Genomic DNA, 230,686 nt, shown 5'->3' with positions numbered 1-230,686 from the left:
AATGAAATGGATTCTCGGAAACTTTCAAAAGCTGACTTCAATGAAGAGCCGATTAGCTCAAGAGACGCACCAATTAGGCGCCGAGTCATTGAATGTACACACGGAGAGTTAATACGTCATGTCATTGTCCACGAAGTCCATCATATCGGCCAGTTATCTATATGGGCACGTGAAATCGGAAAGGAGCCAGTTTCCACAAATCTGAGAGGGAGAGGGCTATTTGATAAATAGACTAACTTTGCCAATTTCGTAATTTATTTATAAACGAATAGTTTAATTGAGTATATTTAACACCGTCTATATTTCTCTAGCGGTGTTATTTGAATGTATCAACAAAATTTATATAGTGTACTAAATGAATTTGAGAAAGTTTTTAGAGGGTTCTTTTCGTTATGCTCCTCGACTTATAATGGATGTAGAGAAGATGACTAGCCAACTATAGTTATTTTCGCTTTATTATGGGAAAGGGGATGACGGGATGAAAACGAAAGGTTTACAGAAGGTGAAGAAAGTTATATTAAGTGGTGGTATATTACTTACGGGATTGTTAACTTTCGGTTTTTCAGAAAAAGCTTCCGCTCATGGATATGTTGAATCACCAGCGAGCCGTTCTTATTTATGTAAGCAAGGGGTAAATGTAAATTGCGGGCCAATTCAATACGAGCCACAAAGTGTAGAAGGAATAGGTGGATTCCCTCTATTAGGACCTTCTGATGGACAAATTGCAGGAGCTGGCCATTTTCCTACTTTAGACGTCCAAACAGTAGATAGGTGGAAGAAAGTTACGTTAAACGGCGGAACGAATACATTTAAGTGGAAACTAACCGCTCCTCATAGTACGAAAGAATGGAAATACTACATTACAAAAAAGGATTGGAATCCAAATATGCCTTTAACAAGGTCTAGTTTAGATTTAGTGCCGTTTTATGTAAAAAATGATGGAGGAGCTAGACCTGGAACTTCAGTAACACATGAAGCAAATGTACCTACTGATAGAAATGGATATCACCTTATTTTAGCTGTGTGGGAAATTGCAGATACTGGGAATGCATTTTATCAAGTTATAGATGTTAACCTTGTAAATAACGGTTTGGCATCGAATTTCACGCTAAATCATGTAGTTCAAGCACCTAGCTTATTTTAAATAAAATATACATTTTGATCATCTAATTCATTTTAGATGATCTTTTTTACGAAAAACGATGAAAAATATAGAAGAAAGTGCAATTATTTATAAAAAATTGGGCTTTAAATATTGTCATATTCGCTTCTTTAAGATATCCTTTTCATGAAGAGGTGGAAAACATGGAAAAAGTACTAGTTTTCGGGCATAAAAACCCAGATACAGATGCAATTTGTTCTGCAATTGCTTATGCAGAATTGAAAAAAGAATTAGGAATGAATGCTGAGCCTGTACGTTTAGGCGAAATCAGCGGTGAAACTCAATTTGCGTTAGACTATTTTAAAGTAGAAGGACCGCGTTTTGTTGAGACAGTTGCAAGCGAAGTGGACAACGTTATTTTAGTTGATCATAACGAACGTCAACAAAGTGCTAACGATATCGAATCTGTTCGTGTGTTAGAAGTTATTGACCATCACCGTATTGCTAACTTTGAAACAAGCGATCCTATTTACTACCGTTGTGAGCCAGTTGGTTGTACAGCTACAATCTTAAACAAAATGTACAAAGAAAACGGCGTTACAATTCGTAAAGAAGTTGCAGGTTTAATGTTATCTGCAATCATTTCAGATTCTTTACTATTCAAATCTCCAACTTGTACAGAGCAAGACGTAGCAGCAGCTCGTGAATTAGCGGAAATCGCTGGTGTAGATGCTGATAGCTACGGCTTAGAAATGTTAAAAGCTGGTGCTGACTTAAGCGGAAAAACAATGGAGCAATTAATCTCTCTTGACGCTAAAGAATTCCAAATGGGTAATGCGAAAGTTGAAATCGCACAAGTAAACGCTGTTGATACAAACGACGTTCTTGTACACCAAGCGGAACTTGAAAAAGTTATCTCTGCAGTAGTAGAAGAAAAAGGTTTAGACCTATTCTTATTCGTTGTAACTGATATCTTAACTAACGATTCTGTCGGTCTTGCGATTGGTAAAGCAGCAAACGTTGTTGAGAAAGCATACAACGTATCTTTAGAAAACAACACTGCTACTTTAAAAGGTGTTGTATCTCGTAAAAAACAAATCGTACCAGTATTAACAGAAGCATTCCAAGCTTAATTTTATTGCGTACAGATAAACAGCAAGGACAAGTAGTCAGATTGGCTACTTGTCCTTTTTTATCTATAAAAAACAGAAATTAAAATAAGGATAGCATGAGCTATCCTTATAACTGTTTGTTCGTAGATTTTTTCTTGTTTATATAAAATGTAATAATAGCTGTAATGAGAAAAATAGGTATGGCATACGCTTGCCCAACAAACAACTTCCAGCCAGCGTGATTATAACCTTGAGATGCTGGAGCAATCATAACAAATATGCAAACAATAATATAGAGTACTAGTGCAGGGAGTATATTTTTCATTTGTTCACCTCCTTCTAAAAATACTTTATTCGTATATCGTAATTTTTATTTTGTATTTTGAAAAGTAAAAGTACTATTCTTTTCGTAGTATTATAATATTTACAAGGAGTGTACTATGTTTAAATAGGGGGAATGGGAATTCAAATCTCAAAAAATAAATTATAACTGAAAAATGCCGTTCATATGGTAAAAGATGTAATTTTTATTTTTAAAATCATTATATAGCATATTGATCGAAAAATGTATAAAATAATTTATTTTATTTATGCGGGAGAAGAGGTAAGAAATTTATATGAAACAGTTATGCATAATTCCATGCGGAAAAAAGAAAATTTGGGATAAGTATCCGGATTACGGACCGATGGAGGCAAAATATGTATATATTAGCCCGTTCGGAAAAGCATGTCAGGCGTACGCAACTATGTTTTTTGAGAATTGGGTTATATTATCGGCGAAGCATGGATTTTTAAGACCAAATGATATTGTACTAGAAAACTATGATCTTGCCTTTGATTCAAAGAGCGATGAAATTATTAGTATGGAACAATTAAAACAACAGATGATTGAAAAAGATTTGCTTCAGTTTGATGAAGTAGTTTTACTTGCAGGGAAGAAGCATAAGAAAGTAGTGACACAATTGTATCTAGAAGAAATTATTACGTACCCGTTAGATGGGTGCAAAGGGATTGGGTATATGTTGCAGAGGTTGAACGGGGCTGTGGGGGATGGGAAGGAACTATAGGGAATAGCTGCTGAACGTGATTGATCAATCACATTTTAAGAATCCTTTCGAGTTCATCATTGCGAATTGCTCTAGGGATCAAATATTTAAATCTAATGTCTATAAAGCAAGAAAAGCATTAAGAATATATAATGCAGTACCTATCCAATTATTATTCGTATAGCAGTTGGGTGGGTACTTTTTATGTATTCCATAATTGGGATAAATGTAAGTACATCGGATAATTAACTCAATTGTGACTATGTAGCTATATCATTTATACCTGAATAAGTATGTGGAGTTAGAAAATAGAGTCCAGTTTAATAGTTAACGGACTAAGTTGTTGAAGTTTCAACTTTAATCTGTAAAAACAAATAAATAAATATGTTATTATATAGATTGGAAATAATTCACTTTATTTTATGTATTGAAGAAAGGATGTATTCTAAAATGTTATTATTGTTACTTTTTCTATTATTAATTGTACTTGTTCTAGGTTTATGTATAGGATTAATAAAACCACGAAAGGGATTGTTTTGGAAGAATGCAGAACAGCAAACAAGAAAGGAAGTTATTAAATTTTATAGTATCGCTATATTTATTTTCATTCTATTCGCGGTCTATTCCATATTTTTTACAATTTCGACTTTCAAAGGGTTCATGCAAATGCTTTGTATAGGTCTATTATTCCTTACTCTACTAGGGGGCTTATTTGGTTTGTTGTTTCCAAAATGGGCGGTTTTTTGGAAAGATGAAAGTGAACGAACACGTCAAAAGGTGAGTGCCTATTATGGGGGAGCTTTTGTGATTCTAACGGTCCTTGGTTTTTTCATTGGGAAAATGCCAGGAGACACTGTATCTGCATATCAAAAAGAATTAAGAAAAGAAAGTGAAACAGCTTTAGCAAAGCAAGAAGAGAAAAGTATTGAAGAAAAAAAGAAACAACAAGAAGAGTTGCAACAAGAGAAAAAAGAAAAGTTAAAAAGAGAAGAAGAGAATAAAAAAAGTGCTTTAGAACAGGAAAAGAAAAAGAAAGAAGCTGCAGAAAAAAAGAAAAATGAGGAAAAACAAAAAGTTTTAGAAGAAAAGAAAAAGAGAGAGGAGGAGTTAGCTACAGAAGAAAAATTGAGAAAAGAAGAGGAGAAAAAGGAAAAAGAAAAGAAAGAGCAGAAAGAAAAAGAAAGAAAAGTCACGCCAGTGAAAACGAAAAATGGTTATGATTTTGAAAAAGAAAAGAAAGAGATATTAGATACGATACAAAAACAAAAAGAATCCATTAAACTAGAAAAAATGGCGAAGCACGATCATTGGTTTTCTGGACCGAGTTTTGAAACAAGTGACGACGATACGTTCTTATATTTCGGGAAAATCAAGGACGGGAAACCGCATGGAATTGGAGCATTATATAAAGAAGGAAATGAAAGCTACGACTTATATTATGCAGGGCATTTCAATAAAGGTTTTTTTGATGATTTTGGATTGCGTTTCAAAAGAACAGAAGAAAGTTATGCGCTGAAACAATTCATTCCAAATGGCATCAATCTTCCTTCCTATTTAGCATATGAAGGTTACTTTAAAGATGGAGAATATGAAGGGAAAGGAAATGAGCATGACCCGATTTTATTCATTGATGTGATTTCTACTTCCCTAGGAGAAGAATTACCAGAACGATCTTACCGTTATTTAGAAAAAAATGATGAAATGTTATCAGCATGGAGAGAGAAAGAACATACAGGAGTTGTCTTTACTGAGGAGAAAACCGTCCCTATGGACACGTTTGTTTCCCGCACAGGAATTTTTAAAGGCGATAAATTAAATGGCAAAGGAAAAAATTATAGAGACGAAACAACCCTTACATATGAAGGTGATTTTAATAATGACGAGTATCATGGCAAGGGAACAAGCTATTTAAACGGAAAGAAAGAATATGAGGGTTCGTATTCAAAGGGAAAATATGACGGTAAAGGCACACTTTATGACAAAGATGGGAAAGTTGTACATTCAGGGAAGTTTGCAGATGGTGTATGGAAAGGGAGTAACTAAAAAAGAAAAATGATAAAACCATTCACCTGAAGTGTGTATGAATATCAATACAATATAAGAATGAAAAGCTGATACAACAGTGTTTTTGGCTGAGTTGTGTCAGCTTTTTCTTTATAGTTTGCCCTTAGAGTATGTAAGAAGGTCTAATACTTATAACACTAGTTTTAAAACGTAGAAACTAGACTAGCGAACAAACCTTTTTCTTCTATTAAACATAGAATATGATGAATTCTATTTAGGAGGATGCATATTCATGGGGAATCATTGTAATTGTAGGCGTTCATTTTGGGACGATTTAATGTTTGGAAGATGTGGTTGTAAATGTAGGGATTGTCACGAATGTCGTTGCAAAGAGAAACCAAAATGCGATTGTGACAAGTGTTGTTGCAAGGAGAAACCGAAGTGTGATTGTGAAAAATGTAATTGTAAAGAGAAACCGAAATGCCATTGTAAACATGAAGGGTATTAATAATAAAAAAGAGTACGTTACGTACTCTTTTTTATTAGGTTATATTCCATCTCGAACAGATTTTTTTACAATTTCCCATGTATCTTGTTTTTTAATCTGTATAGCTACATTAGTTCCGGTAGACTCCGTATAAAAGATATATCCATTTTTTCCATCCACATATGTCAATGGTTCACTTATGCAATCTCGCGAACAAGATGTATTAATTAGCTCGATTAATGATAGTTCACTTGGATCGGTTTTACTTGTATCTATAATAGTATCAATGTCTGTTTTACGATAACCTTGTAAGTTTACATGGAAATTCTGTTCAATTTCTCCTGTAATACTAGTATTCATTACTTCAACTGAAAATTTCTTTTCTTGAAGAAATCCGTTTTCATAAATTAATTTTGTATATCCAAGCCATCCCATTAAAACTAGCATGATAAACATACTAAATATTTTAAGGGTTCGAAGCCGTTTACTAACAATTGTTTCTGAGTATTTCATTCAGTTTAATCCTCCAATGTTTTTAATTAAAAGTATGCCTAAATACATACTTTTAGAAGAAGGATAGAAGTTAACGAGTTCAGGATTCAAAAAAAGAAAGCATCTGAAGTTAGATGCTTTCTTTTTTTGCGTATTTTACATTATCTGTTCGTAACTTGTTTCATAAGTGGTCTAATTTCTTTAACAGGTGGTTTTTTATCATAGGCATCAACGTAAGAGAAATAGTAATTTAAGTTTCTGAGAAGACCTTTTCCTATTTTAGCGCTCAAGAACGGAAATACTTGCCCAGTATAATCATCGAGAGATTTACAGTAATATTTTTCATCTAGATAAATACTGTATTTACATGTTAGTTCTACTAGTGAGTTCCCTTCATCATCAATTACTTCTTTAGAATCAATAATGTCTATTAATGCGAATTTTTCATTTAGATAAACTTTCTTCTTTTTCTCGTGTTTATTTGTGAGTATAAATACGAGACCAATGGCGTTAATCAAAAGATTTCCTCCTATAAAAAACGGATATTAATAAAATATATCGATATACGTTAAATGTAAAGAGGAGAGGTGAAATTTCATTGATAGAATGTTTTATAAGCTGATTTGTTTTTTCAAATCGGCTTATTGTTATTGAAACACTTGTGGGAATTGTTTTACGATTGCGTTTGTTATCATATCAGCCATTTCTAATGCTTCTTTTTCAATTTTATCATATAGTTTTACGCTTGCTTCAAAATCTTTATTTAGAAAGGCAAGTGCTTCTGCTTTAGTTAATGCTAAATGTTCATAAAACATTTTTCTAAATTCTTCTTTTTCTATATATGGGTTGATGCTAGTAAGAAATGCCACAATTTCATCACCGTTAGCGTACCATTTTTTCTCTATAGCAGCAGCTGCATTTTGATCACCAGCTTTAGCGGCTTTAACAAGATCCGCAGCAATGACTAAGTGGTCTTTAATTAGTGCACTATATTTTTTTACAGCATCCTCACCATAGAATGGTTCAAGTGATAGTCCCATATGTGTTGCATTTTGAAGAAGACGACCAACTGTCACGTTAACGTCTGGTAAATTAAAGACAATACTTATTATAGCTAATCTCGTCCAAGCGACATGTTGCTCCCATAAAGAACGCATATAACCTTTTAGAAAGTTTTCGTTTTTACTAATTCGGTAATTACGTACAGATGTATCAAAGTGTACATAAGGGTTATGATAGGGAGAGTAATACGATTGCCAATAAGAATACATAAACGGTAACACTCCTTTGAACATGTATAACTCAAAGTATGATGGGAATTTATATTTAGTTACGTGTCCTAAATTAATTTCAGAAATTGATATGGAAAAAGATGAAGAATTTTATTGTGGTATATATAAATAAAATGAATATAAAAATAAACAAGGCTCTGCAAGGGAAGTTGCAGAGCCTCAAAAGGGTATTGCCGAGATGTCGGACTCGACTAAATAATGTTATCATAAAATTCTATTAAAAAAACCTGGTAAATGTGTCCAAATGAAAGTTGGTCTTTAATAAAGTCAAAGGGATCCGCTTCCCGCAGCAGATCCCATTAACTAGATAATGTTGATGAGCAAAAACTCATCTAGAGTACTTTTATAGTAACAAGTGAAAATCGTTTTGTGTATTGAGAAAAAAAGAATTGAATAATTAAATGTTAAGAATTTATATTTAACCTTTTTTAATTATCATGATTTGTGGTGAATGGAGTATGGTTATAAAATGTAGAAAAGATTTACAATTATATTTAAAAGTGTACTAAAATATATAATAATCAAAAAAGACCTGCTTATATAAGCAGGTTAACTTAAGGGGTTTATCCAACAGAATATTTCATATGATATCAATTGTATTGTAGTAAGTCTATAAGGGTTATATTGAGAAAATTATTATGAATGATATATTTGGCACACGTATTAACGTTTAAAAAGTTGAGAAAGAAAATGAAAAAGTTTCCTATAAGAAAATAATGGCTGGTATTTATAATATGATTCATATTTCCACGCATCATGATTCGAGAATTGGAGTGGATTCGGTACTGTTTTCTGCTTAATGGAACTAATATTCTGCTGCTTCATATAGTAACCTCCTGAATTCATATGTATAAGATTAGTAGTATTCAAGGGGATTGAATAAAATGTGTATTTATTTTGAAATTCATTTTAGTTGCTAATTAGCCTCTAAAATGAAAAGAAGCATAAAATAATGAAAAAGCAAGCTGATAGTCATGTAATGATTACTTTCAAGTCACATAAGTGATGATATAATAGTAGTAGATGAAAGATAAAGAAAAGCAGGTGACTCTTTTTTGTTTACAAAAGCACAAGAACTTTTAGCGTCTTACTTCGGTTATTCGTCATTCCGAAGAGGACAAGATGAAACAATTAAAAATGTATTAGATGGGAAAGATACAGTTTGTATTATGCCTACGGGCGGTGGTAAGTCAATTTGTTATCAAATTCCCGCATTAGTATTCGAAGGAACGACATTAGTTATTTCACCTTTGATTTCACTTATGAAAGACCAAGTAGATACATTAGTACAAAACGGTATTTCAGCTACTTATATTAATAGTTCTATTTCTATTGCAGAAGCGAATCAACGAATTCAATTAGCGAAACAAGGCCATTATAAGTTACTTTATGTAGCGCCTGAGCGTCTTGATTCAATGGAGTTTGTTGACCAACTTATCGATATGAAAATCCCGATGATTGCAATTGATGAAGCGCACTGTATTTCGCAGTGGGGACATGATTTCCGTCCAAGTTATTTACATATCCATCGCATATTAGATTATCTTCCAGAAAAGCCGCTTGTACTAGCATTAACTGCGACGGCAACACCACAAGTTCGTGAAGATATTTGCAACACGCTTGGAATTAATCAAGAAAACACGATTATGACAACGTTTGAGCGTGAGAACTTATCATTTTCTGTAATTAAAGGACAAGATCGTCATGCATATTTAGCGGATTATATTCGTCAAAATCAAAAAGAATCTGGGATTATATATGCTGCTACTAGAAAAGTAGTTGATCAATTGTATGAGGATTTAATGAAAGCGGGAGTTTCTGTTTCAAAATACCATGCTGGTATGAGTGATAACGATCGAAATGAGCAGCAAGAACTCTTTTTACGTGACGAAGTGAGTGTAATGGTAGCGACATCTGCATTCGGAATGGGTATTGATAAATCGAATATTCGTTACGTTATCCATTATCAACTGCCAAAAAACATGGAAAGTTATTACCAAGAAGCAGGACGTGCAGGACGTGACGGTTTAGATAGTGCATGTATATTGCTATATTCTTCTCAAGATGTGCAAGTACAGCGCTTTTTAATTGACCAATCGACAGGAGAATCTCGTTTTTCAAATGAACTTGAAAAACTGCAAAATATGACTGACTACTGTCATACAGAACAATGTTTACAATCATTTATTTTGCAATACTTTGGAGAAGAACCGAAAGAAGATTGCGGACGCTGTGGTAATTGTACAGACGACCGCGAAAGTATCGATGTGACAAGAGAATCACAAATGGTTCTATCTTGCATGATTAGAACGAACCAACGATTTGGAAAACAAATGATTGCACAAGTTTTAACTGGATCGAAAAATAAGAAAGTTATTGAATTTAATTTTCATACTTTACCAACATACGGATTACTATCAAATCGTAGTGTAAAAGAAGTTAGTGAATTTATTGAGTTTTTAATTTCAGATGAGTTAATCGCAGTTGAACATGGTACGTATCCGACATTAAAAGTAACAGAAAAAGGGAAAGAAGTGTTACTTGGTAAAGAGAATGTTTTACGTAAAGAACGAGTAGAGACGAGACAAATTGTTCAAGATCATCCTTTATTTGAAGTGCTACGCGAAGTACGTAAAGAAATTGCGCAAGGAGAAGGTGTACCTCCATTCGTTATTTTCTCTGACCAAACGTTGAAAGATATGTGCGCAAAAATGCCGCAAAGTGACTCTGAACTTTTAACTGTAAAAGGGATTGGCGAACATAAACTTGTGAAGTATGGTTCGCACTTTTTACAGGCAGTTCAGCACTTTATTGAGGAAAATCCAAACTATGCTGAAACAGTTAAGACAGAAGTCGTGACAGAGCGAAAAAAATCAGGGAAAGCTTCAGCAAATTCTCATTTGGAAACGTATGAAATGTATAAACAAGCTATTGATCTAGATGAAATTGCGAAAGAACGTGGCTTATCAAGACAAACGATTGAAAATCATTTAATTCGCTCTTTTGAAGATGGAATGGAAGTAGACTGGAATAGTTTTGTTCCTGCAGAATATGAATCACTGATTGAAACTGCCGTGCAAAATGCAGATGGTGGCCTGAAATCGATTAAGGAACAACTTCCAAATGAAGTGAGTTACTTTATGATTCGTGCTTATTTACAAATTAGAAAGTAGAGACATATAAAGGGGATAGGGATATATGTATCACGTTTTCGTGTATGGCACGTTAAGAAAAGAGCAAGCGAATGCTCATTTTATACAAGGTGCAATGTGCATCGCAGACGAAGCATGGATGTATGGCAAATTATTTGATACAAACGAAGGGTATCCGGCAATGATTTGTTCAAATGAAGACAAAGTATATGGAGAAGTTTACGAGGTAAATGATGATGTTCTGCAAAAATTAGATGAACTGGAAGAATACACAGGTAATGCGGAGAGAGACCTATATGACCGAATCACCGAAACGATTTATTTAGCTGATAGAGAAATACGTGCATTTGTGTATGTTGCTCAAGATAAAGAAATGCTGAAGGAAGTTATCGTTTCTGGTGATTGGGTAAAGTATCAAAAAGGACAATAAAGGCAGCCATAGAAACAGATAGTGGGAACATCCATTATCTGTTTTTTTGTTTTAGTACTTTAAAAATTCTTATTATTTAGATAAAATGTAAATGTAGGGAAATCAAAAGGAGGATTTTTCATGGGTATCAGAAATTTAGTTTCTCACCTGTAGTAGAAAAATAATATACAGGAGGAGAATATTAATGAACGAAGTAAATGTAAAAGAATTTTATAAAAAACAATTTGAACTACTAAGCTATGATGTAAATAATGAAAATTGGTTACAGGAAGTTGCTAAAGAAGTAAAAGAACAAGTTGGATATACATTTCAGTCGATGTTAGAACTAGGAGCAGGAAATGGTGGATTTGCAAGAGCGATGTCTAATTTGAATGTAAAGATGACTACAATTGAGCTAGTACGAGAGTTAGTTATGTTTGCGAAAGAACATTCTTCTAATGATATTGTTATTCACTGTGCTGACTTTTATAAAATTAATTTTGAAGAAAAGTTTGATGTCGTTACTTATTTGGACGGATTTGGTGTAGGAACGGATGCAGAACAATTATTTTTATTAAAACGCATCCATAGTTGGTTGAAAGATGATGGGTGTGCACTTATTGATATTTATCAACCTTTATATTGGGAAAAAGCAAATGGACAAGAAATGCCGATCTATTCTGCAATGCGAAAATATGAATATGATAGTGAAAATGCTAGAATGCTGGACCATTGGTGGGAAACGGATTCTTCAAATGATATTGTGACACAATCTTTACGTTGCTATACTATAGATGAGATTAATAATTTATGTGCAGAGGCTCGTTTCAGTATAGTTGGGATTTTCCCAGGAGGGGCGTATGACTTTGAAGAGAGAAAATATAAAGAGCAAGCGTCATTAAATGAATGTTTATCATATCGTATAAAAGTAAAAAAGAGTAAGGATTAATTCCTTACTCTTTTTTACTTTTATAGTGTGAATAATTGACTATCTCTCGTATTTAATTGTCGTTCTTTTTTAATTCTTATGGATCTTAGTACGATCCCAATTCCAAGAAATATAATAGTAGCAACAACTCCGCTAATAGGATTTAACCAAAAATCACTGCTGTTGGTTAGTGTAATAATACCTGTTATTGTAACTAAAACGGTAGGAACGGCATCTTCAATTGCATGCATGATTACGCATGGCCACACTGATTTTGTAAGTCTATATATTTCGACATACATAATAGACCAACAAACCATAAGTATACATCCTGATAAAAGCATATTTAATCTTGAAATGGATTCGAAATACTCATTTGGTAAAAAGACTATATAATAAGCCGCATGCCAAAGAGCCCAAATTAAACCAGAAACTAAATAAATTAGCCAATCGTTTAACTTTAATTCAATAAGCTTTGGGGTTAAATAACCGCGCCAAGAGAACTCTTCGAAAATATTTTTAATAAAATTGCCTATAGTAGACATGAGTATGAGTGAACATAATGAGGACATCTCAAAGTTAGATATGTTAACGACTCCGAAAAATAGAGCTAAGCTTATAGTTATTAGTGTAACGAATGGATAAATAAGTATTGCTACGAAATACCATTTAAAGCTTCCTTTTAAATTTGGTTTGATACCAAAATCATGCCAATTTCGGCTAAGAACTCTAAGTAATATGCTGACGAAGAAAGGAAGTATAAGCCATAAGCCCATGCCTAAAGAATTTCCTTCAGGCTGATCTGTTAGAAGAGAATCAAGAAATACACCGATCCAACCACTTGCTAGCACAATTAACACAAAAATAATTAAATGTAACTTTACATGCTTTCTATTGGTTGTAGTCATTTCGTATAAATTCCTTTTTATTTTTGGTATTTATTTATTGACACTTCTCATTATTTTACAAGTGAAAGGGGGAAATCGATAGAAAGGTAGATGAGAGTTTAGTAAGTTAGTGTACAAATGCTATTAAAAGAAATTAATAGCATTTGTACGCATTATTTTATTATATGTAAAGTGTTGTAATTTAGAGGTTTTTTATTCTTATAATGTAAAAATAACGATAAGATTTCAAAATTAGAAAGATGAAAAGTGAGTTTTTTCGGAAAATTTAAATTGAAACTATTGACTTTATAAATGGATTTTTAATACAATTGTATTTCGACTGAAAAATTAGAACGGACAGGAGGGAATCATCAAATGAACAACATTTTTGAAGAAGAGTTACAAAAAATGAAAGATACATTAAGTACGATGGATGATCAATTAGAACAGCTCGAAAACATTCCGGTTTATTATGGAGATGATTTTAAAGAACAAATTCTAGAAAGTATGAGAGAATCTAATAGGCAAAATTTACGTATTGGAGTGCAAGAACCGTACTTTGGAAGATTAGATTTTCAGGAGGATGGCAGGGAAGATGTGATGCCGATTTATATCGGTAAAGTAGGTGTTTCACATAAAGACACAATGAAACCAATTGTAATTGATTGGCGGGCACCTGTCGCAAGTATGTTTTATTCATTTACCGGTGGAGATGAATTAGCGTTTTATCAATCACCAGACGGATTAGTAGAAGGTGATGTGTATTTAAAGCGAAACATCTCTATTCGAAAAAGAGAACTAGAACGTGTTGTTGATACATATGTAAAAGGAAATGAAGATGTCTCTCATGCCGATGATTTTCTTCTATATCGATTAGGTGAGAATAAAGATAATAAACTAAAGGATATTGTTTCGACGATACAATCGGAGCAAAATGATATTATTCGTGCGGAAAGAAACTTACCACTACTTATTCAAGGGGTTGCAGGGAGCGGAAAAACAACAATCGCTTTACATCGCCTTGCTTTTTTAATTTATGAATATCGTGAGCAGCTAGAAGCTGAGAGAATGATTGTATTCGCTCCAAATAGTCTGTTTTTGGATTATATTTCGAGTGTACTTCCTGAATTAGGTGTAGGGAATATTAGTCAAACAACATTTCCAAATTGGGCATTACGAACGTTAGATGATTCGGTGAAACTAAAGCAGACAGAAGAAAAATTGAAAGAAGCGTTTTCTATTAATCGTGACGAAGAAACGGTTATGCTCGGTAAATTGAAAGGTACACTGGAATTTAAGTCCTTTATTGAAGAGAGAATAGTTCAATTTGAAAAAGAATTAGTACCAACAAGTGATTTTGAAGCATGGGACAAAGCTATTATTCCAGTGAAAGACATAAAAAAATGGATGCAAGTGGAATATAAACATTATCCATTAAAGAAAAGAAGAGAAAGATTAGTCGGCCGAATGAAGCGCTGGATTGAAATTGAACTGAAAAAGTATGGAGAAACAAACGAGAAGAAATTACTAAAAAAAGAAGCGACAAAGAGATTGAACACTTATATGAAGTTTTGGCCGAAAATGAGCTCACTTTCAATTTATAGTTCAATATTGAAAAGTAAAGAAATATTCGAAGTATTGCCTGAAGAACTTGTGAAAGAAACTGAAAAGAGTTGTCGTAAAAAAGAAGTGTATGTAGAAGATTTACCAGCTTTAATTTACATACATCACCGCATAACAGGTATTGAAATCGGACAGAAATTCCATCACGTCGTTATTGATGAAGCGCAAGATTTCTCGCCATTCCAAGTTTATGTATTAAAAGAAATTACACTAGGTAATTCTTTCACTATATTAGGTGATTTATCTCAAGCAATTTATGATTATCAAGGGATTGAAGATTGGGGTGCTTTTAAGGAAGTATTCCAAGAAACAGGTTATTATGAACTGACGAGAAGTTATCGCTCTACAAAAGAAATTATTGAATTTGCGAACGAGATTATTAAAAATGCAGAAATTCCAGTTGGGCTCGCAACACCAGTTTTTCGTAGTGGTGAAGATGTTAAAGTAATCCATACAGAAGATCAATTTAATGAGATTATGAAGACGTTAAAGCATCTACAAAATGAAGATGTGAAAACAATTGCGGTAATAGGAAGAACAGACGATGAATGCCGCGATATATATGAGAAATTAACAAATGCAGGACTGGCTGTAAACGTCATAGAAGCAGATCAAAGTAAATATGAAGGTGGTATTTCAGTAGTACCTGTATACTTGGCGAAAGGGCTAGAATTTGATGCGGTTCTACTAATTGACGTTGATGAAGAACATTACAAAAATACAAAACACGATGCGAAGTTATTGTACGTCGGATGTACAAGGTCGCTTCATGATTTATGGATTTTCCATAGCGGAGAAGCATCGCCTTTAATTAAAGGATTAAAATAAATAGTAAAAACAAGAGGCGTTTCTAAAAACAAAAGGAAGAACCTCTTGTTTTTCTATATAAAGACATGGAGAGAAAATAACTATGATTACAAAGGTAATAACAAAAAGAAATTGGGAAATCGCAAAGATAAATGGAGAAATTAATGAAGCTTCACTAAAAGAAGAGGGATTTATTCATTGTTCATTTTTAGAACAAGCTGTAAAAGTTGCTGAAAAACATTTTAGTCATGAAGAAGATGTTTTATTACTGACAATTGATCCATCCTTAATAAAAGCAGAAATAAAATATGAACTGGCTTCTAATGGTCAAGAATATCCGCATGTATATGGCGTAATTCATATTGAGGCAATTGTAGATGTTACCTCATTGCCATCGAGATAAAATTTTATAAAATACCCCAGAACGAAATTTTATGCTACTTGTAACAAAAAAGCTCATTTTTTCGTTTTGGGGAGCAATTAATCTTGTTAAAAAAATGTTCAGTAAAATAAAAAAACGCTATTGTTTTGTAGAAATATACAGGAAGGGTAACGTTTTTGATAAGGTTTCATCGATTTCTGAAAAATTACAGCAACACTTGCCTGAAGTAGTTAGCTAAAAAGCACAAATTATATAGTTTGTGCTTTTTTATTATCTATTTTTTGGTAATTAATTGTTGTTTTTATCACAACAATACTGTACGATACATAGTATAAAACACATACTGTATGACATATAGTAATGAAAACGAGGTGAGTGAATGGATGCTTTATTAAATTCGTTAATTACTGAACTAAGAAGAGGGACATTAACATTAGCGGTTTTAAGCCAGTTAAGAACACCACAGTATGGGTATTCACTTGTCCAATTATTGGAGCAATCAGGGATTACAATCGATCAAAGTACGTTATATCCACTACTTCGACGATTAGAAAAGCAGGAGCTAGTGACGAGTAGTTGGGATAAAACGGAGAGTAGACCGCGTAAGTATTATGTTTTAAGTGAATACGGATTAGAGATATTTTTGCAGTTGAAAAAGGAATGGATAAAGGATTCGAAAGAACTTTATAACTTATTAAAGGAGGAGGACAAGAATGAATTTGATTGATATTTACGTCGAGGAAGTAGCGAAGAGATTACCTGAAAAAAATCGTGAAGATATTATTCTTGAACTACGGTCAACAATCGAGGATATGTTACCTGATGATTATAATGAAGATGATGAAAAAAGAGTTCTTGAAAAATTGGGGAGTCCAGTTTCGTTGGCAAATGGGTACTTGGATAGGCCAATGCATTTAATTGGACCACGTTATTTTGATGTATATACGACATTATTAAAAATGATCATACCGATTGCAGCTGTTATCGCACTCATTGCAATGGTTGCAGAAAATTTTGTAGGATATGATGGTGAGCAAGCGGTATTAAATGTAATTTTAAATGTGATAGGTAAAGGAATTGGGGAAATTATCGAAGTAGGCCTCCATGTATTTTTCTGGTTGACACTTGTGTTTGCAATTTTAGAAAGAACTGATAAAGACAAAGGTACTCAACCGTTGACGACAAGTTTAAAAAAATGGACGCCTGATGATTTGAAAAATACTTCGTATGTTCCAAAGAAAAAATCGATTTCAAAGTTCGAAGTATTTGGCGGGTTAATGTGGACGGCAATATGGGCAACACTTTACTTTTATGCGAACCATCTTGTAGGTGTATATAATGCTACGGAAAGCGGATTGAAGTTTGTCGCGCCAACTTTTAATCAAGATGTGTTACTTCAGTATTGGCCAATCGTTGTAATTGTGATTGTGTTTGAAATAGGTATATCTCTTTATAAGTTAGTACAAGGACAATGGACGAAAAAGTTGGCAATCGGGAATGCTATTCTTCAAATAGTTGGAACAATAGTATTCATTGTAATTGTAGTAAATTCGCACTTATTTAATGAAGGATTTATTACGTATGTGGCAAATGTGTTTACTACTTCTCCAGAGGAATTTAAAAATTGGTTAATTGGTGGAGGTATTATCATTTACATTTTATCTGCTGCGTTAAATATATTTGATGGTTTCCGAAAAGCTCGTATTCGTATGTAGGAGTGAAATTAGAGGAAAGGAAGAAAGTGATGATAAGGGAAGCAAGGAAACAAGATGTAACATACATTTTAGATATTTATAATGATGCTATATTGTATACAACGGCCGTATATACGTATAAACCTGTAACCCTTGAAAATAGAATAGATTGGTATGAACAAAAAAAGGCTGAAGGTTATCCAATTTTAGTATATGAACTAGATAATAAAATAGTAGGATTTGCGACATTTGGTCCGTTTAGAGCTTGGCCTGCCTATAAATATTCAATTGAGCACTCTGTGTATGTTCATAAAGAATATAGAAAAAACGGGATTGGAACTTCTTTAATGAATGCATTGATTACTATGGCAAAAGAAAGGGAATATATGACTTTAATTGCTGGAATTGATGCACATAATGAGAACAGCATTGCCTTACATGAAAACTATGGATTTGTTCATGCGGGGACAATTAAGAAGGCTGGTTATAAGTTTAATAGGTGGTTAGATTTAGCTTTTTATCAATTGGAGCTTAATGGTCCTAAAACACCTACTGAAGAGTAGATGTTTGCGTTATATGTAATATTTATTTTAGGAGGTAGCATGGAGAACTTTCATGCTATCTTTTTTATTGTATGCATAAATATTATGTAACAAAAAAGGGATTTTATATTCTATATCGAATTTTGAGAAGATGAAAAAACAATATAAAATGAGGTATAAATATGTATATACAAAAAGTATAGTGAAGGCATGCTAGGGGTGAAAGATTGAAACGAAACTTAAAAACTTCAACAATTATCATATTAATTTTAACGATTATCGCTATGGAAATTGGAATCGCGATTTACGATCATAATTTGTCATTAGATACGGTTTACTTTGCAGCAATACTTATTTGTATTGTATTGCTTTTTGGCACACGTGTTTCTGAAGAGAAAGAAAGTACATCGAAAGACAGACGAAGAAAAACAGCTCTTATATTTTGGCCATCTATTTTATTGTCTATCGCTTGCTTTGCTGTTATTAGTTATATAAGAATAGGTTATGTCTCTGTACCAGGAATAATTGGTTTTTCATGTTTTGTTACTTATGGTGGATTCGTATTTATTAGTATTTTAAAAAGGAAAAGTGAAAATTAAAGGTAGCTAACTAAGTTGAAAGGAAGAAATATATGAAACACATAGAGAATGGGACTCGCGCTGAAGGAGAATACATAAAAAATAAAGTAATTCAATATAACATGTCTATTTTAACAGATGAAGCAAAACAGCCGATGGAACAAGTAAGTTTCGTAGTAAAAGATGAGGATGGAAAAATCTTTGGCGGGGTAACAGGAACGATGTATTTTTATCATCTTCATATAGATTTTTTGTGGGTTGATGAATCAGTTCGTCATGATGGTTATGGCAGTCAACTGTTACATAAAATTGAAGACATTGCAAAGGAAAAAGGGTGTAGATTAATACTATTAGATTCATTTAGTTTTCAAGCACCAGAATTTTATAAAAAGCATGGTTACCGAGAATATGGTGTAGTCGAGGATCATCCTAAAGGACATAGTCAACACTTTTTAGAAAAGAGGTTATAATAGTCGTATTCATGTTTACAAGAAAAGCAGATTTCAAAAGCATCGCCAACAAGGTGATGCTTTTTTTAGTTTATAGCAACTACTTAATCTGATGCAATTATGGGGACAAATAGCATGATTCGTATAACTATGATTTTCTTTTTTACTGTAAATGAGTTACTGTCTTTGTAGAAGTCACTTGTCGTATTTACTATACATACTAACAAATACTATTGAATCTTTAGGAGAGGAAGAGCAATAAGACGAGCTCTGAATATAATAATGATGAAGGAGGTGTTAAGCAATGGGTTATATTGTAGATATTTCGAAATGGAACGGTAACATTAACTGGGATGTAGCAGCTCCACAACTAGATTTCGTAATCGCTAGGGTACAAGATGGTTCAAATTATGTGGATCCTTTATATAAAAATTACGTACAAGCAATGAAAACAAGAAATATTCCTTTCGGTAATTATGCATTTTGCCGATTTATTTCAATTGCTGATGCGAAGAAGGAAGCGCAAGATTTTTGGAATCGCGGTGATAAGAGCGCTACAGTTTGGGCGGCTGATGTAGAAGTAAAAACAATGGATGATATGAGAGCCGGTACACAAGCTTTTATCGATGAATTACGCCGACTAGGTGCTAAAAAAGTTGGCTTATATGTTGGCCATCATGTATATGAGCCTTTCGGAATGGCGAATGTAAAAAGTGATTTTGTATGGATTCCTAGATATGGTGGTAACAAACCAGCATATCCTTGTGATATTTGGCAATACACCGAGACAGGTAATGTACCAGGTATCGGCAAATGCGATTTAAATCAATTAATAGGAAATAAGCCACTTTCTTGGTTTACTGATTCAGTACAAAAACAAGAAAACGTACAAGCACAAGTTTCTAAACAAAATATCATTCAATCAGGTGCTTTTTCACCATATGAGGCTCCTGAAGCTATGAGAGCTTTAACATCGGTAAAGATGACTGCTACCTTCATTTTACAATCGGATGGCTTAACGTATTTTATTTCCGATCCAACTAGCGATGCGCAATTAAACGGTATGAAAGGTTGGCTTGATCGAAAAGGTTGGTGGTATGAAGTTAAATAATAAAAAATAACAAGTTACTATGTGTGCAAAAAAAAGCCATCCCGTTGGAAGGCTCTTTTTTTGCTATTCAAATAGCTTATTCATTAAATCCTGGATTTCACGTCTTCTTTTATCAGTTTCGTCCTTATCAATTGTAAACCTAGCACCCTCGATTATAAGAACATCACCTTCTTTTGCAGTGGAAGGGAGTTTGGATTTAGGTACATCAATTGTTACGTTATTCATTTCAATAACTGCTAGTTCACCTTCAAAACGGTCAATAATACCTCTTTGCATAATTATCTCTCCGTTCTTACAGAAATGTTAGAACCGTCACTATTAATAACTACAGTTCCATTTAAATCAGTTCTATATACATTAACAGACATTGCATTTAACTTTGCTAAAGTTTCCTGTGTAGGATGGCCATAGCGGTTACCTGCACCTGCACTAATAACAGCGATACGTGGTTTCACTGCATCTAAAAATGGCTGTGAAGAAGATGTCTTACTTCCATGGTGACCAGGTTTTAATACATCAGATTTTAGGTTAGATCCATATGTTGCAACCATATCTTTTTCACTTTTAGATTCAGCATCACCAGTAAATAAGAAAGATTTGCTTCCGTGTGTTACCTTTAATACAGCACTCCACTCGTTTAGATCGTTACCGTATTCTTTCACGGGAGCTAAAAATTGTGAGTTTAAATCGTAGATTGGTAAAGTTACACCAGATTTTGCTTCTTTAATTGTTAATCCTTTGTTAGCTACTGCAGTTAGGAAGTCTTTAAACGTTTGTGTCGTATGACTTACTTTAGGGGCGTAAACGTTTTTTACATTCATAGAATATAGGACTTCATCTAATCCACCTACATGATCAGCATCAGGATGCGTAGCTACCATATAATCAATAGTTTGGAATCCTAATCCTTTTAGATAATTTGCTACTACTTTACCTTTTCCGTTGTTACCACCGTCAATAAGGATAGTTTCTCCACTTGGAGATTTAATAAAAGTAGCATCACCTTGTCCGACATCAATATAATGAACCTCTAAGTTATCTTTAGGCTTAGGAAGAGCTGGACGGAAATTTGGTTCTAATACACGAGCCAAGAATGTAGCAAATTGGTCACGAGTTACTTTTACATCTGGACCAAATGTACCACCAGGCAATCCAGTAGTGATATTATTTTGAGCTAAAATTTTGACAAATTGATAACCCCAGTGATTAGATGGAACATCAGGGAAATTGACGTCGGCACCAGTCGGTTTTAAATCAAAAGTTTTAACAAGTACTACTGCCATTTCTGCACGAGACAATGAGCGATCCGGGAAGTAGTTTTTTTCACGTTGTACAATGTTGTTGTGTGCTAACTTATGTACAGAATCGTAATAATAGACACCTTTAGTTACATCAGAAAAAATATGATTATAACTAGATGGCTTTTCTAATTTTAATGATAAATCTATCATTAAGGCCATTTGTCCACGAGTTACATTATCGCTAGGCTTATAATATCCTTCTGGAGTACCTTTAATAATTCCTTTATCTGATAAATAGTTAATTTCTTTAATTGCCCAATGATTAGATGGAACATCAGGAAAAGCTTTAGCACTTGTAAAATTAGGGATGAAAAACGATAAGATTATGACAAATGCTGTTAGTAATAAACTAAACTTTTTCAAAAGATCGCCTCACTTTATGTATTTTTTACCTAATTAACCTTACCAGTTCTTGAAAAAAATTCAAGTTTTAATAGTTAAATAGTATATGAGAAATGCTTTTGGTATTATATTCACTGGTTTTCTTTCGTTCTATATATTTAATATAATGAATGTGAAAGGAAGGAGTAACAATTGCATTTGTAAAATTGATATTATAAATTAATCTTATGTAGTTTTTAATAACAGGTTGGATTCCATAGTTATATATTGAAGGAAGTAAGACAAAATAAATAAAATGAGCAATTTGATGGGAGAAGGAAAATGTACACGTATAAATTGCAACATGAACAACCAATCTGCGTAGAAAAAGTAAAAAAACTTTATGACTCTGTCGGTTGGTGGACAGAAAGAAAAGAAATCGATATTCAAAAAATGTTAAAGAATAGTTTAGCAATTGGAGTATGGGAAGAAAATGAATTAATCGCATTTGCTAGGGTTGTTTCTGATGGTGTTTTTCGAGCGTACATAGAAGATGTTGTCGTACATGAAAGTGTAAGGAATAAAGGTATTGGAGAGAAAATGCTAACAATATTACTTCAAGAAATATCTCATGTTCATATTGTTAGTCTATTTTGCGGAGAGAAATTAATAAAGTTTTATGGTGAGCAGCAATTTCATGCGACGAAACAAATTGTAATGCACCGTAATCAAATCGTGAAAGAATAAGAGGTGGCAATTAGAATGGATGCAACTAGAACATATTGTTTATCAAAAAGAAAAGCGACTGAAGATTCTCCTGATGGTTGGAATGCAACATGTATGAGGATTAATAATAAAATATTTGCGATAATAAACCATGAAGAAGGAGAAAAATCTGCGATTACATTAAAATGTGATCCAGAACTTGCACTAAGATTAAGAGAAGAGTATCCAGAAGCAATTATTCCGGGGTATCATATGAATAAAAAACATTGGAATACAGTGTATATACATAAAGGTGTAGAGCAGGAGCAAATTAATAAGATGATTGATTGGTCATATGATTTAGTTCTACAGTCATTTTCAAAGAAAAAGCAGCAAGAGCTATTAGATTAGTATACATAAGGGGTGGATGTATTGAAAGACACAATCAAAGGTACATATGATAAATTAGCGAGTACATATAATGAAAATTTAGATGTCGCAAATCCATATAACAGCTATTACGAAAGACCAGCAATGATGGAGATGATTCCAAAGAATTTAGAAGGTAAGAGTATATTAGATGCTGGATGTGCAGCTGGGTGGTATACTTCTCAATTTGTACAAAGAGGAGCAAATGTTACTGCAATTGACGTAAGTTCTGAAATGGTGAAATATGCACAGGAAAGTACGGGTGATAAAGCAACGATTTTTTGTCATGACTTGCAAGAAGTATTACCATTTGAAGATAATAGTTTTGATACTATTGTAAGTTCGTTAACGCTACATTACTTAGAAGATTGGAATAAAGTATTTCAGGAGTTTCGCCGCGTATTGAAGCCAGGTGGCGAATTTATATACTCCATTCATCATCCTTTTATGGATTTTACAAAGTTTACTAGTGAAAATTATTTTGAAAAAGAATTATTGGTAGATACTTGGGTTAAACCCAATATTACAATAGAGGTTAGCTTTTTTAGAAGGTCACTCCAAGACGTAATTAATGAAACAACTAATTGTTTTGTGTTAGAAAAAATGGTGGAACCGAGACCAGTTGAAACAATGAGAGAAGTAAACGAAAAATCATATCATTATCTAAATACAAATCCACATTTTCTTATTATGAAAGCCATTAAAAAATAGGTAGTAAAATAATTATATTTTACTACCTATTTACAATTTAAAATTACATATTAGGAGATCTTGAAATGAATACGAAACGAAATAGATTATTATATGCACTGTTTACTATCGTTGTAATTATCTTAGGTCTTTATTCTCGAAAATTTGCATTTGCTTTACCACATCTATTAAATGACTACTTAGGTGATGCTTTATGGGCATTGATGATTTTTACTGTATTCGGATTTTTATTTCCTAAAATAGAAACGAAGAAAGTGGCTTTTATTAGTTTGTTATTTTGCTACGGGATTGAAGTGAGCCAATTATATCATGCTGAATGGATAGATAGCATTCGTGCAACGACTTTAGGTGGACTCGTATTAGGTTACGGATTTTTGTGGAGTGATTTAGTTGCTTATACAATTGGTGTTGGGGTTGGAATACTTTGTGAGTTTATTTTACGGAAAAAATAAAAGATTTAAAAAGGGGTATTTATGAAAAAAATAATATTAATAGGTTCTGGTGGTTCAGGTAAATCTACATTAGCAAGGCAGTTAGGTAATAAATTAAATATTAAAGTGCATCATCTTGATGCGTTATTTTGGAAACCGAATTGGGAAGGTGTACCGAAAGAAGAGCAAAGAAAGGTTCAATATGAATTAGTTAAAGAAGATGAGTGGATTATTGATGGGAATTATGGCGGGACAATGGACATAAGAATTAATGCAGCTGATACAATTATCTTTCTTGATATCCATAGAACAATATGTGTTTATCGTGCTTTTAAAAGAGTTGTACAATGTCGGAATAAAACAAGGCCGGATATGGGAATATCCTAAAACGAAACGACCTTCAATTTTAAAGCGGCTAAATCAATTGAGTAAAGATAAAGATGTTGTTATTTTAAAATCTGCAAATGAAGTAAGGCTATTTTTAGAGAAGTACAATCACGTAAATTGTTAAATTATAAAAAGAAGTATAATGGGGGGATTGGATTGAATAGATTCATTGACTCCGTTGATATTAATATGGTGAAAATTCCAGCAGGAAAAGTAGATTTAAGAGATGATCGAATAAAAAAACAATGGCAAGTTCAAATTAAACCATTTCTTCTTGCGAAATATGTTGTAACGATGGAATTATATGATGCGATTGCAAATAATAAACCAAGTTTATTGCAAGATAAAAATAAACCAGTTGTAAATATCTCATGGAATGATGCCATTATGTTTTGTAATTTACTTTCAAAAAAAGCGGGATTAAAAGAATATTATTCTACTAGTAACAATGTTCAAATTGTTAGTTGTAATTTAGATTCAAATGGTTACCGATTACCTTCAGAAGCAGAGTGGCAATATGCGTGTAAAGCAGGAACGACTGGATACATATACGGTGAACTGAAAAAAATTGCTTGGTATAATGAAAATTCAAATGGACGTATTCAGGAAGTCGGTAAAAAAGAGCCGAATGCATGGGGTTTGTATGACATGTTAGGAAACGTTTGGGAATGGTGCTATGATTTGTATGATGAAAAGGTGTATGGATCGTACCGAATTTTCCGAGGCGGTAGCTGGGCTGAAGCAGCTAGAGGTTGTGGTACGACTTGTCGCCGCCGTAGTCATCCTACATTTTATATCGATGACCTTGGGTTTAGGCTTGCTAGGTCCATTTAGAAGAATAAGACCAAAACAACATAGAAAAGATTTAAATTAAGGAGTGTTTAAAGTGGCACGTGTTTTATTCATTAATACTGGATCAGAAGGTCATATAAATCCAACATTGCAAGTTGTAGAAGAATTAGTTTCACGCGGGGAAGAGGTAGTTTATTTTTCAATTGAATCTTTTAGAGAACGTATTGAAAAGACCGGTGCTACTGTACGAACAATTGATGAGCAAAAGTTTATAAAAGCTTTTCTTTCTGGTGGTCGAAATTATTTACTAGAGAGAATAAATGGTCTTTTACATACGGCAGATGTTATTATACCAAATGTTCTTGAACAAATTGAAGGGGAACATTTTGATTACATCATTCATGATTCAATGTTTGGCTGTGGACGTATAATTGCTCAAATTCTAAAGCTTCCTGCAATAAATTCTTGTACATCTTTTGCACAGGATGAAAAATCATTTGAACAAATGTTAGATCACTTGTCTAAAAATATCCGAGTGGAAGTTCAGGGTAAGATATATAATGATTTTGAAAGATTAACCAAGGAGATTGCGGAAAAATATAGTGTTGAAATAAACTCACCGTATGAAGTTTTCTGTAATCCAGCGCCACTTACTATAGTGTATACAATTAAGGAGTTTCAACCTTTTGGAGATATGCTTGATGAAACATTTAAGTTTGTTGGTCCATCTATATCTACACAACTAAAAAATGAAGTGTTTGATTTTACTACAATTGAAGAAAAAAGCGTAGTTTATATTTCTCTAGGCACTGTTTTTAATGAAGCACTTGATTTTTATAAACTATGTATGAAGGCGTTTGAGAATAGTGATCATACAATTGTGATGTCTATTGGTAATAAAACGAACATAAGTGATTTAGGTGAAATTCCTAAAAACTTCATTGTGAAAAATTATGTACCACAAACGAAACTACTTACATATACAAAGTTATTTATTACACATGGCGGGATGAACAGTACACATGAAGGACTATATAACGGGATTCCACTCATTGTAATTCCACAAAGTGCAGATCAGCCAGTTATCGCAAAGCAAGTGGAGAATCTTAGAGCTGGGGTTAAGTTGTCAATGAAGGAATTAACTGAGGAACTACTACGTGAAAGTGTAGAATTTGTATTAAATTATCCATCATATAAAGAAGCTGCATTGAATTTGAAGGAGTCTTTCCGAAAATCTAGTGGCTATAAGGAAGCTGCTGATGAGATTTTTACATTTATAGGTCAGTAATAAATAGAAAATTACATATGAGAAGAGTGTCTATATGAAATGATATAGACACTCTTCTTTTATATGAAGCGGAGAATTCGTTGTTTTGAAAGAATGAATATTCTGTTTTGTGAATTCAGGCTATAGTTTTACGTGTTAGTAATGATTTCACAGCTTCCGCACAGTTTCTGCACAACTTTTGCACATACTTTGATGATTTCTATGTCATGATATATTCATCAAGTGAAATATTTCACAAGAAATGAAATATATTTTCACTGCGGTGTATGCATAATTAACACATACATCGATACAAGATTGTCTCTTGTTATTCTTTTACATCGAAGCCCACATTACACTACAAAGTATAACAAGAAGGGGACATGAACATGAATAATCGATTATTAAAACAACTACAAAACATGAAAATGAACAAAAAAAGTCTAGGAGCTATTGCATTAACAGCTGGAATTATTGGCACAACACTTATTCCTCAAAACGCATACGCGCACGGTTTTGTTGAAAAGCCTAGCAGCCGATCTGCTTTATGTAGTCCAACTTATGGTGCACTAAATGTAAACTGCGGAAGTGTTATGTATGAACCACAAAGTTTGGAAGCTCCAAAAGGCTTCCCACAAGGTGGCCCAGTTGATGGACAAATCGCGTCTGCAGGCGGAAAATTTGGTGGTATTTTAGATCAACAAACAGAAAATCGTTGGTTTAAAAATACAATCACAGGCGGGGAAAATACATTTACTTGGAAGTATACAGCGCCTCACTTAACGAGTAAATGGCATTACTATATTACCAAAAAAGGATGGAATCCAAATAAAGCGCTAACAAGAGCAGATTTAGAACCAATTGGAACTGTACAACATGATGGCTCTGCAGCCTCAAATCATTTAACTCACAAAATTAATGTACCTACTGATAGAAGTGGATATCATGTGATTTTAGCAGTATGGGATGTAGCTGATACGGCAAATGCATTCTATAATGTCATTGATGTTAATCTCATCAATGACGTAAAACCAGACACAGAAGCTCCAAGTATTCCAAATGGAATTCAGGCACAAAAAGTAACAACGAATAGTATAGAACTAGCATGGAACGCTTCTACGGATAATGTAGGGGTAAAAGGGTATCAAATCTTCCGTAACGGAGAGATGATTGATACAGTACCAGGAACTCATTTTATTGACAAAAAACTACAACCAATTACAGAATACTCTTATACTGTAAAAGCAATTGACGCAGCTGGAAATGTTTCGAAAGAAAGTGCAGCGCTTACAGTAAAAACAACAGTTGAGACTCCTGATACAGAAGCACCAACACAACCAAAAGGGTTACATAGTATGGGAACGACAGCGTCAAGTGTGGATCTAATGTGGAGTTCTTCTGACGATAATTTTGGTGTAGACCATTACGATATTTATAGAGAAACAGAAGGATCATTGAAAAAAATTGCAACATCCAATGCGACTTCTTATATGGATAATAATTTACTCTCTAATACTACTTATAAATATGTAGTGAAAGCTGTTGATGTAGCTGGAAATGAATCTGTACAGAGTGATATATTCGTAATTACCACAAAAACTGAAAGCGCTTCATATGAAGAGTGGGATGCAAAGAAAGCATATGAAAAGGGAGATAGAGTTCTACACGAGGGAAAAGTATATGAAGCAGTCCAGAGTTATCAAGGAAATGGGGATCCAAACTGGATTTATGCTTTATCATTATGGAAAACAGTGTAAGCCTTACCTAAATATGAACTAAGAGATGATGGGCTTTGATGCAAAAGAAAATCTTGAGAATTCACTTTTCTATTTATAAAAAAGGGTAGTATATAAATTCATATACTACCCTTTTTATTATGATAGTACTTTCGTCATAAGAACGTGCGGAATACCATCTTCCATAAATTCATCAGAAGAAGTTTCATAATCTAATTTTTTATAAAATCCTTCAGCTTGTGTTTGACCGTGTAGTTTTACTTTTGTTGCTTCTTTGTCACGAGCAATTTCTTCTAGCGCTTTGATTATTACTTTTCCTAATCCGTATTTACGATAGTCTTTTAAAATACAGATGCGTTCTAATTTTCCTGCACCGTCAACAAATCGTATACGACCTGTACCTACAGGAAGATCGTTATAATAAACTAAAATGTGTTTACATTTCTCACTGATTTCATCGAATGTATCGAATTCATCTTCAAGAGGGACATTTTGTTCTTTTACAAATACTTCTTTTCGAATATGAAAGGCAGTTTCTAAATCAGTAAGTTCTGTTATGAGTTTGGAGTGCAAATTGTTCAGCCCTTTCTAGTTTGATATGCTTTTGTTTTCATAGTATATCATAATGATACGCAATAAAGAGAAAATATAAAAAGCTGACTGTAAGAGTCAGCCTTCATTATAATTCCTTTATCCCATTTTTTGTTCCAATAATCGCTTTATTACTCATATTAATAAACAATCCTGTTTCAACTACGCCTGTAATCATTTTTAATTGCGTGTGTATATTGGCAGGATTAGATATGTTTTGAGGGAATACACAATCGATAATCATGTTATTGTTATCGGTAATAAATGTTGCATTATTTTTTAAACGTAACGTTGTTTGACAACCTAAAGATTGAATTTTCCTTTCCGTTTGTTTCCATAAAAAAGGTGTAATTTCAACAGGTAATGGGAAAGTGCCTAAATGCGTTACGAGTTTTGATTCATCAGCAATGATAATTAGTTCTTTAGAAGATGAGGCAACGATTTTTTCACGAAGTAATGCGCCACCGCCACCTTTTATTAATTGTAAATTTGAATCAATTTCATCTGCACCATCGATTGTAAGATCGAGTATATCAATTTCGTTTAAGGAGATTAATGGAATGGATAGTTGTTTAGCTAAAGTTTCCGTTTCTTTTGATGTTGGTACAGCTTGAAATGATAATCCTTCTTTTACACGCTCACCTAATTTTTGTATCAACCAATATACAGTAGAACCTGTACCAAGTCCAACTTTCATCCCATCTTTTACAAAGTTAGCAGCATATTCACCAGCGATTTGTTTTAAATTTATCATATTATTCTGCGGGTCGCGGGCCTGCATCAAGACCTGAATTTTCTACTGTAAGTATAGGACGAACGACTATATCTTTATGTACGTGCATTTGGCATGATAAACGTAAGTGATCTTCAATTCCTTTTTCCGTAATCACATTTTTTTCATTAGAACCGGCTTCACAAAAATCACCTGCTATAATTTCTACTCTACAAGTTGTGCAGCGTGCTTTCCCACCGCAGCGATGGAGAATATTTACTCCGTTATCTTCAATCGCTAATACTAACTTTGTTCCTTCTTTTACATCAAAAGTTCCCGCACCTTCAATTGTTAATTTTGGCAAATTTGTTCCTCCTCACGTAAAATTGTACATAACATATTTATGACCGCGAATTATTGAACATAAACATAATTTTTTTATATGCCCCGTAACTTTTTTATTTGTTGAATCGTTAATTAAGTAAGCGCTGAAAAGGAGTGGTTATTTTGTGCACAAAAGTAACTCATATTTTTAAAAATCATATCGATATGAATCATTCAAATATAAACTTTTTAATTGAGCAATATGGAGAGTTGAAAAGGTACTGTACATTTTTAACGAAAAACAAATGGGACGGTGAAGACCTTGCCCAAGAAACAGTTTGTAAAGTTCTTCAAAAATATAGTAATAAAGATATTTGTAGTACACTTTTATATAAAATAGCTAGAAATCGTTGGATAGATCAGATGAAAGCAAAATCAGTTCATGAAAAACTAAAGGAACAAATTACTTTTGAAGAACCACAAGAGAACATTGCAGATTTACATGAAATGGTAGGGAAAGTATTATCGTCACTAAATGTACAGCAGTCCACAATTTTATTATTAAAGGATGTTTTTCAATATAGTATCGCTGATATTGCTAAAGTATGTTCCGTATCAGAAGGTGCAGTAAAAGCTTCTTTATTTCGTAGTAGAAATAGGCTAAAAACTGTAAGTGAAGAAGGGATTGAGATAGTCGAATTCACAGATGATATTGAAGTTGTAGTAACGTCTATACGTGAGGAAAAGCCGGAATTGTTAAGCAAGCTTCTTCCGACAATAGATTTTACTAAGTTACCATCTAAACAGCCAGTCTTATTATTTAATGCAAAAAAGCCTTCTTCCTACAGTTGTATGCTTTGCGCGGCATAACAATTATTGGAGGGATTTAAAATGAATGCAATTCCATATGTAGTAGAACAAACGAAATTAGGAGAACGTTCCTATGATATATATTCAAGGTTATTAAAAGACCGCATTATTATTATCGGTTCAGAAATAAATGATCAAGTAGCGAGTAGTGTCGTAGCTCAATTATTATTTTTAGAAGCGGAAGATGCAGAGAAAGATATATATTTATACATTAATAGCCCAGGTGGCTCAACGACAGCAGGTTTTGCCATATTAGATACGATGAATCTCATTAAACCAGATGTACAAACGCTATGTATGGGATTTGCAGCATCATTTGGAGCATTGTTACTATTATCAGGTGCAAAAGGAAAACGGTTTGCGCTCCCTAACAGTGAAATTATGATTCATCAACCGCTTGGTGGTGCGCAAGGTCAGGCAACAGAAATTGAAATCACAGCAAAAAGGATATTGAAGTTAAAGCATGATATTAATAAAATGATTGCAGAAAAAACGGGGCAACCGATTGAAAGAGTAGCACATGATACAGAAAGAGATTATTTTATGACTGCAGAAGAAGCGAAGGCATATGGGATAGTAGATGATGTTGTTACGAAAAAATAAGATGAAAACAGGCTAGCGGATATGTTAATCCTCTAGCCTGTTTTATTAATCTTTTACCCATTCATCAACTAGCGCTTGATTCTTTTTAATCCATTTTCGCGCCGCGTCTTCCGGATCTTTCGTTTTATTTAATTCGACCATTAATGTACCAAGCTGTTCATCGTTCATTTTCCATTTGTCAAAATATTTTATGATATTCGGATGATCTTTTTCGAAACCTTTACGAACAGAGTAATAAATGTCATCTTTTTCACCATATACTTTCTTAGGGTCTTTTAAATATTTTAAGTCAAATTCTGAAAAGCCCCAATGCGGATTCCAAAGCGTAACAGCGATTGGTTTCTTTTTCGTATATGCTTTCTTTAATTCACTCATCATCGCAGCCTCAGAAGATTGGACAAGTTTTAGTTTAATATCATATTCCTTCATTGCTTTGTTCGTTAAATTCATAAGACTACTTCCGGGTTCGATTCCGACAATTTTGTTATCTAGCTCATCTTTATGCGCATTTAAATCCTCAATACTGTTAATGTTTTTCACATAAAAAGGGACGACTAAGCCAAGTCCAGTACCTTCATACCATTTTGATTTTAAAACAATATCATCTTTATAACGATTATTTAGCGGTTTATCCGTAACGGGTAGCCATACTTCTAAATTAGCATCAACATCACCGCGAGCAACGCCAGTCCAAATCGCAGCTTTTTCTAAGTACATGAGTTCAACTTTGTAGCCTTTTTGTTCTAATAGAACTTTCCACATGTTTGCGGTTGCAATGTTTTCTTTCCAACTTGTTACACCAAGTTTAATTTTTCCTTTCGAATTTGCATTTGTTGCATTACATGAGGTGAAAATCATAGTAATAAATAATGCAAGGCATATAAGCCATATTTGCTTTCTCATTGAAAACCTCCTAAGAAACGTTTGCCTTTTTAAATAAATGTATAAGTAAGCATTCTTATTATGAACGGAAACGAGAATTTTAAAGAAATCTTATGAATGTCATTTTTATGTAATATTTCTTTGCAAAATCGCAACACTATGTGAATAGATGGGTAGAAAAGGAGTAGTGACATGGATAATACAAAGGTGCGTGTTGAAAACGTAACAAAAGTATTTGGGAAACACCCGCAAAAAGCGCTTACCTTATTAAAAGAAGGAAAAAGCAAATCGGAAATTTTGAAAGAGACAGGAATGAATGTTGGAGTGAAAAAGGCAACGTTCGAAGTATATACTGGAGAAATTTTCGTTATTATGGGGCTGTCTGGTAGCGGGAAATCTACGTTAGTTCGTATGTTAAACCAATTAATTAGACCAACAGCGGGGCATATATACATAGATGGTGAAGATATCGCAACGATGGGAAAAGAAGAGTTACGAAGAGTGAGAAGAACGAAGATGAGCATGGTATTTCAAAAGTTCGCTTTATTTCCGCACCGTACAGTGATACAAAACGTTGCGTACGGGTTAGAAATACAAGGAGTTCCAGTGGAGGAACGAGAGAATAAAGCGTTAGAATCGCTACAGTTAGTAGGACTCGATCATCATAAAGATAATTATCCAAGTCAACTTAGTGGCGGTATGCAGCAGCGCGTTGGAATCGCAAGGGCATTAACAAATAATCCAGATGTATTGTTAATGGATGAGTCATTTAGTGCATTAGATCCACTGATTCGAAAAGAAATGCAAGATGAGCTATTAGAACTTCAAGATAAAATGGAGAAAACAATTATTTTTATTACACACGATTTAGATGAAGCTCTTCGAATTGGAGATCGTATCGCTTTAATGAAAGATGGAGAGATTGTCCAAATTGGAACGCCTGAAGAAATTATGATGAGTCCTGCCAATGAATTTGTAGAGAAATTCGTGGCGGATGTGAATTTAGGAAAAGTAATTACGGCGGAATCTATATTAAAACGACCTGAAACTTTATTAATTGATCGTGGACCGCGTGTAGCACTTCAGATTATGAGGAATGCAGGTGTTTCTACTGTATATGTTGTTAACAAAAAATATGAGTTTTTAGGTATATTAACTGCAGATGATGCAAGTAAAGCAGTACAAAAGCAATGGCCAATTGCTGATTTATTGCTTAATGATATCCCGCACGTGTATTTAGATACTTTACTGGAAGAAACGTATGCGAAAATGGCGGAGATGAAATATCCGTTACCAGTAATCGATGAGAAGAAAAGGCTAAGAGGAATTATTAAACGCGAAAGTGTCATTCAAGCTCTTGCAGGTAATATTGAGGAAGAGGTGAAAGACGATGAGTAGTATACCACGTATTCCATTAGGGGAATGGGTTGATTCATTTGTTGCCAGTTTATACGAGCACTTTGAAGGCTTATTCCGGGGGTTCTCTTATATTATCGGCGGATTCGTTGATTTACTCACTAATTTTTTAACAATAATACCAGCTATATTGATGATTATTATCTTGTGTTTCCTCATTTGGTACACAACGAGAAAAGTATCTTTAGTTATTTTTACACTCATCGGATTATTATTTATTTTGAATATTAACTACTGGGCACAAACGATGCAAACATTAGCGCTCGTACTCACATCTGTTATTATTTCAATCATTGTCGGGATTCCAATTGGTATTTTAGCATCTCAAAATGAACGTTTTTCAAAATTTTTAAAACCGACATTAGATTTTATGCAAACAATGCCGGCGTTCGTATATCTTATTCCTGCGATTACATTTTTCGGAGTAGGTGTAGTGCCTGGGATTATTGCATCCGTAATCTTTGCAATGCCGCCGACAATTCGATTTACTGACTTAGGAATTAGACAAGTTCCAGAAGATTTAATAGAAGCAGCGAATGCGTTTGGCTCTACCGCATCACAAAAATTATTTAAAGTACAATTACCACTCGCAACTGGAACGATCATGGCAGGTGTGAACCAAAGCATTATGCTTTCTTTATCTATGGTAGTAACAGCATCTCTTGTAGGAGCACCAGGTCTTGGGGTTGATGTATACCGCTCTGTAACACAAGTAAATATCGGTATGGGATTTGAAGCTGGACTAGCTATTGTTGTCATCGCGATTATATTAGACCGTATTACACAAGGTTTTCATCAAAAAAGAAGATAAAGAAAAAACACACTTTATTATACAAAGTGTGTTTTTTCTTTGAAAAGATTACATACGAACAATAACAGAACCACCAGCTGGTGCACAAACTTGGTTTTGTTGTTGTTCCATTGATTTAATTAAATGATTATTTTCTTCGATTAATGAGATTAATTTCGCTAATTGGCTTTCAAGATTTACGATACGCTGCATCATATATTGTGAATCATGATGCAATGTATTCCTTACGGGATGGGGGGAATACACATATTGTTGATTTATATTTGGATTCCATTGAGGATACATTTAAATCTTTCCTCCTTCAATAAATTACGAAGCTTTCTTATAGTAAATGCCTATGTATAATTAATGGTTACTTGAAATTTTTTTATTATAAAAGGAGTATGTACAGAAAAAGGAAAAGATTATATGTGAAGTTAAAATGAATTTTTTGGAAATATTCAAGTGAGATAATGAATATTTTAATACATTCAAGTAAATGTATGTTATTTAGGGAGAAACGATGGGAGGCGATGCAATTTTGACTAAAAATAAAAAAAGAAATGATGCATTGGCGATAGGTGTCGCTATAGGGGTTGTAATTGGTGTGTTTCAAGGGGTCTTTACTAGTAATTTAGTAATTGGAATTGTGATAGGGATCGTAATTGGTGTTGCATTTTTGAAGAAATAATGAGTTTGTAAATTTATTTAAAAAATCTCTTTATTAAAAGAATGAATTTTCGGAATATAAATCCTATTTTTCCTTTTTTTATGCTATTATAAATAAAAAGGATGGTGATGGATATGTCAACAAACAATCAAGTAGAGCAAAACTGCTTTATTTGCGAAAAACATATAGGAAACATTACAGTTCCAGGTGGAGCTATTTACGAAGATGAACTCGTTTACGTTGGACATGTCCACTGGGATAGTGAAGAAACATACCTTGGTTATGTAATGATAGATATAAAAAGACATGTACCTGGCCTTGCTGAACTAACAGATGAAGAAGCGAAAGCGTTCGGACTTATAACAAGTAGAGTAAGTAAAGCGCTAAAAGAAAGTGAAGGTGCAGAACATATTTACACTTTTGTTTCAGGGAATGGTGTACCACATATGCATACGCACATCATACCGCGTTATCAAAATACACCCAAAGAGTTTTGGTCACCAACTGAAGTAGCGAAATGGACTGGTGCGCCATATGGTGACGCAGAGAAAATCAAAAAACTATGCGAAAGAATACGACAGTATATGGTGAGTGGATATGCATACAACAAATAATAGACAATATTCATGGGTTGGAAATAAGAAGATGTGTTTAGACGAAGTTTCGGTAAAACAATATGGAGATATCGTACTCGGTATATATGGCGGTAATATAAACGCTGGAGCAAAAAAGAATGAAGATGGTGCGTTAGTTTGGTCGAATGGTGATTGGGAATTTACAGCTATTTTAGATGGACATAATAGTGCGGAAAGTGTTGATTTAGTAGTAAATACAATCCAAAAAGAATATGAAAATATAAAAGTAATAATGAATGAATCGATTGATACAGTATTTCGCTCTGTTGAAAATCATATACTTACAATTTTTCAATCCTCTTCATTTAAAGAAAAATGCCAAAGAATTAAAGGGGAAACTGCTTGCTTAATATGTGTAAGAAAAGAAAATTATATATGGTGGCTATCTATTGGAGACTGTTTAGTTTATGTATTTCATGAAGAGTTACATAAATTAGGACAATATGCATTAAATCAACGTCAGTTTTACGAATGGATAGGAAATGTAAACACATTTCATTTACCAGTTCCTTGCTATTCAACAGGCATTCGTGAATTACGTACTGGAAAAAATCGAATTGTAATGGTTACAGATGGAGTATTAGAATGCGGCAAACGTCATTATGAAACACCATTGAATCTATATAATGATATGAATAGAAATAATATAGAACTTGACGAAAGTGTTCATTATGTATTAGAGCACGTTCATCATCAATTCGGACGAGATAGTGCGACAATTATTAGTTGGGACGTTGAAAACCAAAAGAATGCTACGTATCCAAGTGATCAACCGAATAAAAGGTAAAGGAGGAGACATCACTGCTTTTAGTTAAAGTAATTCTATTAGTATTATGGATCATATTTGTAGTTATTTTGGAAAAAGTAGTGAGAAAAAAATTAAATATACCGAAACAAACTGACTGGAATAGTAAATATGTAAACAACTCTCATAAATGGGGTACTAGGGTTCTTATCATTTCTTATATAATTGTTACAATGATATGTGCCACTTTAAATCCCATTTATATTAGTAATTTACCCATATTATTTTTAATAACTTTATACTGTTTTCAATCATATATGGAGTGGAAATATGATAAAGAATCGAGGGAATATGTCATTTCTTTAGGAACAGTTCCATTATTAATAATAACAGGAATTATGTTTAATCTCTTCTTTTATAGTTATTGGATTTAATCATATGTGGAATAAACGGAGTGGCAAAATGAAAATACCTAGATTACGTGCTGAAGTAATGATTGTAAATGAAAATCGTTCTAAAGTACTTGTACAATGTGATTTAAGCGAAACATTTTATCGTTTTCCAGGTGGTTCTATTGAATCTGATGAAACAGCAACAGAAGCAATCATGCGAGAATTAATGGAAGAATACGATTTGAAGATTGACGTTCAAGAGTTAGCTGTTGTAAATGAGGATATTTTCGAATGGAACAACGGAAAAGGACATCATTGCACATTGATACATTGAGGAACTGTTGAAGAGATAATTAGCAATGAAAAAAGACATAAAGAACATCCGAATATTATATTAATATGGAAAAGTATAGAAGAATTAAAACCGAAGCCAACATATCCTGAAGGGATTGTAAGTTATTTAGAAGAGGATAACCGGAATATAGTCCACTTTATTTCTAAAAATAAATAAAGTAAAAGGAGGTGGAGTAATGAGAGCTTCTACTTTTTGGATTATAAGTATTATTTTTTGTATAGTTGTTTATTTTTTGGATAAGTATTTAAGAAAAAAATTGAATATGCCAAAGAGTGGTTTTTGGGGATATAAAAAACATGTAAATAGTTTACACAAAAAATTAGAAATAGGACTAATGTTTATTTATTTAATAACTAGTTTTATTTTTATCGTTAAATTCGAAAGCGTTAATATTGCTTATGTCATTTTTACTTATTTAGGGGGAACGATGATATTAAGAGCATTGATGGAATGGAAATTTGATAGAGAATCGAAAGAATATATATTCTCGATAATCGGAGTATTTACATTTGCTGTTATGACTTCAATGCTTTTTTACTTCTTTTCATCTGCCGCATAAAAAATGATTGTTGGTATAAATAATGAGATGGCTTAAAGGGAATGTAAGTTATTCACCAAAGGATGACTGTCATGTAATCCACTTTATTTTAAATAATGCAACGTAGTATTAGGAGGGGATTGAACATGTGGAATTCTACTGTTTGGATAATAATTATAGGAATTGCTATAGGCGGATATTTTTTAGAGCAGTTTTTAAGAAGAAAGTTGAATATGGAGAAGAGGGGTTTCTTTGGGTATAAGCATGTAAATAGCTTGCATGTAAAATTGGAAATTGTATTATTTATTATTTATTTTGTAAGTATTATTATTTATGTTAATAGCGATGAAAATGCAAAGATAGGGTATGCCTTTTTTATTTTTTTTGCAACATTATGGACGTTACGTGCATGGATGGAATGGAAATTTGATAGAGAATCGAAAGAATACATCCTTTCAACAATCGGTTTACTTGCATTTGTAGTTATGATTTCATTGCTACTTTACTTCGATCCGATTTCAGCGTAAAAGTAAGTCTATAGATATAAAACGAGGGGATGAAATGGTTTGGGGTTAAATAACATATTAGAACAAATTCAAGTGAAATTTGCAGAGCAATCACTACTAATAATAGGTATTGATGGTTGTGGGGGAGCAGGAAAAAGTACGTTAGCTAATAAAATAAAAAATAAGTTTTCAGCTGTAACGATTGTTCATATGGATGATTTTTATTTACCATCTGCACAGATTGTAAATGAACATCCTACGAATAAATTGATTGGTGCAGATTTTGATTGGAAACGCCTTTTACAAGAAGTTTTAAATCCGATTAGTAATGGATTTGAAGGATATTATAAACGATACGATTGGGAAACGGATTCTTTAGCAGAATCTCACACTGTCCCTACAAACGGTATTGTTATTATAGAAGGTGTATATGCAACACGTCAGGAACTGGCGGAAATGTATGATTTGAAAATATGGGTGAATTGTCCTCGTGAAACACGTATAAAAAGAGGGATTGCTAGAGACGGGGAAGCAGCGCGCGATATGTGGGAAAACAATTGGATGATTGCTGAAGATATGTATGTAGAAAGTCATAAACCATATGAATTTGCAGATTTTATTATTGATGGTACAAATAATGAAATAACTATTAAATAAGAAACCATTTACTACTAAATGGTTTCTTATTTAAATTCATCATTTATTTTGGATAATATGGATGTAACGAAATTTGTTCTATCCTCAGCATATTTATGTTTAACATTAGGATTAGCTTGTGAAAGTTGAATCTTTAACTGTTCATATTGTATACGAGAAATATCGTTATTTATTAAGTAATCTCTGAATTGTAATTGCTCTATTAAATATGGATTTCCTTGTTCAAACATATGAATTTGATGAGTTCTTGGCTCTCCTTTATTAAAATAGTATCGTTCAGGTAGTACATCTTTTCTGTATTTATAGTTTAGCAGTTCTAATTTTTTTATACATTGTATACCGTCCTTATAATCTTTTAGTTCGATTGCTATATCAATAATTGGCTTTGCACTTAAATGTGGAATAGAGGTACTACCAATATGGTGTATTGCTAAAATATGTTCACCAATTTGTTCCTCAATGAATTGTTTTTCTTTCATAAACTCAATTTGCCATTGTTCAGTCCATGGAACTAAAAACACTTTTCCATATGGTAAACCTAACATTTAATTCGCACCTCTTTCAAAATGGATTTCAAAAGGTCTATTACATTTTCTTAAAGCTTCTTAAAACAAGGTATTCCCACAATCTCCAAGGAAGAATCTTCTTCGCAAACATCATAAATTTTACACCTTTTCCAATCGGATATCGTAAATTCGTACGCTTTGATTCAGCAATTTCTACAATTTTATTAGCAACATCTATCGGATTACCAAACGTATCACTGCCGCTATTAATATGTTTTTGTATTTTAACCATATATTCTTTGTAAGGAGAAGATGTATCAGATTGGTTTGTAGCTAGTTGTTTACCAACTTCCCAAATATTTGTGCTATAAGAACCTGGTTCTATTAAAGCAACATCTATTCCGAACGGTTTTACTTCTAAACGAAGGGATTCACTCCATCCTTCTAATGCATATTTTGAAGAAACATAAGGGGATAGACCCGGGAACCCAACTTGACCACTGATGCTGCTTATATTAATGATTTTCCCACTTTTTTGTTCTCTCATATAAGGTAAAACAAGCTGTGTAATTGAAATAGCTCCAAAAAGGTTCGTTTCAAATTGTTTACGGTATTCCTCTACTGGAATTTCTTCTACAAAGCCCCCATTTGCATATCCTGCGTTATTAATAAGTAGGTCTACTCTGTTTATTTCTTTTATATATAATTGAAAGTTAAGTATAGAGTTTTGATCGGTTACATCTAATTGTTGAACTGTTATGTTCTGCAGCAAGTTGAGTTGAGTAGCTTGAGATATTAAGTTTCCTTGTTTTTCAAGGTTCCTCATTGTAGCGATAACTAAATAATCTTTTTTTGCGAGTTCGAGTGTAGTTAATAGTCCGAATCCGCTTGAGGCTCCTGTAATAATTGCGATTTTTTTATTCATCTTCCGCCAGCTTTCTTTTTCTTTTATCATAACGAGTTATGATAAGAAAATCTATTATTCTTACATTCGTTTTGAGAGCAATACCGTTAATTCTATTTTAAAAGAGGGAATCATACGGACTCAGCGTATATAAAGAAGTGAGTATAAATACGTTAATGAAATGAGGGAATAAAAATGGCGCATGTGAAAGATGTATTAGCAGATCAATTATTAGCGAATGCAAACGATCCTAGTTGGTATATTCCATTTTCAGATGCAGTGAAAGATCTATCTGAGAGAGAAGCTTTCTGGAAACCGAATGAAGAGAGTAATAGTATAGCTGAAATTGTACAACATTTACTGTATTGGAATTCAACGTGGCAAACTAGGTACAAAGAATCGAATGTGAATGCCGTGCCCGCTATTGGTGATAATAACAAAAGTTTTATGCTTTCAGATAATCAATCTTTCGATGAGTTAAGAGAAAAACTACTAGAGAAACTATTACAATGGCAAAAGCTTATAGATGAAGAAAAGGTTGAAAGTGATGTAGTTGGATTTCCTGTTTCTGCAAAGTGGTGGGAAGTATTAGCAAATGTAACAACTCATAATGCTTATCATATTGGTCAAATTATTTACATCCGGAAGTTACAGAAGAGTTTTGATAATGAATAAGATCACAATTCTCAAATTAGGTGAACAAAAGTGGACAAAACGAGACAGGTGTCTCATTTTGTCCACTTTTTTATTTTGATAGAAAAAAGAAACCCTATTAAATCAAGGGTTAGAATTTGGCACAGTACTTGCATTATAAAAGATGAACAAGAAAATAGGAGGGCTGGACATGTTAAAAACAACTGAAAGTAAAGGGAATGAAATTACGAAAGAACAAGCTCGTTGGATGTATGAAAAAATGTTAGAGATTCGTAAGTTTGAAGATAAGGTACATGAATTATTCGCGCAAGGCGTTCTGCCAGGTTTCGTTCATTTATACGCAGGTGAAGAAGCGGTAGCAGTTGGTGTATGTGCCCACTTAACAGATAGTGACAGTATTACAAGTACGCATAGAGGACATGGACATTGTATCGCAAAAGGCTGTGATTTAAACGGTATGATGGCTGAACTTTTTGGGAAAGCGACAGGGTTATGTAAAGGTAAAGGCGGTTCCATGCATATTGCCGATTTAAATAAAGGAATGCTTGGTGCAAATGGGATTGTAGGCGGAGGTTTTCCACTTGCTTGCGGCTCAGCATTAACAGCTAAATATAAAGGTACGAAAGATGTAAGTGTTTGTTTCTTCGGTGACGGAGCAAATAATGAAGGAACATTCCATGAAGGGGTTAATTTAGCGGCGATTTGGAAGCTACCAGTTATTTTTATCGCAGAAAATAACGGTTACGGTGAAGCAACGACATTTGAATATGCTTCAAGTTGTGATTCCATTGCAGATCGGGCGAAAGCTTATAATATTCCAGGTGTTCAAGTAGATGGAAAAGACTTACTTGCAGTATATAAAGCGGCGGAAGAAGCAGTAGAACGTGCACGTAATGGCGGTGGTCCAACGATAATTGAATGTATGACATATCGTAATTATGGTCATTTTGAGGGTGAAGCACAAACATATAAAACGTCAGAAGAAAAAGAAGAACATTTAAATGAAAAAGACGCGATTGTGAATTTCCGTAAGCATTTAATTCATGAATCTTTATTAACGGAATCTGAGCTTGTGGATATGGAAAAGGCAGTAGATGAAGCGGTACAAAAATCAATTGAATTTAGTGAAAACAGTCCATATCCAGAGGATGAAGAATTATTAAAAGATGTATACGTTTCTTACAAATAAGAGGAGGGTGAAAAATAATGACTAGAACAGTAAGTATGTCAACTGCAATTAATGAAGCGATGAAAATCTCAATGCGTCGTGATGAAAACGTAATATTAATAGGAGAAGACGTTGCAGGTGGTGCACAAGTAGATCACTTGCAAGATGATGAAGCATGGGGCGGTGTACTCGGCGTTACGAAAGGACTTGTACAAGAATTTGGCCGAAATCGTATATTAGATACACCAATTTCTGAAGCGGGTTATATGGGAGCCGCAATGGCAGCTGCGGCAACGGGATTACGTCCGATTGCTGAATTAATGTTTAATGATTTTATCGGAAGCTGTCTGGATCAAGTATTAAACCAAGGTGCAAAGTTCCGCTATATGTTCGGTGGTAAAGCGAAAGTGCCAGTTACAGTACGTACGATGCATGGTGCTGGTTTTAGCGCAGCGGCACAACATTCACAGAGTTTATATGCGTTGTTTACAAGCATTCCAGGGATAAAAGTTGTCGTTCCTTCTACTCCGTATGACGCAAAAGGCTTATTATTAGCGGCAATTGAAGATGATGACCCAGTAATCTTCTTTGAAGATAAAACACTTTACAATATGAAAGGTGAAGTACCAGAAGGGTACTATACAATTCCTTTAGGGAAAGCCGATATTAAACGCGAAGGTTCTGATGTAACAATTGTTGCAATTGGAAAACAAGTTCATACAGCGCTTGCAGCTGCGGAGCAATTATCGAAAAAAGGACTTGAAGTAGAAGTAATCGATCCACGTTCTTTGTCACCGCTTGATGAAGATACAATTTTAGCATCTGTTGAAAAAACAAATCGCCTTATTGTTATTGATGAAGCAAATCCAAGATGTAGTATCGCAACAGATATTGCGGCAATTGTAGCGGATAAAGGATTCGATTTGTTAGATGCACCTATTAAACGAATTACAGCACCACATACACCAGTTCCGTTCTCTCCACCACTTGAAAAGTTGTATTTGCCAACGCCGGAGAAAGTAATTGAAACTGTATCAGAAATGATTGGAGACCAATCGTTATTACATGTGTAATGAAACGATGAGAAAGGGGAGAGAAGCATGGCTGTAGAAGTTGTAATGCCGAAGTTAGGTATGGCGATGAAAGAAGGTATTATTACGAGCTGGAATATTAAAGCAGGCGATAATGTAGCAAAAGGTGAACTTATTGCTAGTATTAACTCGGAAAAAATCGAAACGGAAATAGAAGCACCAGCGGATGGAACTGTTCTTGGTATAGCTGTAAGTGAAGATGAGGGAGTTCCACCTGGCACTGTAATTTGCTATATCGGTAAGCCGAACGAAAAAGTAGAAGTCTATGAAAATATAAATGTTGTAGAAGAAAAAACAACTAATGCAAAACATAAAAACATACAACATCCAGAACCATTTGCGATAGATGTGACGAAGCAAAGAGTTAAAATATCTCCAGTAGCGAAGAAAATTGCAAAAACTGAAAAACTTGATATTAGATCATTAGTTGGTACAGGCCCTGGGGGAAGAATTACAAAGGTAGACGTATTAAAGGCGCTTGAAGTAAAAGTAGCAATTCCAGAAGTACTTGAACAAGAAGAAAGTAAAGTCATTCCTGTTACTAGTATGCGAAAAGCAATTGCGAACCGTATGCATGCGAGTTTACAAAATAGTGCGCAATTAACATTAACGATGAAAGTAGATGTTACAGATTTAGTGGCTTTACATAAAGATATAGCGGAAGTTGTACAAAAACGATACGATAACAAATTAACCATTACGGATTTCGTTTCTCGTGCTGTTGTATTAGCGCTTAGGGAGCATAAAGAAATGAATAGCGCGTATATAGATGATGCCATTCATCAATTTGATCATGTTCATTTAGGCATGGCGGTCGCGTTAGAAAAAGGATTAGTCGTTCCAGCTATTCGTTTTTCAAATAACCTATCTTTAGTAGAGTTATCTAAAGAGATTAAAAATGTTGCACAAAAAGCAAGAGAAGGTAGTTTAAGTAGTGATGATATGCAAGGAACAACCTTTACAATTAGTAATTTAGGTAGCTTCGGTATTGAATATTTCACGCCAGTATTAAATACACCTGAAACTGGTATTTTAGGTGTAGGTGCAATTGAACATGTTCCTGTATATAAAGGGAAAAAAATAAGAAAAGGAAGTATGTTACCTTTAAGTTTAACATTCGATCATCGTGTATTAGATGGTGCACCAGCAGCTGCATTTTTACGCACAATTAAACGTTATTTAGAAGAACCTGTAACAATTCTTTTATAAAGAGAAGGTGAGAGAATGAGTAAATTAGTCGTTATTGGAGGCGGACCTGCTGGATATGTAGCAGCAATTACCGCGGCTCAAAATGGGAAAGATGTCACTCTAATTGATGAAGCAAATCTTGGCGGGACTTGTTTAAATGTTGGTTGCATGCCTACAAAATCATTGTTAGAAAGTGCAGAAGTACATGACGTTGTGAGAAAAGCGAATCATTATGGAATTACACTTAACAATGGAAGTATATCAATTGATTGGAAGCAAATGCAGGCGAGGAAATCACAGATCGTAACGCAGCTCGTCCAAGGAATTCAATATTTAATGAAGAAAAATAAAATAAAAGTTATGCAAGGTAAAGCGAAATTTGAAACGGATCACCGTGTGCGAGTTAGAAATGGTAATAAAGAAGATGTAGTAGATGGAGATCAGTTCATAATAGCGGCAGGTTCAGAACCGACTGAATTACCTTTTGCTCCGTTTGATGGGAAGTGGATCTTAAATAGTAGCCATGCAATGTCTCTAGAAAATATACCGAGATCATTATTAATTGTTGGCGGTGGTGTAATAGGGTGCGAGTTTGCAAGTATTTATAGTCGCCTTGGAACAAAAGTTACGATTGTTGAAATGGCACCGCAATTATTACCTGGTGAAGATAAAGATATCGCACAAATATTAAAAGAGAAACTAGAAAGTGATGGCGTAGAAATATTTACAGGAGCTGCTCTAAAGGGATTAAATAATTATAAGAAGCAAGCTTCGTTTGAATATGAAGGAAGTAGCCAAGAAGCTAACCCGGAATATGTTCTCGTTTCTGTAGGTCGAAAACCACGTGTCCAAGGATTAGGTTTAGAAAAAGCAGGCGTCCAATTTTCAAATAAAGGAATTTCTGTGAATGAACATATGCAAACAAATGTATCACATATTTACGCAACAGGTGATGTGATTGGTGGAATCCAGCTTGCCCATGTTGCTTTCCATGAAGGAACGACAGCAGCATTGCACGCATGCGGAGAAGATGTAAAAGTAAACTATCATGCTGTACCTCGCTGTATGTATACAGTTCCAGAAATTGCTAGTGTCGGTTTAACAGAAAAAGATGCAAGAGAGCAGTACGGTGATATCGAAATTGGAGAATTTCCTTTTACAGCGAACGGAAAAGCACTTATTATTGGAGAACAAACGGGTAAAGTAAAAGTTATTGTGGAACCTAAATATCAAGAAATTATAGGGATTTCAATTATCGGTCCTCGTGCCACCGAACTGATTGGACAAGGAACCGTAATGATTCATACGGAAGTTACTGCCGATATTATGAGAGATTATATTGCAGCGCATCCAACTTTATCTGAAGCGATTCATGAAGCGTTATTGCAAGCTGTAGGACATGCTGTACATGCTTAAATGAAAATATAATAAACCACTATTCTCTAAATGTATAAGAGAATAGTGGTTTGAATTTTTACAGAAAAAATTGAATATCCTATTATTTTTTTACGTCAATCGCTGAAGTAATATCGTTCCAATCAGCAGCTAAATTAGCAGTTTTACCGTACCAATCAGCATGTTTAAATACAACACCTTTTCCATATCCTTGTGTAGAAGTATGCTCCCAAAGCGTCGTTGAATAACTTGCAGAAGGTGACGCTGTACTTACAGAGGAAATTCTGTCGTTCCAGCTAGAAGGCAAGTTTTTAAAACCGCTGCTCCAGTAAATATATTGGCCACCTTTATCTTTATGTTCATAAAAATCAGTACTACCAGCACCGCTACCTAAAGGATTAATTTTATTTTTAAGTGCTTTTTTATCCTTTTCAATATAAGCATCTAATGTTTCACGGCTAGTAAAACCATAAGCTAGCCAATCTCCGTTTTCATTTTGCTCAGGTAATACCATAGTAATTTGGATGTCGTTTTTCTCCTGTTCACTTAATTTTGCAAAAGAAGTAACATTCTGTTCATCAACTTTTAAATAATCAAATGATTTAATAACATTACTTTTTTCTTCAGCACTTGCTACTCCTAGTCCTCCAGTTAATGCAAAACCCGCTACTAATGTCCCTGCTACTAATTTCTTCAACATATAACCATCCCTTTTTGTTTAGATTTTTGTACAGGTGAATCTTTGTACTAGTAAAATGTATTCCAAATGAGAACTATTGTAAATATTCTGAAGTTTTAGAAATAAAAGGCGGAATATTTACAGTTTTGCATTTTTTCTTTAGAAAAAATAGTTATCGGAATGATATAATAAATAGATATATCGCTTTTGTTGGATGTTAAAATGTTTTAGGAGTGGTGCGATTGAAGAATTTCACTGGAGATTGGTATAAAGAAATGCAAATTATAGAATTTGTAAGTTTTATAGAGTCTATACAAGAATGGTCAGAAATGGATATACAAAGTTTAATAGAGGAAATAAAGGAAAGGAAAACAGATTTATTAAAATTCCTTCCGGAATCCATACACCCATTTATTTATAGCACCAAAATTAATTCAGAATATCCTTCTAGTGAATTGAAAAAACTTATGAAAGAATGGATAGAGGATTGTGAGAAAAGAAGGGCTCATTTAGATTGATTCTACTTAGAGCAATTCCATTCGATTAAGAAAAAACTCCCAACAAATGTTATTCAGTTACATGATTACTCACTACATGACAGTGTAGTCAAATCAGTAGAGAGAATATCAAAAGATACGCTAATTATTATATTAGATTGCAGTAGTACTTTCAGTGAATTTGATAAACTGGCAGTAACTTTTATAGGGGTAACGAAATGTTCTATTCCGGAAGATTTTGAAGGTGCTTGGTGGTTAGGTCATGAAATAGATCTTACTAATGAAGGATTCGAATTGGGTGTTTTATTTGATTGTCCATTTGAAGAAGTGACGATTTGTGCAAAAGATGTATTGCTTGAGATAGGTAACTAGTAAACTTTATAACTTTATAAACAAAAAAACAGTCTTATAAGACTGTTTTTTATTTAGATGCTAAATTATCAAGTTTCCAATAAGTATCTGTTAACGGCGCAGCTTTGCTATCTATGTATAAATACATGGTATTTAAATCTTTTGGAGAAGCTTTCATATTAAATACAATGTCGGTAGTTAAAGAAAACTCAGAAGGAACCTTTTTAGCATTTTCATTTTGTATAACTTCACCTTCGTATTTTTCACCCGTTTTTTTATCTTTTATGAAATATTTTATTTCTGAAAGATCTATCGTTTGTCCGTCAGTACGAGCATTATTTATAGTAACTCGAGCTGTGAGACGCCACTCTTTGTCTATTTTTTCGAATTTAGCGTTTTCAACAGTTGCTCTATAGTATTCATTTTTATATATTTCCCCATAGTGCATTGCATCCTTTTCAAGAGCGCTCTTTTCTTGTTTCGGTGCAGTATTCCCATTACATCCTGCCATTAGTCCTGTAAATAATAATGCTGTACAAGTTACTTTAATTATAGATTTCATAATAATTCCTTTCTGTGTTAAAAAGTAAAACATAGGAATAATTTTACATGAATAGGAAGGTAAATGGAAGTATATTTGTGGAATATACAAATATACATTTATTTCGTTGTCAAGTTAACAGAATAGAAAGAGGGAAAAAGCTGAATAAAACGGAGTGAATAAGAATTGAAAATATTGTAAAACGGAAGAGACATGCATATAATTAAAATAAGGATGAGATTTCAGAATCTTCAATAACGGCGGTGGGTACATGTTTACTGAAGAGCGTAGAGAGAAAATTTTAGAGTTACTTAAGAAAGATGGAAGGGTAATTGCTAAAGATCTTGCGGAAAGTTTTGATATGTCTATTGATTCAATAAGAAGAGATTTATCTATTATGGAGAAGGATGGCTTGTTAAAAAGAACACATGGAGGTGCAGTTGAACTTACGCGAGTGAGAAACTTAGCTGCCGAACCAACGAAACGTTATCGTGATAGTTCAATAGAGGAAGATACGATTGCAAAAGTTGCTGTATCCTACATACAAGAAGGCGATTCCGTTTTTATTGGCGGGGCTTCTATTCATTACGCCATGTTAAAATACTTACCTGAAATGTCATTTACAGTGATTACGAATTCTTTAGAAATTGCTAGTAAGTTACGGGATTATAAGAATGTAGATACATACTTAATTGGTGGAAAGGTGAAGCCATCAGGAAATATGACAGATACACTTGCCTCTGAAATGATCAGTAGATTATCAATTGATATTTATTTCTCTACAGGAGGTGGTATTTCATTGAATGGTATAAGTAATACAACGCCTGAAGATGTTTATTTTGGAAAAGCAGTAAGTAAAATTGCGCGAAGAAACATTTGTTTAGCTCCTCATACGAAACTCGGAATAGACTGCTTTGTAAAAGGAGAGTCACTGAGTGAAATCGACCTTATAATAACAGATGAAGAGGCTAGTAAAGAAACGATTCAACAATTTGAGAAACAAGGTAAAGAAATTGTAATAGCATTAATAGACTGACTACATTTAAAAGGAGTTTCAAATGATTATAAAAGGACAAGAGTTTCATATAAATGGATTAACTTATACAATTCGTTCTGCAGCTGAAACGGATGCGGAGCAGTTATCAGAAATTAGAGTTCAGATCGATGGCGAAACTGAACATATGGATAGAGAAGCTGGAGAGGGATTTATAGATAAGATAGGGTTTCAAAAAATAATAAAAACAGATAGTGAAGAGATAAAGAATCTGTTTTTAGTTGCAGAAGTGCACAACCAAATCGTAGGATTTTCAAGATGTGAAGGATCAAATTTGAAGAGATTATCCCATAAGGTAGAATTTGGTGTTTGTATTTTAAGAGAGTTTTGGGGATATGGAATAGGTAAGAGTCTATTGCAACAATCTATTCATTGGGCTAATGAAAATGAGATTAAAAAGATATCATTACAAGTGTTAGAGACAAATGAAAAAGCCATTCAGCTTTATAAAAAATTAGATTTTGAAGTAGAAGGTATTTTGAAACATGATAAAAGACTGTCGGATGGGAAGTATTATAATACGGTATTAATGGGAAGGTGTATTTGAGGCTGTTCATAAAAGAGGTGGAAATGTATGTTTTATAGAAGAAAGTACTATATAGTAAAGAATGAATTTATAGAAATATTTAATGAGCATTTTACTAAAACGAACTTACCCAATCAATTAAAGCATGGTTCCAGGCTAATAGGACGCTGGATGAAAGATAATAATGATGGTACAACAGAAATATTCGCCATATGGGAATATGATAGTTATGAACAGTATAAAGAAATTGAATCAAAAATTAGAAGTGACGAGATTCATGTTAAAAGAATACATGATTGGTATGAAAAACATGGCGGAAGAGAATATGTTTTACAGAAGTACATATTAGAGTTAAAAAATGAAGAGTTAGTATGTACTGTAAAGTGATAGAGGAGTGAGGAATAATGAGAATTAAAACAAAATTATATTTTAGTTTAGCATCTACCATTTTATTTGCAATAGCGATGATAGTTTTCTTTATAAACGGCAATCCACAAAAGTGGTTTTGGTTATGTATTTTCTTTGCGTCCATTATACAAAATATAGTTCTACTAAAAAAGAATAAAGTAGCGCTATAAGATATTCAGATTATTAACATATTTGTGTCGTCTTTCTAGTTTTATTGAAAACGCTTTTATTCAGTTTTATAATATAAGTATGTTTTTACAGATCTCCAAAACAATGAATAAGGAGATGATACAATGTTAGCTTCACCGTTTTACTTACATACGTGGAAAAAGTTTGTTAAAGAAGGGGTACTTGATTCGAATCGTATAAATGAAAGAATTTCAGAGTCATGGCATCGATGTAAACAAGCAAATGTGAATCCTCACATGAATAAAGGTCAGAAAATTTTGACTTCAAATGTTTTTCAAGATCAAAAGAAAAAAAGTGAAATCTTCCTTGATATAGCAATACCCCAATTGCAAAATATGAGAAAAACCATTGATGAGCTGCAAATGATGGCATTATTAATCGATCCAGACGGTTATGTACTATCGTTAAGTGGAAATCAACAAACGTTGAAACGAGCGAAACATATTAACTTCATTGAAGGTGTGAAATGGACGGAAGCAGCTGTTGGTACAAATGCGATAGGAACCGCGTTACAGATTGAAGAGGCTATTATGATAAGTGGTACAGAGCATTATTCTGTCGCATCTCATAGCTGGAGCTGTGCGGCCGCTCCTATTCATAATGATGATGGGAAATTAATTGGTGTTCTAGATTTCTCCTGTCCAATCGAATTTTCACATCCATATATGCTCGGAATGGTAACTTCGATTGCACATGCGATTGAACGTGAATGTAGTATTCGAGTGCATCAAAACGAACTGCATTTAATCCATCGTTTTTTAGATGTAATTGATAGTGATGAACAAGTTGTTATTTGTAATCATCGTGATGTTATCGTTTCTGCTAGTAAGGGGATTCGGGAACGAGTTTCTAATTGGTCACGAATGAAACTTGAAGATTTAATGCAATATGGATTGAAATCTAAATTAGAAGTACCAGCATATAGTAATGATAGAATGATCGGGAAATGTATTTATGTAAAGGAAAATAAACAAGGAAATGTATTTTCAACTTCCACATTTATAAACGGAATTACTTTCCCTGGAGTTATTGGGACAAGCAATGCTTTTCAACATACTTTAGAAGAAATTAAGCTTGTATCACCAACTGACGCTAGCGTATATGTTTGTGGTGAAACAGGAGTAGGGAAAGAATATGTAGCGAGAGCGATTCATGAAAATAGTCCAAGAAAAAACGGTCCTTTTATAGCTGTTAACTGCGGTTCATTGCCGAAAGAATTAATGGAAAGTGAATTATTCGGTTATGCTGAAGGAGCGTTTACAGGTGCGCGGCGCCAAGGATATAAAGGGAAATTCGAACAAGCAGACGGAGGAACAATATTTTTAGATGAAATTGGTGAAGTGCCTCCAGAGATGCAAGTAGCATTATTGCGTGTTTTACAAGAACGAACAGTAACCCCGATTGGCAGTTCAAAAGAGGTACCAGTCAATATTCGTATTATTACAGCGACACATAAAGATTTACTGCGATTAGTAGAAGAAGGGAAATTCCGTCAAGATTTATATTATCGTTTACATGTGTATCCGCTATATGTTCCATCGTTAATAGAAAGAAAAGAGGATATTCCGTACTTCATACAACATTTTTGTGAACGAAAGAATTGGAATGTTGTATTTCCAAAAAGTATTTGTAATCAATTTTCTCAGCATACATGGCCCGGAAATATTCGAGAACTATTAAATGTATTAGAACGCATTTACATTTTGTCGCAAGGTCGCGAAATATGCGAAAAACAAATCTCTTTTTTATTACAAACCATGATGGGAAATCAACATCAACTTGCATTGCAAGCAGAAAATAAAACGGGACTTACATTAAATTTCCGTGAAAAAATACAGCGTGATAGCATGATTGAAGCGCTAGAAAAGACAAACGGAAATGTTTCATTAGCTGCCAAACTTTTAGATGTACCTCGAAGTACATTTTATAAACGAATGCAAAAATATAAGCTATAAAGTAGATTTTTGTAATCTACTTTTTCTTTGTGGGCTCATGTTCTGTCGGAATGTGCGCTTACCGGGGAAATAATAGAATAGTTAGAAATTAATTTCCGAAAGGGGGACTTTTGTGAAGTATATTGAAATTGGCATCGGAAATAGGTGGTTTGTTCGAACGGAAACTGAAAATAAAGATGGAACTGAATTTGAGGAACGAGGAATTATAAAACCTATTTATTTTGAGTCTTTATATGTACGAATTTGGTTTCGGAAAACGTGTTTTATTTTTGATACGAAAGAAGGGGTTAAGAAAGTAAGAAAAAGTAGAGATGAGTATAAGTTTATTGTTGGAATTGTAAGTAGGTTAAAACAATAGAATTAAATAGGGGGTGTTTTTATGAATAGAATTACCACATTCATACTCGCTATTATTGTAATGGGCTATTCTATTTACAGTTGAAATAATGATTCGAAGCAAAGTATGCTTATTTTGCAATTACTGTTAGGTTTAATGCTTGCTGGAATGGGGATACAAAATGTTAAAAAGGATGAAAAAGAGAATAAGAATATGGGGCTGTTACTTTTACTTACATCGCTATTTTGTATTATTGTATCGTTAATGAAATATTTAAAATGAGCTTTTACTTAACATGTTGAGTAAAAGCTTATTTTGTTAAAGTTTTCTCATTAAAAATAGTAGTTGCTGTTTGGTAAATTTCTTTATCAATAAAAAATCTTTCTGTTATCCAATAAGCAAGTTCAGAAGAGGTAAGACTATGTTCGCTTTTCTTACCTTGGAAATATCGTTTTAAAACATTAGCATTAAATGATAGAAATTCGTTTACTAGTTTTTCTGACGGCATATTCTTTAGAAGTTAGCATTAAGAATATTATACAATAAATATCAGAAAATACAGTTATCAATAGAGTGGGAGAGAATTATATGTCTATGTCGCTATATTATAAAAAGATCCGGGAGCAATTAGGCCATGAACTAATTTTTGTGCCGAGTGTAGCTGCTGTTATAAAAAATAGGCAAGGAGATATTTTGTTTCAATATCCTGGCGGGGAATACTGGAGTTTGCCAGCTGGAGCAATTGAACTTGGGGAAACTCCAGAAGAAGCAGTAGTTCGGGAAGTTTGGGAAGAAACAGGATTGAAAGTGCAAGTGAAAAAACAAAAAGGAGTATTTGGAGGAGAAGAGTATCGTCATACATATCCGAATGGTGATGAAGTAGAATATATTGTTGTTGTGTTTGAGTGTGAAGTTACTAGTGGCGAGCTAAAATCGATAGATAGTGAATCTTTAAAACTACAATATTTTTCTTTATCTGAAAAGCCACCTTTAGCGTTACCATACCCAGATAAAATATTTTTATAGATGTAAAATAGCACACCTTATTTATTGAAGGTGTGCTATTTATATAACCCCGTCGTATACATTTCCGTCAATGTATGTACTATCTCTTCTAACTCTAATTTTTTATCATTTTTCACAATCGTCCAAAGAAACATCTCATTCATCGCGAACCAAGCACGGGCTACAATTTCTTTATTTAATTCAGTTTGTGCTAATCCACTTTCTTGAGAGTATGTAATATCCTGCGTAATATTGTTTATAAAGCGTTCCCGTATCTCGTCCCATTTTTGACGTATCTCTTTTGATAATCCGATTGCTTCCTGCACAACTTGTAAAATAGCTCGTTCTTTCTTTGCTAGTTGTAGAAATGCTCTAACTTGATTTTGAATCATTTTATGTGCTTCTTCTTTCGTTTGAGGCGCAAAGGAGCGCTCGGCAATATCATAAAATTGATTCATAACATCTTCCATTAAAACAATGAGGAGATCATCTTTGTTTTTAAAGTATACATATGCGGTTCCATAACCAGTTTCTGCATGCTTAATAATTTGTGTAATGGTCGTTTTTTGAAATCCGTTACGTATAAAAGTAGTGTAACCAGCGTGCAATAGTTTCTTCTTTGTTTCTAAGGAGCGGTGTTTTCTTGATGAAAGAGTATTGTTTTTCAAAGAACCACCTCTTTATACTGAAATATCTGAAAATATAACTGTATTGTAAAAGAAATTCATATATAAAGTCAACTGACATAATATCATTGACGTTATATCAACTAAGGTGATATATTTCAATTAGTTAGAATAAAAAGAAAATTAAAAGAAGGTGACACCATGTATAAAGAACCATTTCAACCAACTTATGAATATGCGCTTGAATGTGATAAACATGATAAACTGAAAGATTTTCAAACTGAATTCTATAAAAAAGAAGGAACGATATATTTAGATGGAAACTCATTAGGACTACTTTCAAAAAGAGCAGAGAAATCGTTACTTACTTTGCTAGATTCATGGAAAGAGTATGGCATTGACGGCTGGACAGAGGGCGAGCATCCGTGGTTTTTCCTCTCGGAGAAATTAGGTGAATTGACTGCACCTCTTATTGGAGCTTTACCGGAAGAAGTTATTGTAACCGGTTCCACGACGACGAATATACATCAAGTGATTGCGACATTTTATGAACCGAAAGGAATACGTACAAAAATTCTTGCGGATGAATTAACATTCCCGTCAGATATATATGCACTTCAAAGTCAAATTCGTTTAAAAGGATTAGATCCAGATGAGCATTTAGTACGAGTGAAGAGCCGAGATGGTAGAACACTTTCAGAGGATGATATTATTAACGCAATGACAGATGATATCGCGTTAATTTTATTGCCTTCTGTACTATATAGAAGTGGCCAAATTCTTGATATGAAACGTCTAACAGCAGAAGCACATAAGCGTGGTATTCATATCGGATTCGATTTATGTCATTCAATCGGTTCTATTCCGCATCATTTCAAAGAATGGGATGTTGATTTCGCCATTTGGTGTAATTATAAATATTTAAATGCAGGACCAGGTGGAGTAGCGGGCCTTTATGTAAATAACAAGCATTTTAATAGAATTCCAGGTTTATCAGGTTGGTTTAGTTCTAGAAAAGATAAGCAGTTTGATATGGAACATACATTAACAGCTGCTGATCATGCAGGTGCTTATCAAATTGGTACACCGCACGTATTAAGTACTGCTCCTTTAATTGGTTCTCTTGAAATATTTAAAGATGCTGGTATAGAACGTTTACGCGGAAAATCGCTACATATTACAAGATACATGCTTAATTTAATTAATCATGAATTAAAAGATTTCGCATTTACAATTGGCAATCCATTAGAGGATGAAAAACGAGGCGGACACATTTATTTAGAGCATGCTGAAGCAGCACGCATTTGTAAAGCGTTAAAAGCGAATGGAGTTATTCCTGATTTCCGTGCACCTAATGGAGTAAGACTTGCGCCGGTTGCTTTATATAACACATACGAAGAAGTGTGGCATTCTGTTCAAATATTAAAGAAAATCATGAAAGATGAAGAATATAAGCAGTTTGAAAATAAGCGAGAGGTTGTGGCATAAGCATGAAAACTTCAGAGTGGATTGATATTTCACAACCGCTAAATAATGATATTGCCACTTGGCCAGGAGATACACCGTTCTCGTATGAAGTTTCATGGTCAAAAGAAGAGAGCGGGTCAGTAAATGTCGGAAAGTTAACGATGAGTATTCATACAGGTACTCATATTGACGCACCGTTTCATTTTGATAATGATGGAAAGAAAGTAATAGATTTAGATGTTCAAGTTTATGTCGGTCCAGCGCGTATCATAGATGTTTCTAATCTTGAAAGCATTGGGAAAAAGGAATTAGAAAACTTTCATTTAGAAGGCGTAGAAAGATTATTGTTACGCACATCTTCACATGGTAAAGCGAATGAATTTCCAGAGGTAATCCCGCATTTACGTGCTGATATCGCACCATTTCTTTCTGAAAAGGGAATTCGTTTAATCGGGGTGGATGTACCATCAGTTGATCCATTAGATGATAAAGAATTAGCAGCACATCATCAATTATTTAAACATGGAATACACATTTTAGAAAATGTCGTACTAGATTATGTAGCAGATGGTGATTATGAATTAATCGCATTACCACTTGCGTTAACAGATGCAGATGGAAGTCCAGTTCGAGCAGTTATTAGACCAATATAAGTAGAATTATATAAAAGGGGCGTTTGGCTAATATGAAAGAAAACGAAAAAGTAATTATGGAAAAAGGGATTCATACGGACTTTAAAGAGAATATGACGTACGGGGAGTATTTACATTTAGATAGTTTACTATCTTCTCAAAAGAGATTATCAGACCATCATGATGAAATGTTGTTTATCGTGATTCACCAAGCAAGTGAACTTTGGATGAAGCTTATTTTACATGAGTTAAACGCAGCAATTGAATCTATTAAACACGATAAATTACAACCAGCTTTTAAAATGTTAGCGCGCGTATCAAAAATTCAGTCGCAAATTATTCAATCTTGGGATATTCTTGCGACATTAACGCCATCAGAGTACATTGAGTTTCGTGACTCACTCGGTCAAGCTTCAGGTTTTCAATCGTATCAATATCGTATGATTGAGTATGCGCTTGGTTATAAAACACCACATGCATTAAAAATTTATGAAAAAGATCCAGAATTACACGCTCGACTTCATACAGCGCTACACGCACCAAGTTTGTATGATGTGGCAATTCAAGCACTTGTAAAAGAAGGATTCCCTATTCATAAAGATGTGTTAAATCGTGATATTACGCAGCCTTATGAAGAAGATGCAACAGTAGAAGCAGCATGGTTAGAAGTGTATGCAGATGTGAAAAAATATTGGAACTTATATCAGCTTGCTGAAAAATTAATTGATATCGAAGATTGGCTACAACAATGGCGTTTCCGTCATATGAAAACGGTAGAACGCATTATCGGACATAAAATGGGAACGGGTGGCTCTTCTGGTGTGTCTTATTTAAAACGAGTACTTGATCAACGCTTCTTCCCAGAGCTTTGGAATGTTCGCACGAAATTATAAAAAAGGAACCTGTCAGTAATGAGCTGGCAGGTTTCTTTTTTATTTGATCACAATTATGTTTTAATTGAAGTTACAAGATATAATAAATCAGGTAATGATTTAATTGGAGGTAAAGGTTTGGATTTCAAGCAACTAGAAAATAAATTTGAAAAGAAAAAAGTAAATACCTTTCTTGTTTATCAAAAAGGTGAGTTAACAACTGAGTATTATAAAACGTTAGAATGCGAAAATAATCTATTTAAAATAAATTCGATTACAAAAAGCATTGTATCTATATTAATTGGTATTGCAATCGACAAAGGATATATAAATGATATACATAAACCGATTGCAGAGTGGATTGAAAATGTATCTAAGAAAAAGCGGGATTTGACTCTGTATCATTTATTAACGATGACTACAGGTGAGGATTGGAAAGAGTTCGGGAATGGAGTAATGTTCCCAAATGATTTTGTAGAATCGGAAAACTGGGTGCAGTACATAGTAGAAAAACCAATAATTGAAGAACTCGCTACAAAAATGAATTATAACTCAGGTTCTTCGCATTTGCTTAGCTACATTATCCAAAAAGCTACTGGAATGCCGACAGAACAGTTTGCGAAAAAATATTTATTTGATCCATTAGAGATTACCGAATATGAGTGGCAACAAGATCCCCAAGGCATACATGTCGGTGGTTTCGGTATGAAAATGAAATCTAAAGATTTATTAAAACTCGGAATATTATGTTTGCAGAATGGAATTTGGCAGGGGAATGAAATTGTATCATCGAAATGGATAGAAGAATCAAGTACACCTCTATTTGAAACGTATGAACATGTCGGGGCATATGGATATCACTGGTGGGTATTGAATAACGAAAGATTTCACATACCGTATTGTATTTATTTTGCTATGGGATACGGCGGACAATACATCGTTATCATTCCGCAGTTAGAGCTTGTTGCTGTAATAAGTAGTCATATGCCAAAACGTGGACTTGTTCCATTGAAATTGTTTATTGAGCATGTACAGGAACATTCTAATTACATTTAAGATAAGAGCATATATGAGGAATTTAAAAATGGTATTGTTTTTACATTATGATTAAGTATTCTAGCGTTTCGTAACCTTATTACTTAATTTATAAATAAGTGTACAAGTGAAATCGTTTAATTAAACCCCACTGTTTAAAATATAAACAGTGGGGTTTTCATTTCATCTATTCGACTTCTGAAACGACATCTTTATAAATTTCTCCGTCTTCGTTTCAAATTCTACATCAACAAAAACACCATATTCTTTTCCATCTTCACGTAACCACAATTTGAATTTTTCAACTGTTATTTGAACGGTTTTCGGTTTTCTACCTATATGAAGGTAATCAATAATCTCCGCTTTTGGATATTGTTCTTTCGTCTTTTCTACAGCAAGTTTCCCCCATTTGGCATACGGCGGCTGCGCATGCACAATTGATGGGCTGGTATATATATTTGAACATGTTGTTATGAACAGTATGAGAAGTGTGACACGTTTAAATAATTTCTTCATAATGAACTCCTTTTATCTTTTTTATATATTGTTTACATATTTATTTAACGATATGAGTTTGGATTTTTTTGTCTTCTTTACATAAAAGCGAGGCTTTTACAAAACATAACCAAGAAATCATTACCGTAATTAAGGAGGGAAATTTATGCGTCAAAAAGCTATTTTTAAAATAGCAGTTTTACTTGCGTTCATAGGACTGTCTTTAATGGTCAGTAGTATACAACTAAAGAATGTAGAGGCATTTTCTAATCAAGTCATTCAAAGAGGAGCATCTGGCGAAGATGTCATTGAACTGCAATCTCGTTTGAAATATAACGGATTTTATACGGGAAAAGTGGATGGTGTTTTCGGATGGGGTACATACTGGGCACTTCGAAATTTTCAAGATAAATTTGGATTACCTGTTGATGGTTTAGCTGGAGCTAAAACGAAGCAAATGCTCGTGAAGGCAACGAAGTATGACAAATCAACTGCTAATAAAGGAAATAGTGGTGGTACTGCACAAGAAAATAAACCATCTCAAAATAAAGGGACAAATGTTCCGAATGGTTATTCTCAAAATGATATTCAGCTCATGGCAAACGCAGTATATGGAGAATCTCGTGGTGAGCCGTACTTAGGACAAGTTGCAGTAGCTGCGGTTATTTTAAATCGTGTTACAAGTGCATCGTTCCCAAATACCGTTTCAGGTGTCATCTTTGAGCCAAGAGCATTTACAGCGGTAGCGGATGGACAAATATATTTAACGCCAAATGAAACAGCGAAAAAAGCTGTATTAGATGCAATTAATGGATGGGATCCAACAGGAAATGCATTGTATTATTTCAATCCGGATACTGCAACAAGTAAATGGATTTGGACTCGTCCACAAATTAAAAAGATTGGGAAACATATTTTCTGTAAATAGAGCGGAGGTGGAACTATGTTACGAGGTATTATAATCGTATTATTAACAGTCGGTGTAGTTGGAACAGGATACTGGGGCTATAAGGAGCATCAAGAGAAGAATGCGGTATTAATTCGAGCAGAAAATAGCTATCAACGTGCGTTTCATGATTTAGCATATGAGGTGGATTTATTACACGACAAAATTGGAACAACGCTTGCAATGAATTCACGTGCATCTTTATCACCAGCATTAGCAGATGTATGGAGATTAACATCTGAAGCTCGTTCGGATGTAGGACAACTCCCTTTAACATTAATGCCTTTTAATAAAACGGAAGAATTTTTAGCAAATATCGGTGATTTTAGTTACCGTGCAGCTATTCGTGATTTAGAAAAAGAACCGCTAAATGATCAAGAATATAAAACGTTGCAAACGTTATATTCAAACGCAGGTAACATTCAAGATGAACTACGAAAAGTACAACATCTTGTATTGAAAAATAATTTACGCTGGATGGATGTTGAGATGGCACTCGCATCAAATCGTGATCCTGCTGACAATACAATTATTGACGGATTAAAGACAGTAGAAAAAAATGTAACATCGTATTCGTCTACAAACTTCGGACCGACCTTTACAAGTGCGCAAAAAAATAAAAAAGGCGGATTTGAAGCAGAAGGAAAAGCGATTTCTAAAGATGAAGCAGCGAAAATTGCAAAATCGTTTTTGAATTTAAAAGGAAATGAAAAAGTAGATGTTGAGAAAAGTGGAAAAGGTGCAAAAGAATCTTTCTACAGTGTGAAAATAAAAGATTCCGCAACGAATAATGAGTTTTATATGGATATTACCGGAAAAGGCGGATATCCAATTTGGGTTATGAATAATCGAGAAATTAAAGAACAGAAAATTAGTTTAAACGATGCAGGAAGTAAAGGTTTGACATTCTTAAAGGACCATAAGTTTAATAATATGGAGCTTTATGATAGCTCACAATATGATAATGTTGGAGTATTTACGTATGTAGTAAATGAAAATGGCATACGAATTTATCCAGAGGCAATCCAAATGAAAATCGCTTTAGATGATGGTTCAATCGTTGGATTCTCCGCTAAAGAATATTTAGCATCACATCAAAAACGAACAGTTCCATCAGCAAAGCTAACTGCAGCAGAAGCAAGAAAGAAAATCAATCCAGATGTTAAAGTTATGGAAGAACGCAAAGCTGTCGTAGTAAATGATTTGCATAATGAAGTACTTTGCTATGAATTTGTAGGTACTTTAGGGAAAGATACGTATCAAATTTTCATTAATGCAAATAGTGGCGCAGAGGAAAAAGTGAAGAAAATGCAAGCTGTTGAAAAAATTTATGATTAAACTTTAATAGTAAAGTGGTGAGAATAATGAAGATCCTAATATATATGTTAATGCTTTGCTTTTTTATAACTGGATGTAGTATTGGAAAAAAGGACAATCCAAACGAAAAACCAGAGCAAAAAAATGTTTCGACGAAAAATGTTAATTATACGAACAAATCCAATAAGCCAAATGAAAAAGCAGCAGACCATTTAGCATCTTTAGCCGCAAGTGTGCCAGGTGTAAATGATGCAACAGCGGTAGTGGTTGGTAAATATGCTATTGTAGGTATAGATGTAAAAGCGAAACTCGATCGAACTCGTGTTGAGTCTATTAAATACTCTGTTGCAGAAAGTTTAAAAAATGATCCGGATGGTGCTAATGCAGTTGTTGTAGCAGATGTTGATACGTATGAACGACTGAAACAAATTGGAAAGCAAATTAAAAAAGGAAAAACAGGAGAAGGTATTCTTGATGAGTTAGCAGCAATTGTTGGTCGAGTAATGCCACAAGTTCCAAATGACATGATTGAAAATCGAGAAACGAATCCAGTTAAAGATAATGATAAACAATTACCAAAAGATGAAGAACGAGAACTGAGAAAAGAACAGAATGACCAATCAAATAATCATTTGAATAAAAAGAGTTAACCGTAACCCTGTACAAAATTGTACAGGGTTTTTTAATATAATATTAAATATTCAGTTTATTTTTAAGGTAATATATGGTTTAATTATGATGGGAGGGACAACTGTTATGATGAAAAAAAGCACATTAATATTATGTAGTTTATGCTTAGGTTTCAGTATGACAGCGTGTGAACAGAAGAAAGAAGTAAAAAAACAAACAGCGACTTCTTCTACTGTGATGGAAAGGCAGCAGAAAGGTTCTATCAATATAAATCATTTCTCGAACATAAATGAAGGAATGACTTATACAGAAGTAAAAGATTTCATTGGGTTTGAAGGGGATTTAGTAATAGAAGAAGGAGTAGAACATTCTGCACAAATTAAACAAATTTTTTCTTGGAAAGGAAGCGATCCAACTTCATTTGTTGAAATTACCTTTTTAGATGGAAAAGTGCATTCTAAAGTGCAACAAGGTTTAAGTTAATAAGTAAAAAATGGGAGAGTTTCGCATGAACATACATACAGGGGAAATTCAATTAGTTCCGTATAAAGAAAAATATAAAGAAGTTATACAAACATTTACTTTACCAAGTGAACAAGTTCAGTTTACATCAGATCCAGTTGAATTATTGGAGAAAGCAAAAAGTGATCGAACTAAAAATGTGATTGTAATTTTGGATTACAACGGGATACCAGTGGGTCTTTTCGCATTGCAAACAGGAGATAGAGTACAGGAGTTCACAGACAATCAGGATGCTTTACTTTTAACATCGTTTTCTATAAATCACAATAGACAAAGAAAGGGATATGCTAAAAAGTCATTGGCATTATTACAAGAGTTTGTAAAACGTTATTTCCCGATAAAAAATGAGGTTGTACTTGCTGTAAATGAAAAAAATATTCCTGCACAAAATTTATATGAAAAAGTCGGCTTCCAAGATAAAGGCTTTAGAAGAATGGGACCAATTGGTCAACAAATTATAATGCATTTTCCTATCATAAAATAACGAGAAAAAAACTTACTCTTGCATAATAAAGTAGTAAGTTTTTTTATGTAGACAATAAGAGAATACATATTAATAGGTTATATTTAAGAGTAAAGAAATTATAGATAGTTACATAAAAAATAAAGTTACTTGAAATACATTTAGTTTTTATAGTTATACAATCATTAATTAACACTTTTGGGAGGCGTAGCTTTATGGAAATCATTCAATTACTAAAGAAGGATGATGTATTTAATAAGGCCATAGATGTTTTTTGGAAAGAATGGGGTGAGGAAGGTGGGCGTGCATTCTATGAAGATTGTATGATTAATGCTTTAACTGATCCAAATGACATACCGAGTTTTTACATTGCAAAAGTAGATGATGAGATCATCGGAACGTATGCATTAATTCGCAATGATTTAAATAGTCGCCAGGATTTGAGCCCTTGGCTAGCATGTTTGTTTGTAGATGAAAAATTTAGAGGCAATTCTGTAGGAGCAAAATTGCTGAATCATGGACTGCTAGAAACTGCAAAGAGAGGGTACCAATTTCTTTATCTGACTTCAGATCTTAAAGACTATTATGAAAAATATGGATGGGAAAAGATTGGAGTTGCTTATGGGCCTAGTGGAGGGTACATACCTTTGTTTAAAAAGGCGACGGCTCTATAACGAAAGTATTTACTACTCAACAAACAGCTGTTTTCATTGAATGAAATTAAATCCCTATAAGAAGTTTACTACAATAAAATGTAGCAAGGTTCTTATAGGGTATATTAAAATTTAATATCTTTCATCAATTGGGAAACACATTTAAACGAGGAGAAACGATATGACAATTTATATTGCATTACTAAGAGGAATCAATGTAGGTGGGCATAAGATAATGAAAATGGCTACTTTAAAACAAATGTTTGAATTAATAGGGTTAAAACAAGTGAAAACATATATTCAAAGCGGTAATATCGTGTTCAAATCTGAGGAAGATATAAATTTCCTAAAGGAACGAATACAATCTGAAATTAAAAACGTTTTTGGTTTTGATGTTCCGGTCATGTTAAGAACGCATGATGAATTTATAAATACGATAAAAAGATGCCCTTATGAAGCTAATTCATTGCTAGAAGGTGAAAGTATACATGTTGCCTTCTTAGCAAATGGACTTTCTGAAAAAGAAAAAGATCAGTTACTTATGCAAAAAAATGAGACTGAAGATTGTTATATAGATGAAAATGTAGTGTATGTGTTTTTCAAAAATAGCATTCGAAACTCTAAATTAATGAATCAATTTCAGAGGTTACATACACCAGCTACAGTTAGGAATTGGCGGACTGTGAGTAAATTAAAAACGATAATTGAGGGGATGTAAAGAAATACGGTAAATATGATTAACAATAGACTAACATCTGCAGAAAAGAAAACTCTTAGAGACTCATTACTTAGGGTTTACAAATGTTTAAGAGACTATAGTATAAAATAAACAAATTAAGGGGTAGATAAGATGGGGAAATTTGTGAAAGACCAAAAGGTAGTTGCATTTACATTAGAAGGGTTGGCACCATGTACGGTTGTAAGAGTTGGTTGGATTTTTATTATGGTACAAGTAGAAGAAACGAAACATTTATATTCTATTACAAAAAGTAAACTAACACCTATAGAGGAAGAGGAACACTACCTTTTAGAAGAGAGTATTGATGAAGAAGGGATATTCGATATAGGTAGATTGTTTGCTAAAATAGAAGCAGAAGACATGGACCTTGCAAAGAAATCATTTGAAGAAAATGAAGACTTCAAGAAATATGAAGATTTTCACAATCCATCAGAAGGGAAACTGTATGATGGAGAGTACTATACTACAATAAAAACAGGTAAAGAGTTACTAGAACAATACTTTAATCGAGAAGAGCTAGAGCGTAATGGTACTAATTAAATTATATGCGAAAACAGTTAAAGGCCAAATCTTATTTATGTTAGGTATATAGACTAAAAAATTTATATTTGATTATTGGGAGGGTAAAATAATGGATTTGGTAAACAAATTTTTAAATGGTTTGAAAGCAGCATTATCAACAGATGATCTCGAAGCACTAAATAAAGCATACGGTGCTACAAAAGAGGATATTGATATATTAAGGTTTAAATATCCGAATTGTCCAGAATCATTAATCTATTTACTTGAAAATATCGATGGTACATATTGGCGGAAATATGGAGAAACCGAAGTCACGGTATGTATTTTAGGTTCAGATGTTGAAGAGTATCCATATTATTTGCTCTCTACACAGGAGATGATCGAGAGTTCAAAAGAAGGAGAAGACGTCTCCTATCTTTTAGAATACCAAGATGAAGAGGATGCTGTTGACTCTAAAATAAATCCAGAGGGGCTTCTCCCTGGCACGTATATTCACTTTTCAGATTGTATGAACAACGGTGGAACATCAAAGCTGTATATTGATTTTAATCCTTCTGACAAAGGGGTATGTGGTCAAATCATTCGTTTTTTACACGACCCTGATGAATATGAAGTGATTGCAAACAGCTTTGATGAGTATTTACAGGATCTTATTGATGGTGATTTTAATTTCCTAGAAGAATCTCAATAATTTTTGAACAATTACACTTCAACTAATGGGAGCTTTAGTTGAATAAGATTCAAACAAATTTATTATTTATATTTGTCTATAAACTCATTTAAAAGGCTAGAAATTAAACAACTTTAAAGAGCCTTACTACAATATAATTTGTAGTAAGGCTCTTATATTTTTAAATCAAAATGAAATAACATTATTATCACTTTACAAAATCTCATCTTTTTATTTATATTGTTTTGCGACTATAAGTTCGACAATAGGATAAATAAAGAATGAAGAGCAAAGTGCGATAAAAAGAGGAAGATTTTTTATTTCATCGAGTAATAGGAAGGAGATTCCTTCTGATAATATTAAAATAAAAAACATCAGGCATATAAGTACAAAATAAGCAATTTTAAAGCTTTTATATGTAATTTGCTGTCCCATTTCATCTTGGCTTTCTTCCGATACTCCGTTCGGATCTCCCCACGTAATTTGATTAATTAAATTACCAAGTATTAACGAAAAAGCGAATATTGTTCCGCCTAAAATTGAACCTTCCGTTATATATTTATATGCGCCATGTAAGAGGATTCCGAGTAATGATATAACGATAATTATGAAAATGATTTTTTTATGCTTCAATGTAGAAATGACACCTCCTATAATGTAAAAAACTCTTTACATACATAGTATAAAATTGGAAAAGTTTTATGTCAAATACTTTTTACACAATAAGGGAATAATATAATATTTTGTTTTTGTCTTTTATAAAAAATTACATTACATTTGAATGTAAAAGAATGGGCTCGCATATATTTGGAAGGGATGTCAGATTAATTTAGGGGGTAGTTATGTCTATTCTATTAAAAGCTGGTGCTGATGCAGGAAATAACGGTTTGAAGTTAATGGTGAAAGGGCAAGAGCCTATATTTATTCCGAGTATATATTCTTTATATATAGGAGAGCCTACAGGATTGTTAGATGAAGGAGATGTTTCATTATCTGAATTAGAAAATCACATTGACGTGACCATTAGTTCTCCATCGCTAATGTTAAATAACGTGCGGTATATCGTTGGAGAAAAAGTCATTCAAGATCAATTAAAAGGGACTGAGGTTGAGAAGAAATCGAATAAGTCAACTGATGAGTTAATGGTTATTACAATTCTATCTGGTTTAGCGGTAAGTGCTATGCGCCAAAGTCCAACTTCTAGTCATATTAATATTCGTTACGATTTATCTGTTGCTCTTCCTATGCAGCTTATTACACAAGAGATAGCTGCGGAAAACGCGAAACGTTATATGGGCAATCATAAGGTTGTGTTCCATTATCCTAACGGGCGTGATGTGACAATTAATATTTCAATCGAATATTGTAAATGCCTACCAGAGGGCGCTTCTGGGACGTGGGGCATAGTATATGATGAAGAAGGAAATGTTGTGAAACATAAAATAGAATGTGAACAAAATCAAGTATCAGAAATTGATTTTGTTGATAAAACACTCTTATCTTTTGATATAGGCGCTGGGACGACAGAAGAAGTAGTTTCATTAGGTGTTAACTTTAGACCACAGTTAAGTAAAGGTTTATCATATGGTGTGAAAGAAACGTTGCTACAAATTATTACAAGATGGAACCGGAAATATCCAACAAAGACGATTGATAGTATTACAGAGTTTAACCAAATTTATTTACATGAAAAGCACCCAAGAAATGCGTTATTAGTTGAAGAATCACAACCAGCATTATTAGGTTTAGCAGCGCGTGTCGCAACGGATATCATAAATAAAATTGATGATATGAAAGACGATCCATACGTATTTATTTATGGCGGGGGCGCAGTAATTATTAAAAACAGTTTGAAAATGATTTTAAAGCAAAAAGGACGACTAACAAATGTAATCTTTGTAGATAATCCTTTATTTACAAATGCACGTGGATTATTAGTCTACACTTGTTCACCAAAATATAGAGAGCATAAGCAAAAAGAGTTAGGATTTACAAACTTAACGATAAGTTAGTTGGTGGAAGCATGCGATCTAGGCGATATAAACGTGGTGATCGAGTGAAAATCAATATTCATAAGTCAGTATCACCTGAAATGCTTGCATGGCTAAATAAACAATCCAACCCAACTAATTTCTTTTTCTTTGCGGCGCAGCAACTTTTTAAACAAGTAGGAGATATTGATGTGTCAAAAGCTATACCAAGTAGCCATGTTTTCTCATTATACGTAGAGCCATCTTCCATATTAAAGGTAGAAGTAAACCCTTTTAAAAACGTACCACTAGAGGCTAATAAATCCACTGAAAATATAAAAAAAAGATCATGGGAATCTGTTGATCAATTAGATTGTCCGTTTTTTTAAACATAGAAAAATATAAGTATTGCCCATCACTATACATACGGATACAGTGATGGGCTTTTTTTCATGTAACGAATAGAAGGGGCGCACCAAATTTTATGCCCCTTCTATTCGTTATTTATATTTTAGCTGTATGTTCAGTAACAGCATGTATTATGTCTTCCCAGTCATCTGAATGAATTTCATGTCCAGCGCCTTCAAGGGTTAATAGAACAGAGTTAGGGATTTCATCAATTAGTGCGAGACCATGTTCGAAAGGAAGTGCAGTATCGTCTGTTCCATGAATAACTAATGTAGGTGCTTGTATGAAGTGAAGCACACCTTCATATGCATCATCTCCTTGAAGTAAAGCGTGATTAAACATGCTTAATAAATTGTTAGCTCGTTCTATTTCTTGTATTACTTGTTTATAGACTCTTTTTTCATCAAATGTTCGTTTTGATCCACATAATAGGCGAGATCCGGAAACTAAATATTCTGCTACAACTTTATCATTTGTCCAATCTAAATGCGTGCCATTTGCGTGATGTGTTAAAATTCTTTCATCCATTGGAGGTAAATCACGCGTGTTATCGTCAGAGCCTATTACACTTGTAGCTAATAATGTTAACGATAAAATTCTTCCGGGATGTTTTACAGCAGCAATTTGAGCGATCATACCACCTAATGACATACCAAATAGATGCGCTTGATCAATATGATAAGCATCAAGTACACCAATCGCATCTTCTGCCATATTTGTCACTGTATAATTGGAAGTACCGGGTTCATATGCAACAGATCGTCCTACATCACGGTTATCAAAACGAATAACAAATTTCCCTGTGTTAGCCAACTGTTCACAAAACTCTTCATCCCAATACACCATTGAACACGTAGCCCCCATAATTAATAAAATAGCTGGATTTTTAGGGTTCCCAAAGCTTTCTGTACATATATCAATCCCGTTTATTTTAAATATCTTTTCAGTCATAAAGTTTTCCCCATTTCTTTTGAATGTAATTGAAAATCAGTTTTGAATAATTCTAAGGTGAGTGTAAGGTTCTTTTTGGAATTCATAATGTTTCTTACGTAATTACCTCCAAAAATAAGTTTATGCTAATTCAAGGCAAAAAATTTTGAGAAATATTTGTATGTTATTACAATAAACAGCAAGGAGGAATGGAAATGAAAGCAATTGTTATAGATCAATATGGTAGTGTTGAAGAATTAAAAGAAAGACAAGTTTTAAAACCGGTTGTTAAAGGTAATGAGGTATTAATACGTATTCTCGCAACATCTATTAATCCTGTTGATTGGAAAATTAGAAAGGGAGACTTACAAAAACAGTTACAGTTTTCATTTCCGATCATTTTAGGATTAGATGTTGCTGGAATTATTGAAGAAGTTGGGGAAGAGGTAGAGTGTTTCAAAACAGGTGATAAGGTGTATACGAAACCTGAAAATATAGGACAGGGCTCTTATGCTGAATTCATTACAGTAAAATCGGATTTAGTATCCGATATGCCTACAAATCTAAGTTTCGAAGAGGCAGCTTCGATTCCTCTTGCAGGACTTACTGCGTGGCAAAGTCTTGTAGATTACGCAAAAATAAAAGAACATGACCGAGTACTCGTTCATGCGGGAGCTGGTGGAGTTGGAAGTTTAGCAATTCAAATCGCAAAATCATTTGGAGCTTTTGTTGCGACAACTGCAAGTAGTAAGAATGAAGAATTTTTAAAGTCTTTAGGAGTAGATCTCGTTATTGATTATAAAAAAGATAAATTTGAAGAACTACTATCAGATTTTGATATCGTATTAGATACAATAGGTGGCGAAGTACAAGAAAAAAGTTTTCAAATTATAAAACCTGGTGGTGTTTTCGTTTCGATTGTTCATGAACCAATTCAAAAAATAAAAGGGATAAAATCAGGATTTTTATGGCTAAAACCAAATGGAAAGCAACTAGAAGAATTATCAGATTTAATTGTACATGGAAAAATAAAACCAATCATAAGTAAAGTTGTACCGTTTAATGAAGCAGGGGTTAGAGAAGCTCATATTTTGAGTGAAGGTCAACATGTAAGAGGTAAGATTGTAATGAAAGTGGAATAAAAATGATTAAGTATTTTCCAAAATTTCATTATACCCCAAAACAAAAATATTTTGGGGTATTTACTTTTAGCTTAAGGATATTGTGCATATGCTATTATAGCTTAAAGTTTCGTATTGTATCATGTAATTTCTCTAAACCAATTAACATATCTTTTTCATTTAGCATAGAATAGCTAACCCTTATTTGGTTATTATTTATATCATTATTTAATAGACAAGCTGTTCCTGGTAAAAAAGAGACATCTACTTCATTTGCTTTTTGTAATAGGCTAAAGGGATCTATCGAATCAGGAAGTGTAATCCATAAATTAAAGCCACCATTTGGTATTTCAAATCTTATTTCTTTGAGTGGTGATAACATATCAATCGTTATATCACGTCTAATTTGTAAAGCAGTACGTAATTTTTCTAAATGGTTTTTCATACGTTCTGCACGTAAAAACGGTAGAAGTGCTTTTTGTGTTAATAAAGGACTACCGATATCCATTGAACCTTTTACAGCAAATAACCATTCGAAAATAGGTCCATCAGCAATAAGCGAGGCGATACGCAGTCCAGGTGCTAACGTTTTACTAAATCCTTTTATATAAATTACGTGGCCATTCGTATCAAATTTTTTGATAGGAGGGGGAACAGTCGCACCCTCAAAATATATTTCTCCGAAAGAATCATCTTCAATTACAAAAAACTGATATAGCTCTGCTAGTTCTATAAGTTCCATTCTCCGTTCTTTACTCATTACTGTACCTGTTGGGTTCTGAAAAGTCGGATTCGTATACAATAATACGGGATTTTTACTTTGACAAATATCATCGACTAAATCGGATCGAATTCCATGATTATCAAGTGTAACTGGAATGATTTGAGCGCCTTTATTGATAAAAATATCAAGTGCTGCACTGTAACACGGACTTTCCACTAATACAATATCACCAGGTTTTAATAATGTTTGAGCAATTAAATCTATCCCTTGTTGTGCTCCGCTTGTAATTAATAATTGAGATGGGTCTGTTACTAATTGCTGGTGTTCATGTAAGTAATTTGCTATTTCAACTCGTAGTTCATAATCGCCTTGAACTGGCCCATATGTTGCAAGGATCATCTGGTTTTTATTCAGTATTTTATGCATTTCATCAGCTAAGAATGGATTTGGCAATAAACGAGGATACAAAATCGCTTGTGAAAAATCGTAATATTTCCGGTGCTGATTCATTGCATATTGAGATCGCATAACATTTATCGTTTTCGTTTGTTGCCAGTTATACGGAATTGGTTTGAAATCTTTATTTCCATGTTTATGTATATAAGCACCTTTTCCTTGCTGGATGCGAATATATTCTTTCTTTTCTAATTGCTTATATGCTTTGCGAACAGTTAGTAGGCTAATCTGCAAATCTTCGGCCATAGAGCGTAAAGATGGAAGTGCGTCACCATGCGAGAGCATGCCACATTGTACTCTTTCAACAACTTGCATATATATTTGCTGATAATACGGTATGTTGGATTCTTTACGAAGGACAATCTTCATGGTTTCACCTTTTTCGTTTTTCTTTAATTAAAGCGAAAAATATTTAGAGAATCAACTACGATTTTAGGTAACTGTTATATACATAGTTACACTGTTATACACCATGCCTTCTATACTCATGTTAAGAGTAAAAAGGAGGAAGGAAAATGGTCATTTTCAATTATATTTTAGTATGTATTATTTTCGGAACAACATTTTTAACGATAAAAATCGGAATTGAAGCAGGAGCGCCTCCATTATTTTCGGCGGGCATTCGTTTCTTTTTAGCAGGCGTAATTTTGATGATTATATTTAAGTTAAAGCGAAAGGAAATAATGCCACATGTATTTTCAAAACGTATTATGTATGCTGGTTTTTGTTTAACGTTTATGACATTCGCAACATTATACTGGGCGGAACAATATATTTCTTCAGGGTTAGCTGCTGTGCTTTCTGCTACGGGGCCGATGATGATATTATTATTACAGGCAAAGAGAAATAAGACAAAATTGCAAAAGGAACAACTGTTAGCTTTAATTATTGCACTAATAGGCGTTGTTTTTGTTTCTTTACCAGGAATGCACCAAGAAGTAAGTTTTATATGGAGTATCGCTTGTTTCGTTTTAATAATAGGAGAGTTATTTTACGGAATAGGCTCTATTCGATCAAAAGAAATACTTTCGGATTTACAAAGTGTATCACCATTTCTCATTAATGGCATTCAAATGTTTTACGGAGGGGTATTATTACTAATCGTATCTGTCATAGTAGAACAACCGAATGTAACTGTATTAGCTTCATGGAGTGTACAGTGGCCTATTTTATATCTTATCTTTATCGGATCAATTGGTGGGCACGGATTATATTATTGGCTCTTATCAAAAACAAATCCTGTATTCCCATCAACATGGTTATACGTATCACCTTTAATTGCTATTATTGTAGGGTATATCATATTAGGAGAGCCTTTAAATCCTACAATGGGCATAGGTGCTTGTTTCATTTTGGTTGGTGTATTTTTAGCTAATCGATTCACACTCCGGTCTTATTTCAAACAAGGTAGATTATTTGAGAAGGAAATGTAGTTGTATAAAAAAGCAGCCCTGTATAAAATAGGGCTGCTTTAATTTTATTAATAATACGGATTGACTTTATTTATGGGAAAGTCGTAATATTATTAAGCTATATGAAAGAAAACCAAAAATAGAGGGGGAGTTATTATGAAGATAAATTGGACTGAAGTAAAGGAAAAAATCCGACCACAAATTTCAAAACCATCATATGAAACTTGGTTTACTAATACAACTGTTTATTTAGAAGATGATATATTAACGATTTATTGTCCGAATGAATTTGCACGTGACTGGTTAGAATCTCATTACAAAGAATTAGTATTTCATACATTAAGAGAAATGTTTAATACGACGTTTGAAATTCAGTTTGATCTATGTAATGGCGAACCCCATAAGTTGAATGATGTTCAAAAAGAAAGGCTTAGTAGCTGGGATGAAGTAAAGAAAGCATTAAGGCCAAAATTAGCAGAGACAACATATATGACGTGGATTAGAAATACAAATGCTACGATAGAAGACAATACATTAATAATCTATTGTGAAGATGCGTTTCATCGTGACTTGCTTGAAGGGGAGTATAAAAATATAATTTCAAGTACCGTACAGAATCTTACTAATAAAGAATATCAAATTTGGTTTGAAATAAAATCAAATACTACTTCTATAGCGCAGATTCATCACGTGCAAAATAATCAATTCACTTTCGGACAAGAAGAAGCCAGTTCAATTTGGAATAAAATAAAAGATAAAATGAAATTAACAATTTCAAGACCATCATATGAAACGTGGATCAAAGAAACGACAGCCAGAATAAATGAGAATTCATTGGTCATTTATTTTGAAAACGAATTCCAACAAGGATGGGTTGAGCATTCTTATAAAGAGTTAATTTCAGAAATAGCTAAAGAGTTAACTGGAAATACATATAAGCTTCAATTTGAATTGAAATCAAATACAGATGCAACCGATAATGGTGAAAAATCAAAATCTAATATAGATAATGTAATTCCTGAAATAGGGGAGCAGTTCAAAGACTCTACTAATAATTTAAAGAATAATAGTGTAGACGATAGTGAGAAACGCATTCAAGCTTTAGAAGAAAAAATAGAGAACTTGGAAATAGTCATTGATACATTAGTGGGTAAATTAAAACTAGTAGAATTAAAAACACAGTTGGAAAAATAACCAACTGTGTTTTTTTACTTAATTTACTTTTTTTATAAACCCTTTATAATGACGTTTCACAAGCTGACTTTCTAAAGTCTTCATCGTTTCAAGTGCTACACCGACGATGATAAGTAAGCTTGTACCACCAATTTGTGCAGAAGGTGGTAATGTAGCAATTTTCGTGAATACGAGCGGTAAAATCGAAATTGCCCCTAAGAAAATTGCGCCGATAAATGTTAATCGATATAAAATTTTTGTTACATATTGTTCTGTTGATTTACCAGGGCGAATACCAGGTACATATCCATTTTGCTTTTTCAAATTCTCAGCCATTTGTTCAGGATTTACTTGAATAAATGCGTAGAAGTATGTGAAAGCAACGATAAGACCGACATAAAGTGTCATTCCAATTGGATGTGCAAAATCAAGATTTGCAACTATCCATTTTGAGACGCTTGAATCAGGGAAGAGCTGCGCAATTGTACGCGGCGTCATTAAAAATGCAGAAGCAAAGATTACTGGAATTACACCAGCACTATTTACTTTAAGAGGTAAATGAGTGTTTTTTGCTCCTTGATATTGATTGTTTCCTGAAACAGCTTTTGCATATTGAATTGGTATTTTACGCACGGCTTGTTGTATGTAAATAACACCAACAACTATTGCTAAAATTACGAGACCAATTAAAACCATCTTTATGATGTGCATGAATAATTGATCGCCTGCATTTTGAAATTGTTGCAAATAAATTTGGTTCGCAACATTTGGAATTGCTGCTACAAGACCAGCGAAGATAATCATCGAAATACCATTACCAACTCCGTTAGCAGTAATTTGTTCGCCTAACCAAAGTAAAAATGCAGTTCCTGCAGTTAAAACTGTCGCAATAAATAAGTATGTAGTCCAGCTTTGATCTGTTATTAATTGTCCACCTGCTATATTATTAAAGCCATAAGACATCCCAATGGCTTGTATGAATGCGAGAATGATTGTAAAGTATCGAGTGAATTGAGCTGATTTCTTACGGCCCATTTCTCCTTGCTTTGCCCATTCCGAAAATTTAGGTATAACGTCCATTTGTAGTAATTGTACTATGATGGAAGCTGTAATGTATGGTGTAATACCTACAGCGAAGATTGAGAAGTGTTGCAATGCTCCTCCGCCAAATACGTTTAGCATACCTAAAACGTTAGCTTGATCTTGTACTTTTAATACCTCTGCGTTAGTATGAGGAACTGGAATAAACGTGCCAATTCGGAAAACAATTAGCATCGCTAGTGTAAAAAGAATTTTGTTTCTTATGTCAGCTACTCTCATGAAATTTGAAATCGTACGAAACATGTTGTCGCCTCCTATATTTTTATCAGTTCAAAACTGATTATTATATCCCAATGAAGTAACCACAAACCTCCTTCCGCATTAAATTCATTTGACAAATGGATTTACATACATTTTGTAGTTTTCATGGATATAAAAATATAAGATTTTTCAGCGACCTATAAACTTTTCATAATCATTCAATACACATAATATATCGAATAAATTAACAAATGTACATACATACGCATGAAAAATGAATGAATAGGGGCATTTTTTACACTTATTAAATGATAAATTGAAAGAGTAGTGCTTTTAATTATTGTATGTTAGTAATTTGCTAGGACAATAAAAGGAATTCTATTATGTTATTTAGTATAAAAGTGGCAGGGATTTTTTATTTAAAGTTAAAATGAAATTTTTGCATACCTATAACTTCTAAAAATGTAGTGATGTAATATCAATTTGAAAACAGTGCCCTATGTTTCAATTAATGTTTACGCCATTATGAAATTTATTTTATTTATGAAGGAATATATGAAAATGAAGGCTAAATAAATTGAGTAGAGATTTGTTAAGGGGCTGATGTATATGAAAGTTGTTATAAAAAACTTACAACGATTAGAAGTAGCATATATAAGACGAACTGGTAGTTACTTTGAACCACAAGATCATTGGGAAAAGTTACTACAGTGGGCAAATGAAAATAATCTACATCCACCAGAGCAATCATTTATCGGAATTTCATTAGATAATCCTGAATTTGTTGCAAGTCAGAAGTGCCGACATGATGCTTGCGTTACCGTACCTGAAAACTTTGAAAAAGAACCTCATCAAGATATGCAATTTAAATGTGTAGATGGAGGTATATACGCTCTATACCAGTTTTATGATGAACCTCATAAATTAAGTGTAGTTTATCGATACATGTACGCAGTGTGGTTACCAAATAGTGAGTATAGTGCAGATTATGATAGGGATAATTTAGAGTTTTGTATGAACAATGTTGCAGAAGACCTAGAAGGAAAATTAAAGGTTGATTTATTTGTACCAATAAAAAAGAACAAATGAAAAGTAGTATAAATTGTAAGAGGTATTAAAATAATTGTTTTTTTAATAGTTTAAAACCCACTCTTAAAAATAGTTGAGAGTGGGTTTTATATTGTTATTGAGAAAAAAGTTTACTTTAATTAATATGAATATTTGTTTATATCATGAATGTACGTAGTAGTACATAATAAAAAAATATTATTTTTTTTGTCACAAAAATGAGCATTCTGGTTTCTCTATAATGCAGGCATCAAACGAGAGAGAGGTTTTATTCACATGCAAACAATAAAAAGTGAAGAGAGGAATGTTTCACATATAACATTTGAAGCGTTGTTTAAACAAAACTATGCGTATGTTGTAAAACAAATAATATGGATCATTAAAGAACAGACGGTTGCTGAGGAATTAGCGCAAGAGGTGTTTTTGCAACTGTATCATTCGGATTGGAAATCAATAGAAAATTTACGCGCTTGGCTTATAAAGTCTTCTACTTATGTCGCCTATAACTACATTCGCTCTGAAAAAAGACATCAGGCAAGAATTGATAAAGAAACCCAGTATCAAGAAGTTCAAATTGATTCGTCACTAGATGATGAATGGATTAGAAAAGAAGAAATTACAAAAGTACAAATGGTTTTGCGAAAAATGAAAGAACAAGATCGAACGATATTATTAATGAAATTTTCAGGGTTTCGATATAAAGAAATCGCGCAAGTACTTCAGGTTGATGATTCGTCTATTGGAACATTGTTGGCACGAGCTAAACTAAAGTTCCGGAAAATTTTTGAACAAATGGAGGGGAAATAAATGACTTGTTATGAAATGGGATCCATTCAATCATTTATTGATGGCGAGCTTTCCCGTGAGGAAAGAAAACAATTTATAAAGCATTTAGACAAATGTAAGGAGTGTCAAAATTTATTAATTGAGCTAACGGAATTAAGTCAGTGGGAAAAATCAACACTTGCTCATGAGACTCCAGAAATAAATATTGATGTTGAAAAAGCATGGCAAACATTTAAAAATTATAACGAGTCTAATAATGTACTTAGCGTAAATAAAACGACAGAAAGAAAGCATGGGGTATTTTCAAATGTGAATAAAAAATCAAAACGCTTAATGTATACAGCGGTTGCTGCGGTAGGTATTTTTACTATAGCTATGATTCCACAAGTTCAAGTTGCAGCAACTAATATTGCTTCTTACTTTGCTAATGAAGTTTCTAAAGATGAGGTAGTCAACGAAGGGATAAGAGATGACAATAATAACAAGGTAGAAGGAATGTCAAATGGCAAGTTCATGCCTCTGGATGAGAAGCTAACAGATCAGGGGATTACTGTACATTTTAAAGAATTATATGTGGCAGATGCACGTATATCTGTTCATTATAGAGTTGAAAAAGCCGATGGAGCTCTAATGCCATTTGAATTTGATACAAATGGATTAGATATAAAAAGCGATGGAAAAGTAAACGGACAACAAGAAGAAAATCCTGAATATAACACAGGAAATGGTATGTTTTCACAATTATCATTTATTCAAGGTGAAGACAATTTACCATTCGAATTATTGTCAGAAGGAAAAAAGTTAGAGCATGTAGGCATTCGCGATAAAGACAGACCAGAAGGTGTCATTACATTTGTTGAAGGTCCTGAAGGAAAAGGTTCCTTTAAACAACCTTTAACATTAGATGTAGACATAAATAAAATAGGAAAAATAGTTGGTTCTTGGAAAGGACGATTTCAAATTAATCCCCAGAAAGTAAATAAGTAAAACAAATTTATATAAAAAAAAGAATTACACAATTCATGTCGAGTGCTATCTTTATCTATTGGTTTGCTTTTATCATGTTTGTTTCTTACTTTATTTTAACTCTCTCTTTCATTTACTAATCAAATAGTAACGAAGAATTTTAATGTATTAGATAACGGATTTTTAATGGTTAATGTGCAAAGAAATCACCAAGTAAACAATTAATGAGACGAGCATATACTAATAAATGACACAATGCATTTATGATTTATAATCGTATGTAAAGAGCGCCTTAGGGAGCTCTTTTTTTATTGAAATTAATCCACTTATATGTGTGGTTCTTTATTTATATCATCGCCCTTACATTATGTAATTTTGCATAATGTTACATAAATTGTGTATTTTCCCTTTTTTTCGACAGAAGCAGCAAGTATACTTTGTACAAGCTTTCTATTTTAAAAATTATACGAGGTGAAAAAATGAAAAACAAAAACACATTAACTAAGGTAGCTTTAACAACAGGCTTAGCTTTAACAGCTGTAGCACCATACGGAGTAGGTCATGCTGAAGAAACAGATCAACTACAAGTTCAAATTCAGGAAGAATCGTTCCGTTCGGGTGAACTTACACAACCGTCACAAAAGGCACCAGAGACTGTAGTAAAAGATGCTCTGAAGGAGAAAACAGAACAAGCTCTTTCTCCAAAGCAAGTCAATGGAGAAACAGGAGTAGATTATAAAGTTCTTCAAAAACGTGGTTCATATGATGGGACTACACTTGTACGTATACAGCAAACATACGAAGGAAAAGAAGTATATGGCCATCAATTAACTGCACACGTAGATAATAACGGTGTTATTAAAAGTGTTTCAGGTGATAGCGCGCAAAATCTAAAACAAGAAGAATTGAAAAAACCTATTAATCTATCAAAAGATGAAGCAAAACAATTTATTTATACGAAGTACGGGAACGATATCAAGTTTATTTCTGAGCCAGAAGTTAAAGAGGTTATTTTTGTTGATGAAAATAATGGACAAGCTAAAAATGCATACCAGGTTACGTTTGAAGCTGCAACACCAAACTATGTTTCTGGTACTTATTTATTAAATGCACAAAATGGTGACATGTTAAAAAATATGGTACAAGAATCTAACCTAAAAGCAAGTGAAAAACTAGTTGGAGCTTTAAAGAAAAGTAAACAAAGCAGTCTTACATCATTAACTGGAACAGGAAAAGATGATTTAGGTATTTCTCGTTCATTTGGTATCTCTAAACAAAGTAATGGCAAATATGCTCTTGCTGATTATACAAGAGGGCAAGGAATTGAAACATATGATGTAAATTACAGAGATATTACTAAAGAAGAAAGCTATTATCCTGGTACATTAGCAACTAGTACTTCGGCAACATTTAACGATCCAAAAGCAGTAAGTGCTCATTACTTAGCAACAAAAGTATTTGATTTTTATAAAGATAAATATAAGCGTAATAGCTTTGATAATAAGGGACAAAAGGTAGTTTCAGTTGTACACGCTTGGGATTCTGAAGAGACGAATGATCCGAAAAATTGGCAGAATGCATTAAGTGCTAATAATGGAAGTATGCTTGTATATGGAGATCCTATCGTCAAAGCATATGACGTAGCTGGCCATGAATTTACACATGCTGTTACTTCTAGCGAATCTAACCTTGAATACTACGGTGAATCTGGTGCGATTAATGAGGCACTTTCTGATATTATGGGAACATCTATTGAGAAATACGTAAATAATGGAAGCTTTAACTGGACGATGGGGGAACAAACTGGATCTGTTTTCCGTGATATGGAAAACCCGGCTTCTGTTCCATCTTCACTTGGTGTACCTTATCCAGATGATTACAGTGAATTTAATGATTTTAATGGATGGGATCAAGGTGGCGTACATTTTAATTCAAGTATTATTAATAAAGTTGCGTATCTTATTGCAAAAGGTGGAACTCATAACGGTGTAACAGTTAAAGGGATTGGTGAAGATAAAATGTTTGATATCTTCTATTATGCAAATACAGATGAGTTAAACATGACTTCTAATTTCAAAGAATTAAGATCAGCATGTATTCGAGTGGCAACGAATAAATATGGAGCAAATACATCTGAAGTTCAAGCAGTTCAAAAGGCATTTGATGCAGCAAAAATTAAATAAGTTAGAAATATAGTTTTCATTCATATATTATTACATTATAAAAAACAGCTACTATCTTTAAAATGACAGTAGCTGTTTTTTATGTATGGCAGCAATGTATGAGTGAAAATAAACTTACTAATCAATAATTAGGTTGTCTATCTTTATGAAGTTACGACACATATATAAGGTTTAAAGTATATAAAAACAGAAAATTAATAATATATTGACCTCTTAATGGGAAGTGCTATAAAATGAAAGCGATAACAAACGATTGCTTTAAAATGATTTCCTTGATCTTTTAGTATTTACAAATATATGCAGACATAAATAAATCTATTTTTTTAAACATTAATGCAAACGTTTTCGTATTAAAAGATCATTGAAATACATATGTGAAAATAGCCAATATGGGGGTGAAGTAAAAGAGAGTTCTAGATTAATTTAAGTAGTGTAATTTAGTACGAGCATAATAAATTGTACGTACTATTTAAAGAAAGGGTGTATGTGGTGCAAATGATAAAAAGATTAATTAACAAATCAGTTTTATTACTTACTATAATCGTTATGTTATCATCTGTTTTCTCTTTTCAAAGTGTAAAGGCAGTTCCAAATTCGAAAACAACTGAAGTTATCATTCATTACAAAGAACAGTCTGGAAATACAAAAGACTGGAACCTTTGGATATGGGGAGAAAATGCGAATGGTAAATCATATGAATTTACTGGTGAAGATGAATTTGGAAAGTACGCTAAGATTAATTTAGATGGTGACTATAACCGTGTAGGATTTATCATTCGTACAAATAATTGGGAAAAGGATGGTGGCGATCGTTGGATTGAAAATATAAAGGGTGATCGTGCTGAAGTATGGATTCTTTCTGGTGATGATAAAGTATATAACTCTAAGCCTTCTGCGGAATTATCAATTCAAAAAGCATCTATTGATAGTTTCAATGAAATTACTGTAACGACTAATGTCCCGTTTCATATTAAGGAACGTAATATTCAAATTGAAGGCATTAAAATTAAGAATATTATTCCTTATGATAGAAACAGTGGCAATGTTACGAATAAGTTTAAAATAATTACGGAGCAGAAAATTGATTTAAAACAATCATACAAAGTTAAAATCGAAAACGTAGCTAATACGAATACTGAAATCGGTAAAGTCATTCGTAGTGAGGAATTTGATCATTCATTTTACTATGGTGGTAACGATTTAGGTAATATATATACGCCACAACATACGAAGTTCCGTGTATGGGCTCCTACTGCGAGTGAAGCAAAGTTAGTTACATATAAAAAATGGAACGATAAAATAGGTACTGAAATAAACATGCAACAAGGTGAAAAGGGCACTTGGAAAGCAGAACTAAAAGGGAATCAAAAAGGGCTCTTTTATACGTATAAGGTCAAAATCGGTGATAAGTGGACAGAAGCAGTTGATCCGTATGCACGTGCTGCTTCTGTAAATGGAGATAAAGGATCAGTTGTTGATTTAGAAGAAACAAATCCGAAAAAATGGAAGGCAAACAAAAAGCCAAAATTAAAGAATCCGGAAGATGCTATTATTTATGAATTGCATGTACGCGATCTTTCTATTCAACCCGAAAGTGGCATTAAACAGAAAGGGAAATATTTAGGGGTAACAGAAAAAGGAACAAAAGGGCCTAAAGGTGTGAAAACAGGACTTGACTATATGAAAGATCTTGGTGTTACGCACGTTCAGCTCTTACCGATATTTGATTATGCATCAGTAAATGAAGAGAATTTAAACGAACCACAATATAACTGGGGATATGACCCGAAAAACTTTAACGTTCCAGAGGGGTCCTATTCTACAAACCCATATGAGCCAACTGTTCGAATAAATGAATTAAAGCAAATGATTCAAACACTGCATGATAATAACCTTCGCGTAGTGATGGATGTAGTATATAACCATATGTATAATGCTACTGAATCTAATTTTCATAAGTTAGTTCCAGGTTATTATTATCGTTACAATGAAGATGGGACATTTGCAAATGGAACTGGAGTAGGAAATGATACAGCTTCAGAACGAAAAATGATGAGGAAATTTATGGTGGATTCGGTCACATATTGGGCAAAAGAATATAATTTAGATGGATTCCGTTTTGATTTAATGGGTATTCATGATTATGAAACGATGAATGAAATACGTAAAGCTATCAATCAAATTGACCGTTCTATTATATTGCATGGAGAAGGATGGGATTTAAATACACCTCTTGCTGCTGATTTGAAAGCAAATCAAAAAAATGCGGAGAAAATGAAAGGGATTGCTCATTTTAACGATAATATACGAGATGGATTGAAAGGTAGTGTATTTGAGGAAAAAGAAAATGGCTTTGTAAATGGGAAGGAAAACATGGAAGACCGTATTAAAAAAGGGATTACAGCAGGCATTGACTACGATATAAATTCGTCTACTTATCAAGATCCGGAGCAGGTGCTAACTTATGTAGAAGCACATGATAATCATACATTATGGGACAAACTTGAATTGACGAATCCAGGTGATAGTGAAGAAGTGCGAAAACAAATGCACAAATTGTCTTCTTCGATTTTATTAACATCACAAGGGATTCCATTCTTACATGCGGGACAAGAGTTTATGCGCACAAAGTATGGTGATCATAACAGTTACAAATCTCCTGATTCAATTAACCAAATGGACTGGTTGCGCCGTGCAGCATTTAATAATGAAGTAGATTATATTAAGGGCTTAATAGAATTACGCAAAAAGTACTCAGCTTTTCGAATGATATCTGCTGAGCAAATAAAAACACATGTATCATTTATTGATGCTCCGAAAAATACTGTAGCTTATACAATAGAGGGGAATAAACATGAATACTTTACAGTGGCTCATAATGCAAATAGAGAAGCTGTTGAAATAACACTTCCATCGAAAGGGCCTCGGAAAGTACTAGTAGATGACAAGCAGGCGGGAAGTAAACCACTGTATGTTGTCCATGACAATAAAATTAAAGTTCCTGCATTAAGTTCCATTGTTTTAAAATCAGAAAAACCGATTAAATAAAAGCGAAGAATGTTGAAATAAATATTGCATTGAGCAAAGTTAATAAGGATTGCAAATGAAAAAAGCGAAGTGAAGGTTGTTCTCACTTCGCTTTTAAAGTTAATGTAATATAATTTCACATACTGTAATTATATTACAATTTAATAAAAGAAATAAGCAATAGATTATTGCTATCGTGACAGTAGGGGAGAAGATATCTTTGAGTTTATTTATAAAATTATCTGAAATACATTCGTAATTCACATAATTTTTATTGTATATTAGAACATACAAAAAGTTAGATATTCGAGTTTTATTAATTCCTACAAATCGTTTAAAAATAACAAATGCGTAAAAAGTATATGGAATTAAAATAGAGAAAAGACACCATCCAAGGTGTCTTTTCTCTATTTTGAATATGAAATGTAAGTAACTCAATTGTATGTAATAGTATGTGATATTTTCACACTAACTGATTAAGAAAAATTTAAAACTCTTTTCTTAATCTATTTGTAATAAATTACATCATAAAATTTTATCAATATAATAAATAAAACTTTCTCAACATTATTTGATTTAATAACTATATTCAACTGCTCTCCAATCCATTACAATAATTTCACATTGGAAATACATGAATATTCCCAATGTTCTAAATGGTTTATACCTTATAGGATTACTATGGGAAAGGATGTGAAATATCCAAAGAAAAATCATTTTTTACAATGAAATAAAAAATTTTAATGAAGAAAAAGTTATTTCATTATTTTTCAATTTTCATTGAAGTGTATGGATTTATAATCACTATGAGACAAGGATCAGAATCTAAAAAATATTTTGTGTAGATTAGAAAATTGCATTTCAAAAATAAGTTAAACGTTTATGGAGGGTTATATGAGCGAGAAAATTTATTACTGGTCTCCTATTAAGCATTGGGAGAAGTTGCATAATGAGGTTTTGATAGGAGAAATGAGATTTACAGGTATTCTGTCTGAGTGGTTTCCTGATTTTTATTTTATGGCTCAAAAAGGTGTAAAAATTAGTGAACTAGTAGAACGCTTTTCGTTAGGAAATGTAGAAGAGACACAAAAAACCATAGAGCTTATGATAAAAAATCGTGTGTTAGTAAGTAACATATTACACCCAAGAGAAGTATTTTCTTCACAAGAAAATATTTTTCCAAATCCATATAGCGACCAGATTCGCTTTTCTAAAGAAGAGTTAGAAAAGTATATGAGTGAACAATTAAATCGTACGCACGTTGCTGCACGGTCAACCGAAATTCAACTTGAAACAACAGATGAGCTACCCACTTTAATCAAAGAACGTAGGTCTTGTCGTCAATTTGATGTGGAAAAACATATTAGTTTTTCACAATTTTCCCAACTTATATCAACTCTAAAACAGGTTAGGGAAGAAAAAATATACTATCATTACGCAAGTGCAGGCGGGCTCTATCCCATTGATATCTTTGTTTATATAAAACCAAAACGTATAGAGGGTATGAAAGCTGGATTTTATTATTATAACCCATCAAAAAATAGTCTTGTGATTGTAAACAACATTGATCAAGTAATCAAAAGTGATCATGAGTTAATTAATCAGGATTTATTTACTCAATCTGCCTTCTCAGTTTATTTGGTTTACAATGCGAACGCTTCCATCCCGAAATACGGTTCAGCTGGATATTTATTTGCTTGTATTGAGTCAGGCATTATCACTGCTACCTTAAATATGGTTGCTGAGACATTAAATTTAGGGGTTTGTTCAGTTGGTCATATGAAATTTGAAGAGATTCAGCAATTTTTATGTTTGGATAACCATCAAGTGTTTCTTCATGGGCTTGAAGTTGGCTTGAAAATTAACGAGTAGAAGAAATGAATATTAGGGGGATAAAGATAAAAATGCACATTAAAGATCGAAGTTCGATTCATGAAAATAAAGAAGTAGAAGCGTTTTGGAAGGAGCAATTATCTTCCGAGGTTCTCGATTTTTCTGTATTTAATAGCGATTACCAACTAAATAAAGAAACACCTTGTGAGTACGTTCAAGTCATAGTGAATGCAGAGTTTAGTAAAAGTATACAAAAAATAAGTAAGTCTCAAGATTTATTATTATTTAGCTGGTTTCAAGCCGCTTTAAGGGTTTGTTTGGCACATTATACAGATCAAGAAAGAATTACTATTGGTATTCCTATAATTGAAAAAAATCTTGAACAAAGTGAGAATCTTAATAAGTTGATTCCTTTAGGAAGTGAAATCCATCCGCATCACACCTTTAAACAATTAGTAAATGAGATTGAACAAACGACTTTATTCGGGTATGAAAATCAGGAGTATCCGCTCTCTGAATTATTAGTTAAACACAATTCAACTCCTTTTCAAATTGTAATCGGGATGGAAGGATTACATAATGAAAATTCACTAGAAGAATACGCAGAGAATAATTTAGCCCTATGGGTACGAAGAAAATGGAATGAAATACATAATGAATTTGAATTTCAAATTTCTTGCAAGTCCCATTCATTCTCTTCTTTGCAACAGTTTGCAAATTCGTATTGTTATGTTTTAAAGCAAGTTTCACAAAAACCGAATTTGGCAGTGAAAGATATTTGTATTATTGCAGAAGAAGAAAAAGAGTTGCTAGAAGGATTGAATACTTTTCAAACGGGCATAGACTTGTTTCAATCATTTCAAGATTTGTTTGAAGCGCAAGTATTAAAAACTCCAGATCAAATTGCTGTTGTTTGTAATGATCAATCTTTGACATATAGAGAATTGAATAAGAAAGCGAATCAATTGGCTTCTATTCTTCAAAGTAAAGGTGTTTCAAAAGAAAGTATTATTGGCGTTATGGTAGATCGGTCATTAGAAATGATTATTGGTATGATTGGGATTTTAAAAGCAGGAGCAGCGTATTTACCAATCGACCCTAACTACCCAACTGAACGAATTGAATATATGTTACAGGATAGTCAAGCAAAATATTTATTTAGTAAGCGAACAGAGGAGGTATTGCCACAATTTGCGGGTGAAGTACTGTATCTTGATAAAGAATATCTTTTCCAAGGTGAAGAAAGTAATTTAGTACGAGAACATAATCCTAATGATTTGGCTTATGTTATTTACACATCAGGATCGACAGGAAATCCAAAAGGGGTAATGATAGAACAAAAATCGCTAGTTCATTTTTTAAATGTAATGAGAGAAAAAGTAAAGGCTAATCAATCATTCTTGTTTCTTGCTAGTGTATCTTTTGATATTTCCTTGTTAGAAATATGTCTTCCTTTAACGCAAGGTTCAAAAGTAGTAATTGCTACAGAGGACCAGTTTGCAACAAAAGAATTGGCTCATTTGGTCAAAAAACATAAGGTGGATTTATGGGAATCAACGCCATCGCGAATGGAAGTGATTTTGAGTGATCCAGAAGGGGCAAATTTTCTAAAAGATTTAAAATCTATTTTATTAGCAGGAGAAGCATTTTCCATTGATTTGGTTGAAAAAATTCGTTGTATCAGTGAAGCAACAATTTTAAATATTTATGGTCCCACAGAAACAACCATTTGCGCAACAGTAAAAGACTTGAGCACTTCCAAAGAAGTTACGATTGGCAAACCTAACCCGAATTATTATTCCTATATATTGAATAAGTATGGCCAATTAAAACCATTTGGAATTCCCGGTGAACTCTGCATTGCTGGCGTAGCGGTAGCACGAGGGTATCTTGGTAAAAATAAACTGACAGATGAAAAGTTTGTACCGAGTCCTTTTACGGCAGGGGAAATGATGTATCATACAGGTGATCTTGTTCGTTGGTTGCCTAATGGAGAACTTGAATATTTAGGTCGAATGGATCATCAAGTGAAAATTCGGGGGTATCGGATTGAATTAAGAGAAATCGAAACTCAATTAAGGGAATATCCAGAAATAAACCAGGCTATCGTTGTTGATCAAGTGTATGGAAATAGGAAATTATTGGCTGCCTACTATGTATCGGATAACAAGGTGTCTTTTGGTGAAATTAGAAAATATTTAAGTGATAAACTACCTGAGTTTATGATTCCTGAAAAAATGATTCAGGTAGAAGAGATTCCATTGAATCCAAATGGAAAAGTGGACAGAAAAAGGTTGTTGGATATAACACAAATGGATTATGTATCAATTCCATACGTTGCCCCGCGCAATGAAATTGAACAAAAATTAGTGCGTGCATGGGAAAAAGTTATGGAGATTGAGGGAATCGGTATTCATGATAATTTTTTTGCATTAAAAGGAGAATCCATTAAAGCACTTCAGGTAATTAATTTATTAAGAAAAGACTGCTTAAAAATAAGTACAACAGATTTTTTTAAGCACCCTACAATCGCTCAACTGAGTTCTTGTGTAAAGTTAGAGCATAAAGAGGAAAAACTTGAAAGTAGACCAACTCATGTTAAAGATTTGTCTAAGCCATTTTCCTTAACAGAAGTTCAGACAGCGTATATGTTAGGACGGAATTCACAGTTTGAATTAAGTGGTATTTCACCTCAAACATATTTTGAATATGAAACAGCATTGGATATCAATCGTCTTTCAAAAAGTTTTCAAAAGGTAATCCATCGTCATCCAATGTTGCGAGCTGTAATTTTACCAGAGGGAAAACAGCAAATATTACAAAGCGTTCCTGATTACGAGATTGAGATAGTGAGTCTCATAGATTTAGATGATAGGAATCAAAATGCTCGCTTACAAGAAGAGCGTTCTCGAATGACTAACCATGTATTCCCTTTGGGGCAATGGCCTTTGTTTGAATTAAAAGCCTTTCTTTTAAAAGAAGACACGTATTTATTATGTTTTCGATACGATGCTTTATTAATGGACGGAGCAAGCATGAACATTGTTGGACAGGATTTGTTGCATTATTATTATAAACCAAATCAAAAATTAGAATCTCTATCTTTTGATTTTCAAGATTACATGTTTATCTATGATGAAATGGAACAAAGCGAAGAATATAAAACAGCAAAAAATTATTGGACAAATAAGCTTCCTGACTTTCCGTTTGCACCTTCTTTGCTGTTAAAAAAGGATCCAGCAGAGATTGCTACTCCTAAATTCAAATCACTTACTAAGATCCTGGACAATGAAAAATGGACAAAGCTACGAAAGTTAGCACAAGAGAAAGAAGTAACTCCTTCCGCTCTACTTTGTACAATATATGGTGATGTGTTGGCATATTGGAGTAATCAACGTAAATTGGCAATTAATTTGACTGTATTTAACCGTTATCCTGTTCATGATGAAGTAGAACAGATTGTGGGAGATTTCACATCGCTTATTTTGTTGGATGTTGATGTAAAACCAGAGCAAACTTTCTTTACTAGAGTAAAAGAAACGCAATCTACTTTATTAGATGGCCTTGAACATCGTCATTACGATGGAGTTAACTTTATTCGAGATTTTACTCGATATCATCAAATGACGCCAAAAGCAGTTATGCCAATCGTTTTCACCTCGATGTTAGCAGGTGCAGGTGCTTTCTCTTGGGAACAACTTGGTTCTCTTCGCTATATTCATGCTCGGACTCCACAAGTGTATTTGGATAATGTTGTAATTGAAAAAAATGGAGAGTTATTAATTAGCTGGAACTATGTTGAAGAGTTGTTTGATGTTGATGTGATAGAAGCAATGTTTTCCCAATTTGTTGACTTATTGGAACAATTGGTGAAACAAAGCGATATAACATCTTTGCAGATGAAAGAATCGGATCAAACTTTAATTGAGCAATACAATGAAACAACAGAAAAAATACCTTCAACTACTCTGTATCAATTATTTACAGACCAAGTAAAACGTACACCGGATGAAGTGGCAGTGGTATTTGAACAAGAATGGTTAACATACTCAGAACTTCATAAACGCTCCAATCAAATTGCCCACTTCTTAAAAGAGCAAGGCATTGGTCTAGGTGACAAAGTGGGTCTTTTAGCAAAAAGGCGAGTTGACACAATTGTTAATATGTTAGGTATTTTAAAAGCAGGTGCCGCTTATATTCCGATTGATCCCGATCATCCTTTAGATCGCCAAACATATATTTTAAAAAATAGCTCATGCAAACTTTTATTAGAACCTAGTCTTTATGAAGAAAATCATTTGTCATTTTATACAACAGAAGATATGCCCGCTATTGCTGGTCCAGAAGATATTGCCTATATTATATACACTTCAGGAAGTACAGGGAAACCAAAAGGAGTAATTATTACTCACCAAGCGGTTACAAATACTATTCAAGACATAAATCAAAAATACGAGGTAAATGAAGATGATCGTATTATTGGTATCTCTTCCATGTGTTTTGACCTATCTGTATACGATATTTTCGGAACGTTAAGCACAGGTGCAATGTTGGTAATGATTCGTGATCCAAGAGACATGCAAGAATTAATCCGTACCGTCGAGCGTAGAGGGATTACAATTTGGAATACAGTGCCTGCAATCATGGATTTGGCATTGGATCAAGTAGGTTCTCATTTTGAACATTCTTCTTTGCGTTTAGTTTTACATAGTGGGGATTGGATTCCACTTTCTTTGCCAGAAAAAATAAAACGACATTTTCCGATTGCAGAAGTAGTTTCACTAGGAGGAGCAACAGAAGCATCGATTTGGTCAATTTATTATCCGGTCAAACAGGTCGAATCACATTGGAATAGTATTCCATACGGGATGCCCTTGGCAAACCAAACGTATTATGTGTTGAACTATGAAAAGAAAATGTGCCCTGTTGGTGTAATTGGGGATTTATATATCGGGGGAGTGGGCCTTGCTAAAGGATATTTAAATGATGAAAAGAAAACAAATGAAGCGTTTGTGTCACATCCTGATTTTGGTCTTATATACAAAACAGGAGATTGTGGAAAAATGCATTCTGAGGGATATATTGAATTTTTAGGCCGCCAAGATTATCAAGTGAAAATTCAAGGATATCGAGTAGAGTTAGAAGAAATCTCTCATTGTCTTCTAACTTATAAAAAAGTCGAACATGCTGTCGTAATTGATCAAACAGATGAGAACGGAATAAAATTTTTAGTTGCATATGTGGTAACTGAGCAAAATATTAGTACAACAGAACTACGAAAGCATTTGCGAGATCACTTGCCAGATTACATGATTCCTTCTTATTTTGTTTATTTGGACCAATTACCCTTGACTCCAAACGGTAAATTAGATAGAAAAGCGCTCCCTACTCCAGAGAAACAAAAAAATGAAGTATTTATTGCTCCAAAAACTGAAATGGAAAAAATATTAACTAGTATTTGGCAAGAAGTACTTAAAATAGATCAAGTTGGAGTAAATGATCATTTCTTCGCCTTAGGTGGAGATTCGATAAAAGCGATTCAAGTGTCCGTCAGACTGTATCGACAAGGATTTGAGCTTGAACCAAAAAATCTATTTTCCTTTCCTATATTAAGGGACATGGTTCAATTTGTTAAAAAGCTAGACCATTTTTCAAGTTCACAAACAAATGATGTAAACATAATGAACGATAATAAAGCTACATTACTAAATGTTAAAGATAAACAACTTAATCAACAAAAACTTACCAAAATACAAGAAAAAATGCCGGATATAAAAATAGAACGTATTTACCCGTTAGCATCTTTCCAAGAAGTTATTTATGAACATGCTACGAATGAACCTGATACAAATGCATATTTTGAACAAACAATTTGGGCACTTGAGGGGGAGCTGGATATTAAACTCTTTATTCAGTGTTTCCAACAATTAGTTGATCGTCATGATTCTTTAAGAACAATAATTGTGCAAGATGAACAAGCAAAACCTTGGCAAGCTGTTTTATATGATGTTCAAATAAATTCAGAAATAAAAAACTTGATTGAGATGACGAAACAAGAACAGCAAGAAGTCCTAAAACAGTGGATGAATAAAAATTTAAGCCGAGGATTCAAAAATGATGAACTTATGACACGTCTCTGTATATTCCAACTAGGTAATAACGAGCATAAGGTAATTTGGAGTTCCCATCATCTATTATGTGATGGTTGGAGCGTCAGCATTTTGATAGACGAATTATTCCAGCTCTATGAAACAACAAATGCGGGAACTACGGCGGAGTTACCTATGGTAAAACCTTTTGAAACATTCATAGACTGGACTTTGGCACAAGATCATGAGAAAGCACGTCATTTTTGGAGGGATTATTTATCAGGATACAATCAGAAAATTAGTATTCCTAAAAAGAAAGTCCCATCTAAAAGTGAAGAATTAAACTTCACTTTTATGGATTTAACATTAGACAAGGATTTGACTAATCAGTTACAGATATTTGTAACTAAAAACAATATAACTATGAATACAGCACTACTAGCTGTATGGGGAATATTACTTGGCAAATTCAACGGAACGAGAGAAGTAGTATTGCCTAATCTAGTATCAGTCAGACCTCCCGAAGTAGAAGGAATTGAAAATATGTTCGGTCTGTTCACAAATGTTTTGCCTATCCGATTAGCATGGACAGAAACGCAATCTTTTGTGGACCTCCTGCAAAAAGTACAACTAGAAACATTGAAATGTAATGAGTATGCATACTATTCATTTGTTGATATACAAAAGCAAAGTGAATTAAAAACTGAGTTGACTGACCATCTTTGGGTTTTTGAAAACTATCCAACTAATCCAGCAATCTTTTCTTCAAATGAAAACAGACATTTTGCCATCACAGATTACGAAGTTGTCGATGAGCCACATGTAAAGTATGGAATTATGTGCTTCCCTGAAGAGAAACTTACAATAAAGTTTGGATATGATCAAACCGTATATGAAGCGGCGAAAATACAAGAAATATTGAATCACATGCATCAGTTAATCAATATGATTCTTCAAAATCCCATACAGGCAATCGATGATTACAAATTATAAAAAATGAAAAGGCGAGCAAGAACTCGCCTTTTTAAATAGAATAGGAGTAAACCAAATGACAAAAAACTTGCAGTTATCAGCCGAAGAGATGCGTCAGTTAGGATATCAAGCGGTTGACTTGATTGTTGATCATATGAATCATTTAAAAAGTAAACCAGTTTCGGAAACGATTGATAGTAATATTTTTAGAGACAAGCTAATTGAAACGATTCCGGAAAACGGATCTAATCCAAAAGAATTACTTCATTTTCTTAATAACAATGTGTTTAATCAAATTACTCATGTGGATCATCCTCATTTTATGGCTTTTGTGCCAGGTCCTAATAATTATGTTGGTGTAGTGGCAGATTTTTTAGCAAGTGGTTTTAATGTATTTCCTACAGCTTGGATAGTAGGTGCAGGTGCTGAACAAATTGAATTAACAACAATCAACTGGTTAAAATCAATGCTAGGGTTCCCTGATTCAGCTGAAGGACTATTTGTCAGTGGCGGTTCTATGGCTAATTTGACTGCACTTACTGTAGCGAGACAGGTCAAGCTGAACAATGACATAGAAAATGCGGTTGTGTATTTCTCTAGCCAAACTCATTTTTCTGTAGATCGAGCACTTAAAGTATTAGGTTTTAAACAGCATCAAATTTGCCGAATTGAGACAGATGAAGATTTGAAAATTTCAGTTAGTACTTTAAGAAAGCAAATAAAAGAAGATCGATTAAAAGGGAAAAAACCATTCTGTGTTATTGCGAATGCAGGGACAACGAATTGCGGAGCGGTGGACGCCCTCGATGAATTGGCTGATGTATGTGGTGATGAAGATATATGGCTACACGTGGATGGTGCTTATGGGGCTGCAGCAATTCTTAGTGAAAAAGGGAGGAAGTTGTTAAGCGGAATTCATCGTGCTGATTCTTTGACGTTAGACCCGCATAAATGGCTTTTTCAGCCTTATGATGTTGGTTGTGTACTCATTCAAAATAGCCAATATTTAAGTAAAACGTTCCGTATGATCCCGGAGTATATTAAGGATACGGAAACCAATATAGAAGAAAAAGTGAATTTTGGGGAGCGTGGAATTGAACTTTCTCGTAGATTTAGAGCATTAAAAGTATGGCTTTCTTTTAAAGCATTCGGAGTTACAGCTTTTCGTGAGGCAATTGATCATGGCATTATGCTAGCTGAACAAGTTGAAGAGTTTTTAAGGAAAGAAAAGGATTGGGAAGTAGTAACACCTGCCCAATTAGGAATTGTTACTTTTCGTTATATTCCATGTGAGCTAATATCTACAGATACAATTCATGAAATAAACAAAAAATTGGTGGAAGAAATTAATCAAAGAGGATTTGCTATGCTAAGTACGACTAGATTGAAAGAAAAAGTAGTAATTCGACTTTGCTCTATCAATCCAAGGACAACAATAGAAGAAATGCTTCAAATCATGATGAACATAAAAGCAGTAGCAGAGGAAATAAACACTTCGTCTAAACATCTTATATCTGTTTCTCAGCCTTGATATATTAGGTGAATTTTACATAGCGATAGCCGATTCTAAATAAGAATCGGCTATTGCTAATAGATAATAATACTCACAAATGTATGCTATTTATGAGTGTTTCTCTTGTAAAGATATTAAGCCTTAACCTTAGATACTCTTTTGAAACCAGTCTTTACTGCTTGTATCATTTCGTTCACAGCGTAAATAGATACATCAGCATTTGGATTTAATCCTTCAAACCAGTGATAGGCATTTGGATATAAATGAAATTCGACATCAACACCAGCTTGCGCTAGTTTGCTTACATAGGTTAATGTTTCACTGCGGAATGGATCTAATTGACCAACAAATGTGTAGGTATATGGCAAGTCGCTATAATCTTCAGCTCGAGAAGGCGCTGCATAGGCAGGGATTTGATCCGTTCCATACATTTCTCCTAAATACATTTTCCAGCCAGCTTCATTTGCCTTTTGATTCCAAACAAACCCCTCTTTAATTTCATTGGCCGAAGGTGTATTATTTCGCTCATCAATCATTGGATAGAGTGGCATTTGTAAACAAATCGAAGGATATTTTCGATCTCGGGCTAATAATGATAATGCTGCTGTTAGCCCACCTCCAGCGCTTACTCCTGCAACCCCAATTCGATTCGAATCAATGTTTAATGACTCTGCATTATCAGCAATCCATTTTAAAGCTGTATAACAATCCTCGATTGGTGCTGGATAAGGATGTTCAGGAGCTAAGCGATAGTCTACAGATACGACCACACAGCCAGCTTCTTTTGCAAACCTCATACAAGTATCATCGTTATCATCTATAGAACCTAAGATATAACCACCACCATGTATCCATAATAAGACAGGTAAAGATTCATGATTTGATTTTGGACGGTAAATTCTTAATGGTAACGGATTAGCATCTGGTCCAACAATAACTTTATCTGTTAACGAAAGGGAGTCATCAACAACGGTAGGTGGTCTCATTTGAGCTATTCCTTCTCTGATTGATTGCAAGTTTTCCGGGCGTAAATCGAGATCCGGAAACATCTCTAACCCTTGTAATAATTCTGGATTTACTCTATTTTTCATTTTAGCACCTCTATTTGTAATTGTTTTCAAATAAATGAAGTGTATTCTAAGTAGTTTAATTGTGAAAGAACACCACAATTAAATTGTAAATTGAATATGTTATCGCAGTCAACAGAATATTCAGAAATTAAAACCTTTCTCAAGAAGGAGTTTCACGCAACTAATAATATAAGTAGTGGATTTAGGAACAAAGTGTTTTCATGTCGTTGTACTTATGTACACTTAGTTTTCTAACTAAACCAAGTGATGATCTTTTTTATTTTAATGACATTTTAATGGAAAAAAGATTAGCGGAATTAAACAGTTTGAAAGTAGGAGACAAAATTAAAGTGCAATCAGAGGATAAGAAGGAAACCCTTGAAGTTGAAATTATCGGTATTTAAGAAACTGTGCATGTTCCTGTAAACCACCATACACCGCTGTATAAGGACTCTTACCAGTATAATAAGTATCAGGATTAAACGCCGCTTTAGATTCTTCAGTAAACATGAAAAATGACAAAACTGTAAGAATGCCCGAATGTTTGTAAGAAAGTTCGATGTTTTCCTTTTTCTTTTTTTATTATAGTGAAAAAGAAGAAAGAAGAAAGAAGAAAGAAGAAGGAGATGTCATGCTCATGGTGATACTTATTTTTATGAAAATTTTAAAAACGTGGGAGGGGAAGGAAGATGAAGTCTTCTCAACTCGTGTTTATAAACGTTAGTCGAAATTTACGAAGGTATGCCGCTTATTTTTTAAGTGAAAACGTCATGTTAGAGGAAAAAAACAGTACACTCACCTAGTTAAGAAGCAGTTAAGTTCCATTTAACCCTTTTTTCCCCATAATAAAATTATAAGCGTACAAGAAGGTTGGTATTTTTAGATGAGTACAATAATCAAAACTATTCATGTAATGAAGGAATATGGCAATCAGTTAAATACCTTATTATAAAGGAGGGATTTGAAAATGTCTTTTTCACAATTCAATATTGATATTTTCCGAGCAATTAATGATTTAGGTAAACAATATTCATTTCTAAACTCAACCATGGTATTTTTGGCAGAATATATGGTATATATTTTCGCTTTAATTGTTTTAGCTTATTGGTTTACTAGGTCCAGAAAAAGTAGGATGATGGTTATTCAAGCGATGGTTGCTTTTGTAATTGCTGAGGTGATTGGAAAAATAGCAGGGAAATTTCATTTAAATTATCAACCGTTTGCAGTATTGCCTGATGTAAATAAACTTGTAGACCATACTGTAGACAATTCATTTCCTAGTGACCATACGATTCTCTTTTTTTCAATTTGTTTTTCGTTTTGGCTTGTTCGTAAAAAAACTGGATGGTTATGGCTTATACTTGCATTTTGTGTAGCGATTTCTCGTATTTGGGTAGGGGTTCATTATCCATTTGACGTTGCAATAGGGGCTTTAATAGGATGTGTTTCAGCGTTATTTTCGTATTGGTTAGTACCGAAATTTTCTTTTATCAATCAATTACTTACTCTATATGAAAGAGTAGAGAAACATGTTTTACCACCCAAAAACAAATCAAATGGATTTTGAGTATCCCTCTTTCTATATAGATAACAATGAAGGTAATATCGCAAAACATTTAGTTAATTTGTATTGTAGAAATTTAGAAGGGAAAGAGGATATAAAAAAACGTATTAAATTACATATGCTTCATCAACGACTTCTAGATTGGAGTTGTGCAAAAGCAATGAATATGGTCACCTGGGATAATGGGCTTCCATTTTATGAATGGGTAGAATCGTACACGGATTCAGTAGCATATCTTATTGATTAAAATAGAAATGCCTTTATCAAGTCAACATTTTGAATGGGCCGATATATTCAATGCACTTATTTACATCCATAAATACTTTCCCGTAAACATTTTATAAGTATTGTTATTGCAGAATTAAACCCACAATCATAATTAAACTAAATAGTATCAACCAACCAAACGCACAATAACCGAAAATTCTAATCCATATAGGTAATTGATTCATGTTAACTCTATTTGTGGGAACTCCTTGCATAAAAAACATCATTTTTTGATCTCTATCCCTATTATTTTGTTGTTCATACATAATATCATCACCTTTCTAGAACTATTGTGTTTATAGTATATCAGTCTGAAGAAAATTATGTATAAGGTCTAGTTTGCATATTATGTGGTGGATTTTATAAATATCGAAAAAAAGTCCTACATAAATAGGACTTTTTTTCTTCAATTATTAAATTGACCAAATCGATGCTTCTGTTGCTCCTCCTAGTGAAACTACTTCTGCAATCGGAAATTTACTGGATATATATTAGAACCAAGATAACGTTCTTTTATAATTTGTAAATGATGAAGCTCATGACCAGCAATGATGTATGCTAATGCACGAACTGTAACTTCAGATTGGTTCGCGTTTCCTCTTTGTAACCAAGCGTCTTTATCTAAACTTTTAAGTAAATGTACGGTAGATTGGCGAACAACTATTAAATTCTCAAGAAGATCTTGCATAGATTGCTTGTTGAAAGCAGCTTTAAGAACATACATATCATCGTTATAGCCTGGAAGTTCTGTTTTCTCGCCTCGAGCGATAGATAGCAAGCGATACGCCATAATACGTTCTGTATCTGCTATATGACCAATTACTTCTTTTATACTCCATTTACTAGGAGCATATCGGAAAATTCCCTCACTATCAGAAATCTTCTTTAATAAACGGTTCGTTTCCTGTATCTGTTGTTCTAGAATATGTATGATATTTCCGTCTGATACCAAGTTAATATACGTTGCATAATACGGGTTATATTCACTTGCCTTTGGTCTTATTTGCATACGAATCCTCCTTTGTTTTCAATCTTTAAGTACAGATTATCATAAAAGGGGGTCGAATTAATCTGAAAATTTGAAGTTGAAATTAAAAATATTGTATTTTTCTAAAGAATTTACATGCTTACATAACAAGGTGAAATAGTTTCTTTTATATTAAATAACAAACAGAAAAAGGACTTTCGATATGAGTGATAAAACAATAGTTTTAGAATCATTGTTTGATGAATTCCCGCCGAAGTATAGGTTGCAACGCAATTATATCCAAGATTTTTGGAATAATAATTTCCCTAAATGTTTTTCAATAGACAAAAATACTATTCATTTCTTAAATCATATAAAGAAGCACTTTGAAGTTGGAATTATAACAAATGGCTCAACTCAAAGGCAAAAGGCTAAAATAATTAACACGAATTTAAACAATTACTTTGATACGATCATTATTTCTGAAGAAGTGGGATTTAGTAAACCTGATAAACGTATATTCGAACTAGCATTAAATAAGCTAAATTTACAGCCGGAAAATACTTTATTTGTTGGGGATGACTTAGAAAAGGATATTGCTGGTCCTCAAAATGCAAATATAAAAGGTGTGTGGTTTAACCCTCAGAAAATCAAGAATACAACCAAAATACAACCATATGCCGAGATTAACACTTTGGATAGTTTGTTAAGTTATGTTTCACCACAATATTTTTTTAACAAGTAAAATTAATTTCATTGACCGTATTAGTATTAAAAAATATATATTTACAATAAAAAATAAAGGCGATTTTAATAGCTGTGGCTAATTTAATCTATGATTAATACGAAGTTTTGTAAAACAATTTTACTCATACTGTGTAAATTATAAAGAGGTGGGACTATGGAAATAAAGAAAGTAGTAATCGATGGAATCAATATTGCGGTCATTAGAAATGATAAGGTATTAATATCCGATGTTCAATCTGCATTAGATACTATGGCAACTGTTCAATATGAGGTAGATGCGAAGCATATTATTATCCATAAATCTTTATTGAGTGAAGATTTCTTTGATCTAAAAACACGTCTTGCCGGTGATATCCTTCAAAAGTTTATAAACTACAAGGTGAAATTTGCTATTGTTGGAGATTTCTCTATGTATACTAGTAAAAGCTTACGGGATTTTATTTATGAATGTAATAAAGGGAAAGACATTTTTTACTTAGCAACTGAACAACAAGCAATTGAAAAACTAAGTACATTGAAGCATTAATAATACCTATAGTAAAATCTCCTTCTTTTTCACGTCCCTTATTATTTACAACATATAAGAACTAATGTTTGTGATAAAATAAGAGATGAATAAAGGGGGAGTTTTTTTGAACAAATTTAATGATGTATTCCGAAATTTAAACAATTTAATTTACAAACCTAACAAATTGATGATTACGAATCTAAAAGAAGAACAGCAAAACGCAGAATATGCAGGATGTTTATTTCACTTAAATCATAAAAGCATTCGTTTTAGAGTATCAAAAATTACCCCTAATAAAATTGGGCAATTTGTTTCTTTTTGGGAGAAAGATGCTAATATGCAAAATCAAGCATTTTCTTATGACGCTGCTCCTGACTTATTAGTTATCACTTGTATTGATGATAATAAACTAGGACAATTTATTTTCCCTAAAGAAATTCTACTTAAAGAAAAAATATTAAAAACGCAAAGTCAAAAAGGGAAGATGGCTATGAGAGTGTATCCAATTTGGGATACACCTGAGAGCAACCAAGCGAAAAAGAGCCAAATGTGGCAACTTCAATATTTTGTTGATTTAAGCGATCATAATAATTTACCTCCAGATAAACTATTAAATTTGTATTCGTAGCTTCTTACCTTAAGTAACCTTGTAAGTTAGACTTTTTGTACCGGTACAGTTAAACGAAATGTACATTGTTTCAGTACCCCATCAAATTTACAATCAGCATATACTATTTTAACTTATACATGTTAAGGGGTGCTGACTATGACAAGTCTAAAACATAAGCTTTTTACAAGATTGAATTTTGCAAACCGTACTGAAGTGAAGATTGAAGAATTAAATACAATTCTCTTTGCATTTGCACACACTATACCATTTGAGAATTTAGATGTTATAGCACGTAATGCGAATACAATTACTATGGAAAATTTACAGAATAAAATTTTAACTACATCCCGCGGCGGACTTTGTTATGAATTAAATACTCTTTTTTACTACTTTTTACAAGATTGTGGTTATGATGTACAGCTTGCTCTTGGTACTGTATATAAAAATGATATACACGCATGGGCACTTGAGGATGGGCATATAACAATTATTTTAAATTATGATAACGTACGATACTTAATTGATGTAGGTATTGCTTCATTAGTACCTTTAATCCCTGTACCTTTTACTGGAGATTCTGTTTCCTCTAAAAACGGTACGTATCGAGTGAAAAAACGAGACACGAGTAAAGGAAATTACGTTCTAGAAAGAAAAGACACGAACGGAGAGTGGAAAGTTTGCCATGCTTTTTATAATCGTATCATTGATGAGGCAGTAGTGAACGATGTTCAAAGAAGAGTAATAGAAGATGAGAAATCTATTTTCAATAAGGGCCCAATCACAGTCAAATTAACGGACTCTGGCCATGTCTCTTTAACAAATACTAGTTTAACTGAAATCATTCATGGTGAAAAAGTAAAACGTGAAATTACAGAAAATCAATATAGAGAGCTTTTATATACTTTATTTGCTATTGAGTTGTGATGTAACAAATAGCTATCCGGTTCTTATGCAGAATCGGCTATTTTATTAACTTTATTGTAAAAATACTATTAAAGTTTGATTTTCTAATTAGATATAATACACTAGAACAGTATGAAAAATTATAAACAATGAATTTAGAATGTAAAGGAAGATTTTTATGTCAATTATTGATAAATTGAAACTTAATAAGTATACAAATATGGTCGTAATTAATGAACCTAGTGATTATGACATTTTTACAGGGAAAGAAACTGCATTTTCCAAAGGTCACGATGCTATTTTTATTTTTGTAGAAACACTTGATGAAATGGTGAAACAAACGAATTATATTATTAGTAATAAAGAATTACTAATTGAAAAAGGCTATATATTCTTCGCATATCCGAAAAAAGGTAATTCTCGTTACAGTACGTTTATTCACCGAGATGAAATGTTTCCAGCATTAAACGTTGGCGAAGATGGTTATGTAGGACAGAGTGATATTAAGTTTGCACGAATGGTAAGTATGGACGATGTCTTTACTGTTGTAGGCTTAAAGCGTGAAAAGAAAAAAGAGAAGAAAACGCCTGCTATGAGTCAATGTGTTGCTGATTATGCAGATCGTATTAAAGATGTTGAAGCATTATTGGCTAATCATCCAAATGAACTTACGTTTTATCAAAGTTTAACACCTGGATATCAAAAAGATTGGGCACGTAATTTATTTTCTGTAAAACAAGAAAAAACACGCGATAAACGTCTTGAGAAAATGATTGAAATCCTTTCACAAGGCTACAAAACAATTGAACTATTCCGTAAGAAGAAAAAATAACGATTAGGAAAGTCACAATGATGCAACAATTAATTACACTTAGCACATTGAAAAAAGAATTCCTTTCAGTATACTAAAGTATGTTCTTATATTTAAATAATTAGCAAAAGAGAAAAGGTGTTTGAAATGAAATCGTATATTGTAGTTGGAGCTGGTATTTTAGGGGCGTCTACTGCTTATCATCTTGCTAAAGCAGGTGCGAACGTTACTATCGTGGATCGCCAACAATTAGGTCAAGCAACTGATGCAGCAGCTGGTATTGTATGTCCATGGCTTTCACAGCGTCGTAATAAAGCGTGGTATAAAATCGCTAAAGGCGGTGCTCGTTACTATTCTTCTTTAATTCAGCAATTAGAAGCAGACGGTGAAACAGATACAGGATATAAACGTGTAGGTGCAATTAGTTTACATACGGATCAGAAAAAGTTAGATAAAATGGAAGAACGCGCTTATAAACGACGTGAAGATGCACCAGAAATCGGAGAGATTACGCGTTTATCAGCTGAAGAAACGAAAAAATTATTCCCAGCATTATCAGAAGAATACAGTTCTGTTCATATTAGTGGCGCTGCACGAGTAAACGGAAGATTATTACGTAACGCATTAATAAGTGCTGCGAAAAAACATGGTGCAACTTTTATTAAAGGTGATGCAGTATTAGTCCGTGAAGGTAATCATATTACTGGAGTAAAAGTAAATGACGAAACAATGGTAGCAGAAAAGGTAATTGTAACTGCAGGCGCATGGGCGAATGAAATATTGAATCCATTAGGTATCAATTTCTTAGTTACATTCCAAAAAGGACAAATTGTTCACCTGCAAACGGAAAATACAGCAACAGAAAATATGCCAGTTGTTATGCCGCCAAACGATCAATATATTTTAACATTTGACAATGGTCATGTCGTAATTGGTGCTACCCATGAAAACGAAACTGGATTCGATCATCGTGTAACAGCAGGTGGTTTACATGAAGTATTCCATAAAGCATTAACAGTTGCACCTGGTTTAGAAGATGGTACTATGCTTGAAACGAGAGTTGGTTTTAGACCATTTACACCAGGATTCTTACCTGTTATTGGGCCACTACCTAACTTTGAAGGTATTCTTGTTGCAAACGGATTAGGTGCTTCAGGTTTAACTGCCGGCCCATATTTAGGATCAGAATTAGCTAAACTAGCACTTGGCCAAACAATTGAATTAGATTTAAACGATTATGACGTTGCAGGTGCAATTGAATAATAAAAAGATTAGGATTCGCTCCTAATCTTTTTTATTTGGGGTAGCACAACATACCCATCAAGCTAATATTTTTAATTACTCCCATTAAAAATAGGCATCGTTGACTACAGATAAGATGGTTATGTTAATTGAAGACAATTGATTTAAATCGCGAAATTTATATAAAAAAGATAAAATGGAAGAGTGTTTGAAATATTTAGATGAAATAGTGGGCGAGATATGATAAGTATAATTGGGGTGCAGCCGAGATACGTGTAAAAATAGGTCATAGACTTATTTTTATTTCCATATTATTAGGGGTCACCATACATCGCAATCAAGTTAAGGAGACGAATTTCCCTCAAAATGAAAAAACGTTTGCAATAAGACTTATAATGAAATTAAGTTCATGATATATCCCGTCGAGGATATATTATGACACAGTGCTTAAATAAAGGAGTTGTATAAAATGAATGAAAAAGATACAGAAATAAAACGCTCTTCAAAAGCAGAAAACATTCTATCTCAGATCAATAGTAAAACAAAGCTAGGCGACTTACGAAAAATTGCGAAGGACATTAAACAAGATCACGAACTAGCTATGGAACTTTGGTCAACCGAAGAGTTTTTGCCCAGGCTATTAGCAATCTTAATTATGGACAAAAAACTTCTTTCACAAGATGTGCTAAATAAGCTTGATAAGGATATGCAGACTCACACTTTTGATGAGCGAAATAACTTAATGGATTGGTTAATGGCTAATCAACTCACCAAAGACAAGAAGAAAATTGCATTGATGGAGTCATGGGGAAATAGTCCTTCTGCTCTTCAAAGGCGAGCCTTTTGGTATTATCAAGGGCGATTAAGATGGACTGGACAAACACCGCCTGATAACACCGCAGACTTGCTATCTGCATTAGAAGCTAATATTACGCAGGAAGAACCGGAAGTTCAATGGGCTATGAACTTCACCGCCGGCTGGATAGGTGTTTATGAAGAAAAGAATCGTGCACGTTGTATTAAACTTGGTGAGAAAACAGGTCTTTACAAAGATGTAATAGTAGCAAAAGGGTGTACTCCCAGCTATTTGCCGGAGTTTATTACGATTGAATTGAACAAACGACATAATAATTAAGTTACCTTTGAATAATTTATTAGGGTTTAATGCAAAAAATAAAGTCATTTAGTGCCTCAATAATTGTATTATTTCTATAATACTATGCTTCTCAATGATGTATTGTATTATAGAAATAAGTAATATAAAAAGAGATTGAATGATACAAATTAATCATTAAGAAAGGAACGATCACAATGACGAAAGTATCTTATAGTGGTTTAAAATATGGGAAAAGTGATGAGGAGATAAAATTATTGGTGGATATACAAAATGATTGGTTTGAGGTAACACATACCAAGGAAGTGTCTCAAGTAATGAATAAATCAGCAGGTAAATATATTATAGTAAATCGAAATACCTTGAAATGTGAATTTGTTTCATAATACAAAGAAACTGTGAAACAACTAAATTTTAAATAACGGACTAATAGGGGGGATGAAAATAAAAAAAATTTATAGTTAGTTATTTAGTATGTCTCATATTTTTTCTATAGTTACACCTAATTTGGAAAAAGAAAAATTAAAAACCTTGCTGCATATGAAGTGTAGCAAGGTTTTTTAAGTTGTTTAATTCTTGTTTCACTTACGGCTTGGTTTGCTAATACTGTAATTGTTTTAATAACCTTTTGTTTAATTCCCATAATGCTGTTTTGTTACTATCCCACTTTAAAAGCGTTACTGCTTCCTCAAAGCATAGCCATTTATAATTGGAGTGTTCTTTGGATAATGAAATATTTTTTGTAGGAACTTTAACTCCAAAAGAAAATTCTTTTATTACATAAACATCATCTCCCCAAAGAAATTCTCCAACTACATCTTCTACTGGTAGTGAAGACACAGCATCTAATTTTATATAAGGGAGTTCTCTTAAAATACCAGCCTCTTCAAACGCTTCTCGTTTTGCTGATTCAGAAGGAGTCTCACCTTCTTCTCCACCACCAGCTATTCCTTGCCAATAACCATAATCACTTCGATTAAAAATAGCATATTGAATAGAATCATCAGTTATTATATAAGGAAATATTAATACTTGATAGGGTGCTCTCATTGTATAACCCCTCCTGATAAAAAGCTTTAAATAAAGATGAATCATTGTTAAATATTATATGGAGTAGGTGTTCTTTTGAATGAAAACACAACTGATAAAATAAAGATTACAGCCTTTAAACTGCCCCAATACAGATAAACAGCATGATCAGTTAAACTAGCATATTGAAAGATATTCTCTAAACCGAAAATCCCAATAATGACTGCCAAAAGAAAAGCAGCTTTTCCAATAGTACTATTACGATAGAGGGTAAATAAGTATATTGCACATATGAGTGGTACGATGATTTGTAGTAAGATTGCCATGGATTGTCCACCTAATTTGTATTTTATACTTTTATCATATCAAAAAATGTAATAAAAAGGTATGTAAGTTAATAGATGTTAGAAGTAGTGTTTAACATTTCCTGAAAACAGACTTATATGAAAAGGGATATTACGATTCCTTCTCTATAGTTATAGTTTTGAGACTAATTGAACTAATCTAATCATATTCTTCTAGTGAACTACTCACCACTTAGCAAAGCTTGAAGTGGGAGCTACTCAGTTCCACGACGAAAGTAACCTTTCGTCTCCCTGAGCGTTACTTCGGAGCGTTCCATCCCTAGATGCCCAACGCTTGGATGCTACTCTTGGTACGGTTGATATTTTACGCAGGAAGAAAATGGCTTGGTTTTCGCACGCCATTTTCTTCCTGCAACCTTATATATCAAGTTATCAAAGAGCTTCATACAGCTATTTTATCAAAATTTTTCGACTACTACCAAACCGAAATTCGTTAAAAGAATAAAAAAGGGGGTACAGTTAATTGACACAAGTTAAGATTCATTTACGGCCCATCGTTCATAACATAAATTTACCAACTGTAATAAAAACTGCAATACTTCCAGGTGAATCAGCTGAAAGACTATTTATCGCGACCCAATTAGGCGAGGTTTTTTACATAGGTGACGGAGCTATAAAGACATTTTTAAATATTCGTCACCGAATTATTAAACTAGGCACATTTGAAGAAGGTGTTTCTAGTAGTGGGTATGATGAACGCGGCTTGCTCGGACTAGCGTTCCATCCACAATTTAATGATAACGGCTTATTTTATCTTCATTATTCAGTAGCCGGAACCCAAGGACCAGGTGCACTTTCAGAACAATTTAAACCGAATCCGTGTGACCCAAAAACTCTAAACTTAAAGTGGACAAATAGAGATACTCAATATGATCATATTGATACGATTGAAGAATGGATTTTACAATCAAACGGGCAACCTCAAAAACAAAGAACATTAATGAATATAAAACGGCCATTTTTTAATCATAATGGAGTAAATAGTTTAAACTTTTCACCTGAGACTGGAAAACTTGTTTTTACAAATGGAGATGGTGGTTCTGGCTATGATCCATTTAATTTAAGCCAGGATGATTTAGAAATAGCGGGTAAAATAATTGAAATCGATGTAAGTAAACATACGTCCATAAACAATCCTCCAGTAGTTACACGCTTTAATGAACTTCCTCTATCTATACAAGAAGCACTTACAGTAATGGCAAAAGGCGTTCGTAATATCACCGGTATTACATTCCAAAGGTTTTATAATCAATACATCAAATATGCCGGTAACGTCGGGCAGGATATAGTAGAGTCTATTTTCTCATTTGTTCAATACAAACCAATACCAGTTACCGAACTTGTTCAAATGTATGTAATGAGATTAACTCCCAATCAATATGGATTTATTAATTTTGGGTGGAGAGGATGGGAAGGAGAATTACCTACTTCTTTTATAAAGCACTGTTCTGTGAATCCTACTTTGGATGAGAGAATATTGGCTTATTATAATGAAACTATAGAAACATCAGTGAAGCGCATACAACCTCTAATTAGTTATTTTCATAAAGATTCCAGAGCAGATAAGTTTGGAGGAACTTCACTTACAGGAGTGCAGCCATATATGGGAACTGCAATTCCTAGTTTAACTGGCAGTATCGTGTTTACTGATCTTGCTAAAAAAGAAAAATCGCAGTCTTCAGTAAAAGGTGCGTTAGCTTATTCTAGAGCTGGTATGCATGGTAAACATACTGACTTTCATGTTATTGAAACCCATTATAATTTCGGTGAGCAGGCAGCTTATTATATGAGTTTAGGAACAAATTTGGATCAAACTAGATTATATTTAGGAGTTTACGGTTCTATGAAAGTAACTGATTTAAACAAAGGTACTATTTTTGAAGTCATTCCTTAATATGATACACACTCTCAGATATAGAAGAAGATAATAAATAAACAATAAGTGTATGAATAAAAATAGAAAGTGATAAATTAGATATCTTTAGGGGGATTTTGATGAATCACTTTAGAAACTATTGGTATCAACCGATGATCGCGTATGATACGAATTTTGTTCACAAAAGAAAGATGACGCCAGCAAAGAGGTTAGTCATTACAGCGTTACTCGGTTCACTTGCTGCTATTTTTCAATCTGCAGGCAACTTAATCCCCGGTATCGGGTTATTTATTAGTCCATTTGCGACGTTGCCGATTTTTCTAGCTATTTGTTATTCTATTCGCGAGGGATTACTCTCTTATATTGTAACTATTTTCCTGTTATTTATTATTGAGCCAAGTGAATTAATTGTCTTTCCCTTTACTACGGGTTTATTAGGTATAGTGTTTGGAGTATCCTTTATACAATTCAAGAGGAGGATTTTGGTGGTTTCCTTTTCAGCAGTATGTTTACTTATAGGTATTATGATTGTTCTTGATATTTTTCGCTTTCCTGTATTAGGTCCTACTGTTCATACGACTTTGGATATGAAAGTTATTTTATCAATATTTATTCTGAGCTTTCTATACTGTTGGATCTATGCAGGCATTTGTAGAATAATGTTGAATAGAGTATATAAAATATGGTCTTAACAATTTCTCATATATTTTTAAAGATTGGAGATTCAAGTCGTGTATAACGTTAAAATTAGAAGACCAAATTCGGATGATATAGATGAGCTACATATGTTTTTTCGTCTTGTTATTACTGATACATTTAAAAATGAAGGGCTATCACAATTATTAGATGACATAGAAAATGAAATTAACACGAAAAAACAGTATTTGAAAAATGATTTGGAGAGTAATGGGGAAAGTCGTTACTTTTTATTAGCAATAGATACAAGTAACGATAAAATCATTGGAACAATTGAAATCGGTCCTGCGAGTACTTTGATTCATAGTTGTACAGGTGGTGTTCTTAAAGATTTATATGAAATAGGAACAGTATTTGTACTACGTGAATATCAACGAAAGGGCATAGGCAATGTATTACTAAATGCTATGTATATTACATTACTTAGCAGAGGGATAACAGAATACTGTTTAGATAGTGGATACAAAAAAGCGCAAAGTATATGGGCAAAGAAGTTTGGAGAACCTAGTTATGTACTGAAGGATTATTGGGGAGAATCAAGTGATCATATGATTTGGAAGAAGAGTTTACATGATACTCCTATAATATTTGAATTATAAAATGAAATATGCCTCTGAACGTAGCTTTTCTTACATATGTATGCTATTATTTATCTTTATAATAAAAGAGGACGTGAATGAACTTGATTAAAATTAATATTCCTGAAGCTGATGTTTCAATTACTGAACGTAAACAAGTTATTAAAGGAGACGAGCCAATCATTACTCCAATTAATGGTTTTATCGATTTCCACTTGTTCCCTAGAGATAAAGGCGGCATTTTTATGTTTTATAATATTAATGACGAACTTCTTTTCGTAGGTAAAGCTCGTAAAATTAGACAACGTATTAAGAAGCATTTCGAAGACAATGTTTCACCAATTAAAAATCACCGTGATGAAGTATACCGCATTGATGCATGTATCGTAGAAGATCCAACAGAAAGAGAAATTTACGAAACATATATCATTAATGAATATAAAGCAAAATATAACGTTGATAAAGTATTCTATAAATAAGTAACAAAAAAACAATCCTAGCACATATACTGGGATTGTTTTTTTAATTAGTCCTCATATTTTTCTCCTTTTTTTAAATGATTAGCAACAATAAAGCAGCATACACCTATACATATAAGTACAATTCCAATTGTTTTATGTTTTCCCTCAAAGAAAGGAATATCAGAAATGATATTTGTCATACATAACCCTACAAACACAAGGATAGGTCCTACCCACAGTAATATATTGCCGAATTTCGTATGTTGCCACATAGAAACCCTCCTTACCTCTTTTTACATATATATCCATAAAGTGAAAGTAAATTCATAGATAAATATAGTTTTTTTCATATCGAAAATTTAACCTTCATATATTGGTACAAGCAAACGAGAAAGGGGACCATCATGAATTGGTTAGAAGCTTTTATATTAGGAATCATACAAGGTTTAACAGAGTTTTTACCGATAAGTAGTACAGGTCATCTTTATTTAGGAAGGCATTTGTTTCAATTAGATGAAGCAGGATTGTTTTTAGATACGATGCTGCATATTGGGACTTTACTTGCGGTGTTTATTTATTACAAGAAAGAATTTGTATATTTAATTAAAAATCCATTTTCAAAACTAATGCTACTACTGATTGTCGGGACGATACCCGCAGTTGTAATTGGATTGTTATTTAAAGACTTCTTTGAGGATATTTCAAAAACAGGTATTACGATTGGCTGGGAGTTTTTAGTGACAGGATTCTTTTTATATTTGGCGGATAAACAAAAGAATGGTCGTAAAAAAATGGACGACATTACATATAAAGATGCATTTATCATCGGTTCATTTCAAGCGGCTGCTATTTTTCCGGCAATTTCTCGTTCTGGTATGACAATCGTCGCAGCATTATGGAGGAAATTAGACCGCGAAACCGCTGCTTACTTTTCTTTTTTATTATCAACGCCAGCGATTGTCGGAGCTATTATTTTGCAATTAGCAGATGTTTATCAAGGGCAAGCAGAATCTATTTCTAGTACATCTTTAATTGTCGGAACGTTATCAGCTGCGTTTTTTGGTTACATAGCCGTTTCATGGATGATTCAATATTTAAAACATCACTCTTTAAAAGTATTCGCGTACTACGTATGGGGAGTAGGCATTTTAATTTTAACGTTGCAATTTACGCATGTATTTTAATGTAGTAACTATTCGTTTAGATCCTGTTTCAATCATACAAGGCAGGGTCTTTTTTCATTAAGGGGGCAAATATGTTTAATAAGGCTATCATAATCGGAGGAAGTATAGCAGGAAAACTCGCAGCAAAAGCATTATCAACTGCTTTTAAAGAAGTACTCATTATAGAAGCTGGTGAAAGATGGGATGGAAAGACTTCTAGAAAAAGAGTTCCACAAAGTAATCATCCTCATGTGTTATTAAAAGGTGGAGAAAAAGCGATTGAGGCATTGTTTCCTACTATCACTAATGAATTAATTGAAGCGGGTAGTATCGTACATAACTTTACTCGTGATTTAAAATGGCATCAATTTGGTTTATGGAAACAACCATTCACAGGAGAAGTACATATGATTCAACAAAGTAGATTTTTGCTTGAATGGCATATTCAAAAACGAATACATCAAATTTCAAACATTACCACTAAATTTGGAACAATAGTTGAAGGATTATTAGTAGATAGAAAGCTTAACAAAGTATATGGAGTAAAAACTAAATGTTTAGAGACTGGTACACAAGAAGACATTCAAGCAGATATTGTTGTTGATGCGAGTGGATTTAGTTCAAAAAGTATAGCGTGGTTACGTGAATACAATATCGAAGTGCAAGAAGAGAAAGTGCGTATTGATTTGTTTTACGCAACTAGAATGTTTAAACTCAATGAAAATGAGAAATTAGACTGCTGTAATATGCTAATGTCTCCAAGTTTCCCTGAAAATCCGTATGGTGTTCTTATTCAAACGATTGAGGATAATCGCTATTTTGTTACTTTCAGTGGATATGCAAATGAAAAAGCACCACAAACAGATGCAGAATTTTATAATTTTGCTGAAAACCTATCAATCTCTAATGTTACTGATTTTCTAAATAAAGCTGAAGCCATTTCACATACCAAAACGTACAAAATTCCATATCAAGTACGTAGGCGATTTGATTTAGTGGATAATCTACCCGAAAGATTGTTAGTAGTTGGGGATGCACATTGTCGTTTCGATCCTGTTTTCGGTCAAGGTGTTTCAGTTGCTGCTATGGAAGCTCACCAATTACAGTTACTTTTAAAAAGAAAACAAAAGCTTGATAAAGCATTTACACAGCAATTTTATAAAGAGACTGCTCATATCATACAAACTCCATGGGAGATGACTACAACGGAGATATCGCGTCATCCCCAGTTAAAAAGAGAATTAACGATAAAGCAAAAATTTCAGCTATGGTATACGAAACAAATATATCAACTATCTGCAACTGACTCTGACGTTTATATTCGATTAGTAAGAGTGATGAATTTAATTCGTAGTCCATTGCATCTATTTCATCCGAAAGTGCTACTTGCTGTATTACTGAAGCGAAAGAAATAGAAGGAAATTAATTGATTGAAAAAGAATATATAACAGTTAGTAGATATAGAAGGAGTAATTGAGATGAAAATATACATAGAACAATTAAAGAAACACGATGCTAATGATTTATTTACGTTTGAACTTACGAATAAATCTTTTTTTGAAACAATGGTACCAAATCGTGGCTCGCAATATTTTGAATTTGAATATTTCCAAAAACTACTAGATAATTTATTAATAGAACAGGCTGATGGAGATTCTTACTTTTATTTAATTCGTAATGAAGAAAAAGAAATTGTAGGACGAATAAATTTAGTAGATATAGATACAGAATCCCGAAGTAGTTCACTAGGCTATCGAGTCGGAGAAAAGTTTACTAAAAGAGGCGTTGCAACAGCAGCTGTAAAATTAGTTTTAGACGTAGCGAAAAATAATGAAATTAATGAGGTTCATGCTAAAACAACTACTAATAATCTCGCATCACAAATTGTACTAGAAAAAAGCGGATTTTCTTCTTATCAAAACGAAGCAGATACAAATTCTGTAGAATTAAACGGGGAACATGTGAAGTTTGTACATTATATATGGAGAAATACTTCACGCTTATAATAAGGGGGACTTATACATGAATGATTTACGTTATCCAATTGGCCAATTTACATACAAACGTCCTATAACTGAAGAAATGATTGATACATGGATTCAAGAAATTGAAGATTTGCCTAATGAACTAACAAAGGCAATCAAAGATTTAGATCAGAAGCAGTTAGACACACCGTATCGAGTTGGTGGATGGACAGTTCGTCAAGTTGTACATCACGTTGTTGATAGCCATATGAACAGCTACATACGCTTTAAATTAGCACTAACAGAAAAGAACCCAACGATTAAACCATATAAAGAAGAAAAGTGGGCAGAACTACCCGATTCTAAATTACCAGTAGATGTTTCACTAGTAATGTTAGATTCATTACATAAAAGATGGGTTAACCTTTTATATTCTCTAGAACTTAAAGATTTAGAAAAAACATTTAACCATCCTGAAACCGGTGAAACAAAACTTGCTGCTGCAATTGGGCTATACGCATGGCATGGACGTCATCATACAGCCCATATCACTTCATTAAGAAAAAGACTAAATTGGTAACATGGAGATTATTTTAGAGAAGGCGATAGAAAATGATGCAGCAGCTTTGTTTCAAATGCAACTAGACTCATTTACCCCTTTATTAAATAAATATAGAGACTATGCAACAAACCCAGCAAATGAATCTATTGAAAAAACGATTATAAGGATAAATAATCCCAGTAATAACTATTATAAAATGATAATAGATTCTAACCTTGTTGGAGCGATATGCATATCAAAAAAAGAAATACCTAATAAATTTTGGATCAGTCCAATGTTTATTCATCCAATCTATCAAGGGAAAGGAATCGCTCAGAGGGTACTTATTTTAATTGAAGAGATGTTTCCAAAAGCACAGAGTTTTGAACTTGCTACGATTTTAGAAGAAGAAAGAAATTGTTTTCTATACGAAAAAATGGGGTATACAAGAACAGGAGTAATAAAGAAATTAAATGATAAAACAACACTTGTTTATTACAAAAAAGAAAGGTAAAGCATCTGAAATACGCTTTACCTTTTTCTGTTATTTGAGATTAAATATACAAAAACGATGAATATTCTTCCGAAATACTCGGGTTAGTAATTTCGGAAATGAATAAACATACGAAAAGACGTTATTTTGTCGTATATGTTACTAACGCTTTTTGAATGCTTAAAACACTATCGTCACCTTTAAATTCTTTCGTAATTGGCGTACTCAAACTAGATACCCAAATTTTAAGCTCAGCATCTAAATCAAAATGCCCAGCTGTTTCAATGCTAAATTGTGTAATGCTTTTATAAGGAATAGAATGGTACTCTGTTTTTTTACCTGATATCCCTTGTTTATCTACTAAAATAAGACGACGATTTGTAAATACGATTAAATCACGAATTAATTTATAAGCATGTTCAACTTTCTCGTCATCTAACATAATCTTCTCTAAATCACGTTCTACACTTTCTGTACTCGCATTTGATGCATTTCCTAAAATACCGCTAAATAAACCCATATGAAATTCCTCCTCCATTATTTATGGATAGTGTTACTTATATTGTACCATGATATTTACTAAGAGATTATGACATTGCTTTAGTAGTTTCTGGTTATAGTTGCAATTCATTTATATAACCTCATCTTAAAATCTTGTGCTAACATATAAGTAAGAAAAAAGAAGCAGAGGGATATAGCATGAAAAATATCGGTTTAGTGTTAGAGGGCGGAGGAATGAAAGGATTATATACTGCGGGCGTACTCGAATATTTTATGGAAAAGAACTTATACTTTCCTTATGTAGTCGGTGTATCGGCCGGAGCATGTATGGGAGCAACTTATTTATCACGTCAAAAAGGAAGAAATAAAAAAGTAAATACAGAGCTCGTATCAGATCACCGTTATATATCTTATCGAAATTTCATTCAAAAACGTGAATTATTCGGAATGGATTTTCTATTTGATGAAGTACCGAATAAAATTGTCCCATTTGATTTTCAAACTTTCTTACACTCAAATGAACAGTTTGTTATAGGAACGACGGATTGCGATTCAGGAAAAGCAGTTTATTACAATAAAATAGAACACGGTAATGACATATTAAAAATTATTCGTGCATCAAGCTCGGTCCCATTCATAGCGCCTGCTGTAGAATATGATAATCGAAAATTGCTAGATGGAGGGATTATAGATCCTATACCGGTTTTAAAAGCGCAAACTGATGGTTATGAAAAGAACGTTGTAATTATGACAAAGCCAGAAGGATATGAGAAACAGCGAAATAAATTATCTGGACTAGCTAAAATTTTATATAGAAAATATCCGAATATCGCAGAGTCTCTAGTAGAACATTATCGTTTTTATAATGAGACGATATCTTATATGAATCATATAGAACAAAAAGACAATTTTTATGTCATTCAGCCTAGCGTACAGCTTCCTATAAGCGGAATAGAACGAAATAAAGAAAAACTCGTCAATCTATATAACCTTGGCTATACAGATGCTCAATATCATTATGATAAATTATTAAGTTGGATAGAGAAATAAAGGGGTGGAAAGTTGCTATTAGGTAAAAAAGTAATTTTTAATGAATTGCAGAAAATGCATAGTCCGCTACATAAACCGTTTCTGTATCGTGCTTCAGCAAAATTGCAGCGAGATTTAAAAAGGAAATTTACCGAAGAAGCCTGTATAAACGCTGATTTTAATCATTATTGGATGCATATAACAGGTACTTTAAGTTCTGTACTAAATGGAAACGAACAGAACATTACGTATCAGCAAGTACAATGGCTAATGAAATTATTTTATGAATGGTTTCCGCAATATCGTTTTCTAGAAACAGAAATTGTGAAGTATCCCGTTTTGTATAGAGATTTCATGAATTATGAGAAGACCCGAAGACTATTACTATATTATCTTACTGAATAAAACTAAAAACGTACAAGTTATGCTGCTTGTGCGTTTTTAGTTCATAAAAAATACAATTTTAATACCTTGTTTATATAGGGATTCTAATACGAAGAAAGAAGTACATATAGAATGATGTAAGGGAGGAAGAGGCGCTTAGATACCGTTTTCCTTTAATCCATTATCCAACTCGAATATAGTTAGTTAATTATGATAAAATATTTCGAGTGAAATTAAGTACTTATTATATTCAGTATTAAATAAGTTAAGCCAGGAGGAACAACAGTAAAATGGAAACCGTATCAAATCTAGATAAATCGGAATCAATAAAATCTTTACAATCGACAATTCGTAAACTTGAAAATGCACTATCACAGATGACTGAAAAAGGTGCAAATACTACATTAGTAAAAAAACGACTTAAAGCACTTTGCGTAGGTTTAGCAGTGCTAGAAAACGTTTGGAATGAAGAAAGTCACCCGTATAGTCAAGAAGAGTTAGCAGAAGCTCGTAATGTCCTTGCTAGTTTACTTCCATCAATTGAGAAGGCTTATGATAAATCTAAAGCTGGAAGTCCGCAAAAAACGCTTTTAACAAGACGGATAAAAGCGCTGGAATTTTCTATTCAAGCCATTGATAAACTTTCTAATAAATAACTCATCTAAATACATAACATCCTAATCCTAAATTTTATAAAAGCAATATTGAAAAGAAATACAAAGGAGGAAGATGAATGACTCCGATAATTAGTCCTAAGTTAGAGGAGCTTAATAATCAATTAAAGAATAGAAATGAGAAAGCTTTTTATACTTTTTTGCATGAAATAAAGTCGAAGAATACACCTCTAATAGAGAAATGTCCTGTAGAAAGTCACTATAAGCTTATAACGTATATATGGTTAGGGGACCGAAAAACTGAAAATGTTTATGTATTCGGTAGTTTTCCTGGTTGGGATCTGTCTGTAAATCAACTACAACGGTTGTTACAGACAGATATTTGGTATGTAACGTTTAGGACAAATGAACATCTTATTTCAACTTACTATTTTTCAGTAAACGATTTTTTCGAAAATGATTGGATAAAGCGTAGTGAACAGTATCAACTAGACCAATTTAATAAAAATACATTTGGAGAAGATACCAATAAAGCGTCTTTGTTAAATATAGGAATGGAAGTGCAGTATAGCAGTCGTTTTCCTTCAAACCATTATCCATTCGGAAAAATTGAAACATATTCTTTTCATAGTTCAATTTTAAATAACACACGTAAAATTCATATTTATACGCCTCATGATTATTTTCACACTTCACATCTTCAAGAACTTCTCATTGTATTTGATGGGAATTCATTCATTAATAACCTTTCAATCGCAAAAACACTAAATTATTTAATTTACGAAAAAGAAATCCCGACTTGTATTGCTGTTGCTATAGAACCAGTTAATCGGCTAGAAGAACTAACTTATAACGATAAAATGAATGCATTTTTAACAGAGGAATTACTTCCGTGGATTCAGGCGAAGTATCGTGTGCATCAAGAAGCGAACCATACAACAATTGCCGGTTTCAGTTTTGGTGGCCTAGCAGCTTGTTATGCAGCGCTTCAAAATCCACACATTTTCGGGAACGTGCTGTCAATGTCTGGATCCGTTCATTGGAAAAAAGATGGTTATAAAAATAAAATTCCTTGGATTGAAAATCAAATTTCAACTATACATTCTAATAGGACTCAACCAGATTTTTATATTGCAGCAGGAGAGCTTGAAAACAAACCTCTTTTAACGGCTAATAGACGCCTGTATAAAGCTTCAAAAGAAAAAGAATACCAAATCACTTATGAAGAGTTCCAAGGCGGTCATGACGGAATTTGGTGGCGAGAAAAGTTATTTGATGGGTTGAAAGTATTAATATTTACAAAAAACACAATATAAAATAAAAAGGAGAGAGAATCTATGAATCAAGAAGAACTAGATAAAAAACTAAAAAAGCAAGAGATTTTAGTGAAAGATGAGAAAGTTTGGTCCTATACGTATGAGGATCATATTAGTTCTATCGTTAAAGAAGCAGAAAAGAAAGGGTCTTTTGATAATATGCCCGGTAAAGGGAAACCTCTAAATCTAGATAAAGACCTTTCGTACAATCCTGAAAAGCAACTGTATAGAACGTTAAAGAATAATCATGTTTTACCTAGGTGGATTGAGCTTTCAAAGGAAATTGATGATTTAAAAGAAAAGCTAAAAGAAAATACAAATACTGCCGAAGCAGCGGATTTAATTCGAACTATTAATAAAAAGGTATTAGAACATAATCTACTTTGTCCACCAAGTGCGCAAAAAACAAGGGTGAAAACGGACTTTTAACAATTTTCAATGAAGCTATCTCTTGCTATATAATTAAGTGAGGCATTTTCAATTCATTTTTAAAGGGAGGTAACTATGATGAAGAATACGTATCAACTTCAAATTCCGAAAGAACTAGAGCAGTATCGTACTATTTTAGAAGAGAGTGTGAAACCGTATATAAACGTGTCTGGAACATTAGCAGAGACAACGCTTTTTGAGAGTAAGTTTGGTGGTTATCCGTATTTACCTATAGATCAAGAGCATCCTAAAGATTCAAATGGACAACCTATGCTGTTACTTGCGCAGCTAAACTTTGAAGAAATGCCGCACGCTGAATTTATGCCTCAAAAGGGAATGTTACAGTTTTTCGTAAGTGCTGATGATGAGCTTTTCGGAGCAGATTTTGACCATCCAACAACCCAAAAAGACTTTCGAATTATTTATCATTCTACAATTATAGAAGATTCGAATAAGGTTATTACTGATTTTAGTTATTTAAATACTTTGGAATTAGAGGACTTTATCATACCTGAAGCAGCAAAAATAAAGTTTGAATTAGGTTATCAACCAGTAACACCAAGGGATTATCGATTTGAAAAGATGTTTAGTGAGGAAATTGATTGGGAAGAAATTGTTGATGAAGAAAATAATACAGAATTAGGCGAACTGTATGATGATTTATGTAAAGATCAAGGGCATAAAATTGGTGGTTATCCATTTTTCACACAGACAGATCCAAGAGAATGGGAAGAAAAATACCAGCAACATGATGTATTATTGCTGCAAATCGATACAGATGATTCATTAAATATTATGTGGGGAGATTCTGGTGTTGCAAATTTCTTTATAAAGAAAGACGATTTATTAAATCTAGATTTTTCCAATGTTATTTACAATTGGGATTGTTATTAAAATCTTATAAATGAAATACTAGCAAACTAAAAAATCTTCCTGAAGGTGAGGGAGATTTTTTTACGTTAAAAATAAGCGTTATGTTAACTAGAATGAAAAAAGATGAGTGTAATGAAAGTCAAGCATAAATAACAACAAATAAAGTGAAGTTATAAAACGTGTGTAAATAGCAATATAAATTCATTAAGTAAAACATAAAATAAAATTATTAATTTATATTTTGTATAGAAATAATTTTTTCGCATAAAAATTTCTTGTTGATCAAAAATGATTTTTGATTCGATAAATCTTAATGGATTATTCATTTGAATTTGCTGCGATGGATTTTTAGCAAAATAAACGATAAAAACTGTAGAAATTCGTTTAGATATGATTTTGTGTGAATCTCACTTAAAATCTCTGTTCCGTCTCATTAAGTATAGTTTACTTGGTTTTTGATACCTGATATCGCTTTGTTTCTTTAACTGCCTATAATATATATTATGTCAACTAGTAAAAAGTAATAAACTTATTATATATTAGTTAAGTGTTTTACACCCCCCTTTTCTTTATTTATAATTGGTGTAATTTGAAGGCTTTGGTATTCGTCTTGTATATGAGCGGTTATAAACACAATAAAAAGCAACTCGTTTAAAATTAATGATTAAACAAGTTGCTTTTAGATTGACTTAACTATATTTATAATTAGTTTGCTATAGCAATTACTTTGATTTCAATTAATAATTCATCGTGAATTATTACAATTATTCTTTTTCTTGAAAAATATTGTATTTACGCTTTAAATGCAAACCTTTATTTTTATAAATCCACTGTGAAAATTTATTAACATTATTTTTACCACTTAGGTAAATACGATATTGTTTTTCTTTGTCAACAAAACCTAATTGGAATTTATTATTCTCAAGGATATCTTTAAAAGAATTCATAAAATTATAAGATCCTCCAACAAAGCTAACAAAATATCTATGGGAGTTTACATGACCATCCCCATCAAAATACCCACGAACAAAGTGATGTAAATATTCTTCTGGTACAAATGGAAATTCAATGTTAAAAGATTTACACGGTTTAATTCCGTGAATGTTCATTAGATCATCTTTTATTGTTTTGCTATTAATGTTTAGCATATATACGCCTGTTTTTTTATTTTGATACAGTGGCTGTTTTGTGTTTAGTTCTTGTTTTATATCTTCTAAAATGTAACTTTCTTTTTGAGATATACTGACACATTGATTTTCTTTTTGTATGACACCATCTGCTGCTATAAATCCTAATATATAAGCCATGTTATTTGACCACGTTTTAAAATAATCTTCTGCTATGCCATACTTCCTCTTCCAACTCCCTATAGCACGCCTTGGAACGTTATTGTCTGTTAAAACCATACGAATATACCTAGCAGACACATTGGCAAGCGTAGCTATTTCTGAGGTGCTTTTCCCTTCTGTATATAGCTGCGTTATTTCAGATTTTGATAGTTTACATTTTGATTTCTTTTTTCTCTCTATTTGCACTTACATCCTCTCCTTCCTTTTAATAATTAGAGATGTATTTTCTTCTATAACATATAACAAAACGTATGTTCTTTGTTGCTTATAAGAAAGTATTTACCAAATTAAAACAATTTACATTTGCTTTATATTAGTTTTTAACTACTGCATGAGTTGTTTTTTGTATATAAGAATAATGAATTTGACAAATTTATGAAATGTACTGCATTTAAGATGAAAGGTAAAATAATTTCGTTTAAACTACAATTAGCTACAATAACAACATACGTATATTGTTAAACGTAAAAAGGAGAACGAATGAAAAAGAAATATGTAAATCAAATTCATACTGATGTAAGTTTTAAACCGAAAGATATTATAGGTTTAATGACTGATTACTTTAAAATGAAATCAAAGCTGCGTCCTGTAAAGAATTTACCTATTGTTTTATCAGATAAAAATAATGAGTCTTTAGAGAGTGTGACATGGTTTGGGCACTCTGCTTCACTATTAAAAATAGAAGGTAAAACATTGTTATTAGACCCGATGTTTGGAGATGCCTCTTCCCCATTTCCGCTGTTTACTAGTAAACGTTATAGTGGTGCTTTTTCTTTAGAACGTGATGACCTTCAAGAAATTGATGCGATTATCATTTCACATAATCACTATGATCATTTGAATTATAAAAGTATTCTGCAGTTAAAAGATCGCGCAAAGCATTTTTATGTTCCAACTGGAGTTGCACAATACCTTATTAAATGGGGTGTTTCACCAAGTAAAATTAGTGAGCATAATTGGTGGGACGAAATTACATTTGATAATATTAAGTTAGTATGTGCGCCTGCAAGGCATTTCTCTGGACGTGGTATGACAGATAGAGATTGTTCATTATGGTGTTCATGGCTTATTCTCGGGCAAGAGACTAAAGTTTTCTTTAGTGGTGATAGCGGCTATGCTCCTCACTTTAAGGAAATTGGTGATAAATACGGTCCATTTGATCTTACATTGATGGAATGCGGACAATATGATCCGAGATGGTCTACTATTCATATGTTGCCAGAAGAAACCGTACAAGCTCATCTTGACGTGAAAGGAGAACTACTCCTCCCGATTCATTGGGGTGCTTTTACATTAGCATTACATGAATGGAGTGATCCGATTGAACGAGTTACGAAAGAAGCAAAGCGTTTAGGAGTTAAAATCGCAACGCCGCAAATTGGTGAATCGATTACGTTACAATCTACAGACTATCCGTCATCAAGCTGGTGGAGAGAAATTTAATTAAATACAGAAAAAGAGCGCAACCTTTTATAAGGAATTCGCTCTTTTTCTGTATTTAAACTTATTTCACTATATTTGCTTTCCCACTATCTAAAACTCTATTTGTCTGTACTGAGGTAATATTAATAACTGTATTCATACTCTTATCAGTTAGTTCAATGAGTTCTTTTTCATGATTGATTTTCTGTAAATCCCACACCATTCCATTGAACTCGTTATGTTGTCCACTTACTCTTAATATGTTTTTGGTTTTACTTGATGGCTGTATTTGTAGATTTGTAAATTGGTTACCACTAATTTCATTTGGCGTAGTCACATTACTATCCATATAAATCATATTTACACAATCTTCAAGTGAAAAATTCATAAAACGGTTGGCATTTATCCAGGCATAACCAGATTGCGGTTTCTTTGCTACTAATTTTAGCCCAGTTTCCATTCCTACAACTTTTATATTTTCAAAGTTAATAAATGAAATTTCATTTTCTTTCCCACCAGCATACAAAGAAATTCCGGTACCTTTATTCGTTTCTGTCCAATTGATAATATTTATATCTTTTATTTGTGTCTTGTGCCAAGTGTTATAATACTTATTTTTTCCGTTTAAATATATAACTTCAGAATTAAATGTAGGATCGTCTATCGCTATATAGGCTCCTTCGATAGAAGCATTTTTTTCTAATTCTAGAACTCTAAAATTACCTTCAACAACAAATTGTGTTCCATAACCAAATAATAACTTTACACCCTGTTTCACTATAATTGGTGACGTAATTTTATACTTTTTATCATCAAGCAATACTGTTTTCATTTTACTAGATGCTGCTTTATTAATAGCAGATTGTATTTTGTTTGAATCATTTTTGCCTTTAAAGTCTTCTACATACACCTTATCATTTTTAGATAAACCATCTTTTTTGTTATATTGATAAAAAGCAAAAGTAATTAGAACTACAGCTATGAGTAAAATAATTAGTTTCTTCAATACACTCATCCTCATATAAATTTTCTCCTTAGCTACTCTTCGAATCATTTACGTTAAAATTATTTTGCTGTGTATGATAGAGTACAATTCCTGCTTTTTATAATTGAACTATATTATATATAGAGCTGTCCTGCTTAGCCAATTCGTCATTCCTATAATCTATTAGTTTATGATTAGATAAAACAAAATTGTGCTCTAATAATAATTCATTGTGGAGTACTTCAAATAAAAATTTTGGTATCATCTCTCCTACACCGTAATTATAGTCACTTAAAATCCAAGAAATCTCTTTCCAATCTAAAATTCCTTCTAATACTTTTTTTGGAGTTTGATATGTAAAATCATTAAGTATCTCTACTAGATAAATATACATACCGCCAGAATATGAAGAGTCCTCCCACTTAATAATCCCTTTAAATTGAATTTGGTCATGCATAACTTCTATATTAGTCTCTTCTTTTATTTCACGGATTGCATTCTCTAAAGGTGTTTCTCCCTTTTCTATCTTTCCCCCTACCCCATTCCACAATCCTTTTACAGGGTCATATTCTCTATTTAACATAAGTATCTCTTCATTTCTCTTTATAAAACATAAGGTGTGCTTGTACATAATGTGATTCCTTCCTTTGTTATGAATAAGTTCTCACTGGAGATATAAGATGTACTGCTGTAGATTGCGTCCCTGCTTCAATTAATATGGGTCTCATAGAACCACTGAAACTTAAAGTAACCGTTTCTTCTTTTATTGCCTTTAAGGCATCCATCATAAATCGTCCATCGAAAGATATATTTAATTGTTTTCCACCTTGAATCGCATCTATCTGTTGTGTCTCGGATATTTTACCAATCTGAGACGCGTTAGAAGAAATTTTTAATGTGGATTCGTCTATGATTTCTAAGTTGACATTGTTATTTGCCCATTCACTTGCTAATAAGCTGGATCGATCTACACCTTGTAAAATCCTTTTTCTATCTACGTTAATAACTGTCTGAAATTCATTTGGAATTAAACTAGATATATTAGGATATTTCCCTTCAATTAGTCTCGAATATAACGTAGTTGTGCCGAATGTAAAAATAATGTGACTTTCTGAAAGATAGATGTCTACGAATTCTGAATTACTACTCATTAATTTTAGCAGTTCACTAATCGTTGCACTTGGTACGATACAACTTGCTTTCACATCTGAAGAAATTATCGTTTCGCGTATAGCAAGTCTATGAGAATCAGTTGCTACGCAAATTAACTTATTATGATCTAACTCTAAATGAACACCAGTAAGAATAGGTCTAGATTCATTTTTAGCTACTGCAAAGGCAGTTTGTTTAAACACTTCAATCAATTGTTCTGTTTCTACTTGTACTTTTGCATGATCGTCTATCAGTGGTACATTCGGAAACTCATTTGTTGGAAGTCCATTTAAGTTTAATGTGATTTCTTCTGACTGTATCGCAATGATTTGCTCATCCTTACTTTTTATTGTTACATTGCTTGGCATTTTCTTTATAATTTCAATAAAATATTTTGCAGGTACTACAATAGTTCCTGCTTTTACTATAGTTGTAATTTGGTCGTCTTCGTTAGAACTTGGGATGAATTTTTCGATGAAAATATTTGAATTACTTGCGATTAAAGTAATTCCAGATTGATCTGCAGTTATTTTTATGCCCGATAATATAGGGATTATAGCTTTAGTAGATATAGCTTTACTTACATCTGAAAGTGCTTGAGTGAAGTGTTTATGACTAACGATAAACTCCATTTTTTCCCCGCCTTACATGAAATGATAATTTTATGAAGATTGATGAATGATTGTTCCGTTAAAGAAGTAAGGTACTGTTTCTTTCCTTTGTAATGTATTTAATAAGTGTTCCGGTATACGTAAATGCGGTGCTGCTCTATGTAATTCCATCCAAGTAATCTCTTCAATTTCTTGTGGTCTTGTTATATTTGTTTCCCCACCAATTATTTCACCTGAAAAATTAAAGAATATTGCATGGTGTCCTCTCTCTTCGAAAAAAGCTTCGCTAATGTAACAAATACCGTTTACAGTTATATGTAGCCCGGTTTCTTCTTTCACTTCCCGAATTACTGCCTCCTCTAACGTTTCTCCTAATTTAACTGCGCCACCTGATAGCGTATAATAAGAACCATTCTTCCCTTTGTTTTTTACCATCAAGATCTTTTCATTTGTTTTATCGTATAATAGTGCATATGTAACATTTACTTTTTTCATCTAAGTCCACCTTTAATAACGAGAATTTTCTGCCTTTGTTACATTCTACCATTTAATCGTTTTAAAATATAAAAAAATTAATAGAGTATTTCATTTATCTACTCTTAGTAAAGTCAATAATCGATAACCCTTCATTACTAAATAAAAAAGAACGTATTTTGAAAGTAATTATTCAACGTACGCTCTTTATGGTTTGATTCATTCATTTTTGGATTCTATATACTTTCTAACCTTTTTTCTAAATAATATCGATTGTGCCCTTTAGGGTGATTTTCACTTACTCCAATTACTTTATATCCATGCTTTTTATAAAAGGCAGGTGCCTGAAAGCTAAAAGTATCTAAATTAATTAACCTACACTCTTTTTCAATTGCAAATTCTTCAATTAGTTTTAATAACTTACTTCCGTAGCCTTCGTGTCTATACTCTTCAGAAACCCACAGGAAATCAACATGTACGTGGTGCCAAAATGTAATTGCAGTTATTCCGCCTACAATTTCTTCCTTTTCATTTTTCACTATAAAACTAATTTTTTCTGAAGGCTTTTTCTCTTCATCCGAAATATGTTTTTGGTTATATTCAATTACTTTTTCTCTTATGTAATCACTATCTTCTTGGACCCATTGTTTTACTATTTTCATTTTAATTATCACGCTCCTTTTAAAGTATCTATTCAATTTGATAATCGTCATATCCTGTCTAACTTAATATTCGTAGAGCAATGTTTCATTTCACTAAAATAAAGAAAAGCCCTACTAAACTCCATCTGTAATAAGGCCTTATACGTAGTGCGATTCATTTAATAAAACTTTCCGTTAGTACAATAATTCAATTGTATTACTACGCAAAATAATGAATATTCCTAAACAAATTAGAACAATTGGAACGAGTATATGACAGTTTTTCTCAAGTACATCAGCTAAAATAGGGGCTCTTAACAATTTGTAGCTAATAAAACACCATATTGCTATCATGCAAAAAAAGATAACTAATGTAACAATATTTGTTTTAAGATTTTGACTAGCGAACATTGGTATATAAATTGAAATATTATCAGCTCCATTAGCTAATGTTATCGAAGCCACTTTAAATATTGAACTAGAAGCATTAGCAATGACTTCAGTACCTTTATAAGAACGAAGTGACAATAGTCCTTTCACTCCCATATAAATTGGCACGAATCCTAATAAACCAATCCAAGATATAGGAATGAAAAAAGAACTTAAAGAACCAATGATGCTCAAACAAATAATTACACTAAATCCTAAATATTGTCCAATAACAATATAAAGTTCTTTCATCTTAGTTTTTTCTCGGACAGCTCTAGCTTCCTTCTTAATTATTACTGTCTTTACTTGTGAGAATAAAACAAGGAGTATAAAAATGTCATCAATATTTGTTGCAGTGAATGCCATAAAAGAAGAAATTATAATTGTAATCAAAATAAGCCAACTACCTTTATAATAAAATAATGATATACAAATGAATCTCATATCTAATAACAAAGGTGGTTAATGTAGTTTTAAAACATGATTTCAGTACCTTTATAAAACAATATGAATATTTTACTAATCTGCTACTTAGTTCGTTGAGAAATAAATCACTTTATTACTTTTCAAATCATTTCATTTTGAATTAAGTAACTCTATTCTTCCTACACATTTATTAAAAAGGGGAAATCAAATATTTTGTAATATAAAAAGAGCCCTTTTTGAGGACTCTTTTTATATTTAAGCTACTTTCCTATATAAATGTTGTGTTTCTTTTTTCTTTTCTGCTTTTGGTGGACGAATTAATATCGAAATAATGAAGGAAATAACACTTAAAACACCGATTATAATAAAGGTCGGTTGAAATCCACCAAGTAATGCTCCAATGAATGCTCCTGCAAGTGCACCAAACCCGAAACCTTGATATACAATCCCGTAATTTGTACTATGGTTTTTTAATCCGAAGAAATCTCCAACAATTGCTGGGAAAATTGTGATATTACCACCAAAGCAAAAGGCGACACTTGCTACACAAGCGAAGTAAATACCGTAATTTAGTGGAATGAAACTTAAAGTAAAGACTGACAAGCCAATTATAATAAACGTTGCAGAGACAATTTTCATTCGGCCAATTTTATCTGATAACGTTCCAAGAACGATTCTACCTACCGTATTAAAAATTGCAATCATTGCAACGGCGTTAGCTGCAGTTGCTGCGCTAAGTCCAACGAGCTGTACCCCGATATCCTTTACCATACCGATTAAATATAGACCGCCCATACATGATGTGAATAGCATAAAAAACAAAAGATACACTTGTTTCGTTCGCATCATTTCACGAGGCGTATAATCATTGTGTAACGTCTCCGTTACAGTATTACTCACAATTGCTTCACGTAAGAAGAACGATCCCGTTAATACTAAAAGTAAAACGATGATACCCCAATATAAAAATGCTTGTGATACACCAAGGCTATCGATGAGACTTCCGTTTATATATCTAAAGATTAAGCTGCCCATTCCATATGCAGAAACAGATATACCAGAAATAAGTCCTTTTCGATTTGGAAACCATTTAATTAAATTAGATAGTGAGGTAATATAAGCAGTTCCATCAGCATAACCAACTACTACACCAGCTAATAAATATAGTAATGGTAAGGAAGAAACTTGTGAACTAAGTATTAAACCGAGTCCCAGCACAATCCCTGCAGTAGCGATGAGTTTTCGAAGTCCTAATTTTTGCTGCAACTTTCCTGCAAATAAGGTTGAAAATGATAAAGAAAAGCTTGTTATGGAGAAAGTTATTGCAACTGCATTGAGATTCCATCCAAACTTACTAACAAGGGGCTGATTAAATAAACTCCATGTATAAATTGTCCCAAGGCCAATTTGAACAATGATTGTACCTAAAACAATTAGTAATGGATTTATAGAGGTTTGTTTCATACTAACTGTCCCCTTCTTTTATCATGACATGGATTTTCACAGTTAGTATAACCATCATAAAAAGCAAGATACTGTAAGGAAAATGGAAATTGAATTCATGTACACAAAAAGACACTCCATAATGAAGTGTCTTTTTGCAGGTTATATTAGATTTACTTAAAGAAAGCTTTGTTAAGATAAGACATTTTCCAATGCTTATGTATATAGAATACCAAAAGATTTCAATCATGTGATGGGACTTAAGATGTATTTTTCATTCATCATATAGTCGGATGGGCGAAAAATTAATATTCAATTTCATCAAAATCCTTCGGCTGCGGTACCGTTTGCATATTAGCCGCATCTTTTGGATCGCTATAAATCGCATTTTGTTCTGTATTTACATCTTTAATATTTTGCTTTTTGTTTTTATTCATTTTATTTTTCACTTTCTATCACTCCTTTTCATTATAGGAGTAATTATGCCCTATTACCATTACGAAATGTATCAGCGACTAAATTGCTAAATTCACGTAAATAATATAAATAATTATCACCGCCGTAGTTATATCTTTTATTATACATTTTCGCATCAACTACATTATATTCAGGTATTACTAAAAGAGTCGGTCCGGTAATTCCTAATATTTGATACGATCCTTTTGGAACTCTTTCACCAAGCTCACTTAAAAGCACAGGTTCATTTTGAGCGAACCAAAAAAACACGTTTTGTGGTAGTTCTTTGTTAGTAAATGTTGGACTCTGCAAACTCGTGGCAATTTCTATCTTTAAATGAAGATTGCCCCAATAAGCAAATTCTCTAGATGAGACAAATAAATTTTTTTAGTACCGTCATCTACCGTACCAATTTTACTTATCGCGTCTTTGTTTGCTTCAACTAAATTTTCATCTTGCTGAATTCTCCAACCTGTTCCCTGGAAGTTAGCCAGATCAAATACACGCTCCTTTAACAATTCAGGGAAACTTTTAATATTGAGCTGTTAAATAAGATGTGTAATCATTCTTACATTTATATCTCTATACGCTCATGCTTGTCCAGGTTCAAATTCACGAAAAATTGTCCCGTCATCAGTTTCAGTTAAACCGTGCGAATGTGTTACTAAATGTCTTATCGTGTTTTTCCAAATAATACAGGATCGAAATCTTTAAAGTACTTTATCGTTTCCTCATCAATAGAGTTTAATTTCCCCTCGTAAAGCGCGTATGCTACCATTAAACCTAGATAACTTTTTCTCGCAGAAGCAACATTGAATTGTGAAGATGCAGTTACTTTTTTATTAATCGATATATTTGAGTGATATCCACTATAATGCTCTAGTACAATTTTGTTATCTTTTATAATACAAAGTGCTGTTGCAGAACTATGATTTTTTTCTTTTATATTCTCAACTAAATCCCCCTAAAAACAAATAAAAATTACAGCATGAAAGAAAAGTATAAAATAATATTTACACCTTTCTTTCATGCGAAATAGTATTGATTTTCTACACTTATATGATCCACCAGTTCCAGCAGTTAAAACAACCGAAACAACCAGCGCATCCTACACAACGACCACCACAACCTCCGCATCTTCCACCGCCACATCCACCACAGCGACCACCACAACCTCCGCATCCGCCGCAACGACGTGCATCGTCTTGGATGTAATAGTATGGATATTGATTTTGTTGTAGTTGATCCCAATACACAACATTACCAGATTGATAATCATTAAGATTTAATGATTGTAGTTCTTGTTGAAACTGATTCATTATGAAACCCTCCATTTATAAAAATAAATTCCGTCCCAATGTTAAAGTTCGTATATTTTTGCAAACAAGGTAGAAACAAGACTATAGACTAAATGCGTACATCAACAAAATATGAACTTACACTAGGTGATGTACCTTGTTTTTCAGCCTATTTTGTTACTTTCCTTTCGGTGGACGTATTTACTATTAATAGAGGCGTTTAAAAATTACTAATCCAACAGTTTGCTAGTTCTTCACTTAATTTTCTTTCTAGTAACTCTTTTACTGAAGGCGCTGGCATGATTTTATATGTGTTTAAAGCTTCTTGATTATAATCTATCCAGTGAAACGCCAAATGAGCTTCTTTCGATTTTGGTATGAAATCAATATGTAACTCTTGCGAATCTACTTCAAAAATGTGATTGATTTCATGGTGAAGCACTTCTTTATCTTGCCACTGATTTTCTATAACTCCTAAAAATTGTTTTATACTACAATTTACTCCGAGTTCTTCTCGCAGTTCTCTTATTAATGCATTCTCAGCTGATTCGCCAACTTCAACATGACCACCTGGTAAAAAATAATGATGGCCAATATATTCAGCTACTAACAATTTATTATCCTTAATCATAACCGTTCTTACAATATGATGAAATTTATTTTTCAACTGTTATTCCTCCCAGTCATTTACTTTATATTTGATTAACAAATAAACGATACACTTGCTCACCATCATAATCATGTCCCAATGATTGAAAACCAAAACGCTCATATAGTTTCTTTGCAGAAATATTATCTTTATGTACTGTTAATCTAATTTCTTTACACGCGTTATATGTATTTTTTATTAAATAGATGCTTTTCTGTAATGCCACTTTTCCGTAGCCATTCCCTTGCTGATTTTGATCAATAATAAATCCATTTATCCAATACATATCAGTTGTCTCTTTTACAACAGCATGCATAATAAAACCAACCATTAGCTCGCCATCGTATATCGCAAACGGTATGTACTCTACATTGTCACCATCTGGCTTTATATACACTTTAGCAAGTGAAACTGCTACAGATGGAACAAATTTCGTCTGATTTTCTTTAACTTGTAGCTTTAAGGCATCTTCCCAATTCTCTCTCGTAACAACCTTTAACTGGACATTCAATATTGTAAGCTCCTTTATAAAGAGAATGTATTTATATATTCAACGTAGTGAAATAAATCCCTGTTTCGATTTCTAAAGTTAATTGGTTACGATATGTGCTAAATTGGTATCACAAAATAAACGCTACTTTGTTGTATTGTAGTACTCGTCACTTTGTATTTCTTTCTTTAATGATACATGTGCAATTAAAACTCCAAGTATAGTAATTCCCCCGCCAATTATTGAAACAAATGTCGGTACTTCACCTAACCATAACCAAGCAATAAAACATGCAGTTACTGGCGTTAAATATAGAGAGCTTGTTGCCTCAGCAGCACCGGCACGAGATATGATATAAGCTAATGCGATATATGGGAGTACTGTTGGAAATAACCCTAAATATATAACACTCATATTCACTTCAAGAGGAGCTGCTAGTATTTCTTGATACAATCCCGGTAAGAAAATAAGCATACATACAGTACTAGATACAATTGTATATATGGTAAATGTTAAGAAGCCATACTTTTTTAAGTAAGAAGTTTGGAAAACAAAATATAGGCTTTCTGAAATCGCTGCTAATAATATAAATAATCCTCCACTATTTAATTGCATAGTATCTCCTTGACTAAATGATATGAGAGCAATTCCTATAAAACTAATTACACCACCGATCCAACCATTTAATTTCATTTTTTCGTTTAAAAATATAGAAGCAAGAATTGCCGTTACTATAGGTGTGACCGAAACAATTAAACTTGCAGAACCAGCATTTACTGTTTTTTCGCCGTAGTTTAATGCAATGTGATAAAAAGTGAACCCTAAAGCACCGAACATAAAAATTGCTGGGATATCCTTTAAGTCTGGTAGTCGTAACTTGTAGATAAAAGAAAACAACAGAAGTATAAATGAAGCGATTAATAAGCGTAGTAAAGTAAGATGCTCAGGTGTATAAGATTCGAGTCCCATACGAATTGCCGGAAAAGCAGTTCCCCATATAAGGATCGTAAACGCGTGAGCATATATAATGCGTAAATCCCATTTTTTATTATGCATGTTTTCTCTCCCTTTCTAATAAACCAACCATTTTTAAATTACCAATTATTTCTTTTAATCATATTTAATAGTTGTTACAATGTCTTCAACCAGTTATTTATCGTAAAAACCAACCACTTGGCATTTTTAAAGTGAACGAGGGAGTTTTTTTATGACAACGAATAAAAAACTGCCTAAATATCGGCAGATAGTAGAATATATGAAAGAAAAAATCGAAAACGGTGAATGGCCTATTGGAAGTAAGATCCCTAGTCAACGGCAGTTAGCCAAATTATTTCATGTAAATCGAAGTACTGTAATAACTGCGCTAGATGAAATGATGGCAGATGGCTTAATTCAAGGACAAATTGGAGCAGGAACAATTGTAACAAATAATACATGGTCATTATTAGCGACAAATCCACCGCCTGATTGGAGTGAATATGTAAAGGCTGGTATTCATAAACCTAGCAAGTTAATGGTACGAGAAATAAATGAAGCAGAAGCAAATAAAACACTTATCCATCTTTGTAAAGGTGAACTTGCTCCTGAACTTTTTCCACTAAAAACGATGCAGTCCATTATGAAAAGTGTATGTGACGAATTAGATTATTTTGGATACGGAGAACAAAAAGGTTTTTTACCGTTACGTGAAGCAATTAGTAAATATGTAAAATCATTCGGAATACATGCATCAGCCAGTTCTATATTAATCGTCTCTGGTGCATTACAAGCATTGCAATTAATATCAATTGGTCTTTTGCATAGAGAATCAACAGTATTACTTGAACAACCTTCTTACTTATATTCACTTCATGTATTTCAATCAGCAAATATAAATTTATCTGGTATAGCTATGGATCATCACGGTATTTTACCTAACGAATTATTAAAACGCATTAAATACAGTCAAAAGAGAAACATTTTATATTCTATCCCTAGTTTTCAAAACCCAACAGGGATATTAATGTCTCAAGAGCGGAGAAAAGAAATAATAAAGATATGTGAAAAGGAACAGTTGCCTATTATTGAAGATGATATTTACCGCGAGTTATGGATTGATGAACCCCCTCCAGCTCCTTTAAAGTCGATAGATAAACATGGACATGTATTATACGTTGGTAGTCTCTCTAAAACACTTAGCCCTGGACTTAGGATTGGATGGATCATTGGACCCGAACCTGTAATTGATAGATTGTCAGATATAAAAATGCAAACAGACTATGGATCGAGTTCATTATCCCAAAGAGTTGCTGCTGAATGGATACATAAAGGTTTTTATGAAGACCATGTTGCAAACGTAAGAATTCAATTAAAAGAACGAAGAAAAATCATGATACGGGCTTTAAATAAGTACTGTGCAGATGTTGCATCGTGGGATATTCCTAGTGGTGGATTATTTATATGGCTAAAGATTGTACCTAACATTCCGATGAAAAAATTATTTTTAGAGGCGCTATCAAAAGGAATTCTTTTAAATCCAGGACGTATTTATGAAGAAGAATCTGATCGGTACATTCGTTTATCATATGGATATGCTTCTCCAGAGCAAATGACTAACGGGATTAAATTACTGAGTGAATTAATTCGTAAGCTAATGGCATAACAAAAACTCCTCTTTTATCTATAGAGGAGTTTTTATGTATCTTATTTACCACAACCGCATTTCCTGCCCCAACACAATAAGTCCGTCATAAGGATCCCCGTTAATGTTTAATACTTGAGCAAAAGCAGGTTCTGTTTTTAAACCGTTCTCTTTTAAGCGAAGAATTTCTTCCCTTATATGGGGGTGCTGCATTAATAGCATGTGCTCTACTATCATATGCCTATATGCATTTTGATTACGTACTGGCTTAGGTTGAGCAAATAATTCAAATTCAAAACCTTCAAATTCAAAATTTACCTTTATCGATTCGGTATTTTTAATTTTTTTCTTTTTTATTTTGAATCCTTTATAAGAACCGTATAAAGATCTCATTTCTTGTTCAAAAACATCAAAGTTATGTACTTCCATTACTATATCTAAGTCAGATTGAAGAGTATCAATTCTTATAGGGATTGTTCCGCAAAGAACGGGACTATATAAAGCTAAATCCTCCATTATATTGAGTTTATTCAAAACATCATATACCTTTTGTTGCTTGTCATTCCCTGATTGTAAATATGTAATAGATGTAAACATAGAAGTCTCTCCTTCATTTCACATAATACGTGTCTCACTTAATTCAAGAAAAATTTGTCCGTTTAAACTTGTTCTTGGAGTAACTTTATTTCAATATATTAAAGTGAATAAACAATATGTTTCAACTTTTCTCCTATACTGCAATACTATAAAAATAAAAAAGGAGGAATTATTATGAGCATTTTCAACATTCTTTTAACCATCCACATATTATTTGGAACGATATGCTTAATCACTGGGATTGTAGCGATGGTTGCTCAAAAGAAGAAAGGAAAACATACAGAATGGGGTGAAATATATCATGCATCCTATGTTGTCATCACCCTTACTGCAATTATATTATCCATTATAAACTGGGATAAAATCGCATATTTATTTTATGTAGCAATTTTTTCTTATTCATTTGCGATTTATGGCTACCTTGCACGAAAAAAGCGTTGGAAAAATTGGCTTCATCACCATATTAGAGGTATGTTGGTCTCCTATATCGGTGCTGTTACCGCACTTTTAGTCAACGTCGGTATTCATATTCCTATAATTAATTTACTGCCACCTATATGGTTTTGGTTTTTACCTACATTAATCGGTATTCCTCTCGTAGCCAGTGTATCAAAAAAATATAAAAAGCGTAGTTAAAATTCATTACAATTTCGTTACTTTCTGATGATTATTATGAAAAATCATACTCAATGTAATATTTTATTAATAAATTCAAAATCGTATTGCTTTGAGTTCGTCACTTAGAGCTAAATAAAAAGAATCCAATAAAAATATTGGATTCTTTTTCGGATTTCATTTCAATATTGGCTCTATGTATTCAATGATGTTACCATCTGGATGTCGCACTATCATTTTCATACCTGTGGGTACTTGTATTGGCTCAGTAATCATTTCACCGTTATAGTTGAAGACTAGTTTTTTTACTTTTTGGAGATCATCAATCACGATCGTTGCAGCAACTTGATTCTTAATTGTTTCATTTAAATCTTCAATTAAAAGTAAATTTGTAAATCTAATCACATGTGTTCCGTTCATTTGAAATTCTTGTGGTGTTTCTTGATCCAATAGTATTTTGTAAAATTCTAGATGAGTTTGTAAGTCTGAAACATAAAGGCGTGGAACAACAGCTAATATATTCATACTACTTACACTCCTTTTCAACTTAACAAGATTAGTTTAATCATATATTAATCGAAAATTTTTGTAAAATATTACATTAAGAACAGTATCTTTTAATAAAGAGTGTAATCGATCCGGGTAATTCGTAAACATCCCGTCAACTCCCCATAAAAGTAACTTTTTCATATCTTTTTCATTATCTACAGTAAATGGATGAACCTCTAATCCATGTTTCTTTATTCTCTTTACATAAGCTGAATCAATATATTTATAGTTCATTCCAAGGCCAATACAATATGTTTTATACTTTTTCATCTCTAATTCAGTTAATTGAACTACCTTTTTGTAAGGTAGTAATTGTACTAGCAGTATAGTAACATCTAAACTATGAATTTTTTGCAGACTTTCTTCACTAAATGATTGAATAATAACTTTATCTCTTATTTCGTATCGCTTTATAATTTCTTCTAGTGTCGGGACTGTAGCAGCTTCCAATTCTTTCTTTGCTAAAGTTGGATGCTTTTTATTAAAAAAAAGAACCTGCATTAAGTTGCTTTATTTCTTCTAATGTATATTCCTTAACTAGCCCCGTACCATTTGTAGTGCGGTTTACTGTTTCATCATGCATAGCTACTAAATGTCCGTCTTTTGTCATTTGAAGATCAATTTCTATAAAATCTCCTTTTAATTGCTGTCCTAATGTATAAGCTGCTATTGTATGTTCCGGTGCATACCCAGAAGCTCCTCTATGTGCAATGTTTTTTATATGATTTGATTGATGAATAGCTTTCGTGTACTTAAGTTCATTTACTTTATTTAAAACGAAAGTACCTATTACTATAAAGGTGCAAAGTATCGTAATAATATATGTCTTTTTCATAATGATGTATTAACTCCTACATAAAAGCAATTTGGATCGAATAATTTATTCGATTAAATGCCGATTTTCAAATACAGTCATTTGTCCAACAGATTGAAAACCGGCCTTTTTATAAATATTAATCCCATCAGGTGAAGCTTGTAATACGCATTGAGCAACATTTAATTTCTTTGCTTCCTGCAGCAAGTAATGAAACATAGTAGAGCCAAATCCTTTTCCTCTCATTTCTTCTTTCGTTGCTATATCATAAATACCAACACTATCTTTTGTACATATTAATGAACCGACCGATACGACTTCGTCTTTATAAATTCCTAAGTATAGTTTCATATTTCCACTATTCCATAAGTCGATAGAAGCAGTTTGATTGTAGAATGCTTGAACATGTATACCTTCCTCTGATGTACCAAATAGACTAGCTAATGCTTCTCCAAAATTTTTAATTTGTTCTGGTGAAAAGACTTTTTGTATCTTAAAATCTTTTGGCATATTTATTGTTGGATGTATTGTTTTTAAATTTGCTACCATCGCGATATTTTGTTCTGCTTCTTTTAAGCCGATTTTTGTTAATTCGCTTTTTATAATCTTCTCTTTCCTATCATCCCAAAACCAAACACTCATTGGAAATTTCTTTTGATTATAGTTGTTTACCACTTTATATAATTTCTCAATACCTTCCGTTAAATCATTGTTTAATAAAGTAATGATATTAAATGTATCTGCAGGTAAACCACAGTCGATAGCAATATACTCCTTCGTTTCTTTTACATTCATTCCATGTAGCTGCCGCGCAATATATGACGTTTTATATGTGAAATTATCTATTAATAACTGTTTATAATTCATTCATTTTTCTCCTTTCATAAAAATGTGTATTTACATCGTTCAGTATTAAATATAACATATATGCAATATGCCAATTTCTATAAAAATAGCTCTATACATCACTCTTTTCCCCCGAAAAGAATTAAAAATGATATACCGTTGTCGGAATGAAAAAAGTGGTATATAATAAATATTAACATTACTAGTAATTATTTTAGGTATTCCTAGAATAAAGGAGCGATACATATGAAAATTACTATTTATTTCGGAAGTCATGAAGATCAAGATGTTCGTACTATGGACTGTCATTTAGATGTAGAAGATACAGAAGAGATCGTTTCTGTATCATAATATAAATTGTAGGAGTGAACCCTCTTCCCTACAGCGTTTAAGACACCTTTTACAGGTGTCTTTTTTGTTATTTTTTCGTCAAAAACCCTTTACTTTAGAGCGTTTTAATAGTAAAATACAAGTATACGAACAAATGTTCTTTTTATTTTAATTGTACATGAAGGGATGATTTTTACAATGGCTCAAGCAAAGCGCAGAGGAAGAAAAAAGCAAACACCTATCATTTCAAATACAGGCTTTATCGGCTCTGTCTTTATTGATACATTGGAGTTACAAAAGAAATCCTATTATTTCGCTCGTAAAAAACTTCAAATTGTTCATCACGTACTTGATGGTCTCTCTGGGGCAACAAGTTCTCTATTTAAAGAACATAATATTTCAGCATACATGTCATGTGTGTATTTACATAAACAAAAGAAAATCGGCTTTGTTCTTTCAACGAAACCATTTGAACAAAGTGACGGTGTTGCTTACTTTATAAATTATTTAATCGAAAAGAATTTTTACGGTAACGAAGAAGTGGAATATCAAGAAGTATTTAATACAGGTTTTATCGGTGTAGTATTCGCTGATTTGTGTAGTATAGATCGCTTTAATTTCGAGTTTGAAATGGGTATGTTAACGAAATTAATGAAAGATATGATTATTCCGGTTAAAGAGCTCTTTTTACGCCACAATGTACCAGCCTACATCTCCACTTCTCATTTAGAGGAACAAAACAAATTAGGTTTCGTTCTGTCTGTAAAACCGTATGATGAACGTGCAGAAGCAGATTTATATTTTGAAGCGTATTTAAAAGAACGCGGTTTATTTATCGGTGATGAAGAAGATGATATTGATAAGATTGTTATTAGAAAAACAGCTGAATTACGATAAAAAAGCGCAGGATGATAATCCTGTGCTTTTTATAATTTATGAAACCGATTTACCAAATAAATTTTCATTTTATAGTATTTGCTTTTCTTAGCTTAAAAGAAGTAGCAGTATCCATTCTAAAAATAATCTAAGAATCTATTAAGCACTATAATCTTTCGAATGAACCTCTAATATGAAACGATTTGATGAAACTTTAATTACTATTAAATATAAGAATCCCCCTACAATTGGAATGGTGTACGCTGGGATATAATTTAATAATAGACCGGATAGTGCCATTGCTATAGGGAGCATCATTTTACCTATACTTAATCCAATGCTGAGAACCCTTCCCCTGTATTCATCGGGAATCTCATTTTGCATGAAATAAATTAAAGGAATATCAATTAGCGCTATAATAAACCCTAAAAAGATCATAACAAAACAATACGTAATAACGAATACTAAATCATTCACTTCAAAACTTTTGAATAAAACTGGAATTCCTAAAATAATCATAAAAACTGACAACATAGAACTTAGTTTTTTCAAAAGATAAGAGTAAGAAAAACGATCAGTTATCTTTTTTACTACAATTGCACCGATTATCATCCCTACTGGAAAAGTCCCTTGAATGATACCAAATTGCTTAGAACCAAGATTGAGTACTGTGTTAATAATGTATGGCAATGGAACAGTTACAGCAAAGCCTAAGAAGAAATTAAACGAAATTAAAATATGAAACGTATTCTTTAAGCTTTCCTTTTCAAGTAAGTAAGAAAACCCCTCTTTTATATCTTTAATAAAATTAACTCCTCTTTTTGAATTTCGCTCATTTATGTTGTACTCGAACAGTCTAAAATGAATAAATAGTAATGCTATCCCTGAAAGAATAAAAGAAATACCGTTTATAATTATAAAAGTTTTAATATTAAATATTGAAAAAACGATACCACCTAACATAGGGCCAAGAATTAAAGATACAGAATCGATAATTTTACTTATAGAATTAATACTCATAAGCCTCTCTTTAGAGACGATATTCGGTTTCGCAGCTTCTAACCCTATTCCAAAAAAGGTTGTAAATACCGTCATAAGAAAGGTTGTAGTATAAATGATGAATAAGTTTAATCCATAGTGGCTGCTTACTATATAAACAGCTATTAATAAGCAGCCACTAAGTAGATCCATACAAACGACAAGTTTCTTTTTATCAACTTTATCAGCAATGACACCAGCAAATGGATTCAAAACAATCATAGGAATTGTTCCTAAAATGAGCGTAATCGCGAAATTTAACGCAGATCCGGTTATTTGTAAAACATATAATCCTAACGCGAAACTATAAATAGAGCTACCGAGTATTGATACTGTTTTCCCAATGGAATAGAGACAAATATTTTTTAGTTCTTGGTTGCTTTTTTTATTTTCTATATGTAATCGTAAACTTCCCATCACTTTTCCCCCTGCCTAACTATGTGTTACGTACATTGTAAGTTCTTGGGTCAACCCAATAGCAATATGTACAATTTGAAAAGTTTTAAGGGAAAATAAATAAAAGATGGGGTTAACCCCATCTTTTTCCGAAAAATGAATATGTATAAATTTCTTCTCCTTGAACAAAGAAATCCTCGTACTTACCTCCTCGTTTCAAATAGTTTGAAGTACTTTCATCGATGGATTGAAACTGTAGATTTTGGATCTCTTTTGTTACTTTTGAAAGTGTAAAATTTGCTCGAAAGTTGTTTGTAATTTGGCTATTTGAGCTGAAATTTTTAAATAAAATAAATAAACTTAATAAATAACAATCCGTTTTAAAAAGTGGATTTAATTCGTGAAGTAAAAAATTCTCATGCTCAAAACTATAATTGCTCGTACCAGAATGATCAATTACAATATCAACAGACTTGTTCTGAATAGGGATGTTCAAAAAATCAGCACAGATAAAGAGAATATTTCTTTTCGGATTTCTACTCGCTAATACATCCTTTAAAAATAAAAGTTTATTAAAATCTCTATCCACTGCAATGTATAGGCAATCTTCTGGCAGTTCTTCATAAATGTTTCTCAAAAAGAACCCAAGTCCCGATCCTATATCCAGTATTAATTTGTTATTTAAATTTAAATGTAATAGTTTCTTTTTCGCCCATTGCCCTTCTCTATGCATATTTTCCAAATACGCATTATCAGTTTCATGAATATAATCCGAAATAGTATTTTTATGTGCCGGTTGCTCATTTGCTTTGAATAATTTACTAGCAGTTATTATTCCTGAGGTAATTATATATTCTTCCCCACAATTACAAATGAACTTCCCCTCAGTAATTTGATTGTTATTAATAATTCCATCTTGAAGAATTAGTTTTTGTCTACACTTAGAACATGTAAGTAAATGTAGTACACTTAAATCTATCCCTATAATTGAATTAGAAGTTTCATTTGTTAATAATAAATCATGTAGCACTTCTTTTAATTTATCCCGTTTCTTCTCCAAAAGTTTTATTTCCTGTTCCATCTTGTCATATTTCAGTTTAAACAAAGATTGGTAAAAAGTATCTTTTTCGTAATTCATAGATTTCGCTAAATTTTTATAAAAAAATAGTTCTTTAATTTCATTCAAACTAAATCCTAGCTCTTTGTATTGTAATATAAGCTCTAAATCAGTTTGACAATACTCGTCAAAAAAATAGTGACCTCCCTTTTTTTCAGGAATAATGAGACCGAGATCCATGTAATGTCTAATTGTATCAATACTTATGTTATTTAATTCTCCAAATTTACCTATTTTCATCCCAATCACTACCAATTACATTTTTATTTTTACATACTTCTTTTTGTGGAAAAGTAGGCTCACAAGAAACCAGGATCTTCACCATTTTTCATCTAGTTTATTTCTAAGTTGTCACAGTACCATCAATATTGTATAAAACAACAACTTATTCTGGTAGGTTATATGTTTCTCTAAATACTTTTCTGTGGTGAGAAGTAGACAAACCCGCGGAAGCTGTCTACGATTATACAAAACTTTCTCCTCATTAATCCTGAATTTCAATTCCAGCTTTTTTAAATGGCTCTAATACTTTTGGATAGCACATTGAAATATATTCCACTGATTTTAAATTTTTTAGAATCTGAAATCCTTCAATGGATATTACATCAAATAAACTGTCTTCACCATCCCAATCTGGCTTTAAAATATGATAAATTTCATTACCTCCATCAAAGCAAAGGGATTCAATCTTTTCCAAATCACTTAATTCTAAAGTCAACTCTTCTAAATACTCTCTAATTTCAACAATTGATTCCGCTCCAGAATACCACTCGAAATTATTCGTATACTTATCTATTATGTCTGTTAATTCTTTTAGAAATAGTGGCTCTTTATCTAATAAAGCTTCGATTACTACTAATTTAAAATTAAAATCTTTAAACATCTCACTCTTTCCCATGATAACTACCCCCAGTTTTATCTTTTTCTAGCCTTTTTCATTATAAGAGAGTCTTCTGTAAAATATATAATCCAGCGATCACTACCATTTCAAGTAAGTATCGAAATAAATATTAAGAACAAAAATACTTGCAGTTTAACACTAACAAATTATTACAATTATTACGAGTTTTTTTAGCTTGAAAGCAATGTATTAATCCCCTTTTTCAATTTAATTAAATAAAAAAACCCGCGAATCATTCACGGGTTTTCCTCTTAATAACTAATTGCTATTGTACCTTCACCTGCATGAACCGCAAATGAAATTGGTAATGGATATAGTTTAAAGTCCATTTCAGGGAATGCTTGTCTAATATCCGAAATCCATTCTTCAGCTCCATCTTTATCGTTAGCATGGAACATGTGAAGTACTTTTGGTAATTCTTTTTCAAGTTCATTTTTAATGTATTCTCGACATTTTTGGATTTTGCGAACTTTCTTTTCAAGTAAAAGTTCTCCACCTTTTACTTCTAATATTAAGTTAACACTTAATAAACTTCCAAGTAAAAATTGAACCCCCTTTACACGTCCACTTGCGTAAAGGCCTTTTAAACTTTTCGGGAATACGTGGAAAGGTCTTCTTTTTTCATCTACTAATGTTTTGTGTATATCTTGTAACGTCATACCATCATTGTATAACGATTTCGCTTTTCTAATTAGTTCATCCATTGGATAACTTGTTGTTTCACTATCCAATACCGTTAATGGGAAACCAGCCATGTCTGCAGCTAACTTCATGTTTTGATAAGTTCCACTTACTTTTCCGCTAATAGCAACTGCAAATCCCTCTTCATATTCTTCTTTGCATTTCGAAAATAACTCTACCATTTCCCCTATGTTAGGTTGTGATGTAGTGACAGTTTTACCTTCGTTTAACGCATTATAGACGCGCTCACGCACACCTTCTTCACAATCTTTGTACGACACACCATCAATAATAACTTCAATTGGGATAACAAAGTTATCTCCCTCTGTTTTAAAACTCGCAGTTGTACTATCAGTAATCCAAGCAACACGCTTCATGTTGTTCCTCCCTTAATTCAATTCCTCTTTTCTGACTTTTCTATATATTTATGTTACGAAAAGAGAATATCCCTGTAATAGTAACAGGACTTTATGGTTTTGGCTATAGTAGATGAATAGTAAATGTGAATATTTTTTGTCATTTCACGAAAAAAAGAAGAAAATCGAAGTATTTGCCCAATTTTCTTCTTATCCTATATTATTTAAAGGTTTCATTATCTAAAATTACAACATAATCATTCGTCAATCGGCCAGCTTCCTTCGTATAACTAACAAGTCTTTGTACGTTATCACAGCAAAGTTTCGCTCCCCATACGAGTAACGGTACACCGATGAAATCAATGTGAAACCTTCTAGAAAACAGGCCACCAAAAGTCATTGGTAAAGGAACTGTAGGTGATGTATTAGAAAAAACAATCTTTTCATGACTTTGATAATGTTTTTGCAAAATCTCTCCTAAATGCTTCATCGCAGGTACAACGACTTTTGATGCGCCACATCCAATTGTATAAACCGGATTACCATTTTCGTCTATTCCATGAAAAATGATTTTCCCCATATCTTCTGTTTTCAATTTATTAAAGTAATCTACATTCAAAATTTCTTCTTTCGTTAACTTACGATCCGTTGGCAATTTATTTAAATGATAAGCTGCAGCAAGTGAAGTTGAATGTGTTCCGCCGAAATCTGTGTAAATGAATATCATGTTATCATCCCTTGTTGTAAATGTTCAATGTTATTTAGTATTACCGTTCACGGCGCTGTTAAACAATGGATGAATACTTTCATGTTTTTTGTATTAATTCATTATATTTTTTCCAAATATAATATCGTCTACTAATTACAGTACCTAATGTGATACATAAAAAGGTATTTGTTACAACCATTAATGTATAGTGAGTACTGCCAGAAAACATACTTTGTTTAATCAAAACCTTTGTACCTAGAATAGCAAGTAGAATAATTGTACTTAACCAATTTCCTTTTCTTAATACATGACCTGTTTCACTATCTAATCGAAATGTTAAAATTTTTCCCCTAATTACTCCAAGACCCAATCCAATCCCTAGCATTACAACGAATAGTAATACTTTCAATATAGTTAATTGTCCCATATGAATAATAGACTGGATTGTCACAAAGCACAGCAAAGCCGGAATGAGCCAAATACGATTAATATTCACTTTATATTCTTTACCCTGCATTAGTATGATTATAAAAACAACAAGTAGAATAACAAATAGAATTTCCATTTAGAGTCCTCCTATTTACTTGTTTACATTTGAAAATTATATTCGCTTCTTTTTATTCCATACTTTAAATAAACTAGGTACTAAAAATCATAAAATATAGAATGTGATCCCCATCAGTTTTAAGCGTTATTTATACAAAAAAGACGCACAAATAAATAGTACGTCTTTTTTGCATTTATTAGTGCATTCATAAACTCTTTTAATCTTATGAAAAAGAGTTTTCTAATTCTTTCATTATTTTTTCGGGTCCTGTTCCTTTATTTGATGGAATAACTAAAGTAATTCCTAAGCCTGGATATACAGCTGAGCGAAAACTAACGCCTGGATCATACCCCATTACATGATATTTGAATATGTTTTTTTCTCTTGTTTCAATCCATATTCCATAGCCGTAAGACTGATTATTATTTACTTGAATATGTGGGGTTAAAAGTATCTTTGTATATTCTCTGCTTACGATTTCATAGTTAAACAATGCTTCCCAGAACTTCAGCATGTCTGGCGCAGTAATAAAAGCTCCACCATCAGATCCTCCTATTATTGGTATAGAGTAGGTGTTCGTTCTCCAATTTTGGTTAATTTCATCTTTTATATATCCAAGAGCTGTGTATCTTGGTAATGTATCTAAAGAAAAATAGCCAGAATCATTCATACCAATTGGTTTAAATATGTTTTTTTCTATATACTCCGTAAATTTAAGTCCTGTCTGTTCTTCGATTATTAATCCCAGTATAATAAAACCTGCATTGTTGTAGTGAAACTTACTTCCAGGTACAAACATCATATTTCTGTTTTGGAATAATGGTAAGAAGTCTTTTAAATTTTTTAGTAGATACATAGGAGTTTGTCTCCATAGATCTTCGAAGTTATCCATAATACTTTCATCAAAATAATCTGGAATACCCGAACTATGAGTCAAAAGGTGATGTATTGTAATATCTTCATTGAAGTTTGGAAAGTTAATTCGTAAACACTCTTTTAACTTTGTTTGAAAAGTAATTATCCCATTTTCAACAAGTTGACAGATACCGATAGCAGTGAACATTTTACAACCGGAGGCAATTCCGAACCTTGTTTGTAGCGTATTGTTTATACATTCATTGCGATTTGCGTAACCAAACGCCTCTTCATAGACTAAGCCTTTTTCTTCTTTTACTAAAATTACCCCAGAGAAATCTATTTGCCGATGCATTTCTTTTAAAATGCTGTCTATTTGATTTTTTGTTTTCATTACAAAAACCACCCTCGTTTATCAATATTGTTCACCCTTCTTATATTTCCATATATAGGAGGGTGAACCCTCCTATTGATTACAGTAAGATTTAAAATCAAAACCAAAAGAACTATTTCGATTTGATTGACTCAGAGGAATACACCTTAGACTGTGAGGGCAATAAAGTAAATACACACAATATGATAGTTATAAATAGCATTACTAATGAGCCTACAATAACTACAAGTTGTATAGAAATAAATTGAGTTGCAACTCCAAACAAAATTGTAATCAAAATGGTTATGACCGCAATCACAAGCTCATAAATACTCCCAATTCGTCCCATGATATGGACAGGTACATTATTTTGATAAAAAGTATAAAATCCTGTGTTTGCATATGCCATAGAGAAGGATAAAATAAAAAATCCAATAGCAGCTATTAATAACTCGTTTGAAAAAGCATAAATTAAATAACCGATTGCGATGAATAATGATCCTATTCCAATTAAAAATGAAGGTGTTAATTTTTTTGATGAAATTGTATTTGTTATGGCTCCTAAAATAAACCCGGCTCCAGCGATACTAACTAAAAAGCCATATTCACTATCTGTTAACAATAAAACTTCTTTCGCAAATGACAATTCAAGTGAATCAGTTGCGGCAGCTAAAACCATCATTCCTTGAAATAAGAAGTACACAAAAACGATATATAAAGATTTTTTACTGAAATTTAAAACGATGTTCCAATCTTTTTTTAGTACAGCTAAAGATAACTTATCATTTGACGTAGTAATATCGGATTTTTTATCAAGATTAGGTAGTAGCAATGTAATTAATCCTGATAAGAGAAATGCTATAGCATTTATATATATAGCAAACTCTGGTGTACTTGCTATTAACAATAAGCCCGCTATAGCTGGACCAATTAAAGATGCACCAGATCCTATCAAACTACGTAATGAGTTGAAACTTTGTCTTTGCTCAACTGGAATTAATTTCGTCATATACGTCATAGCAGTTGGCTCATAAATCGCACTGGCCATACTGATAAAGAATACGAATACATAAACAATCCAAAGTGATGGAAATAAAGGTAAAATAGCGATAAATACCGCACGATATATATCGAGGTGAATCATTAACTTCCGCTTATTTAAACGATCAATCATACTTCCTGACCAAGCGTTTGTAAATAAGGCGGCTAATGGTGTAATTACATATAAAGTAGCAACAGCTAAGGCTGATCCTCCCATATGATAGACAAGTACATTCAGTGCTATTAAGTAAATCCAAGCTCCTAAATTCGCAATACCAACTCCGGACAGTAGTAATAAAGGATATTTCCAATCTTTAAGTAAGTTTTTCATTTTAGGCCCCCGCTTTCCAAATTGTTTTGAAACAATAAAAAAATCCCACCCCCAAGACTTTTTGTCTTAGGGACGAGATTTATCATCGCGGTGCCACCCTAGTTTGTTAATATGTCACCATATTAACCTTATCAGGTACTGCATTGTAAATCATGCTTATACCATAGCTCTATAACGGGAGCTCCCGTTACACCACCCCCTAATAAAAGGTTCCGATGTGCTGCTCAGAGGCTTGGTTCAATAAAGGATTTTTACTCCTTTTCAGCTAAATGGAGCTCTCTGTGAAAAATTCATTTTATTTACTCTTCTCTTCACTGCATTTGATTTTTTCCATATTATCACAGAAATATTTAACTGTAAATAAAAAATAATCAGATATTTAATGGCGTGGTTTTTTTAATTCTTTTATTTATTATTTTTTCTAAAAATTACGGTGCGTGAAATTACTTAAACCTATAAAATAAAGAGCCTATAGTATATAGACCCTACACTTTATCCGAATTAATTTGTATTCGCCTCTACTAACGGTTGTAAAGGTGGTTCTAAGTTTATTTCTAATGCATCGCCTTCTTGTATATCTTGTCCCTTTTCAATGCTTTGACTCGTTACATAGCCCGTACCTGTAGTCTTTAATTCTAATTTTAATAGTTTAGAGAAATACATAATATCACGCATGGACCAACCTTGTAAATTAGGCATTTTTGCATTGGCACCTAATAAAAATATACGATCTCCTTCACTCATTATTTCACCAGATTGCGGATATTGTTTTTTTATTTTTCCTTCTCCTAAAACTATCGGTTGAAGTTTCTCTTTTTTTACACTATTCTCTACTGTATCCATTGATTGATTTACATAATTTTGTACTTTTAATTCAGAACGCTTCGTTGCATCTGCCATTTGTTTTTCTGTATATGGTTTCACTTTTAAATATTCAAGGCTATTTTTCATAACTGGTTTAAATATTTCAGCGAGCGGCTGAGCTCCATACTCGTCTCCCTTTAACTTTGGCTGCTTAATAGCTAAGTATACAATTAACTCTGGGTCATCAATCGGAGCCATACCTAAAAATGAAAAAATATAGTTTTCTTTCCCCTCCATATATCGTCCATTTTCAGGATTCGGAATTTGCGCTGTTCCTGTTTTACCTCCTATTGGATAACCATCCACTTTATACATTGTACCAGTACCTTTTGAAGACGTAATAACACGCTCCATTAAGTCTCTTACCTTGTCCGCTGTCTCTTTTTTTATCGGATTTCCAATTTCTTTCGGTTGATTTTCCATAATAACTTGTTTATTTATTGGATTTACAACTTTGTCAACGATATATGGTTGCATCATTTTCCCGTCATTTGCTATAGCAGTAGCTGCTTGAATTAATTGAATAGGCGTTACTGTAGAACCTTGTCCGAAAGAAGTTGTGACTTGTTGAATTTGTGTATTTAATAATAAAGTATTTTTACTTTCACCAGGTAAATCTATACCGGTTTTTTGATTGAATCCAAATTTATTCATATATTGCTTAAATTTATTTGGTTTCAATAGCTGATCTTCTAAAATAGAAAATGCTACGTTAGATGATCTTTCAAAACCTTCATCAAACGTAATAGATCCCCATCCAAATCCACCGTTATGATCTTTAATATCTGATGAACCGACTGTATATTTTCCAGATTGGAAATATTCTTTCCCGTTATATACACCTTCATTAATTGCGGCAGCTAACGTAAATATTTTCATGGTTGAACCTGGTTCATATGCATTTGCGATTGGATCATTTAAAAAATATTCGATATCGCCTTTATTAGGATTAAAACTAGGTTTACTAGACATTGCTAAAACTTTCCCTGTCTTTGGATCCGCTATGATTCCTACTAACATAGAAGGTTCATAGTGCTCTTGCGCCTTATTCATCGCTTCTTCTAAAAAACTATTAATTTGTTTATCTAGCGTAAGGTATACGTTATTCCCATTTTTAGCGGGTTCTATTTTCCCTATATCATTTGTAAGTGGGATACCTCTTGGTGCTCCCACATATTCTATATTCCCGTTTGTCGAGCGCAAATATTTATCCAGACTCTTTTCTAGTCCAAATTTCCCTTCTGTATTTCCTTTATCGTCAGGTCTCGCAAAACCAAGTATATAGGATGCAAAATCTTCATTTGGATATACTCTTGCTTTTTCTGGCATAAAAGATACACCTGGGATTTTCAATTGCTTTATTTGTTCCTTTACTTCTCTAGATAAATTCCGGCCAACTTTTCCAATCTCAACTTGCGTGCGTCCCTCATGAAAATTTTTTAATACATCTTCTTTATCAATTTCAAGCGCATTAGCTAATCGCTCTGCGGTTTCCTCTTTATTTTTTACCTTATCTGTACCTTTCAAATTCACAACAACACGATACGTCGTGGAATCTTGGACTAGCACTTTTCCCGCTTGATCATATATTGTGCCACGATTCGCTTCCAAAACACCATTTTTATTATGTTGTTCTTTTGCTAGATCCTTAACATCTACATTATGTACGACACCTACTGCCTGAATATAGAAAAATCGCAAAAGAATAATAAGAAACAAAACAATAAAAGCAACCATAAAATATCGCGCGCCTTTATTCGTTTGAAGTTTATGCATGTTTATCTCCTTTCTTTCACAATTAATTGCTGCGATGGTGTGCTATAAATTATGTAGTTTTTTGCTTTCAATACTATATGTTTCGAACTTTTCTTATTAATTCCTTTTATTGTTATTGCTAGTTTATATATATATACTTAAAATACAGTACGTGAAATTTTTAGAATATTCATTCTTCCGATCTTGCTCCATAACATTCAATTTCTTATTGTAAATAATCCATTCACTTTTATACAATAAAAAATCCTCCTCTGGATTTCCAAAGGGGGATTTTTTCATCTAATCGATAAGAGACTAATTATAAAATTTAAGCTACATGGTTATATTTTTCTAAAAAGGGAATTCGTTTCGCTACGAGTGCATACATTTTGAAAACAAATTTTGCGATTGGTTCAAATATACGTTTTTTCTGCAACAATAAACTGCTTGTTACAATTGTTATTACAGCTGCACCTATTACATCTAAAGGAAAATGAACACCTACATACAAACGTGATATACAAACTAAACCTGCCCATAAAAGTGCAATATATCTTAACTTTTCTCCTCTAAGAACAAAAATGAATGCAATTGATAATACAAGTACAGAATGATCACTAACAAATGATGAGTTTTCTGCATGAGGTACTAATTGATTCACATCATATGATACAAAAGGACGTGGATGATAATATACTACATGAATAAAAACATTTACTAGTAATGCAATTATTACTGAAAGTGTCGTATATAACACTGTATATTGTTTCCTTATCGCATTCTCTTTCTTTCCGTTATGAAACCATAAGATAAACATGAATAGAATAGCCACATATGCAGCGCTATTTGTAATAGCAATCATAATCTGATCTAAGAGCGCAGATGTACCTGCTAAATTGTTTATCCATTGAAATACTGTGTAATTCACGTTACTCTCTCCTTATAATTTCTTATATTACTTGAAATAAAGATACAAGTTTACTTGATTTACACAGTATACAACATTTACACATATTTAGATTTTCACTTTATTCATTTTACTATTTCTCATTTGACAATTATGTAACTATTTACATGAATTAAAGATATATAGGGTTGAAAAACCTTTTAAATCAAATGATTCACGAACTTTAGGTACATATATTACATAACATATCTATATAAAAAGATAGGTTATTAAATCATATTTTTATTCCATACGTAGAGCGATATTACCGAACTGTTCTCCCTGTTCCATACGTTTTAATGCTTGAATAGCCTCTTCTAACGAATAAACTTTATCCATAATTGGTTTAATCTTATATTTCTCTATAAACTTAATCATTTCATTAAATTCCTCACGGCTACCCATAGATGTCCCCATAATATCGATTTGATTATAAAATAATGCCCGTAAAGGTAATTCAATTTTATCTCCTGAGCTTGCACCAAAATTGACAATTCTACCATTTGGTTTTAATACATCAAAATATTTTAAGAATGTTGCTGGCCCTATACTATCAATTATTAAATCTACTTTCTCTCCGCGTAAACTCTCTTCCCAATTTCCAGAACTATTAAAAGAAAAGTCTGCTCCATATGTTTCGGCAAACTTTCTTTTCTTCTCAACTCTGGAAGTAACACTGACTTTTGCGCCAATTGCTTTTGCAAATAACATGGCAAATGTCGCTACACCGCCACCTATTCCTGGAATTAAAACGTGTTCTTCACATTTCAATCTACCCTTTGTGAAAAGCGCTCTATATGCAGTTAATGCCGATAAAGATAATACGCCAGACTCTTCCCAAGTAAGATATGACGGTTTTGCCACTACATTTTCAGCTGGCACAATGACATATTCAGCAAACGTTCCATCTTTCGGTCCACCTAACACCTCTGGTAACTCTGGTACTTCGGCAATATTATCCCATCCAATGCTAGGATTTATAATAACCTCGTTATTTAATAAATGATTTGAAACGCCTTCTCCGATTTCTGTAACAATTCCTGAACCATCTGAGCCTACTACTAACGGCAGATCCATTTCTTTTCTATTGTTTATAATAAATAAATCCCTATGATTTAACCCTGCAGCTTTTAACTTTACTTTTACTTCACCAGCATTAGGATTTATTTCAGATGACAATCTATATTCTAATCCTTCTACCCCTTTTTTATATTGATGTACAATAGCTTTCATTGCTTCATTCCCCCTTAATATTTTCAATGTACTAGATATATCAAAATAAATAAAAGAATCTGCCTCCAATAATTAGAAATAATGTATATCATTGTGACAAAAGAAAAAATCCTTCCCTATAAATAACATAGGAAAGGCAAGGGATTTTTAAGTTTTAGCCAATTCTAATATTTTTTGAATAAACGGCGCTTTGGCACTTGTATATGAAGCACGATCAAATGGATATGTAGCTGCAAGTGTCTCTTTTAATTCACTATATTCTTTTTGTGCCCATTTATGTTCTATAAGAAAATCACGAAATAAAATGTTATTCTTCCACTCCTCACTATTATAAATATAAACATGTAAATGATGAGTACCAGCTCTCCATTTTCCCTTTCTAAAAAAACGCCAATTAGGTGTTTCTTTTGGAACATACTCATACCCAATTTTTAATAGCGCTTCAATCCACTTTTCGGTAATTTGCAAATCCGTTACACCAATCATCATATCTATTAGAGGTTTCGCTCCTAATCCCTCTACGGAAGTACTTCCTATATGTTCAATAGCAATACAATCTCCTCCGAATAAAGAAATAAATTTCTCTTTTTCTATTACATACTCTTCATGCCAGCCTTTTTCATATGGTTTAATGACGATTTGTTGATCCATTTTATCCGCCCTCTTAAAATTATTTATTATTATATTTATAAAATTTCATGTGATTAACATAGGATTTTCACAAAATATGTCGAATACTGAGATATACAATTTAATTATAATAAATGCGAGGTATATTATGAAAGAAATTCCAGTTAAAATTCAGTTGAATCAAGTTACATTCCAGTTAAAAGAACATCATAATTTTGATTGGCTATTGAAATTAGGAAACGTATTTGCAGTTTTTGACCAGCAAGATTCAGGTAATCTATCTTTCGGTGTAGAAAAAGATGGGCGTAAGAAATTTATTAAATACGCAGGGGCACAAACAATTGCATATAAAGGGAAAATAAAAGACGCTATTGAAAGATTAAAAAATTCAGCTTCCCTATACGAGGAATTAAAACATGACTCACTTATAGAACTAATTGAACACTATCCAATTCACTCTGGATATGTACTAATTTTCGATTGGTTTGATGGTGAATGTCTTCATTCGCATTGGAGTTTCCCGCCTTCTGAAAAATATACAAATCCAAGCTCTCCATTTTATAAATTTAAACATTTATCTGTTATGGAACGAATTCAATCTTTAAATTCCATTTTTTCTTTCCATACATATGTCGAAAAGAAAAACTATGTAGCAATAGATTTTTATGACGGTAGTATCTTATATAATTTTCATACAAATGAGACGAAGATTTGTGATATAGATTTATATTCTAAAAAACCATACGTGAATAAAATGGGAAGATTATGGGGCTCCTCGCGTTTTATGTCTCCTGAAGAATTTGAACTAAATGCCATGATTGATGCAAGAACAAATGTATTTAATATGGGGGCAATGGCGTTTGCTCTCTTGGGCGGTGGAAAAGATCGTTCCTTTGCAAAATGGGAAGCAAGTAAAGAGTTATATGAAATAGCATATCGTGCTGTAAATGAAAACCGGAATGAACGATATGCGTCGGTTGAAACGTTTTATAAAGAGTGGCTAAACGTGGCTAACTCTGAAAAGATATAAACTTATATTTTTAAAAACAAATAGTTTCTACTATAATCATGTATAATATATTTGAAATGGAAATTCAAAATAATGAGGCATATATTATGGACTTTGTTTATATTAATCAAAACGTATTAAATAATCTTCTATACATTTTAAGTAGTATATTTATTTTTTATTTTATATATGATAGCGGGCGCTATTTGAAGAAATATAAAAAGCTACTTATTGTAATTTGTACGAGTATCCCTCTTATTTTATGTATGCGCTATCCTATCTATATGGATGAAAATTGTATTCATGATTTAAGACAAATACCAGTTATAATAGGTACGCTTTATGGTGGTTTCCCTGTCGGTATAATATTGTTTGCTATTTTATTAATTACAAGATTTTCATTTTATGGATTTAGTATGTTAACAATACTAGTTTATGGCACAATGTTTATCATTACAGCGTTCGCATCCGCAAAATTTAATAAGTATAATAGAAAAGTTAAAGTAGCTTATGGAATGTTTTTAACATTTTTTCTGGCAATATTTACAACTGTAATTGTATTAACTTTATCAGATTTTGAAGTGAATAATTTGTACGTTATTTATTTCATAATATTACCAACTGTTTTGATATTGTTTGTAATTTATTTTAATGAAGTTTTAAAGGATGCAGTTTGTATGCGATCGAAATTAATTAAAATGGAAAAAATGGAGATTGTTAGCCAACTCGCTGCTAGTATATCGCACGAGGTAAGAAATCCCTTAACTGTCGTAAAAGGATTTACTCAACTTTTAAAAACACCAAATTTAACTCCAGAATCCAGAGACGAGTATATCGAACATATACTTGAAGAGTTACATCGTGCCCAAGGAATCATTGATGATTATTTAACGTTTGCCAAACCTGCTTCAGAAAAATTAGATCATATTTCAGTAGAACAAGAGTTAAATCGAGTAATTAATATGATCTTACCATTATGTAATATGAATACAATACATATTACAAAGGATTTCTCTACGGCGACTATTGTTGGTAATAAACAGCACTTTCAACAATGCTTTTTAAACTTAATAAAAAATGGTATTGAAGCAATGCCGAATGGTGGTACTTTAAATATCTCCTCATCTATTAGTAATAATAAAGTTATCATACGAATTGAGGATAGCGGAATTGGTATGTCACAAGAGCAAATAAATCGATTTGGCGAACCATATTTTAGTACCAAGACGAAAGGTACAGGTTTAGGTACAATGGTTGCTGTTAAGATCATTGAAACGATGCAAGGTAGTTTAAAAATCCGAAGCGTTATTAATAAAGGTACAACTTTGACAATTACATTGCCGAAATGTAATATGAACTCATCTGAAAACAAATAAAAAAGGAGCAATTATGCTCCTTTTTTATTTGTTTCGATACATAAGTATCTTCTATGTTTTTTTAGTTTACGTTTGTGGAGACTAATTAGAAATTAGTACCCTCCGCCCCAACAGCTGCATCCAACAATAATTAATAAAATGAATAACACAACTAATAAAGCGAAACCTCCACCAAAACCACAAGAACCACCGTAACTCATATTTTCTCCTCCTTTTGGTTTGAAAACTAATAGGTAGTTGATCATTTTAACTGGTTCGTATTATACATTATGTGAATATCCCTTTTTTGAGCATGTCTATATAAAAATAAGTAAAAGCACTCATTTGACAATGCTTTAAAATGGATACCAAAAGTTTTGAAATACATGTAACTTTAAATACACTGCAACAATTAAAATAAAAACACCTACAAATAAAGCAATGAAATCTCCGGTTTTTGCTTTATTTGTATAAAACCACGTACGTTTATCCTTCTTTCCAAACCCTCTTAAATCCATTGCATTTGAAACTGTATCGACTCTATCTAGTGAATGAATAATTAGGGGCCAGAAAATTAAGACACGGTTTTTCATACGAGTCCATAAACTTGCTTCTCCTTTTTCAAAAGCTACTCCTCTCGCCTCTTGCGCATGTTTTATAATTTTATATTCGGACTGAATATCAGGTATGTAACGTAATGCAATATTTATCGCATAGGTAATCTTATAATGAATTCGAAGTTTACTTAAGCTACTCACAAATTCACTTGGTTCAGTCGTATAAATAAAAATAAGTGTAAATGGTAATAATGTAAAATATTTTAATGAAAGTGTAACTGCATAAAATAATGTTTCATAAGTAATTGTTGCGTATCCAATATGTACAAACGAAGTATATGATTCGGTTAATTCAGATCCATGTGTTGGTGTAATAAATAAGATCATGAAAGAATTTAATAAACTAAATGTAAATATAACAGTAAAAACAATAATGATTTTATGAAATGGAATTTTAGCAATTAGAATTCCGATACATCCAATTATAAATACAAAGAGCAATACGCGAAAATCAAAAAATAAAAAAGTAAGCGTCATACAAATAATAAATAACAACAACTTCACTGCTCCATCCATGCGATGAAAATATGTACTATACACCTTCCTCCCTCCTATTAGTATCAAAATAAAGTTCCATAAACCTTTCAGGATTTGAAATCCCACTAAATTTAGCTAGTTCGAATAAAGAACTTTTCCTTAGATTCGCTCTTTGTAACGTTTCTGAATCCCCTAATACCATAGAAGCAGAATTATTCGCAATGATTTCCCCTTCACGTAGAACAATCGCTCTGTCAGCATATTCTAAAGCAAGATTCATGTCGTGTGTGATAAAAATAAAAGGAATTCCCTTTGAAGCTAGTTTTCTAATAAACGACATAAACTGTTTATAATGATAATAATCTTGTCCCGCAGTCGGTTCATCTAAAATGATAAGTTTCGGATTTGTTGTTAGTGCAGATGCTATTGTTAATCTCTTTTTTTGTCCATAACTTAATGCCTGAATTGGCCAATTTCGAAATGGATACAAACCACAAATTTTTAACGCTTCTTCTGCTCTAAGTTTAACCTCTTCCTTTGAAATTTTTTTAAATTTTAATGAAAATGAAACTTCTTCTATAACAGTAGGTTGTGTAATCATATGATTTGGATTTTGCATCACATAACATATAACCTCACCTCGTTTACGAATAGACCAAGAATTGATATTTACTCCATCAATTAAAATCCTATTATTTGTTTTGTTTATCCCTACAAGACTATGAGCTAATGTTGATTTCCCGGCTCCATTATGGCCCAAAAGTGCTACAATCTCCCCTTCATATATGGAAAAATTTAAGTTGCCTAATACTTTTTGTTTATTAGGATATGAGAATGACAAATTCTCTACTTTCAATAATTCTTTTTTTGTAGGTGTATCTTTACAAAAATCTTGTTTCTCCATCCACTCATTTATTACGCTACTAACACTTTCTCTATGAAGATTTTTAATTGGGTATATTACATCATTATTACTATCAAACTGTAATTTCTTTAATACTTCAATATACATAGGTTCTCTTAAGCCAATAGATGATAATATATTTGACGTTAATATCTCATCTGGTGTCCCTATCGCAATAATTTCACCTTCATCCATTAAAATAATTTTATCTAAATCCAGGTTTAACATTTCTTCAATTCGATGTTCAATAATTACAATTGTTTTATTATATTGTTTATGTATATCTTTAATAAGTTCTATTGTATGCAAGGCGCTTATCGGATCTAAATTTGCTAACGGTTCATCAAACAATAATATATCCGCATTTGTTGTTAACAGACCTGCTAAAGAAACAGTTTGTTTTTGCCCTCCAGATAATTCATGCGGACTTTGTTTATGAAAAGTATGCATCTTTACCTTTTTTAATGAGTCCGAAACAATCTTTTTCATATCATCCTGATTTACACATTCATTTTCTAAATAAAAAGCTACATCTTCTTCCACTGTAAGACCAATAAATTGAGCATCTTGATCTTGCAAAATTGTTCCTACCTGTTTACTCTGTTCAAAAACACTCTCTTTCCTCGGGTCTTTTCCAGCAATTAAAATATTACCAGTACTAATTCCTTCATAAGAAAACGGGATTAGCCCATTTATACAATGAGCTAATGTTGACTTCCCTGAACCACTTCGTCCAGCAATTAGTACTTTTTCTCCAGGATATATATAAAATGTAATGTCTTTTACAGTAGGCTGTGCTGCATGCTTATATTGAAAACTGAATTGTTCAAAAGAAATAATTGGTTGCATATTAACATCCCTACTTTTCAATTTTTAAATGTGTATGTTTCTTATTAGATTTAGCTAGACCTATTGTAATTGGCAATCCAAGAACTAAAAATACAATAACATCAGCAATTGTAGCTCCTAATACTTGTATAACAATTTTGTCAAACGGTTCTCCCATGACAATAATATCGAATGCACCCGCAAATATAATAGCAATGACAATACCAATTAACCCAATAATGGCTAAATAAGAAATATCTCCCTTATTATATGTCCCGTTTTTCACACTAAAGCCCACTCTTTTTTGGATGAGCCCCATTGCAAAGCCGATAATGCCTGAACTAATAACCCACCCCCACCAAATACCCCAGCCAGCGATTGTATCTGTTACGGTATGACCTATAAGTCCTATTAACAATCCTACCACTGGACCAAATAAGGCTCCAAAAACAGTTAAAATAGCTAGTGCAGGTTTAATAAATGTATTTGGTGCAATAGAAAATCCCCAAAGTCCCAATATCCCGTATAATGCTGCTCCAATTCCGATTGCCACTACTAACTTCGTTGATAATTTGTTCATTACAATTCCCCTCTCATATTAGTCAACTTTTACTACTCTATATTTATTTTGAAAATGAATTATGCATCGACAATTCCTTTCTATACAACAAAAAATGACCTCTAATATAAGAGGTCATTTTCTTTCACGTTCAAGAATCCTCTTATCTTCCAAAAAACACATCGTGTCTTCTGCGGAATTAGCACCTTCCTATAAATGTACATAGGGGTTGCTGAGGTTTCATAGGGCCGTTCCCTCCACCTCTCTGGATAAGTATTAATTTGTAATTCGTATTATGGCACTAAGAAACATAAATTTCAACACTTTTCTAATTATTTTTATTTTTCTTTGAACAGTACATTTAAATCATTGTATTCTTATCGGAATTATGAAATAATAAATTAAAAGTGATTACGGGAGGAATGTATGATGAAAGTAATCGGTTTAATTGGTGGGCTAAGTTGGGAATCTACATCGTTATACTATAAACATATTAATACACTTACACTTTCTCAATATGATCAAAATGCAAAGCTTGTTTTATATAGCATGGACTTTGGTGAGGTAACTACTTTATTACAAAATCATCAATACGAAGAAGTGAAAAATGAATTAGTCACTGTTGCAAAAAAAGTTGAAAAATCTGGTGCTGAATGTTTACTAATGTGTTCCAATACGGTACATCTATTTGCTGAAGATGTAGAACAAGCAATATCAATACCACTCCTTCACATCGGTGATGTAAGTGCAAAGAAAATGGTAGAACAGAATATAAAGCGTATCGGACTATTGGGTACGAAACAAACGATGGAACAAGACTTCTATAAATCACGTCTAGCGAATTATAACATTGAGACAATCATCCCAAATAAAGAGGAAAGAAATTTTATTCATCATGTTATTTTAAATGAATTAAGTAAAGGAATTATTTCAGAAACATCAAAAGAAAAGCTATTACAAATTACAAAATCATTAATTCAAAATGGCGCAGAAGGTATATTACTAGGATGTACTGAAATTCCATTGCTTATTTCCCAAAATGACCTTACTATTCCTGTTTTTGATACTGCTTTTTTACATGCAAATACTGCTGTGGAGTTTGCAGGATAATAATATAAAAGCATAAAGGTAGAACCTCTATGCTTTTATATTGTCCAAACTATTTATTTAAAAGCGAATTAATAACTGCAATTGCTTCATTAGAACCACCACATTCTAAAAAACTATCATTTAGTTTTCGTATACCATGCTTATACTTTTCATTTAAAAGAACGTCTGTTACCGCATCTTTTAAAGTTTGCACATTAACATGCTCTTTCGATAACCGATGTGCTGCTTCAAGCTCAGTTAATCTTTGTGCTATCATCGGCTGGTCTTTATCATGTGGAATTATGACAAATGGGACGTTAAAATGAATCGCATCATGCACACTATTCATACCGCCATGTGTAATAAAGACATCTGCTTCACTTAATATTTCTGATTGGGGTACGTATGGGGCAATTATAAAATTGTCTGGCGCTTTCTTAATTTTAGAACGATTATTTCTATCACCAATTGCCATTACGACTATCCCTTCAAAATCTGAGAAACTATCAATACAAGTATTAAAGAATGGTTCTAGTCCTTCAAGCAGTGTTCCCATTGAAATATAAATAACATTCTTATCTTTAAGCAATGCAAGTGGGAACTCTACATTTGTTTTACGCTTTGAAATACTCGGCCCAATAAAAATATTATTTTCTCCGAACGAGTCGCTATTAGGTTGAAAATAACGACTTGTGTACACGAGAGTAATATCCCCCTTATTATGCATAAATTGAAGATTATTTTTGGGCTTTACTCCATATTCATGCTCCATTTGAGATAGTAACTTTTCAGAAAGTTCATCGGGTCGGTATTGTATTTCTGCATTTGGATGAAAAGGTAATGTCTCCAAAAATTCTGGAGAAATTAAAAAGATAGGAGAAGAAACTACGCCTGGAATTTGTAAATACTCCTTTACTAACTCTCCAGCACCAAATATATCATAAATTACGACATCAAAATGTATGCTTTCACATAATTGTTTCGTAATTTCTAATATATATAATGAAGTTTGAACATGTACATGAAAGAAAGAATTCAGACCATTTGAAGATTCAGAGTCAATAGAAATCTCCTTTAATAAATCTGGATGAGTATATACAGTAGCTCCCAAATCTTCTATTCTGCCTTTAAAGTGTTCTGTTGTAATATAATGTACGTGATCACCCTGTTCAGTAAAGGCTTTGACTAAACTTAATGTAGGATTTATATGTCCCTCTGCTGGAAAATTAACCATTAAAATATGTAGCACTTATTTCTCACTCCTTACATTTCAATGCTCTTATTAATCATACTGTAATTATTACCCCCAATCTTCACCTAATAGTACTAATATACCTGCTACTTTAGATGGATAAATAATTTGTCAGTTATTAAATTAAAAAAGGCATCTACATAAGTAGATGCCTAACCGTGATAAGGAGTGTTCTGTGAGGTTAGAATGAGCTTTTCAGCTTGTCCTATGCTATCAATATATGATTTATTTTATAAAACGTGAATAGTTGATAGAATGATTTTCCCTCTTTAACACCCATTTTGAATCTATTCCTAAATAAGACGACTCTAGTTTCTATAACATTTCATATGTTTTAATCTTCTTGAGAGCTATCCATTTTTGTAGTTTCTCCAGTCAATCGCTTATTTTTTAATTCAAAATAAGCATCTAAAACTTCTTTTCCAATATCAGAGTTAATACCAGATTTATCATTCATAACCCACGGCACAACTACAGAGAATGCTACTTCAGGGTTATCATATGGCGCATATCCTGCTAACGTTAAATTATAACATTCTCTTCGCTCACCTTTTTCATTTCTGCCAATATCACTTTCTCCACCGTATACTGTCTGTGCTGTACCTGTTTTCCCTGCTGGCTTATAAGATGCTTTTTGGAACGCCCTTACTCCTGTTCCATCACCTTCTTGGAATACCCTTCTAAATCCTTCTTTTACTTGATTTATATATTCCTCTTTCATATCTATCTTATTTAAAACGATTGGTTCTACTGAATGCATCACTTTACCAATCTCATCTTTTTGCGACGTTTGCTCTCTTACCTCTTGAACAATTTGTGGCTTCATTCGATATCCACCGTTTGCGATTGTTGAAATATACTGTACAAGCTGAAGTGGCGTATAGGTGTCATACTGTCCGATTGAGTAGTCTAGTAAGAAACCAGGTTGATTATCTTTTTTACCAATTTGTCCAGCTGTTTCATTCGGTAAATCGATACCCGTTGGAACACCTAATCCAAATTGCCTGAAATAATACCTCATTTTATCAAAGTACTCCTGTTTAATATTTAATGAACTATTTTTCACATAATCCACACCTGCAATTTTTAATGCTGTATGAAACATATAAACGTTTGAAGAGACTTGTAACGCTCTTAAATCATCAATATTTCCAAACTCCTTCCAAGATTTTTTTTCCTTAGTTCCTTTAAACTTCATAGGTGCATCATAAAAATAAGTACCTGGTGTTATAGCTTTCGTTTCAAATCCAGTTAAAACCGTCGCACCTTTAACTGTTGATCCAAGCTCATAAGAACTAGTCATTGTGCCTAATGCATAGTCTTCAACTTCTGTTTTTCCGTCTTTTTCTACAAGTCTTTTCCCAGCCATTGATAATACTTGTCCGTTTTTCGGATTCATCATCACAACGAAAGCACGGTCCAACATGGATTCTGACCCTTTATATACCTTTAATATTTTTTCAATACTTTCTTCTACTTTCTTCTGTAATTCCATATCTATTGTTAAAGTCAAATTCTTACCGCTTTTCCCCTCGGAAACGGTTTCCGTTCTAATTGTATTACCTTGTTTATCTGCAACGCTTCTTACTTCTTTTTTTGTACCATGAAGTACATCTTCATATTGCTGCTCGATATAACTTTTTCCAACCCTATCATTTCGGCTATAATCACGTACCAAGTAGTAATCTAATCGTTCACTCGGTAATCCTTCATCGGAATTAGAAACATTTCCCAGAACAGATCGGAATAACCCATCATTGACATACACTCTCTCCCAATCAACCGATACGTCTACACCTGGGAGATTTGCTAAACCTTCACTAATTATAGTAAATTCCTTTTCACTAACATCTTTTTTAATAATTTGAGGAGCCATTTGATAACCAGAAGTCATCTTACTTTTAATAGCTAACACTTTTATATCTTTCTCTGTTAATTCCTGAAGATTTTTATCTGTAACACGTTTTCTTTTTAACTCTTCTATTTTATTATCTAGCTTCTTGCCGCTAATATCCTTTTCTCTAAATGTATCTATTTCTTTTTTTGATACTAATTTTTCAGCCAGCTTTGGATTTAATTGCATCCAAAAATCTTTCTTATCTGTCTCAGTTAACTTAGCTATATCTTCTTGCGGCATTCCAATTATGTCTGCAAGTTTGTTTGCGGTTTTTAATATATCTTCTGATTTTACGCCTTTCATCTTTGTGTACGTGACCGTGCGTAAAGATTTATTATCAACAACTGGATTCCCTTCTCGATCAAATATTTTTCCACGCGGTACAGATAGGCTCACCGTTGCATTTTCTCTCTTTTCTACTTCATTTTTATAAGTCTCTCCATCGAAAATTTGCACTTTACCTAACTGTATAATCATTGCAGAAAATAATAAAAATACACAAAGAAATAAAATATTTAACCGCGTCGGTATTGCTCTGCCACTTTTTTTCTCATGCTTTTTCACCTTGTCATAATCTCCTCCTTACAGAATTTCTAATAATAATTGAATCTATATATTAAAAGTAATGCACATTTTCTATACAGTACTTTGTACAAATATTAATATACTGATAAAAACTTAATAGAAATTAAAACAAAGGTTAAGAAAAGGTAAAGTTTACTAAATTAAATATAAAAATCCCCAATAACCGAAAGCTTAACTTTTGGTTATTGGGGATTTAGTAATTTATGAGTTAATAATTGGACGTATTGAATCGAATCTATCATCATAATTTGATAGAGATTTTTCACTCTGAGTTTTCGGCAAGTAAATCGTTACTGTTGTCCCGACTCCAACCTCACTCAAAATACTTATATTCCCTTGGTGACTTTCAATGATTTTATAACTTAGCATTAATCCGATACCGGTACCTTTTTCTTTCGTACTATAAAAAGGCTCACCTAATCTCTTAATTCTTTCTTCAGGTATCCCTATTCCTTCATCAATTACATGAATAATGACACCTTCATCGTTTATCTCTTTTATATGAATTGTAATTTTCCCGCCATCTGGCATAGCTTCGATTGAATTTTGCAAAATATTAATAAACACTTGTTTCAATTGATTTTCTGAGCATTCAATACTTATGTCTTTGGTGTCTGCATATAGTTCCACTTGAATATTCGTCATAATTGCTTTTGTATTCATTAACGATACGACATTATTATAAATTTGATAAATATTTTTTTGTTCTGTATTTATCTCATCTGTTTTAGCAATTGATAAAAACTCTTGAAGAATCGCTTCTATTCTTTCAATTTCAGAAAGCATTAGATCAAAATATTTTTCTTGATCTTCTTTATTAATTTGAAATAACTGTATAAACCCTTTAATGACAGTTAATGGGTTCCTCACTTCATGAGCTACACCAGCTGCTAATTGACCAATTGCTGCAAGTGTATCTGATTTGTTTAGCAATTCTTCTGTCTTTTTCCGTTCTGTAATATCACGTACAATGATCATAATTTTATCATGTAATAATGGTAAGCATCTAGCTTCAAAGAAATCAATACTCCCATTAATTGTAAGTGGATATTCAACAATCACATTCGTTCCTTTTCCCTGCACTTGATGAATGGCTTCCTGAAATTGCTGTGCTACTGAAGAGGGTAATACTTCGTAAAATTTTTTCCCCATAAAAGCTTCTGCGGGTACGTAAAATTTTGTAGGGGATCCTGCTTTATAATCTATGATAGTACCTTCATCATCTGTTAAGAAACATAAATCTGGTAAAGCCTTGAAAATTAATTCCAACTCAGACGTTTGTTGTTTTAACTGCTCTTCTATCGCTTTTAAATGTGTAATATCTACACCAACAGCCCAGTAGCTATACCCTGTTACAGGAAACTGTTCTGATATATTGGACCACATGATTGTTTTTATTTCACCATTTTTACATGTTAAGTGCATTTCCCAATCCCTGAAATTTTTTCCACAAGTTAAAAATTTCGTTTGTATTTGGTGACGATAATTATGATCTGGGTACAATAATTGTAGGGCATTTGGATTCCCTATTATTTCTTCAGCTGTATAACCTGTTACAATTTCACACTCCCGATTCCACAAAACAAAATCCCCATTATAATCAAGCGCATCAACCATAACAGGCATGTTTTGTAAAATCGTATGTAGTTCCTCCTCTTTTCGAGAAAGCAACGTTGTATTTTTACTTTGAAATACCTTTGTTGCTCCATCTATAATTAGATTTGAAAGCATTTCAAAGTATTTTTGACAATTGAAAATGTCACTTTTGTTTGACCATACTACAAAAGATCCTAAATGTTGATTGTATAAAAAAATGGGGATTTCAATTTTGGGAAGTTTACATATTTTCATCTCATTTATTCCAAAAGAAAATATACATTCTTTTTCAGCATCAAGAAGTTGATGTGATATGTTGGTTAATTTATAAAATTGTTCTGCCATGGTTTCTATTGTACTCACATCAATAAGTTCCATTAGCCGCGCATTCATTCCTTTTTCACCTCAATATGTAAAATTAATACAAATTCAAATTTTATACTTCTCCATTATACGAAGAATGTGCCTTTAGGTATATAGCTGCAGAATAATTATTCGAACAAATTTTATTTTTCAATTAAAAAGGGGAGAATTTACGTATAAAATGAAACATTAATCGTTATGTATTCCATCAAACATCAATTTTAATTTGACAAGCAACCGAAAGCGCGCCATCATGCATACATTTAACTATGAAAATAGTATCATTCATATCGCTTTTAGCAGTATAAAAATACAAAAAATATAAAGTTCATAAATTTTTCACAATTATTATGAAAAATTTAAACATTTATTCCAATATATTCTATATAATAAAATGTAATAAGGCTTCTATGAATCTCATAGAATACCTTACCCCTAATAAAAAGAAAAAAAGAATCTATTTGGATTCTTTTTTTCTTTTTATATTACATTACATATTTATATAAAGCGTGTGCAACACCGTGTTCTTCATTTGATAATGTCTCGTATTGACACATCGCTTTTATTTCTTCGACTGCATTTCCCATTGCAATTGATATGTTTGCTTTTTCCATCATAGATACATCGTTTAGCCCATCACCTATCGCTACAGTATTTTCAACCGGAATATTTAGATGTTCTGCTAAAGTATATAACCCTTTTCCTTTTTGAGCATCTCGGTGATTAATCTCTAAGTTATGCCAATATGAAGATGTAATTGCTAAATCAGTATTATGCAGAAACGTTTCTTTTAACTTTTTTAATTTTTCTATGTCATAAGAAAATGGTAAAAGCTTATGCACATGTATTTCTGTTTCTACAATTGGTTTACAACTTTCTGCACTATAAAATGCTGTATGTTCAAGATATAATGCTGCAATCGTTTCTAACTCTTTCAAGTCAATATTTTCTTTTGAATTTTTCACATACTCAATTTCTTTACGTACACTCTCTACTCCGTAATCCGGTACGTACACACCTTTATTAGTATAAAGCTGATAATATAGGCCATTTTCTTCAAGATAATTCACAATCTCAAGCGCCTGCATATTTTGAATTGGATATCGTTTCATCATTTTTTTATCTTTATATATAAGCGCACCATTTTCCGCAATAATTGGACACTCTAAATTAACTTCTAACAACAATCTTTCAATGTCGACGATCGAACGCCCTGTACAAATTGCTACCACATGGCCCGCTTCCTGACATTTTCGAATTGCTTCTGCATTCTCCTTACTAATCATTTTATTCCCGGAAAGAAGAGTTCCATCTAAATCAATTGCGATTAATTTCATTATTTCTTCACCACTTTCTATATATACACGAATTTATATTGAACGAAAGGTATCGTTTTCATACTGATTTCGTGAAGTACTCCTTATTTATAATTTATGAAAAGCGTTTCAGGTCAAGAAATAATTAAAAATAAAATCAACAGCTTTTCTTTTTTTTTAAAAGCTGTTGATTTTAAACTATGAACTATAACTAATATATTTCGTCTCACACATGTACACATTCTTTTCTTCAGTTGGGACATATATTTTAAATTTTTCTAAACGCTTTCCGTAAATATGAATAGTGACAACGCTTTCATTTTTAGCTATTTCAAGAATATGACAATCAGCTGGTGGAATGACTTTATCTGTTTCTCCTTCTCCCAAATAAAGATTTCCTGTATGCGTTAAATAAACAAGTGAATTTTCAAGCTGCTTAGTTTGTATAAAGTTTTGCACCATTATTCTTCCTGTAAAAACGCCTTCTACTCCCCATGTACCATCATGATCATGTAAAGGTGTAGATTGTCCATCCTTCCATACAAGAGCTAATACTTCAAAACGATTAAAAGGATCTTCATATAACAAGTGTCGTGCGTATTGAGCCGAATTCGCCTTCTGTTTTTCTAACGGAAGCCATGTTTTCTTTTCTAAAAGTTCTTCTAGTAATTTTTCAATCGCACAAACAATTTGATCTTCTAATAAATTACTATCCATTAAATCCGTTACAGCTTTAATAAACGTTTGAAACGTTTTACTTCCATTACACGTTAACATAAGCGTCCTCCTCCATTCTTTTTCACACACCTCCATACTAAATAACCAACTAAAAATTTACAATTGAGAAATAAAAAAACAAGGTACAGTAAATTTGTACCTTGCTGAGCGATTTACCTAGTTTTCAAAAGAATAGGTAAGTAATTTAACGTTTGCTCATTTTCCAATAGACATTTTTCTAAATTGAACGATGGAGATAACTCTATTTTTTCAAAGGTATTTATGAAAGTTCTTAATGCAATCTCAGCTTCTAAACGTGCAAGTAGTGCCCCTAAGCAAAAGTGAGCACCTTTACCTAATGTTAAATGCTTTTCATTTCCTATTCGGTGTATATTAAATTTAGAGGCTTGCGAAAACTTTTTCTCATCTAAATTTGCTGCACTTACCCATGCAATAATCATTTGATCCTTTTTCATAAAATGTCCAAATATATTTGTATCCTCTGTGATCCTCCTAGCTAATGTAATGGGAAAGCGATAGCGTAATACTTCCTCAATTGCTTTTGAAATTAATTTAGGTTCTTCTCTTAATTCTTTATATGTTCCAGGTGAATCCACTAAAAAGCAATAAAAGCTATTAATAATTAAATTAGTAATTGTTTCATTGCCTGCCGCTAATAAACCTAAAGAAAAAGTTACAATTTCTTCATCGGTTAATCTTTCACCTTCATATTCAGCTCTTATTAAATCCGAAATAATATCATCGGTTAAATGGTATCTCTTTTCTTGAACGATCGGTAGAAGATATGCTTTAAATTCATTTAGTACTATACCCTTTTCCACATCCAGATCATTAAACTTTTCTTTACTATACGGCATAAATAAAATATCAGACCATTCTTTAATTTTTTACGGTCAGTTGTTGGCACTCCTAATAAATCGGATATGACGATAACAGGTAAAGGTGCAGCAAACTCTTCAACGATATTAACCTCACTATATTTCCCAATATGTTGTACAAGTTCATTTGCGATAGACTGATATGTAAATATAATAAAAAACGAATGATTAATAGAAATATTCTACGCCACTCGTTTTTTATCGGACTTCTTTTTACTGTACTTTTATTTTCTTTATGAGTTATTAGAAAAATAATTGTCTATATAAGTCTTTATTTTTTCAAAATCCTTTTTCATAAATAAGATTGCTGGTACTTCAATTATTGGAAGATTATTTTCATTATCAAAAGGTGGACACGGTTTGGGAACTACCAAATAGTCAACTGAGTTTTTATCCCTAATATAATTAATTGAAACATTATAATACTTAGAAAAATATCCCTTCAAATCATCCTGATTCCTTAAAATTGGTAGAGAAAATATTGAACCATAATTTATACCAGCGTCGACAATTAATACAAAGCATATTTTTTTCATGATACACCCTCCTCGTATAATAAGTTTTAAGTTAATAACTGTTCCTTGAAAATTAAATAGTTTTTATCTTCAAGAGCTACATCAAAAAAATGATGTATGAGTAAAATTTAGTCTTGGATAAGGTAACACTGATAAAAACAGGTTTCCTTTTTCTTTATATTCAATTAAATCATATCATTATTTTGCATAAATTTCCATATTTTGTTTTTTTATTTTATTGGTAAACTTATGCTTAGCATGAATTGGAGGGATATATATGATAGATTATAGAATAATTTCAAGAGAAAACTATTCAAATAAGATTAGAGAACTTGTAACAATGCTTGAACATACAAGAGATGTTACATTGAGCGAAATCTCCAATTTAAACCAAAGTGATTTAGATTTTTTACCAAACGGTAGTTCAAACACTATTGGTTCTCTCTTATCACATATCGCAGCGATGAAGTTTGTTCATCAAGTTATCTCGTTTGAAAAAAGAGATTTAACTGAAAGTGAATATCTAAAGTGGCGAATTTCTTTAGAACTTGGAGACAAAGCAAGGGAAGGAATAAAAAAGCAATCTTTAGATTATTATTTGAATGAATGATCACAAGTTAGAGAAAATACACTAACATATCTGAAATTGAATTTAGTAAATCGCGTATTGAACATGAATTGCTCTGGATTACATCACTTATGAAGAAAATATGAAAAAATAAAAAGAAAAGTTAAAAACAATGAATGAAAATGAGATTTATTATCAATACTATAATTAATAAAAGGGCAACCACGATTTGGCTACCCTCCAAAATTTATACTTCTGGATCGAAAGTTTTGCAATCTGTTTCTTCTGTAGTAGATGCTTGTTTCCCTTTATGACTTACTACATAAATTGCATCTGCGCTACATTTATTGCCGTTTGCCCAAAATTTACAGTTGTTTACTTCACATAAAACGTCTTGTGCCATAGTATCACACCTCCTTGTTCTATTATCATTAACAAAATTCGGAGGTATGATACTCTTTGCCATGCATTTTTTATTCCCTTTTTAACTTTCTTAATGGTTCAATGTCTCCTTGTACAATTGCATCTATATTTTCAGTTATGATTTTTATGTCAAGATGCCACCATTGAATTTGCAATAATTCTTCTATTATTGTATTTGTAAATCGTTCTTTTATTTTATTGGCAGGGTTCCCTCCAACAATTGTATATGGTGCGACGTCTCTAGTCACAACAGATTTAGCTGCAATGATTGCACCATCCCCTATTTTTATTCCGGGCATAATCGTTGTATCCATACCAATCCAAACGTCATTTCCTATAACTGTATCCCCCTTGTAAGGTAAATCAGACAAATTAGGTGTATACTTCTCCCACCCATTCCCAAATATATTAAATGGATATACCGAAAATCCATCCATCCGATGATTCGCTCCGTTCATAATAAAGGTAACTCCATTTGCAATACAACAAAACTTTCCAATGATAAGACGATCTCCAAAAAATTCATAATGATGTAATACTCGATCTTCAAATGTTTCTCCATCTTTCGCATCATAATATGAATAGTCTCCAACGAGTATATTAGCTTTCGTTATTGTATTTTTTATAAAATGGACATTTTGATTTCCTTCAATAGGATATTTAACATTTGGATTAGGACTCATGTTGTACAGCACTTCCTTTACCATTTATTTCACTCTCTACCGCTATTACTGGCTTTAAATTGTATATAGGTAAAATAAATAATAATCCAATTATAAAAAGTAAAGCGGTCCCTTCATACATCATACTTAATGAAAACATCTCCTTTAATGAGCCAGCAATACTCATCGTTACTACCATTGAACCGGTAAATAACGGACTTAAAATGCCATTTACACGACCAATAAAATCAGTATCGCTATTTTGGATAATGAGTGTATTAATACCTATTTGGATACAAGGAAGAGCTAACCCACTAAAAAGTTGTGCTGTAAGTGTCACCCATAAATTCGTCGAATAACCTATAATACCAATGCCAATCGCCTGACCGAGCATCCCTATAATTAACATCTTTTGCGGAGCTACGTTTTTCGCAAATACCATCGCTAAAGCTCCGCCAACAATCATACCCGCGCCATTTACTGTTAGTAACCATTGTAAACTCTCTTTTGATAAACCTAACTGCTCAGTTACGATAAATATACCTAATGGCTGAATCAATCCTATACCTAGTCCTGCCGCCATAAAACAAAGCCCTAGTAAAGTTAATGCTTTTTTCTTTTTCACATATTTAATACCATCAAGCATCTCCTGTAGTAGCGTGATTTCTTTCTTATCATTATCATTCTCAAGATCTTTCGGAAGAAATAACAACACAGCAGCTGCCAGTAAAAAAGCGATACCTGTTATGATAATTGAAATATAAATTCCAAAACTATGAAAAATAAATGTTCCAAGAATCGGCCCTAATACCATAAAAATCGCAAATATTGTTTGATATATAGACATGGCTAGTTGGATCTGTTCCGCCGATAAATGCTGTTTAAACAATTTCATGCCAGATGGCTGAGAAAACTGTGAAAGGATTGCAGAAATAAGCGTGACAAAAAACACAATTTTCCACGTACCAAACATAAGTGTAATTAATACAGCAAATACTGAAATAGAACTTAACGTTTCACACCATATCATTGTCTTCTTCGGCTTCCACCTATCAGCAAACGTTCCGCCAATAAAAGAAAAGATGAAAATTGGAGCAAACTCCGCAACTGAAATCATCGAAATAGCAAAAGCATCACCTTTTGTCATTTCCATTACATATAATAATACCGCAAAGTTTCGAACCCATATCCCTACTTGTAAAAATAATGCTGATGCTAAAATACCTTGCACAAACCGATTTTTCAACACTTGTGATACCCCAGTATTTTGTTTCGTTTCTACATTTGTCGACATAAAAAAGCCCCCTATTTCATGTTCTGAACAGGAGGCAGCACAAATCATATAAAAAGACTATATATTCGCAGAGCGAAATACATCCCTTTTCTATAAATGTACAGACTAATCCTATTCAGAAGAATATTTCGTTTTTTAACGAAGATCTCTTACAAATAGAATTAGTTGATCATTGGGATGTGTTCACCCTTCCGTTTCGAATTTAAATAACACATACATACTCTATGTAAAGCATTTTCGATGTATGCATGTCTTAAAATAAATATTCTAGAATGTTAATGGTAATTCCTCTAAAGAACGCATTAAATAATTACCTTGCCATTTAATATCTTCACGATTTCCTTTTATTTGCAAATCAGGCATTCGATTAAACAAAGTCGTAATAGCAATCTTTGCTTCCAACCTAGCAAGTGGAGCGCCTAAGCAGAAATGGCTCCCATGGCCAAATGCAATATGACGATTATTCTCCCGAGTAATATCAAATACTTCTGGGTTTTCAAATACTGTTTCATCGCGGTTTGCCGAAGCTAATGCAATGACAACCATATCCCCTTTTTCGATTGTTTGGTCATGGATTTGAAAAGATTCATCTGCCCATCTTGAAGTTGTAACCTCAACTGGAGAATAATATCGTAACCCTTCCTCAATAGCTGCATCAATTAATTTTGGATTATCCTTTAATAACTGTAATTGATTCGGATTTTCAAGAAGCGCTAATACCGTATTTGTAATTAAATTTACAGTTGTTTCGTGTCCCGCCACAATTAGTAACATTATCATTGAATATAGTTCCCGAGCGCTAAGTTTATGCCCTTCACTCTCTGCAAGTATTAAAGCACTCACCAAGTCCTCTTTTGGTTCTTGTCTTTTAACATCAACTAAATATTGGAGATATGTAATAAACTCTGATAGTTGCTTTTCAGTTTCTTTTATTTCTTCTGGAGTTTCTGGATAAGCAATGACAGCATGAGACCAAATTCTAAATTTCGCTTGATCCTCTTTTGGAATGCCAAGCATTTCACTTATTACAATAATCGGTAAAGGGAACGAATAATCATCAACAAGATTTAATGAACCTTTGTGCTCGACTTCATTTAACAAATCATCTGCAATATCCTGTATTCTTCCTTCCAATTGCGTGATCATCTTCGGTGTAAAAGCTTTTTGGACGAGTGATCGTAAGCGATTATGGTTAGGTGGATCTGAATTTAGCATGTGCGTCGTTAAATAATCACTATTGTCAACAGTAAGAAAGACATTCAATGCATCTTGAGAAAATACATTGGCCGGATCTTTTTTTAAGCGATTATCTTTTAATAGTGGCAAAGCATCTTCATATCTTGTAATAAGCCACTCTGCACCTAATTCAGTTTTATTCACAAATAAGATAGGTTGCATTTTTCGAGATTCTTTATAAATTTCATATGCATCTTCTTTAAACTGAGCTGAAGCTAAATTAATGCCATCCTCTATTCTTAGTCCAACTTTGTTTTTCATTGACATCGTATTCCCTCACTCCCATATGTTTTTGAAAACCAACCAACATATGCATTATACTCTAATAAAAACGTGAAAATTGTAAATTTTTAATCAAAATCTTACTTCATATATTGAAAAATAAAAAAGTGAGGGAGTAAAATCTTTCTACTCTCTCACTTTTCTTTATGCGAAGCACATGAAATTACTAATTTGTTGATAGCGGTAGCTTACTTTACGACGACGACCACCTTGCCAAGTGTAACCTGATACTCCGTTTCTTCTCACTTCAGTCGGAAAGAACCATAAGTCTCTTCCGAAAGGTCCTGGACGATGTAAACGTAAAAAGCCCCATCTTCCTAGACAGTTACACATCCATGATTTCATATTGCCTGGTTGTGCTGGAGAAGCAAATGTAGATGGTAACGATGGAGCTTGAGATGGTGGTGGTGACGTTGGAGCATCCTCCGCATCATCTGGTCTATAATCTTCTTGTTCCATATCCCTCACTTCATTTACAGGTTCATACCCGTAGTTTTGTGGATTATAATACATCCCTTGATCATATGGATAATTTTGCTGGTTATACATATTAATAAATCACCTACTTTTCATTCAGTACCTTTAACATTCATATGTGATAAGCGCTCTATAGGAAGCTTATGTATAGCCCAAATTCATATAAAAGTGTTACAAAATAAAAATAGAAGAGATCTATAATAAATCTCTCCTATTTGCATTAAGCAAAACACATAAAATTACTAATTTGTTTATATTGGTACGTTACTTTAAAACGATAGCCATCTTGCCAAGTATATCCCGATACATCATACCGCCGAACTTCTGTTGGAAAAAACCATAAATCTCTTCCAAAAGTACCGGGTATATATAATCTTAAATAACCCCATCTCCCTAGACAATTACACATCCATGATCTCATTTGGCCTGTTTGTATAGGATTAGCAAATGTAGAAGGTAAATTTGGAGGCTTAGATGGCGGTAGTAACTTTGGAGCATCATATGCTTGACATGAACAAAACTGATTGTTCAATGAACTATTCCTCCTAATTATTAGTAAACTCTATATAGTATATGAAATTTCTTTTTATATGAAACTTCTATAAAGGAAAAACTCCCTATTATCCAAACAAAAATCCCCTTCTAATTCTTTAATAGAAGAGGATTTTTTGTTTAAATTCTATTTCAACTTCACACTATAAAAACGCATTTCATCTAACGAACCTTCAAATTCAAATACTTCTTTTTTTATTAGTTCCTTTAAGCGATATTCTAAAAACGTATCGCCAACTAGCTGCTCTACAAGACCAAGTGCTTCACCAATTACTCTAGGAGCTTTTAGGAACTCTCGATCAGCACCTATACTTTTCGCGCATTCAATAATAAATTGATCAAAATAATTTTTTTGTACAGAACGAACTTCATTGTCTGTCCAAACTCTTAAAAATTCCGTACTTTTCGATAGACAATCCCACTCATGTTCAAACTGCATACGTTCCTCTACAGTTAAATACGGCAATTCTACAAAACTTTTTTGAATTAGAGCTAAACTTTCAGGTGCTAACTCTCCAGTTCCACGAATAGCATACTCTTTTTTTAATATTTCTTTACTTGCTTCAGATGTATTCATAACGCGAATGTTTTTATTATCTTTTAATTGTGCCATTACAAAACATAGACCTACATGTTCATGAGCATTATTAGCTTTCCAAATTGTAATAGGCGTATCAATAGGGATAGTATGTAGTTCTTCCATAGTTTCTAAAAATCTTGATAAATACTCTTCTTCAAAATAATTTTCATAAGCAGTTAAGTTGTTTACTAACCATTTCTGTCTTGCTAGTTGTCCCTCATTCATATGTAACTTGTTTATCGGCCCAATTGAAAAGAATTCAGAAAAAGCAACAACCATCTCTTCTAATCGATCTTCTTGACCAAGCATATACTTTAAACATCCAGCTGTTGAATCATCAAAAGCAATATGTACGTGTGAGCTTTCTTTTACATTTTTATAAGATGTATTACTCGTTAGTTGATTAGGAATATCCATCAAATTTTTAATCGTATCTTCACTATAATTTTCTTCTAATAAACTTAACTGAATTAGAATACTTTGAAGTAAATGTTTTGCTTCATCTTCATACATATCCTCTACAACATTTTTGATTTTATCTATCATATAAATCCCTCTATTCATTTCAAAAATAACGTAGATTATAGTGTATCACTTTACTATCATTCTTTAAAAGTTTTTTTAAATTCAAAGCATTAATTAATCAATTTGCTGCAGCTATCTACTTTTCCGTCAAAATCTCTCCCTACAATTCTGAATTACTAAATATCCTTTTGTAAATCCGTTTATTTAAATGTTATAATTATATAGAAAATAAAAAATACAGGAGCTATATGTATGGAGAAAATATTTACTACTTATAAACATTATTTAAAAAATTGGAGATTTATATTTATTTGTATATTACCTACTATCGCCTTATTATATGTTTTCGATGTCATATTTGAACTACTATTTCATCAAGATTTCTATTTATCTAACTTAATTTTTGCTATTATATTATTTTTAATATTTATTAACATCAAAGATATGTTTAAAATTGAAAGGTAAAGAGCGGGATAAAAAAAGAGCACCCTACAATGGGATGCTCTCATGTGATAGAGGTTTTTCTAAGTATTAAGTAGGACACGAAGGTCTTGTCCCACTATCTAATATATGCTTGTACTTATTTTTTGTGCATGTACGAAGTATCACTATAAATTCTCCTCATAAATTCATTGTACAATTAACATATTTATAAATAAAAAAACATCCTCGTGGATGTTTTTTATTTACTAATTTTTATGCTTCCATAAACTTGGCCGGTACACCAATTTTTTCAACTACAGAAGATATATTAGTAGGATTAATCATTACATTTTCAATACTAACTAATTTATTTTCTAATAGTCCATTCTCTGTTGTAATAAGTTCTTCAAACCGTTCTAAAGTCATCGAGAATTTATGTTCACTCCCGCCATTCATACTGACTTTTACATACTTCATCGTGCACCCGCCTTTCATAATAATCTATAATTCGATATGAAGGCGCTAACATCCTTTTTATTCACTCCTAGATTTCTCACTTTTACAATTGCCAATTTACGTTTATATTCATTGTGAAAAAAACAAGCGGAATTTAAATGTTCACGTAATAATTACTAATAAAAATGATAAAGATAAAAATCCACAAAGTGGTATATATAAAACAGTATCCAATCTAGCAAAACGCGTATCTTTTTTTCGCTTAAAGATACCAAAATAATGAAACTCACCAATTACTCTTAGGAAAAAAACAATCATACAAATCCATGATCCCAATTGAACAAATATATTAGGAACTGCGAAATGAACAAGATTTGTTTGTTGTAATAAAATTATTGCGGCCGTACTTAATAATAAAGCAATAAACAATGTCATTCCTACACTTGGTATAAACGCCTTTTCTCCAGCTTTTGTTGGAATGACACTATTTGTCGCCCACTTACCTCCGAAAGCCCAGTAAACATGTAAAAAGCTAACTAAAAATAATATACAGACAGAAATATATGTAATAATAAGCATTTTGTCCTCCTATTATTTTATTTAAGTCCTCAACTTTAGAGTATGCTACAAGTTCCACATTAGCAATCTATATTTAATTACATAAAAAACCCTTTAATGCTAAATCATTAAAGGGTTTACTAAAATTTTTTATACATTATACCTATTTCTACGACGTTCCATCCTCGTTTGTCCTTGAGCAGTACCTTGTTGTATTTGCTCTGCCATTTCATATGTTGCAGCTGAAGCTGGTTCTTCGTAATTATGCTCACGTATTTTTTCTGGCGTTTTTCGTTTTGATACTTTTCCACCAAACTTAAATAATTTCATCTTTAATTTTGGTAATTTGGGAAGTGGAATCTTAAATGATAGCTTTTTACGTTTCTTTTTTTGTTGAAATAGATTTATATTTTCTTTATTATCTTCCTCTTTACGGTGTAATAACATGGCGATTAACCCACCTAATATAAGCCCGCCAACTAAAAGCATAAGGTATTTGAAATTACTTATCATTAAACTCGACATACGTTCAAGTATGACTAACGACTGTACTTCTTTTATATCCCATAATAAAGCGGCCCATAATGCGAATAAACCGAAAGTAAGTCCATATGTACGAAAACGGAATAAACATGGAATTAAAGCGACACAAGCGGCAATCTTCGCGTTCGCTATAATTGAACTTGTTGAAATATCTTGATGCCAAATTACTAACAGTAATGTTATAAATGGCGCATAAGCTACCCAGCTACATATACGTGAATATATTTTTTTCGCAAAATAGCTACCAAAACTAGTGAAAAATAAAAGGCCTCCAATATATAAAGATTGTTCTAGTGGGATTTGCTTCATAATTCCTGCAACTGGAAAGAGGCCGCTCAATAACATTAATAGCACATCTAACTTCTTCACAATTCCTCATTCCTTTCAAATTTCTTTTGAATCAATTCATATTACTTTTCCAAATAAAATGTTTTTATTTCTAAAAAACATCTTAATCCTGTATGCAAATAAAGTAAATACGTAAAAGAGAAGTTACATGACAAATGATATCCTTATTTACATGAAAAAATGACAAATCCTGACCGATATAAGGAGCAGGATTTGTCTATTATTTACAGTAGTATAATTGACTCTTTCTTTTCTATCTTTATTATATCTACATCCAGTTCATCATCAAACTCTTTAAACTCTCTTGCATCTATATCAGTCATATAACTTTTTATTACTTTCGCCATATGCATGGAATATGGCATGTGTATATTCTTTTCCAAAAGCATACTTGAATTACAGCACATGTAATGTACCATTTTGGCAATATAGTTCCTTTCAACAGCTTTTACACCTAGCGGTAATATTTCAAGTATATATCGATGTAATGTTTCACTACCATTAGACGAATGCTCACCAATGCTATAATACATTCCTTTTTGATCTATATATAAACCCGTACTATCCAGTACGTCATCACATCCTATCACACCGTATTTTGGTACATCAAAAGATGTATTTATTCTTACAGCATTTAAGTTTGGAACCTTTAGCACATCTGGAACAATGTCAGGGAAATTATCTATATCAATTTTTTTATTTTGTAACTCTTTTATCCAATGTTTTCTTACATTCGCATCTATAATGAAGTATACTTGCTCATTTTGCTCTTTTGCATGTTGTAAAATTCCTGTTAATGTTTCAAAAACAAATTGTTTAAATTGAATTCCCATATCATTTCTTTTTGAAGGTTGTGGTAAAAAGGTATTATGTTTATTTACATGTAATAATAAACGATCAATCGTTTGCCATTCTGTATTCCCATATAATTTATATGAAATTTCTTTTCCTTTTATTTGTGAAAAAATAGGTAAGAAATCAAATTTCGAGATTCGTTCAATTGATAAATTAACATATGTACAAGTTAAATTTATCTTGTTCCAACTATGTTTCATAAACCCTCTTTGTTCTAATAAGTTAAAAATACAATGTATAATAGTTTTACGAGATACACTTTGACCTATAAATAAATTAATAAATGCCGAAATACGGTTTGTACGCGCAAACCCTTCTCTAACAATTTGCTTTGGATCAATTTTTTCACGCCCATCACAATTTTCCATTGCGATTAACGCTAATGTCGCATCATTACGCTCACCTGCAGTAGCGTAAACCGCTTTCATAACATCCTCTACTAAATTCGCTTTATATTTCTGGCAATATTGCATTTTATATGGGTTTTGCAATACTTTTTCAATATTACATCTTACTATCTTTAACAATACTGGTGACTCTGCATTTAATACGTATGATGACTCACCGATTTGAGCTAACACAATTTCACTTTCAAATAACGCTTGTTCTACTTCCATCGATATTTTTTCAGACCATATTTCTAACGTTATAGTCTCTAATCCTTTTGGGGCAATTAAAGGGAATAATTCATTTTCATTATTTATTGCTAATTTCTTACATTCTGGTAGTAATGTGAAATAAGTGAATTTTTGCTGAAACCCTTTAAATAAATACTCTCTTTCCTTTACTTTTATACCGGGTTTTATTTTCGTACCTTGAACTTTATATATTCTCTCATTGTATGGAAGTAACACCCTAAGATTTTCTCCTAATATATATTCTTTCGGATATTGAAGAATATGCTCTAATTCAACTTCTCCCCCTATATGAAAATCATCTTTTAAATTTCTAAATATCTTTATCCACTTTATACCGTTTGTAGCTTGTTGCACTTTTAGTTTTACAAACCGAACTTTTTTATTATTCGATGCAAATTCTGGAGTAGAAATTAAAATCATGCCTCGTTTTCGCCTCAAAAGCAAAGGAATATCTGGATGGTTATATTCTTGATAAAATCTCCGAATTCCTATTGAAACACTTAATAATGGAATATTCTCGCCTCCGCGCGTTATGCATTCGAACCGATATACATAGGCAAAATAATCTTGTGTTTTTTCGTCTTTAATAGGCTCTGACATAGCTTCGCAAATATTTTGTGATCTAAGAGGAGAAAAATATATATCTTCTTCGTGTATGTTTTTTAACTGTAAAGACCGCTCACAAAAAATATGTGAAATTAAAGCGGGCACCCACTTAGAATATACTTCATTATCATGTAATACTGTTAAATTAGAAATTAAATCGTAATGCCATTCATATTTTGGTGAATCTATTAATTTATTAGGTTTCCAATCATGAATAATCTCATACCAACTTTGAAAAATATAATCAAGTTGTTCTTTTCTAATAGGTTCTTTACATATAATCCATGGTGTATTTTCATTTAATACATATGGATTATGCTGAATAAATAATATATCAGAAAACATATCATATAATCTTTCATTCAATCGTTTCAACTTACTCGTTAATAAAAATGTCTTATAATGTATCTCTACAATATCGAGCCATTCAATAGGAAAATATATAAATGATACACTTTCGTTTAAAAGAGGTTCTACTATATTTTCAAATGTTAACAACTTTAATTTTTCCATAAAATGATTACTTCCTTTCTTCATTTTTCTTGATCTCAAAAAAACTAAAGTATCATCACATAATGTAATTATTTAAAAGAAAAGCAAATACCGCTTATCCGACTCACATATTTATGGCATGACTCTGATAAAAGTTAAATGAAATTATCATACATAGCCCTCCTTATACATCACAAATATATTACATTAAGATTATACAATATTAGTTGCGTATTGTATTTGTGATTTACAATAATTTTACAAAAGATTATAAAAGAGGTATTTCGATACATATGTATCGAAATACCTCTTTTCTTTACACTATTACATTCTTTTACTTCTATATTTACTGACCACTGTTCTAACGTATAAGCCATTTCCCAAAATGAATATTTATCTTGACTACTAATAATAAAATGCTGTTTCATTCACTTACGGTCAGAATCTGTCACCTTTTCAGCGATAGTATCTAAACGTGTAATTTGCTCTTCAACTAATGTACGGAACCAATCAGATCCATATGCAGAAATCCATACTTAATAAATTAGCTCTTCTGGCTGACGCTCTTTTAAACGTTTATTAATTGAGTAGAAATCAATATCATGCCCCGTTTTTGACTCAATAGTAATAAAATATCTGGATGGTTAAACTCTTGATCTTAAGACTATTTTTATAAGCATTGCTTATAAGTGTAATTTAACTGATTAAAGCTATTTTCAAATAAGACACGATTATTTATGTCTATTCTGTATAGGTGTTAGCACTTTTTTATATTTCTTCTATTACACAAACCTTCACAAAAACATCCTGCATGTTTGAAACATACAGGATGTTTTTTAGTCTTTGTTTTTCATAATGTAAGAAACCAGACGAAGGATCTCCAAGTATAACCATACTAATGTCATAATAAGCCTTACTACCGCTTCTCCTACGATTGTCATTTGAATCCCTCTTTTCGAATGAGTTGTAATCCCTTAGATGTCATAACTGGCTGATACTCATTAATTACATCTCCCAACTCTAGCACTTCATCCTCATCTTCATATAAATCATCCATTATATCGCTTGATAAACGTTAATATCCTTTGTATTCATAATTATTAAAAACTTCATATCTTTCCCTGTGGTCTACAATTGCGTTTGTTTCTTTTTTACCCCTAGCACCTCTATACATATTTCTCAAATCTTTTGATGGATACAGGTAAGGCGTTTCATTCAAATGTGAATATTGCCAACGCATACGCGCCCTCTCCCCTCTTGATGTACTTGATTCCACTTGGTATTCCTCGTGGTCTTGATATAGGTATATGACCTAGAAAGAAGGATTTTGCCTGTCCATTCTCAAAATATTTATATGGACTAGCAAAAATTTAAAATGGATGTGGAAATTATGCGAAGCCAATTAAAACAAATCCTTGATGAAAAAGGCATTAAATATGGATATATTGCAAAGAAAGCTAATATAAGTAATTCTGCAATGACGAACTTATTAAAAGGTGGACTTCCAACCTTACCTGTTGCATATCGTATTGCTCATGCACTGGAAATGAAATTAGAAGAAATTTGGATTGAAGAAGATATAAAATAAAAAAAGACGGTATTCACCGTCTTTTTCACTGTTTCACTTCATTTTCATCCATTCTTTCTAACAATTTTAATAAAAGTGCCAAAATAATTGTTGCAACAATAGCAATAACTAAGATACCTTTCGACGTTAATTCAACTGATGATAAACCACTTTTGGTCATCCAAAAATACCCTACGTATATTGCTAAAAATGAAGTAACCATTGATATTGTAAACCCTAAAAAGCCTAACTCATCTAACTTCTTTTCAGACAAGCCAACCAAACTTAAAATCTTCGTAAAAAGAGCCGCTATTATAAACATTTCAATAGATAAAATGAATAATGACATTGTTCCTGAATATTGAATTTCATTCGGCATCCATTTCCCTAGCCCCAACATTAATAAAGCCGGAAGAAAGATTGGTAGGAATAATCCTAAAATTATTACTGGGACTGCTTTAACACCGCTTGTCTTGTTGTCGTTCTGATTGCTCATAAATCCTCCAATATAATTATTAATAATAAATACTCAATGGATTTTAGCATAAAACAAAATTAGTGACTACAAGAATTTTAATTAATCTCATTTAGGACATACTCATACTGAGGTGAATTGTATGATTTGGGCTATCCTTTCATTAGTCATTGTTTTTGGATTAGGAATAATCCTTAAAGCACCACAAGTCTCAGAAGAGGAAATTCGTATGAACCAATTGAGAGAGCAGGCTAATCATGAATATCTTGAGAAAATGGATCCACGAAAATTTGAATACTTAATCGCTGACTTATTTAATTCTCTTGGATATCGAGCACAAGTTACACCTGGCTCTAATGATGGCGGAAAAGACATTATCCTTTGGAAAGACGATGAAGTGAAATTTGTTGAAGTGAAAAGATATACAAAGGAATCTATTGGAAGACCGTACATTCAAAAGTTACATAGTGCTATTATTGATGGTGATGCAGTTGGAGGATACTTTGTTACACTTAGTAAATTTAATAAGAACGCAAGGCAATACGCTGCGAATAAAAATATTGAGTTAATAGATGGTGATGCTCTTATTAACATGATGAAACCGTAATTATTAAGCAAGCCGATTCTATAAAAGGATTAGCTTGAATATGTACTACTGAATTTAGAATAAATAAAGAAATGTAAGTATTAATACACTACGACATATGTTGTTTAACAATGTAGTTTTAAGGTGTATCAAGCAAAGTGTTGATACACCTATTTTTTATATTTTTATCCCACTTTTATTACTACATTCATAAAAGTGAAAAATATGTTACTTTGAAATAATTGTAAAATGACAATCACGTTATTTAATTTTAAAATCTAAAACACGTATAACCCCGTTCTGACTTTAAGAAGGGGTTAAAATAAAGTCTTTTAATTTTTGATGTGAAATCCTTTACTATACTTAAAAATACAACAATAAAGTTGTTTAAATCTAAGTGTTATTGTACAAACGTGCTCTATTCTAAAATAGTCCTTTACTATTACCTCGTGAAACCCTTTTCAATTTTCTTGTTCTTTTCGTCTCCAGAGTAGTAGCAGAATTTCGAACAATTGTGGTAAGCATCACATAACTCGAGACAGCAGTTACTGCATATCTGCATAAATAATCGCTATCCTCCACAGTGCAACTTACCAAGCCTCGGTGAACTGTGAAGTTACGTTTTTCTAGTCGAACCCAGAACCTCTAAATAATGCTGATTGTACATAATCCCTAGGATGTTCCCAAAGGGATCGACCACGGAAGCAGTAATAAAACCCTCGCCACGCTCTGTGGGTGCCTCGTATTCTATCGCTCCCATAGACAGCAGATTTTTGAAAGTTGCTGTTACATTATCGACGTGCCAGTACACTACAGCACCGGCCGGTCCGGTCGCTGAACCATCGGGCGCATAGCAGCTATCAATCAGCCCCAACTCATGCTGGTAATCGCCAAGCCGAAACTCGATATATCCTAGACGTTCAAAGTAAGGTTCGATGCCCAACAGTTCGGCGTACCACTTCTTTGCCGCTGCTAGATCATCCGCCCAAAAACTGACTGTGGTTAATCCTCGTAATGTCTGTGTGTCACTCATAATCGATTTCCTCCTTAATGTTGAGTAGTACGTCCCGATGCTATACTAAATAACAGCTTCTGAATTAACTTCGATTTACTTATGAATATTCCTTTCTATTATTCAAGAAAATGGCCCTTTAACCGAATAAAATGACTGACATTTTTAAACACCTTTATTGTCCCTCCGTGTTTCTATAATACATTTTCAAATGAAAAATATACTATTTCCTATCGCTCCAGCTAAAGCCATTCTTATGAAAATATTGGATAAAATAAAAAAGTGGTCTACTCATAGTTGAGCAGACACTCTTTTCTACTTCACATACACATAGGCTTCATTTGCAATTATATTGTATGTTTTTCCTTCGCTATTGTGAAATATACGCCTAAAAAGCGTACCCCAAGAGAAAATATTATTTAAAATGAGAATATTTTTCTTCAACTATTTTTTGTTGATCAATGCCACAACAAGTAGTTCCCTCTACTATCTCTTAAATTTAGCATAGTTTGTATAAATTCTACATCTAATACAAAGCTCACTATCAAATAAAAATAAAATAGTAGGTTAATAAACAAGCATTCTTTTTACTAAAACATAGAATAATATGAACCCTAATCGAAGGGAGGTATAAAAGAATGTCCTGGAATAATGATTGCTGGAGTTCTAAGAAAAAGCAATGTTGTGACGATTGGTGGGAATCCAAAGAAAAACACCATTGTGATGATGATTGGTGGAAATCTAAAGAAAAACACCATTGTGATAATGATTGGTGGAAATCTAAAGAAAAACACCATTGTAATGATGATTGGAAGTTTAAGCGAAATAAGTGTCGTTGTAATTGTTTCTTTATTTGTTGCCATTGCAGAAAGAAACATTGGTAAGTTTTTCAGTGCCAGCTTAAAGGCAAAGAATATGTCTTTTGGGCTGATAAATACTAGATTATAGTAATTAAAAAGACTGTCTCTAAATGAGATGGTCTTTTCTATTTACGTCTTACATTTCTCCTAAACAGCCATAGATTACTGTCGAATCTCCCCCTCCTACTCTTCGCATAGCATATACTAAAAAGGAGGTACGTACTTAATATGTCAAACTATTATTACGACCGTTCACATAAGTGCTATCGTAAGAAACGTAAAAAGTGCGATTGTCATTGTGAACTTCGCAATCAAACGTTATCATCAGGTCCTTTATTCCGTAATGCTGCCGCTGATTTTATTCAAGTTTCTGCACTTAATCAAACAGACGAACCGCAAACTGTAACTATAGCTGTTCAGAATTACCAAGATACGTGTGATGGTGATGTTTATCCTTCTTATGGATATCTTTGTGGGGAGTTAATTAACGATGATACTGGAGGTTCGGATGATACTGTGCGAAACGGTAACGGTGGATGTATCTATTGTGAGCCTGAGGGAATAATCTCGTTTATTGGTTCATCTTCTCGCTCCTTTACTAATTAAATCTTCTTCTGAATACGAGAATATATTATATACCCCACAGTCATCTTCAGGGCAGTACAAACCGTATTCATGAGGTTTCGGTTGAGATTTCCTACTAAATAATTTTGCACCTACTTTGTTTTCATCAAGCAAATTTACTTCATAATCTCGATTTAATAGGATTCCCATAAATACAGTACCATCCTATTTCCTTATTACATTCTTTACATTTAATTTTTCCTTATACTTTATCACTCATCGTTACTTCCCCTTTTATTATGTATATCCAATTATGTCTAGGTTCCTGGACTCCTATGAGATAACTTTACCACCCGACACATAAATCGTACAAATTGAAAATGACGTTTTGGGGAATTTTATGAAAAAACATTTTGTATCACCAATCAACCTAGCAAATTTACAAGGCTCAATAAGAAACACAAAAGCCACGATACAAATGCACCGTGGCTGAATATATACATGTAATTGGTCTTTTCATTCTCCGTCCATTCCGACCGAGTAACGTTTTGATAAAGGGGCACGCTATCCCCACACTATTCTTTTTTCAAAGAACTGTATAGGTATAGCGTAATATTGACTTCACTTTGAAAAACCCCCGAAAATGTCCCCAAATTTGTTCCCGATTTTATCATTTAACTCTCCTTATTAACTCATAACCCTTGGGCTAAAACACTCAAAAATGACTTCCTACAAACAACTATTTCTTGATAAGCCCCTCTTATGTCCAGGCACCTTAAATACAAATTGCCAATACTTTATACAGTACAATTTTATTACAAGAAGGGATGTTATTTATATGTTTAGTTTTGATAGAGCTATACCACAGCTGACTATGCATCCTGGGGGTTTCGCTAGTCAATTCTCCCCAGGAATGCAAATTACTGTTACTATACCCGGATCCCCTCCGATTTCAGGAACTTTAATTCAGATAATCCCCCCTAGCACAGCTAAAATCCAGCTTCAAAATGGGAGTATACAATTAGTCGATATACATCAAATATCTACAGCTTCACCTGGCATCGGTGGCGGTGGCGGTTGGCCTGGTGGTGGTTTCCCTAGTGGCAGTGGTTGGCCTGGTGGTGGTTTCCCTAGTGGCGGTGGTTGGCCTGGTGGTGGTTTCCCTAGTGGCGGTGGTTGGCCTGGTGGCGGTTTCCCTGGTGGCGGTTTTTTCCCTGGTGGTGGCGGTGGTTGGATAGGCGTTGGCAGTTTGCCAGGCGGCGGCTTTGTTATCTAATTCCCCAAAGATAGCCTTTACTTTACACACCCACGTTTTTATAATTTAATATCAAATAACAATTCAATTGATTAGCCTTGTTTTGATGGCAAGGCTAATCAATACCATACATTCACACATAGCATTAATAAAATAAAGCAGAACAATCTCATCTTAACCAATTTATTTTAATAGCGCAAAATGCAAAATTTCATTTCTTTTACTTCAAAACCAAGTTTATATAATCCCCAAAGCTGTAGCTATCAACCGAATAGCATTTTTTTTATTCTCATAAAAATTATCACGTCTCATCATCAATTCGTTATAAACATAGGAATCTTTGACTTTCTCATTCCCTAAATACTTTAACTCAATAATCTGTCGCTGATCTTCATCAAGAGCATAATGTAATGTCCGTTCAATTTGTTTAAAACGTACCTCATGATTCTTATCGTCACCTTTCATTTTAGGAAAAAGAACAACACACCCAACTTGAGCCTGTTCTTCTTGATTCTTCATCCGGACACACAATGCTTTGTAGTTTTTCAGCTCCTTCACCACAAGTCTACGCATCTCCTTTTCATCGATGTCTTCAAAAAATGACAATTGATTCATACGATACGGTTCCCCTCCGTTCGATCTACTCTATTGAACTTTTACTTCATTTCCTTTTTGCATTCTTCAAGAAAATCAATAACTTCTTGAGTCTGCACTCCTGTAGAAAGCAATTCCATCACTTCGCCTTCTGTGTTATAAACACGAAGCGTTCTATTCTTAAACTCCATACCTAACATCCCGTCATCACCTAAAAGCTTTGTGTTATTCTCTATATCCATTCCCCTTTGTATTAAAATGAAATTTTTGTTTAATTTATAAAATAAAAATGCTTGTCCACTTCAACCCATTCACCATTGAATATTATCTAGCCACTATAATTGTATAATTCTTCTTGCATTTTCCGTTCGCTTCGATACGTTCTTTTATTCCCCTCAATAATCCTTGCGCTTTTATATAATTGCTTGCCGGCTTCATGATTTGCTTTTTGCAACCTTCACCTCCTATGACGAGCAATCGTAAGAGGTGAAGTTGTGAATGAAGAAAATATTATTTTACGTCGAGCTATTGTTGAATCAGGTTTAATTTCTTCAACACTCCCGCCTATTTCTCGTCATTCACTTTACCAACAGAACCAACAGGAGCAACAGGAACAACAGGTTCAACTATATTGATTCAGGAAGCGGTCCCCTTATATATTAAACGCTTTTTGGATTGAACCCATGTTCCTTACATATTATGGAATAGGTTTATATTTGTGACATAAGGGCTTGCGTTTTTATTTTTTTTAATTTTCAAGGGCTTTTTTCTTATACTTGTGTGTTAACCACTTCATAAGTTGTAGAGTGTAAGTGGGTGAATAAGTGATAAGGATGGTGTAAAAATGAGTAAATTTGAAAAGAAATTTCACATTCCGTGTGATTGTTTTCTCCCCCCTGTACCCCTACCTCAAATTGGACCGACTGGGCCAACTGGACCAACTGGAGCAGGAGCGACTGGACCGACGGGGCCGACTGGACCGACGGGGCCGACTGGACCAACCGGGCCACCAGGAGGACCGTCAGGAGCGACTGGACCAACTGGACCAACTGGAGCGACGGGACCGACTGGGCCAACTGGGCCAACCGGAGCGACTGGGCCAACTGCTGTAGGATGTTGTCCATGTAATAATGTTCTTAACAACCCTGGATTTGACATACCACCTATAGGAGTAGATCCAGTTCCAGGTTGGAATCAAGCCGGTTCTGTTTCAGAAGTAGGTTTTCCAAACGTTCATAGTGGTCGTTTTCTGCCAGATGGATCATTTAGTCTCTTAGCTGCATCAATTGGTCCAGGTGGAAGTATTAATCAAACAGTTGATGTTGACGAAGGTTGTTGTTATACATTTTCATTTGCTGCAGATGTAAGGGATGGTGCATTTCTTATAGCTTCTGTATCTTTTCCAGAACTTGGGCAAGCATGTCCCCCAGCCCCTGCAACTCTTGGTCCATCAAACATTCCACATATTGTACCAGTTATGAATCAACCACAATCTCTTTTCCAACATTATGTTCTTGTTGTGTGTATACCCGCTACTGTGACTATAGCTTGTATTTCTTTCCAAAATACTGCTACAGGTGGTGAAGGCGCAACAGCCTTTGTTGACAATGTTGTATTTCAACCTACTGGTGGACCTTGCACTTCATGTTCACAAAATTTTTAACACATTAATACGCTTGGAAATTTCCTTTTTCCTGACGAATACAACAACTATTAAAGAGGGCCTTCTGGCTCTCTTTTTATATTAGGAATCATCATAATCTGTCCCCTCAACTATGACTCCACTCACTATATATTCACTAATAAACCATTGGTTACTCTTCATTTCATTCCAATAACTATTTCACATTAAATCCGCACACCCCTCAGAAGCATACATACGATATTATGCGGTATTCTTTTTCAATATCAGTGTTTAGACGAGAGTACCTTGGATGGTACTCTTTAATTTTCAAATAACTATTTTATTAAATTTTACATATACAATCGCTTGTCCATTTCACTTTGCTTTATCATTGCATTTACTATTAGTAATACGAACTTTTAGAGGTGAATTATATTGGACGAGTTTTTATCTTCCGCTGCATTTAATCCGGGTTCTATCGGACCTACACTTCCACCTGTTCAACCCTTTCAATTCCCTACAGGTCCCACTGGTTCAACTGGGGCTACGGGTAACACCGGACCTACCGGAAGTACAGGTCTCACAGGAACAACAGGGCCAACCGGACCTACGGGTAGTACTGGATTCACTGGTTCAACAGGATTTACTGGTGTAACTGGACCCACTGGTGACACCGGACCTACGGGAGCAACGGGTATCACAGGACCCACTGGTATTACTGGTCCTATCGGGCCGACTGGGCCGACTGGATCACTATCAGTAGCTTACGGAACTTTTTGGCAAACAGAAATCATTACAGTCTCTTTCGAATCCCCTTTTTCTTTTAATCAGGCTGACCCTATGGTAGGGGGAATTTCTCTGTTAAATCCAACCACAATTAATATCACACAAGCTGGGGATTATCGGATTTCCTTCATTTCCTCGATTAACTTGACTGTAGCCCTTTCATTCCCTTATTCGCCTACCATTTCTATACTATTAAATAACAGTCTGATTCCAAATTTCAAAGCTACTTTCGGTCTTTTAATACAAGATTCAGAGGATGTAGATTGCGCTCAACTCATTGGGGACACTATTTTATCAGTCCCAGCCAATTCAACACTTCAACTTATTAATAATAGCTTTGTAGGCGACACAGACATTCGTACATGCGATAATGGAATAAATGCTTTGGAATTAAACATTATCAAATTAAACTAGTACAAAGAATACACACAAAATCAAAAAAACTTTATAAAATATTTTATATTCTTTTCTTTTTAGAATGGATAGTCTTTACAGAGCACTTTCCCAAGTGCTCTTACATTTTCAATTAAATACGAGAGCGGATTTTATTATTTTGTACAAGCACTCTATTCTTTTTTTAATAAAATATACAGATATCTCAAAGAAAGGAGAGCGACATAAGTATGGCTGATTATTTTTATAAAGATGGTAAAAAACATTACAAAACACAATCTTATTCTCACTATCAAAAAGACAACTGTTTTATCGAAACCCATACAATAACTGGTTCGAATACAGCTTTAAATTTCAGCGTACCAGCTAACACTACAAGAACTGCTTTTGAAGATTTTACCAATAACCACAATAAAACATTACTTGATCTTCGCATTCCCGGTACTTCCCAACCAATTGAAGTAACTATCCGAACAAGAAGTTCTCGTCTGCCGATTAATGTAACAATAGTTGCAGGTGAAACCAGGGTATTCCAAGTAGAGGATTTCCATAGCCTCACTCTCACAAATAACACTAATATCAATAGTAATATTGGTATATTCATTCAAAAAACATTTTGTATCTGTTGCAATAATCAAAATGATTCTCGTAACAAGTATTATAAAGAACAATCAAATTCTCACTATCAAAAAGATAACTGTTTCATCGAAACTCATACCGTAGCTGGTTCAGAAACTACCCCAACCGAAAATACACCTTTAACTATTATCGTACCCCCTGACACTTCAAGAAGAGTTTTTGAAGATTTCACTAATAATCACAACAAAACATTACTTCAAATATCTGTTCCCGAAGATGTCTCCCCCATCGATGTCACTATTCAAACAAGAAAATCTCCCACACCAATTATCGTGACTCTAGCTACAAATGAAACAAGAGTATTCCAAGTAGAAGATTTTCAAAGCCTTACTCTCACAAATAATACCGAATCCCTTAATTTCATTGAAGTATTGATCAAAAAAACATTTTGTATCTGCTGCAATAATAGGGATGATTCGTGCGATAAATATTACCGTGATTACGATTGTGAGTGTTAGGTTAATTCCCCAAAAGAATCCTTATAAAGGGTTCCTTTCCTTTCATCTCCTCATTTTGTATTAGAATTGCGTTTTTGTTCATTTTTTTGATACATTTATGAAACATTCATGTGTTATCTTCAGTACGTTCTTTTCTTTTTATAATGTCGTGTGAGATATACCATGACTTGAAGCCCTAGCCCCCTAATCCTAGGGCTTCTTCATATAATAAGAATTTTAGTAAAAATAAATTCACTATTTATTTGCAAAGTCCATATACTTATACGGACTATAAAAATACAAAATATAGTTCTTGGTCCGAGAGCACCGTTAGGGCAAATGGTGCTCTTTTTAATTCAAATAACTATTTTGTTATATTCCTTACACTTTTAAATGAGACAAGCATATGTTGTAGTATAGTGTTTCATCAATTATATACACTTCCTTTTTCAAGAGTACATATTCGATATGTACTCTTTTTGCATCACTATAAAATAACGCTTTTGTTTAATTTTCAAAATACAACTGCTTGTCCAGTTCACATTGCTCTATCCTTGCATTTACTATTAGTAATACGAATTTATTAGAGGTGAAATTATTATGGACGAGTTATTATCTTCTGCTTTAATAAATCCCGATTTACTTGGACCTACCTTACCAGCTATTCCACCATTCACACTGCCTACTGGGCCTACTGGATTTACTGGGCCTCCTAGTGATACTGGGCCTACTGGACCTGGATGTATAGAACCCCTACCAACTTTCACTCAAATCGTCTATGTAAACAAAGCTGGTAATGATGCTACTGCTGATGGTTCTGAATGCGCACCATTTTTAACAGTGACTGCAGCAATGGCATCAATAACAGATGCTATAGCACCATTTCCGGATCCTTTAAATATTATGCTATCTCTATTGGACCTGGCAACTATATCGAACCATTAATTCATTTAAAAGCTAACGTTCAACTAGTAGGAACTAGTACTTTATTGACTAGATTACAAATTCCTTTCGATATAAATGATCCGTCTTGGTTTGATTTGAACTTTTCCCAGGATCCTAGATCTGGGTTTGTTAATCTGACATTACTAAGTGGGCCTCTTGATTTTAATTTTCAAACAGCGCAAAGTGTTTCAGGTAAATTATTCTTTGTTAGCGTTAATATAACCCCTACTCCTGTATTCACAGCTTTATCGACCTCTGTAAATCAAGTCAATATCCGTGATTCAATGTTATCCGCTGGTTATACTCAAAATGGAATTAACATGGCAATGTTTGCTTCGTTCGTTTCTAGTGGCACTATTACTATTAATTCGCAAGCAACCACAGATACCCAAGTCAATTTAGTTGGTGGAGGAATAAATGGTAATGTCATTATAAATGTGCTACCTGGTCATATTCCAATTGACCCCTTAAATTTAACCAGTTTTGCTATTACAGAAAAAATCTTCAATCCCAGCCCTAATTCAGGAAATTTATTTGTAAACGGCGCTAATAACGTTATTACAAGAGTTAGAGCTACAGTTGATTCATTACCTATTCGTTCTCGAATAAACCTTATAGGAACAAATACATCTTTAATTAGAGTTGATGATGCTTTCGATTTAGCTTATACACCTATTAATCCAGCAAACTGGGCTCCGCTTCCTCCTACTACAGTACAGGAAGCTTTAGATAGAATTGCTGCATTGCTGGCAGTAACTATCGGTACTCCTTAAACATCTTAGAAAGAACTTAAATCCTAATTTAATAGGAGCTAAAGTGTTTTGAAATGTAAAAGAAAAGTCTCTTCAAATCTGATTGGAGAGACTTTTTTGTTACTAAGCAAATCCGATATTCAAAAATTAATATACATCATAAACAAATTTTATATTTCTTAACAAAATTCAAATTGTATTAAACTTTATTTCCATCATTATTTTTTGCATAGCCGCTATTTTATTTTCCTCTGCTCTAAAACCAAAAATAACAAACGATGGCTGCAATTCGATTTCCTGTATTTCACCTGCACCTTGCTTTTCTTTTAACAACTCATAATATTTAAACTCGGCTTCTGAATCATAGATACAACCATCTAGCTCAACCTTTTTATTGTTATATTTACTCATAATTTTTCTCTTTCGCTTCACTAATTAACTGAGTGATTTCATATACTGCATTTTGTGGCCATTCCATTTCCCTTCACCCCTTGAATATTTTTCAAAAATCAATACATACTATTTTCAAGCCGCTTAATCCACGGCTGGTACTTCTTTCTTTTATTACAGTAGTAGGCAGGGAGGTTCTTCACTTATCTGCTTTCTCTGTATATTTTTGAAAATAACGAAACGAATACTTACATGCGGTTTGAACTAGCAGCTTCACTATTCTTGTAATGGGAAAGCAGTTTATCACAATTGACTAACTGGCAGACAACCAAAATTGTTGTCTGCTTTTTATATGGGATTTTTCAGTTTGCATATACTACTTTGAGCCAGTTACCATTGCAAGCCATTTTAGTGCTTCTTTTTCTCACTTTAAATTTTGATTATTTTTCTTGCTATGTAACACAAATTAAATTGTACTGTATGAAACACTCCTAACATAGTTAAAATCACTTGTTTCAATGGTCAAATTTATACTAGAGGGTACTCATATCCAACAGTTTAAGTAAAATAAACGCTTCAAAACCATGAAATTAAGAAATGAATATTCTCCAGAACAAAAAACAAGAAGGTTTCTTTCAAAATCTACGGAATTTGTATTCTGAGGGTATTCACATTTGTTAACTTGATGGGCAAGGGCTATTATCTATATTTTCGTTTTTCATGTCATAAATAAAAATACCAATCGTTATTGACTGGTATTTTAAAGCCCATGTTTATTAATTGAGAAATGTAGTATTTATTACTTTCCAGTCTTTTAGTTTAATGAAAACCAAAAATGAGTAGATTCCTAGAGTGATAATTTATAAGAACAACCATTTTATCCAAGTACCAAAAAAGCCAACAACAAAAACATTAAATTTCATACGGTGCCCGTTAACTACTTTATGAATTATTTTCCAACTGTAATCCATACATAAATCCCAAGAGTATAGAACATAAAAAGCCATTTGATTGTTGATTTGAAATAAAGTCCCAAAATTAAAGAGTGTAACATGTGTTTTGATTATATTCTTTTATAAAAATTATATAATACTTCATAAATGGATTCATTTTTCTCTTATCAATATTCATACGTTACAATAGTACCAGTTGTATCAGTAGTACCACTAAAACCACCAAAACAATTAGAACAACCACCACAACTGCCACATCCACCGCAACCTCCGCAGCCGCCACAACCAAAACAACCGAAGCAACCAATACAACGGAATCCACCGCAACGACCGCCACATCCACCATAGCCGCCACAGCGACGAGCAGCATCTTCAATATAATAATATGTATATTGGTTTTGCTGGTCCCAATATACAACATTTCCAGACTGGTAATCATTAAGGCTTAACGCTTGTAATTCTTGTTGAAACTGATTCATTTTCATGACCTCCGTTTATTAACTTTAAACCTTTCGACGCTTTCCTATATTTCTGTTTGTTAAATCTTAGTAGAAATAGGGTTATAAATTGAAGCTTTAATCAGCGGGGGTTTTCTTCATCCCCCACTGATTATTAGCCCTCACCAATCGGACTTTTATGGGTAGCCCGAACCCCACCTAATTTCTTTGCTTTCGCTGAATTTTGAGGTGGGGGTCTTACTGCCCATTAAAGCGGGATAAATTGAAAAAAGACGCACTTAGATTGATGCGCCTTTTGCAATACCTCTTCTCTTTATCCTATTACGTTTTTCTCTTCTGTACTTACCGGCCACTTTTCTAATGTATAAGCCATTTCCCAAAATGAATATTCATATTGACTACTAATAATAAAATGCTGTTTCATTCGCTTACGGTCAGACTCTGTCACCTTTTCAGCGATAGTATCTAATCGTGTAATTTGCTCTTCAACTAATGTACGGAACCAATCAGATCCATAAGCAGAAATCCATTCGTTATAAATTGGCTCTTCTGGCTGACACTCTTTTAAACGTTCACCAATTTCATAATACAACCAATAGCAAGGTAAAATGGCTGCAATGATATCACCTAAATGTCCTTCATACGCAGCACGATACATATGTGAAGTATATGCGTATGCAGTTGGAGCAGGAATAAAATTATCTTTTTCTTCTTGTGTAATCCCTAGTTTCTTCGCAAAATTCTCATGTAAAGATAATTCTGCTTCATATGTATTTTGAGCATGGTGTGCCATACGAGCAGTCGTTTCTAATTCCTGTGCTTTTGCAGCCCCTAACGTTTGTACTCTAGCAAAGTGACTCAAATAATATGAATCTTGAAGCACATAATAGCGAAAACTAGCTAAATCTAAAGTTCCTTCACCAAGTTTTTTTACAAAAGGATGATGAAAACTAGCTTCCCAAATTGAATCTACTTCTTTACGTAATGATTGTGAAAAAGTCATTTAAATCCCTCCAAGTAATTTATTTAATAGAAGTATTTATCCACAGATATTAACGCTTTAAAATAAAAAAACTTTCTTTACAGACGTAAAGAAAGTGAAATTGACAGTGTTTATTCATGAAATAGCAATGTCTTTTCCACTTCCCTACGCTGGCATTAACCAGATCAGGTACTAAGAGTCTCAAATTTCCATTTGATCTCAGCCTATTATAGGCCCCCCTAGTGGATAAATATTTAATTTTCGTATTGTATTCATCATAACATACTTCATGTTACTGTCAAAAGTATTCATGATACTGCTACTTAAAATCCTTCTTCTTTTCTTACTCTCAATGAAGTTTCAATAATCATATCTAATAGTTTACTATAATGAATACCAGCTGCATCTGCACTTTTTGGTAGTAAACTTGCTTGTGTCATCCCTGGTAATGTATTAATCTCCATTACATATGGAATACCGTCCTTCACCATCATATCAACCCTTGCATAAACGCTACATTTCAATGCTTTATAACAAGCCAGTGACGCTTTGTTTACACGTTCCTTCAGTTCAGCTGGAAGTTCGATAACTTCTTCAATTGTACTAGCATCATCATATTTCGCATTGTAATCAAAGAACTCAGCCGCATGCCGAATTGAAATGATAGGTAACTGTTTCCCATCAAAAATGGAACATGTAATCTCTTCACCTTTTATATATTTCTCTATTACTACTTCAGAATCCCATTCGAACACAGTTTTCAGCATTGAAATTAATTCGTCTTTATTGTAGACAATCTTTACTCCAACACTTGAACCACCAGAGTTTGGTTTTACTACTAACGGAAATCCTAACTTATCTAATTCATCAACATTAAGATCCTCCATTTTTGTAAGTTCAATCCAATCTGGCGTTTCTATTCCTTCATAACGTAAAATCTTTTTCGAAATATTTTTGTCCATACATATACCGCTAGATAACATATTGCTGCCGCTATAAGGAATACCTAAACTTTCAAGCGTTCCTTGAACTGTCCCATCTTCTCCGTATTTTCCATGTAATGCGAGTAGCGCAAAATCAATGTCTTTCGCTTTTTCGATTAAATCCATTTTTTCATTTAACGTAATTGGTACGATTTCATATTTATTTTTATCTAAATTTGCAATCATTTCGTTTCCAGTCATAATTGATACTTGTTTTTCAGAGGATACTCCTCCCATAATAACGCCAATTCTCATTTCCTCAACTCCAAATTTCATTTTTTATTGTATCACCAATTATTTTGATTCCCCGAACTATTTCTTCTTCTTTCAGACGAGAAAATCCTAATCGAAAAGTAGTCGCTCCTCCTCCATCAGAATAAAAAACATCTCCAGGAGAAAATGTAACCCCTTGCTCATAACACTTTTGTAAAAGAATACGTGCATGAATTTTTTCTTCTAACTCTATAAATAAATGAAGTCCACCATCACCGGTCATTCTTTGAAACGGAATGTACTCGTTACACGCCCTAACAGCTAATTCATATTTTTTCTTATAAACAGATCTTGCCTTTTTTAAATATTTTTCAAAATATCCTTCATGTAAATATTGAAAAAGAACAGCTTGATCTAAAGTAGATGTGTGAATTGTTCTTGCTCTTTTTACACTTTCTAAATGATGAATCAATTCTTTATCTGCAATGATCCAGCCTACACGTAAACCAGGGAAAAGTACCTTTGAAAAGCTACTAATATAAATCACATTATTACCAGCGCCAGCAAAAGTTAATAATGGGGCTAAATGTGAACCTGAATAACGTAGCTCTTCATTAAATCCATCTTCTATAATAGGAATTTTATATTTTGAAAATAATCTCATTAGTTCTGTTCTTTTCTCTGAACTCGTAACAATACCGGTTGGATTATGATAAGAAGGAATTAAATACGCGAAATCAAAATCCTTTTCACACAAACTTTTTTCTACTTCGTACGTATCGATGCCATCTTCATTCATATTAATTCCATGAACTTCAAGTCCATGTAAACGGAAAAGCTTCAACGCAGCATGATGTGTCGGATTCTCACAAATAACTCGCTCTGATTTTTTCGATAGCGAGGATAGTACAATGTCTAATCCTTCTGTAAATCCATTTGTAATTAATATATCTTTATTTGAAATATCTACACCTTTCATTTCCATATAATGAAGTAGATAGTTCATTAACGGTCTATAACCTTTTGCGTAGCCGTAGTTTAATACGACATCACCTTCAATGGACATACGAGTAAGAAAAGCTCTTTTGAAATTTTCCACATCAAATAGCTTTTCATCTGGAGCAATGCTGTTAAAAACAATCATTCCTTTTTCCCAGCGAACACCATGTTTCATTAAATCTAATTCATCCGCTAATAAGGTAACCGTATTAAGTTTATTTTTCCAATCTATTTCAACTGACGAAGTGTTTGAAATATCAACCTTCGCAACAAAATTCCCTTTTCCTTTAACTGCATAAATGAGTCCTTCTTGCTCTAAATCTGCATAAGCAGCGAGCACAGTATTTCTGCTCACACTTAGTAATTCACTTAGTTCCCTTGTAGAAGGAATTTTTTGATCCCCGAGCAAATGCCCTTTCATAATCATCTTTTTTAAATAGTCTTTCAATTGAATATAAACAGGACGATCTTTCACAACTTTAAAATCTTTAAACAATTCCTTACCCCCTGCAATCATTTTTGCATATTTATTACATTCTCAAAAGGTCCACTACATATGTATTTTTTATAAAGGGCGGTACGGTCTTATAGGGTGCAGCTTAAATCAATGAGAGATTCATGCCGCACATTTATTATTAACTCTCACCACTCAGGAGTTTTACTACCCGTTAATACGTGACAAATCTTTACGATATAAGTTAATTATATCTTTTAAAGCAGCTGCTGCGGCTCCGCGCGGATTAGAAGCACCACCAATTGTAGTAACTTGCCCCATCGTATCTGTAAAGAACGTAATCCCTTTTTCTGTCCCATGTACTTTTGCCAGCGGATGATCTTTATCTATTTCGCGCGGTTCCACATTAAGAGCAACATTTCCACCTTTATCCTTATATGCAGAAGCTATTAATTTAATATATTTATTATGTTCCTTAGCATTTCGAATTTGTTGTTGTGTAACATGTTCAATTCCTTTTATATGTATATCTGAAAGCGCATTTTCTGTTCTCATTAAACTGTTTGTTAAAAGTAACAATTTACATGCACTATCAGAACCACTTACATCTAATATTGGGTTCGTCTCAGCAATTCCTTTACTTTGCGCCTCTTTCAGTGCTTCTTCAAACGTAATATCTTCCTCATTCATTTTCGAGAGAATATAATTTGTAGTTCCGTTTAATATTCCTTCTATTTTTTCAATATGGCATCCAGCTAAACTAAATTGCCCAATATCAAGTGTCGGTAATGCGGCAGCAGTTGCACCACTATATCGAATTCGTACATTTGCGATTTTTGCTTCTTCATTTATTTCTCTCCAGTTTGTAACGAGTGCGCCTTTTGAAATCGCTACTATATCCATATGTTTCTCAATCGCTTGTTTTATATATTGTTTTCCTGGATTTCCGTCTTTAAGATTTGTAACAGTCGATTCCACCAGTACAGTACCACTTATGTTATCCGTTGCTCGTTCCTTCGGATGATGTTCAATATATTCTTCAATTGCAGAGCTACCGCCACCATACCTTAATAAGTGATGAATAGATAAGCCATCTTCATTATGTATTGCAACATTTCTACCTAAAACGCCACTTAAAACTAACTCTATACCATATGTTTCATATATATATGAATATTTTTCATTTAGTAATTTTATAAACTCTCTTCCTACTGTTCCATATCCTGATAATACAACTTTAATTTTCATAATATCCCCCCATATTTTTCTACCATATCCCTCTTTCAATATAATATAAAGCGCCCTCGAATTCCATCGAGAGCGCTTTATTATTACCTATTTCGGTAATCTTGATAGCTTTTCTACAATTGTTCTATAAAACTCTTGAATACTAGAAAAACCTAACGTGTCTGAAACACTAAGTCCTACCATGTCGAGATGGTCCCAATTTGCTTTCGTTTCGATATGATTCCATTTTCCAATCTGTAAAGCCTCCTTATTATTTACAGCAGTATTATAAGAAGGTGCAATCATAGAATTTGTATTTACTACACCGTCATTTTGCCACCAAGAAGTATCAATGAATGGACGATTTTCTTCATATCTCGCATAAGAACCTAGGAAAAATGCATTGCCCATTAACACTTTATTCATCGTTATATGAGGTAGATGTAAACCTGTTATAGGTGCTGCTTGTGATGCATGTCCACTATAGGATAAGTAATACACATCTGATTGCGTCTTTACCCAATTATTAAGCTCCTTTGCACCATCTGTACTTAAATCCCATTGACTTATATCTTTTGTATCTTTCCAAAGTGAACTATTTATAATACGATCAGTATATTGGAGAAAGGACTCTCCAGTATTCTTCTTTATCCCCCATTGATCCAATTTAAAATCATATAATGATAAATTACTGTTTCCTCCTAAACTTGCAGCTGCAATGAGTAAATCTTTTACAAACGGCAACAGAAAGCTTCCATCAGCAAGTGTTGTCCCATTGTGAGGAGTTGCTAATGTTGTCACACTATGAACATAGGATTTCTCGCCCTCAAATAGTGGTGATATATTCGTGTTCGGATGATTTTTCACATGATTTTTTTCTTCTAAATTACCTTCTTTTAATAGCTGTACTAATGTTCTAATCGTTTGTCCACCCATACTATGCCCAACTAAATGAACTTTATTTGTTTCACTCCAATTCGGTGCAAAACCACTATAAGTTCTCCCAAAACGATTATGTCCATGTTTCTCAGCATGTGCGGCACCGTAGTCTACTGTACCACCATTAATTTGCGCATATAATTCACATGCGCGATCCCAGTTACTAGAAACAGGTCCAACAGCAGCAGTATGTACTGTATAACCACTTCTTTTTAAATCTTCTTGTATATCATGAACACCACCCCAATATTTAACCCCTAACATTTCCTCTCTACCCCACCCAGCAAATCCATTCACTAATATGATCGGATAATTATTTTGTTGACTCTCTTCAGCGTATATTACTTTCGTGGCGAATGAACATACAGTCATCAATGTAAAAAAACATATTTTTAAAAATAACTTCCCCATACTTCCTCCCCCTAATAAAACGTTTACATTTTTTAATTTACAGCATGCTTTAATAACTTAAACATAATGTAAATTATTTTATATTCCTTGTATATATTGAAAACATATACAAATGTTGATAAATATTAATTCAAGTAAGCATTTACTTTTTACGATACAACTTGTAAATCTGTTTATTTGAATTTATAATTAAATATAGTTTCCTCATGTAAAACCAATCAATACATTATAAAAAAAATTATCTTCATTACATGAAAAGGAGGTAAAGCGATATGCAAATCGGTTTACATACTCATACCTTATCTCAATCTACTAAATTAACTCCTGCTACACATGAGCATAATAATATATCTTCTAGTAAACTTGAAGATACAAAATCAAATAATCCAATCAAGTTCGATATTAGTTCATCTGAAAAGGAAATGAAACAACCTGAGCATAAATTTAACGAATTAGATTTATGGAAGATGTTAAAAGATAAAGGTGTTCCTTTATGGATCATCCTTGAAATGCTACAAAAAGTTCGTAAAGAAAAAGAAGCTCAAAATACAAATGCGATTGAGGAAACAAACGAGACTAGATTAAATGAAGTAATGTAATCTTTTTTATATGAATGGTCTATAAACTAAAAAGAGTTCGAAGCTGATGAAATTCCCACCAACTTCGAACTCTTTTTTAAGGTTTTTCGCCAATCGTTACAAACTGAAAAGATACTTCTCCTTCCAAACCTTTAATTAACTTTTTTACTTTGACATTTTCATTAATCAATGTATTATCTGTTGACATTTTAGGTTTTTTGTCACCTAGAGATTTTTCCAAATGAAGAAGATGCATTTTCATTTCATTTGCCTTTATTTCTTTATACACACTATTTTTTGCTACAATCATATACCATTCCGTTGAATAGTTACGATTGTTACCTATCCAAGCATCACTATCGTATGTAACAGGAATCTCTTCCCCTCCTATTTTAATACTTTTCATAGTCTTATCGTCTTCATTTGTAAATAATAGCGATCCTTCTTTTGGGAATTTCGGTAACGTATCTATAATATGATCAGAGCCATTATCTTGTTTTCGAAAAAGTTTTTCTTTAATCAATGCTTGTGCTGTAGATTCATTTAAAATTAAGACTTTCCCATTTCCAATTTCACCTTTTTTCACAGAAAACACTTCATTTTCTTTCGTAATTTCCTGATAACGATTAATAATTGGTGAAATATTATTTCCATTCCCAATAATTAACAAACCATTTGCAGGAAATGAGTTATCCTTTTTAGAGCATGCACTAAAGCTTATTAAAAGTATTATAGTTAACATAAAAATAGTTAATGTTCTTTTCATTACGATTCCTTTCATAATTCATATTATTATTCACATGTTTTTCTGTAATCTTATTAGTTGGTATCCTTTATTGCTCCATAGTCTTATAAAGCTTTTGTAGGTAACGCCAACGAGTGATAAAGAAATATAAAACTTGCATACATATAAATGAAATTAAAATAAAAATCGAGCTGTTTAAAATAGAAAAACTGACTAATTGTTGCAGTGCTGTATACGCAACTACAGTATGGATTACTGCAATGATAATTGGTAAGAAGAACATTAATACTAACTGTCTCGTTACGATTTTTTTTAACTCTCGTTTACTTAATCCCATTTTCGAAATCATTTTATATTGTTGTTGATCACGGTTCAAATCAGTATATAATCGGAAATAAATAAAACTAGCAGCAAATGTAAAGAAAACAATCCCGACTAAAACACTTACCATAAGTAATAAACCATTCTTTTGCTTTGCTTCCAACAAACTTAATGTTAAAGCTTCAAAGTGGAACTCTCTGTCCCTAAGATCTTTATCGAATATACTCTTTAATTGATTTGAAATCTCTTTCGTTCTTATCCAATCATCTACAACAAATCCGTAAGTACGATGTTGAATATCTTCATCCTCTGGATTACTCGTCAGAGGAATTTCATCATACACATGATCTTGAACAGCAATATAAATACTACTAGAATCATGTGGTAAAACTAAATTCTCTACAGTTTTCTTCACACGAAATGTGTTTGTCCAATCTCCTTGAATGACTTCAATATTTTTTTTATAGTTACCATTTTTAAATTCTTGTTTTTGTGACACTCTTCCAGGGATTAGTAAGATTTCATCGTCTTTTTCAATCGTTTCTTGTTTATACCCGAGTGCTCTCGCAAGTTCGTTATATTCACTTAACTTCAATACATTTACGTTACTTTCTGTAAATTTATTTGAAGATGAAGCCATCCGGTACGGAATATTTGCATCCGCGAGATGTTTTTTTATCATTGAGAGATGTTTATCTACCAATTTGTTATTTTCAGGGCTTTCATACAGAAATGCATATGGATTTGTCATCCATACTAAATCCCTATTTCCAATGGCAGCTGTTGTACCGATTGCTGTAAATGCCACTGCTGAAATAATAGATACTATAAAAAACATCGTTGCATTATCTTTCATACGGTAAATTAATTCAGAAAATGTCAATATATTTGTTCTCTTTAAAAAGAAAGATTCTCTCCTTTTAGCAAGGTGCAGTATATACACGCTACACTGTGTATATAAAAAGTACGTTCCTATAATTACTAGGAGCACACCTATTCCAAGCGTAATAAAATTAGTACTTGGGATAAAACGAAATACTGAAATATATCCATAACCTATACAAATTAAAGAAAGTAGCGATAATAAAACTGAAGATTTCGGTTCAGGTTTTGGCTTTTCCTCTGCTCGAATAAGTTCCACAAGTTCCGTTACTTTTATCATTTTAAATGTAAATAATGAAACAATTAAAAACAAGAAAAGAAATGTGATAACTGTTAATAATACAGCCTGCACTGGTAAATAAAAAGGTAAACCATTATTAATCATTAATACACTTGCACTTATCAATAAGACTAATTTAGAAAATATGAGTCCAATGAAAATCCCTATACAAATTGAACCAAGTCCAATCAACATATTTTCAATTAATAATAATTTCTTAAGCTGTCTCATTGACATACCTTGCATCATTAAAATGCCAAATTCTTTCTTACGTGTTTTTAAAAACGAACTAACTGAATATAAAATGAAGAAAAATGAAAATACAAAAATCAATCCTTGCGAAACTGAAAATCCCAATGTACCAAATGCACTTATTGTTGCACTTGTCGATTTCAACTCACCTTGTAAATCAGGATGAAATAATAAAAGAGCATACGTAAAGAAAATCATAATAGAAAATGCACTACTTAAAAAATGGGCAGCATATGTACGCTTATTACGAAAAATATTATTAAATGCGAACTGACGAAAAGTCATGCCTTTTCCCTCCTAACAAAGAAAGGACATCCATAATCTTTTGATAAAAGGTTTGTCTGCTTTCACCACAATAAATTTCGTTATATAGTTGACCATCTTTAATAAATATTACTCTACTGCAAAAACTCGCAGCATACGGATCATGTGTAACTAACATCATCGTTGCTTTTTCTTCTTTATTAAGAGTATCAAGCATCTCCATTACATCATTTGAGGATTTAGAATCTAAATTCCCTGTTGGTTCATCTGCAAGTAATAATTGCGGTTTATGAACAATTGCACGAGCGATTGCTGTTCTTTGCGCTTGTCCTCCTGATATTTCAAACGTTCTTTTACTCAATATATCCGTAATATGTAATTTCTCTGCAATTTCTTCCACTCGTTTGTTCATTTCTTTCACAGAAACACCATCTAAAGTCATTGGCAATACGATGTTTTCTTTTACAGTAAGTGTGCTAAGAAGATTAAATGATTGAAAAACAAATCCTAATTGTTTTCTGCGGAATAACGCTAAATCTTCTGATGATAATTGGAAAGGATTTATGCCATTAATTAAAATTTCGCCCGACGATGGTGAATCAATAGTAGATACCATATTTAATAACGTTGTTTTCCCACTACCAGATGGCCCCATAATCCCTACAAATTCACCTTCTTGAATTGATAAATCAATATCAACTAATGCTTTATAAGGTACTTTCCCTTTATATACTTTACTAATACTTTTTGCATGTAAAATTTCCATGTATATTCTCCCTTCATTTGCACTTCTCATAACAGAGTGTAAATGAATTGTCTTACAGCTCATATTGATTCATCTTTCATTTATCTTACACGCTTGTAAGATTTCTAAAAAAACTGACAATAAAACTATTTACAAATTAAAATTAACGCATAACTATCTTATAATAATTGTATAGTGGTAGGAAATACAATATCCTATCTTTATTATACGAAAAAGAAAAGACCGATTACTGCATCGGTCTTTTCCTTCCCAAAGTTATATTTTTAACTTACGCCTTTAATTGAAATGTATTTGACTCACCATTTTAATTCTCTTTCACTTTATAATATCCTCTACAAAAAATTGAGTGCTTCGGTTTAATCGCAATTAACAAAGAATTGTATATATCTGAAGCAGAAATCATTGCGTTTATCCAACATACAAATAATAAGATTGGTTTAATGTTTCCTGATGCAAAAGATGAAATAATCGCCGGAACGACTGATAATACAATAATGGGCAAACTCATAAAGATCCAAAATCTCGCTTTGGATAGAATTGCATTCGTATTTAGCCAAAAAAATATTCCACTACGGGTGAAGCTAATATCACCTTTATTATTTATAACAATAATATGTAGACATTCATGAATGATGAAGACCAAAATGCCTATGATGATGAGATAAAATATATTAAGATCAGTGAAACTTGCTCCAAAATAATTCGGAATTAGAAAAATAATGATTTGAAGTACATATACAAACTTCATATAATGTTTCCTATGCCAATTATTCTGTATAAAAGGATTCCATTCTGATAAATCCATACTTATTTGTGGTAAGTTACGAAACCAAATTATAATACGCTTTCTCCCCCCTCTTTTAAACTATTTCATACTTTAAAAAATGTAATCCAATAAACTTTACCGTTAATTTTAGTTACAAACTCTTTTTTCCCTTTATGCTTTTATTAAAGCTTAAAGTAATTCATTTACAGAATAATTCAAGTGAAAATTTAGTGTTTTCACAGATGAATACATTCTACAAAATTTTCCAAATACCTTTTCGAATAAGTTGTTTATAAAATGGTTCTTGCTTGTACAACTTGATACATCTGTTTTTGGTGAAAAGCACAAAATGTAAAAAGCTTAGAGTTTTAGCTCTAAGCTTTTTTATGATTTCATTTCATTTTCGCTCCTTTTAAAGAGCACTATTTTTTATCCATTCTGATTTACTCAATTCATAATGATTATAGATTTGATTTTCAATCGTCTGTTGACTTAAATAAGTAAACCCGCATTTTTCAATAACTTTATTTGACGGTACGTTGTTTTTTACTGCAATTGCGTTAAGGACATCTACATTTGTATTTTTAAACAAATAATCGATTAAGCCTTTTGTCGCTTTCGTTGCATAACCTTTATTATGATATTCACTTGAAACGGCATACATAATTTCTCTATTTGGTGAAGGCAGCTCAGCTTTCATACCTGTGCAGCACCATCCAACAAATTCATTAGGCGATTTCTTGAATATTCCTAGCTTTAATATATGGTCATCTATGTTATTCGTAGTTCTAACTGCATGAAGAAACGCTTTGTTTTCTGGTATTTCATCATTTGTAACCCAATTAACTCTTTGTTCTTTCGTTGATTTCCAGTCCGGTAAAAACTTTTCTATCTCCGGTTGATTTGCTATATTATAAATACTTTCTGCATCTTTGACCGTAAACTCTTGTAGGTATATATCACCACAATCTATTCTAAATAACTTAGTCAGACTTTCTGCTCCCATGTTAATCCCCTTCCTTACGTTATAGCGCCTTAATCTGCTTCGTAAGTTCCATAAACCGTTCATCTAGTTCTTTATATTCTTTGTCCTTAGAAGTTAAAAAGCTTAATTTCCCTAATACTTCTTGTCTTTCTGTTTCTAATGTTAAACGTAGCTCTTCAATTTCATCTCTAGTTTTCGTAGGTTCTTCGAGCTGCTTTTGTATCGTATTGTTTAAAAATACGAGTTTTGCGGTAGTTGTTTTTTCCAGAAAATATCGATCGTGAGAAACGATAACGAGTGTTCCGTTATACTCAGCTAATGTGTCTTCAAGCTGTTCACGTGACGGCAGATCAAGGTGATTCGTCGGTTCATCTAAAATAAGTACATCTTTTTCATCTAAAATATAAGCCATGAGCTTACATTTTACTCGTTCCCCCATACTCATATTCTCAATTGGCTCTTTCCATTGAGAAGCTTGGAAACCTAAATGTTTCATTAAATTTTGGACTTTTCCTCTTTCTTCAAATGTCTCTTTATAAAATAAATCTTCTGGTGTTTTATCGAGTGGTAAATCAAATACTTCTTGAGTTAAATAACCGATGTTTGCTGCTGGTGAAATCCATACTTCTCCTTCAACAGTTTCTGTTCCCATAATCATCTTCAGTAAAGTTGTTTTCCCGCTACCATTTGGTCCAATAATCGCAACCTTTTCACCATGCTGAATTGTAAAATTAACGTTTTCAAATAACGTTCGTTTATTAAATTCTTTCCGCAATTGTTTTACTTCTAAGAAACGTTTTCCTACTTTTTTACTCGCTTGAATAGAAAATTCAACTGAATAATCTTCTTTCACACGTTCTACTTTCGTTTTCTCTAGCTCTTTTTCAAGACGTTTTCGTTTCGATTTAACTTGCGCGTCCATTCGCTTCGCCTTTACACGATAAAATTCTTTCACTCCTTCTTGTTTTGTAGACTGTGCATGTGCCTTTTGTGACCATGAACTTAATTCTTTTATATGAGTTTCTACTTGTTCTATCTTCTTTTGTTGTTTTTCATATTCACGTTGCTGCGTCATTCTTTTATGCTCACGTGCTTTCATATAACTCGTATAATTCCCGCTATGGTCAATTAATTTCTTATCCTCAATTGACCATATTCTAGTTGCAACAACATCTAAAAAGTATCGATCATGTGATACGACGATTACTGTACCTTTCATATTTTTAATTTGTTTAATGAGAAATTCCGTACTCATCTCATCTAGATGATTTGTCGGTTCGTCTAATATTAAGACATTAGGATTTTCAGCAAACCCTTTTGCCAATCGAACTTTCAGCTTTTCACCACCACTTAAAGTAAGAAAATCGTTCGTTGGTACGCCCCATTTCGCAAGAAGTTCTGCTTCCTTTGCAATCATATCCTTGCTAACGAAAGATTCTTTTTCTTGTTCAACATATGCAGTTGTCATATTCATTTGCATCCATTCAACAGTACCTTTTGACGGTTCAATCTTCCCATTTATTAATTGAAGTAACGTTGATTTACCAGCCCCGTTTTTACCAATTAATCCGATAACATCCCCTTGTTTTACTGTCACATTCATTTTCTCTAACAAAGTATTTTCCTTTATTTCAACATAAACATCATTTAATTTTAATAGTTCTTTCATAATACCGATCCCTTTCATTAAGGGAGAATAAAAAAATCCTCCCAAATAAATTTGGCAGGATTAGTCATTAAAATATTTATACCCAAATAAGCTATTGCGCAACATAAATAGCAATATCGTTGTATGGAAATTGGGCAGACTAATCCTATTTTTTAGAAATTGAAATTTATTGAATTTCAACATTTAAAAATAAGATTAGTTAATCATCGTCCACCCATCATTCCTTTCCGTCGTTAGTAACCATATTGTACCATGATAGTACTGTATGAGTAAATGCAAATATATGTGCTATTATAAAGATTGCTTTCTTCTAGGTCTATTTATCATTTCTTAACTTCAAATTGAACAAGCATACTTTACATTTATTGTACTACTTGCTTTAGATTTCCCCAGTAAGAAACTTTTAAGCACTCCCTCTTATATAATTTTTATATAACTGTATGATCAATTGTATATTATACATACTACATTTCAGTTCTTATAATAAAGTTATCATTTTTAAGGAGGGATTCTACAATGGAATTTAGCAAACTCGGAAACAGTGGGTTAACAGTAAGTAAGATTGCATACGGGAACTGGATAAACCATGGCGGAAAAGTAAATGAAGATACTGCAAATGAATGTGTGAAAGCCGCATTAGATGTTGGAATTACAACGTTTGATACTGCAGATGTTTATTCGGACACTATTGCCGAGGAAGTACTTGGCCGCTCTTTGAAAGGTATACGCCGAGAAAGTATAGAACTTTGTACAAAAGTATGCCATCCGACCGGACCTGGAAAAAATGATCGAGGTTTATCACGAAAACATATTATAGAAAATTGTAATGCATCGTTACAACGGCTACATACAGACTACATTGATATCTATTATGCACATCGATTCGATACAACAACACCTCTGGAAGAAACAATGTTAGCTTTCTCAGATCTTGTAAGACAAGGGAAAATCCTTTATTTAGGTGTAAGTGAATGGACATCGGAACAAATCATCCGCGGTGCAACACTTGCACGAGAATTGAAAATCCCTCTTATTGCAAGCCAACCTCAATATTCGATGTTGTGGCGAGTTATTGAAACAAATGTAATTCCAACATGTCAACGTGAAGGACTTGGTCAAATTGTTTGGTCTCCACTCGCACAAGGTATTCTCACTGGAAAATATCAACCAGGTAAACCATTGCCGAATCAATCACGTGCTAATTCAGATGCTGGAAAACCATTTTTCAATAAACTTGTGCAACGCTGGATGAGTGATGATGTACTTACTGCTATCCAGAAACTAAATCCTATTGCACGAGAAAACAATCTCACTCTACCTCAACTCGCAGTTGCATGGGTACTACAAAATCCAGCTGTTTCCTCTGCAATTATTGGCGCTTCCAATCCAGAGCAAATAAGAGAAAATGTAATTGCTTCTAGTGTTAAATTATCACCCGAAATTATGGATGAAATTGATAGCCTACTAAAAGATTTCATTGAGTATGATCCAAGTAAAACAGGTTAAATCGTTAGTGATTTTTAAAAATATCGTAACTTTCCAAATTCCCTACTGCCCATCCAATCAAGGTGGGCCTTTACTTTTCAAATTCAAATTGTGAATTCGTATAAACCTCTCTAACAACTGCTAAGAAGTTCTCGAGCACGACAGACTTTTCATCTTGCCTCCATCCAGCGTATAAGTTTATCTCCGGTGTATGTTCCTGAATATCTTTATATATAACTCCCGATTTTTTATAACTTTCCACTGATGATGGAACGACAGAAATCCCCATTCCTGCTGCAACTAAATTAACAATCGTTTGCATTTGAATTGCTTCTTGGACAATATTTAAACTTACTCCATGTCCCCAAAAGTAACTAATAATTAAATCATAAAAGTTAGTACCAAAATGGCGAGGAAATAAAATGAATGGTTCATCCACTAGTTCTTTAATAGAAATATTAGGTAATGGAACTAAAGAGTGATCTTCATGTAATACTACTTTTAAGCGCTCCTCAGAACAAACTTCGGAAGATAATATTTCATTATTTTGCTCAGAGCGAATAAATCCAATATGAATTTGTTTTTCATAAAGCGCTTTTATTTGCTGGTCTGTTGTCATCTCACGTAATATGAGCTGTATTTTAGGAAAACGCGCTCGAAATTTTTTAAATATATCTATAACTGTTTCTGTAGAATCGACAAAACCAATGATTAAATGTCCTATCTTTCCTTCATCCGCAAGCTGTGTTTCTTTAATAGTTCTATCTACTTGAAGCAGCGTTTGTCGCGCACCTTCTAAAAATATTTTTCCGGCATCGGTAAGCTCAACCAATCGCTTTGTCCGGTAAAAAAGTTGAACCCCTAATTCATCTTCTAATTTACGTATCTCTTGGCTTAAAGGCGGTTGTGCCATCATAAGACGCTCTGCTGCACGACTAAAGTTTAATTCTTCTGCCACCGTTATGAAATATTTCATTTTTCGAATATCCATTACAATCCCCCTAACATTCACAACTAGTAAAAAAGCCCCCCTTCTAATAAATTGTAAATAAAAACAGGAGGAACTACATCAATCCCTTTTCGTTTCTTTTTTATCATAAATCATTTCATCAAAATACGAGAGATTTATACTAAGTTGAATTACATGTTTTGCGCAATTTCATTATTTGTATATATTATTTGTTTTACCATTTGGTTGAGTAACGAGCTCTTGATATTTTATTCACCTAATTATAAAAACAAAATGTCATTCGTTATCCAATAATCGCTTATTGTTTTTCGATAAATTTTTATTGATTATTTCCATTTGATGAGCTATTATATGTTTGCAGAACATATTAATGTAAGGATTGAATTTATGGACAGGACATTAAAAATCACAAAGTTAAATATGTTTTTACGGATTTTTCTCATCCCAATTATAGTAGGGATTATTGTTGGTATACTAACTAAATTGGGGCAAGGTATACTTCCAGGACATTGGAATTCATTAGCTAATCTAGGAAGCGTTTGGTTAGTTCCATCCTTTTTTGTTGCTAGCTTTAGTTATTCTAAGCGTACAGCTATACTTTCTGGTATTCTTGCACTACTCGGTATGGTATTAGGCTACTATGGTTATGCAATAGTTATTAAAAATGTAGCTCACTCTATTTATTTTATATCTGTATGGATTGTATGTGCATGTATAGGAGGAACTATCTTTGGAATTGCAGGTTTTCTATGGAAAGATACTACAAATCCTCTTCATAAATTCGGAAGTGCGCTTATTAGTGGAGTTTTTGTAACGGATGGACTTCACATTCTTTTAAATTTTGAAGACTATAGTCACATGTTACCTGTTGGATATACTGAAGTGATAGTCGGGATTATCTTGATTCTTATATTAGAACGCTCTAACGCTAATCGAATTTCTTCTTTCTTAATGATGGTTCCTATCATTATTATAGGATTAATTGGATATAAATCATTAAGTTTGTTTACTTAACAATACTGTATCATGAAAAAACACAAGACTAATTCTATTATAATCCACAAACCATATCACAAATTCGAACATGATACTTATTAATGTTGATACACGTATTCATAGGATGGATTCATGAAGCTATCTCTTTCAAAGGGGTGGCTTTTTTCTTACAAAAACTATTTTTCAGCTTTTTATTAAATCTTTCTAATTTAACAATCGTATTTATTAGTGTGTCATTATACATACTAATATGATCTTTTACCATTTCATATAATCGCAGTCAACTACCCCCACTAATTATTAGCCCTCACCAATCGGACTTTAATGGGCAGCCCGACCCCCACCTAACTTCTTTGCTTTCGCTGAATTTTGAGGTGGGGGTCTTACTGCCCATTAAAGCGGGATAAAATAAGGCTAAAAAACTTATCTCCAAAGTTCTTTAGCCTAGATCACTTATTTACACATTATAAAATTTAATTCGTACAACGGTACCTTTACCAACTTCTGAATGGATTTCTACACTATGTCCTAATTGTTTCGTAATTTCATATACAAGATATAATCCCATTCCAGTTGATTCTTTAAAATCTCTGCCATTTTCCCCAGTAAAGAAAGGTTTAAATACTCTAGGTAAATCTTGCTTCGGAATCCCTACGCCATTATCAGTAATTTCAAGTATAACGTTATTATCTCTCTTACAGGCTTTCACTTTAATCTTCTCCCGACTACCAGATGAATATTTAATCGCATTCGATAGTATTTGTCCAATTAAAAATTGTAACCATTTCGCATCACTTTCTACTGTAATGTTCTTCTCAATTTTAAGCTCTGGATATACAAAGTTCCGGATAAAGAAACGTTTATGTTCATGCACAGAATCGTTCACTATTTTATGTAGCTGTACTTTTTCCACATAAAAATCTTGTGTAAATGCTTCTAAGCGTGCAACATACAGAGCCATCTCTAATCCTTTTTTTAACCGATCCGTTTCCTCATTAATACTTTCAAAACGTGGATCAACTTCATCCTGTGTAATTAGTTCTATTACAGATAAAGGTGTTTTCATTTGATGTATCCACTGATTCATAAAGGTTAAATGATCATTATTTTTTCTCTCTTGTATTTGCAGCTGATTTTGATAATGGCGATATTGTACCTCAAGCAAGTCTTGCAGAGCAGTAGATAAAACTGCAAAATCTGATTTTTGAACAGAATCATCCAAAGAATGCAACGGATTTGCTAATCTTTCATAGAACGTACGATGAGTAAAGAAACGAAATACTAAATAAACTACCATAAAAAAGACACCTAAAAACATTGCATATAATGCCGTTGCAATATGGTTATGCCCATCAAACCAATATACAAGAAATATGGCTAGTAGTTGGATTGCTGTAAAACAAATAAGTGGTATATGATCACGAATAAACAATCTTATCATTTCTCCATACCAGTATCCCATGTAATATGTAATCTATAACCGACACTACGAATCGTTTCAATTGCATCTTCAATCTGTAACGTCTTTAACTTTTTTCGCACACGTGTTGTATTTACACTTAAAGTATTATCATCAACATAGGATTCGCTATCCCATAATTTGTTTAATAGCACTTCTCTACTCACGACACGCGGATAATTTTTCATTAACATTTCTAATAAAATAGCTTCATTTCTCGTTATATCAATTTCTTGATTCTTAAGCTTCAATACAAGTCTTTCGGGATATAAACAAAGACCTTGTTGCTCAATCATCCGTTCTTCTATTTTCGGTGCATAATCCCCGTAAGCTCGTCTTAAATGACTACGAATTTTCGCCATTACAACTTCGTAATGGAATGGCTTTGAAATAAAATCATCGCCGCCGTTTTCTAGCGCCATAACTTGATCCATTGTGCCTTCACGAGCCGATATAAATAATATCGGACATGTAGAAACTCCACGAATTTGACGACACCAATAGTACCCATCAAAACTTGGTAAATTAATATCTAATAAAACTAACTCTGGCTGTTCGTCTAAAAAAATATCTAGAACATTTTGAAAATCCGTTACAATAATTCCTTCATAACCGTATTTCGCAACATGTGTTGATAATAGTTCTGCAATTTTCATATCATCTTCTACAATCATAATTTTAACCATTGATTAACTCCTTTTTCGATCCACAATCTTATATACAATTATATAAATTAAATACTACCTTTTTTTATATAATCCGTAAATTAAAAAAGGATACTTTTATACAAAAGCATCCTTCTTCTATTATTCTTATTTAATATGAAATTTACTCAAATTAAAACCTAGCTTCTCCACATAGTCCATACCTAGTTCCATTCGTGCCGTTTTAAGCGGGTCCACAACTTGGCATACTTTTAGATTACCTGCAGCTGATAATAAAAGTGTTGCATCCGCTTTAGACAATTCTAATTCTGCATGTAAAAATGTCACCATATTACGTACAGCGCGATTCGCTGCATCATCTAATAATTCCTCTGAAGCAATCGTTATTACTTTTTCTTTTTGGATAGCCATTGGTAGTGGCCATTTTTTCCCTTTTATTATTTGAACTGTTACTGTTACCTCACCAGCAACCTCTACGCCACTAACACCAATTTCACCATCACCCATCGCTGCGTGTAAATCACCTAATGCTAATAGAGCACCAGGAACATTTACAGGTAATAGTAATGTCGTCTCTTCTTTTATTTCTTTACAATCCATATTCCCTCCATGATCATGCGGAGTGCCACATGAAATACTCTCTTCTTTCGGCGCAGTACCAATAACACCGATCATTGGATTAATCGGGATTTGTAGTTCATTTGAAAACAAAACATGTTCATTATGTATCGGGACAATTTTCACTGTGTTTTCGTTTAGCTCTTCACCCATTACGCCAAGATTCGCCCCTGTAGTTAAAACACCTTGCTCTGCAATTTTAATCTTTTCAATCATAACAACTAATATATCACCAGGTTCTGCTCCTTTAATATAAACAGGTCCAGTTGCTGGATTAATGCGGTTCCAATCTAATTCTTGAAACGCAACATCTTCAGAGTCAATTTGATTTTCAAAGCAATCATATGTTTCAAATACAAGACGACTCCCTACTTCTACTTCCATACAAGGCTGATTATCTGGTGACATTGCGTAAACGATATGTTCTTTATTAATGCGATACATTTTATCTCTCCCTTTTTATATTGGTCTACAATTACTAATTAGCTTTTTTCGTAAAAGCTCCTGTTAAAAATTAATAAATTTACATATAGAAAAGCACCTAGCTTATTTTCATACATACACTCTTTACTATAACAGGTAAAGAAAGGTGGTAGCACTATGCCCCTTATTCCATATAACGAAAGCGATGTTGATTTACTAGCTCGCCTAATTCGTGCTGAGGCTGAAGGTGAAGGACGGCAAGGTGAACAACTTGTTGGCTGCGTAGTAGTAAATCGTGTATTTTGTGATTGCTTAGATTTTAAACAGCTTCGTTCTGTACGTGATGCAGTATATCAAAGTCCCGGTGGATTTGAAGCAGTGCAATACGGATATTTTTATCAGCGTGCTCGTGATTCTGAAAAAGAAATTGCAAGAAAAGTTTTACAAGGTGAATGGCGCTGGCCAGCACGATGGGCTCTATGGTATTTCCGTCCAGTTGGAGCTTGTCCACCTGAATGGTATAATCAGCCATTTGCAGGGCAATTTAAAAGCCACTGCTTTTATGAACCACGTGGTGATGAATGTCCAAAAATGTATTCACGGTAGCAAAATTTGAAACGCAAGTACTTAAATCTCTGAGTACTTGCGTTTCTTTTAGATTGTTTAGAAATCTAATAATGCGATGAACTTTTCAACTCCCACAACATGTATTAATAACGGTATACGCGGGCCGCTAGACTGATTCATAATGAGCCTATATAAAATCAAAAACAATTGTTTTTGATTTTCTTTCATTATTTTTTTATTTTCATGATGACAAATTGAATACAAATTTTCCATTAAGTTAGAGTAATCTTTATTAGAACGAAGTATTTTGCAAACTTCTACTAACCATTCTTTCTGTCTTTCATCTAATGTGTTGTAAAACTCTGTATTTCTCTCTTCATTTACCGCAATTAATTTTTCAGATTGAAAGTTTCTTATCCAATACTCTGTGCGGTTACATATCGCTATCATAGCACCTAATGTATAACTTCTATCTATTTTTTCTAATGTATCTTGTAAAATAGATGAATCAAAATTTAATAGTGGTAACGCTCCTGCTACTTGGTTAAATTTCGGATATTCTTTAAACCCACTATCAACTCTAGAGAGTTTAATTGCATCAAATAAATCTTCATTTTTGAGCGTTTTATTCTCATAACTATCTTTCAATCGTTCATATTCTGTATAATTACGAATCACATCTTCATCAAGACCGATATGAAAAGCTGCGTTTGGTCTATATTTAGCAAACATGAAAAGAATCACTTCTGGTAAATACACTTTTAACAACTCACTAGGTGTAATACTATTCCCTGAAGAACTTGACATTTTTTCGTGATGCCCTTTTATTCCTATGAAATCATACGCAACGTAATGAGGAGCTTCACGATTAAATATTTCTTTTGCGATTTCCTTGGATACATTATAACTACCCGTTTCCGATGAATGATCTCTTCCACCCGGTTCAAAAATAACATCCTCTATCATCCACCTCATCGGCCAATCGATTTTCCAATTCAGTTTCATTTTATTTGTATTTAATACTGATAATTCATTTTGATTTCCACATACACATTCATACTGAACTGATTTTAATACTTCATCAAAATGTGTAATCGTTGTTGCATCTTTCCCGCATTTTTCACAATATAATGTAACTGGATAAAAGCTCTCTCGCTCTTCTTCACTACACTCTCCAGTTTTAAAACCCATTAAAATATCATATATTTCTTTTCTTTTATATAAAGACTCGAATATATTTTCGTTATACCTTCTGCTTCTATATTCAGCATGTTGATATATGAATTCCACTTCAATTCCAAATGCTTGAAGAGATTTCTCAAACTCTTTTTCAAAATGCTCTGCATACGAATTATGACAGCCATATGGATCTGGAATATCACAGTACGGCATACCAATATATTTTGCAAAAGATGGATCAATATTTTTAGGAACTTTTCTAAATCTATCATAATCATCCCATGAGAATATAAAACGAGTCTTTTTCCCTAAATCTTGTAGTGCTCTTACCACGAAATATGTCGTTATTATTTCACGGAAGTTCCCGATATGAACAGAACCAGATGGACTTATTCCAGATGCGCAAACAAACGTTTCTTTGTTTGGATGTTTTCTAATTAATTCATGTGCTACTTCATACGCCCAATGCATATGTTACTCACCTCAATTATTATTTGTTTTCACATTTTCAAATTTATGCAATAAAAAAACTCCCACCCCCAAGATTATTCATCTTGAGGACGAGAGTTGTTAGCTTCGCGGTACCACCTCAGTTTGTTAATACGTCGCCATATTAACCTCTTCAGGTACGGCAAAATATGCTTATACCCTATCTCTATAACGGGAGAACCCGTCGCACCATCCCTAAACAAATTAGTTCCTTGCGCAGCTCCAAGTCTTTTTTCGTTAAAATGTATACCGCTCTTTCTCAGCTACCAGAGCTCTCTGTACATATCCTTTTTTAACTACTCTTCTCTTCCATGCCATTTTATATATTAGTTTTTTCATATGATAATTTATAATACTTTTATTGTCAAATTTTTTCGGAAATACAAGCTATCTAAATAAATGCTTTATCGCTTCTAATTGAATTTTGTGGCTACACTCATCACAACAATATGTCCCTTTCGGTTTTTCTTTAAATCGCTTATATTTTTCACTTCCCTCGTAAACACGGAATATATTTTTACAAGAAAAACAAACAATTTCATAAAACATCATATGCATTTTCCTCTCCATGTTTATACATTTTTTTAATCACTTAAGAAAATCAGATTTCTATAGTATAAGTCTTAATCCCCTCTGACTAAAAGGTTTATCTCTATTCTCATCGAATTATATAGATATCTTATAAATTGAGGTGAACATCTTGGTCAGTAATATAGAATTAGTTTTAGATGCGAAAGCTAGTTTAGCTGAAGGACCTTGTTGGAATGAAAAAAAGCAACTTTTATACTGGGTTGATATTATAGAGAAACAATTATGCATACTTAATCCTACCACTAATACAAACCGAGTAATCGCTCTCAATCAACAAATCGGCTGTGTTGTTCCATATTTAGAAGACGTACTACTCCTAGCTATGGAAAACGGATTTTATTCTATTAATGTAAAAACAGAAAAACTGACACATATTTTTGACCCTGAACCACATTTATTTGAAAATCGTTTTAATGATGGAAAATGCGATCCAGCAGGGCGTTTTTGGGCAGGTACTACAGATATATACGGTATTAATGCTGCAGGCTCCTTGTATTGTTTAAATAACAATTTAAGTGTCGAGCAAAAAATTGCACATGTAAATACATCAAATGGCATCGCTTGGTCACCTGATTATACATCCCTTTACTTTATTGATACACCTACTAAAAAAGTAGTTCGTTATCATTATGATATAAGTACTGGAGAAATTCGTAATCCAAGTGATGTAATCATTTTCCCCGAAAATGACGGTCTACCTGATGGTATGACAATAGATGAAGAAGGTTGTTTATGGATTGCACATTGGGGAGGTTCAAAGATTACTAGGTGGAATCCTTTAACTGGAGAGCAAATATTAAGCATCGCAATTCCAGCGTTATATGTAACCTCATGTACATTTGGAGGTCCTAATTTAACAGACCTATATGTTACAACAGCCAGAACAAGAATGACGGATGACGAATTAAAAATATATCCACATGCTGGTGGTATTTTTCGAATTCAAACAAATATAAAAGGTTGTCCTACCCATTCATTTCGCAATAATAATATTGGAGCTGAAACTATATGAACCGTATCGATCACATAAGAAACGAAGAAAAGAAATATCACGACCTTTGCTATGAACAATATAAACTATTTGAAACTGGCTCTTGGCTTTACAAACCGGTTAAAACAGTTATGGATTTAATGGATTACTTTAAAGGACAAAACAACTTACAAGTACTTGATCTCGGCTCTGGCGTTGGAAGAAATAGTATTCCAATTGCACAAAAGATACAAAATGCTAGCGGTACTGTTACATGTGTGGACTTACTGGATTCCGCGTTAACAAAATTAAAAACTTATAGCAAAGAACATGGTGTATTTGAAGTCATAAAAACAGAACAAGCAGCAATTGAAAACTACTATATTGCCCCTAATACTTATGATTATATCGTTGCAGTATCAAGTTTAGAGCATGTTAAATCAGAAGAAGATTTAAAAAAAGTGCTCTATTCTATGAAAAAGGTACAAAAACTGGTGGTATCAATTGTTTAATTATTAACTCGAACATACAAGAAATTGAATTACATACGAACGAAGAATTAGATGCTTTAATTGAAATTAACCTTCCTACTGAAGATATGATATATCTATTAAAAAGCATTTATAAAGACTGGCGAGAAATAAAAGTTGAAAGAAAAGAATTAGCTTATCATATAGTCCGGAACGAAAGAGACATTCAATTAAAAACAAATGCTATTACGTTTGTCGTTCAGAAATAATAGTATAAAGTGACTCTTTCTCTCAAATTTATTTTTATTGCACAAAATTTGTTACTATATATATTTATCAATCACAACACAAAAACCATGCTTTGACATCATTAGGAGCATGGTTTTTATTAGAAATCAATTCCCCTTATTCATTTTACCATTTTATATAAAATAATGGTTTTAAATACCATATCAATCATCTTAAATAATAAATAAAAGAGCACTTGTTTCTGCAAGTGCTCTTTTTGGGGATTTTGAGATATCCTATTAAAGAAAGTTAAGGTTACTTAAAGTTAATAGGTATTTCTATTATATGCTTGTCCTTTTTATTTGTGCATAATCAATATATAAACATCTTTAATCATATTTAATAATTTTTAATTATAGTTCTTTCTTACATTTTATCATTAAGAAATTAATTGAAGGCTTATTTTCCATGATCTTATTTGGTTCGTCAATTTCTGAAACTTGTACTAATCCATATTTATTAAAATCATTTTTTACAGATTCAGAATCATAGAAGAACATTTTTACGCCTTCCATTACCTCATAATAGTCTTTATCCAACTGTTTTCCTTTTCCATACATTGGAGCTTTTTTAGAAACTGTTGTAAAAACCAAATACCCTCCTGGTTTTAACTGATTATAACAATCTTTAATAAAATTCTCTCGCTCCTCCCCATTCAACAAATGGAGAAGTGCATGACTAAATATCCCATCATAAAGTTTATTATCAAAAGGCATTTCGTTTACCGAACCGTGATACATACGAACATCTTCTAGTCCGTTTTGTTTTGCTAAGTCAATGGCTGTTTTTGAAATTTCAATACCTGTTACATTTATACCATTTTCGATAAACACCTTTGCGTTTCTTCCGTATCCAATACCCGGTACTAATATGTCTTTAACGTTCTTTTCCAGAAAAAATTTTTTTGTCAAAATTGCAGATTCTGTAGGTTCAAATCCCCACATCGTTTGTTTCTCAATAAAGCTTGATTCCCAAAATTCCATTTTATTTTTATCTCCTTATTTTTATCTCATGTTTAATACCACATGAAAGACCTATTCATTTTAACGCTGCTTTTTTCACCACAGTCACTATAGGTCCATTGAATATAGCATATTAATAAGCCTATATCTATTTTAAAGATTGGTTGAATATTTATTCTACATATTAATTTTACATGTAGAAAAAATAAAAAGCACCCGAATGGATGCGTATAAATTATACTTATTCATCATTACTTTCTTCACTTTTACCATCAACTGATTTCAAGTCTAACATGCTACCTATATCAGGCGGTAAAGCTAACTCTATACCAGCTACTGGTTGATTATCTTCATTAAACCATTGTTTCTTAAATTTACTCAATTCTTCATTTTTCTTATTTTCATCCATATTACCCCTCCTTTTATGTACATGATATTAAACACTTTACTTAATATGTACATTGGGAAAGATAATATACGATTTGTACATAATGAAAGAGCAACAACCAACCTCTGTTTACACAACGCGCTGTACTTATTAGGAACCTTCCGTACATGCTACTCTTCGTTTTGTTATCATATTAATGATGAAACATACGTGAGCTATGTGACATGTACGTGGTCATTTTATTCATATGAAACAAATACTTTTAAAGGGATAATCCAGTTTTTCTTGGATAAATAAGATTTGTATCTGTAACATCCGATTCTTTATACTGTGGTAACTCTGCTCCAATACTTATTGCACCTGCAATTGTTTTAACGATAATTTCATCATCCTGTATAGACTTAATTTCTCGCGTTTCCCACTTAAACCGTTTTGGTCCTTCTAAAACTAATTTATTTTGTTCCTTTTATAACCCTCATCTTTTATAAAAAAATATTCTCACTAAATTTCAAACAATGTATAATAGATTTAATAAAAATTTAAGCTATAACGTTGGCTAGCACCCAACAGTGATAATATGATAATTGAATTTGATGGATATGGAATAAATGAGCATGTTATTGGCTTTAACTGTTCTCTACATGAAATAAGAACAATGTATTTAAATGTTAAAAGTGAAGACTTATCTACCGAAGATCTTCTAAGCTTATTTTGTGTACGGTATCACTATGAAAAACTCCCAAAATTACTACAAGAAGAAGTCCTAAGCGATGTTGTCATTGATTTAGATACGGACTACATTTATTTTCCTAATAGATAACAGTAAACGAGATGATATGAATAGAAATTACGATTCAGCTAAGTGTTTTATAAAATAAGTAAGTGCCCAAATTAATGTCGCAAATTGAGTGACAAAATACATTGTCCATTCAAAACCAGTCAATTTTCTCTCTCGTTTCACTTTCTTTAAATATCTGTAAAATATAAATGTACTTAAAAACATTAGTAACAGCGATAATTGTTGTAAATCATAGACTATACGTACCCCCATAGACTCCATCACCCTTCTATTCAAAATAAATGCTATACTTTCAGGATATCACCTATTGGTAGTTTATTTCCATTTTATTTTTTCGCATAAACAAAAAGAGCACTCGGCAATTGAGTGCTCTAAAAAGTATTAACGTAACACTTTTCTTTTACTGTTTATAACCCAGTTCTATCACTTCCGGTATATGATTGCTATCATATTTCCTCGTATAGATTTCACCATCTGGAGTAACTAATTGTAATACAATCTCACCACAAACTCCATTTAGTATTTCAAATTCACCTTGTGTATTTGAAATACTGCGCACCTTACCTTCAATAGAATTTCCATAAATTTTCACATTAGATATTGGTTCGTTATTTTGATTTATGATAATACCTCTTGAATACTTACCCACCGCAATGCATTGATCATCTTTTTTATAATATTTAGTCACAACTATAGCTCCAATTATTATAGCGATACACACAAACAAGAGAATTATTTTGCGTCTCACAACAAACCTCCTAATTCATTTTTTCTTTTTTAAATTGAAAGGTTATACGTTCCACTTGTTTGATTTCCTCAATTACTTTACGAATTCCTTCTTCAATCCTATCTTCCTTCACATTCGATACGTTTAACTTTAATAGCATTTCTTTCGGAAAACCTCTCACATAATTTTTATCAATCGTATCAATGCTTATTTGCATTTCACCTAGTCTTTGTAAAAGCATTTCTGAAATACTCGTTTTGTGTAATTTTAAACAAGTGTGGATTCCAATTGTATTATGCTTTTTATATGTGAATAAAAGCGGGTTTTCACTATGAGTTCTTTCTAATGTTTCTACTAGTTTTTTAGATCTATCGTGATAGGAAGATTTAATTTTATTTTTATGCCGTTCAAACATGCCACTCTTTATATAAATTTCTAAAGCAGCTTGAGATATCATTGGACTATCAATATCTAAAATCTTTTTATATGTATGGAAAACATCCGCAATAATCCGTGGAATAACTGCTACACCAACTCGTAAACCTGGAAAAATAATCTTCGAATAACTTTTTAAATATATGACATGATTATCATGATCCAAGCTATATAACGGATCTGCTTTTGAATCCGTTTCTAAATCTGCTAAATAATCATCTTCCACTATAAATACATTATATTTCTTAGCCAATGCCACGATTTTTTCTTTCTCCTCTTTAGAATAAGAAGTACCAAGTGGATGATGATATCTTGGAATTGTATAAAAGAATTTTATTTTACCTAATCGAAAGATACGTTCCAATTCATTTAAGTCAATACCTTCATTCGTACGTTTAATACCGATTACAGGAATTTTGTTTATTTCTAGATATTCAATATATAGATGATATGTTGGTTGTTCAATTAATATCGTTTCATTTTCATTTGGAAATGGTATAGAAGTTAATATCGCAAGAGCTTGCTGTACACCTGACGTTATAAAAATATTTTCTTCTTTAGTGAAAACTTGATAGTTTGCCAGTTGTTTTTGAATAACCGGAACTAAAGACGGTAAACCTTTCGGTGTCCCATATACAAACAAGTCATTTTTATATGTATCAATAGCTTTATTAATACAGTGTTGAAAATCTAAATATGGAAAAACATCTGGATCTGGTGCAGAAGAAGCGAAATCAATTATCTCGTTCTTTTCTATAGTACCCCCTGATTTTCGAACAACGTAATATCCACTTTGAGGGACGGAATAAATAATATGACGCTTTTCTAATTCATGTAGCGCTCGTATAACTGTCGCCTTATTGCATTCATATTGCGTAACAAGTGATCGAATAGACGGTAATTTCTTTCCTTCTTTTATCTCTCCATGTTGGATCATGTTTTCTATATCATTAAAAATATGTAAATACTTATACATCATTATCACCTCAACATTTAATTTGTACCGGTACAGTTTGTATTTGTTCACATTGTAGCACTAGATCATAAAGATTACTATATACGTATACTGGCCAGTAAGAAATCAATTACTATGAGGTGAAGTTATGAAACTTACAACAAAGGCATATTTATCAGCTATGCTCTATTCATTTATTATTGGATTCTCCTTCATGTTTGTGAAATTAGCATTAACAGTTACGAGCCCCCTTGATACACTTGCTCATCGTTTTACAGTTGCTTTCGTAGCTGCAAGCATTCCCATTGTTTTCGGTTTCGTAAAGTTAAATATGTCATTCAAAAATATACTTGCCCTATTACCACTTGCAATATTTTATCCAGCACTATTTTTTGCTTTCCAAGCATTTGGCTTAGTGTATACAAGTTCATCCGAAGCCGGAATTATACAAGCTGCGATTCCTATATTTACGATGATGTTAGCTTCCTATTTTTTAAAAGAATATACAAATACATGGCAAAAAATATCTGTACTCATTTCTGTCATCGGTGTCATTTATATATTTATCATGAATGGTATAGGGACTCATGAAACTAGTTTCATAGGTGTTATTCTTATTTTACTATCGGCATTATCATCTGCTTTCTATAATGTGTTAGCTAGAAAAATGACGAAGAAATTCAAACTAATGGATTTAACTTACACAATGACAGTAATCGGCTTTATTAGCTTTAATTTAATCGCAATCACCAGCCATATAAGTAAAGGTACAATAACGGTATACTTTAAACCTTTTACGAATGGAACATTTCTTATCTCTATTTTATATTTAGGGTTACTATCGTCCTTGCTGACGGCATTGCTATTAAACTATTCCTTATCTTATATTGAAGCAGCTAAAATAAGTGTTTTCAGCAACTTATCTACACTTATTACAATTATCGCGGGTGTTGTATTCTTACATGAACAAATCGCATACTATCACATCATCGGAACAATTTTGATTGTTCTTGGAGTAGTGGGCACAAACTTCTTAGGAAAAAAAGGGATTGTAGTAAAGAAGAAGAAGACTTCCTTAAGTAAATAAAAAGTGAGGGATATATATTGCAACGTGTAAATACAATTGATATTAGTAACGTTTTAGAATTAGAAAATGCTCTTTCTACTTTATTAAATGAAGCGATTTCTTCAAAACTAGAGCTTGAAAACTGGTTAAAAAAACAATCTACAGTCATTTGGGAAATTGAAGAACAATTAAGATCACACTATATCGCCTTTCAATGTAGTACAGATAATAAAAAAATAAAAGATACTTTTGAATATGACCAACAATTTGTCAGGCCTCTTTTGAAACGTTATCAAAATTCATTTGATAATAAATATTTAGAGTCCCCTTTTCGAATGGAACTTGATCCAAAAACGTATAGCTTACTAGATAAAAAAATAATGAATGCCCAGACTTTATTTTGTGAAAAGAACATTGATTTAGAGGTAACTGAAGACAAACTAGTAACAGAGTACTTCGAAATTACAGGTGGTTTAACTGCACTATGGGACGGTGAAGAGAAAACAATTACTGAACTACAGTCTTACTTACAAGATCCGGATCGTCATATACGAAAAAAAGCAAAAACGCTCATTTCCGAAACATTCTTATCTGTTGAAGATACATTACAAAATATATTAAACAAATTAATTGCAATCCGTCACCAAAAGGCGAAAAACATTCAATTAGATAATTATCGTGATTATATGTTTAAAAAACATGAACGTTTTGATTATACGCCTGATGACTGCTATGAACTTGCTGAATCTATTCGTAAATACGTAGTACCACTTATCGATAAAATATTTAATGAGAAAAAATCTGAACTTCAAGTAGATAGTCTTCGTCTATGGGATTTAAAAGCAACCGCACCAAATCAAAAAGTATTAAAACCTATTGAAGATGCGCGTGATTTAGTCGAAAAAAGTTCTCGTATTTTACACAAACTAGACCCGGAATTTTCTGCATTATTAAGCCGTATGCATAAAAATAATTGCTTAGATTTAGAAAGTCGTAAAGGAAAAGGACCAGGAGGATTTTGCGAATATTTACCTGCTTCTCAATTATCTTTCATTTTCATGAATCTCAATCATACACATTATGACGTTACTACTTTCCTCCATGAAATGGGCCATAGTATTCATAATGAATGTATGAAGCAACTAGAGCTACAAAAATATTTAGAAATCCCTTCTGAATCAGCTGAACTCGCTAGCATGACAATGGAATTGTTTTCAATGGAGTATTGGGATACTTTTTATGTGAATAGAGAAGAATTTATAAAAGCAAAATTAGATTTCTTTAAAGATATTGTTAAGTATTTACCACCAATGCTTATCGTTGATCAATTCCAGCATTGGATGTATAAAAATCCTAATCATACTGCTAAGGAAAGAAACGAGAAATATTTAGAATTACATAACACTTACCAATCAAACGTCGTAAATATCGAAGGGTATGAAAATTGGATCGCAACTGGCTGGTTACCTGTACTGCACATATTCGAAATACCATTCTATTACATCGAATATGCTATCGCACAACTTGGTACGTTGCAAATGTATAAACAATATAAAGAAAATCCTAAACAAGCACTAGAAAATTATAAAAAAGCTTTATCATTGGGTAGCTCTAAATCTTTAACTGAAGTATATGAAGCAGCCGGTATTCGTTTTGATTTTTCTGGAGAAACGATTAAAGAACTAATGTTATTTGTAGAGAGTGAATTAGCGTTACTTGAACAATTGTAAGAAGAAAGCTGTTCCTATATTTTAGGTTCAGCTTTCTTCTTTATTTTATTTATCAATTCTATGTACTGAGAATCCCCATATCCGATTGTTGGAAAAAGTTGAAACAACTTTATTAATAATTCATGATTTGATAAACTTTGATTTTTAGAGATGAATTTCATTACGATATTATCTTCTTTTAGCATTTCTAAATATAAATCTATAGCCTGATACATTACAGGTGGTACCTTATGAGAAGTCTTTTTATGGTTTACTAATACTTCATTGTATATAGAAGAATAATTACTCAATTTAAGTTCAATTTGATTTACTTTAAATTCATCCTCTCTGAAACTATTTAAGTATACTTTCCCTTCATAAGAAGTCTGTTCAAGGTAAGAAAGTACGGTAAGTAGGTTCATTTGGCAAAACATATCTTCACCAAACCATAAAACAATACATTTATACTTTTTCGTAAAAAGGTTTTCTAACGGATCTATAACCTTTTTTGTATAACTTTCTATTGAACTGTTATGACCTTTTGCTCTCGTTTTAATAAACTCTTCATTAAAAACTTGTGTAGTAGCGGGATTCACACACATTGCTTCGTTAAAAGGCGCATAATCAGACTCACCCATTAACTTTTCGGTTTTAAATTCTTCATACATAACTTGACCATTTAATATGTTAAGTACCTCTTTATCAAATAACTCACTATTCTTATTACGTAACTGTTCTACCACTATTTTTCTAGAAATATTCATCTTAAACTCCCCTTCTTTATTTAAATTGAGTTTAACAAATGATTGAATAGGCATGTTGTTAAGCTTAAATTCTCTTGGATTCATTCCAAAAACAGTCTTAAAAGCTCTACTATAAGCCTCTTGTGAAGAATAATCGTAATCCAATGCAATATCTATTATCTTTCTATCATTTTTCAAATCCTCCGTAGATAAATACAGTCTTCGTAAAAGAATATAGCGCCTAATACTAATGCCTGTTACTTGGTGAAATCTAAAAGAACAGTAATACGGAGAATAGCCCATATAATGGGATAATGCATTTAATGAAAATTTTTCATTTAAATTGCTCTCAATCCAATCAATCATCTGCTGTATATGTTCATTCATTTCCTTCACTCCTTATTTATAAGTATAAAAGAGGTTCGTTGCTTTCTTTTGATATTTCTTGTGTTTTCTAACAGGAGCCATTCATGACATCATGCTTCATTTTAAAGGATATCAAAAATAAAACACGAATGTTGTAAATTAAGATTCTTTTAGTTATCTATTAAAAAATCACAGTTCAGAAAGGACGTTACAATGAACGAGCTAGAAAAAGAAATACTCAAATTAATAAATGAACGATATCTATTAAATTTTATTAACATTAAACCAATAACGAATGAAATGTATCAATGTATTACAGAACTAGATACATACTTCATTAGAATTACAAACTACAAAACATATGAAGAACAGTTAGAAGAAGTTACATATACGAACTTTTTATATGAAAATGGTTTAGCAGTTCCTCCAATAATACCTTCTCTTAATGGGAATTTAGTAGAAAGGTTAACATTAGACAAGGAAATTTTTTCCGTATTATATAAAGCTGCTCCAGGCATACATTTACCAAGGTGCGAATGGAATTCTAAAATATTTAAAAAGCTTGGTAAACAAATTGGAAAATTACATCGTATTTCTAAAAGCTTTGAACAGACTAATCCAGTTAAACATATAAACGATTGGTATGAAAATGAAGAGTATAATTTTCTTAAGTATATCCCTAAAGAAGAAACTACTATAAGAGAAATTGCATCTGACGTTTTAACTTCTATAAAAGAGCTACAAAAATCCACTTCGAATTACGGCTTAATTCACGGTGATTTATGGTTAGAAAATATATTAGTTGAAAACAATTCAAACTTAACAATGATTGATTTTCAAGACTGTGAAAAACATTTTTACCTATTCGATTTAGCAGTTCCTATTTATAGTGCGATAGAATATTCATTTGCTGGAAATGGGAATATCGTTGACTATGAGCACTCTATTACAAAAGCACTATTTGAAGGATATAAAGAAGAAAATGAACTCCCAAAAGAGATGATAGACAAGTTTCCATTGTTTATAAAATTAAAGGAGATTTTTGAATATAGCTTAATGCATATGTATTGGGATAAAGAAGAATTAACTGAGGAACAAGTACGGATAATGAATCTTTATAGGATGAAGATCGAAACTAAATATACCTATATCAATGTTTAAAAATGCTGTTGTTTAACTACAAGGAAACCACTTTCTATCCTTAAATAGAAAGTGGTAAGTTTAATTTACTAGGAATATCGGAAGGAAAATGTGGTGTATGCATAATTGAAAATGCATATCCTTGCTCAATAAATGATACTTCATTATGTTTACTTTGAAATGGTACACTATTTTTCTTAAAGTTAATTTGGATTTGCTGTAAAAATGCTTGATCTGGTGTTCCGAAAGAAACGTGTACTTTCGGTGGTAAAGCTTTCATCGCAATCGGGATCCAACGTCGCTGCCACCAAGTTGCAACAATGTATGCTGTGCCCCCTATAACAAAGTTGAAAATATCCCCATCTTCCATCGTTTTCATATTTAGATTTGATTTCAACCATTCTGTAAATACAGGTACACTTTTAACGGGAAGTCCGATTTCCCTTACATATAAAATGTTTAAAGGGGATTGTGGTACTAATACATCTTCTTTAACATAACTATGTGCGATAATTTCGAGTAGATTTCCATCACCGTCTTTAAAGTATACATTGAATAGACCATTCTCTTCACCAATTACATTTCCATTTTGCCATTTCACAATGAGTAATCCAGAGTCCCTTAGCCATCTTGCTGTTTCGTGAAATTTTGAATACGGGATCTCAAAAGCGAAATGTGCAGGTGCGATTGGTTCGTATACTTCTTGAAAACTAATTGTAGTGTATGGTGTTACTTCAAATTGAATAAAAGATGCCGTTTCTTTTTTTATTGGAAAAGATAGTATGTCCTTATATACTTGTTTTACCCCTTCTATGGAAACCGTTTGTAGTTTAATATCTGATATATGTGTAATCACGTTGCATACCCCCTGTTTCTTATTTTCTAATGGTATTGTATGACAATCATAAATAGATGAAATCAAACAGAAGGATGGATATTTGAAATAAAAAACTACAACTTTAGTATGAATATGTTAGCTTCTTTCTTTATCAATATAGTATTATTTCCATACAAAAAAGCTGCCTTTCCTTAAATAAAAAGCAGCTTTTACAATAAAACAAATCATGATTTTACAGCAATAATCATAAACCTTTTTGAATTTGTACGAATCCCTTTTTCAGAACTATTTGCGCTAATGAACTTTTGTAAAATAGTAAAATCCTCTTCATCTTCTCCAAACCTAGGAATAATAGGCGTATGTTTTAATAAGAAAATGAGATCTTCTGGCGTACTGTAATAATCTGTAACATCATATTCACGTACTTGCACGAGTTCAAATCCAGCATTTATAAGTTCACCCATATACTTTTCTTTTAAAGTTCCATCTCTTTCGCCTAAGCATTGTCCTCTTCCAAATGCCTCTTTCAGGTTTACTTTATCATGTTCGCTAACTTGTTGTGTTAAAAATAGAGCACCTTTTTTCATTACTTTTGCTAATTCGGATGCTATAAATGGCGCGTGACAACTCGAAGCAATATCAAAATGCGCATGTGGAAACGTTAAAGCTTCAGAATCCATTTGAAGAAACTCAACATTTTGTACACCTGATTTTTTCAAGTTAGAATGTGCTGTTTCAATCATTCCGGTAGAATTATCTACTCCAATTAACAATTTAGCTGAAGATGCTATTTTAAGTACATTTTCTCCTCCACCTGTACCAACATCTAGTAAAATATGTGATGGTTTGCATCTTTCTTTTACCTCTCTATAAAAGTCCCATGAATCTCCTACAGTTTCACATTTTATTTTACTAAAATCCCATCCATTTAATCTTCCTACTTTATCATAAAAGTTTTTGTACTCTAATTCGTTCATTTTATTATTTCCCCTTTGTTACTATGCATAAAATGTTTAATCCTAATCATACCAGAAATAGACTCATAGTTTATATATTCGTAAATTTCCTTTTATATCAAGTACGCATCTCTCAATCCCAAACAACTATTTACTTCGTGCTATACTTAAATTCATCCCACCGCAATTAAAAGAATATATGTATGATAACTTCATTTAATTCAGTATATTATAAAATACAAATTATTAAAATAGCATTATATATTTCAGTTTACATAATATATTTACAGTTCATCTTTATTAATATATTCTAAATGTCTTCTTCCCCAACTACACATACTATCTAATACAGTACTTACTGTTTTTCCATGCTCCGATAAACTATATTCCACTTTAGGTGGTATTTCTTGATAAATCTCGCGTTCTATTAGTTGATCTTGCTCTAATTCACGCAATTGCTTTGCTAACGTCCCTTGAGATATATCTGGTATTAATCGCTTTATTTCACCAAACCGTTTTGTTCCATCTGTTAATAATATAAACAAAATGAGTGGTTTCCATTTCCCGCCGATTATTTGTAGTGTTGCTATTACTCCTTTTAACTTCGGTTCTTGTAAATCCATTTTTCTCACATCTCCCCTGACATCATAGTTCATTTTATGCAATTTTTTATATTTCATATCTGTATGAAAAGCAATTAGTACGAAATTTGCGACTATGTACATATAAAGTGCGTACTTTTCACTTGCTATCTTTTAGCGAATAATAAAAGCATAGCAGTTTTATTTTAAAGTTTTTATTAAGGGAGTGGCTAAAATATGTCTATTACAACTTTAAAAGATAGTCGTATCGTTATCATTGGCGGGAGTTCAGGTATTGGATTAGCAACAGCAAAACAAGCAATCGAACAAGGAGCACATGTAATTATTGCAGGGCGTTCGAAAGAAAAATTAATGGTTGCTCAAGAAGTAATAAATAACAATCATCTTCAAACTTATGTATTGGATAACCAGGATAAAAACCAATTACAAGCGTTTTTCAAGAACGTTGGGGATTTTAATCATTTGTTCACACCAGGAGCTTCTTACACACTTGGCCCAATCACCACTACAGATGATATTGCCGAAAGCAGCTTTATCGGAAAGTCTTGGCCACAATATTATGCCGTAAAATATGCAATTCCTTTTCTTTTAAACTCTGGATCTATCGTGTTAATGTCCGGTGCATTTAGTCAAAGACCACTTAAAGGTGCGCCTGCTTATGGAGCTTGTAATGGTGCTATTGAAAGTTTAGGAAAAGCTTTAGCTGTTGAATTAGCTCCTATAAGAGTAAATGTTGTTTCTCCTGGAACGATACAAAGAGAGAATGAACAAAACGAAAATAGATTAGCTGCTTATGGATCTTATAAATCTCTATATCTTGTAGAACGGCCTGGGCATAATGATGAAATTGCGCATTCTGTACTATATTTTATGCAAAATAGTTTTTCTACAGGTAATGTATTGTTTCCTGATGGAGGATACACTTACCATTAAATTATTTAAAACAAAAGCCACTTATAAAGGTGGCTTTTTGTTGCTAATTTAGAATCTGCTGAAGCAATACAGGATCCTCTTTTAAAAGTTCCGCTAAAAACATAAGTTGCGGAAAAGGTAGTAAGATTAAATCTTTATTCATTTTTTCTTTCAATATAGCCATTCCACCTTGTTTAATATAATCGTTTAGTGTTATTCCCTTACTACAAATTAGCTTAATATCACTTACTGAAAGCAATAATAACCCGTTCGTTTCAGAGGATGGAGTTGGTTCATTTTCTGAATGTGCCATATACATAATAGATAAAGTTTCTTCTGAGCTATCAATAATTAATATTGGATTGATTTCATTTTCTACTCTTATTTTCTTTGATTGTGCATTCCAATTCTCTTTATAATATGTACTTGGTGAACTGAATATTGCAATATCAATAGCAGCTTCTTCTTTCGCTTCTCTTTTAGCAGTTTCTACTGCTGTTTCATCGGCTTCTTTATGTCCCCCCAGCCTTACTACACCTAATGTATCCCCTTTACTCGTTGGACCAACTTGAAAAACAAATAAATTTTTATACACTACATACGCACCAGCTGTTCGCACATTCCTATCTATTTGTATCAATATTTTCCCTCCTAACGACCTTTGAACAAAATAGTTTACTATAATTTTATTATGTATTTAAATTATCTTCAATCCAACACACTGTATCAAGTAGGTTTTGCGCTATATACTCAGGTACTGTTTCTTTCCACGAATTTCTATACTTTGTTAATGAACTTTCTCCCCATCCTGTTCGTACTAAAATCTTTTTCATAATACTGCTTTCATTTTTTTCCTCCTTTAAGTTTTAAAATACCTCTAAAAAGTAGGATTCATCTAAAAATTACAGAATTCTATACATAACAAATATTGGACGGATGATTTTCAAATTCCTCTATAATAAAGGTGGTTCAAACAGTTGTGAAATTTATACTAGAACGCAATCTTACCGTAAAGACAACTTTTTCTAAAGAATACAAGATTTTTATTTTTGGTTTACTCATTTCACGAATCGGGGATTCACTGTATTCTTTTGCGCTTCCTTGGATTGCCTATCAATTAACCGGTTCAGCTGTAATTATGAGTTCTTTATTTGCTATTAATGTATTGCCTATTGTTTTATTTGGCCCTTTAGTTGGTGTAATAATTGATCGATACGATCGAAAAAAGTTACTTTGGATAGCTGATATTACCAATATTATTTTAGTATGTCTTGTACCAATTCTACACGCATTACATCTATTAGAAATCTGGCATTTATACGTAATTACTTTTATCTTAGCAGTTATGTCTATGCTTTTTGATGTAACAACTGTTACAGTCATTCCACATATTGCAGGTGCATCATTGACGAAGGCTAATTCTTTCTATCAAATGGTCAATCAATCGGCTAGTTTGTTTGGTCCAATGATAGCTGGGCTTTTCATATCTTTTATTGGAGGCTTTCAAGTGCTTTGGATTAATGTTCTTTCATTTATTGCAACATTAGTTGCTGTGATATTATTACCGTCTATGAAAACCGTAAACAAGAAATGCGAAGATAAAAATGCACTTCAAAATGTACT

Annotated in this window: 237 protein-coding genes, 20 pseudogenes, 2 riboswitches and 2 other annotated features (2 of these 261 cut by a window edge); of the genes and pseudogenes, 134 read left to right on the top strand and 123 right to left on the bottom strand. The window is 32.8% G+C overall.

Features of this window, described 5'->3' with window-relative positions; all coding sequences use genetic code 11:
- The 3 genes from FS742_RS06210 to ppaC form a co-directional block, all read left to right on the top strand.
- On the top strand, window positions 1-231 hold the 3' end of the coding sequence (locus tag FS742_RS06210; protein WP_144611627.1) for a DinB family protein. It extends 285 nt beyond the left edge of the window; only the last 231 of its 516 coding nucleotides appear in the window; its start codon lies beyond the left edge, outside the window; it ends in the stop codon at window positions 229-231.
- Between the two features lie 247 nt (window positions 232-478).
- Window positions 479-1,144, top strand: coding sequence for a lytic polysaccharide monooxygenase (locus FS742_RS06205; RefSeq protein WP_144611626.1), 666 nt, complete (start codon window positions 479-481; stop codon window positions 1,142-1,144).
- Between the two features lie 161 nt (window positions 1,145-1,305).
- Window positions 1,306-2,235, top strand: a complete 930-nt coding sequence (gene ppaC, locus FS742_RS06200; protein ID WP_000416871.1) for a manganese-dependent inorganic pyrophosphatase — start codon at window positions 1,306-1,308, stop codon at window positions 2,233-2,235.
- 106 nt (window positions 2,236-2,341) lie between these two features.
- Here ppaC and FS742_RS06190 read toward each other — a convergent pair whose 3' ends face one another.
- The gene (locus FS742_RS06190; protein ID WP_144611625.1) at window positions 2,342-2,539 is read right to left on the bottom strand and encodes a DUF4017 family protein; all 198 of its coding nucleotides are present in this window, start codon (window positions 2,537-2,539) and stop codon (window positions 2,342-2,344) included.
- A 292-nt stretch (window positions 2,540-2,831) separates the two neighbouring features.
- On the opposite strand from FS742_RS06190, the gene FS742_RS06185 reads away from it, so the two are divergent.
- The 3 genes and pseudogenes from FS742_RS06185 to FS742_RS27910 form a co-directional block, all read left to right on the top strand.
- Complete coding sequence (locus FS742_RS06185) at window positions 2,832-3,281, top strand: DUF6884 domain-containing protein (protein WP_144611624.1); 450 nt, start codon at window positions 2,832-2,834, stop codon at window positions 3,279-3,281.
- Window positions 3,282-4,064: 783 nt separating this feature from the next.
- Window positions 4,065-5,303 carry an MORN repeat-containing protein gene (locus tag FS742_RS27505; protein ID WP_186327152.1) on the top strand — a complete coding sequence of 413 codons (1,239 nt, stop codon included), beginning with the start codon at window positions 4,065-4,067 and terminating at the stop codon, window positions 5,301-5,303.
- A 302-nt stretch (window positions 5,304-5,605) separates the two neighbouring features.
- A pseudogene (locus FS742_RS27910) lies at window positions 5,606-5,818 on the top strand (hypothetical protein); the annotation flags it as partial.
- Here FS742_RS27910 and FS742_RS06165 read toward each other — a convergent pair.
- From FS742_RS06165 to FS742_RS27500, 4 genes are all read right to left on the bottom strand, one after another.
- Window positions 5,812-6,264 carry a hypothetical protein gene (locus FS742_RS06165; RefSeq protein WP_144611623.1) on the bottom strand — a complete coding sequence of 151 codons (453 nt, stop codon included), beginning with the start codon at window positions 6,262-6,264 and terminating at the stop codon, window positions 5,812-5,814. The pseudogene FS742_RS27910 and the gene FS742_RS06165 sit on opposite strands and share 7 nt — an antisense overlap.
- A 140-nt stretch (window positions 6,265-6,404) precedes the next feature.
- Window positions 6,405-6,761 (bottom strand): hypothetical protein, encoded by a 357-nt coding sequence (locus tag FS742_RS06160; RefSeq protein WP_000606238.1) that lies wholly within the window; start codon window positions 6,759-6,761, stop codon window positions 6,405-6,407.
- Between the two features lie 129 nt (window positions 6,762-6,890).
- Entirely contained in the window at window positions 6,891-7,514 is a 624-nt protein-coding gene (locus FS742_RS06155; protein ID WP_137052833.1) for an acetylglutamate kinase, read from the bottom strand.
- Window positions 7,515-8,198: 684 nt separating this feature from the next.
- Window positions 8,199-8,360, bottom strand: coding sequence for a hypothetical protein (locus tag FS742_RS27500; protein ID WP_166703760.1), 162 nt, complete (start codon window positions 8,358-8,360; stop codon window positions 8,199-8,201).
- A gap of 230 nt (window positions 8,361-8,590) precedes the next feature.
- Here FS742_RS27500 and recQ point away from each other — a divergent pair, with 230 nt between their 5' ends.
- The 3 genes from recQ (at window position 8,591) to FS742_RS06140 (ending at window position 12,045) form a co-directional block, all read left to right on the top strand.
- Window positions 8,591-10,708 carry a DNA helicase RecQ gene (gene recQ, locus FS742_RS06150; RefSeq protein ID WP_144611622.1) on the top strand — a complete coding sequence of 706 codons (2,118 nt, stop codon included), beginning with the start codon at window positions 8,591-8,593 and terminating at the stop codon, window positions 10,706-10,708.
- A 25-nt stretch (window positions 10,709-10,733) separates the two neighbouring features.
- On the top strand, window positions 10,734-11,117 hold the full coding sequence (locus FS742_RS06145; RefSeq protein WP_144611621.1) for a gamma-glutamylcyclotransferase family protein: 384 nt from the start codon (window positions 10,734-10,736) through the stop codon (window positions 11,115-11,117).
- Window positions 11,118-11,301: 184 nt separating this feature from the next.
- Window positions 11,302-12,045, top strand: a complete 744-nt coding sequence (locus FS742_RS06140) for a class I SAM-dependent methyltransferase (protein ID WP_144611620.1) — start codon at window positions 11,302-11,304, stop codon at window positions 12,043-12,045.
- Between the two features lie 20 nt (window positions 12,046-12,065).
- Here FS742_RS06140 and FS742_RS06135 read toward each other — a convergent pair whose 3' ends face one another.
- Window positions 12,066-12,932, bottom strand: coding sequence for a CPBP family glutamic-type intramembrane protease (locus FS742_RS06135; protein WP_144611619.1), 867 nt, complete (start codon window positions 12,930-12,932; stop codon window positions 12,066-12,068).
- A gap of 354 nt (window positions 12,933-13,286) precedes the next feature.
- On the opposite strand from FS742_RS06135, the gene FS742_RS06130 reads away from it, so the two are divergent.
- The 8 genes from FS742_RS06130 to FS742_RS06095 all read left to right on the top strand — a co-directional run bounded on the left by FS742_RS06130 (window position 13,287) and on the right by FS742_RS06095 (window position 20,097).
- Window positions 13,287-15,362, top strand: coding sequence for a HelD family protein (locus tag FS742_RS06130; protein ID WP_144611618.1), 2,076 nt, complete (start codon window positions 13,287-13,289; stop codon window positions 15,360-15,362).
- Between the two features lie 82 nt (window positions 15,363-15,444).
- The gene (locus FS742_RS06125) at window positions 15,445-15,744 is read left to right on the top strand and encodes a DUF952 domain-containing protein (protein ID WP_144611617.1); all 300 of its coding nucleotides are present in this window, start codon (window positions 15,445-15,447) and stop codon (window positions 15,742-15,744) included.
- A 358-nt stretch (window positions 15,745-16,102) separates the two neighbouring features.
- Complete coding sequence (locus tag FS742_RS06120; protein WP_061679735.1) at window positions 16,103-16,450, top strand: PadR family transcriptional regulator; 348 nt, start codon at window positions 16,103-16,105, stop codon at window positions 16,448-16,450.
- Complete coding sequence (locus tag FS742_RS06115) at window positions 16,437-17,438, top strand: HAAS signaling domain-containing protein (protein ID WP_144611616.1); 1,002 nt, start codon at window positions 16,437-16,439, stop codon at window positions 17,436-17,438. Before FS742_RS06120 ends, FS742_RS06115 begins: the two co-directional genes overlap by 14 nt.
- Window positions 17,439-17,467: 29 nt before the next feature.
- On the top strand, window positions 17,468-17,980 hold the full coding sequence (locus tag FS742_RS06110) for a GNAT family N-acetyltransferase (RefSeq protein WP_144611615.1): 513 nt from the start codon (window positions 17,468-17,470) through the stop codon (window positions 17,978-17,980).
- Between the two features lie 206 nt (window positions 17,981-18,186).
- Window positions 18,187-18,558: a hypothetical protein gene (locus FS742_RS06105; protein WP_144611614.1), complete on the top strand. Its 372-nt coding sequence runs from the start codon at window positions 18,187-18,189 to the stop codon at window positions 18,556-18,558.
- A 32-nt stretch (window positions 18,559-18,590) separates the two neighbouring features.
- Window positions 18,591-19,007, top strand: a complete 417-nt coding sequence (locus FS742_RS06100) for a GNAT family N-acetyltransferase (protein ID WP_144611613.1) — start codon at window positions 18,591-18,593, stop codon at window positions 19,005-19,007.
- 283 nt (window positions 19,008-19,290) lie between these two features.
- Window positions 19,291-20,097, top strand: a complete 807-nt coding sequence (locus FS742_RS06095) for a GH25 family lysozyme (protein ID WP_144611612.1) — start codon at window positions 19,291-19,293, stop codon at window positions 20,095-20,097.
- A gap of 63 nt (window positions 20,098-20,160) precedes the next feature.
- Here FS742_RS06095 and FS742_RS06090 read toward each other — a convergent pair whose 3' ends face one another.
- Entirely contained in the window at window positions 20,161-20,373 is a 213-nt protein-coding gene (locus FS742_RS06090) for a DUF3006 domain-containing protein (protein WP_144611611.1), read from the bottom strand.
- Between the two features lie 2 nt (window positions 20,374-20,375).
- A complete protein-coding gene (locus FS742_RS06085; protein WP_144611610.1) occupies window positions 20,376-21,761 on the bottom strand; it encodes an S-layer homology domain-containing protein in 1,386 nt (461 codons plus the stop codon).
- 300 nt (window positions 21,762-22,061) lie between these two features.
- Here FS742_RS06085 and FS742_RS06080 point away from each other — a divergent pair, with 300 nt between their 5' ends.
- From FS742_RS06080 to FS742_RS06045, 8 genes and pseudogenes are all read left to right on the top strand, one after another.
- Complete coding sequence (locus FS742_RS06080) at window positions 22,062-22,466, top strand: GNAT family N-acetyltransferase (RefSeq protein WP_144611609.1); 405 nt, start codon at window positions 22,062-22,064, stop codon at window positions 22,464-22,466.
- Between the two features lie 15 nt (window positions 22,467-22,481).
- Window positions 22,482-22,835, top strand: a complete 354-nt coding sequence (locus tag FS742_RS06075; protein WP_144611608.1) for an MmcQ/YjbR family DNA-binding protein — start codon at window positions 22,482-22,484, stop codon at window positions 22,833-22,835.
- A 21-nt stretch (window positions 22,836-22,856) separates the two neighbouring features.
- The gene (locus FS742_RS06070; RefSeq protein WP_144611607.1) at window positions 22,857-23,564 is read left to right on the top strand and encodes a class I SAM-dependent methyltransferase; all 708 of its coding nucleotides are present in this window, start codon (window positions 22,857-22,859) and stop codon (window positions 23,562-23,564) included.
- A 65-nt stretch (window positions 23,565-23,629) separates the two neighbouring features.
- Window positions 23,630-24,016 carry a ribosomal maturation YjgA family protein gene (locus tag FS742_RS06065; protein ID WP_144611606.1) on the top strand — a complete coding sequence of 129 codons (387 nt, stop codon included), beginning with the start codon at window positions 23,630-23,632 and terminating at the stop codon, window positions 24,014-24,016.
- A gap of 21 nt (window positions 24,017-24,037) precedes the next feature.
- Window positions 24,038-24,506, top strand: a pseudogene (locus FS742_RS06060) (DNA topology modulation protein).
- 32 nt (window positions 24,507-24,538) lie between these two features.
- Window positions 24,539-25,216 (top strand): formylglycine-generating enzyme family protein, encoded by a 678-nt coding sequence (locus FS742_RS06055; RefSeq protein WP_395940389.1) that lies wholly within the window; start codon window positions 24,539-24,541, stop codon window positions 25,214-25,216.
- 52 nt (window positions 25,217-25,268) lie between these two features.
- Complete coding sequence (locus tag FS742_RS06050; protein ID WP_144611605.1) at window positions 25,269-26,462, top strand: macrolide family glycosyltransferase; 1,194 nt, start codon at window positions 25,269-25,271, stop codon at window positions 26,460-26,462.
- Between the two features lie 368 nt (window positions 26,463-26,830).
- Window positions 26,831-28,198 carry a lytic polysaccharide monooxygenase gene (locus FS742_RS06045; protein ID WP_144611604.1) on the top strand — a complete coding sequence of 456 codons (1,368 nt, stop codon included), beginning with the start codon at window positions 26,831-26,833 and terminating at the stop codon, window positions 28,196-28,198.
- 117 nt (window positions 28,199-28,315) lie between these two features.
- On the opposite strand, the gene FS742_RS06040 is transcribed toward FS742_RS06045, so the two are convergent.
- The 3 genes from FS742_RS06040 to FS742_RS06030 all read right to left on the bottom strand — a co-directional run bounded on the left by FS742_RS06040 (window position 28,316) and on the right by FS742_RS06030 (window position 29,844).
- On the bottom strand, window positions 28,316-28,750 hold the full coding sequence (locus tag FS742_RS06040) for a GNAT family N-acetyltransferase (protein WP_144611603.1): 435 nt from the start codon (window positions 28,748-28,750) through the stop codon (window positions 28,316-28,318).
- Window positions 28,751-28,856: 106 nt separating this feature from the next.
- Window positions 28,857-29,519 carry a ribose 5-phosphate isomerase A gene (gene rpiA, locus FS742_RS06035; RefSeq protein ID WP_144612066.1) on the bottom strand — a complete coding sequence of 221 codons (663 nt, stop codon included), beginning with the start codon at window positions 29,517-29,519 and terminating at the stop codon, window positions 28,857-28,859.
- Window positions 29,520-29,523: 4 nt separating this feature from the next.
- A complete protein-coding gene (locus tag FS742_RS06030) occupies window positions 29,524-29,844 on the bottom strand; it encodes a 2Fe-2S iron-sulfur cluster-binding protein (RefSeq protein ID WP_144611602.1) in 321 nt (106 codons plus the stop codon).
- Window positions 29,845-29,987: 143 nt separating this feature from the next.
- Here FS742_RS06030 and FS742_RS06025 point away from each other — a divergent pair, with 143 nt between their 5' ends.
- Window positions 29,988-30,674 carry an RNA polymerase subunit sigma-70 gene (locus tag FS742_RS06025; RefSeq protein WP_144611601.1) on the top strand — a complete coding sequence of 229 codons (687 nt, stop codon included), beginning with the start codon at window positions 29,988-29,990 and terminating at the stop codon, window positions 30,672-30,674.
- Between the two features lie 21 nt (window positions 30,675-30,695).
- Window positions 30,696-31,277 carry an ATP-dependent Clp endopeptidase proteolytic subunit ClpP gene (clpP, locus tag FS742_RS06020; RefSeq protein WP_006924303.1) on the top strand — a complete coding sequence of 194 codons (582 nt, stop codon included), beginning with the start codon at window positions 30,696-30,698 and terminating at the stop codon, window positions 31,275-31,277.
- 45 nt (window positions 31,278-31,322) lie between these two features.
- Here clpP and FS742_RS06015 read toward each other — a convergent pair whose 3' ends face one another.
- A complete protein-coding gene (locus tag FS742_RS06015) occupies window positions 31,323-32,180 on the bottom strand; it encodes a glycine betaine ABC transporter substrate-binding protein (protein WP_144611600.1) in 858 nt (285 codons plus the stop codon).
- 171 nt (window positions 32,181-32,351) lie between these two features.
- Between FS742_RS06015 and FS742_RS06010 the strand changes: the two genes are divergently transcribed.
- A complete protein-coding gene (locus FS742_RS06010; protein ID WP_144611599.1) occupies window positions 32,352-33,557 on the top strand; it encodes a quaternary amine ABC transporter ATP-binding protein in 1,206 nt (401 codons plus the stop codon).
- Window positions 33,550-34,386 (top strand): ABC transporter permease, encoded by an 837-nt coding sequence (locus tag FS742_RS06005; RefSeq protein WP_073515292.1) that lies wholly within the window; start codon window positions 33,550-33,552, stop codon window positions 34,384-34,386. Before FS742_RS06010 ends, FS742_RS06005 begins: the two co-directional genes overlap by 8 nt.
- 48 nt (window positions 34,387-34,434) lie before the next feature.
- Here FS742_RS06005 and FS742_RS06000 read toward each other — a convergent pair whose 3' ends face one another.
- Entirely contained in the window at window positions 34,435-34,671 is a 237-nt protein-coding gene (locus FS742_RS06000; protein ID WP_144611598.1) for a hypothetical protein, read from the bottom strand.
- Between the two features lie 217 nt (window positions 34,672-34,888).
- Between FS742_RS06000 and FS742_RS05995 the strand changes: the two genes are divergently transcribed.
- The 8 genes and pseudogenes from FS742_RS05995 to FS742_RS05960 all read left to right on the top strand — a co-directional run bounded on the left by FS742_RS05995 (window position 34,889) and on the right by FS742_RS05960 (window position 38,863).
- Entirely contained in the window at window positions 34,889-35,056 is a 168-nt protein-coding gene (locus FS742_RS05995) for a glycine zipper domain-containing protein (RefSeq protein WP_144611597.1), read from the top strand.
- A 101-nt stretch (window positions 35,057-35,157) separates the two neighbouring features.
- Window positions 35,158-35,649: an HIT family protein gene (locus FS742_RS05990; RefSeq protein ID WP_260869627.1), complete on the top strand. Its 492-nt coding sequence runs from the start codon at window positions 35,158-35,160 to the stop codon at window positions 35,647-35,649.
- Window positions 35,633-36,457 carry a PP2C family serine/threonine-protein phosphatase gene (locus tag FS742_RS05985; RefSeq protein WP_144611595.1) on the top strand — a complete coding sequence of 275 codons (825 nt, stop codon included), beginning with the start codon at window positions 35,633-35,635 and terminating at the stop codon, window positions 36,455-36,457. Before FS742_RS05990 ends, FS742_RS05985 begins: the two co-directional genes overlap by 17 nt.
- A gap of 68 nt (window positions 36,458-36,525) precedes the next feature.
- Window positions 36,526-36,849: a DUF4181 domain-containing protein gene (locus tag FS742_RS05980; protein WP_144611594.1), complete on the top strand. Its 324-nt coding sequence runs from the start codon at window positions 36,526-36,528 to the stop codon at window positions 36,847-36,849.
- Window positions 36,850-36,877: 28 nt separating this feature from the next.
- Window positions 36,878-37,318: pseudogene (locus FS742_RS05975) on the top strand (NUDIX domain-containing protein).
- Window positions 37,319-37,337: 19 nt separating this feature from the next.
- On the top strand, window positions 37,338-37,721 hold the full coding sequence (locus FS742_RS05970) for a DUF4181 domain-containing protein (protein ID WP_144611593.1): 384 nt from the start codon (window positions 37,338-37,340) through the stop codon (window positions 37,719-37,721).
- Between the two features lie 125 nt (window positions 37,722-37,846).
- Complete coding sequence (locus tag FS742_RS05965; protein ID WP_144611592.1) at window positions 37,847-38,227, top strand: DUF4181 domain-containing protein; 381 nt, start codon at window positions 37,847-37,849, stop codon at window positions 38,225-38,227.
- Window positions 38,228-38,266: 39 nt separating this feature from the next.
- Window positions 38,267-38,863, top strand: a complete 597-nt coding sequence (locus FS742_RS05960; protein WP_144611591.1) for a uridine kinase family protein — start codon at window positions 38,267-38,269, stop codon at window positions 38,861-38,863.
- A gap of 26 nt (window positions 38,864-38,889) precedes the next feature.
- Here the strand turns inward: FS742_RS05960 and FS742_RS05955 are convergent, their stop codons facing one another.
- Both FS742_RS05955 and FS742_RS05950 read right to left on the bottom strand, forming a co-directional pair.
- Window positions 38,890-39,408 (bottom strand): GrpB family protein, encoded by a 519-nt coding sequence (locus tag FS742_RS05955; protein WP_144611590.1) that lies wholly within the window; start codon window positions 39,406-39,408, stop codon window positions 38,890-38,892.
- A gap of 40 nt (window positions 39,409-39,448) precedes the next feature.
- The gene (locus tag FS742_RS05950; protein ID WP_222124841.1) at window positions 39,449-40,294 is read right to left on the bottom strand and encodes an oxidoreductase; all 846 of its coding nucleotides are present in this window, start codon (window positions 40,292-40,294) and stop codon (window positions 39,449-39,451) included.
- 174 nt (window positions 40,295-40,468) lie between these two features.
- Between FS742_RS05950 and FS742_RS05945 the strand changes: the two genes are divergently transcribed.
- The 5 genes from FS742_RS05945 (at window position 40,469) to lpdA (ending at window position 45,790) form a co-directional block, all read left to right on the top strand.
- On the top strand, window positions 40,469-40,948 hold the full coding sequence (locus tag FS742_RS05945) for a DinB family protein (RefSeq protein ID WP_144611588.1): 480 nt from the start codon (window positions 40,469-40,471) through the stop codon (window positions 40,946-40,948).
- A gap of 169 nt (window positions 40,949-41,117) precedes the next feature.
- Window positions 41,118-42,116: an acetoin:2,6-dichlorophenolindophenol oxidoreductase subunit alpha gene (gene acoA / locus FS742_RS05940; RefSeq protein ID WP_144611587.1), complete on the top strand. Its 999-nt coding sequence runs from the start codon at window positions 41,118-41,120 to the stop codon at window positions 42,114-42,116.
- 17 nt (window positions 42,117-42,133) lie between these two features.
- A complete protein-coding gene (acoB, locus tag FS742_RS05935) occupies window positions 42,134-43,168 on the top strand; it encodes an acetoin:2,6-dichlorophenolindophenol oxidoreductase subunit beta (RefSeq protein WP_000198893.1) in 1,035 nt (344 codons plus the stop codon).
- 27 nt (window positions 43,169-43,195) lie between these two features.
- Entirely contained in the window at window positions 43,196-44,395 is a 1,200-nt protein-coding gene (locus FS742_RS05930; RefSeq protein WP_144611586.1) for a dihydrolipoamide acetyltransferase family protein, read from the top strand.
- Between the two features lie 15 nt (window positions 44,396-44,410).
- The gene (gene lpdA, locus FS742_RS05925) at window positions 44,411-45,790 is read left to right on the top strand and encodes a dihydrolipoyl dehydrogenase (protein ID WP_144611585.1); all 1,380 of its coding nucleotides are present in this window, start codon (window positions 44,411-44,413) and stop codon (window positions 45,788-45,790) included.
- An 82-nt stretch (window positions 45,791-45,872) separates the two neighbouring features.
- On the opposite strand, the gene FS742_RS05920 is transcribed toward lpdA, so the two are convergent.
- The gene (locus FS742_RS05920; protein WP_144611584.1) at window positions 45,873-46,469 is read right to left on the bottom strand and encodes a hypothetical protein; all 597 of its coding nucleotides are present in this window, start codon (window positions 46,467-46,469) and stop codon (window positions 45,873-45,875) included.
- Window positions 46,470-46,690: 221 nt separating this feature from the next.
- Here FS742_RS05920 and FS742_RS05915 point away from each other — a divergent pair.
- Window positions 46,691-47,317: pseudogene (locus FS742_RS05915) on the top strand (DUF4085 family protein).
- 49 nt (window positions 47,318-47,366) lie between these two features.
- On the opposite strand, the gene FS742_RS05910 reads toward FS742_RS05915, so the two are convergent.
- Window positions 47,367-47,858 (bottom strand): hypothetical protein, encoded by a 492-nt coding sequence (locus FS742_RS05910; protein WP_144611583.1) that lies wholly within the window; start codon window positions 47,856-47,858, stop codon window positions 47,367-47,369.
- Between the two features lie 250 nt (window positions 47,859-48,108).
- On the opposite strand from FS742_RS05910, the gene FS742_RS05905 reads away from it, so the two are divergent.
- From FS742_RS05905 to FS742_RS05870, 8 genes and pseudogenes are all read left to right on the top strand, one after another.
- Complete coding sequence (locus FS742_RS05905) at window positions 48,109-48,873, top strand: DeoR/GlpR family DNA-binding transcription regulator (protein ID WP_144611582.1); 765 nt, start codon at window positions 48,109-48,111, stop codon at window positions 48,871-48,873.
- A 22-nt stretch (window positions 48,874-48,895) separates the two neighbouring features.
- Entirely contained in the window at window positions 48,896-49,438 is a 543-nt protein-coding gene (locus FS742_RS05900; RefSeq protein ID WP_144611581.1) for a GNAT family N-acetyltransferase, read from the top strand.
- Window positions 49,439-49,465: 27 nt separating this feature from the next.
- Window positions 49,466-49,804 (top strand): NIPSNAP family protein, encoded by a 339-nt coding sequence (locus FS742_RS05895; protein WP_144611580.1) that lies wholly within the window; start codon window positions 49,466-49,468, stop codon window positions 49,802-49,804.
- Window positions 49,805-49,821: 17 nt separating this feature from the next.
- On the top strand, window positions 49,822-49,995 hold the full coding sequence (locus FS742_RS27495) for a hypothetical protein (RefSeq protein ID WP_186327151.1): 174 nt from the start codon (window positions 49,822-49,824) through the stop codon (window positions 49,993-49,995).
- Between the two features lie 123 nt (window positions 49,996-50,118).
- Window positions 50,119-51,969, top strand: coding sequence for a sigma-54-dependent Fis family transcriptional regulator (locus tag FS742_RS05890; protein ID WP_144611579.1), 1,851 nt, complete (start codon window positions 50,119-50,121; stop codon window positions 51,967-51,969).
- A gap of 112 nt (window positions 51,970-52,081) precedes the next feature.
- Window positions 52,082-52,327 (top strand): DUF3977 family protein, encoded by a 246-nt coding sequence (locus tag FS742_RS05885; RefSeq protein WP_000873845.1) that lies wholly within the window; start codon window positions 52,082-52,084, stop codon window positions 52,325-52,327.
- 21 nt (window positions 52,328-52,348) lie between these two features.
- A pseudogene (locus tag FS742_RS05880) lies at window positions 52,349-52,588 on the top strand (DUF3953 domain-containing protein).
- A 306-nt stretch (window positions 52,589-52,894) separates the two neighbouring features.
- Window positions 52,895-53,332, top strand: a complete 438-nt coding sequence (locus tag FS742_RS05870; protein WP_144611577.1) for an NUDIX hydrolase — start codon at window positions 52,895-52,897, stop codon at window positions 53,330-53,332.
- Between the two features lie 35 nt (window positions 53,333-53,367).
- On the opposite strand, the gene FS742_RS05865 is transcribed toward FS742_RS05870, so the two are convergent.
- Window positions 53,368-53,979 carry a TetR/AcrR family transcriptional regulator gene (locus FS742_RS05865; protein WP_144611576.1) on the bottom strand — a complete coding sequence of 204 codons (612 nt, stop codon included), beginning with the start codon at window positions 53,977-53,979 and terminating at the stop codon, window positions 53,368-53,370.
- Window positions 53,980-54,138: 159 nt separating this feature from the next.
- Between FS742_RS05865 and kynU the strand changes: the two genes are divergently transcribed.
- The 4 genes from kynU (at window position 54,139) to FS742_RS05845 (ending at window position 57,964) form a co-directional block, all read left to right on the top strand.
- Window positions 54,139-55,425, top strand: coding sequence for a kynureninase (gene kynU, locus FS742_RS05860; protein WP_144611575.1), 1,287 nt, complete (start codon window positions 54,139-54,141; stop codon window positions 55,423-55,425).
- Between the two features lie 2 nt (window positions 55,426-55,427).
- Window positions 55,428-56,057, top strand: a complete 630-nt coding sequence (gene kynB / locus FS742_RS05855; protein ID WP_144611574.1) for an arylformamidase — start codon at window positions 55,428-55,430, stop codon at window positions 56,055-56,057.
- Between the two features lie 32 nt (window positions 56,058-56,089).
- On the top strand, window positions 56,090-56,929 hold the full coding sequence (gene kynA / locus FS742_RS05850) for a tryptophan 2,3-dioxygenase (protein ID WP_144611573.1): 840 nt from the start codon (window positions 56,090-56,092) through the stop codon (window positions 56,927-56,929).
- A gap of 117 nt (window positions 56,930-57,046) precedes the next feature.
- Window positions 57,047-57,964 (top strand): serine hydrolase domain-containing protein, encoded by a 918-nt coding sequence (locus FS742_RS05845; protein WP_144612065.1) that lies wholly within the window; start codon window positions 57,047-57,049, stop codon window positions 57,962-57,964.
- A gap of 162 nt (window positions 57,965-58,126) precedes the next feature.
- On the opposite strand, the gene FS742_RS05840 is transcribed toward FS742_RS05845, so the two are convergent.
- Window positions 58,127-58,459: a DUF3889 domain-containing protein gene (locus FS742_RS05840; protein ID WP_144611572.1), complete on the bottom strand. Its 333-nt coding sequence runs from the start codon at window positions 58,457-58,459 to the stop codon at window positions 58,127-58,129.
- 145 nt (window positions 58,460-58,604) lie between these two features.
- Between FS742_RS05840 and sleB the strand changes: the two genes are divergently transcribed.
- The 9 genes from sleB to FS742_RS05795 all read left to right on the top strand — a co-directional run bounded on the left by sleB (window position 58,605) and on the right by FS742_RS05795 (window position 64,921).
- Window positions 58,605-59,366, top strand: coding sequence for a spore cortex-lytic enzyme (gene sleB, locus FS742_RS05835; RefSeq protein WP_144611571.1), 762 nt, complete (start codon window positions 58,605-58,607; stop codon window positions 59,364-59,366).
- A gap of 15 nt (window positions 59,367-59,381) precedes the next feature.
- Window positions 59,382-60,722, top strand: a complete 1,341-nt coding sequence (gene ypeB / locus FS742_RS05830; RefSeq protein WP_144611570.1) for a germination protein YpeB — start codon at window positions 59,382-59,384, stop codon at window positions 60,720-60,722.
- Between the two features lie 26 nt (window positions 60,723-60,748).
- A complete protein-coding gene (locus FS742_RS05825) occupies window positions 60,749-61,351 on the top strand; it encodes a YhcN/YlaJ family sporulation lipoprotein (protein ID WP_144611569.1) in 603 nt (200 codons plus the stop codon).
- A 106-nt stretch (window positions 61,352-61,457) separates the two neighbouring features.
- Window positions 61,458-61,814 (top strand): hypothetical protein, encoded by a 357-nt coding sequence (locus tag FS742_RS05820; RefSeq protein ID WP_144611568.1) that lies wholly within the window; start codon window positions 61,458-61,460, stop codon window positions 61,812-61,814.
- Window positions 61,815-61,839: 25 nt separating this feature from the next.
- Entirely contained in the window at window positions 61,840-62,337 is a 498-nt protein-coding gene (locus FS742_RS05815; protein WP_144611567.1) for a GNAT family N-acetyltransferase, read from the top strand.
- A 194-nt stretch (window positions 62,338-62,531) separates the two neighbouring features.
- Window positions 62,532-62,990: a GNAT family N-acetyltransferase gene (locus tag FS742_RS05810; RefSeq protein WP_144611566.1), complete on the top strand. Its 459-nt coding sequence runs from the start codon at window positions 62,532-62,534 to the stop codon at window positions 62,988-62,990.
- A 160-nt stretch (window positions 62,991-63,150) separates the two neighbouring features.
- Window positions 63,151-63,687, top strand: a complete 537-nt coding sequence (locus tag FS742_RS05805; RefSeq protein WP_144611565.1) for a DUF1697 domain-containing protein — start codon at window positions 63,151-63,153, stop codon at window positions 63,685-63,687.
- 132 nt (window positions 63,688-63,819) lie between these two features.
- On the top strand, window positions 63,820-64,248 hold the full coding sequence (locus tag FS742_RS05800) for a hypothetical protein (RefSeq protein WP_144611564.1): 429 nt from the start codon (window positions 63,820-63,822) through the stop codon (window positions 64,246-64,248).
- Window positions 64,249-64,339: 91 nt separating this feature from the next.
- A complete protein-coding gene (locus tag FS742_RS05795; protein WP_144611563.1) occupies window positions 64,340-64,921 on the top strand; it encodes an SMI1/KNR4 family protein in 582 nt (193 codons plus the stop codon).
- Window positions 64,922-65,131: 210 nt separating this feature from the next.
- Here FS742_RS05795 and FS742_RS05790 read toward each other — a convergent pair whose 3' ends face one another.
- Window positions 65,132-65,533 (bottom strand): hypothetical protein, encoded by a 402-nt coding sequence (locus FS742_RS05790; protein WP_048525815.1) that lies wholly within the window; start codon window positions 65,531-65,533, stop codon window positions 65,132-65,134.
- Between the two features lie 209 nt (window positions 65,534-65,742).
- On the opposite strand from FS742_RS05790, the gene FS742_RS05785 reads away from it, so the two are divergent.
- Both FS742_RS05785 and FS742_RS05780 read left to right on the top strand, forming a co-directional pair.
- Window positions 65,743-66,912, top strand: a complete 1,170-nt coding sequence (locus FS742_RS05785; RefSeq protein WP_144611562.1) for a ParM/StbA family protein — start codon at window positions 65,743-65,745, stop codon at window positions 66,910-66,912.
- An 11-nt stretch (window positions 66,913-66,923) separates the two neighbouring features.
- Window positions 66,924-67,259 carry a hypothetical protein gene (locus tag FS742_RS05780; RefSeq protein WP_144611561.1) on the top strand — a complete coding sequence of 112 codons (336 nt, stop codon included), beginning with the start codon at window positions 66,924-66,926 and terminating at the stop codon, window positions 67,257-67,259.
- A gap of 115 nt (window positions 67,260-67,374) precedes the next feature.
- Here FS742_RS05780 and mle read toward each other — a convergent pair whose 3' ends face one another.
- A complete protein-coding gene (gene mle, locus FS742_RS05775) occupies window positions 67,375-68,229 on the bottom strand; it encodes a BCA family alpha/beta fold macrolide esterase (protein ID WP_144611560.1) in 855 nt (284 codons plus the stop codon).
- A gap of 194 nt (window positions 68,230-68,423) precedes the next feature.
- Here mle and FS742_RS05770 point away from each other — a divergent pair, with 194 nt between their 5' ends.
- On the top strand, window positions 68,424-69,350 hold the full coding sequence (locus FS742_RS05770) for an NADP-dependent oxidoreductase (RefSeq protein ID WP_144611559.1): 927 nt from the start codon (window positions 68,424-68,426) through the stop codon (window positions 69,348-69,350).
- Window positions 69,351-69,444: 94 nt separating this feature from the next.
- On the opposite strand, the gene pdxR (FS742_RS05765) is transcribed toward FS742_RS05770, so the two are convergent.
- Window positions 69,445-70,878 (bottom strand): MocR-like pyridoxine biosynthesis transcription factor PdxR, encoded by a 1,434-nt coding sequence (gene pdxR / locus FS742_RS05765; RefSeq protein WP_144611558.1) that lies wholly within the window; start codon window positions 70,876-70,878, stop codon window positions 69,445-69,447.
- Window positions 70,879-71,024: 146 nt separating this feature from the next.
- Here pdxR (FS742_RS05765) and FS742_RS05760 point away from each other — a divergent pair, with 146 nt between their 5' ends.
- Both FS742_RS05760 and FS742_RS05755 read left to right on the top strand, forming a co-directional pair.
- On the top strand, window positions 71,025-71,942 hold the full coding sequence (locus FS742_RS05760) for a DMT family transporter (RefSeq protein WP_144611557.1): 918 nt from the start codon (window positions 71,025-71,027) through the stop codon (window positions 71,940-71,942).
- A gap of 135 nt (window positions 71,943-72,077) precedes the next feature.
- The gene (locus FS742_RS05755; protein ID WP_144611556.1) at window positions 72,078-73,115 is read left to right on the top strand and encodes a DnaA N-terminal domain-containing protein; all 1,038 of its coding nucleotides are present in this window, start codon (window positions 72,078-72,080) and stop codon (window positions 73,113-73,115) included.
- Between the two features lie 18 nt (window positions 73,116-73,133).
- On the opposite strand, the gene secY is transcribed toward FS742_RS05755, so the two are convergent.
- Window positions 73,134-74,438, bottom strand: coding sequence for a preprotein translocase subunit SecY (gene secY / locus FS742_RS05750; RefSeq protein ID WP_144611555.1), 1,305 nt, complete (start codon window positions 74,436-74,438; stop codon window positions 73,134-73,136).
- 567 nt (window positions 74,439-75,005) lie between these two features.
- On the opposite strand from secY, the gene FS742_RS05745 reads away from it, so the two are divergent.
- From FS742_RS05745 to FS742_RS05710, 8 genes are all read left to right on the top strand, one after another.
- Window positions 75,006-75,485, top strand: coding sequence for an AraC family transcriptional regulator (locus FS742_RS05745; RefSeq protein ID WP_144611554.1), 480 nt, complete (start codon window positions 75,006-75,008; stop codon window positions 75,483-75,485).
- Between the two features lie 255 nt (window positions 75,486-75,740).
- Entirely contained in the window at window positions 75,741-76,271 is a 531-nt protein-coding gene (locus FS742_RS05740) for an RNA polymerase sigma factor SigX (protein WP_144611553.1), read from the top strand.
- Window positions 76,272-77,237, top strand: a complete 966-nt coding sequence (locus FS742_RS05735; RefSeq protein WP_144611552.1) for a DUF4179 domain-containing protein — start codon at window positions 76,272-76,274, stop codon at window positions 77,235-77,237.
- 458 nt (window positions 77,238-77,695) lie between these two features.
- Window positions 77,696-79,399 carry a M4 family metallopeptidase gene (locus tag FS742_RS05730; protein ID WP_144611551.1) on the top strand — a complete coding sequence of 568 codons (1,704 nt, stop codon included), beginning with the start codon at window positions 77,696-77,698 and terminating at the stop codon, window positions 79,397-79,399.
- 489 nt (window positions 79,400-79,888) lie between these two features.
- Complete coding sequence (pulA, locus tag FS742_RS05725; RefSeq protein WP_144611550.1) at window positions 79,889-82,447, top strand: type I pullulanase; 2,559 nt, start codon at window positions 79,889-79,891, stop codon at window positions 82,445-82,447.
- Window positions 82,448-83,320: 873 nt separating this feature from the next.
- Window positions 83,321-84,298, top strand: coding sequence for a SagB/ThcOx family dehydrogenase (locus tag FS742_RS05720; RefSeq protein WP_144611549.1), 978 nt, complete (start codon window positions 83,321-83,323; stop codon window positions 84,296-84,298).
- Window positions 84,299-84,330: 32 nt separating this feature from the next.
- A complete protein-coding gene (locus FS742_RS05715) occupies window positions 84,331-91,341 on the top strand; it encodes a non-ribosomal peptide synthetase (RefSeq protein WP_144611548.1) in 7,011 nt (2,336 codons plus the stop codon).
- A 55-nt stretch (window positions 91,342-91,396) separates the two neighbouring features.
- Window positions 91,397-92,851 carry a pyridoxal phosphate-dependent decarboxylase family protein gene (locus tag FS742_RS05710; protein WP_144611547.1) on the top strand — a complete coding sequence of 485 codons (1,455 nt, stop codon included), beginning with the start codon at window positions 91,397-91,399 and terminating at the stop codon, window positions 92,849-92,851.
- 116 nt (window positions 92,852-92,967) lie between these two features.
- Here the strand turns inward: FS742_RS05710 and FS742_RS05705 are convergent, their stop codons facing one another.
- A complete protein-coding gene (locus FS742_RS05705; RefSeq protein WP_144611546.1) occupies window positions 92,968-93,924 on the bottom strand; it encodes an alpha/beta hydrolase in 957 nt (318 codons plus the stop codon).
- A gap of 946 nt (window positions 93,925-94,870) precedes the next feature.
- On the opposite strand from FS742_RS05705, the gene FS742_RS05690 reads away from it, so the two are divergent.
- Window positions 94,871-95,470, top strand: coding sequence for an undecaprenyl-diphosphatase (locus tag FS742_RS05690; protein ID WP_144611544.1), 600 nt, complete (start codon window positions 94,871-94,873; stop codon window positions 95,468-95,470).
- Between the two features lie 347 nt (window positions 95,471-95,817).
- Here FS742_RS05690 and FS742_RS05680 read toward each other — a convergent pair whose 3' ends face one another.
- Window positions 95,818-96,000 carry a hypothetical protein gene (locus FS742_RS05680; protein ID WP_144611543.1) on the bottom strand — a complete coding sequence of 61 codons (183 nt, stop codon included), beginning with the start codon at window positions 95,998-96,000 and terminating at the stop codon, window positions 95,818-95,820.
- Between the two features lie 191 nt (window positions 96,001-96,191).
- Window positions 96,192-96,743 (bottom strand): DinB family protein, encoded by a 552-nt coding sequence (locus tag FS742_RS05675; protein ID WP_144611542.1) that lies wholly within the window; start codon window positions 96,741-96,743, stop codon window positions 96,192-96,194.
- A 184-nt stretch (window positions 96,744-96,927) separates the two neighbouring features.
- On the opposite strand from FS742_RS05675, the pseudogene FS742_RS05670 reads away from it, so the two are divergent.
- The 8 genes and pseudogenes from FS742_RS05670 to FS742_RS05635 form a co-directional block, all read left to right on the top strand.
- Window positions 96,928-97,446, top strand: a pseudogene (locus FS742_RS05670) (HAD family hydrolase); the annotation flags it as partial.
- A 156-nt stretch (window positions 97,447-97,602) separates the two neighbouring features.
- Window positions 97,603-97,974, top strand: coding sequence for a DUF4180 domain-containing protein (locus FS742_RS05665; RefSeq protein WP_144611541.1), 372 nt, complete (start codon window positions 97,603-97,605; stop codon window positions 97,972-97,974).
- Between the two features lie 106 nt (window positions 97,975-98,080).
- Window positions 98,081-98,584, top strand: a complete 504-nt coding sequence (locus FS742_RS05660) for a MepB family protein (protein ID WP_144611540.1) — start codon at window positions 98,081-98,083, stop codon at window positions 98,582-98,584.
- 138 nt (window positions 98,585-98,722) lie between these two features.
- Window positions 98,723-99,490, top strand: coding sequence for an arylamine N-acetyltransferase family protein (locus FS742_RS05655; protein ID WP_144611539.1), 768 nt, complete (start codon window positions 98,723-98,725; stop codon window positions 99,488-99,490).
- Window positions 99,491-99,647: 157 nt separating this feature from the next.
- Window positions 99,648-100,301, top strand: coding sequence for a YdeI/OmpD-associated family protein (locus FS742_RS05650; protein ID WP_144611538.1), 654 nt, complete (start codon window positions 99,648-99,650; stop codon window positions 100,299-100,301).
- A 126-nt stretch (window positions 100,302-100,427) separates the two neighbouring features.
- Window positions 100,428-101,543: an NAD(P)/FAD-dependent oxidoreductase gene (locus FS742_RS05645; RefSeq protein WP_144611537.1), complete on the top strand. Its 1,116-nt coding sequence runs from the start codon at window positions 100,428-100,430 to the stop codon at window positions 101,541-101,543.
- A gap of 448 nt (window positions 101,544-101,991) precedes the next feature.
- Window positions 101,992-102,657 carry a DNA alkylation repair protein gene (locus FS742_RS05640; protein ID WP_144611536.1) on the top strand — a complete coding sequence of 222 codons (666 nt, stop codon included), beginning with the start codon at window positions 101,992-101,994 and terminating at the stop codon, window positions 102,655-102,657.
- 176 nt (window positions 102,658-102,833) lie between these two features.
- Window positions 102,834-103,022 carry a hypothetical protein gene (locus FS742_RS05635; protein ID WP_144611535.1) on the top strand — a complete coding sequence of 63 codons (189 nt, stop codon included), beginning with the start codon at window positions 102,834-102,836 and terminating at the stop codon, window positions 103,020-103,022.
- A gap of 214 nt (window positions 103,023-103,236) precedes the next feature.
- Here the strand turns inward: FS742_RS05635 and FS742_RS05630 are convergent, their stop codons facing one another.
- Window positions 103,237-103,686, bottom strand: coding sequence for an NUDIX hydrolase (locus tag FS742_RS05630; protein ID WP_144611534.1), 450 nt, complete (start codon window positions 103,684-103,686; stop codon window positions 103,237-103,239).
- 47 nt (window positions 103,687-103,733) lie between these two features.
- Window positions 103,734-103,991, bottom strand: coding sequence for a hypothetical protein (locus FS742_RS05625; protein WP_144611533.1), 258 nt, complete (start codon window positions 103,989-103,991; stop codon window positions 103,734-103,736).
- Between the two features lie 502 nt (window positions 103,992-104,493).
- Here FS742_RS05625 and FS742_RS05620 point away from each other — a divergent pair.
- The 4 genes from FS742_RS05620 (at window position 104,494) to FS742_RS05605 (ending at window position 107,659) form a co-directional block, all read left to right on the top strand.
- On the top strand, window positions 104,494-105,924 hold the full coding sequence (locus FS742_RS05620; protein ID WP_144611532.1) for a PQQ-dependent sugar dehydrogenase: 1,431 nt from the start codon (window positions 104,494-104,496) through the stop codon (window positions 105,922-105,924).
- A gap of 101 nt (window positions 105,925-106,025) precedes the next feature.
- The gene (locus FS742_RS05615) at window positions 106,026-106,598 is read left to right on the top strand and encodes a YybS family protein (protein ID WP_144611531.1); all 573 of its coding nucleotides are present in this window, start codon (window positions 106,026-106,028) and stop codon (window positions 106,596-106,598) included.
- Window positions 106,599-106,637: 39 nt separating this feature from the next.
- Window positions 106,638-107,201 carry a GNAT family N-acetyltransferase gene (locus FS742_RS05610; protein WP_144611530.1) on the top strand — a complete coding sequence of 188 codons (564 nt, stop codon included), beginning with the start codon at window positions 106,638-106,640 and terminating at the stop codon, window positions 107,199-107,201.
- A gap of 77 nt (window positions 107,202-107,278) precedes the next feature.
- On the top strand, window positions 107,279-107,659 hold the full coding sequence (locus tag FS742_RS05605) for a nucleotide excision repair endonuclease (protein WP_001048941.1): 381 nt from the start codon (window positions 107,279-107,281) through the stop codon (window positions 107,657-107,659).
- 47 nt (window positions 107,660-107,706) lie between these two features.
- Here FS742_RS05605 and FS742_RS05600 read toward each other — a convergent pair whose 3' ends face one another.
- Entirely contained in the window at window positions 107,707-107,913 is a 207-nt protein-coding gene (locus FS742_RS05600) for a hypothetical protein (RefSeq protein ID WP_097844851.1), read from the bottom strand.
- A gap of 132 nt (window positions 107,914-108,045) precedes the next feature.
- Between FS742_RS05600 and FS742_RS05595 the strand changes: the two genes are divergently transcribed.
- The 5 genes from FS742_RS05595 to FS742_RS05575 all read left to right on the top strand — a co-directional run bounded on the left by FS742_RS05595 (window position 108,046) and on the right by FS742_RS05575 (window position 111,823).
- Window positions 108,046-108,825 carry an undecaprenyl-diphosphate phosphatase gene (locus FS742_RS05595; protein WP_144611529.1) on the top strand — a complete coding sequence of 260 codons (780 nt, stop codon included), beginning with the start codon at window positions 108,046-108,048 and terminating at the stop codon, window positions 108,823-108,825.
- 71 nt (window positions 108,826-108,896) lie between these two features.
- Complete coding sequence (locus tag FS742_RS05590) at window positions 108,897-110,219, top strand: FAD-dependent monooxygenase (RefSeq protein WP_144611528.1); 1,323 nt, start codon at window positions 108,897-108,899, stop codon at window positions 110,217-110,219.
- A gap of 63 nt (window positions 110,220-110,282) precedes the next feature.
- Window positions 110,283-110,810 (top strand): GNAT family N-acetyltransferase, encoded by a 528-nt coding sequence (locus tag FS742_RS05585; RefSeq protein ID WP_144611527.1) that lies wholly within the window; start codon window positions 110,283-110,285, stop codon window positions 110,808-110,810.
- A gap of 16 nt (window positions 110,811-110,826) precedes the next feature.
- Window positions 110,827-111,348 (top strand): YfiT family bacillithiol transferase, encoded by a 522-nt coding sequence (locus FS742_RS05580; protein ID WP_144611526.1) that lies wholly within the window; start codon window positions 110,827-110,829, stop codon window positions 111,346-111,348.
- A gap of 1 nt (window position 111,349) precedes the next feature.
- Window positions 111,350-111,823, top strand: coding sequence for a GNAT family N-acetyltransferase (locus tag FS742_RS05575; protein WP_144611525.1), 474 nt, complete (start codon window positions 111,350-111,352; stop codon window positions 111,821-111,823).
- 121 nt (window positions 111,824-111,944) lie between these two features.
- Here FS742_RS05575 and FS742_RS05570 read toward each other — a convergent pair whose 3' ends face one another.
- Entirely contained in the window at window positions 111,945-112,322 is a 378-nt protein-coding gene (locus tag FS742_RS05570) for a PH domain-containing protein (RefSeq protein WP_000522465.1), read from the bottom strand.
- Window positions 112,323-112,501: 179 nt separating this feature from the next.
- Between FS742_RS05570 and FS742_RS05565 the strand changes: the two genes are divergently transcribed.
- The 6 genes from FS742_RS05565 (at window position 112,502) to FS742_RS05540 (ending at window position 116,969) form a co-directional block, all read left to right on the top strand.
- Window positions 112,502-113,353, top strand: coding sequence for a patatin-like phospholipase family protein (locus FS742_RS05565; protein WP_144611524.1), 852 nt, complete (start codon window positions 112,502-112,504; stop codon window positions 113,351-113,353).
- Between the two features lie 12 nt (window positions 113,354-113,365).
- Window positions 113,366-113,737, top strand: coding sequence for a YxiJ-like family protein (locus FS742_RS05560; RefSeq protein ID WP_144611523.1), 372 nt, complete (start codon window positions 113,366-113,368; stop codon window positions 113,735-113,737).
- A 269-nt stretch (window positions 113,738-114,006) separates the two neighbouring features.
- Entirely contained in the window at window positions 114,007-114,372 is a 366-nt protein-coding gene (locus FS742_RS05555) for a hypothetical protein (RefSeq protein ID WP_144611522.1), read from the top strand.
- 77 nt (window positions 114,373-114,449) lie between these two features.
- Window positions 114,450-115,646, top strand: a complete 1,197-nt coding sequence (locus tag FS742_RS05550; RefSeq protein ID WP_144611521.1) for an alpha/beta hydrolase — start codon at window positions 114,450-114,452, stop codon at window positions 115,644-115,646.
- Between the two features lie 21 nt (window positions 115,647-115,667).
- Window positions 115,668-116,075: a DnaJ family domain-containing protein gene (locus tag FS742_RS05545; RefSeq protein ID WP_073515218.1), complete on the top strand. Its 408-nt coding sequence runs from the start codon at window positions 115,668-115,670 to the stop codon at window positions 116,073-116,075.
- Between the two features lie 78 nt (window positions 116,076-116,153).
- Entirely contained in the window at window positions 116,154-116,969 is an 816-nt protein-coding gene (locus tag FS742_RS05540; protein WP_144611520.1) for a YwqG family protein, read from the top strand.
- Window positions 116,970-117,712: 743 nt separating this feature from the next.
- Here FS742_RS05540 and FS742_RS05535 read toward each other — a convergent pair.
- Window positions 117,713-118,483 (bottom strand): LAGLIDADG family homing endonuclease, encoded by a 771-nt coding sequence (locus FS742_RS05535; RefSeq protein ID WP_144611519.1) that lies wholly within the window; start codon window positions 118,481-118,483, stop codon window positions 117,713-117,715.
- A gap of 294 nt (window positions 118,484-118,777) precedes the next feature.
- Between FS742_RS05535 and FS742_RS05530 the strand changes: the two genes are divergently transcribed.
- Window positions 118,778-119,740 (top strand): MBL fold metallo-hydrolase, encoded by a 963-nt coding sequence (locus FS742_RS05530; RefSeq protein ID WP_144611518.1) that lies wholly within the window; start codon window positions 118,778-118,780, stop codon window positions 119,738-119,740.
- A gap of 61 nt (window positions 119,741-119,801) precedes the next feature.
- Here FS742_RS05530 and FS742_RS05525 read toward each other — a convergent pair whose 3' ends face one another.
- From FS742_RS05525 to FS742_RS05470, 13 genes and pseudogenes are all read right to left on the bottom strand, one after another.
- Window positions 119,802-120,740: a hypothetical protein gene (locus FS742_RS05525; protein WP_144611517.1), complete on the bottom strand. Its 939-nt coding sequence runs from the start codon at window positions 120,738-120,740 to the stop codon at window positions 119,802-119,804.
- Between the two features lie 82 nt (window positions 120,741-120,822).
- Complete coding sequence (locus FS742_RS05520) at window positions 120,823-121,335, bottom strand: NUDIX hydrolase (RefSeq protein ID WP_144611516.1); 513 nt, start codon at window positions 121,333-121,335, stop codon at window positions 120,823-120,825.
- A gap of 19 nt (window positions 121,336-121,354) precedes the next feature.
- Complete coding sequence (gene dnaN / locus FS742_RS05515) at window positions 121,355-122,488, bottom strand: DNA polymerase III subunit beta (RefSeq protein WP_144611515.1); 1,134 nt, start codon at window positions 122,486-122,488, stop codon at window positions 121,355-121,357.
- Between the two features lie 30 nt (window positions 122,489-122,518).
- On the bottom strand, window positions 122,519-122,962 hold the full coding sequence (locus FS742_RS05510; RefSeq protein ID WP_144611514.1) for an NUDIX hydrolase: 444 nt from the start codon (window positions 122,960-122,962) through the stop codon (window positions 122,519-122,521).
- 215 nt (window positions 122,963-123,177) lie between these two features.
- Window positions 123,178-123,603, bottom strand: coding sequence for a GNAT family N-acetyltransferase (locus FS742_RS05505; protein ID WP_144611513.1), 426 nt, complete (start codon window positions 123,601-123,603; stop codon window positions 123,178-123,180).
- A gap of 174 nt (window positions 123,604-123,777) precedes the next feature.
- A complete protein-coding gene (locus FS742_RS05500) occupies window positions 123,778-124,404 on the bottom strand; it encodes a cadmium resistance transporter (RefSeq protein ID WP_144611512.1) in 627 nt (208 codons plus the stop codon).
- Between the two features lie 288 nt (window positions 124,405-124,692).
- Complete coding sequence (locus FS742_RS05495) at window positions 124,693-125,901, bottom strand: L-lactate MFS transporter (RefSeq protein WP_144611511.1); 1,209 nt, start codon at window positions 125,899-125,901, stop codon at window positions 124,693-124,695.
- Window positions 125,902-126,185: 284 nt separating this feature from the next.
- Window positions 126,186-126,329, bottom strand: coding sequence for a hypothetical protein (locus FS742_RS27490; RefSeq protein WP_000791820.1), 144 nt, complete (start codon window positions 126,327-126,329; stop codon window positions 126,186-126,188).
- A 31-nt stretch (window positions 126,330-126,360) separates the two neighbouring features.
- Window positions 126,361-127,282 (bottom strand): annotated as a pseudogene (locus FS742_RS05490) (serine hydrolase domain-containing protein).
- A gap of 109 nt (window positions 127,283-127,391) precedes the next feature.
- A complete protein-coding gene (locus FS742_RS05485; protein WP_060486806.1) occupies window positions 127,392-127,655 on the bottom strand; it encodes a heterocycloanthracin/sonorensin family bacteriocin in 264 nt (87 codons plus the stop codon).
- A gap of 199 nt (window positions 127,656-127,854) precedes the next feature.
- The gene (locus tag FS742_RS05480; RefSeq protein WP_144611510.1) at window positions 127,855-128,301 is read right to left on the bottom strand and encodes an NUDIX domain-containing protein; all 447 of its coding nucleotides are present in this window, start codon (window positions 128,299-128,301) and stop codon (window positions 127,855-127,857) included.
- Window positions 128,302-128,326: 25 nt separating this feature from the next.
- Entirely contained in the window at window positions 128,327-128,794 is a 468-nt protein-coding gene (locus FS742_RS05475; RefSeq protein ID WP_144611509.1) for a GNAT family N-acetyltransferase, read from the bottom strand.
- A 123-nt stretch (window positions 128,795-128,917) separates the two neighbouring features.
- Window positions 128,918-129,829, bottom strand: a complete 912-nt coding sequence (locus FS742_RS05470; protein WP_144611508.1) for a DMT family transporter — start codon at window positions 129,827-129,829, stop codon at window positions 128,918-128,920.
- Between the two features lie 151 nt (window positions 129,830-129,980).
- Here FS742_RS05470 and pdxR (FS742_RS05465) point away from each other — a divergent pair, with 151 nt between their 5' ends.
- Window positions 129,981-131,414 (top strand): MocR-like pyridoxine biosynthesis transcription factor PdxR, encoded by a 1,434-nt coding sequence (pdxR, locus tag FS742_RS05465; protein ID WP_144611507.1) that lies wholly within the window; start codon window positions 129,981-129,983, stop codon window positions 131,412-131,414.
- Between the two features lie 45 nt (window positions 131,415-131,459).
- Here pdxR (FS742_RS05465) and FS742_RS05460 read toward each other — a convergent pair whose 3' ends face one another.
- The gene (locus FS742_RS05460; protein ID WP_144611506.1) at window positions 131,460-131,990 is read right to left on the bottom strand and encodes a DUF4269 domain-containing protein; all 531 of its coding nucleotides are present in this window, start codon (window positions 131,988-131,990) and stop codon (window positions 131,460-131,462) included.
- A 174-nt stretch (window positions 131,991-132,164) separates the two neighbouring features.
- Here FS742_RS05460 and FS742_RS05455 point away from each other — a divergent pair, with 174 nt between their 5' ends.
- Window positions 132,165-132,626: a DUF2306 domain-containing protein gene (locus tag FS742_RS05455; RefSeq protein ID WP_144611505.1), complete on the top strand. Its 462-nt coding sequence runs from the start codon at window positions 132,165-132,167 to the stop codon at window positions 132,624-132,626.
- A 156-nt stretch (window positions 132,627-132,782) separates the two neighbouring features.
- Here FS742_RS05455 and FS742_RS05450 read toward each other — a convergent pair whose 3' ends face one another.
- From FS742_RS05450 to FS742_RS05440, 3 genes and pseudogenes are all read right to left on the bottom strand, one after another.
- Entirely contained in the window at window positions 132,783-133,130 is a 348-nt protein-coding gene (locus tag FS742_RS05450; RefSeq protein WP_144611504.1) for a VOC family protein, read from the bottom strand.
- Between the two features lie 36 nt (window positions 133,131-133,166).
- Window positions 133,167-133,989 (bottom strand): annotated as a pseudogene (locus FS742_RS05445) (glycerophosphodiester phosphodiesterase).
- A gap of 45 nt (window positions 133,990-134,034) precedes the next feature.
- Window positions 134,035-134,835 carry a GNAT family N-acetyltransferase gene (locus FS742_RS05440; protein ID WP_144611503.1) on the bottom strand — a complete coding sequence of 267 codons (801 nt, stop codon included), beginning with the start codon at window positions 134,833-134,835 and terminating at the stop codon, window positions 134,035-134,037.
- A 507-nt stretch (window positions 134,836-135,342) separates the two neighbouring features.
- Here FS742_RS05440 and FS742_RS05435 point away from each other — a divergent pair.
- Window positions 135,343-136,041, top strand: coding sequence for a hypothetical protein (locus FS742_RS05435; protein ID WP_046959560.1), 699 nt, complete (start codon window positions 135,343-135,345; stop codon window positions 136,039-136,041).
- A gap of 138 nt (window positions 136,042-136,179) precedes the next feature.
- On the opposite strand, the gene FS742_RS05430 is transcribed toward FS742_RS05435, so the two are convergent.
- The 12 genes from FS742_RS05430 to FS742_RS05375 all read right to left on the bottom strand — a co-directional run bounded on the left by FS742_RS05430 (window position 136,180) and on the right by FS742_RS05375 (window position 149,814).
- Entirely contained in the window at window positions 136,180-137,475 is a 1,296-nt protein-coding gene (locus FS742_RS05430) for an MFS transporter (protein ID WP_144611502.1), read from the bottom strand.
- A gap of 112 nt (window positions 137,476-137,587) precedes the next feature.
- Window positions 137,588-138,811 carry a MerR family transcriptional regulator gene (locus FS742_RS05425; RefSeq protein ID WP_144611501.1) on the bottom strand — a complete coding sequence of 408 codons (1,224 nt, stop codon included), beginning with the start codon at window positions 138,809-138,811 and terminating at the stop codon, window positions 137,588-137,590.
- A gap of 244 nt (window positions 138,812-139,055) precedes the next feature.
- A complete protein-coding gene (locus FS742_RS05420) occupies window positions 139,056-139,469 on the bottom strand; it encodes a DUF6892 domain-containing protein (RefSeq protein ID WP_144611500.1) in 414 nt (137 codons plus the stop codon).
- A 254-nt stretch (window positions 139,470-139,723) separates the two neighbouring features.
- Complete coding sequence (locus FS742_RS05415; RefSeq protein ID WP_144611499.1) at window positions 139,724-140,530, bottom strand: DegV family protein; 807 nt, start codon at window positions 140,528-140,530, stop codon at window positions 139,724-139,726.
- 199 nt (window positions 140,531-140,729) lie between these two features.
- A complete protein-coding gene (locus tag FS742_RS05410; RefSeq protein ID WP_087956226.1) occupies window positions 140,730-141,236 on the bottom strand; it encodes a DUF3189 family protein in 507 nt (168 codons plus the stop codon).
- A 79-nt stretch (window positions 141,237-141,315) separates the two neighbouring features.
- The gene (locus FS742_RS05405; protein WP_097844883.1) at window positions 141,316-141,783 is read right to left on the bottom strand and encodes a DUF1453 family protein; all 468 of its coding nucleotides are present in this window, start codon (window positions 141,781-141,783) and stop codon (window positions 141,316-141,318) included.
- A 205-nt stretch (window positions 141,784-141,988) separates the two neighbouring features.
- Entirely contained in the window at window positions 141,989-143,014 is a 1,026-nt protein-coding gene (locus FS742_RS05400; RefSeq protein WP_144611498.1) for a serine hydrolase domain-containing protein, read from the bottom strand.
- Between the two features lie 112 nt (window positions 143,015-143,126).
- Window positions 143,127-144,365, bottom strand: coding sequence for an MFS transporter (locus FS742_RS05395; protein ID WP_144611497.1), 1,239 nt, complete (start codon window positions 144,363-144,365; stop codon window positions 143,127-143,129).
- A gap of 65 nt (window positions 144,366-144,430) precedes the next feature.
- Window positions 144,431-144,689: a binding site (T-box leader), on the bottom strand.
- 177 nt (window positions 144,690-144,866) lie between these two features.
- Entirely contained in the window at window positions 144,867-147,005 is a 2,139-nt protein-coding gene (locus FS742_RS05390) for a penicillin-binding protein (RefSeq protein WP_144611496.1), read from the bottom strand.
- A gap of 307 nt (window positions 147,006-147,312) precedes the next feature.
- Complete coding sequence (locus FS742_RS05385; protein WP_144611495.1) at window positions 147,313-147,912, bottom strand: undecaprenyl-diphosphatase; 600 nt, start codon at window positions 147,910-147,912, stop codon at window positions 147,313-147,315.
- Between the two features lie 261 nt (window positions 147,913-148,173).
- On the bottom strand, window positions 148,174-149,163 hold the full coding sequence (locus FS742_RS05380) for a zinc-binding dehydrogenase (protein ID WP_144611494.1): 990 nt from the start codon (window positions 149,161-149,163) through the stop codon (window positions 148,174-148,176).
- Between the two features lie 147 nt (window positions 149,164-149,310).
- The gene (locus tag FS742_RS05375) at window positions 149,311-149,814 is read right to left on the bottom strand and encodes a GrpB family protein (protein ID WP_144611493.1); all 504 of its coding nucleotides are present in this window, start codon (window positions 149,812-149,814) and stop codon (window positions 149,311-149,313) included.
- Window positions 149,815-149,941: 127 nt separating this feature from the next.
- On the opposite strand from FS742_RS05375, the gene FS742_RS05370 reads away from it, so the two are divergent.
- Together FS742_RS05370 and FS742_RS05365 are read left to right on the top strand one after the other, a co-directional pair.
- Window positions 149,942-150,823 carry a protein kinase family protein gene (locus FS742_RS05370; RefSeq protein ID WP_144611492.1) on the top strand — a complete coding sequence of 294 codons (882 nt, stop codon included), beginning with the start codon at window positions 149,942-149,944 and terminating at the stop codon, window positions 150,821-150,823.
- An 86-nt stretch (window positions 150,824-150,909) separates the two neighbouring features.
- Complete coding sequence (locus FS742_RS05365; protein ID WP_144611491.1) at window positions 150,910-152,178, top strand: sensor histidine kinase; 1,269 nt, start codon at window positions 150,910-150,912, stop codon at window positions 152,176-152,178.
- Window positions 152,179-152,270: 92 nt separating this feature from the next.
- Here FS742_RS05365 and FS742_RS05360 read toward each other — a convergent pair whose 3' ends face one another.
- The 4 genes from FS742_RS05360 to FS742_RS05345 form a co-directional block, all read right to left on the bottom strand.
- A complete protein-coding gene (locus FS742_RS05360; protein WP_000120182.1) occupies window positions 152,271-152,378 on the bottom strand; it encodes a YjcZ family sporulation protein in 108 nt (35 codons plus the stop codon).
- 135 nt (window positions 152,379-152,513) lie between these two features.
- Complete coding sequence (locus tag FS742_RS05355) at window positions 152,514-153,314, bottom strand: energy-coupling factor transporter transmembrane component T family protein (RefSeq protein WP_144611490.1); 801 nt, start codon at window positions 153,312-153,314, stop codon at window positions 152,514-152,516.
- Entirely contained in the window at window positions 153,307-155,004 is a 1,698-nt protein-coding gene (locus tag FS742_RS05350) for an ABC transporter ATP-binding protein (RefSeq protein WP_144611489.1), read from the bottom strand. The genes FS742_RS05355 and FS742_RS05350 overlap by 8 nt, the downstream gene beginning before the upstream one ends.
- A 10-nt stretch (window positions 155,005-155,014) precedes the next feature.
- Window positions 155,015-155,563 carry an ECF-type riboflavin transporter substrate-binding protein gene (locus FS742_RS05345; RefSeq protein WP_144611488.1) on the bottom strand — a complete coding sequence of 183 codons (549 nt, stop codon included), beginning with the start codon at window positions 155,561-155,563 and terminating at the stop codon, window positions 155,015-155,017.
- Window positions 155,564-155,702: 139 nt separating this feature from the next.
- Window positions 155,703-155,818: riboswitch (SAM riboswitch) on the bottom strand.
- A gap of 150 nt (window positions 155,819-155,968) precedes the next feature.
- Here FS742_RS05345 and FS742_RS05340 point away from each other — a divergent pair.
- Window positions 155,969-156,652 (top strand): aspartate/glutamate racemase family protein, encoded by a 684-nt coding sequence (locus tag FS742_RS05340; protein WP_144611487.1) that lies wholly within the window; start codon window positions 155,969-155,971, stop codon window positions 156,650-156,652.
- A gap of 49 nt (window positions 156,653-156,701) precedes the next feature.
- Here FS742_RS05340 and FS742_RS05335 read toward each other — a convergent pair whose 3' ends face one another.
- The 7 genes and pseudogenes from FS742_RS05335 to FS742_RS05305 all read right to left on the bottom strand — a co-directional run bounded on the left by FS742_RS05335 (window position 156,702) and on the right by FS742_RS05305 (window position 165,792).
- Window positions 156,702-157,880: a macrolide family glycosyltransferase gene (locus FS742_RS05335; RefSeq protein WP_144611486.1), complete on the bottom strand. Its 1,179-nt coding sequence runs from the start codon at window positions 157,878-157,880 to the stop codon at window positions 156,702-156,704.
- A 337-nt stretch (window positions 157,881-158,217) separates the two neighbouring features.
- Window positions 158,218-160,344 (bottom strand): peptidoglycan D,D-transpeptidase FtsI family protein, encoded by a 2,127-nt coding sequence (locus FS742_RS05330; RefSeq protein ID WP_144611485.1) that lies wholly within the window; start codon window positions 160,342-160,344, stop codon window positions 158,218-158,220.
- Window positions 160,345-160,566: 222 nt separating this feature from the next.
- Window positions 160,567-162,354, bottom strand: coding sequence for a PAS domain-containing sensor histidine kinase (locus FS742_RS05325; RefSeq protein ID WP_144611484.1), 1,788 nt, complete (start codon window positions 162,352-162,354; stop codon window positions 160,567-160,569).
- Between the two features lie 455 nt (window positions 162,355-162,809).
- Window positions 162,810-163,661, bottom strand: coding sequence for a Cof-type HAD-IIB family hydrolase (locus tag FS742_RS05320; protein WP_144611483.1), 852 nt, complete (start codon window positions 163,659-163,661; stop codon window positions 162,810-162,812).
- Window positions 163,662-163,838: 177 nt separating this feature from the next.
- A complete protein-coding gene (locus tag FS742_RS05315) occupies window positions 163,839-164,417 on the bottom strand; it encodes a cysteine dioxygenase family protein (protein WP_144611482.1) in 579 nt (192 codons plus the stop codon).
- A 113-nt stretch (window positions 164,418-164,530) separates the two neighbouring features.
- Window positions 164,531-165,396: pseudogene (locus FS742_RS05310) on the bottom strand (cytochrome P450); the annotation flags it as partial.
- A 93-nt stretch (window positions 165,397-165,489) separates the two neighbouring features.
- Window positions 165,490-165,792 carry a hypothetical protein gene (locus tag FS742_RS05305; RefSeq protein ID WP_144611481.1) on the bottom strand — a complete coding sequence of 101 codons (303 nt, stop codon included), beginning with the start codon at window positions 165,790-165,792 and terminating at the stop codon, window positions 165,490-165,492.
- 256 nt (window positions 165,793-166,048) lie between these two features.
- Here FS742_RS05305 and FS742_RS05300 point away from each other — a divergent pair.
- Window positions 166,049-166,378: pseudogene (locus tag FS742_RS05300) on the top strand (hypothetical protein); the annotation flags it as partial.
- A gap of 38 nt (window positions 166,379-166,416) precedes the next feature.
- Window positions 166,417-166,485, top strand: a pseudogene (locus FS742_RS05295) (PadR family transcriptional regulator); the annotation flags it as partial.
- Window positions 166,486-166,586: 101 nt separating this feature from the next.
- On the opposite strand, the gene FS742_RS05290 reads toward FS742_RS05295, so the two are convergent.
- The 7 genes and pseudogenes from FS742_RS05290 to FS742_RS05255 form a co-directional block, all read right to left on the bottom strand.
- The gene (locus tag FS742_RS05290) at window positions 166,587-166,742 is read right to left on the bottom strand and encodes a DUF1540 domain-containing protein (RefSeq protein WP_000046091.1); all 156 of its coding nucleotides are present in this window, start codon (window positions 166,740-166,742) and stop codon (window positions 166,587-166,589) included.
- Window positions 166,743-166,812: 70 nt separating this feature from the next.
- Window positions 166,813-167,445, bottom strand: a complete 633-nt coding sequence (locus FS742_RS05285; protein ID WP_144611479.1) for a Vat family streptogramin A O-acetyltransferase — start codon at window positions 167,443-167,445, stop codon at window positions 166,813-166,815.
- Window positions 167,435-168,718, bottom strand: coding sequence for an MFS transporter (locus FS742_RS05280; protein ID WP_144611478.1), 1,284 nt, complete (start codon window positions 168,716-168,718; stop codon window positions 167,435-167,437). The genes FS742_RS05285 and FS742_RS05280 overlap by 11 nt, the downstream gene beginning before the upstream one ends.
- Before the next feature lie 267 nt (window positions 168,719-168,985).
- Window positions 168,986-170,221, bottom strand: coding sequence for a cytochrome P450 (gene cypA / locus FS742_RS05270; RefSeq protein WP_087956248.1), 1,236 nt, complete (start codon window positions 170,219-170,221; stop codon window positions 168,986-168,988).
- 159 nt (window positions 170,222-170,380) lie between these two features.
- Window positions 170,381-170,785, bottom strand: a complete 405-nt coding sequence (locus tag FS742_RS05265) for a hypothetical protein (protein ID WP_000282697.1) — start codon at window positions 170,783-170,785, stop codon at window positions 170,381-170,383.
- A 148-nt stretch (window positions 170,786-170,933) separates the two neighbouring features.
- Window positions 170,934-171,218 (bottom strand): annotated as a pseudogene (locus FS742_RS05260) (hypothetical protein); the annotation flags it as partial.
- A 174-nt stretch (window positions 171,219-171,392) separates the two neighbouring features.
- On the bottom strand, window positions 171,393-172,391 hold the full coding sequence (locus FS742_RS05255) for a DUF1835 domain-containing protein (RefSeq protein WP_144611476.1): 999 nt from the start codon (window positions 172,389-172,391) through the stop codon (window positions 171,393-171,395).
- Between the two features lie 231 nt (window positions 172,392-172,622).
- Between FS742_RS05255 and FS742_RS05250 the strand changes: the two genes are divergently transcribed.
- Window positions 172,623-172,835, top strand: a complete 213-nt coding sequence (locus tag FS742_RS05250; RefSeq protein WP_144611475.1) for a hypothetical protein — start codon at window positions 172,623-172,625, stop codon at window positions 172,833-172,835.
- Between the two features lie 231 nt (window positions 172,836-173,066).
- Here the strand turns inward: FS742_RS05250 and FS742_RS05245 are convergent, their stop codons facing one another.
- The 7 genes and pseudogenes from FS742_RS05245 to FS742_RS05215 form a co-directional block, all read right to left on the bottom strand.
- Window positions 173,067-173,270, bottom strand: coding sequence for a hypothetical protein (locus FS742_RS05245; protein WP_000878375.1), 204 nt, complete (start codon window positions 173,268-173,270; stop codon window positions 173,067-173,069).
- Between the two features lie 141 nt (window positions 173,271-173,411).
- Window positions 173,412-173,828, bottom strand: a complete 417-nt coding sequence (locus tag FS742_RS05240; RefSeq protein WP_144611474.1) for a DUF3995 domain-containing protein — start codon at window positions 173,826-173,828, stop codon at window positions 173,412-173,414.
- 129 nt (window positions 173,829-173,957) lie between these two features.
- On the bottom strand, window positions 173,958-174,719 hold the full coding sequence (locus FS742_RS05235) for a DUF3959 family protein (protein ID WP_144611473.1): 762 nt from the start codon (window positions 174,717-174,719) through the stop codon (window positions 173,958-173,960).
- Window positions 174,720-174,922: 203 nt separating this feature from the next.
- Entirely contained in the window at window positions 174,923-177,310 is a 2,388-nt protein-coding gene (locus tag FS742_RS05230; protein ID WP_144611472.1) for an RNaseH domain-containing protein, read from the bottom strand.
- Between the two features lie 308 nt (window positions 177,311-177,618).
- Window positions 177,619-177,882, bottom strand: a pseudogene (locus FS742_RS27905) (thiaminase II/PqqC family protein); the annotation flags it as partial.
- Window positions 177,883-178,125: 243 nt separating this feature from the next.
- Window positions 178,126-178,212 (bottom strand): annotated as a pseudogene (locus tag FS742_RS28345) (Bax inhibitor-1/YccA family protein); the annotation flags it as partial.
- A 14-nt stretch (window positions 178,213-178,226) separates the two neighbouring features.
- Window positions 178,227-178,529, bottom strand: a pseudogene (locus tag FS742_RS05215) (hypothetical protein).
- 150 nt (window positions 178,530-178,679) lie between these two features.
- Between FS742_RS05215 and FS742_RS05210 the strand changes: the two are divergent.
- Window positions 178,680-178,877 carry a helix-turn-helix transcriptional regulator gene (locus FS742_RS05210; RefSeq protein WP_144611471.1) on the top strand — a complete coding sequence of 66 codons (198 nt, stop codon included), beginning with the start codon at window positions 178,680-178,682 and terminating at the stop codon, window positions 178,875-178,877.
- A gap of 25 nt (window positions 178,878-178,902) precedes the next feature.
- On the opposite strand, the gene FS742_RS05205 is transcribed toward FS742_RS05210, so the two are convergent.
- Complete coding sequence (locus FS742_RS05205) at window positions 178,903-179,352, bottom strand: epimerase (protein ID WP_144611470.1); 450 nt, start codon at window positions 179,350-179,352, stop codon at window positions 178,903-178,905.
- A 121-nt stretch (window positions 179,353-179,473) separates the two neighbouring features.
- Here FS742_RS05205 and FS742_RS05200 point away from each other — a divergent pair, with 121 nt between their 5' ends.
- Window positions 179,474-179,938: a restriction endonuclease gene (locus FS742_RS05200; protein ID WP_098520633.1), complete on the top strand. Its 465-nt coding sequence runs from the start codon at window positions 179,474-179,476 to the stop codon at window positions 179,936-179,938.
- Between the two features lie 595 nt (window positions 179,939-180,533).
- Here the strand turns inward: FS742_RS05200 and FS742_RS05195 are convergent.
- Complete coding sequence (locus FS742_RS05195; protein WP_144611469.1) at window positions 180,534-180,950, bottom strand: VOC family protein; 417 nt, start codon at window positions 180,948-180,950, stop codon at window positions 180,534-180,536.
- Window positions 180,951-181,580: 630 nt separating this feature from the next.
- On the opposite strand from FS742_RS05195, the gene FS742_RS05190 reads away from it, so the two are divergent.
- Both FS742_RS05190 and FS742_RS05185 read left to right on the top strand, forming a co-directional pair.
- The gene (locus FS742_RS05190; protein ID WP_186327149.1) at window positions 181,581-181,877 is read left to right on the top strand and encodes a hypothetical protein; all 297 of its coding nucleotides are present in this window, start codon (window positions 181,581-181,583) and stop codon (window positions 181,875-181,877) included.
- A 140-nt stretch (window positions 181,878-182,017) separates the two neighbouring features.
- Complete coding sequence (locus tag FS742_RS05185; RefSeq protein WP_260869621.1) at window positions 182,018-182,395, top strand: hypothetical protein; 378 nt, start codon at window positions 182,018-182,020, stop codon at window positions 182,393-182,395.
- Here the strand turns inward: FS742_RS05185 and FS742_RS05180 are convergent.
- Window positions 182,369-182,563 (bottom strand): hypothetical protein, encoded by a 195-nt coding sequence (locus tag FS742_RS05180; protein ID WP_098520631.1) that lies wholly within the window; start codon window positions 182,561-182,563, stop codon window positions 182,369-182,371. The two genes, FS742_RS05185 and FS742_RS05180, sit on opposite strands and share 27 nt — an antisense overlap.
- 628 nt (window positions 182,564-183,191) lie before the next feature.
- Between FS742_RS05180 and FS742_RS27485 the strand changes: the two genes are divergently transcribed.
- Window positions 183,192-183,629 carry a hypothetical protein gene (locus FS742_RS27485; protein WP_186327148.1) on the top strand — a complete coding sequence of 146 codons (438 nt, stop codon included), beginning with the start codon at window positions 183,192-183,194 and terminating at the stop codon, window positions 183,627-183,629.
- 216 nt (window positions 183,630-183,845) lie between these two features.
- On the opposite strand, the gene FS742_RS05170 is transcribed toward FS742_RS27485, so the two are convergent.
- From FS742_RS05170 to FS742_RS27900, 3 genes are all read right to left on the bottom strand, one after another.
- Window positions 183,846-184,223 (bottom strand): ArpU family phage packaging/lysis transcriptional regulator, encoded by a 378-nt coding sequence (locus FS742_RS05170; protein ID WP_144611467.1) that lies wholly within the window; start codon window positions 184,221-184,223, stop codon window positions 183,846-183,848.
- A 41-nt stretch (window positions 184,224-184,264) separates the two neighbouring features.
- Complete coding sequence (locus FS742_RS05165) at window positions 184,265-184,444, bottom strand: hypothetical protein (RefSeq protein ID WP_144611466.1); 180 nt, start codon at window positions 184,442-184,444, stop codon at window positions 184,265-184,267.
- Window positions 184,445-184,530: 86 nt separating this feature from the next.
- Complete coding sequence (locus FS742_RS27900; protein WP_260869620.1) at window positions 184,531-184,656, bottom strand: hypothetical protein; 126 nt, start codon at window positions 184,654-184,656, stop codon at window positions 184,531-184,533.
- Window positions 184,657-184,696: 40 nt separating this feature from the next.
- Between FS742_RS27900 and FS742_RS27480 the strand changes: the two genes are divergently transcribed.
- The 6 genes and pseudogenes from FS742_RS27480 to FS742_RS05145 all read left to right on the top strand — a co-directional run.
- Window positions 184,697-184,837: a hypothetical protein gene (locus FS742_RS27480; protein ID WP_186327147.1), complete on the top strand. Its 141-nt coding sequence runs from the start codon at window positions 184,697-184,699 to the stop codon at window positions 184,835-184,837.
- A gap of 209 nt (window positions 184,838-185,046) precedes the next feature.
- The gene (locus FS742_RS05160) at window positions 185,047-185,865 is read left to right on the top strand and encodes a collagen-like protein (protein ID WP_144611465.1); all 819 of its coding nucleotides are present in this window, start codon (window positions 185,047-185,049) and stop codon (window positions 185,863-185,865) included.
- 396 nt (window positions 185,866-186,261) lie between these two features.
- Window positions 186,262-187,026, top strand: coding sequence for an exosporium leader peptide-containing protein (locus FS742_RS05155; protein WP_144611464.1), 765 nt, complete (start codon window positions 186,262-186,264; stop codon window positions 187,024-187,026).
- Window positions 187,027-187,235: 209 nt separating this feature from the next.
- Window positions 187,236-188,102: an exosporium protein D gene (locus FS742_RS05150; protein ID WP_098520628.1), complete on the top strand. Its 867-nt coding sequence runs from the start codon at window positions 187,236-187,238 to the stop codon at window positions 188,100-188,102.
- Between the two features lie 579 nt (window positions 188,103-188,681).
- A pseudogene (locus FS742_RS28255) lies at window positions 188,682-188,741 on the top strand (exosporium leader peptide-containing protein); the annotation flags it as partial.
- A 15-nt stretch (window positions 188,742-188,756) separates the two neighbouring features.
- A pseudogene (locus FS742_RS05145) lies at window positions 188,757-189,799 on the top strand (hypothetical protein); the annotation flags it as partial.
- Between the two features lie 168 nt (window positions 189,800-189,967).
- Here FS742_RS05145 and FS742_RS05140 read toward each other — a convergent pair.
- The 7 genes from FS742_RS05140 to FS742_RS05105 all read right to left on the bottom strand — a co-directional run bounded on the left by FS742_RS05140 (window position 189,968) and on the right by FS742_RS05105 (window position 197,787).
- Window positions 189,968-190,189 carry a DUF1064 domain-containing protein gene (locus FS742_RS05140; protein WP_098520626.1) on the bottom strand — a complete coding sequence of 74 codons (222 nt, stop codon included), beginning with the start codon at window positions 190,187-190,189 and terminating at the stop codon, window positions 189,968-189,970.
- Between the two features lie 1,099 nt (window positions 190,190-191,288).
- Window positions 191,289-191,600: a heterocycloanthracin/sonorensin family bacteriocin gene (locus FS742_RS05130; protein WP_144611463.1), complete on the bottom strand. Its 312-nt coding sequence runs from the start codon at window positions 191,598-191,600 to the stop codon at window positions 191,289-191,291.
- Between the two features lie 292 nt (window positions 191,601-191,892).
- Complete coding sequence (tenA, locus tag FS742_RS05125) at window positions 191,893-192,582, bottom strand: thiaminase II (protein WP_144611462.1); 690 nt, start codon at window positions 192,580-192,582, stop codon at window positions 191,893-191,895.
- Window positions 192,583-192,706: 124 nt separating this feature from the next.
- Window positions 192,707-192,812, bottom strand: a riboswitch (TPP riboswitch).
- A 72-nt stretch (window positions 192,813-192,884) separates the two neighbouring features.
- Complete coding sequence (gene ddlB, locus FS742_RS05120) at window positions 192,885-193,799, bottom strand: D-alanine--D-alanine ligase (protein ID WP_144611461.1); 915 nt, start codon at window positions 193,797-193,799, stop codon at window positions 192,885-192,887.
- A 4-nt stretch (window positions 193,800-193,803) separates the two neighbouring features.
- Entirely contained in the window at window positions 193,804-195,252 is a 1,449-nt protein-coding gene (gene pdxR, locus FS742_RS05115) for a MocR-like pyridoxine biosynthesis transcription factor PdxR (RefSeq protein ID WP_144611460.1), read from the bottom strand.
- 165 nt (window positions 195,253-195,417) lie between these two features.
- Window positions 195,418-196,458, bottom strand: a complete 1,041-nt coding sequence (locus FS742_RS05110; protein ID WP_186327146.1) for a homoserine dehydrogenase — start codon at window positions 196,456-196,458, stop codon at window positions 195,418-195,420.
- Window positions 196,459-196,545: 87 nt separating this feature from the next.
- Window positions 196,546-197,787, bottom strand: coding sequence for an esterase/lipase family protein (locus FS742_RS05105; RefSeq protein ID WP_144611458.1), 1,242 nt, complete (start codon window positions 197,785-197,787; stop codon window positions 196,546-196,548).
- Between the two features lie 272 nt (window positions 197,788-198,059).
- Between FS742_RS05105 and FS742_RS05100 the strand changes: the two genes are divergently transcribed.
- On the top strand, window positions 198,060-198,386 hold the full coding sequence (locus tag FS742_RS05100; protein ID WP_144611457.1) for a DUF3914 domain-containing protein: 327 nt from the start codon (window positions 198,060-198,062) through the stop codon (window positions 198,384-198,386).
- Window positions 198,387-198,462: 76 nt separating this feature from the next.
- Here FS742_RS05100 and FS742_RS05095 read toward each other — a convergent pair whose 3' ends face one another.
- The 6 genes from FS742_RS05095 to abc-f form a co-directional block, all read right to left on the bottom strand.
- Complete coding sequence (locus FS742_RS05095) at window positions 198,463-199,131, bottom strand: lipoprotein BA_5634 family protein (RefSeq protein ID WP_144611456.1); 669 nt, start codon at window positions 199,129-199,131, stop codon at window positions 198,463-198,465.
- Window positions 199,132-199,198: 67 nt separating this feature from the next.
- Window positions 199,199-201,130: an ABC transporter permease gene (locus FS742_RS05090; RefSeq protein WP_144611455.1), complete on the bottom strand. Its 1,932-nt coding sequence runs from the start codon at window positions 201,128-201,130 to the stop codon at window positions 199,199-199,201.
- Window positions 201,105-201,875 carry an ABC transporter ATP-binding protein gene (locus FS742_RS05085; RefSeq protein WP_063536430.1) on the bottom strand — a complete coding sequence of 257 codons (771 nt, stop codon included), beginning with the start codon at window positions 201,873-201,875 and terminating at the stop codon, window positions 201,105-201,107. Before FS742_RS05085 ends, FS742_RS05090 begins: the two co-directional genes overlap by 26 nt.
- A 304-nt stretch (window positions 201,876-202,179) precedes the next feature.
- Window positions 202,180-202,680, bottom strand: a complete 501-nt coding sequence (locus FS742_RS05080; RefSeq protein WP_144611454.1) for a DUF3267 domain-containing protein — start codon at window positions 202,678-202,680, stop codon at window positions 202,180-202,182.
- 373 nt (window positions 202,681-203,053) lie between these two features.
- Window positions 203,054-203,647, bottom strand: a complete 594-nt coding sequence (locus FS742_RS05075) for a GNAT family N-acetyltransferase (RefSeq protein ID WP_144611453.1) — start codon at window positions 203,645-203,647, stop codon at window positions 203,054-203,056.
- 19 nt (window positions 203,648-203,666) lie between these two features.
- Window positions 203,667-205,295 carry a ribosomal protection-like ABC-F family protein gene (gene abc-f, locus FS742_RS05070; protein ID WP_144611452.1) on the bottom strand — a complete coding sequence of 543 codons (1,629 nt, stop codon included), beginning with the start codon at window positions 205,293-205,295 and terminating at the stop codon, window positions 203,667-203,669.
- Window positions 205,296-205,811: 516 nt separating this feature from the next.
- Here abc-f and FS742_RS05065 point away from each other — a divergent pair.
- Window positions 205,812-206,801 carry an aldo/keto reductase family protein gene (locus tag FS742_RS05065; protein ID WP_144611451.1) on the top strand — a complete coding sequence of 330 codons (990 nt, stop codon included), beginning with the start codon at window positions 205,812-205,814 and terminating at the stop codon, window positions 206,799-206,801.
- A gap of 70 nt (window positions 206,802-206,871) precedes the next feature.
- On the opposite strand, the gene FS742_RS05060 is transcribed toward FS742_RS05065, so the two are convergent.
- The gene (locus tag FS742_RS05060) at window positions 206,872-207,771 is read right to left on the bottom strand and encodes a LysR substrate-binding domain-containing protein (RefSeq protein WP_144611450.1); all 900 of its coding nucleotides are present in this window, start codon (window positions 207,769-207,771) and stop codon (window positions 206,872-206,874) included.
- 366 nt (window positions 207,772-208,137) lie between these two features.
- On the opposite strand from FS742_RS05060, the gene FS742_RS05055 reads away from it, so the two are divergent.
- On the top strand, window positions 208,138-208,764 hold the full coding sequence (locus FS742_RS05055) for a DUF6518 family protein (protein ID WP_144611449.1): 627 nt from the start codon (window positions 208,138-208,140) through the stop codon (window positions 208,762-208,764).
- Window positions 208,765-209,203: 439 nt separating this feature from the next.
- Here FS742_RS05055 and FS742_RS05050 read toward each other — a convergent pair whose 3' ends face one another.
- The 3 genes from FS742_RS05050 to FS742_RS05040 all read right to left on the bottom strand — a co-directional run bounded on the left by FS742_RS05050 (window position 209,204) and on the right by FS742_RS05040 (window position 211,932).
- Window positions 209,204-210,187 carry a sensor histidine kinase gene (locus tag FS742_RS05050; RefSeq protein ID WP_144611448.1) on the bottom strand — a complete coding sequence of 328 codons (984 nt, stop codon included), beginning with the start codon at window positions 210,185-210,187 and terminating at the stop codon, window positions 209,204-209,206.
- Window positions 210,184-210,891 (bottom strand): response regulator transcription factor, encoded by a 708-nt coding sequence (locus FS742_RS05045; RefSeq protein WP_144611447.1) that lies wholly within the window; start codon window positions 210,889-210,891, stop codon window positions 210,184-210,186. The genes FS742_RS05050 and FS742_RS05045 overlap by 4 nt, the downstream gene beginning before the upstream one ends.
- Before the next feature lie 126 nt (window positions 210,892-211,017).
- Window positions 211,018-211,932 (bottom strand): acetamidase/formamidase family protein, encoded by a 915-nt coding sequence (locus FS742_RS05040; protein WP_144611446.1) that lies wholly within the window; start codon window positions 211,930-211,932, stop codon window positions 211,018-211,020.
- A gap of 156 nt (window positions 211,933-212,088) precedes the next feature.
- Here FS742_RS05040 and FS742_RS05035 point away from each other — a divergent pair, with 156 nt between their 5' ends.
- Complete coding sequence (locus FS742_RS05035) at window positions 212,089-212,517, top strand: cell wall hydrolase (protein WP_001128407.1); 429 nt, start codon at window positions 212,089-212,091, stop codon at window positions 212,515-212,517.
- 57 nt (window positions 212,518-212,574) lie between these two features.
- Here the strand turns inward: FS742_RS05035 and lysS are convergent, their stop codons facing one another.
- Both lysS and FS742_RS05025 read right to left on the bottom strand, forming a co-directional pair.
- Window positions 212,575-214,128 (bottom strand): lysine--tRNA ligase, encoded by a 1,554-nt coding sequence (gene lysS, locus FS742_RS05030; RefSeq protein WP_144611445.1) that lies wholly within the window; start codon window positions 214,126-214,128, stop codon window positions 212,575-212,577.
- Window positions 214,129-214,210: 82 nt separating this feature from the next.
- Window positions 214,211-214,467 (bottom strand) — a binding site (T-box leader).
- A gap of 66 nt (window positions 214,468-214,533) precedes the next feature.
- Complete coding sequence (locus FS742_RS05025) at window positions 214,534-214,704, bottom strand: DUF2197 domain-containing protein (RefSeq protein WP_064774857.1); 171 nt, start codon at window positions 214,702-214,704, stop codon at window positions 214,534-214,536.
- A gap of 142 nt (window positions 214,705-214,846) precedes the next feature.
- On the opposite strand from FS742_RS05025, the gene FS742_RS05020 reads away from it, so the two are divergent.
- Together FS742_RS05020 and FS742_RS05015 are read left to right on the top strand one after the other, a co-directional pair.
- Window positions 214,847-215,749, top strand: a complete 903-nt coding sequence (locus FS742_RS05020) for an SMP-30/gluconolactonase/LRE family protein (protein WP_144611444.1) — start codon at window positions 214,847-214,849, stop codon at window positions 215,747-215,749.
- Window positions 215,746-216,446 (top strand): annotated as a pseudogene (locus FS742_RS05015) (class I SAM-dependent methyltransferase). Before FS742_RS05020 ends, FS742_RS05015 begins: the two are co-directional and overlap by 4 nt.
- A gap of 372 nt (window positions 216,447-216,818) precedes the next feature.
- Here FS742_RS05015 and FS742_RS05010 read toward each other — a convergent pair.
- The 4 genes and pseudogenes from FS742_RS05010 to FS742_RS27885 all read right to left on the bottom strand — a co-directional run.
- Entirely contained in the window at window positions 216,819-217,448 is a 630-nt protein-coding gene (locus FS742_RS05010; protein WP_144611443.1) for a class I SAM-dependent methyltransferase, read from the bottom strand.
- A gap of 220 nt (window positions 217,449-217,668) precedes the next feature.
- Complete coding sequence (locus FS742_RS27475; protein ID WP_186327145.1) at window positions 217,669-217,836, bottom strand: hypothetical protein; 168 nt, start codon at window positions 217,834-217,836, stop codon at window positions 217,669-217,671.
- A gap of 218 nt (window positions 217,837-218,054) precedes the next feature.
- Window positions 218,055-218,111 (bottom strand): annotated as a pseudogene (locus tag FS742_RS28250) (hypothetical protein); the annotation flags it as partial.
- A pseudogene (locus FS742_RS27885) lies at window positions 218,090-218,221 on the bottom strand (alcohol dehydrogenase); the annotation flags it as partial. The pseudogenes FS742_RS28250 and FS742_RS27885, both read right to left, overlap by 22 nt.
- Window positions 218,222-218,392: 171 nt before the next feature.
- On the opposite strand from FS742_RS27885, the gene FS742_RS27880 reads away from it, so the two are divergent.
- A complete protein-coding gene (locus tag FS742_RS27880; RefSeq protein WP_144611442.1) occupies window positions 218,393-218,635 on the top strand; it encodes a hypothetical protein in 243 nt (80 codons plus the stop codon).
- Between the two features lie 27 nt (window positions 218,636-218,662).
- Here FS742_RS27880 and FS742_RS04995 read toward each other — a convergent pair whose 3' ends face one another.
- The 3 genes from FS742_RS04995 to FS742_RS04985 form a co-directional block, all read right to left on the bottom strand.
- Window positions 218,663-218,866, bottom strand: coding sequence for a hypothetical protein (locus FS742_RS04995; protein WP_144611441.1), 204 nt, complete (start codon window positions 218,864-218,866; stop codon window positions 218,663-218,665).
- Window positions 218,867-219,014: 148 nt separating this feature from the next.
- Window positions 219,015-219,362, bottom strand: a complete 348-nt coding sequence (locus FS742_RS04990; protein WP_144611440.1) for a carboxypeptidase regulatory-like domain-containing protein — start codon at window positions 219,360-219,362, stop codon at window positions 219,015-219,017.
- Between the two features lie 10 nt (window positions 219,363-219,372).
- Window positions 219,373-220,752 carry an aminotransferase-like domain-containing protein gene (locus tag FS742_RS04985; RefSeq protein ID WP_144611439.1) on the bottom strand — a complete coding sequence of 460 codons (1,380 nt, stop codon included), beginning with the start codon at window positions 220,750-220,752 and terminating at the stop codon, window positions 219,373-219,375.
- A gap of 127 nt (window positions 220,753-220,879) precedes the next feature.
- Here FS742_RS04985 and FS742_RS04980 point away from each other — a divergent pair, with 127 nt between their 5' ends.
- Complete coding sequence (locus tag FS742_RS04980) at window positions 220,880-221,818, top strand: DMT family transporter (RefSeq protein ID WP_144611438.1); 939 nt, start codon at window positions 220,880-220,882, stop codon at window positions 221,816-221,818.
- Between the two features lie 17 nt (window positions 221,819-221,835).
- Entirely contained in the window at window positions 221,836-223,527 is a 1,692-nt protein-coding gene (locus FS742_RS04975) for a M3 family oligoendopeptidase (RefSeq protein WP_144611437.1), read from the top strand.
- A gap of 14 nt (window positions 223,528-223,541) precedes the next feature.
- Here FS742_RS04975 and FS742_RS04970 read toward each other — a convergent pair whose 3' ends face one another.
- A complete protein-coding gene (locus tag FS742_RS04970) occupies window positions 223,542-224,636 on the bottom strand; it encodes a helix-turn-helix domain-containing protein (protein WP_144611436.1) in 1,095 nt (364 codons plus the stop codon).
- Between the two features lie 192 nt (window positions 224,637-224,828).
- Here FS742_RS04970 and FS742_RS04965 point away from each other — a divergent pair, with 192 nt between their 5' ends.
- On the top strand, window positions 224,829-225,776 hold the full coding sequence (locus tag FS742_RS04965; RefSeq protein WP_144611435.1) for a phosphotransferase enzyme family protein: 948 nt from the start codon (window positions 224,829-224,831) through the stop codon (window positions 225,774-225,776).
- 40 nt (window positions 225,777-225,816) lie between these two features.
- Here the strand turns inward: FS742_RS04965 and FS742_RS04960 are convergent, their stop codons facing one another.
- From FS742_RS04960 to FS742_RS04950, 3 genes are all read right to left on the bottom strand, one after another.
- The gene (locus FS742_RS04960; protein WP_144611434.1) at window positions 225,817-226,611 is read right to left on the bottom strand and encodes a VOC family protein; all 795 of its coding nucleotides are present in this window, start codon (window positions 226,609-226,611) and stop codon (window positions 225,817-225,819) included.
- Between the two features lie 206 nt (window positions 226,612-226,817).
- On the bottom strand, window positions 226,818-227,570 hold the full coding sequence (locus FS742_RS04955; protein WP_144611433.1) for a class I SAM-dependent methyltransferase: 753 nt from the start codon (window positions 227,568-227,570) through the stop codon (window positions 226,818-226,820).
- A gap of 263 nt (window positions 227,571-227,833) precedes the next feature.
- Window positions 227,834-228,172 carry a winged helix-turn-helix transcriptional regulator gene (locus tag FS742_RS04950; protein ID WP_087956570.1) on the bottom strand — a complete coding sequence of 113 codons (339 nt, stop codon included), beginning with the start codon at window positions 228,170-228,172 and terminating at the stop codon, window positions 227,834-227,836.
- A gap of 195 nt (window positions 228,173-228,367) precedes the next feature.
- Between FS742_RS04950 and FS742_RS04945 the strand changes: the two genes are divergently transcribed.
- Window positions 228,368-229,084, top strand: coding sequence for an SDR family oxidoreductase (locus FS742_RS04945; RefSeq protein WP_144611432.1), 717 nt, complete (start codon window positions 228,368-228,370; stop codon window positions 229,082-229,084).
- A gap of 43 nt (window positions 229,085-229,127) precedes the next feature.
- Here the strand turns inward: FS742_RS04945 and FS742_RS04940 are convergent, their stop codons facing one another.
- Both FS742_RS04940 and FS742_RS27470 read right to left on the bottom strand, forming a co-directional pair.
- The gene (locus FS742_RS04940) at window positions 229,128-229,703 is read right to left on the bottom strand and encodes an NUDIX hydrolase (RefSeq protein ID WP_144611431.1); all 576 of its coding nucleotides are present in this window, start codon (window positions 229,701-229,703) and stop codon (window positions 229,128-229,130) included.
- Between the two features lie 49 nt (window positions 229,704-229,752).
- Complete coding sequence (locus tag FS742_RS27470) at window positions 229,753-229,896, bottom strand: hypothetical protein (protein ID WP_186327144.1); 144 nt, start codon at window positions 229,894-229,896, stop codon at window positions 229,753-229,755.
- Between the two features lie 146 nt (window positions 229,897-230,042).
- On the opposite strand from FS742_RS27470, the gene FS742_RS04935 reads away from it, so the two are divergent.
- Window positions 230,043-230,686: the 5' portion of an MFS transporter gene (locus FS742_RS04935; protein ID WP_144611430.1), read on the top strand. 583 nt of this gene lie beyond the right edge of the window; the window shows 644 of its 1,227 coding nt (coding positions 1-644); it begins with the start codon at window positions 230,043-230,045; its stop codon lies beyond the right edge, outside the window.

It is taken from the genome of Bacillus cereus (genome assembly GCF_007678085.1).
Taxonomy (GTDB): Bacteria; Bacillota; Bacilli; order Bacillales; family Bacillaceae_G; genus Bacillus_A; species Bacillus_A cereus_BE.
The sequence above is the reverse complement of the archived record's forward strand: the minus strand, read 5'-3'. Positions and strand labels throughout refer to the sequence as shown.

Bases quoted from the DNA above. Each gene is read 5' to 3' on its own strand.
- FS742_RS06205 (WP_144611626.1), top strand. From the start codon at position 479: ATGAAAACGAAAGGTTTACAGAAGGTGAAGAAAGTTATATTAAGTGGT.
- ppaC (WP_000416871.1), top strand. From the start codon at position 1,306: ATGGAAAAAGTACTAGTTTTCGGGCATAAAAACCCAGATACAGATGCA.
- FS742_RS06190 (WP_144611625.1), bottom strand. From the start codon at position 2,539: ATGAAAAATATACTCCCTGCACTAGTACTCTATATTATTGTTTGCATA.
- FS742_RS06185 (WP_144611624.1), top strand. From the start codon at position 2,832: ATGAAACAGTTATGCATAATTCCATGCGGAAAAAAGAAAATTTGGGAT.
- FS742_RS06165 (WP_144611623.1), bottom strand. From the start codon at position 6,264: ATGAAATACTCAGAAACAATTGTTAGTAAACGGCTTCGAACCCTTAAA.
- FS742_RS06155 (WP_137052833.1), bottom strand. From the start codon at position 7,514: ATGTATTCTTATTGGCAATCGTATTACTCTCCCTATCATAACCCTTAT.
- FS742_RS27500 (WP_166703760.1), bottom strand. From the start codon at position 8,360: ATGAAGCAGCAGAATATTAGTTCCATTAAGCAGAAAACAGTACCGAAT.
- FS742_RS06145 (WP_144611621.1), top strand. From the start codon at position 10,734: ATGTATCACGTTTTCGTGTATGGCACGTTAAGAAAAGAGCAAGCGAAT.
- FS742_RS06140 (WP_144611620.1), top strand. From the start codon at position 11,302: ATGAACGAAGTAAATGTAAAAGAATTTTATAAAAAACAATTTGAACTA.
- FS742_RS06135 (WP_144611619.1), bottom strand. From the start codon at position 12,932: ATGACTACAACCAATAGAAAGCATGTAAAGTTACATTTAATTATTTTT.
- FS742_RS06130 (WP_144611618.1), top strand. From the start codon at position 13,287: ATGAACAACATTTTTGAAGAAGAGTTACAAAAAATGAAAGATACATTA.
- FS742_RS06125 (WP_144611617.1), top strand. From the start codon at position 15,445: ATGATTACAAAGGTAATAACAAAAAGAAATTGGGAAATCGCAAAGATA.
- FS742_RS06120 (WP_061679735.1), top strand. From the start codon at position 16,103: ATGGATGCTTTATTAAATTCGTTAATTACTGAACTAAGAAGAGGGACA.
- FS742_RS06115 (WP_144611616.1), top strand. From the start codon at position 16,437: ATGAATTTGATTGATATTTACGTCGAGGAAGTAGCGAAGAGATTACCT.
- FS742_RS06110 (WP_144611615.1), top strand. From the start codon at position 17,468: ATGATAAGGGAAGCAAGGAAACAAGATGTAACATACATTTTAGATATT.
- FS742_RS06100 (WP_144611613.1), top strand. From the start codon at position 18,591: ATGAAACACATAGAGAATGGGACTCGCGCTGAAGGAGAATACATAAAA.
- FS742_RS06095 (WP_144611612.1), top strand. From the start codon at position 19,291: ATGGGTTATATTGTAGATATTTCGAAATGGAACGGTAACATTAACTGG.
- FS742_RS06090 (WP_144611611.1), bottom strand. From the start codon at position 20,373: ATGCAAAGAGGTATTATTGACCGTTTTGAAGGTGAACTAGCAGTTATT.
- FS742_RS06080 (WP_144611609.1), top strand. From the start codon at position 22,062: ATGTACACGTATAAATTGCAACATGAACAACCAATCTGCGTAGAAAAA.
- FS742_RS06075 (WP_144611608.1), top strand. From the start codon at position 22,482: ATGGATGCAACTAGAACATATTGTTTATCAAAAAGAAAAGCGACTGAA.
- FS742_RS06065 (WP_144611606.1), top strand. From the start codon at position 23,630: ATGAATACGAAACGAAATAGATTATTATATGCACTGTTTACTATCGTT.
- FS742_RS06045 (WP_144611604.1), top strand. From the start codon at position 26,831: ATGAATAATCGATTATTAAAACAACTACAAAACATGAAAATGAACAAA.
- clpP (WP_006924303.1), top strand. From the start codon at position 30,696: ATGAATGCAATTCCATATGTAGTAGAACAAACGAAATTAGGAGAACGT.
- FS742_RS06015 (WP_144611600.1), bottom strand. From the start codon at position 32,180: ATGAGAAAGCAAATATGGCTTATATGCCTTGCATTATTTATTACTATG.
- FS742_RS06010 (WP_144611599.1), top strand. From the start codon at position 32,352: ATGGATAATACAAAGGTGCGTGTTGAAAACGTAACAAAAGTATTTGGG.
- FS742_RS06005 (WP_073515292.1), top strand. From the start codon at position 33,550: ATGAGTAGTATACCACGTATTCCATTAGGGGAATGGGTTGATTCATTT.
- FS742_RS06000 (WP_144611598.1), bottom strand. From the start codon at position 34,671: ATGTATCCTCAATGGAATCCAAATATAAATCAACAATATGTGTATTCC.
- FS742_RS05995 (WP_144611597.1), top strand. From the start codon at position 34,889: ATGGGAGGCGATGCAATTTTGACTAAAAATAAAAAAAGAAATGATGCA.
- FS742_RS05990 (WP_260869627.1), top strand. From the start codon at position 35,158: ATGGTGATGGATATGTCAACAAACAATCAAGTAGAGCAAAACTGCTTT.
- FS742_RS05985 (WP_144611595.1), top strand. From the start codon at position 35,633: ATGCATACAACAAATAATAGACAATATTCATGGGTTGGAAATAAGAAG.
- FS742_RS05970 (WP_144611593.1), top strand. From the start codon at position 37,338: ATGAGAGCTTCTACTTTTTGGATTATAAGTATTATTTTTTGTATAGTT.
- FS742_RS05965 (WP_144611592.1), top strand. From the start codon at position 37,847: ATGTGGAATTCTACTGTTTGGATAATAATTATAGGAATTGCTATAGGC.
- FS742_RS05955 (WP_144611590.1), bottom strand. From the start codon at position 39,408: ATGTTAGGTTTACCATATGGAAAAGTGTTTTTAGTTCCATGGACTGAA.
- FS742_RS05950 (WP_222124841.1), bottom strand. From the start codon at position 40,294: ATGAATAAAAAAATCGCAATTATTACAGGAGCCTCAAGCGGATTCGGA.
- FS742_RS05945 (WP_144611588.1), top strand. From the start codon at position 40,469: ATGGCGCATGTGAAAGATGTATTAGCAGATCAATTATTAGCGAATGCA.
- acoA (WP_144611587.1), top strand. From the start codon at position 41,118: ATGTTAAAAACAACTGAAAGTAAAGGGAATGAAATTACGAAAGAACAA.
- acoB (WP_000198893.1), top strand. From the start codon at position 42,134: ATGACTAGAACAGTAAGTATGTCAACTGCAATTAATGAAGCGATGAAA.
- FS742_RS05930 (WP_144611586.1), top strand. From the start codon at position 43,196: ATGGCTGTAGAAGTTGTAATGCCGAAGTTAGGTATGGCGATGAAAGAA.
- lpdA (WP_144611585.1), top strand. From the start codon at position 44,411: ATGAGTAAATTAGTCGTTATTGGAGGCGGACCTGCTGGATATGTAGCA.
- FS742_RS05920 (WP_144611584.1), bottom strand. From the start codon at position 46,469: ATGTTGAAGAAATTAGTAGCAGGGACATTAGTAGCGGGTTTTGCATTA.
- FS742_RS05910 (WP_144611583.1), bottom strand. From the start codon at position 47,858: ATGAAATCTATAATTAAAGTAACTTGTACAGCATTATTATTTACAGGA.
- FS742_RS05905 (WP_144611582.1), top strand. From the start codon at position 48,109: ATGTTTACTGAAGAGCGTAGAGAGAAAATTTTAGAGTTACTTAAGAAA.
- FS742_RS05900 (WP_144611581.1), top strand. From the start codon at position 48,896: ATGATTATAAAAGGACAAGAGTTTCATATAAATGGATTAACTTATACA.
- FS742_RS05895 (WP_144611580.1), top strand. From the start codon at position 49,466: ATGTTTTATAGAAGAAAGTACTATATAGTAAAGAATGAATTTATAGAA.
- FS742_RS27495 (WP_186327151.1), top strand. From the start codon at position 49,822: ATGAGAATTAAAACAAAATTATATTTTAGTTTAGCATCTACCATTTTA.
- FS742_RS05890 (WP_144611579.1), top strand. From the start codon at position 50,119: ATGTTAGCTTCACCGTTTTACTTACATACGTGGAAAAAGTTTGTTAAA.
- FS742_RS05870 (WP_144611577.1), top strand. From the start codon at position 52,895: ATGTCTATGTCGCTATATTATAAAAAGATCCGGGAGCAATTAGGCCAT.
- kynU (WP_144611575.1), top strand. From the start codon at position 54,139: ATGTATAAAGAACCATTTCAACCAACTTATGAATATGCGCTTGAATGT.
- kynB (WP_144611574.1), top strand. From the start codon at position 55,428: ATGAAAACTTCAGAGTGGATTGATATTTCACAACCGCTAAATAATGAT.
- kynA (WP_144611573.1), top strand. From the start codon at position 56,090: ATGAAAGAAAACGAAAAAGTAATTATGGAAAAAGGGATTCATACGGAC.
- FS742_RS05840 (WP_144611572.1), bottom strand. From the start codon at position 58,459: ATGAAGAAATTATTTAAACGTGTCACACTTCTCATACTGTTCATAACA.
- sleB (WP_144611571.1), top strand. From the start codon at position 58,605: ATGCGTCAAAAAGCTATTTTTAAAATAGCAGTTTTACTTGCGTTCATA.
- ypeB (WP_144611570.1), top strand. From the start codon at position 59,382: ATGTTACGAGGTATTATAATCGTATTATTAACAGTCGGTGTAGTTGGA.
- FS742_RS05825 (WP_144611569.1), top strand. From the start codon at position 60,749: ATGAAGATCCTAATATATATGTTAATGCTTTGCTTTTTTATAACTGGA.
- FS742_RS05820 (WP_144611568.1), top strand. From the start codon at position 61,458: ATGATGAAAAAAAGCACATTAATATTATGTAGTTTATGCTTAGGTTTC.
- FS742_RS05815 (WP_144611567.1), top strand. From the start codon at position 61,840: ATGAACATACATACAGGGGAAATTCAATTAGTTCCGTATAAAGAAAAA.
- FS742_RS05810 (WP_144611566.1), top strand. From the start codon at position 62,532: ATGGAAATCATTCAATTACTAAAGAAGGATGATGTATTTAATAAGGCC.
- FS742_RS05805 (WP_144611565.1), top strand. From the start codon at position 63,151: ATGACAATTTATATTGCATTACTAAGAGGAATCAATGTAGGTGGGCAT.
- FS742_RS05800 (WP_144611564.1), top strand. From the start codon at position 63,820: ATGGGGAAATTTGTGAAAGACCAAAAGGTAGTTGCATTTACATTAGAA.
- FS742_RS05795 (WP_144611563.1), top strand. From the start codon at position 64,340: ATGGATTTGGTAAACAAATTTTTAAATGGTTTGAAAGCAGCATTATCA.
- FS742_RS05785 (WP_144611562.1), top strand. From the start codon at position 65,743: ATGTCTATTCTATTAAAAGCTGGTGCTGATGCAGGAAATAACGGTTTG.
- FS742_RS05780 (WP_144611561.1), top strand. From the start codon at position 66,924: ATGCGATCTAGGCGATATAAACGTGGTGATCGAGTGAAAATCAATATT.
- mle (WP_144611560.1), bottom strand. From the start codon at position 68,229: ATGACTGAAAAGATATTTAAAATAAACGGGATTGATATATGTACAGAA.
- FS742_RS05770 (WP_144611559.1), top strand. From the start codon at position 68,424: ATGAAAGCAATTGTTATAGATCAATATGGTAGTGTTGAAGAATTAAAA.
- pdxR (WP_144611558.1), bottom strand. From the start codon at position 70,878: ATGAAGATTGTCCTTCGTAAAGAATCCAACATACCGTATTATCAGCAA.
- FS742_RS05760 (WP_144611557.1), top strand. From the start codon at position 71,025: ATGGTCATTTTCAATTATATTTTAGTATGTATTATTTTCGGAACAACA.
- FS742_RS05755 (WP_144611556.1), top strand. From the start codon at position 72,078: ATGAAGATAAATTGGACTGAAGTAAAGGAAAAAATCCGACCACAAATT.
- secY (WP_144611555.1), bottom strand. From the start codon at position 74,438: ATGTTTCGTACGATTTCAAATTTCATGAGAGTAGCTGACATAAGAAAC.
- FS742_RS05745 (WP_144611554.1), top strand. From the start codon at position 75,006: ATGAAAGTTGTTATAAAAAACTTACAACGATTAGAAGTAGCATATATA.
- FS742_RS05740 (WP_144611553.1), top strand. From the start codon at position 75,741: ATGCAAACAATAAAAAGTGAAGAGAGGAATGTTTCACATATAACATTT.
- FS742_RS05735 (WP_144611552.1), top strand. From the start codon at position 76,272: ATGACTTGTTATGAAATGGGATCCATTCAATCATTTATTGATGGCGAG.
- FS742_RS05730 (WP_144611551.1), top strand. From the start codon at position 77,696: ATGAAAAACAAAAACACATTAACTAAGGTAGCTTTAACAACAGGCTTA.
- FS742_RS05720 (WP_144611549.1), top strand. From the start codon at position 83,321: ATGAGCGAGAAAATTTATTACTGGTCTCCTATTAAGCATTGGGAGAAG.
- FS742_RS05715 (WP_144611548.1), top strand. From the start codon at position 84,331: ATGCACATTAAAGATCGAAGTTCGATTCATGAAAATAAAGAAGTAGAA.
- FS742_RS05710 (WP_144611547.1), top strand. From the start codon at position 91,397: ATGACAAAAAACTTGCAGTTATCAGCCGAAGAGATGCGTCAGTTAGGA.
- FS742_RS05705 (WP_144611546.1), bottom strand. From the start codon at position 93,924: ATGAAAAATAGAGTAAATCCAGAATTATTACAAGGGTTAGAGATGTTT.
- FS742_RS05690 (WP_144611544.1), top strand. From the start codon at position 94,871: ATGTCTTTTTCACAATTCAATATTGATATTTTCCGAGCAATTAATGAT.
- FS742_RS05680 (WP_144611543.1), bottom strand. From the start codon at position 96,000: ATGTATGAACAACAAAATAATAGGGATAGAGATCAAAAAATGATGTTT.
- FS742_RS05675 (WP_144611542.1), bottom strand. From the start codon at position 96,743: ATGCAAATAAGACCAAAGGCAAGTGAATATAACCCGTATTATGCAACG.
- FS742_RS05665 (WP_144611541.1), top strand. From the start codon at position 97,603: ATGGAAATAAAGAAAGTAGTAATCGATGGAATCAATATTGCGGTCATT.
- FS742_RS05655 (WP_144611539.1), top strand. From the start codon at position 98,723: ATGACAAGTCTAAAACATAAGCTTTTTACAAGATTGAATTTTGCAAAC.
- FS742_RS05650 (WP_144611538.1), top strand. From the start codon at position 99,648: ATGTCAATTATTGATAAATTGAAACTTAATAAGTATACAAATATGGTC.
- FS742_RS05645 (WP_144611537.1), top strand. From the start codon at position 100,428: ATGAAATCGTATATTGTAGTTGGAGCTGGTATTTTAGGGGCGTCTACT.
- FS742_RS05640 (WP_144611536.1), top strand. From the start codon at position 101,992: ATGAATGAAAAAGATACAGAAATAAAACGCTCTTCAAAAGCAGAAAAC.
- FS742_RS05635 (WP_144611535.1), top strand. From the start codon at position 102,834: ATGACGAAAGTATCTTATAGTGGTTTAAAATATGGGAAAAGTGATGAG.
- FS742_RS05630 (WP_144611534.1), bottom strand. From the start codon at position 103,686: ATGAGAGCACCCTATCAAGTATTAATATTTCCTTATATAATAACTGAT.
- FS742_RS05625 (WP_144611533.1), bottom strand. From the start codon at position 103,991: ATGGCAATCTTACTACAAATCATCGTACCACTCATATGTGCAATATAC.
- FS742_RS05615 (WP_144611531.1), top strand. From the start codon at position 106,026: ATGAATCACTTTAGAAACTATTGGTATCAACCGATGATCGCGTATGAT.
- FS742_RS05605 (WP_001048941.1), top strand. From the start codon at position 107,279: ATGAACTTGATTAAAATTAATATTCCTGAAGCTGATGTTTCAATTACT.
- FS742_RS05600 (WP_097844851.1), bottom strand. From the start codon at position 107,913: ATGTGGCAACATACGAAATTCGGCAATATATTACTGTGGGTAGGACCT.
- FS742_RS05595 (WP_144611529.1), top strand. From the start codon at position 108,046: ATGAATTGGTTAGAAGCTTTTATATTAGGAATCATACAAGGTTTAACA.
- FS742_RS05590 (WP_144611528.1), top strand. From the start codon at position 108,897: ATGTTTAATAAGGCTATCATAATCGGAGGAAGTATAGCAGGAAAACTC.
- FS742_RS05585 (WP_144611527.1), top strand. From the start codon at position 110,283: ATGAAAATATACATAGAACAATTAAAGAAACACGATGCTAATGATTTA.
- FS742_RS05580 (WP_144611526.1), top strand. From the start codon at position 110,827: ATGAATGATTTACGTTATCCAATTGGCCAATTTACATACAAACGTCCT.
- FS742_RS05575 (WP_144611525.1), top strand. From the start codon at position 111,350: ATGGAGATTATTTTAGAGAAGGCGATAGAAAATGATGCAGCAGCTTTG.
- FS742_RS05570 (WP_000522465.1), bottom strand. From the start codon at position 112,322: ATGGGTTTATTTAGCGGTATTTTAGGAAATGCATCAAATGCGAGTACA.
- FS742_RS05565 (WP_144611524.1), top strand. From the start codon at position 112,502: ATGAAAAATATCGGTTTAGTGTTAGAGGGCGGAGGAATGAAAGGATTA.
- FS742_RS05555 (WP_144611522.1), top strand. From the start codon at position 114,007: ATGGAAACCGTATCAAATCTAGATAAATCGGAATCAATAAAATCTTTA.
- FS742_RS05550 (WP_144611521.1), top strand. From the start codon at position 114,450: ATGACTCCGATAATTAGTCCTAAGTTAGAGGAGCTTAATAATCAATTA.
- FS742_RS05545 (WP_073515218.1), top strand. From the start codon at position 115,668: ATGAATCAAGAAGAACTAGATAAAAAACTAAAAAAGCAAGAGATTTTA.
- FS742_RS05540 (WP_144611520.1), top strand. From the start codon at position 116,154: ATGAAGAATACGTATCAACTTCAAATTCCGAAAGAACTAGAGCAGTAT.
- FS742_RS05530 (WP_144611518.1), top strand. From the start codon at position 118,778: ATGAAAAAGAAATATGTAAATCAAATTCATACTGATGTAAGTTTTAAA.
- FS742_RS05525 (WP_144611517.1), bottom strand. From the start codon at position 120,740: ATGAGGATGAGTGTATTGAAGAAACTAATTATTTTACTCATAGCTGTA.
- FS742_RS05520 (WP_144611516.1), bottom strand. From the start codon at position 121,335: ATGTACAAGCACACCTTATGTTTTATAAAGAGAAATGAAGAGATACTT.
- dnaN (WP_144611515.1), bottom strand. From the start codon at position 122,488: ATGGAGTTTATCGTTAGTCATAAACACTTCACTCAAGCACTTTCAGAT.
- FS742_RS05510 (WP_144611514.1), bottom strand. From the start codon at position 122,962: ATGAAAAAAGTAAATGTTACATATGCACTATTATACGATAAAACAAAT.
- FS742_RS05505 (WP_144611513.1), bottom strand. From the start codon at position 123,603: ATGAAAATAGTAAAACAATGGGTCCAAGAAGATAGTGATTACATAAGA.
- FS742_RS05495 (WP_144611511.1), bottom strand. From the start codon at position 125,901: ATGAAACAAACCTCTATAAATCCATTACTAATTGTTTTAGGTACAATC.
- FS742_RS05485 (WP_060486806.1), bottom strand. From the start codon at position 127,655: ATGAATCAGTTTCAACAAGAACTACAATCATTAAATCTTAATGATTAT.
- FS742_RS05470 (WP_144611508.1), bottom strand. From the start codon at position 129,829: ATGCATAATAAAAAATGGGATTTACGCATTATATATGCTCACGCGTTT.
- pdxR (WP_144611507.1), top strand. From the start codon at position 129,981: ATGACAACGAATAAAAAACTGCCTAAATATCGGCAGATAGTAGAATAT.
- FS742_RS05460 (WP_144611506.1), bottom strand. From the start codon at position 131,990: ATGTTTACATCTATTACATATTTACAATCAGGGAATGACAAGCAACAA.
- FS742_RS05455 (WP_144611505.1), top strand. From the start codon at position 132,165: ATGAGCATTTTCAACATTCTTTTAACCATCCACATATTATTTGGAACG.
- FS742_RS05450 (WP_144611504.1), bottom strand. From the start codon at position 133,130: ATGAATATATTAGCTGTTGTTCCACGCCTTTATGTTTCAGACTTACAA.
- FS742_RS05440 (WP_144611503.1), bottom strand. From the start codon at position 134,835: ATGAATTATAAACAGTTATTAATAGATAATTTCACATATAAAACGTCA.
- FS742_RS05435 (WP_046959560.1), top strand. From the start codon at position 135,343: ATGGCTCAAGCAAAGCGCAGAGGAAGAAAAAAGCAAACACCTATCATT.
- FS742_RS05430 (WP_144611502.1), bottom strand. From the start codon at position 137,475: ATGGGAAGTTTACGATTACATATAGAAAATAAAAAAAGCAACCAAGAA.
- FS742_RS05425 (WP_144611501.1), bottom strand. From the start codon at position 138,811: ATGAAAATAGGTAAATTTGGAGAATTAAATAACATAAGTATTGATACA.
- FS742_RS05420 (WP_144611500.1), bottom strand. From the start codon at position 139,469: ATGGGAAAGAGTGAGATGTTTAAAGATTTTAATTTTAAATTAGTAGTA.
- FS742_RS05415 (WP_144611499.1), bottom strand. From the start codon at position 140,530: ATGAAGCGTGTTGCTTGGATTACTGATAGTACAACTGCGAGTTTTAAA.
- FS742_RS05410 (WP_087956226.1), bottom strand. From the start codon at position 141,236: ATGATATTCATTTACACAGATTTCGGCGGAACACATTCAACTTCACTT.
- FS742_RS05405 (WP_097844883.1), bottom strand. From the start codon at position 141,783: ATGGAAATTCTATTTGTTATTCTACTTGTTGTTTTTATAATCATACTA.
- FS742_RS05400 (WP_144611498.1), bottom strand. From the start codon at position 143,014: ATGAAAACAAAAAATCAAATAGACAGCATTTTAAAAGAAATGCATCGG.
- FS742_RS05395 (WP_144611497.1), bottom strand. From the start codon at position 144,365: ATGAAAAACTTACTTAAAGATTGGAAATATCCTTTATTACTACTGTCC.
- FS742_RS05390 (WP_144611496.1), bottom strand. From the start codon at position 147,005: ATGCATAAACTTCAAACGAATAAAGGCGCGCGATATTTTATGGTTGCT.
- FS742_RS05380 (WP_144611494.1), bottom strand. From the start codon at position 149,163: ATGAAAGCTATTGTACATCAATATAAAAAAGGGGTAGAAGGATTAGAA.
- FS742_RS05375 (WP_144611493.1), bottom strand. From the start codon at position 149,814: ATGGATCAACAAATCGTCATTAAACCATATGAAAAAGGCTGGCATGAA.
- FS742_RS05370 (WP_144611492.1), top strand. From the start codon at position 149,942: ATGAAAGAAATTCCAGTTAAAATTCAGTTGAATCAAGTTACATTCCAG.
- FS742_RS05365 (WP_144611491.1), top strand. From the start codon at position 150,910: ATGGACTTTGTTTATATTAATCAAAACGTATTAAATAATCTTCTATAC.
- FS742_RS05360 (WP_000120182.1), bottom strand. From the start codon at position 152,378: ATGAGTTACGGTGGTTCTTGTGGTTTTGGTGGAGGTTTCGCTTTATTA.
- FS742_RS05350 (WP_144611489.1), bottom strand. From the start codon at position 155,004: ATGCAACCAATTATTTCTTTTGAACAATTCAGTTTTCAATATAAGCAT.
- FS742_RS05345 (WP_144611488.1), bottom strand. From the start codon at position 155,563: ATGAACAAATTATCAACGAAGTTAGTAGTGGCAATCGGAATTGGAGCA.
- FS742_RS05340 (WP_144611487.1), top strand. From the start codon at position 155,969: ATGATGAAAGTAATCGGTTTAATTGGTGGGCTAAGTTGGGAATCTACA.
- FS742_RS05325 (WP_144611484.1), bottom strand. From the start codon at position 162,354: ATGAATGCGCGGCTAATGGAACTTATTGATGTGAGTACAATAGAAACC.
- FS742_RS05320 (WP_144611483.1), bottom strand. From the start codon at position 163,661: ATGAAATTAATCGCAATTGATTTAGATGGAACTCTTCTTTCCGGGAAT.
- FS742_RS05315 (WP_144611482.1), bottom strand. From the start codon at position 164,417: ATGTTAACGTGTAATGGAAGTAAAACGTTTCAAACGTTTATTAAAGCT.
- FS742_RS05305 (WP_144611481.1), bottom strand. From the start codon at position 165,792: ATGAAAAAAATATGCTTTGTATTAATTGTCGACGCTGGTATAAATTAT.
- FS742_RS05290 (WP_000046091.1), bottom strand. From the start codon at position 166,742: ATGGCACAAGACGTTTTATGTGAAGTAAACAACTGTAAATTTTGGGCA.
- FS742_RS05285 (WP_144611479.1), bottom strand. From the start codon at position 167,445: ATGAGTCCTAATCCAAATGTTAAATATCCTATTGAAGGAAATCAAAAT.
- FS742_RS05280 (WP_144611478.1), bottom strand. From the start codon at position 168,718: ATGTCGACAAATGTAGAAACGAAACAAAATACTGGGGTATCACAAGTG.
- cypA (WP_087956248.1), bottom strand. From the start codon at position 170,221: ATGTCAATGAAAAACAAAGTTGGACTAAGAATAGAGGATGGCATTAAT.
- FS742_RS05265 (WP_000282697.1), bottom strand. From the start codon at position 170,785: ATGTATAACCAGCAAAATTATCCATATGATCAAGGGATGTATTATAAT.
- FS742_RS05255 (WP_144611476.1), bottom strand. From the start codon at position 172,391: ATGATAGATAAAATCAAAAATGTTGTAGAGGATATGTATGAAGATGAA.
- FS742_RS05250 (WP_144611475.1), top strand. From the start codon at position 172,623: ATGGAGAAAATATTTACTACTTATAAACATTATTTAAAAAATTGGAGA.
- FS742_RS05245 (WP_000878375.1), bottom strand. From the start codon at position 173,270: ATGAAGTATGTAAAAGTCAGTATGAATGGCGGGAGTGAACATAAATTC.
- FS742_RS05240 (WP_144611474.1), bottom strand. From the start codon at position 173,828: ATGCTTATTATTACATATATTTCTGTCTGTATATTATTTTTAGTTAGC.
- FS742_RS05230 (WP_144611472.1), bottom strand. From the start codon at position 177,310: ATGGAAAAATTAAAGTTGTTAACATTTGAAAATATAGTAGAACCTCTT.
- FS742_RS05210 (WP_144611471.1), top strand. From the start codon at position 178,680: ATGCGAAGCCAATTAAAACAAATCCTTGATGAAAAAGGCATTAAATAT.
- FS742_RS05205 (WP_144611470.1), bottom strand. From the start codon at position 179,352: ATGAGCAATCAGAACGACAACAAGACAAGCGGTGTTAAAGCAGTCCCA.
- FS742_RS05200 (WP_098520633.1), top strand. From the start codon at position 179,474: ATGATTTGGGCTATCCTTTCATTAGTCATTGTTTTTGGATTAGGAATA.
- FS742_RS05195 (WP_144611469.1), bottom strand. From the start codon at position 180,950: ATGAGTGACACACAGACATTACGAGGATTAACCACAGTCAGTTTTTGG.
- FS742_RS05190 (WP_186327149.1), top strand. From the start codon at position 181,581: ATGATTGCTGGAGTTCTAAGAAAAAGCAATGTTGTGACGATTGGTGGG.
- FS742_RS05185 (WP_260869621.1), top strand. From the start codon at position 182,018: ATGTCAAACTATTATTACGACCGTTCACATAAGTGCTATCGTAAGAAA.
- FS742_RS05180 (WP_098520631.1), bottom strand. From the start codon at position 182,563: ATGGGAATCCTATTAAATCGAGATTATGAAGTAAATTTGCTTGATGAA.
- FS742_RS27485 (WP_186327148.1), top strand. From the start codon at position 183,192: ATGTTTAGTTTTGATAGAGCTATACCACAGCTGACTATGCATCCTGGG.
- FS742_RS05170 (WP_144611467.1), bottom strand. From the start codon at position 184,223: ATGAATCAATTGTCATTTTTTGAAGACATCGATGAAAAGGAGATGCGT.
- FS742_RS05165 (WP_144611466.1), bottom strand. From the start codon at position 184,444: ATGGATATAGAGAATAACACAAAGCTTTTAGGTGATGACGGGATGTTA.
- FS742_RS05160 (WP_144611465.1), top strand. From the start codon at position 185,047: ATGAGTAAATTTGAAAAGAAATTTCACATTCCGTGTGATTGTTTTCTC.
- FS742_RS05150 (WP_098520628.1), top strand. From the start codon at position 187,236: ATGGCTGATTATTTTTATAAAGATGGTAAAAAACATTACAAAACACAA.
- FS742_RS05140 (WP_098520626.1), bottom strand. From the start codon at position 190,189: ATGAGTAAATATAACAATAAAAAGGTTGAGCTAGATGGTTGTATCTAT.
- FS742_RS05130 (WP_144611463.1), bottom strand. From the start codon at position 191,600: ATGAATCAGTTTCAACAAGAATTACAAGCGTTAAGCCTTAATGATTAC.
- tenA (WP_144611462.1), bottom strand. From the start codon at position 192,582: ATGACTTTTTCACAATCATTACGTAAAGAAGTAGATTCAATTTGGGAA.
- ddlB (WP_144611461.1), bottom strand. From the start codon at position 193,799: ATGAGAATTGGCGTTATTATGGGAGGAGTATCCTCTGAAAAACAAGTA.
- FS742_RS05110 (WP_186327146.1), bottom strand. From the start codon at position 196,458: ATGAAAATTAAAGTTGTATTATCAGGATATGGAACAGTAGGAAGAGAG.
- FS742_RS05105 (WP_144611458.1), bottom strand. From the start codon at position 197,787: ATGGGGAAGTTATTTTTAAAAATATGTTTTTTTACATTGATGACTGTA.
- FS742_RS05100 (WP_144611457.1), top strand. From the start codon at position 198,060: ATGCAAATCGGTTTACATACTCATACCTTATCTCAATCTACTAAATTA.
- FS742_RS05095 (WP_144611456.1), bottom strand. From the start codon at position 199,131: ATGAAAAGAACATTAACTATTTTTATGTTAACTATAATACTTTTAATA.
- FS742_RS05090 (WP_144611455.1), bottom strand. From the start codon at position 201,130: ATGACTTTTCGTCAGTTCGCATTTAATAATATTTTTCGTAATAAGCGT.
- FS742_RS05085 (WP_063536430.1), bottom strand. From the start codon at position 201,875: ATGGAAATTTTACATGCAAAAAGTATTAGTAAAGTATATAAAGGGAAA.
- FS742_RS05080 (WP_144611454.1), bottom strand. From the start codon at position 202,680: ATGGATTTATCAGAATGGAATCCTTTTATACAGAATAATTGGCATAGG.
- FS742_RS05075 (WP_144611453.1), bottom strand. From the start codon at position 203,647: ATGGGAGCAGAAAGTCTGACTAAGTTATTTAGAATAGATTGTGGTGAT.
- abc-f (WP_144611452.1), bottom strand. From the start codon at position 205,295: ATGAAAGAACTATTAAAATTAAATGATGTTTATGTTGAAATAAAGGAA.
- FS742_RS05065 (WP_144611451.1), top strand. From the start codon at position 205,812: ATGGAATTTAGCAAACTCGGAAACAGTGGGTTAACAGTAAGTAAGATT.
- FS742_RS05060 (WP_144611450.1), bottom strand. From the start codon at position 207,771: ATGGATATTCGAAAAATGAAATATTTCATAACGGTGGCAGAAGAATTA.
- FS742_RS05055 (WP_144611449.1), top strand. From the start codon at position 208,138: ATGGACAGGACATTAAAAATCACAAAGTTAAATATGTTTTTACGGATT.
- FS742_RS05050 (WP_144611448.1), bottom strand. From the start codon at position 210,187: ATGATAAGATTGTTTATTCGTGATCATATACCACTTATTTGTTTTACA.
- FS742_RS05045 (WP_144611447.1), bottom strand. From the start codon at position 210,891: ATGGTTAAAATTATGATTGTAGAAGATGATATGAAAATTGCAGAACTA.
- FS742_RS05040 (WP_144611446.1), bottom strand. From the start codon at position 211,932: ATGTATCGCATTAATAAAGAACATATCGTTTACGCAATGTCACCAGAT.
- FS742_RS05035 (WP_001128407.1), top strand. From the start codon at position 212,089: ATGCCCCTTATTCCATATAACGAAAGCGATGTTGATTTACTAGCTCGC.
- lysS (WP_144611445.1), bottom strand. From the start codon at position 214,128: ATGCATTGGGCGTATGAAGTAGCACATGAATTAATTAGAAAACATCCA.
- FS742_RS05025 (WP_064774857.1), bottom strand. From the start codon at position 214,704: ATGCATATGATGTTTTATGAAATTGTTTGTTTTTCTTGTAAAAATATA.
- FS742_RS05010 (WP_144611443.1), bottom strand. From the start codon at position 217,448: ATGGAATTTTGGGAATCAAGCTTTATTGAGAAACAAACGATGTGGGGA.
- FS742_RS27475 (WP_186327145.1), bottom strand. From the start codon at position 217,836: ATGGATGAAAATAAGAAAAATGAAGAATTGAGTAAATTTAAGAAACAA.
- FS742_RS27880 (WP_144611442.1), top strand. From the start codon at position 218,393: ATGATAATTGAATTTGATGGATATGGAATAAATGAGCATGTTATTGGC.
- FS742_RS04995 (WP_144611441.1), bottom strand. From the start codon at position 218,866: ATGGGGGTACGTATAGTCTATGATTTACAACAATTATCGCTGTTACTA.
- FS742_RS04985 (WP_144611439.1), bottom strand. From the start codon at position 220,752: ATGTATAAGTATTTACATATTTTTAATGATATAGAAAACATGATCCAA.
- FS742_RS04980 (WP_144611438.1), top strand. From the start codon at position 220,880: ATGAAACTTACAACAAAGGCATATTTATCAGCTATGCTCTATTCATTT.
- FS742_RS04970 (WP_144611436.1), bottom strand. From the start codon at position 224,636: ATGAATGAACATATACAGCAGATGATTGATTGGATTGAGAGCAATTTA.
- FS742_RS04965 (WP_144611435.1), top strand. From the start codon at position 224,829: ATGAACGAGCTAGAAAAAGAAATACTCAAATTAATAAATGAACGATAT.
- FS742_RS04955 (WP_144611433.1), bottom strand. From the start codon at position 227,570: ATGAACGAATTAGAGTACAAAAACTTTTATGATAAAGTAGGAAGATTA.
- FS742_RS04950 (WP_087956570.1), bottom strand. From the start codon at position 228,172: ATGGATTTACAAGAACCGAAGTTAAAAGGAGTAATAGCAACACTACAA.
- FS742_RS04945 (WP_144611432.1), top strand. From the start codon at position 228,368: ATGTCTATTACAACTTTAAAAGATAGTCGTATCGTTATCATTGGCGGG.
- FS742_RS27470 (WP_186327144.1), bottom strand. From the start codon at position 229,896: ATGAAAAAGATTTTAGTACGAACAGGATGGGGAGAAAGTTCATTAACA.